At 63.5% G+C, this 226,039-nt stretch carries 202 protein-coding genes, 6 tRNA genes and 3 pseudogenes (1 of these 211 cut by a window edge); 90 read left to right on the forward strand and 121 right to left on the reverse strand.

Annotation, left to right across the window (positions count from 1 at the left end; all coding sequences use genetic code 11):
* The 4 genes from ISG32_RS09795 to ISG32_RS09810 form a co-directional block, all read right to left on the reverse strand.
* Positions 1 to 461, reverse strand: the 5' end (the start) of a protein-coding gene (locus tag ISG32_RS09795; protein WP_194770817.1) for a patatin-like phospholipase domain-containing protein. Its footprint begins 646 nt before the window's first position; 461 of the gene's 1,107 nt are visible here — the first part of the coding sequence; it begins with the start codon at positions 459 to 461; the stop codon falls past the left edge of the window.
* Entirely contained in the window at positions 458 to 1,243 is a 786-nt protein-coding gene (locus ISG32_RS09800; RefSeq protein ID WP_228529697.1) for an HDOD domain-containing protein, read from the reverse strand. The genes ISG32_RS09795 and ISG32_RS09800 overlap by 4 nt, the downstream gene beginning before the upstream one ends.
* Positions 1,244 to 1,423: 180 nt before the next feature.
* Positions 1,424 to 3,778, reverse strand: coding sequence for a Tex family protein (locus ISG32_RS09805; protein ID WP_194770818.1), 2,355 nt, complete (start codon positions 3,776 to 3,778; stop codon positions 1,424 to 1,426).
* A gap of 158 nt (positions 3,779 to 3,936) precedes the next feature.
* Complete coding sequence (locus tag ISG32_RS09810) at positions 3,937 to 4,485, reverse strand: hypothetical protein (RefSeq protein WP_194770819.1); 549 nt, start codon at positions 4,483 to 4,485, stop codon at positions 3,937 to 3,939.
* Positions 4,486 to 4,668: 183 nt separating this feature from the next.
* Between ISG32_RS09810 and ISG32_RS09815 the strand changes: the two genes are divergently transcribed.
* Positions 4,669 to 5,067, forward strand: a complete 399-nt coding sequence (locus ISG32_RS09815; protein WP_194770820.1) for a hypothetical protein — start codon at positions 4,669 to 4,671, stop codon at positions 5,065 to 5,067.
* Positions 5,068 to 5,099: 32 nt separating this feature from the next.
* Complete coding sequence (locus tag ISG32_RS09820; RefSeq protein ID WP_194770821.1) at positions 5,100 to 6,194, forward strand: DUF72 domain-containing protein; 1,095 nt, start codon at positions 5,100 to 5,102, stop codon at positions 6,192 to 6,194.
* Here ISG32_RS09820 and ISG32_RS09825 read toward each other — a convergent pair whose 3' ends face one another.
* Positions 6,195 to 6,635 carry an Lrp/AsnC family transcriptional regulator gene (locus tag ISG32_RS09825; RefSeq protein ID WP_228529698.1) on the reverse strand — a complete coding sequence of 147 codons (441 nt, stop codon included), beginning with the start codon at positions 6,633 to 6,635 and terminating at the stop codon, positions 6,195 to 6,197.
* A 115-nt stretch (positions 6,636 to 6,750) separates the two neighbouring features.
* On the opposite strand from ISG32_RS09825, the gene ISG32_RS09830 reads away from it, so the two are divergent.
* Complete coding sequence (locus tag ISG32_RS09830; RefSeq protein ID WP_194770823.1) at positions 6,751 to 7,827, forward strand: ornithine cyclodeaminase; 1,077 nt, start codon at positions 6,751 to 6,753, stop codon at positions 7,825 to 7,827.
* Here the strand turns inward: ISG32_RS09830 and ISG32_RS09835 are convergent.
* The 8 genes from ISG32_RS09835 to ISG32_RS09870 form a co-directional block, all read right to left on the reverse strand.
* The gene (locus tag ISG32_RS09835) at positions 7,784 to 9,229 is read right to left on the reverse strand and encodes an MFS transporter (protein WP_228529699.1); all 1,446 of its coding nucleotides are present in this window, start codon (positions 9,227 to 9,229) and stop codon (positions 7,784 to 7,786) included. The genes ISG32_RS09830 and ISG32_RS09835 overlap by 44 nt on opposite strands.
* A gap of 248 nt (positions 9,230 to 9,477) precedes the next feature.
* The gene (locus ISG32_RS09840) at positions 9,478 to 10,824 is read right to left on the reverse strand and encodes an MATE family efflux transporter (protein WP_194770824.1); all 1,347 of its coding nucleotides are present in this window, start codon (positions 10,822 to 10,824) and stop codon (positions 9,478 to 9,480) included.
* A gap of 9 nt (positions 10,825 to 10,833) precedes the next feature.
* Positions 10,834 to 11,430 (reverse strand): methylated-DNA--[protein]-cysteine S-methyltransferase, encoded by a 597-nt coding sequence (locus ISG32_RS09845; RefSeq protein WP_323745918.1) that lies wholly within the window; start codon positions 11,428 to 11,430, stop codon positions 10,834 to 10,836.
* On the reverse strand, positions 11,430 to 12,362 hold the full coding sequence (locus tag ISG32_RS09850; protein ID WP_194770825.1) for an SDR family oxidoreductase: 933 nt from the start codon (positions 12,360 to 12,362) through the stop codon (positions 11,430 to 11,432). The genes ISG32_RS09845 and ISG32_RS09850 overlap by 1 nt, the downstream gene beginning before the upstream one ends.
* Before the next feature lie 81 nt (positions 12,363 to 12,443).
* Positions 12,444 to 13,370, reverse strand: coding sequence for a glutathione S-transferase family protein (locus tag ISG32_RS09855; RefSeq protein ID WP_194770826.1), 927 nt, complete (start codon positions 13,368 to 13,370; stop codon positions 12,444 to 12,446).
* Between the two features lie 84 nt (positions 13,371 to 13,454).
* Positions 13,455 to 13,928, reverse strand: a complete 474-nt coding sequence (locus ISG32_RS09860; protein ID WP_228529700.1) for a GNAT family N-acetyltransferase — start codon at positions 13,926 to 13,928, stop codon at positions 13,455 to 13,457.
* A gap of 38 nt (positions 13,929 to 13,966) precedes the next feature.
* The gene (locus ISG32_RS09865; protein ID WP_194770827.1) at positions 13,967 to 14,386 is read right to left on the reverse strand and encodes a PaaI family thioesterase; all 420 of its coding nucleotides are present in this window, start codon (positions 14,384 to 14,386) and stop codon (positions 13,967 to 13,969) included.
* Positions 14,387 to 14,485: 99 nt separating this feature from the next.
* A complete protein-coding gene (locus ISG32_RS09870; RefSeq protein ID WP_194770828.1) occupies positions 14,486 to 15,277 on the reverse strand; it encodes an SDR family oxidoreductase in 792 nt (263 codons plus the stop codon).
* Positions 15,278 to 15,441: 164 nt separating this feature from the next.
* Between ISG32_RS09870 and ISG32_RS09875 the strand changes: the two genes are divergently transcribed.
* The 7 genes from ISG32_RS09875 to ISG32_RS09910 all read left to right on the forward strand — a co-directional run bounded on the left by ISG32_RS09875 (position 15,442) and on the right by ISG32_RS09910 (position 23,145).
* Entirely contained in the window at positions 15,442 to 16,389 is a 948-nt protein-coding gene (locus tag ISG32_RS09875) for a Dyp-type peroxidase (protein WP_194770829.1), read from the forward strand.
* 77 nt (positions 16,390 to 16,466) lie between these two features.
* Positions 16,467 to 17,426 (forward strand): class I SAM-dependent methyltransferase, encoded by a 960-nt coding sequence (locus ISG32_RS09880; RefSeq protein ID WP_194770830.1) that lies wholly within the window; start codon positions 16,467 to 16,469, stop codon positions 17,424 to 17,426.
* 105 nt (positions 17,427 to 17,531) lie between these two features.
* Positions 17,532 to 17,906, forward strand: coding sequence for a hypothetical protein (locus ISG32_RS09885; protein WP_194770831.1), 375 nt, complete (start codon positions 17,532 to 17,534; stop codon positions 17,904 to 17,906).
* Between the two features lie 143 nt (positions 17,907 to 18,049).
* The gene (locus ISG32_RS09890; RefSeq protein ID WP_194770832.1) at positions 18,050 to 20,329 is read left to right on the forward strand and encodes a TonB-dependent receptor; all 2,280 of its coding nucleotides are present in this window, start codon (positions 18,050 to 18,052) and stop codon (positions 20,327 to 20,329) included.
* Positions 20,330 to 20,362: 33 nt separating this feature from the next.
* Positions 20,363 to 21,262, forward strand: a complete 900-nt coding sequence (locus tag ISG32_RS27535; protein WP_228529701.1) for a copper chaperone PCu(A)C — start codon at positions 20,363 to 20,365, stop codon at positions 21,260 to 21,262.
* A 132-nt stretch (positions 21,263 to 21,394) separates the two neighbouring features.
* The gene (locus ISG32_RS09905; RefSeq protein ID WP_194770833.1) at positions 21,395 to 21,862 is read left to right on the forward strand and encodes a nucleoside deaminase; all 468 of its coding nucleotides are present in this window, start codon (positions 21,395 to 21,397) and stop codon (positions 21,860 to 21,862) included.
* A gap of 32 nt (positions 21,863 to 21,894) precedes the next feature.
* The gene (locus tag ISG32_RS09910) at positions 21,895 to 23,145 is read left to right on the forward strand and encodes a cyanate transporter (protein WP_194770834.1); all 1,251 of its coding nucleotides are present in this window, start codon (positions 21,895 to 21,897) and stop codon (positions 23,143 to 23,145) included.
* Here the strand turns inward: ISG32_RS09910 and pdxR are convergent.
* Positions 23,118 to 24,677 (reverse strand): MocR-like pyridoxine biosynthesis transcription factor PdxR, encoded by a 1,560-nt coding sequence (gene pdxR, locus ISG32_RS09915; protein WP_194770835.1) that lies wholly within the window; start codon positions 24,675 to 24,677, stop codon positions 23,118 to 23,120. The genes ISG32_RS09910 and pdxR overlap by 28 nt on opposite strands.
* A gap of 146 nt (positions 24,678 to 24,823) precedes the next feature.
* Here pdxR and gabT point away from each other — a divergent pair, with 146 nt between their 5' ends.
* The 3 genes from gabT (at position 24,824) to ISG32_RS09930 (ending at position 28,540) form a co-directional block, all read left to right on the forward strand.
* Positions 24,824 to 26,134 carry a 4-aminobutyrate--2-oxoglutarate transaminase gene (gabT, locus tag ISG32_RS09920; RefSeq protein WP_194770836.1) on the forward strand — a complete coding sequence of 437 codons (1,311 nt, stop codon included), beginning with the start codon at positions 24,824 to 24,826 and terminating at the stop codon, positions 26,132 to 26,134.
* Between the two features lie 175 nt (positions 26,135 to 26,309).
* Complete coding sequence (locus ISG32_RS09925) at positions 26,310 to 26,978, forward strand: c-type cytochrome (protein WP_194770837.1); 669 nt, start codon at positions 26,310 to 26,312, stop codon at positions 26,976 to 26,978.
* A gap of 44 nt (positions 26,979 to 27,022) precedes the next feature.
* Positions 27,023 to 28,540, forward strand: a complete 1,518-nt coding sequence (locus tag ISG32_RS09930) for an FAD-binding oxidoreductase (RefSeq protein ID WP_194770838.1) — start codon at positions 27,023 to 27,025, stop codon at positions 28,538 to 28,540.
* A gap of 73 nt (positions 28,541 to 28,613) precedes the next feature.
* On the opposite strand, the gene ISG32_RS09935 is transcribed toward ISG32_RS09930, so the two are convergent.
* The 17 genes from ISG32_RS09935 to rpsB all read right to left on the reverse strand — a co-directional run bounded on the left by ISG32_RS09935 (position 28,614) and on the right by rpsB (position 45,172).
* Complete coding sequence (locus ISG32_RS09935) at positions 28,614 to 29,852, reverse strand: alpha-hydroxy acid oxidase (protein ID WP_194770839.1); 1,239 nt, start codon at positions 29,850 to 29,852, stop codon at positions 28,614 to 28,616.
* Between the two features lie 110 nt (positions 29,853 to 29,962).
* Positions 29,963 to 30,739, reverse strand: coding sequence for a TrmH family RNA methyltransferase (locus tag ISG32_RS09940; protein ID WP_194770840.1), 777 nt, complete (start codon positions 30,737 to 30,739; stop codon positions 29,963 to 29,965).
* A 74-nt stretch (positions 30,740 to 30,813) separates the two neighbouring features.
* On the reverse strand, positions 30,814 to 31,452 hold the full coding sequence (gene rnhB / locus ISG32_RS09945) for a ribonuclease HII (protein ID WP_194770841.1): 639 nt from the start codon (positions 31,450 to 31,452) through the stop codon (positions 30,814 to 30,816).
* Positions 31,415 to 32,608, reverse strand: coding sequence for a lipid-A-disaccharide synthase (lpxB, locus tag ISG32_RS09950; RefSeq protein ID WP_267254022.1), 1,194 nt, complete (start codon positions 32,606 to 32,608; stop codon positions 31,415 to 31,417). Before lpxB ends, rnhB begins: the two co-directional genes overlap by 38 nt.
* Before the next feature lie 3 nt (positions 32,609 to 32,611).
* A complete protein-coding gene (gene lpxA / locus ISG32_RS09955) occupies positions 32,612 to 33,400 on the reverse strand; it encodes an acyl-ACP--UDP-N-acetylglucosamine O-acyltransferase (RefSeq protein WP_194770843.1) in 789 nt (262 codons plus the stop codon).
* A gap of 20 nt (positions 33,401 to 33,420) precedes the next feature.
* Entirely contained in the window at positions 33,421 to 33,861 is a 441-nt protein-coding gene (gene fabZ / locus ISG32_RS09960; protein WP_166069906.1) for a 3-hydroxyacyl-ACP dehydratase FabZ, read from the reverse strand.
* Positions 33,862 to 33,873: 12 nt separating this feature from the next.
* Positions 33,874 to 34,857 (reverse strand): UDP-3-O-(3-hydroxymyristoyl)glucosamine N-acyltransferase, encoded by a 984-nt coding sequence (lpxD, locus tag ISG32_RS09965; protein WP_194770844.1) that lies wholly within the window; start codon positions 34,855 to 34,857, stop codon positions 33,874 to 33,876.
* A gap of 30 nt (positions 34,858 to 34,887) precedes the next feature.
* Positions 34,888 to 35,406 (reverse strand): OmpH family outer membrane protein, encoded by a 519-nt coding sequence (locus ISG32_RS09970; RefSeq protein ID WP_194770845.1) that lies wholly within the window; start codon positions 35,404 to 35,406, stop codon positions 34,888 to 34,890.
* Complete coding sequence (gene bamA, locus ISG32_RS09975) at positions 35,406 to 37,700, reverse strand: outer membrane protein assembly factor BamA (protein WP_194770846.1); 2,295 nt, start codon at positions 37,698 to 37,700, stop codon at positions 35,406 to 35,408. The genes ISG32_RS09970 and bamA overlap by 1 nt, the downstream gene beginning before the upstream one ends.
* Positions 37,701 to 37,750: 50 nt before the next feature.
* Positions 37,751 to 39,127 carry an RIP metalloprotease RseP gene (rseP, locus tag ISG32_RS09980; RefSeq protein WP_194770847.1) on the reverse strand — a complete coding sequence of 459 codons (1,377 nt, stop codon included), beginning with the start codon at positions 39,125 to 39,127 and terminating at the stop codon, positions 37,751 to 37,753.
* Positions 39,128 to 39,152: 25 nt separating this feature from the next.
* On the reverse strand, positions 39,153 to 40,343 hold the full coding sequence (gene ispC, locus ISG32_RS09985; protein ID WP_194770848.1) for a 1-deoxy-D-xylulose-5-phosphate reductoisomerase: 1,191 nt from the start codon (positions 40,341 to 40,343) through the stop codon (positions 39,153 to 39,155).
* Positions 40,340 to 41,194, reverse strand: coding sequence for a phosphatidate cytidylyltransferase (locus tag ISG32_RS09990; protein ID WP_194770849.1), 855 nt, complete (start codon positions 41,192 to 41,194; stop codon positions 40,340 to 40,342). The genes ispC and ISG32_RS09990 overlap by 4 nt, the downstream gene beginning before the upstream one ends.
* 47 nt (positions 41,195 to 41,241) lie before the next feature.
* Positions 41,242 to 41,982 carry a polyprenyl diphosphate synthase gene (gene uppS, locus ISG32_RS09995; RefSeq protein ID WP_194770850.1) on the reverse strand — a complete coding sequence of 247 codons (741 nt, stop codon included), beginning with the start codon at positions 41,980 to 41,982 and terminating at the stop codon, positions 41,242 to 41,244.
* Positions 41,983 to 42,014: 32 nt separating this feature from the next.
* Positions 42,015 to 42,575, reverse strand: coding sequence for a ribosome recycling factor (gene frr, locus ISG32_RS10000; protein ID WP_194770851.1), 561 nt, complete (start codon positions 42,573 to 42,575; stop codon positions 42,015 to 42,017).
* Positions 42,576 to 42,632: 57 nt separating this feature from the next.
* The gene (gene pyrH, locus ISG32_RS10005; protein ID WP_194770852.1) at positions 42,633 to 43,355 is read right to left on the reverse strand and encodes a UMP kinase; all 723 of its coding nucleotides are present in this window, start codon (positions 43,353 to 43,355) and stop codon (positions 42,633 to 42,635) included.
* A gap of 62 nt (positions 43,356 to 43,417) precedes the next feature.
* Positions 43,418 to 44,311, reverse strand: a complete 894-nt coding sequence (gene tsf / locus ISG32_RS10010) for a translation elongation factor Ts (protein WP_194770853.1) — start codon at positions 44,309 to 44,311, stop codon at positions 43,418 to 43,420.
* A 108-nt stretch (positions 44,312 to 44,419) separates the two neighbouring features.
* Positions 44,420 to 45,172 carry a 30S ribosomal protein S2 gene (gene rpsB / locus ISG32_RS10015; protein WP_194770854.1) on the reverse strand — a complete coding sequence of 251 codons (753 nt, stop codon included), beginning with the start codon at positions 45,170 to 45,172 and terminating at the stop codon, positions 44,420 to 44,422.
* Between the two features lie 542 nt (positions 45,173 to 45,714).
* On the opposite strand from rpsB, the gene ISG32_RS10020 reads away from it, so the two are divergent.
* The 3 genes from ISG32_RS10020 (at position 45,715) to ISG32_RS10030 (ending at position 48,909) form a co-directional block, all read left to right on the forward strand.
* Positions 45,715 to 46,962: an FAD-dependent oxidoreductase gene (locus ISG32_RS10020; RefSeq protein WP_194770855.1), complete on the forward strand. Its 1,248-nt coding sequence runs from the start codon at positions 45,715 to 45,717 to the stop codon at positions 46,960 to 46,962.
* Between the two features lie 35 nt (positions 46,963 to 46,997).
* Positions 46,998 to 48,539, forward strand: a complete 1,542-nt coding sequence (locus tag ISG32_RS10025; RefSeq protein WP_194770856.1) for an NAD(P)H-hydrate dehydratase — start codon at positions 46,998 to 47,000, stop codon at positions 48,537 to 48,539.
* A gap of 190 nt (positions 48,540 to 48,729) precedes the next feature.
* Positions 48,730 to 48,909, forward strand: coding sequence for a hypothetical protein (locus ISG32_RS10030; protein WP_166069892.1), 180 nt, complete (start codon positions 48,730 to 48,732; stop codon positions 48,907 to 48,909).
* 57 nt (positions 48,910 to 48,966) lie between these two features.
* On the opposite strand, the gene ISG32_RS10035 is transcribed toward ISG32_RS10030, so the two are convergent.
* The 4 genes from ISG32_RS10035 to ISG32_RS10050 are packed head-to-tail and all read right to left on the reverse strand — an operon-like array spanning position 48,967 to position 52,047.
* Positions 48,967 to 49,692 (reverse strand): hypothetical protein, encoded by a 726-nt coding sequence (locus ISG32_RS10035; RefSeq protein WP_194770857.1) that lies wholly within the window; start codon positions 49,690 to 49,692, stop codon positions 48,967 to 48,969.
* Positions 49,689 to 50,702, reverse strand: a complete 1,014-nt coding sequence (locus tag ISG32_RS10040) for an MlaD family protein (RefSeq protein WP_194770858.1) — start codon at positions 50,700 to 50,702, stop codon at positions 49,689 to 49,691. The genes ISG32_RS10035 and ISG32_RS10040 overlap by 4 nt, the downstream gene beginning before the upstream one ends.
* Positions 50,703 to 50,733: 31 nt before the next feature.
* The gene (locus tag ISG32_RS10045; protein ID WP_194770859.1) at positions 50,734 to 51,552 is read right to left on the reverse strand and encodes an MlaE family ABC transporter permease; all 819 of its coding nucleotides are present in this window, start codon (positions 51,550 to 51,552) and stop codon (positions 50,734 to 50,736) included.
* 36 nt (positions 51,553 to 51,588) lie between these two features.
* Positions 51,589 to 52,047: a Cd(II)/Pb(II)-responsive transcriptional regulator gene (locus tag ISG32_RS10050; protein WP_194770860.1), complete on the reverse strand. Its 459-nt coding sequence runs from the start codon at positions 52,045 to 52,047 to the stop codon at positions 51,589 to 51,591.
* 40 nt (positions 52,048 to 52,087) lie between these two features.
* Here ISG32_RS10050 and ISG32_RS10055 point away from each other — a divergent pair, with 40 nt between their 5' ends.
* The 10 genes from ISG32_RS10055 (at position 52,088) to ISG32_RS10100 (ending at position 61,279) form a co-directional block, all read left to right on the forward strand.
* Positions 52,088 to 54,190 carry a heavy metal translocating P-type ATPase gene (locus ISG32_RS10055; protein ID WP_194770861.1) on the forward strand — a complete coding sequence of 701 codons (2,103 nt, stop codon included), beginning with the start codon at positions 52,088 to 52,090 and terminating at the stop codon, positions 54,188 to 54,190.
* Between the two features lie 33 nt (positions 54,191 to 54,223).
* Entirely contained in the window at positions 54,224 to 55,033 is an 810-nt protein-coding gene (locus tag ISG32_RS10060) for a helix-turn-helix transcriptional regulator (RefSeq protein WP_194770862.1), read from the forward strand.
* A 126-nt stretch (positions 55,034 to 55,159) separates the two neighbouring features.
* Positions 55,160 to 55,771 carry a LysE family translocator gene (locus ISG32_RS10065; protein WP_194770863.1) on the forward strand — a complete coding sequence of 204 codons (612 nt, stop codon included), beginning with the start codon at positions 55,160 to 55,162 and terminating at the stop codon, positions 55,769 to 55,771.
* A 183-nt stretch (positions 55,772 to 55,954) separates the two neighbouring features.
* Entirely contained in the window at positions 55,955 to 56,392 is a 438-nt protein-coding gene (locus ISG32_RS10070) for a hypothetical protein (protein WP_194770864.1), read from the forward strand.
* Positions 56,393 to 56,482: 90 nt separating this feature from the next.
* Positions 56,483 to 56,887, forward strand: a complete 405-nt coding sequence (locus ISG32_RS10075; RefSeq protein ID WP_194770865.1) for a hypothetical protein — start codon at positions 56,483 to 56,485, stop codon at positions 56,885 to 56,887.
* 2 nt (positions 56,888 to 56,889) lie between these two features.
* Positions 56,890 to 58,323, forward strand: coding sequence for a TolC family protein (locus ISG32_RS10080; RefSeq protein ID WP_194771026.1), 1,434 nt, complete (start codon positions 56,890 to 56,892; stop codon positions 58,321 to 58,323).
* A 1-nt stretch (position 58,324) separates the two neighbouring features.
* The gene (locus ISG32_RS10085; RefSeq protein WP_194770866.1) at positions 58,325 to 59,713 is read left to right on the forward strand and encodes a multicopper oxidase family protein; all 1,389 of its coding nucleotides are present in this window, start codon (positions 58,325 to 58,327) and stop codon (positions 59,711 to 59,713) included.
* A gap of 17 nt (positions 59,714 to 59,730) precedes the next feature.
* The gene (locus ISG32_RS10090) at positions 59,731 to 60,216 is read left to right on the forward strand and encodes a cupredoxin domain-containing protein (RefSeq protein ID WP_194770867.1); all 486 of its coding nucleotides are present in this window, start codon (positions 59,731 to 59,733) and stop codon (positions 60,214 to 60,216) included.
* Between the two features lie 64 nt (positions 60,217 to 60,280).
* The gene (locus ISG32_RS10095) at positions 60,281 to 60,790 is read left to right on the forward strand and encodes a DUF411 domain-containing protein (protein WP_407645042.1); all 510 of its coding nucleotides are present in this window, start codon (positions 60,281 to 60,283) and stop codon (positions 60,788 to 60,790) included.
* Positions 60,791 to 60,856: 66 nt separating this feature from the next.
* Complete coding sequence (locus ISG32_RS10100) at positions 60,857 to 61,279, forward strand: copper-binding protein (protein ID WP_194770868.1); 423 nt, start codon at positions 60,857 to 60,859, stop codon at positions 61,277 to 61,279.
* A 110-nt stretch (positions 61,280 to 61,389) separates the two neighbouring features.
* On the opposite strand, the gene ISG32_RS10105 is transcribed toward ISG32_RS10100, so the two are convergent.
* Positions 61,390 to 61,713: an RnfH family protein gene (locus ISG32_RS10105; RefSeq protein WP_194770869.1), complete on the reverse strand. Its 324-nt coding sequence runs from the start codon at positions 61,711 to 61,713 to the stop codon at positions 61,390 to 61,392.
* Positions 61,706 to 62,146, reverse strand: coding sequence for a type II toxin-antitoxin system RatA family toxin (locus ISG32_RS10110; protein ID WP_194770870.1), 441 nt, complete (start codon positions 62,144 to 62,146; stop codon positions 61,706 to 61,708). The genes ISG32_RS10105 and ISG32_RS10110 overlap by 8 nt, the downstream gene beginning before the upstream one ends.
* A 362-nt stretch (positions 62,147 to 62,508) precedes the next feature.
* On the opposite strand from ISG32_RS10110, the gene smpB reads away from it, so the two are divergent.
* The gene (gene smpB / locus ISG32_RS10115) at positions 62,509 to 62,985 is read left to right on the forward strand and encodes an SsrA-binding protein SmpB (RefSeq protein WP_194770871.1); all 477 of its coding nucleotides are present in this window, start codon (positions 62,509 to 62,511) and stop codon (positions 62,983 to 62,985) included.
* Positions 62,986 to 63,067: 82 nt separating this feature from the next.
* Here the strand turns inward: smpB and ISG32_RS10120 are convergent, their stop codons facing one another.
* The 11 genes from ISG32_RS10120 to ISG32_RS10170 all read right to left on the reverse strand — a co-directional run bounded on the left by ISG32_RS10120 (position 63,068) and on the right by ISG32_RS10170 (position 75,473).
* Positions 63,068 to 64,159: an enoyl-CoA hydratase/isomerase family protein gene (locus ISG32_RS10120; protein ID WP_194770872.1), complete on the reverse strand. Its 1,092-nt coding sequence runs from the start codon at positions 64,157 to 64,159 to the stop codon at positions 63,068 to 63,070.
* A 309-nt stretch (positions 64,160 to 64,468) separates the two neighbouring features.
* Complete coding sequence (locus ISG32_RS10125; protein ID WP_194770873.1) at positions 64,469 to 65,464, reverse strand: Bug family tripartite tricarboxylate transporter substrate binding protein; 996 nt, start codon at positions 65,462 to 65,464, stop codon at positions 64,469 to 64,471.
* 54 nt (positions 65,465 to 65,518) lie between these two features.
* Positions 65,519 to 65,956, reverse strand: a complete 438-nt coding sequence (locus ISG32_RS10130) for a MaoC family dehydratase (RefSeq protein ID WP_228529735.1) — start codon at positions 65,954 to 65,956, stop codon at positions 65,519 to 65,521.
* Between the two features lie 81 nt (positions 65,957 to 66,037).
* Positions 66,038 to 67,243 (reverse strand): CaiB/BaiF CoA transferase family protein, encoded by a 1,206-nt coding sequence (locus ISG32_RS10135; protein WP_194770875.1) that lies wholly within the window; start codon positions 67,241 to 67,243, stop codon positions 66,038 to 66,040.
* A 161-nt stretch (positions 67,244 to 67,404) separates the two neighbouring features.
* The gene (locus ISG32_RS10140) at positions 67,405 to 68,544 is read right to left on the reverse strand and encodes an ABC transporter substrate-binding protein (protein WP_407645043.1); all 1,140 of its coding nucleotides are present in this window, start codon (positions 68,542 to 68,544) and stop codon (positions 67,405 to 67,407) included.
* 212 nt (positions 68,545 to 68,756) lie between these two features.
* Positions 68,757 to 70,145 carry a M20 family metallopeptidase gene (locus ISG32_RS10145; RefSeq protein ID WP_194770876.1) on the reverse strand — a complete coding sequence of 463 codons (1,389 nt, stop codon included), beginning with the start codon at positions 70,143 to 70,145 and terminating at the stop codon, positions 68,757 to 68,759.
* Complete coding sequence (locus ISG32_RS10150; protein ID WP_194770877.1) at positions 70,142 to 71,131, reverse strand: ABC transporter ATP-binding protein; 990 nt, start codon at positions 71,129 to 71,131, stop codon at positions 70,142 to 70,144. Before ISG32_RS10150 ends, ISG32_RS10145 begins: the two co-directional genes overlap by 4 nt.
* A complete protein-coding gene (locus ISG32_RS10155; RefSeq protein ID WP_194770878.1) occupies positions 71,128 to 72,135 on the reverse strand; it encodes an ABC transporter ATP-binding protein in 1,008 nt (335 codons plus the stop codon). The genes ISG32_RS10150 and ISG32_RS10155 overlap by 4 nt, the downstream gene beginning before the upstream one ends.
* Positions 72,132 to 73,046 (reverse strand): ABC transporter permease, encoded by a 915-nt coding sequence (locus tag ISG32_RS10160; RefSeq protein ID WP_194770879.1) that lies wholly within the window; start codon positions 73,044 to 73,046, stop codon positions 72,132 to 72,134. Before ISG32_RS10160 ends, ISG32_RS10155 begins: the two co-directional genes overlap by 4 nt.
* Before the next feature lie 3 nt (positions 73,047 to 73,049).
* On the reverse strand, positions 73,050 to 73,967 hold the full coding sequence (locus ISG32_RS10165; RefSeq protein WP_194770880.1) for an ABC transporter permease: 918 nt from the start codon (positions 73,965 to 73,967) through the stop codon (positions 73,050 to 73,052).
* A gap of 30 nt (positions 73,968 to 73,997) precedes the next feature.
* Positions 73,998 to 75,473: an ABC transporter substrate-binding protein gene (locus ISG32_RS10170; protein ID WP_228529702.1), complete on the reverse strand. Its 1,476-nt coding sequence runs from the start codon at positions 75,471 to 75,473 to the stop codon at positions 73,998 to 74,000.
* A 445-nt stretch (positions 75,474 to 75,918) separates the two neighbouring features.
* On the opposite strand from ISG32_RS10170, the gene ISG32_RS10175 reads away from it, so the two are divergent.
* Complete coding sequence (locus tag ISG32_RS10175) at positions 75,919 to 76,986, forward strand: serine hydrolase domain-containing protein (protein ID WP_194770881.1); 1,068 nt, start codon at positions 75,919 to 75,921, stop codon at positions 76,984 to 76,986.
* Between the two features lie 119 nt (positions 76,987 to 77,105).
* Here the strand turns inward: ISG32_RS10175 and typA are convergent, their stop codons facing one another.
* From typA to rnr, 11 genes are all read right to left on the reverse strand, one after another.
* The gene (gene typA / locus ISG32_RS10180; RefSeq protein WP_194770882.1) at positions 77,106 to 78,929 is read right to left on the reverse strand and encodes a translational GTPase TypA; all 1,824 of its coding nucleotides are present in this window, start codon (positions 78,927 to 78,929) and stop codon (positions 77,106 to 77,108) included.
* Complete coding sequence (truB, locus tag ISG32_RS10185) at positions 78,926 to 79,924, reverse strand: tRNA pseudouridine(55) synthase TruB (RefSeq protein ID WP_194770883.1); 999 nt, start codon at positions 79,922 to 79,924, stop codon at positions 78,926 to 78,928. The genes typA and truB overlap by 4 nt, the downstream gene beginning before the upstream one ends.
* Before the next feature lie 2 nt (positions 79,925 to 79,926).
* Entirely contained in the window at positions 79,927 to 80,295 is a 369-nt protein-coding gene (gene rbfA / locus ISG32_RS10190; protein ID WP_194770884.1) for a 30S ribosome-binding factor RbfA, read from the reverse strand.
* Between the two features lie 30 nt (positions 80,296 to 80,325).
* Positions 80,326 to 83,187 (reverse strand): translation initiation factor IF-2, encoded by a 2,862-nt coding sequence (gene infB / locus ISG32_RS10195; protein WP_194770885.1) that lies wholly within the window; start codon positions 83,185 to 83,187, stop codon positions 80,326 to 80,328.
* A 23-nt stretch (positions 83,188 to 83,210) separates the two neighbouring features.
* On the reverse strand, positions 83,211 to 84,695 hold the full coding sequence (gene nusA, locus ISG32_RS10200; RefSeq protein WP_194770886.1) for a transcription termination factor NusA: 1,485 nt from the start codon (positions 84,693 to 84,695) through the stop codon (positions 83,211 to 83,213).
* A gap of 76 nt (positions 84,696 to 84,771) precedes the next feature.
* A complete protein-coding gene (gene rimP, locus ISG32_RS10205; protein ID WP_194770887.1) occupies positions 84,772 to 85,359 on the reverse strand; it encodes a ribosome maturation factor RimP in 588 nt (195 codons plus the stop codon).
* Between the two features lie 200 nt (positions 85,360 to 85,559).
* The gene (locus tag ISG32_RS10210; RefSeq protein WP_323745919.1) at positions 85,560 to 85,904 is read right to left on the reverse strand and encodes a thioredoxin family protein; all 345 of its coding nucleotides are present in this window, start codon (positions 85,902 to 85,904) and stop codon (positions 85,560 to 85,562) included.
* A gap of 122 nt (positions 85,905 to 86,026) precedes the next feature.
* Positions 86,027 to 87,304: a c-type cytochrome gene (locus tag ISG32_RS10215; protein WP_194770889.1), complete on the reverse strand. Its 1,278-nt coding sequence runs from the start codon at positions 87,302 to 87,304 to the stop codon at positions 86,027 to 86,029.
* Positions 87,301 to 87,981 (reverse strand): c-type cytochrome, encoded by a 681-nt coding sequence (locus tag ISG32_RS10220; protein ID WP_407645047.1) that lies wholly within the window; start codon positions 87,979 to 87,981, stop codon positions 87,301 to 87,303. Before ISG32_RS10220 ends, ISG32_RS10215 begins: the two co-directional genes overlap by 4 nt.
* Before the next feature lie 58 nt (positions 87,982 to 88,039).
* On the reverse strand, positions 88,040 to 88,816 hold the full coding sequence (locus tag ISG32_RS10225) for an SDR family oxidoreductase (RefSeq protein ID WP_407645044.1): 777 nt from the start codon (positions 88,814 to 88,816) through the stop codon (positions 88,040 to 88,042).
* Between the two features lie 39 nt (positions 88,817 to 88,855).
* The gene (gene rnr, locus ISG32_RS10230) at positions 88,856 to 91,195 is read right to left on the reverse strand and encodes a ribonuclease R (protein ID WP_456074339.1); all 2,340 of its coding nucleotides are present in this window, start codon (positions 91,193 to 91,195) and stop codon (positions 88,856 to 88,858) included.
* Between the two features lie 19 nt (positions 91,196 to 91,214).
* On the opposite strand from rnr, the gene ISG32_RS10235 reads away from it, so the two are divergent.
* The 3 genes from ISG32_RS10235 (at position 91,215) to ISG32_RS10245 (ending at position 92,006) form a co-directional block, all read left to right on the forward strand.
* A tRNA-Leu gene (locus ISG32_RS10235) sits at positions 91,215 to 91,299 on the forward strand.
* Positions 91,300 to 91,460: 161 nt separating this feature from the next.
* Positions 91,461 to 91,545, forward strand: a tRNA-Leu gene (locus ISG32_RS10240).
* 376 nt (positions 91,546 to 91,921) lie between these two features.
* Positions 91,922 to 92,006, forward strand: a tRNA-Leu gene (locus tag ISG32_RS10245).
* A gap of 164 nt (positions 92,007 to 92,170) precedes the next feature.
* Here the strand turns inward: ISG32_RS10245 and ISG32_RS10250 are convergent.
* Complete coding sequence (locus ISG32_RS10250) at positions 92,171 to 94,870, reverse strand: DUF349 domain-containing protein (RefSeq protein WP_228529703.1); 2,700 nt, start codon at positions 94,868 to 94,870, stop codon at positions 92,171 to 92,173.
* A 207-nt stretch (positions 94,871 to 95,077) separates the two neighbouring features.
* Complete coding sequence (locus ISG32_RS10255) at positions 95,078 to 98,941, reverse strand: DUF748 domain-containing protein (protein ID WP_194770892.1); 3,864 nt, start codon at positions 98,939 to 98,941, stop codon at positions 95,078 to 95,080.
* An 805-nt stretch (positions 98,942 to 99,746) separates the two neighbouring features.
* On the opposite strand from ISG32_RS10255, the gene ISG32_RS10260 reads away from it, so the two are divergent.
* From ISG32_RS10260 to nrdR, 3 genes are all read left to right on the forward strand, one after another.
* The gene (locus ISG32_RS10260; protein ID WP_194770893.1) at positions 99,747 to 100,661 is read left to right on the forward strand and encodes a lytic transglycosylase domain-containing protein; all 915 of its coding nucleotides are present in this window, start codon (positions 99,747 to 99,749) and stop codon (positions 100,659 to 100,661) included.
* A gap of 267 nt (positions 100,662 to 100,928) precedes the next feature.
* The gene (glyA, locus tag ISG32_RS10265) at positions 100,929 to 102,173 is read left to right on the forward strand and encodes a serine hydroxymethyltransferase (protein WP_194770894.1); all 1,245 of its coding nucleotides are present in this window, start codon (positions 100,929 to 100,931) and stop codon (positions 102,171 to 102,173) included.
* Positions 102,174 to 102,197: 24 nt separating this feature from the next.
* Positions 102,198 to 102,653, forward strand: coding sequence for a transcriptional regulator NrdR (gene nrdR / locus ISG32_RS10270; protein ID WP_166302352.1), 456 nt, complete (start codon positions 102,198 to 102,200; stop codon positions 102,651 to 102,653).
* A 40-nt stretch (positions 102,654 to 102,693) separates the two neighbouring features.
* Here nrdR and ISG32_RS10275 read toward each other — a convergent pair whose 3' ends face one another.
* The 4 genes from ISG32_RS10275 to ISG32_RS10290 all read right to left on the reverse strand — a co-directional run bounded on the left by ISG32_RS10275 (position 102,694) and on the right by ISG32_RS10290 (position 108,501).
* Complete coding sequence (locus ISG32_RS10275) at positions 102,694 to 104,376, reverse strand: bifunctional metallophosphatase/5'-nucleotidase (protein WP_194770895.1); 1,683 nt, start codon at positions 104,374 to 104,376, stop codon at positions 102,694 to 102,696.
* Between the two features lie 167 nt (positions 104,377 to 104,543).
* A complete protein-coding gene (locus tag ISG32_RS10280; RefSeq protein WP_194770896.1) occupies positions 104,544 to 105,854 on the reverse strand; it encodes a cobyrinate a,c-diamide synthase in 1,311 nt (436 codons plus the stop codon).
* Between the two features lie 30 nt (positions 105,855 to 105,884).
* On the reverse strand, positions 105,885 to 106,985 hold the full coding sequence (gene aroC, locus ISG32_RS10285) for a chorismate synthase (protein WP_194770897.1): 1,101 nt from the start codon (positions 106,983 to 106,985) through the stop codon (positions 105,885 to 105,887).
* Positions 106,986 to 107,010: 25 nt separating this feature from the next.
* Complete coding sequence (locus tag ISG32_RS10290) at positions 107,011 to 108,501, reverse strand: CoA transferase (protein ID WP_407645048.1); 1,491 nt, start codon at positions 108,499 to 108,501, stop codon at positions 107,011 to 107,013.
* Between the two features lie 90 nt (positions 108,502 to 108,591).
* On the opposite strand from ISG32_RS10290, the gene ISG32_RS10295 reads away from it, so the two are divergent.
* Both ISG32_RS10295 and ISG32_RS10300 read left to right on the forward strand, forming a co-directional pair.
* The gene (locus ISG32_RS10295; protein WP_194770899.1) at positions 108,592 to 109,860 is read left to right on the forward strand and encodes a citrate synthase family protein; all 1,269 of its coding nucleotides are present in this window, start codon (positions 108,592 to 108,594) and stop codon (positions 109,858 to 109,860) included.
* A 268-nt stretch (positions 109,861 to 110,128) separates the two neighbouring features.
* Positions 110,129 to 111,277 carry an acyltransferase family protein gene (locus ISG32_RS10300; RefSeq protein ID WP_194770900.1) on the forward strand — a complete coding sequence of 383 codons (1,149 nt, stop codon included), beginning with the start codon at positions 110,129 to 110,131 and terminating at the stop codon, positions 111,275 to 111,277.
* 9 nt (positions 111,278 to 111,286) lie between these two features.
* On the opposite strand, the gene ISG32_RS10305 is transcribed toward ISG32_RS10300, so the two are convergent.
* Complete coding sequence (locus tag ISG32_RS10305; protein WP_194770901.1) at positions 111,287 to 111,736, reverse strand: CBS domain-containing protein; 450 nt, start codon at positions 111,734 to 111,736, stop codon at positions 111,287 to 111,289.
* Positions 111,737 to 111,839: 103 nt separating this feature from the next.
* Here ISG32_RS10305 and ISG32_RS10310 point away from each other — a divergent pair, with 103 nt between their 5' ends.
* From ISG32_RS10310 to ISG32_RS10325, 4 genes are all read left to right on the forward strand, one after another.
* Positions 111,840 to 113,138: an O-acetylhomoserine aminocarboxypropyltransferase gene (locus tag ISG32_RS10310; RefSeq protein ID WP_194770902.1), complete on the forward strand. Its 1,299-nt coding sequence runs from the start codon at positions 111,840 to 111,842 to the stop codon at positions 113,136 to 113,138.
* Between the two features lie 61 nt (positions 113,139 to 113,199).
* Positions 113,200 to 114,009 carry an alpha/beta fold hydrolase gene (locus ISG32_RS10315; RefSeq protein ID WP_194770903.1) on the forward strand — a complete coding sequence of 270 codons (810 nt, stop codon included), beginning with the start codon at positions 113,200 to 113,202 and terminating at the stop codon, positions 114,007 to 114,009.
* Between the two features lie 101 nt (positions 114,010 to 114,110).
* Positions 114,111 to 114,464 carry an Mpo1-like protein gene (locus ISG32_RS10320; RefSeq protein WP_194770904.1) on the forward strand — a complete coding sequence of 118 codons (354 nt, stop codon included), beginning with the start codon at positions 114,111 to 114,113 and terminating at the stop codon, positions 114,462 to 114,464.
* 111 nt (positions 114,465 to 114,575) lie between these two features.
* The gene (locus ISG32_RS10325) at positions 114,576 to 115,610 is read left to right on the forward strand and encodes a Bug family tripartite tricarboxylate transporter substrate binding protein (RefSeq protein WP_194770905.1); all 1,035 of its coding nucleotides are present in this window, start codon (positions 114,576 to 114,578) and stop codon (positions 115,608 to 115,610) included.
* Positions 115,611 to 115,660: 50 nt separating this feature from the next.
* On the opposite strand, the gene ISG32_RS10330 is transcribed toward ISG32_RS10325, so the two are convergent.
* Positions 115,661 to 116,362, reverse strand: a complete 702-nt coding sequence (locus tag ISG32_RS10330; protein WP_228529704.1) for an HAD family hydrolase — start codon at positions 116,360 to 116,362, stop codon at positions 115,661 to 115,663.
* A 163-nt stretch (positions 116,363 to 116,525) separates the two neighbouring features.
* Positions 116,526 to 118,730, reverse strand: coding sequence for a catalase/peroxidase HPI (gene katG, locus ISG32_RS10335; protein WP_194770906.1), 2,205 nt, complete (start codon positions 118,728 to 118,730; stop codon positions 116,526 to 116,528).
* Between the two features lie 446 nt (positions 118,731 to 119,176).
* Here katG and hemH point away from each other — a divergent pair, with 446 nt between their 5' ends.
* From hemH to ISG32_RS10385, 10 genes are all read left to right on the forward strand, one after another.
* Entirely contained in the window at positions 119,177 to 120,265 is a 1,089-nt protein-coding gene (gene hemH, locus ISG32_RS10340; protein WP_194770907.1) for a ferrochelatase, read from the forward strand.
* 66 nt (positions 120,266 to 120,331) lie between these two features.
* Positions 120,332 to 121,048, forward strand: coding sequence for a glutathione S-transferase N-terminal domain-containing protein (locus tag ISG32_RS10345; protein ID WP_194770908.1), 717 nt, complete (start codon positions 120,332 to 120,334; stop codon positions 121,046 to 121,048).
* Positions 121,049 to 121,461: 413 nt separating this feature from the next.
* The gene (locus ISG32_RS10350; protein ID WP_194770909.1) at positions 121,462 to 121,962 is read left to right on the forward strand and encodes a Csu type fimbrial protein; all 501 of its coding nucleotides are present in this window, start codon (positions 121,462 to 121,464) and stop codon (positions 121,960 to 121,962) included.
* Between the two features lie 23 nt (positions 121,963 to 121,985).
* Positions 121,986 to 122,783, forward strand: a complete 798-nt coding sequence (locus ISG32_RS10355; protein ID WP_194770910.1) for a fimbrial biogenesis chaperone — start codon at positions 121,986 to 121,988, stop codon at positions 122,781 to 122,783.
* Entirely contained in the window at positions 122,758 to 125,187 is a 2,430-nt protein-coding gene (locus ISG32_RS10360; RefSeq protein WP_194770911.1) for a fimbria/pilus outer membrane usher protein, read from the forward strand. Before ISG32_RS10355 ends, ISG32_RS10360 begins: the two co-directional genes overlap by 26 nt.
* 11 nt (positions 125,188 to 125,198) lie before the next feature.
* On the forward strand, positions 125,199 to 126,254 hold the full coding sequence (locus ISG32_RS10365) for a Csu type fimbrial protein (RefSeq protein ID WP_194770912.1): 1,056 nt from the start codon (positions 125,199 to 125,201) through the stop codon (positions 126,252 to 126,254).
* A 197-nt stretch (positions 126,255 to 126,451) separates the two neighbouring features.
* Positions 126,452 to 127,393 (forward strand): sulfurtransferase, encoded by a 942-nt coding sequence (locus tag ISG32_RS10370; protein ID WP_194770913.1) that lies wholly within the window; start codon positions 126,452 to 126,454, stop codon positions 127,391 to 127,393.
* 52 nt (positions 127,394 to 127,445) lie between these two features.
* Positions 127,446 to 128,609, forward strand: coding sequence for a YeeE/YedE thiosulfate transporter family protein (locus ISG32_RS10375; RefSeq protein WP_194770914.1), 1,164 nt, complete (start codon positions 127,446 to 127,448; stop codon positions 128,607 to 128,609).
* 22 nt (positions 128,610 to 128,631) lie between these two features.
* The gene (locus ISG32_RS10380) at positions 128,632 to 128,805 is read left to right on the forward strand and encodes a hypothetical protein (RefSeq protein ID WP_194770915.1); all 174 of its coding nucleotides are present in this window, start codon (positions 128,632 to 128,634) and stop codon (positions 128,803 to 128,805) included.
* Between the two features lie 256 nt (positions 128,806 to 129,061).
* A complete protein-coding gene (locus ISG32_RS10385) occupies positions 129,062 to 129,649 on the forward strand; it encodes a BPSL1445 family SYLF domain-containing lipoprotein (RefSeq protein WP_194770916.1) in 588 nt (195 codons plus the stop codon).
* Between the two features lie 99 nt (positions 129,650 to 129,748).
* Here ISG32_RS10385 and ISG32_RS10390 read toward each other — a convergent pair whose 3' ends face one another.
* The 15 genes from ISG32_RS10390 to ISG32_RS10460 all read right to left on the reverse strand — a co-directional run bounded on the left by ISG32_RS10390 (position 129,749) and on the right by ISG32_RS10460 (position 147,319).
* The gene (locus ISG32_RS10390; RefSeq protein ID WP_194770917.1) at positions 129,749 to 130,747 is read right to left on the reverse strand and encodes a VTT domain-containing protein; all 999 of its coding nucleotides are present in this window, start codon (positions 130,745 to 130,747) and stop codon (positions 129,749 to 129,751) included.
* A gap of 284 nt (positions 130,748 to 131,031) precedes the next feature.
* Positions 131,032 to 131,919: an alpha/beta fold hydrolase gene (locus ISG32_RS10395; protein WP_194770918.1), complete on the reverse strand. Its 888-nt coding sequence runs from the start codon at positions 131,917 to 131,919 to the stop codon at positions 131,032 to 131,034.
* Between the two features lie 171 nt (positions 131,920 to 132,090).
* The gene (locus ISG32_RS10400) at positions 132,091 to 134,283 is read right to left on the reverse strand and encodes a 3-hydroxybutyrate oligomer hydrolase family protein (protein ID WP_194770919.1); all 2,193 of its coding nucleotides are present in this window, start codon (positions 134,281 to 134,283) and stop codon (positions 132,091 to 132,093) included.
* Positions 134,284 to 134,471: 188 nt separating this feature from the next.
* The gene (locus ISG32_RS10405) at positions 134,472 to 135,587 is read right to left on the reverse strand and encodes a YeeE/YedE family protein (RefSeq protein ID WP_194770920.1); all 1,116 of its coding nucleotides are present in this window, start codon (positions 135,585 to 135,587) and stop codon (positions 134,472 to 134,474) included.
* A gap of 55 nt (positions 135,588 to 135,642) precedes the next feature.
* Entirely contained in the window at positions 135,643 to 137,373 is a 1,731-nt protein-coding gene (gene soxB, locus ISG32_RS10410) for a thiosulfohydrolase SoxB (RefSeq protein WP_194770921.1), read from the reverse strand.
* Between the two features lie 223 nt (positions 137,374 to 137,596).
* Positions 137,597 to 138,253, reverse strand: coding sequence for a sulfur oxidation c-type cytochrome SoxX (soxX, locus tag ISG32_RS10415; protein ID WP_194770922.1), 657 nt, complete (start codon positions 138,251 to 138,253; stop codon positions 137,597 to 137,599).
* A 15-nt stretch (positions 138,254 to 138,268) separates the two neighbouring features.
* Positions 138,269 to 139,090: a sulfur oxidation c-type cytochrome SoxA gene (gene soxA / locus ISG32_RS10420; protein ID WP_194770923.1), complete on the reverse strand. Its 822-nt coding sequence runs from the start codon at positions 139,088 to 139,090 to the stop codon at positions 138,269 to 138,271.
* Between the two features lie 174 nt (positions 139,091 to 139,264).
* Entirely contained in the window at positions 139,265 to 139,576 is a 312-nt protein-coding gene (soxZ, locus tag ISG32_RS10425) for a thiosulfate oxidation carrier complex protein SoxZ (protein ID WP_194770924.1), read from the reverse strand.
* 59 nt (positions 139,577 to 139,635) lie between these two features.
* Complete coding sequence (gene soxY, locus ISG32_RS10430; RefSeq protein WP_166302265.1) at positions 139,636 to 140,091, reverse strand: thiosulfate oxidation carrier protein SoxY; 456 nt, start codon at positions 140,089 to 140,091, stop codon at positions 139,636 to 139,638.
* 73 nt (positions 140,092 to 140,164) lie between these two features.
* Positions 140,165 to 141,238, reverse strand: coding sequence for a c-type cytochrome (locus ISG32_RS10435; RefSeq protein ID WP_194770925.1), 1,074 nt, complete (start codon positions 141,236 to 141,238; stop codon positions 140,165 to 140,167).
* Positions 141,239 to 141,245: 7 nt separating this feature from the next.
* Positions 141,246 to 142,610, reverse strand: coding sequence for a sulfite dehydrogenase (gene soxC, locus ISG32_RS10440; RefSeq protein ID WP_194770926.1), 1,365 nt, complete (start codon positions 142,608 to 142,610; stop codon positions 141,246 to 141,248).
* A 63-nt stretch (positions 142,611 to 142,673) separates the two neighbouring features.
* Complete coding sequence (locus tag ISG32_RS10445; protein ID WP_194770927.1) at positions 142,674 to 142,997, reverse strand: c-type cytochrome; 324 nt, start codon at positions 142,995 to 142,997, stop codon at positions 142,674 to 142,676.
* A gap of 429 nt (positions 142,998 to 143,426) precedes the next feature.
* Positions 143,427 to 145,550 (reverse strand): IPTL-CTERM sorting domain-containing protein, encoded by a 2,124-nt coding sequence (locus ISG32_RS10450; RefSeq protein WP_194770928.1) that lies wholly within the window; start codon positions 145,548 to 145,550, stop codon positions 143,427 to 143,429.
* 345 nt (positions 145,551 to 145,895) lie between these two features.
* Positions 145,896 to 146,393 (reverse strand): thioredoxin domain-containing protein, encoded by a 498-nt coding sequence (locus tag ISG32_RS10455; RefSeq protein WP_194770929.1) that lies wholly within the window; start codon positions 146,391 to 146,393, stop codon positions 145,896 to 145,898.
* A complete protein-coding gene (locus tag ISG32_RS10460) occupies positions 146,390 to 147,319 on the reverse strand; it encodes an MBL fold metallo-hydrolase (RefSeq protein WP_407645049.1) in 930 nt (309 codons plus the stop codon). Before ISG32_RS10460 ends, ISG32_RS10455 begins: the two co-directional genes overlap by 4 nt.
* Positions 147,320 to 147,550: 231 nt before the next feature.
* Between ISG32_RS10460 and ISG32_RS10465 the strand changes: the two genes are divergently transcribed.
* Positions 147,551 to 147,967, forward strand: coding sequence for a DsrE family protein (locus ISG32_RS10465; protein WP_194770930.1), 417 nt, complete (start codon positions 147,551 to 147,553; stop codon positions 147,965 to 147,967).
* A gap of 173 nt (positions 147,968 to 148,140) precedes the next feature.
* Here ISG32_RS10465 and ISG32_RS10470 read toward each other — a convergent pair whose 3' ends face one another.
* The 4 genes from ISG32_RS10470 to ISG32_RS10485 form a co-directional block, all read right to left on the reverse strand.
* Positions 148,141 to 148,446 (reverse strand): ArsR/SmtB family transcription factor, encoded by a 306-nt coding sequence (locus ISG32_RS10470; protein ID WP_194770931.1) that lies wholly within the window; start codon positions 148,444 to 148,446, stop codon positions 148,141 to 148,143.
* A gap of 542 nt (positions 148,447 to 148,988) precedes the next feature.
* Positions 148,989 to 150,506 (reverse strand): tripartite tricarboxylate transporter permease, encoded by a 1,518-nt coding sequence (locus tag ISG32_RS10475; protein ID WP_194770932.1) that lies wholly within the window; start codon positions 150,504 to 150,506, stop codon positions 148,989 to 148,991.
* Positions 150,506 to 151,063 carry a tripartite tricarboxylate transporter TctB family protein gene (locus tag ISG32_RS10480; protein ID WP_194770933.1) on the reverse strand — a complete coding sequence of 186 codons (558 nt, stop codon included), beginning with the start codon at positions 151,061 to 151,063 and terminating at the stop codon, positions 150,506 to 150,508. Before ISG32_RS10480 ends, ISG32_RS10475 begins: the two co-directional genes overlap by 1 nt.
* A gap of 193 nt (positions 151,064 to 151,256) precedes the next feature.
* Positions 151,257 to 152,216, reverse strand: coding sequence for a Bug family tripartite tricarboxylate transporter substrate binding protein (locus tag ISG32_RS10485; RefSeq protein ID WP_194770934.1), 960 nt, complete (start codon positions 152,214 to 152,216; stop codon positions 151,257 to 151,259).
* Positions 152,217 to 152,352: 136 nt separating this feature from the next.
* Between ISG32_RS10485 and ISG32_RS10490 the strand changes: the two genes are divergently transcribed.
* From ISG32_RS10490 to ISG32_RS10500, 3 genes are all read left to right on the forward strand, one after another.
* The gene (locus ISG32_RS10490) at positions 152,353 to 153,039 is read left to right on the forward strand and encodes a response regulator transcription factor (protein WP_194770935.1); all 687 of its coding nucleotides are present in this window, start codon (positions 152,353 to 152,355) and stop codon (positions 153,037 to 153,039) included.
* Between the two features lie 92 nt (positions 153,040 to 153,131).
* Positions 153,132 to 154,520 carry a sensor histidine kinase gene (locus ISG32_RS10495; RefSeq protein WP_228529706.1) on the forward strand — a complete coding sequence of 463 codons (1,389 nt, stop codon included), beginning with the start codon at positions 153,132 to 153,134 and terminating at the stop codon, positions 154,518 to 154,520.
* A gap of 59 nt (positions 154,521 to 154,579) precedes the next feature.
* A complete protein-coding gene (locus ISG32_RS10500) occupies positions 154,580 to 155,008 on the forward strand; it encodes an RNA-binding S4 domain-containing protein (RefSeq protein WP_228529707.1) in 429 nt (142 codons plus the stop codon).
* A gap of 685 nt (positions 155,009 to 155,693) precedes the next feature.
* On the opposite strand, the gene ISG32_RS10505 is transcribed toward ISG32_RS10500, so the two are convergent.
* Positions 155,694 to 156,581, reverse strand: a complete 888-nt coding sequence (locus ISG32_RS10505; protein WP_194770936.1) for a LysR family transcriptional regulator — start codon at positions 156,579 to 156,581, stop codon at positions 155,694 to 155,696.
* A gap of 93 nt (positions 156,582 to 156,674) precedes the next feature.
* Here ISG32_RS10505 and ISG32_RS10510 point away from each other — a divergent pair, with 93 nt between their 5' ends.
* The 8 genes from ISG32_RS10510 (at position 156,675) to fahA (ending at position 167,153) form a co-directional block, all read left to right on the forward strand.
* Positions 156,675 to 158,234 carry an MFS transporter gene (locus tag ISG32_RS10510; protein WP_194770937.1) on the forward strand — a complete coding sequence of 520 codons (1,560 nt, stop codon included), beginning with the start codon at positions 156,675 to 156,677 and terminating at the stop codon, positions 158,232 to 158,234.
* Positions 158,235 to 158,316: 82 nt separating this feature from the next.
* On the forward strand, positions 158,317 to 158,790 hold the full coding sequence (locus tag ISG32_RS10515; protein ID WP_194770938.1) for a CopD family protein: 474 nt from the start codon (positions 158,317 to 158,319) through the stop codon (positions 158,788 to 158,790).
* A 265-nt stretch (positions 158,791 to 159,055) separates the two neighbouring features.
* A complete protein-coding gene (locus ISG32_RS10520; RefSeq protein ID WP_194770939.1) occupies positions 159,056 to 159,625 on the forward strand; it encodes a MarR family winged helix-turn-helix transcriptional regulator in 570 nt (189 codons plus the stop codon).
* Positions 159,626 to 159,690: 65 nt separating this feature from the next.
* Positions 159,691 to 161,151 carry an efflux transporter outer membrane subunit gene (locus ISG32_RS10525; protein WP_194770940.1) on the forward strand — a complete coding sequence of 487 codons (1,461 nt, stop codon included), beginning with the start codon at positions 159,691 to 159,693 and terminating at the stop codon, positions 161,149 to 161,151.
* 99 nt (positions 161,152 to 161,250) lie between these two features.
* Positions 161,251 to 162,558, forward strand: a complete 1,308-nt coding sequence (locus tag ISG32_RS10530; RefSeq protein ID WP_194770941.1) for an HlyD family secretion protein — start codon at positions 161,251 to 161,253, stop codon at positions 162,556 to 162,558.
* A 36-nt stretch (positions 162,559 to 162,594) separates the two neighbouring features.
* On the forward strand, positions 162,595 to 164,229 hold the full coding sequence (locus ISG32_RS10535; protein WP_407645045.1) for a DHA2 family efflux MFS transporter permease subunit: 1,635 nt from the start codon (positions 162,595 to 162,597) through the stop codon (positions 164,227 to 164,229).
* 248 nt (positions 164,230 to 164,477) lie between these two features.
* On the forward strand, positions 164,478 to 165,806 hold the full coding sequence (hmgA, locus tag ISG32_RS10540) for a homogentisate 1,2-dioxygenase (protein ID WP_194770942.1): 1,329 nt from the start codon (positions 164,478 to 164,480) through the stop codon (positions 165,804 to 165,806).
* A gap of 78 nt (positions 165,807 to 165,884) precedes the next feature.
* Positions 165,885 to 167,153: a fumarylacetoacetase gene (gene fahA, locus ISG32_RS10545; protein WP_194770943.1), complete on the forward strand. Its 1,269-nt coding sequence runs from the start codon at positions 165,885 to 165,887 to the stop codon at positions 167,151 to 167,153.
* 19 nt (positions 167,154 to 167,172) lie between these two features.
* Here fahA and ISG32_RS10550 read toward each other — a convergent pair whose 3' ends face one another.
* Both ISG32_RS10550 and ISG32_RS10555 read right to left on the reverse strand, forming a co-directional pair.
* Entirely contained in the window at positions 167,173 to 167,496 is a 324-nt protein-coding gene (locus ISG32_RS10550; RefSeq protein ID WP_194770944.1) for a tetratricopeptide repeat protein, read from the reverse strand.
* Between the two features lie 68 nt (positions 167,497 to 167,564).
* Positions 167,565 to 169,103, reverse strand: coding sequence for an aminotransferase-like domain-containing protein (locus ISG32_RS10555; protein ID WP_194770945.1), 1,539 nt, complete (start codon positions 169,101 to 169,103; stop codon positions 167,565 to 167,567).
* A 232-nt stretch (positions 169,104 to 169,335) separates the two neighbouring features.
* On the opposite strand from ISG32_RS10555, the gene ISG32_RS10560 reads away from it, so the two are divergent.
* Positions 169,336 to 169,704, forward strand: coding sequence for a hypothetical protein (locus ISG32_RS10560; RefSeq protein ID WP_194770946.1), 369 nt, complete (start codon positions 169,336 to 169,338; stop codon positions 169,702 to 169,704).
* A gap of 549 nt (positions 169,705 to 170,253) precedes the next feature.
* Here ISG32_RS10560 and ISG32_RS10565 read toward each other — a convergent pair.
* The 6 genes from ISG32_RS10565 to ISG32_RS10590 all read right to left on the reverse strand — a co-directional run bounded on the left by ISG32_RS10565 (position 170,254) and on the right by ISG32_RS10590 (position 178,058).
* Positions 170,254 to 171,162: a DMT family transporter gene (locus ISG32_RS10565; protein ID WP_194770947.1), complete on the reverse strand. Its 909-nt coding sequence runs from the start codon at positions 171,160 to 171,162 to the stop codon at positions 170,254 to 170,256.
* A gap of 359 nt (positions 171,163 to 171,521) precedes the next feature.
* Entirely contained in the window at positions 171,522 to 172,205 is a 684-nt protein-coding gene (locus tag ISG32_RS10570; protein WP_194770948.1) for an ABC transporter ATP-binding protein, read from the reverse strand.
* Positions 172,206 to 172,209: 4 nt separating this feature from the next.
* Complete coding sequence (locus ISG32_RS10575; RefSeq protein WP_228529743.1) at positions 172,210 to 173,820, reverse strand: ABC transporter permease; 1,611 nt, start codon at positions 173,818 to 173,820, stop codon at positions 172,210 to 172,212.
* A 97-nt stretch (positions 173,821 to 173,917) separates the two neighbouring features.
* On the reverse strand, positions 173,918 to 174,955 hold the full coding sequence (locus ISG32_RS10580) for a Fe(3+) ABC transporter substrate-binding protein (RefSeq protein WP_194770949.1): 1,038 nt from the start codon (positions 174,953 to 174,955) through the stop codon (positions 173,918 to 173,920).
* A gap of 287 nt (positions 174,956 to 175,242) precedes the next feature.
* Positions 175,243 to 177,078, reverse strand: a complete 1,836-nt coding sequence (locus ISG32_RS10585) for an acyl-CoA dehydrogenase (RefSeq protein ID WP_194770950.1) — start codon at positions 177,076 to 177,078, stop codon at positions 175,243 to 175,245.
* Between the two features lie 95 nt (positions 177,079 to 177,173).
* Positions 177,174 to 178,058, reverse strand: coding sequence for a LysR substrate-binding domain-containing protein (locus tag ISG32_RS10590; RefSeq protein WP_194770951.1), 885 nt, complete (start codon positions 178,056 to 178,058; stop codon positions 177,174 to 177,176).
* Positions 178,059 to 178,206: 148 nt separating this feature from the next.
* Between ISG32_RS10590 and ISG32_RS10595 the strand changes: the two genes are divergently transcribed.
* Together ISG32_RS10595 and ISG32_RS10600 are read left to right on the forward strand one after the other, a co-directional pair.
* Positions 178,207 to 179,175, forward strand: coding sequence for a Bug family tripartite tricarboxylate transporter substrate binding protein (locus ISG32_RS10595; protein WP_228529709.1), 969 nt, complete (start codon positions 178,207 to 178,209; stop codon positions 179,173 to 179,175).
* Between the two features lie 12 nt (positions 179,176 to 179,187).
* Positions 179,188 to 180,126, forward strand: coding sequence for an alpha/beta hydrolase (locus ISG32_RS10600; RefSeq protein ID WP_194770952.1), 939 nt, complete (start codon positions 179,188 to 179,190; stop codon positions 180,124 to 180,126).
* Between the two features lie 274 nt (positions 180,127 to 180,400).
* On the opposite strand, the gene ISG32_RS10605 is transcribed toward ISG32_RS10600, so the two are convergent.
* The 3 genes from ISG32_RS10605 to ISG32_RS27890 form a co-directional block, all read right to left on the reverse strand.
* Positions 180,401 to 181,576, reverse strand: coding sequence for an acetyl-CoA C-acyltransferase (locus ISG32_RS10605; RefSeq protein WP_194770953.1), 1,176 nt, complete (start codon positions 181,574 to 181,576; stop codon positions 180,401 to 180,403).
* Positions 181,577 to 181,637: 61 nt separating this feature from the next.
* Positions 181,638 to 183,740 (reverse strand): 3-hydroxyacyl-CoA dehydrogenase NAD-binding domain-containing protein, encoded by a 2,103-nt coding sequence (locus ISG32_RS10610; RefSeq protein WP_194770954.1) that lies wholly within the window; start codon positions 183,738 to 183,740, stop codon positions 181,638 to 181,640.
* A gap of 432 nt (positions 183,741 to 184,172) precedes the next feature.
* The gene (locus tag ISG32_RS27890; protein ID WP_194770955.1) at positions 184,173 to 184,622 is read right to left on the reverse strand and encodes a helix-turn-helix domain-containing protein; all 450 of its coding nucleotides are present in this window, start codon (positions 184,620 to 184,622) and stop codon (positions 184,173 to 184,175) included.
* 3 nt (positions 184,623 to 184,625) lie between these two features.
* Between ISG32_RS27890 and ISG32_RS10620 the strand changes: the two genes are divergently transcribed.
* The 8 genes from ISG32_RS10620 to ISG32_RS10655 all read left to right on the forward strand — a co-directional run bounded on the left by ISG32_RS10620 (position 184,626) and on the right by ISG32_RS10655 (position 191,033).
* Positions 184,626 to 184,874, forward strand: a complete 249-nt coding sequence (locus ISG32_RS10620; protein ID WP_194770956.1) for a DNA-binding protein — start codon at positions 184,626 to 184,628, stop codon at positions 184,872 to 184,874.
* A 304-nt stretch (positions 184,875 to 185,178) separates the two neighbouring features.
* Positions 185,179 to 187,053, forward strand: a complete 1,875-nt coding sequence (locus ISG32_RS10625; RefSeq protein ID WP_194770957.1) for a Mu transposase C-terminal domain-containing protein — start codon at positions 185,179 to 185,181, stop codon at positions 187,051 to 187,053.
* Between the two features lie 24 nt (positions 187,054 to 187,077).
* Positions 187,078 to 187,857, forward strand: coding sequence for an AAA family ATPase (locus ISG32_RS10630; RefSeq protein ID WP_194770958.1), 780 nt, complete (start codon positions 187,078 to 187,080; stop codon positions 187,855 to 187,857).
* Positions 187,854 to 188,714 carry a hypothetical protein gene (locus ISG32_RS10635; protein WP_194770959.1) on the forward strand — a complete coding sequence of 287 codons (861 nt, stop codon included), beginning with the start codon at positions 187,854 to 187,856 and terminating at the stop codon, positions 188,712 to 188,714. The genes ISG32_RS10630 and ISG32_RS10635 overlap by 4 nt, the downstream gene beginning before the upstream one ends.
* Positions 188,711 to 189,202 (forward strand): regulatory protein GemA, encoded by a 492-nt coding sequence (locus tag ISG32_RS10640; RefSeq protein WP_194770960.1) that lies wholly within the window; start codon positions 188,711 to 188,713, stop codon positions 189,200 to 189,202. The genes ISG32_RS10635 and ISG32_RS10640 overlap by 4 nt, the downstream gene beginning before the upstream one ends.
* Positions 189,199 to 189,669 carry a Mor transcription activator family protein gene (locus ISG32_RS10645; RefSeq protein ID WP_194770961.1) on the forward strand — a complete coding sequence of 157 codons (471 nt, stop codon included), beginning with the start codon at positions 189,199 to 189,201 and terminating at the stop codon, positions 189,667 to 189,669. The genes ISG32_RS10640 and ISG32_RS10645 overlap by 4 nt, the downstream gene beginning before the upstream one ends.
* Before the next feature lie 273 nt (positions 189,670 to 189,942).
* The gene (locus ISG32_RS10650) at positions 189,943 to 190,383 is read left to right on the forward strand and encodes a hypothetical protein (protein WP_194770962.1); all 441 of its coding nucleotides are present in this window, start codon (positions 189,943 to 189,945) and stop codon (positions 190,381 to 190,383) included.
* A gap of 173 nt (positions 190,384 to 190,556) precedes the next feature.
* A complete protein-coding gene (locus ISG32_RS10655) occupies positions 190,557 to 191,033 on the forward strand; it encodes a Mor transcription activator family protein (protein WP_194770963.1) in 477 nt (158 codons plus the stop codon).
* Between the two features lie 377 nt (positions 191,034 to 191,410).
* Here ISG32_RS10655 and ISG32_RS10660 read toward each other — a convergent pair whose 3' ends face one another.
* Positions 191,411 to 192,814, reverse strand: coding sequence for a site-specific DNA-methyltransferase (locus ISG32_RS10660; protein WP_228529710.1), 1,404 nt, complete (start codon positions 192,812 to 192,814; stop codon positions 191,411 to 191,413).
* Positions 192,815 to 193,037: 223 nt separating this feature from the next.
* Between ISG32_RS10660 and ISG32_RS10665 the strand changes: the two genes are divergently transcribed.
* From ISG32_RS10665 to ISG32_RS10675, 3 genes are read left to right on the forward strand one after another with little or no spacing between them, the layout of a single operon-like run.
* On the forward strand, positions 193,038 to 195,065 hold the full coding sequence (locus tag ISG32_RS10665; protein WP_194770964.1) for an AAA family ATPase: 2,028 nt from the start codon (positions 193,038 to 193,040) through the stop codon (positions 195,063 to 195,065).
* On the forward strand, positions 195,058 to 195,753 hold the full coding sequence (locus ISG32_RS10670) for a hypothetical protein (protein WP_194770965.1): 696 nt from the start codon (positions 195,058 to 195,060) through the stop codon (positions 195,751 to 195,753). The genes ISG32_RS10665 and ISG32_RS10670 overlap by 8 nt, the downstream gene beginning before the upstream one ends.
* A 1-nt stretch (position 195,754) precedes the next feature.
* Complete coding sequence (locus ISG32_RS10675; protein ID WP_194770966.1) at positions 195,755 to 196,873, forward strand: hypothetical protein; 1,119 nt, start codon at positions 195,755 to 195,757, stop codon at positions 196,871 to 196,873.
* A gap of 915 nt (positions 196,874 to 197,788) precedes the next feature.
* Here the strand turns inward: ISG32_RS10675 and ISG32_RS10680 are convergent.
* The gene (locus tag ISG32_RS10680; RefSeq protein ID WP_194770967.1) at positions 197,789 to 198,442 is read right to left on the reverse strand and encodes a Crp/Fnr family transcriptional regulator; all 654 of its coding nucleotides are present in this window, start codon (positions 198,440 to 198,442) and stop codon (positions 197,789 to 197,791) included.
* 36 nt (positions 198,443 to 198,478) lie between these two features.
* Between ISG32_RS10680 and ISG32_RS10685 the strand changes: the two genes are divergently transcribed.
* Entirely contained in the window at positions 198,479 to 199,213 is a 735-nt protein-coding gene (locus tag ISG32_RS10685) for a hypothetical protein (RefSeq protein WP_228529711.1), read from the forward strand.
* Between the two features lie 125 nt (positions 199,214 to 199,338).
* On the opposite strand, the gene ISG32_RS10690 is transcribed toward ISG32_RS10685, so the two are convergent.
* Entirely contained in the window at positions 199,339 to 199,752 is a 414-nt protein-coding gene (locus ISG32_RS10690; protein ID WP_194770968.1) for a hypothetical protein, read from the reverse strand.
* Positions 199,753 to 200,054: 302 nt separating this feature from the next.
* Between ISG32_RS10690 and ISG32_RS10695 the strand changes: the two genes are divergently transcribed.
* Positions 200,055 to 201,095, forward strand: a complete 1,041-nt coding sequence (locus ISG32_RS10695) for a pirin family protein (RefSeq protein ID WP_194770969.1) — start codon at positions 200,055 to 200,057, stop codon at positions 201,093 to 201,095.
* A 13-nt stretch (positions 201,096 to 201,108) separates the two neighbouring features.
* Here ISG32_RS10695 and ISG32_RS10700 read toward each other — a convergent pair whose 3' ends face one another.
* The 6 genes from ISG32_RS10700 to ISG32_RS10725 all read right to left on the reverse strand — a co-directional run bounded on the left by ISG32_RS10700 (position 201,109) and on the right by ISG32_RS10725 (position 207,477).
* Entirely contained in the window at positions 201,109 to 201,666 is a 558-nt protein-coding gene (locus tag ISG32_RS10700; protein WP_228529712.1) for a peroxiredoxin, read from the reverse strand.
* Positions 201,667 to 201,843: 177 nt separating this feature from the next.
* On the reverse strand, positions 201,844 to 202,560 hold the full coding sequence (locus ISG32_RS10705; RefSeq protein WP_194770971.1) for an ABC transporter ATP-binding protein: 717 nt from the start codon (positions 202,558 to 202,560) through the stop codon (positions 201,844 to 201,846).
* Positions 202,557 to 203,342: an ABC transporter ATP-binding protein gene (locus ISG32_RS10710; protein WP_194770972.1), complete on the reverse strand. Its 786-nt coding sequence runs from the start codon at positions 203,340 to 203,342 to the stop codon at positions 202,557 to 202,559. Before ISG32_RS10710 ends, ISG32_RS10705 begins: the two co-directional genes overlap by 4 nt.
* The gene (locus ISG32_RS10715; protein WP_194770973.1) at positions 203,339 to 204,586 is read right to left on the reverse strand and encodes a branched-chain amino acid ABC transporter permease; all 1,248 of its coding nucleotides are present in this window, start codon (positions 204,584 to 204,586) and stop codon (positions 203,339 to 203,341) included. The genes ISG32_RS10710 and ISG32_RS10715 overlap by 4 nt, the downstream gene beginning before the upstream one ends.
* Positions 204,583 to 205,536, reverse strand: a complete 954-nt coding sequence (locus ISG32_RS10720) for a branched-chain amino acid ABC transporter permease (protein WP_194770974.1) — start codon at positions 205,534 to 205,536, stop codon at positions 204,583 to 204,585. Before ISG32_RS10720 ends, ISG32_RS10715 begins: the two co-directional genes overlap by 4 nt.
* A 303-nt stretch (positions 205,537 to 205,839) precedes the next feature.
* A complete protein-coding gene (locus ISG32_RS10725) occupies positions 205,840 to 207,477 on the reverse strand; it encodes a 3-(methylthio)propionyl-CoA ligase (protein ID WP_194770975.1) in 1,638 nt (545 codons plus the stop codon).
* 178 nt (positions 207,478 to 207,655) lie between these two features.
* On the opposite strand from ISG32_RS10725, the gene ISG32_RS10730 reads away from it, so the two are divergent.
* The 5 genes from ISG32_RS10730 to ISG32_RS10750 all read left to right on the forward strand — a co-directional run bounded on the left by ISG32_RS10730 (position 207,656) and on the right by ISG32_RS10750 (position 211,258).
* Positions 207,656 to 209,146 carry a protein adenylyltransferase SelO gene (locus ISG32_RS10730; protein ID WP_194770976.1) on the forward strand — a complete coding sequence of 497 codons (1,491 nt, stop codon included), beginning with the start codon at positions 207,656 to 207,658 and terminating at the stop codon, positions 209,144 to 209,146.
* Positions 209,143 to 209,553: a peptide-methionine (R)-S-oxide reductase MsrB gene (gene msrB / locus ISG32_RS10735; RefSeq protein WP_194770977.1), complete on the forward strand. Its 411-nt coding sequence runs from the start codon at positions 209,143 to 209,145 to the stop codon at positions 209,551 to 209,553. The genes ISG32_RS10730 and msrB overlap by 4 nt, the downstream gene beginning before the upstream one ends.
* Positions 209,554 to 209,578: 25 nt before the next feature.
* Positions 209,579 to 210,145 (forward strand): septation protein A, encoded by a 567-nt coding sequence (locus ISG32_RS10740; RefSeq protein WP_194770978.1) that lies wholly within the window; start codon positions 209,579 to 209,581, stop codon positions 210,143 to 210,145.
* A 20-nt stretch (positions 210,146 to 210,165) separates the two neighbouring features.
* A complete protein-coding gene (locus ISG32_RS10745) occupies positions 210,166 to 210,405 on the forward strand; it encodes a BolA family protein (protein ID WP_228529713.1) in 240 nt (79 codons plus the stop codon).
* Between the two features lie 67 nt (positions 210,406 to 210,472).
* Entirely contained in the window at positions 210,473 to 211,258 is a 786-nt protein-coding gene (locus tag ISG32_RS10750; protein WP_194770979.1) for a peptidylprolyl isomerase, read from the forward strand.
* 115 nt (positions 211,259 to 211,373) lie between these two features.
* Here the strand turns inward: ISG32_RS10750 and ISG32_RS10755 are convergent, their stop codons facing one another.
* Positions 211,374 to 212,144 (reverse strand): heparan-alpha-glucosaminide N-acetyltransferase, encoded by a 771-nt coding sequence (locus tag ISG32_RS10755; protein ID WP_194770980.1) that lies wholly within the window; start codon positions 212,142 to 212,144, stop codon positions 211,374 to 211,376.
* Positions 212,145 to 212,331: 187 nt separating this feature from the next.
* On the opposite strand from ISG32_RS10755, the gene ISG32_RS10760 reads away from it, so the two are divergent.
* Together ISG32_RS10760 and ISG32_RS10765 are read left to right on the forward strand one after the other, a co-directional pair.
* Positions 212,332 to 212,550 (forward strand): hypothetical protein, encoded by a 219-nt coding sequence (locus tag ISG32_RS10760; protein ID WP_194770981.1) that lies wholly within the window; start codon positions 212,332 to 212,334, stop codon positions 212,548 to 212,550.
* Positions 212,551 to 213,065: 515 nt separating this feature from the next.
* A complete protein-coding gene (locus ISG32_RS10765; protein WP_194770982.1) occupies positions 213,066 to 214,769 on the forward strand; it encodes an amidohydrolase in 1,704 nt (567 codons plus the stop codon).
* 59 nt (positions 214,770 to 214,828) lie between these two features.
* Here the strand turns inward: ISG32_RS10765 and ISG32_RS10770 are convergent.
* The 5 genes from ISG32_RS10770 to ISG32_RS10790 all read right to left on the reverse strand — a co-directional run bounded on the left by ISG32_RS10770 (position 214,829) and on the right by ISG32_RS10790 (position 217,221).
* Positions 214,829 to 214,905: transfer RNA gene (locus tag ISG32_RS10770), tRNA-Pro, on the reverse strand.
* Positions 214,906 to 215,065: 160 nt separating this feature from the next.
* Positions 215,066 to 215,142: transfer RNA gene (locus ISG32_RS10775), tRNA-Met, on the reverse strand.
* A gap of 87 nt (positions 215,143 to 215,229) precedes the next feature.
* Positions 215,230 to 215,306: transfer RNA gene (locus tag ISG32_RS10780), tRNA-Pro, on the reverse strand.
* Between the two features lie 142 nt (positions 215,307 to 215,448).
* A complete protein-coding gene (gene infA, locus ISG32_RS10785; protein WP_194770983.1) occupies positions 215,449 to 215,712 on the reverse strand; it encodes a translation initiation factor IF-1 in 264 nt (87 codons plus the stop codon).
* A gap of 300 nt (positions 215,713 to 216,012) precedes the next feature.
* Positions 216,013 to 217,221: an HPP family protein gene (locus ISG32_RS10790; RefSeq protein WP_194770984.1), complete on the reverse strand. Its 1,209-nt coding sequence runs from the start codon at positions 217,219 to 217,221 to the stop codon at positions 216,013 to 216,015.
* Between the two features lie 224 nt (positions 217,222 to 217,445).
* Between ISG32_RS10790 and asd the strand changes: the two genes are divergently transcribed.
* The 4 genes from asd (at position 217,446) to ISG32_RS10810 (ending at position 220,235) form a co-directional block, all read left to right on the forward strand.
* Complete coding sequence (gene asd, locus ISG32_RS10795; RefSeq protein ID WP_194770985.1) at positions 217,446 to 218,285, forward strand: archaetidylserine decarboxylase; 840 nt, start codon at positions 217,446 to 217,448, stop codon at positions 218,283 to 218,285.
* 202 nt (positions 218,286 to 218,487) lie between these two features.
* On the forward strand, positions 218,488 to 218,883 hold the full coding sequence (locus ISG32_RS10800; RefSeq protein ID WP_194770986.1) for a hypothetical protein: 396 nt from the start codon (positions 218,488 to 218,490) through the stop codon (positions 218,881 to 218,883).
* A gap of 310 nt (positions 218,884 to 219,193) precedes the next feature.
* On the forward strand, positions 219,194 to 219,754 hold the full coding sequence (locus ISG32_RS10805; protein WP_194770987.1) for an Rrf2 family transcriptional regulator: 561 nt from the start codon (positions 219,194 to 219,196) through the stop codon (positions 219,752 to 219,754).
* Positions 219,755 to 219,941: 187 nt separating this feature from the next.
* Positions 219,942 to 220,235, forward strand: coding sequence for a hypothetical protein (locus ISG32_RS10810; RefSeq protein ID WP_194770988.1), 294 nt, complete (start codon positions 219,942 to 219,944; stop codon positions 220,233 to 220,235).
* Between the two features lie 48 nt (positions 220,236 to 220,283).
* On the opposite strand, the gene ISG32_RS10815 is transcribed toward ISG32_RS10810, so the two are convergent.
* Together ISG32_RS10815 and ISG32_RS10820 are read right to left on the reverse strand one after the other, a co-directional pair.
* Complete coding sequence (locus ISG32_RS10815) at positions 220,284 to 221,546, reverse strand: Ig-like domain-containing protein (protein WP_194770989.1); 1,263 nt, start codon at positions 221,544 to 221,546, stop codon at positions 220,284 to 220,286.
* A 195-nt stretch (positions 221,547 to 221,741) separates the two neighbouring features.
* Positions 221,742 to 221,877, reverse strand: a pseudogene (locus ISG32_RS10820) (IS5/IS1182 family transposase); the annotation flags it as partial.
* Between the two features lie 150 nt (positions 221,878 to 222,027).
* Between ISG32_RS10820 and ISG32_RS10825 the strand changes: the two are divergent.
* Positions 222,028 to 222,282: pseudogene (locus tag ISG32_RS10825) on the forward strand (IS481 family transposase); the annotation flags it as partial.
* Between the two features lie 16 nt (positions 222,283 to 222,298).
* On the opposite strand, the gene ISG32_RS10830 reads toward ISG32_RS10825, so the two are convergent.
* From ISG32_RS10830 to ISG32_RS10850, 5 genes and pseudogenes are all read right to left on the reverse strand, one after another.
* Positions 222,299 to 223,516, reverse strand: coding sequence for a pyridoxal phosphate-dependent aminotransferase (locus ISG32_RS10830; protein WP_194770990.1), 1,218 nt, complete (start codon positions 223,514 to 223,516; stop codon positions 222,299 to 222,301).
* On the reverse strand, positions 223,516 to 224,145 hold the full coding sequence (locus ISG32_RS10835) for an RraA family protein (protein ID WP_194770991.1): 630 nt from the start codon (positions 224,143 to 224,145) through the stop codon (positions 223,516 to 223,518). The genes ISG32_RS10830 and ISG32_RS10835 overlap by 1 nt, the downstream gene beginning before the upstream one ends.
* 17 nt (positions 224,146 to 224,162) lie before the next feature.
* Positions 224,163 to 224,825 carry an RraA family protein gene (locus ISG32_RS10840; RefSeq protein WP_194770992.1) on the reverse strand — a complete coding sequence of 221 codons (663 nt, stop codon included), beginning with the start codon at positions 224,823 to 224,825 and terminating at the stop codon, positions 224,163 to 224,165.
* A 48-nt stretch (positions 224,826 to 224,873) separates the two neighbouring features.
* The gene (locus tag ISG32_RS10845; protein WP_194770993.1) at positions 224,874 to 225,848 is read right to left on the reverse strand and encodes a Bug family tripartite tricarboxylate transporter substrate binding protein; all 975 of its coding nucleotides are present in this window, start codon (positions 225,846 to 225,848) and stop codon (positions 224,874 to 224,876) included.
* A gap of 73 nt (positions 225,849 to 225,921) precedes the next feature.
* Positions 225,922 to 226,039: pseudogene (locus ISG32_RS10850) on the reverse strand (IS5/IS1182 family transposase); the annotation flags it as partial.

Below are 226,039 nucleotides of genomic sequence, written 5' to 3' on the forward strand. Positions count from 1 at the left end.
AGCAGGCCGCGTCCGTGCGAGGTGACCACATGCAGGCGATAGCGCGGATGGGCCAGCAGCGCCGTCACCTCGCCGCCGAAGAACGTCTGCAGATTCTGCGCGAACCGGGTGCTCACATGCTCGGCACTGGGGCGCTTGGCACCGGGCTCGATGTCGTATTCCTGATGGATGTAGTCGTGCTCCAGCCGCTCGAAGGCGCGCACCGCGTCGGGCAGACAGGCGGTCGCCATGCGCCACGCGCCTATGGAGCCGCCGATCAGATGCACCGGTTGCGCGGAGCCCGGCAGCCAGTCGCCAAAAATGAAACGATCCAGCGGTCCGAGGATCAGCCCCTTGGGGCCACCCGCCGCAGCGGGAATCACGCGCACCATGTCGGGCGCGAGAGCCCCCCGCTCGCGGATCTGCGCAAGTGCCGCAGGGCCGGCGTAAATGCGAAGCGCCTTCTTCGCCGGGCGCGTCATGCTTCCTCGAACCGCGGTTTCCAGTTGATCGGGTCCTGCTGCAGCACGGTGTCGATGTCGAGGCCGAGCGTCATGCCGATCTCGCCGGGATAGGTCACCGCGAGTTCGCGCTCGTTGAGCTGGGCCTCTCCGGCCCGCGCGCGCCAGATGGCCAGATTGAGCACGGCGGCCAGCGGCTCGTAGGCGTCGTTGTCCAGCGGGTTGCCCTGATAGCACAGCGCCTCGACCAGCACCTGCGGCAGTTTCCAGCGCTTGGCAAGTCCCGCACTCACCTGCGCGTAGCTGAAGCCGAAGAGACGATACTCGAACTCCATGCGGCGCAGGTCGAACGGACCACAGAGCACGTTGATGTTGTTGATGCGGTCGGCTTCGGAGCGATGGATCACGAGCGAGCCCACCGCATGCAGCAGACCGGCCGTGTAGGCCACCATCGGATTCAGGTGGACGATGCCCGCAAGGGACCGGGCGAGCCTGGCGGTCTCGAGGCTGTAGCGCCAGAACTGCTGAAGGTTCATGCCCGGCACCGAGCGCGACGCGGTGCCCACGGGCGCTGCGGCGACCACGGCGCGCAGGGCGGAATTGGGCAGCAGCGCGAGCGCTTGCGGCACGCCCATCACCAGCCGGTGGGCACCGAAGCGCTCACCGTTGGCGACGCACAGCAGCGCCGCCGCGAGACCGGGGTCGCTGCTGAAGAGTTGACTGAGGCGCGACAGATGAGGCTCCGGCGCCATCAGCTCGGTCATCAGCAGCGCAACGGTGCGCGGCAGGCTGGGAACCACCAAAGAGTGGTCCAACGTCTCGGTCGCAGTGGCAGTTGCAGTCACCTGGCAATTCGGGTTGTAACAAACTGGCCCGATTATCCACGCTGCCGTGAGCCTTCTGTGAAATTGTTAACGCATGTTCACCGTGTGTCACAGTCTGGAGTACCCGACTGTTGCACACGGCGACAATCTCGCGTGATTTCAGCGCTTGGGCTGTTGCAACTTGGCAAATGCGGAGGCCATGGCCGACTGCTGAGGCACGTCGTTGCCGCGCCGCGGAGGCTGGGCGTAACCACGTCCCGCGCCTTCGAAGCGGTTGTCGCGGGGGCCATCGCGGCGCGCCGGTGCCGCGTCAAGCTTCATGGTCAGGCTGATGCGCTTGCGCGCCTCGTCCACCTCCATGACCTTGACCTTGACGATATCGCCGGTCTTCACCACTTCGCGCGCGTCGTTGACGAACTTGTGGCTGAGCTGGCTCACGTGCACGAGACCATCCTGATGCACGCCGAGATCGACGAACGCGCCGAACTGCGCGACGTTGCTCACCGTGCCCTCGAGGATCATGCCTTCCTTCAGGTCCTTGATGTCCTCGACGCCTTCATTGAAGCGCGCGACCTTGAAGTCGGGTCGCGGATCGCGGCCCGGCTTTTCGAGTTCGCCCAGAATGTCCTTCACCGTGATCACGCCGAACTTCTCGTTGGCGAACAGCTCAGGCTTGAGCGTCTTGAGCATGTCGGCGCGGCCCATGATCTCGTTCACCGGCTTGCCAGTCTTCTCGATGATCTGCTCGACCACGGCATAGGTTTCGGGGTGGACGCCCGTCATGTCGAGCGGATTCTCGCCACCGCGAATGCGCAGAAAGCCCGCGGACTGCTCGAACGTCTTGGCGCCGAGGCCGCTCACGTCCATGAGCTGCTTGCGGCTCTTGAACGCGCCGTTCGATTCACGCCAGCGCACGACCGACTTGGCCACACTCGACGACAGGCCCGACACGCGCGAGAGCAGCGGCACGCTGGCCGTGTTCAGATCCACGCCCACCGAGTTCACGCAATCCTCGACCACGGCCTCCAGCGTGCGCGCGAGCTCGCTCTGGTTCACGTCATGCTGGTACTGGCCCACGCCAATGCTCTTGGGCTCGATCTTCACGAGTTCGGCCAGCGGATCCTGCAGGCGGCGAGCAATTGAAGCCGCGCCGCGCAGGCTCACGTCCACATCGGGCATTTCCTGAGAGGCGTATTCGCTGGCGGAGTAGACCGAGGCACCGGCCTCGCTCACCACCACCTTTTCAATGTGCTTGTCGGCCTTGGCAGCCAGCTTGATCAGGTCGGCGGCGAGCTTGTCGGTCTCGCGGCTGGCCGTGCCGTTGCCGATGGCGATCAGGTTCACGCCATGCTTTTCGACCAGCTTGGCCAGCGTGTGCAGCGAGCCTTCCCAGTCCTTGCGCGGTTCGTGCGGGTAGACGGTGGCGGTCTCGACCAGCTTGCCGGTCGAATCGACCACGGCCACCTTCACGCCGGTGCGGATGCCCGGGTCCAGCCCCATCACCACGCGCGGGCCCGCGGGCGCCGCCAGCAGCAGATCACGCAGGTTGTCGGCGAACACCTTGATCGCGACCTTCTCGGCATCTTCGCGCAGACGCGAGAACAGATCGCGCTCGGTGGAAAGGCTGAGCTTGACGCGCCAGGTCCAGGCCACGCACTTGCGGATCAGATCGTCGGACTTGCGTGCCGCATGGCTCCACTCCAAATGGTTGGCGATGCGGCCTTCGGCGATGCTCGGCTTGCCCGGTTCGGGCTCGACCGGCAGCACCAGCTTGGCTTCCAGAATTTCGAGCGCGCGGCCACGGAACACGGCGAGCGCGCGATGCGAGGGGACGCGGCCAATCGGCTCGTCGTATTCGAAATAGTCGCGGAACTTGGCGACCTCGGGGTCGTTCTCGTTCTTGGCGTCGACCTTCTTGCTGCGCAAAAGGCCTTCGCTCCACAGCCATTCGCGCATGCCCTGCACCAGCGCGGCGTCTTCGGCCCAGCGCTCGGAGAGGATGTCACGCACACCGTCGAGCACGGCGGGCACGGTCGAGAAGTCCGCGCCGGGCTTGCCGTCAGGCAGCACTTCGGGATCCTTGAGGAATGCCTTGCCCTCCTCGTTCGGATCAAGATCGGGATTCTCGAACAGCATGTCCGCCAGCGGCTCGATGCCGAACTCCTTGGCGATCTGCCCCTTGGTGCGGCGCTTTTGCTTGAACGGCAGGTAGATGTCCTCAAGCTCCTGCTTGGTCGGCGCGGCGGCGATGGCGGCGCGCAGCGCGTCCGTCAGCTTGCCCTGCTCGTCGATGGCCTTGAGCACGGCGACGCGGCGGTCTTCCAGCTCGCGCAGATACGACAGCCGCGCTTCAAGCTCGCGCAGCTGGATGTCGTCCAGACCGCCGGTCACTTCCTTGCGGTAGCGCGCGATGAACGGAACCGTGGCCCCGCCATCCAGCAGCTCGACGGCTGCGCGCACCTGAGATTCTGAAATTTTGATTTCTGCGGCCAGTTGCCGTGTGATCTGCTGCATGAACTAACTTCGGTTCTCGCCGGAACAATCCGGATCGACTCCATTGGGGCAAAGTAAACGATAGAGTTTGCCACAGCGAGCAGACCGCCCCGACGAGGCACTCGATCGGGTGTGTCAGCAATCGTTTGCCGCAGGCCGCACGCGGCGTTGCGGGCGATTCAGCGGAAGGTGTAGTTCGCCTGGAACATCAACCCCGAGTTGCCCAGCAGATTGAGCTGCGCTCCCCAGTGGCTGCTGAAATCCCAGCCCACCGCGGGAATGACGGTCACGCCCCAGCCGCTCTTGTTGTTGAGCGGAATCTTCTTGTTGTACGGGTACTTGTAGCCATGGATCACCCCGCCGGTGAGCTTGACATAGAACTGCTGCGTGCTGTCGAACGGTCGAAACATCCAGCCGTAATAGGCGTATTGGCTGAACTGACCAAAGGAGTTGCTGAACAGCGCCAACCCCGCCACGTTGCGCTCGCCGAACTGCTTTTCGGCCGTCACCAGCCAGACGTACTTGTGCTTCTCGTCATCGGGCTCGAAGTCGTGCTCCTTCTTGGCATCCGAGAAATGATAGGTGTACGGGGCGTAGCCCAGCGTCCAGCCCGCAAGCGGCGACGGAGATTCGACGGTCGCTCCGGCGGCGAAGGCACGGAAAGGGAGCAAAGAAACAAGGAGCAGCCCGCCACACAGGACGGAACGCTGCACGGATGGCAACATCATGGCGTTATCTTTATGGATTCTCGAAACCAAGGCGAACTCGGCACAGGCTATCAGCGACTGTTATACGATTGAACGGCGGGACGCGTGTAACCGAGTTTTCACCCACAGGGCCTTCTCGCGAGGCCTTCAGCGCAAACCGAACATTTTTGGCGCCGCATGCTGAACAAAAGCTGAACATCAACCATGACACCCCTGCCCTTCGCCATCCGCACCGAATGCCCGCCCGGCGCATGTGTCTGCGGGCGCGAGGCGCTGCTGCAGGCGCCGGATGCCGACCTGCGGGTGATGCGACTCACGCGCGAAGAGGAAAAGCGCTTGCTGCAACGCCTTGAAAATCTGGTGTCATTGCAGGATCTGCGTCATCTGCAGGACCTGCTCCAAAAACAGCTGGGGATCGAGTTGACCATCCGCCTCGGCCCCAGCGAGGTCCGCAGCCTGCGCGGCATCGCGATTCTGGTGAACGAGCAACCGGGTCTGTGCAAGAAGACGCGCCAGTCGATTCCCGCCGCCATCAAGAAGGCCATGGAGCAGCGCCCCGAAATCGCTTTCGAATTGCTCGACGAGGGAGGGCTGTTCTCGTGAGCCCCTTGGATCGATGGTAAGTTCGCAGCGCAATGCACGATCAAGATGACCTTTTCGGCACGCCCGAGGCCCTCGCGCCCAAGCCGGAACGCGAGAAGCGGCCCAAGGCCGAAACCACCCCCGAGCGATCAACCGCCCCACGCAAGGGCAGCCTGCAGGCCGCGCTCTGGAGCGACGAGCTGATCGCGCTCGGCAAAGCGTTGCCCGACACGGTGCGCCTTGGCACCTCCTCATGGAGCTATCCCGGCTGGGAGGGCATGGTCTGGCAGAACGCGCCATCCGAGCAGACGCTCGCCAAGAAGGGGCTCGAGATCTACGCCCAGCATCCGCTGCTGCGCACGGTCAGCATCGACCGCAGCTTCTACCGCCCGCTTTCGGCCAGCGACTTTGCCCGCTATGCCGCGCAGGTGCCTGCCGGATTCCGCTTCATGGTCAAAGCGCCGAGCTTGCTCAGCGACGCCTTGGTGCGCAGTGAAGACGGGCGCGGCAAGGAGCCCAACGCCGCGTTTCTCAGCCCCGAACTCGCGGTGCAGGAATTCATCGCCCCGGCCCTCGAAGGCCTCGGCCAGACGCTTGGCGCGCTGGTCTTTCAGCTGAATCCCCTGCCCTGGCACATGCTGGATCGCCTGCCCGCAGTGATCGAACAACTGCACACCATGCTCGCAGCCCTGCCCGCGCTGCGGCCTCACGCGCCGGACGGCGTGATCGCCGTCGAGGTGCGCGACCCGCAATGGCTCGCGCCCGACATGCTGCCGCTGTTCGCCGACGCCCTGCGGTCCGCCGGCGCCACCTACTGCCTCGGCCTGCACGCCAAGATGCCGCCGCTCGCCGAACAACTCGCGCTGCTGCGCAGGCTCTGGCCCGGCCCGCTCGTCTGCCGCTGGAACCTGCACCCGATCCACGGCCCGTACGGCTACGCGGAAGCCGAGAAGCTGTATGGCCCCTACGACCGCATCCACCACCCCGAACCCGCGCTGCACGCCGAGCTGGCCCGTCTCATCCGCACCTTCTCCGCACACGGGCAGAACGCCTACGTCGCCATCAGCAATCATGCGGAAGGCTGTGCGCCGCTGTCGGTACAGAGCCTGGCGCGGGAGATCGTCCATCCATCCCCGCCAGAGGGTTGATCAGACTCCGCCCGCGCGCAGCGTCTCGAGGTGAATGCTGGTCTCGGAATGCCGGATGCCCTTGATGAGGCGGATGCGCTCCAGCGCCTGGGAGAGTTCGGGCAGCGAGCGCACCTGCAGCTCGGCCAGCAGATCCCACTGGCCGTTGGTCGCATGCAGGGCCTGCACGGCGGGCTCGCCGAGCAGCGAGGCCGAGACGCGCCGCGCGTCGTTTCCTTCGATGGCGATGCTCATCCAGGCGCGCAGGCCGCCGGTTTCCGCCTCGGGCCGCAGGCGCACGGTGTAGCCGACGATCACGCCGGCGTCTTCGAGGCGGCGCAGCCGGTTGGTCACGGTCGCGCGCGAGACGCCCAGCCGCGTGGCGAGCGTGGCGATGCTTTCACGGGCGTTGTGGCGCAACAGGGCCAGCAACTGCTGATCGGTGGCGTCGAGACTGTGCATAGTGTCATTCTGACGTGGCCAATTGCGCAGTAAATCAGGCAAATCGCTCATATCAGGCTCTTGGGATTGGTTCATGGCCATGAGAACCTAGTCATGCCATCTTCTGGAGCCCATCATGTCCGCCGTCCACACCGAATTCCTCAGCGCCAGCAACGCCGCGCGACTCGTGGCCCGCACCGGCGTGGTCGAGTGCCTGCGCCTGATGGCCGACGCCATCGAGGCGGACTTCTCGCGCTGGCAGGATTTCGACAAATCCGCACGCGTGGCCGCGCATTCAGCCCACGGCGTGATCGAGCTCATGCCCGTGGCCGACGCGACGGACTACGCGTTCAAATACGTCAACGGTCATCCCGGCAACACCCGGCATGGCCTCCCCACGGTGATGGCCTTCGGCGCGCTCGCTGACGTGGCGACGGGCGCGCCGCGCTTCGTGAGCGAGCTGACGCTGACGACCGCGCTGCGCACCGCCGCCACCTCGCTGATGGTCGCACGGCGCCTCGCGCGGCCGGGCAGCCGCAGCATGGCGCTCATCGGCAATGGCTCGCAGAGCGAATTCCAGGCGCTGGCCTTCGTCAGTCTGCTCGGCGTGCGCGAGCTTCGGCTGTTTGACGTGGACGCGGCCGCCTCGGCCAAGCTGCTGCGCAACATAACGCCGACGTTGCGCGAACACGGCGCCACGGCGCGGATCTGCGACTCCACTGAAGACGCGGTGCGCGGCGCGGACATCGTCACCACGCTCACCGCCGACAAGGCACGCGCGACCATCGTGCGCGCTGACATGCTCGCGCCCGGCATGCACCTCAACGCCGTGGGTGGAGACTGCCCCGGCAAGACGGAGCTTGCGGCCGCCGTGCTCGCCCGCGCCTCGGTGTTCGTCGAATACGAACCGCAGACGCGCGTGGAAGGCGATCTGCAGCAGATGCCGGCCGACTTTGTGGTGACCGAGTTCTGGCGCGTGGTGCAGGGGCTGGCACCGGGCCGCAGCTCAGACGACGACATCACGGTGTTTGATTCGGTGGGGTTCGCGCTGGAGGACTATTCGGCGCTGCGGACGCTGCGCGAACTGGGCCGGCGGGCCGGGCTGCTCGAATCCATCGAGCTGATCCCCGATCTGCCGGATCCCAAGGACCTGTTCGGGCTGCTGGACCTCAGTGCCCGCCCGGAGCCTTCGCGCCATCTGCGCCGCGCGTGATGCGCAGCGAGCTGAAGAAGCCGGAGATCAACGCGCTGCCAGCGGCCAGACACAGCGCCACCGATTCGGCAAAGCCGTCATGCTGCGGCCAGATCGCGAAGATCGCGGCAAGCAGCACCGCGCCCAAGGTCTGGCCGGTCAGCCGCGCCGTGCCCAGCATGCCACTGGCCGCGCCACTGCGGTGCATCGGGGCCGAGCTCACGATCGTGTGGTTGTTGGGCGACTGGAAGAGCCCGAAGCCCGCGCCGCACAACGCCATGCGCCACATCACGTTCCAGTCGGCCGGTTGTTCGGGCATGAGGCCGAGCGCCAGCAGGCCCGCGGCAAACATCGCCATGCCGATGCCGCCCAGCAGCCCGTCCTGAAAGCGACCGATCAGACGTCCGGCAATCGGCGCGAACACCACGGTCGCGAGCGGCCACGCCGTGATCACCATGCCGGCCTTCATATGGCTGTAGCCCAGCACCTCAAGCAGCAGATACGGCATGGCCAGAAAGCCAAGCATCTGCGCGCAGAAGGCACTGACGGACGCGCCCATCGACAGCGCGAACACGGGAATGCGCAACAGATCGACCGGAAACATCGGCGCCGCCAGATGCCATTGCCGTCGCACGTAGAACACGCCCACGAGCAGGCCGATGCCCAGCAGCGTCAGACCTCCCGCGAACGAACTCTGTCCGCCCCCAATGCGCACGCCCAGCTGCTCGCCGCCAAGGAACAGCAGCGTGAACATTGCCACGTTGAGAACCACGTCAATCACGGAAAAGCGCGGCCCCTTGCGCTCCGCCGGTGGATTGACGGGCAAGGCGCGCCGTCCCAGCCAGCACACGAACAGGCCCAGCGGCAGATTCATCGCGAACAGCCAGGGCCAGGATGCCACCGAGAGAATTCCGGCCGCAATCGTCGGGCCGGCCATCGACGCGGTCGCCACGACCACCGAATTGATCGCCATGCCGCGCCCGAGCCCGCTGCGTGGAAACGTCAGACGCACGAGCGCCGCGTTCACGCTCATCACACCCGCCGCGCCAAGGCCCTGCAGCGCGCGCGCCAGAATCAGCGTTTCCAGGCTGCGCGCCAGCATCGCGCCCACCGAAGCCAGCGCGAACAGCGCCATGCCGACCAGATAGACGCGCCGGTATCCCAAGCGGTCCCCCAGCGCCGCGAGCGGCAGCAGCAGCACCAGCGTGGCGAGCTGGTAGGCGTTGACAACCCACACGGCGTGCGCGGCGCTGACGTTGAGTTCCCGGCCAATGTCGGGCAGTGCCAGATTCATGATGCTCGAATCGAGCACCGCCAAGGTGATGCCAAGAATGATGACCAGCATGGACTGCCGCCGCTGCGGCATGGGCAAGCCATCGGTCGGCGCAGGCGCTGCGGCTTGCTGGCAAGCGGGTTCGGTCATCAGACGGTCCATGTATATCTTGTTCTTGGGTTGCCCAGCCGGTGAGCGGCTGCACGCCGGAGTGTTCAAGCGCAGTGGCAATATGGTTGTCGATTCTAGGAAATCGCCTCGAACAGCGCTTGGCTTTTCGGAACAGCCCGCCAAATCCGATGGTTACGCGTTCGGCGAAGCCTGCGCTCGCCAGACAAGAGCGCGAGGAGAGCGGCGCGCGGCGGCTCTGGATGAGGTCTCAGAGCCTGTTTGCGATCTCAGTCCCAGCGCGTGCGCCGCACGGCCCACACGGTCGTCATGCCGTAGACCACCATGCCCGCAAAGGCCAGCCAGAACAGGGGCTGGGCCGAGTCGCCTCCGCGCTGCGCCAGCCACGCTCCAACCACAGCCACCAGCACCAGACGCGCCGAGCCCGCGAGAACCGGACCCAGCACGCGGCCGGATCCCAGTGATGCGAAGTACAGCGTCAGTCCGAGGCCAAAGAACGCAAAACCCGGCCCGGTCGTACGCAGATAGAGATCGGCATTGGCGAGCACCAATGGGTCGGTGCTGAACATGGCCGACCAGAGCGAGGGCGCGAGCATCACCGTCACGCCGAGCACGGCCAGCACCAGCGCCGACACGCAGCCCGCCGTCCACGCCACGCGGCGAGCACGCGCCACCTGCCCCGCTCCGATGGCCATGCCGACCATCGGCACCGAAGCCACGCCGATGCCGAAGGCGATCGGAATGAGCAGAAACTCCAGTCGCTGGCCTATGCCGTAACCCGCAAGCGCCTGCGGCCCGAAGCGCGCGACCAGCCCGGTCATGATGAGCGCGGTGAGCACCGACTGCACGGGCGAGAGGCAGGCGAACGCGCCCACCCGCAGGATGTCGCGGAACATGGGCCACGCAAAGCGCACGCTGCGCCACAGAATCGGCAGCGTCTTCTGCCCCCATTGCAGATACGCGAGCAGCACCAGCGAGCCCAGCCCCATCGCGATGATGTTGCCAAGCGCAATGCCTGTCATGCCCCAGTGCGGCATGGGTCCGAGCCCGAGGCCGAGCGAGCCGCCGATCACGATCTGCAGCACCGCCACGACCATCACCACCGTCGACGGCACGCGCATGTTGCCGGTGCCGCGCACCACCGAGGCCAGCGTGTTGCACAGCCACACCAGCATGGCGCCGCTGAACAGCACCTGTCCATAGAGAGCCGCCTCGCGCAGCACCTCGCCCCGGCCACCGAGCAGTTGAAAGAACCATGGCCCGCAGAGCACGAAAAACAGCGAACAGGCGACGCCCACCCCTGCTCCGATGGCCATCGCATGCAGCGCCAGCGTGCCCGCGCGTTCGCGGTCACCGGAGCCGAGCGCGCGGCTGATGGCCGACGACACGCCGCCGCCCATCGCGCCGTTGCTCATCATCTGCGTGAGCATGGCGAACGGAAACACGATGGCCATGGCCGCGAGCGCCGTGGTGCCGAGCCGCCCGACGTAGTAGGTCTCCGCGATGCCGACGAGCACTGACGAAACCAACGCCAGCACATTGGGCACGGCGAGCCGCAGCAGCGTCGGCAATATCGCGCCTTCAAGCAATGGGGATGCGGGCGCTGGTGCGGTCATCGGAATGTCTCAGAACAACGGCAGGGTGCCGCCGGGACACGCGCCCTCGATGGCCAGCATGCGCAGCTTCTGCGTTGCCCCGCCATGCGCGGAAAAGCCACCGGCACGGTCGCCAGCCGCCAGAATCCGATGGCAGGGAACCACCGGCGCAAATGGATTTGCACCCAGCGCCTGCCCCACCGCGCGCGACAGATGCACATCGCCGAGCTCGCGCGCGAGCTCGCCGTAAGTGCGGGTATCGCCCGGCGCAATGGCACGCGCAAGCGCGTAGACGCGGCACGCGAATTCGGGCACGCCGCGCAGGTCGAGTTCAATGTCGAGGAGGTTGAGCGGCTCGCCTCGCAGCAGCGCCTGCACCCCATGCACCGCATCGATGGCCTGCTGTGGCTGCGACGCGGCCAGCAGCTCGCTCACCGGTCGATCGAGCCGCAAGCCGCGCAACAAGCGCTCGAGCGTGCGCGCCACATCGGGCTCGGGCAACTGCACCGCGACGATGCCCGCGTCAGACCATGCCAGCGCGCAGTCACCGATCTCCGTCGCGAAATGGCGCGCGCCGAGCGGCGCCGGTCGCGCGTTGTGGACGATGGGCGGCGCGCTCATCGGCATCAGACGTTCGATGTGTTCGCAGCGTTGGCGGCACCGAGCAGCTGCTCGCGCAGCTGTTCACGCAGATGCGGTCGCGCGGCGAACGGATCGCTCGGGTTGCGAGTCTGCAGAATGTCTTCCATGCGTGTCCGCACCGCGCCGATCGCCTGGGGGTGGCTGTAGATGTAGAACTGGTTGTCGGCCACGGCGTCAAAGACTTTCTTCGCCACGTCCTCGGCCGAGACCTTGCCGCTGGCCACCGCCTTGTCTAGCATCTGCGCGCCCACCTGCTGGCTGCGCGTGGTCTCGGTCGCTGCCAGAGCGTCGGGCCGGTGGCGCTCGCTCTTGCCGATGCCCGTGGGCACGAAATACGGACACAGCACGCTCGCGCCGATCTGTTCGGTCACCAACTGCAGGTCCTGGTACAGCGTCTCCGACAGCGCCACCACCGCATGCTTGCTGACGTTGTAGACCCCGAGATTGGGCGTGGCCAGCAGCCCCGCCATGCTGGCCGTGTTGACGATGTGGCCGCGCCAGTTCGCATCGCCACGCGCGGCCGCCAGCATCATCGGCGTGAACACCCGCACTCCATTGGCCACCCCACGCAGGTTCACGCCCAGCACCCAATCCCATTCACGCGCCGAAGTTTCCCAGATCAAACCCGCCGCACCCACGCCCGCGTTGTTGAACACCAGATGCGGCGCACCAAACCGTTCCAGCACCGCAGCCCCGAGCGCGTCCATCTCGTCCGCACTCGACACATCCACCCGCCGCGCCAGCACATTGGCGCCCAGCGCCCCAAGCTCCGCCTGCGCGGCGGCCAACGGCTCGGCCTGCACATCGACCAGCACCAGATTCATCCCCAAGCGAGCACCGATGCGCGCACACTCCAGCCCAAAGCCCGAAGCGGCCCCCGTCAACACCGCCGTCTTGCCCGCAAAATTCTCGATCATCCCCAAGTCTCCAACTTCAAAAAACCAACGCCCCATCCATCGAACCCGATCCGGCCTCGTCAACAGCGGCAGAACAAAAAATCAAAGCGCCTTCATCACATAGCCGACGCGGGGGAAGTGAACGTGCATGTGGCCTACGCGGGCATCGACACGGGCCAGCGTGTAGCGCGTGCGAGTCGCCGCAATCAGCTTGCCGATCGTGGGCTCCACCCCGAAGCTCTCAGCGGAAATCGCCACCTTGCTGCCCAGTTCAACCCCGTGGTCGTCCAGAAACACCTCGTGCTCCGGCAGTGCCGCTGGCTCCGCGTTCGCCGCCACCGTCAGCGCCTCCTGCATCGACAGCTTTTCCATGCGCCCCACGCCAAGTGCGGCAATGCGGTCCATCCAGGTGAGCACCTGCGGCGTCGCGTCAAAGATGTTGGCCAGAATCGGCGTCGCGATGCGCGTGAACCACAGCGGGTGATAGACCGCAAAGTCCGCGATGCAGGGCTGATCGCCGAGCAGGTACTTGTTCTCGTCGAGCATGCTGGCGATGCGCCGCAGGTCGGAGCGGTAGTTCACCGCCGCTTCGGGCGCGTTCATCAGCGGAAAGCCCATGGCCTTGCGATCATTCACGAAGGCCTCGGCCAGCGAGCGATCCGCGTTCGCGAACAGCACCTGCAGTCCACGCTGCTGGAAGTTGTACGACATGGCGGCCCAGAACATCTGCTCTTCGGCCCATTGCGCGACCACCCGCGACAGTCCCTTGCGGTGCTCGGGATAGAGGGTGGGCGCGCGCTCGTGGTGTTCCAGCACGTCGCAGATCAGCGCGGTGTCGCAGTAGATGTCGGCGCCGATCTGCAGGTACGGCGTGCGCCGGTAACCGCCGGTGAGCGCCTCGACGTCGGGCTTGGGCATGAAGCCCGGCACGATCACCGATTTCCACGCCAATTGCTTGTAGCCCATGATCGCCCGGATCTTGTGCGAGAACGGGGACATGGGATAGTGGTGCAGTATCAGTTCGCTCACGTTGTCATCTCCTTGTTAGTCGTTGGCTCTCGGAATCACATCAGATCAGCACAATATCCTATCGGCAACGCCGTTCAGCCACCCTCAGGGGACGTACAGCATCTCCACATGCGGGATGTCGTCCTCCAGATATTCATCCGACACCGTCCGGAACCCCGCCTCGCCGTACAGGCGCTGCAGATGCGCCTGCGCGCTGATGCGTATCGACGCGCCGGGAAACAACCGTGCAGCCTGCGCGAGGCCCTCCGCGACCAGCTCCCGGCCCATGCCAAGGCCCCGGATCTCGGGCGCGCAGACCACGCGGCCGATCGACGCCTCTTCGTACTTCACGCCCGGCCCCTGCAGCCGCAGCGTCGCTAGCAGCGCAGCCCCGTGCTCCGAGCCCGGCGCGCGGCCCAGCAGATGCCAGGACAGTTGGTCGTACTCATCGGGATCCTGATACGGCCCCTGCTCCAGAATGAAAACCCGGCAGCGCAGCGCGAGCGCGTCGTGCAGCTCGTGCGGCGTCAGGTCGTCGAATCGCTTCCATGTCCATTGCATCTGCGGTCGGTTCATCATGCGCGGGGCTCCGTGGCATCCATCGGTGGCGTCAGGCATCAGTCTGTGGCGACGGGCGCCTGATGGCCGCCAAGCTTGGCGCGCGGCACATAACGAAAGGTTCCGGTCGCCATGGTGCACAGCTCGCCCTCGGCGTCATAGACCCAGCCCTCGACGAAAGCCATCGACTTCGTGCGGCGCAGCCTCCGCGCCTTGGCCACCAAAGGGCCCCTGGCCGGTGCCATGAAGGTGGATTTCATCTCGATGGTGACGATGCCGTGATCTTCCACATCGCTGCGCGCCGCCACCGACAGCGCCACGTCGAGCAGCGTCATCGTCGCGCCGCCATGCGTCACGCCATGCGAGTTCAGGTGCTCGGGCTTGGGTGTGTAATGGAGTTCGGATTCGCCGTTTTCCATGCGGTGCAGCGTGAAGCCCAACAGGTTCACGAAAGGGATGTCGGCGCGAAAATTCAGCACAGGAGGTCTCCGGGAAAAGCAGGTTCGGCCAGAATGGCCACAAGCATGTTTATAGCTGCTTGGCGGCACCTTCGCTGGCGACCCGTTCGCACCTTCCACTCAGCCGCCCAGCACCGCACTCACGCCCCCGTCCGCCGCCATCCACTGGCCGGTGATGTGCTTGCCCGCGTCGCTCGCAAGCAGCAGGGTCAGGCCCTTGAGATCTTCGTCATCCCCCAGACGGCGCAGCGGCGCGCCTTCGCACATCTTCTCTTCACCGACGGTGTCGATCAGCACCGTCGCCATCTTGGTGCGGAAGAACCCCGGGCAGATGCAGTTCACGCGCACGCCGCGCGGGCCCCACTCGGCGGCAAGCGCCCGCGTGAAGTTGACCACCGCGCCCTTGGACGTGTTGTAGGCGATGGTCTTCATGTCCACCGGGTTGCCGCCCAGCCCCGCGATCGACGCGAGATTGATGATGCTGCCCTTGCCGCGCGGCAGCATGCTGCGCTTGCCGATCTGCTGGCTCAGCAGAAAGTATCCGCGGATGTTCAGGTTCATCACCTTGTCCCAGGCCTCCACCGGATAGTCCTCCGCCGCCGCGCCCCAGGACGCGCCCGCGTTGTTGATGAGAATGTCGATGTCGCCCACCCGCTCCAGCGTCTCGTCGGCCAGACGCACGATGTCGGCCTCCTTGGCGCAATCCGCCGCGATCCAGCGTGCATCGATGCCCTTGTCCGCGAGCGTGGCCACGGCCTCCTCCAGGTCGGCCGCCTTGCGCGAGGAGACAACCACCTTGGCTCCGGCCTCGCCGAGCGCCTGCGCCATCTGAAGACCGAGTCCGCGCGACCCGCCGGTCACCAGCGCCGTACGCCCTTCGAGATTGAATAGTTCTTGCACCGTGCGTGACATGGCGGAGTCCCCTCTGACTGTGTTTGGGTGGGTGGAAAATGAAGCGCCATTGTCCAATGGCTCGCCTGCGCCGCCATGTCGCATTGGCGATTCTCCAAGGCGCACCGAACTTCGAATATCACCCGGCAGACGGTTGGAATGCCCGCTCTGCTACTGTTATGGTCATGCAAGACTCCACGCCCGCGATCTCCCAGTCCGCCCATCAGAGCGGCATCCTCCAATCCATTCCGGCCTTGGCCCGCTACGCTTTCTTTTCGATAGCGCAAGGTGCCGATGCGTCCACACTTCAAACCGCGCTCAAGCGCCTGCAATCGGCGGTCGACGGCAAAACCGTCGTCGCAGCCTTCGGCGTGCAGTTGGTGAACGCGCTCTCGGCCCAAGTACCCGGACTGCGCGAGTTCCCCGTGCTCACCTGCCCCGACGGCCTCGTCATTCCGTCCACACCCGCCGCACTGATGCTGTGGCTGCGCGGCAGCGACATGGGCGAGCTCGCCAACCGCACTCGCACGCTCCAAAGGCTGCTGGCGCCTGCGTTCGACGTGGGCGTCGTGGTCGACGCCTTCCGCCACGGTGACCCCGAGGCCGCGCACGGCCGCGACCTCACCGGCTATGAGGACGGCACCGAAAACCCCGAAGGTGAAGAAGCCGAGGCCGCCGCCTTCGTGCAGAACGCCGCACCCGGCCTCGACGGTTCGAGCTTCGTGGCCGTTCAGCGCTGGCTGCACAACTTCGAGACCTTCGAATCGTTCAGCACCGAAGAGCGCGACCACATCATGGGCCGCCGACTCACCGACAACGAAGAGCTCGACGACGCGCCCGAATCCGCCCACGTCAAGCGCACCGCACAGGAAAGCTTCGAGCCCGAGGCCTTCGTTCTGCGCCGCTCCATGCCGTGGCTGCAGCATGAGCAGGGTCGCGACGCGAGCGGCCTGATGTTCGCCGCCTACGGCAAGTCGCTCGACGCGTTTGAAGCCCAGATGCGCCGCATGGCGGGCCTCGACGACGGCATCACCGATGGTCTGCTGCGCTTTTCCAAACCCCTCACCGGCGCTTACCTGTGGTGTCCACCGATGCACGACGGCCAGCTCGATCTGCGTCTTTTGAAGATCTAAAATAGACACGTCCCCCAAACGCAGTGTGTTCACGCACACTGCGTTTTTTGTTTTTCAGACTCCCATCGCCCCACTCCATGCAAGCCCTGCTCGACGCCATCCGACACATGCCCCGCACCGAGGACGCCACGCGCCTCTTTCACGGTCGCGGCGGCATGCATCCGGGTTGCGAGCATCTGTCGCTCGACGCCTTTCCGCCGGCACTGGTGCTCACCAGTTTTGCGGAGCTGGATGACACCGCCATTGCGACGATAGGCCAGGCGCTCGAAACCCGCTGGGCCGAGATCGCACCGGGCGAGCCGCTCAACTGGGTGCTGCAGATCCGGCTCGTCGGCGGTCAGGGCAGCACGCGGATCATGAGCGGCAGCGTACCCGATCCGCATGTCGTCACCGAGGCCGGAACGCGCTACGGCGTGCACGTGGCGCGCGGACAGAACCACGGCCTTTTTCTCGACATGGCGGCCGGTCGGCAATGGGTGCGCGAGCATGTGGCGGCGCGCGCGCCAACGCAGGCGCGCGGCTTCAAGGTGCTCAATCTCTTCGCCTACACCTGCGCGTTCTCGGTGGTGGCGATGCAGGCTGGCGCCACGCAGGTCGTCAACATGGACATGAGCCGTGGCGCGATGTCCATCGGCCAGCAGAACCATCGTTTGAACGACGTGGACAAGGGCGCGAGTTTTCTCGCGCACGACATCTTTTCTAGCTGGGGCAAGATCACGCGCAGCGGCCCTTATGACCTCATCATCGTCGACCCGCCGAGTTACCAAAAAGGCAGCTTCGTCGCAACCAAGGACTACGCGCGCCTCGTGCGCCGCCTGCCCGATCTGCTCATGCCCGGCGGCCATGCGCTCATCTGCCTGAACGCACCGGAGCTGCCCGCATCCTTCGTTCACGAGCACATGCTGGCCGAGGCCCCCGAGCTGCAGTTCGTGGAGCGCGTGGCCAATCCACCCGCGTTCGCGGACCGCGATCCGGAGCGCTCGCTCAAGGTGCTTGTCTACCGCACATCAGGCGCCGCCGTCACTGCTCCGTCATAAGAATTTCGCGTCAGCTCATGAAAAAAACAGTTCGCGCGACAGGGCGATGCTTGCTATCATCGACACGCTTTCGCTGATCGCTCTCGACTCTTCCACGCACCACGCATGAACCTGCTGAACCGCATCCGCCAACTGGCATCCGGCCTTCTCGGTCGGTCGATGCTGGCGTGGCTGCTGCTGTCGCTGGGCGCGGCATCGGCAGCGCCGCTGGTGCACCCGCAGAGCATGGAAATCGTCTGCACGAGCATGGGCGACATCCGTCTCGTCGTCACCTCGGATGACGGCGCGCAGACCATGGGCGCATCGCACTGGGAATGCGCGATGTGCCTGCCGTTCACCGCGCCGCCAAGCACTCCGGTCGTGGCGGTTGATCCTCCGCCTTCCCCTTATACCCACGCGCTTCAGCCCGTTGAAGCCGCACGCATCGCAGGCATCACTGCCGCACCTCTCCCGGCCCGAGGGCCGCCTCGGTTCGCCTGAATCTTTTTCCCTGACACGCTGATCGTGGTCCGCGTTCGCACTCACGTTGGATCGACATGAGCGCAACCGTTCGCGCGTGTCATGCACACGGATTCCCGTGCGGCCCGCACTCGCGCGCCCGCACCGCCAAGGTTTGAACCGACATGAAAAGTCCCCTGATGGCGCTCGTGCTGAGCGCCGCCGCGCTGCCCTGCGCGGCCGCCGAAGAAAAGACGCTCGACGCCGTCACCGTCGACGGAGGCCAGGCCAGCCGCCTGCCCACGCAGATTCCCGCCACCATCGAGGGCGTGACGCGCGAGGAGATCGCCACGCGCATCAACGCCACCGACAGTGAAGACGCTCTCAAGTACCTGCCCAGCCTCATGGTGCGCAAGCGCTACATCGGCGACTACAACCACGCGATCCTCGCCACGCGTTCGTCCGGCACCGGCAACAGCGTGCGCTCGGTGGTCTATGCGGACGGCATTCTGCTGTCCAACTTTCTCGGCAACGGCATCGCCAACGGCACCAACTACGCGCCACGCTGGGGTCTCGTCACGCCCGAGGAGATCGAGCGCGTCGATGTGCTCTACGGCCCCTACTCCGCGCAATATGCGGGCAACTCCGCAGGCGCCGTGGTCGACTACGTCACCCGCATGCCCGAGAAATTCGAGGCCCATGTCGGCGCGGGCTATTCCTCGGCACCCACCGAACTGTTTGGTTCAGACCGCACCTTCAAAAGCTGGAACACGAGCGCCTCGCTCGGCAACAAGAGCAGCGACTGGTCATGGTGGCTGCACCTCAACCGCACCGACAGCGAAGGACCACCGCAGACCTTCGTCACCGCGCTGCGCTCCACCGGCAAGCCCGGCAGCGGCACACCCGTCACCGGTGCGGCCACCGGCAGCAACGTGAACCACCAGCCGTGGTACGTCTTGGGCACCGGTACGCAGTACCACACGACGCAGGACCACCTCAAGGCCAAGCTCGCCTGGGACATCAGCCCCACGCTGCGCGCGAGCTACACGCTTGGCTGGTGGCGCAACGATTCCAAAGGCCGTCCGCAGTCCTTTCTGCGCGATGCAAACGGCCAGAGCGTCTACAGTGGCGCGGTCAACGTGAACGGCTCGAACTTCACGCTCGCGCCCACCGCATTCGGTCTGACCAACGATGCGCAGACCCATTGGATGCACGGCTTGCTGCTCAAGAGCCACACCGGTGGAACGTTTGACTGGGAACTGGCGGCGAGCCTGTATGACTACGCCAAGGACAACCAGCGCGCGCCCACCACATCCCTGCCCACCGCATTGAACGGCGGCGCGGGCACGTTGCAGTCCATGACCGGCAGCGGCTGGAACACGTTCGCGGCCAAGGGCATCTGGAGACCGGAGGGCACGCAAGGCGCGCACATTGTGGAATTCGGCACCGGGCGCGACGCGTACAAGCTGCGCATCAACAAATCCAACGTGCTCGGCGACTGGCGGGGCGGCGCGGCGAATCCGCAATCCGTTCTCAGCGATGTCGGCGGAAAAACCGAAACACGTTATCTCTGGGCCCAGGACGCCTGGCGCTTCGCGCCCGACTGGAAAGCCGTCGTCGGTCTGCGCTGGGAAGACTGGGAAGCCAGACAAGGCTTCACGCAGAACACGGCGCAGACGCTCAACCATGCAAGCCGCAGCGAATCCAATGTCTCGCCCAAGGCCGCAGTCTCCTGGCAGGCGAGCAGCGACACCCTGCTGCGCGCCGCGATCGGCCGGGCCGTGCGCTATCCGACCACCGGCGAACTGTATGGAGCGACCAGCGGCGGCGAGCTTGGCTTCATCAACGACCCGAATCTTCGCCCTGAGAAATCCTGGACCGGCGAACTCAGCGCAGAAAAAGATCTGGGCAACGGCATGGGCATCGCACGTGCCACGCTGTTCCATGAAAGGCTGAATGATGCGCTGATCAGTCAACTGGTCTCCGGCACCACGATCAGCCGCGTACAGAACGTGGACCGCGTGAAGACCACCGGCATCGAACTTGCGTACAACGCGCAGTCGGTATGGCTGCGCAGCCTGGACTTCGGCGCCAGCCTCACCTACGCCAATTCGCGCATCGTCTCCAATCCCGGCCTGCCTTCCAGCGAAGGCAAATGGCAGCCCCGCGTGCCCCGCTGGCGCGCAACGGGTCTCGTGAGCTACCGACCCGACACCCGTTGGACGCTCACCGCCGCCGCACGTTACAGCGGTCGCCAGTTCAACACGCTCGACAACAGCGACACGAACGCGGACACCTATTTCGGCACCAGCAAGTACTTTGTCGTCGACCTTCGGGCCCATGCGCGCCTCACGCGCGAACTGAGCGCGGCCATCGGCATCGACAACGTGAACAACGAACGCTACTGGAGCTTTCACCCCATGCCGCAACGCACGTACACCGCATCGCTGCGCTGGGACCTCTGAACCTGTTTCTCTTTTTCAAACCAGGACGCCACCATGAAAAACACATCTTCCGCACTCACCATCATCACCGCCCTGCTCGCCACGGCCGCAGCGCACGCCCATGTCGTTTTGCCCGCAGGCGGCGCCAACGTCGGTAGCCCGTATGACGCGGCCTTCCGCGTCGGCCATGCCTGCAAGGACACCAAGGCCACGACGGCCATCGAGGTCGAGCTGCCCAAGACCTTCCAGTTCAAGGAAGCCGTGGCACGCAGCGGCTGGAAGCTCAGCGCGCCCGCAACAGGCAGCCAGGGCGGCACGGTGCGCTGGGAGGCCGAAAGCGCGGCCACCGCGCTGCCGGACAGCGAGAAGGCGGCTTTTGTCGTGCGCGGCGTGCTGCCCTCCAAGGCGCAGACACTGCATTTCCCCGTCCATCAAATCTGCGACACGGGCCGCGCGGATTGGGTCCAGATTCCCACGTCGGCAAACGCGAGCGAGAAGCCCGAATTCCCCGCGGCACGCCTTGAGGTGTTGCCGGACACCGTCGCCGCCGTGGACGTGCGCGACGCCTGGGTGCGCGCCGCCGTGCCCGGCCAGAGCGGCACGGGGGCGTTCGTGACGCTGCAGGCTCCGCAGGGCGCGAAGCTGGTGGCCGTGAAATCGGCGGCGGCCGGCGTGGTCGAAATCCACGAAATGAAGCTCGAGAACGACGTGATGAAGATGCGCGCCATCCCAGCGCTTGACTTGCCTGCGGGCGAGCCGGTCAAGCTTGCGCCGGGTGGACTGCACCTGATGATGATGGACCTGAAGCAGCCCATCACCGCAGGCCGTACGCTGGGCTTCACGCTCACGCTGGAGGACGCGAACGGCAAGCGCCGTGATCGCCAGATCGAAGCGCCAGTGCGCGCGGGCGCTGCTGCGGGCAACGGCGAGCACGGCGCACACCAGCACCACTGACCGCAACGCGCACGCGATCATTGCACTGCGAAAGGGCAACACTGATTCAACCATTCACAACGCCCCTACCAGCAGCACGCAGCGCGGCATTGCCGGACAATCGGGGCATTTTTGGAAGATCAGGAGTTCCCCATGTCCCAGCATGCCGCGCTGATGCGCCAGGCCGTGCAGCTTGCGCACGACAACCGCGAACGCGGTGGCCGTCCCTTCGGAGCCGTGCTGGTGCGCGGCACGGAAGTCATCGCCACCGGCATCAACGAGATCGTGCAGTCCCACGACCCGAGCACGCATGCCGAAATGCAGGCCCTCCGTGCGGCCACGCGCGCGCAGGCAAACCCCTCGCTCGCGGGCTGCAGCATCTACGCGAGCGGCCATCCCTGCCCCATGTGTCTGGCCGCCATCGTGATGACCGGCGTGGAGAACGTCTTCTTCGCGTTCGACAACGACGATGCGACACCCTACCGGCTCTCGAGCGAAGGCACCTACCAGCGCCTGCGCTTGAGCCTCACGCCACCTCCGCTGCCGATCACCCGCGTGGAGACCGGCATCACCGCCGCGCAGCTCTACGGCGATGCGCCCTGGCCCGATGACGTGAAATGAAATGAAGTGAAGTGAAGTAGAGCAATCCATCGATGCAAAACAAAAAGCACAACAGTTCCCCCGCATCCCCTTCCCCATCCGCCTCCTCACTTTCTCCCGCTCTGTGGGTTCTGGTGGTCATCGCCATCACCATCAATCTGCGTCCGTTTCTCACCGCCGTCGGTCCGCTCGGACAGGCGATCCGCGACAGCACGGGCATGGGCCTGAGCCAGCTCTCGTGGCTCACGCTGCTGCCGATGGCGCTCATGGGCGTCGGGGCATGGGTGGCGCCGACGGTGTCGCGATGGATCGGCGCGCGTAGTGCCATCTGCGGCTCGCTGCTGCTGATCGCCTTGGGCTGCGCGCTGCGGTTGCCGAGCGCTGGCGCGGCAGTGCTGCTCGCCACCGCGGCGCTTTGCGGCGCGGGCGTGGCGCTGATTCAGGGCGTTCTTCCCGGCGCCATCAAAAGGGAATCTCCGCGCCATGTCGCGCAGATGATGGGGCTGTATTCCTGCGCGCTGATGGGCGGAGGTGCCTTCGGAGCGCAGATTTCACCGCTTGCGATGCAGTGGGGCTGGGACTGGCGTGCCGCCCTCGCGCTGTGGACGGTTCCGGTGCTTATCGCCCTGCCGCTCGCATGGTACGCATTTGGCCAGATCAACGAGCATCATTCAAACAACGCAGTAAGCTCGACACAAACGCAGTCCAGCGACACCGGCTGGCTGATCCGCCGCCCGCGCACCTGGCTGCTCATGGCCTGCTTCGGCCTCGTCAACGGCGGCTACGCGGCGATCGTCGCATGGCTCGCTCCGTTCTACCAGACCCACGGCTGGAGCGCCGCGAAGAGCGGCACGCTCGTCGCCATTCTCTCGATCGCCCAGGCGACCGCCGCGCTCACCCTGCCAGCCCTCGCGGCGCGCCATCAGGACCGCAGGCCTTGGATCGCCTTCACGCTGCTGTGCCAGCTGCTCGGATTCGCCGTGCTGATCTGGTGGCCCGACGCGGCCCCCACGCTCAACGCCATCGTGCTCGGCGTGGGCCTTGGTGGCTGCTTCGCGCTGATGATGGTGGTGGCGCTCGATCACCTGCCGTCCCCCTCGCAAGCAGGCGCGCTCAATGCGCTGATGCAGGGCGGCGGCTTTCTTCTGGCATCACTTGCGCCCTGGGTGATTGCGCAACTGCACGAGGCGACGGGGAAGTTTGAATCCGGTTGGATGTACCAGCTCGGCGCGGTGTGCGTGGTGTGCGTGCTGGTGGCAAGGCTGTCACCTTCGCGCTATTCCGTCGTGATGAAGGCGCCTTGACGCACGGAAGGCCGCACGCCGGACTCCTTCAAAGTCTGCAGGAGAATGAAGAACGCCGACTGCATCGTCTCCTCGGGAACGGCCGCGTAGCCCAGCAGCAGTCCCTTGGTGGGTTCCGTAGTACGGTAGTAGCGCGAGAGCGGCCGGCCGAGCACGCCGCGTGACTGCAGAGTCTGCGCCAGCTGCACGTCATCCGACTGATCGGGCAGTCGCAGCACCAGTTGCAGACCCGCCTGACTGTCGGTCTCCACCAGAAAGTCCTCGCCCAGATAGCGCAGGATCAGCGTGCGCAGCCACTCGCGGCGGCGGCCATAGAGCACGCGCATCCTGCGGATGTGTGCGGCGTAATGGCCTTCGCGGATCAGCTCCGCGAGCGCGAGCTGGGTGACCACATGCCCCTCGCGATACAGCTCGGCATGCATGCGGCGCATGGGCGTGACCAGCTCCGGCGGCAGCACCATGTAGCCCACGCGCAGGCCCGGAAAAAGCGTCTTGCTGAAGGTGCCGATGTAGATCACCGGGGCATCCTGCTCGAGCCCCTGCATGGCCGGAATCGGGCGGCTCGCGAAGCGGAATTCGCTGTCGTAGTCATCCTCCAGAATCCACGCGCCGTGCTTGCGCGCATAAGCCAACAGCGCTCTGCGCCGCGCAAGGCTCATCACCGTGCCGAGCGGGTACTGGTGCGAGGGCGTCACGCAGATCAGCTTGGGGGGCGCGGCCTGCTCGTCGAGCGTGATGCCCTCGCCGTCAACGGCCCGGCCCACGACCTCGACACCGGGGGACATGCGCAGCACGTTGGCGATGCCCCAGTAGCCGGGGTCTTCCATCCAGACGGCATCGTACCGATCGACCAGCGTGCGCACCGTCAGATCGACGGCTTGGTGCACGCCTTCGGTGATGAGGATCTGCTCGGGCGCGCATTGCACCGAACGCGCGACACGCAGGTAATCCACCAGCGCCTGCTTGAGCGGCAACGCGCCGCCTGCGGTGTCGTAGGTCAGCATCTCGGGCTGGGCATGGCGCCACAGGCGATTGAGGATGCGCGCGTAGATGGCGCGCGGGAACTGCGACACGTCGGGCACGCCCGGCATGAAGGCACCCCACTGCCGGTCCGCCGCCGACGCGTGCGCGAGCACCTGCTGCGCGCCCTGTGAAAGCACGACCTCGCGGCGGCGCTGTGCAGGCACGGCGACGCTCGTGCGCCCGGACCGTGCTGCGCGCGGTGCTCGCAGCAGGGACTCCGGCGTGGTCTGCGCCACGAAGGTGCCGCTGCCCACGTGGCTGACCAGATAGCCCTCCACACCCAGTTGCTCGTATGCGTGCGCGACGGTGTTGCGCGAGACGGCAAGCTCCCGCATCAGCTCGCGCGTGGCGGGCAGGCGCGTGCCGGGCTTGAGCGCGCCCGTGGCGACGCCCTCGCGCAGCAGCGCGCACAACTGCTCAACAAGCGTGAGGCGCCCCCCGTGCTGCTGCGCATCGGTGCCCCAGCCTTTTTGCAGCAGCCAATCCACACAGACCGAACTTTTCGCCATCGCGTCGCCTTTGCCTTTCCCCAATCCCGCAAGCCGCCCAAATTGACCCCCTATTCTCATGCAAAAGTGGAGCCATTCAAGGGGCTAATTTCACGTTCAATGGAACCTTGTCGCAACACCGATCACCCAACTCCCAAGGATTGCCCATGACGACCAATGCCGAACTCAAGACCCGCCGCCTTGCCGCCGCCCCGCGCGGCGTGGGCGTGATGTGCGATTTCCACGCGGCCCAGGCCGACAACGCGCTGATCACCGATGTCGAAGGCAAGCAATACATCGACTTCGCCGCCGGCATCGCCGTGCTGAACACCGGCCACCGCCACCCGCGCATCGTCAAGGCCGTACAGGAGCAGCTCTCGCACTTCACCCATACGGCCTACCAGATCGTCCCCTATGAAAGCGCCATCGCGCTGGCCGAGCGCATCAACGCGCTGGCCCCGATCGACGGCCCCGCCAAGACCGCCTTCTTCACGACCGGCGTCGAAGCCGTCGAAAACGCGGTGAAGATCGCGCGCTACGCCACCGGACGCTCAGCCGTCATCGCGTTTCAGGGCGCCTTTCACGGCCGCACGCTGATGGGACTCACGCTCACCGGCAAGGTCAATCCCTACAAGGCAGGCTTCGGCACGATGGTGAGCGACGTCCATCACGTGCCCTTCCCCACCAACGGCGTGAGCGTGCAGGACAGCCTCGACGCGATCCAGACACTGTTCAAGTCCTCCGTGGACCCGCGCCGCGTGGCCGCGATCATCCTCGAGCCGGTGCAGGGTGAAGGCGGCTTCAATCCCACGCCTGCCGCGCTGTTCGAAGGCCTGCGCAAGATCTGCGACGCCAACGGTATCCTGCTGATCGCCGATGAGGTGCAGACCGGCTTTGCCCGCACCGGCAAGCTGTTCGCGATGGAGCATCACACGGTCAAGGCCGACCTGATCACCATGGCCAAGAGCCTCGGCGGCGGTATGCCGATCTCCGGCGTCGTCGGCCGCGCCGACGTGATGGATGCCCCCCACCCCGGCGGACTCGGCGGTACCTATGCGGCCAATCCACTGGCAGTGGCTGCAGCCCATGCCGTGATCGACGTGATCGCTGAAGAAAAGCTCTGCGACCGCGCCGCGCGACTCGGCGAGCGCCTGCAAGCGCGCCTCAAAACCATCAAAGCCAAGGACGCGGGCATCAGCGACGTGCGCGGCCTCGGCTCCATGGTCGCCGTCGAATTCCACGACGCCGCAACCAACGCCCCCGATGCCGACCGCGTCAACGCCATCGTCAAGACCGCCATGTCCAACGGCCTGCTGCTGCTGACCTGCGGCCTCTACGGCAACGTGATCCGGTTCCTCTATCCCCTGACCATCGAAGATGCCCTGTTCGACAAGGCGCTCGACATCATTGAAAACGCGATCAAAGGCGAAACCAAGCCAGCGGTCAGCAGCACAAGACCAACAACCGCTGCAGCGTAACCGTCCTCGATCCACCCCCACAACGCCAATACCCCGGCCCACCACGGAGCGCGGAAACGCAAGCTCCGTCATTTTTGCTGGTGCCCGAGGCCGCGGCCTCAAGTCAAGCAGTTGTCTTACAGGCTGGGCAGCCGGCGATGTAGTGGCGTGGTCTTTTTTTCCCTAGCATTCGGGAATGGAAAAAAGCAATGCCATCAACGCCCCGCGGCACGCAGGTTTCGCGCTGTTTGCCGCGACACTGTTCATTGCTGGCAATGCGCACGGCGCGCAGCCAGCGGCCTCGGGCACCACCCAGGTGCCGACGGAGCAGACTCGCTATCCCGGCGATGTAAAAAGACAGCCTGCCGTCGTCAGCCAGTGTCTTGGCTGCCACGGCCCGGCGGGCGTTACCCAGGTGCATGACTGGCCTAACATCGCGGGAATGCCTCGCGCCTATCTGCTGGAGCAATTGCAGAACTTCAAATCGGGCAAACGCCAGCACCCGATGATGCAACCCGTCATCGTCAACGTCAGCGCGCCCGAAATGCAGATGCTGGCCACATGGTTCTCGGCACAGGCACCCGCCATTCCCCGCCCGGCCACTGTCGCCGCAAGCGCACCAGCCAAGGCTGCCCCCGCCGTGGCCGCTGCCTGCATCGCCTGCCATGACAGCAAGGCCATGCCGGACAACCCCGGTATCGCAGGCCAGAAGGCTCCCTACATCGCCGAGCAATTGCGCGCATTCCGTGCGGGTCACCGCAAAAATGAAACCATGGAGCCCATGGCCAAGGGATTGAGTGACGCGGACATCACGGCTCTGGCAGAGCACTTCAGCGAACTCGCGCCGCCAGCCGACAAGCAATAGCCGCATCCTTGAATGCAGCCGGTCCAGACACCAGAGATCCATCCATGACGCAAACAAACACATCACTCATCCGCCGGGGTGTTCTCAAGCTCGCCGGCATTCTTGGCGCCAGCGGCGCGCTGGGAAACGTCTCCGCGTTGGCACAAGCCAAGGACCAGCCGCGCAAAGCCACGCCCAATCCCCCTCGACCGGCTGGTCTTGAACACTTCAAGGGCGAAGTGATTTCGCGCAGTGACTCGCGTTACCTCGCATGGTTCTGGGCGATGACCTGGTATCGCATCAAACCCAACCGTTTTCCGGTGATGTTCGCGCAACCGACGGGCAAGGACGATCTGGCGCTGCTGATGAAGTACGCCGAGCGAAAAAACCTTCGACTGGTGCCTCGCAGCTCCGGTCACAACATCTCCAACCCGGTGCTGCAACAGGATGCGATCACCGTCGACATGTCCCTGTTCGACCAGATCGAAGACATCAATTCCGAGCAGAAGTTCGTATGGGCAGGCCCCGGCGTTCTGAGCGAAACGCTGAACAAGCAATTGTTTGCCAAGGGCTTCGCGTTCCCTTCCGCACATACCGGTTTCGTGACAATCGGCGGATATCTGCTTGGCGGTGGAATGGGATGGAACATGCCCAAATGGGGCATGGGCTGCGGATCGGTGATGGCGGCGGAAGTGATGCTGGCCGACGGGCAGGTGGTGACCGCGTCCGAAACGGAAAACCGGGACCTGTACTGGGCCATCCGTGGCGTGGGGCCCGGCTTCTTCGGAATGGTCCTGCGCTACAAACTGCAGATTCACGCAGTGCCCGTCATCGTCAAGAACACCTATTTCTACACGCTCGACAAAGTGGAGGAAGCCGTTGCGCAATACCTCAAGCTGCTGCCCCAGAGCGCGTTTCGCTCCGAGGTGCTCGGAGCGCTCGGCAAATTCAGTCCGCCGGGAACCCCCGAGGGCAAGGAGCAGTGGCACTGGGTGGTGAACATCATGTCGTTTGGCGCCACCGCACAGGAAGCGCAGGCTGCGGCCGACGTGTTCACGCACGACGAAACGGTGGCGAAACTGGCGGTCGCCAATCCCTTCAAGAATGTGCCGCTGACCTATCTCGATCTCTACAGCCAACTCTCCACCGACTTCTACAGCCAGTACCGCACCAGCGAGATCGCGCTGTTCACCGACGAGCCAGGAAAAGCGCTTGCAACGCTCGGCAAGCTGATGTCGACCAAGGCGCTGGACCAGCGCTCATTCGGATTCTCGGTGCTGGGCACCAATCCGACCGTGCCCGAGCCCTGCAGCTTCACCTATGCCGCGCCGCACTATCTGTCGTGGTACCTGATCGGCACATCGAATGCCGACGTCGAGAAGAACTACCGCCTCGCCGACGAACTGCACGCAGCGCTCAAGCCCCTCGCCAAGGGCTACTACATGAACGAGATTGACCTCACGCGCTTTCCACAACTGGCCCGGGAATGCTTTTCCAAAGACAAGTGGCAGAAGCTGCTTCAAGTGCGCAAGCAGTACGACCCCAAAAAGCGTTTTGTCAGCTATCTGGACAAGGCCTCTTGATGAGCGGCCTCGTCCATCCGGCGCGGTCACCCGCAGCGCCGGGTGGATCCGCTGCAGGCCGGAAACCGACAACTCAGGATGCGCCCTGACCCGGCGCGCGCATGACGAAATCCCGGTTGAACTCCTGAACGGAACCCAGACCGGCGATCAGCATATCTCGCGTCAGTTCAGCCTTCAGCCGGTCATAGGCGCTCTTCACCCCCATCCAGCCGCCAAGCGACAGCGCGTACAGCACGGGCCGACCTATCGCGACCGCATTCGCCCCCAGCGCAAGCGCCTTGAACACATCCGTTCCGCGGCGAATGCCGCTGTCCATGATGATCGGCACCCGCTTCTGCACGACGTCCACGATCCCCGGCAGCGCATCAATGGCAGCGGACACGCCGTCGAGCTGACGGCCGCCGTGGTTGGACACCTGGATCGCGGCGACGCCATGCTCGAGAGCCAACTGGGCCATCTCCGGCGTCAGTACGCCCTTCAAGACCAGTGGAAGCCGGGTGTTGTCCTTGACGAACTTGACGTCATCCCAGCTCAGGCTCTTCTTGAATGTGCTTGATCCGCTGTTGACAAGCCCGAGGTTCGCAGGAAACTGAAAACCCATGCGCAGCGTGGCGTCCGAACTGCCGGGGGCGAACGCATCGATCGCCAACACCACGGCGCTGTAACCGGCGGCCTCCGCACGCTTGAGCAAATCGCGCGACTTGCTCAGGTCGTCCGCAAGATACAGCTGAAACCACTTGGGGCCCTTGGTTGCCGCGGCGATGTCCTCGATGGTGCGATTGGCCGCGGTGCTCACGGTCATCAACGTTCCGGCTTCGCCCGTCCCGCGCGCCGTGCCCAGTTCGGCCGACTGGTGCGCCAGCCCGTGCGCGCCCATGGGCGTGGTGATGACCGGAAGACTCAGTTGCTGGCCCAGCAGCGTGATCCGCAGGTCCGGTGCCGGCTTCCCGACCAGATACTGCGGCTTGATCGCAATGCGGCCAAAGGCCGCACGGTTTTCGCGCAGCGTCCATTGGCTGTCCGAGCCCGACGAGATGAAGGCAAACGCTCCGGGGTCCATGACCTTGCGCGCCTCGTTCTCCAGATCGTTGAGATCCGCTATCTGCAAAGGCCGAACGATGTCCTGCGCCTTGAACGCCGCGCTGGGCGCAGCGTCATTGTCGGAGCCCACGCGCAGCGGCGTGGCGGTCGCGCCCGAAGCGGCCGGGGCGGTCTGGGTCTGCGCGTTCGCCATGAGCGCGGGAGCCGCTACGGCACCCGCTACGGCGGAGCGGATGAATTGCCGGCGGGCGAGAGGGGACGTGGATGCCATTTGAACAAACTCCTCGGTTCCTGAGACAGGAAGAAAACACTCCGCATCATGCAACAGCGGCGCATGCACGGTTGTCGTCCAAACCCGCTTCTTGAAAAACGCCAGACAGATCAGCCGCGTCCCGCGCCGCTTGCGTGCAGGCAGATCGCGGCGGCGGCCGCCACGTTGAGCGACTCTTCACCACCCGGCTGCGCGATGCGGATGTGCGCCTCAGCACGCGCCTCGATCGCGGGCGAGACGCCCTGCCCCTCGTGGCCCATGACCCATGCGCAGGGCCAGGGGAGTCTGGCCTGGTGCAGAAACTCTCCGCGATGTGAGCTGGTGGCCAGCAGCGGCACCGAGAGCGTGGCGATGTCTTCCTCGCCGAGTCCTTCGACCAGTCGCAACGCGAAATGTGCACCCATCCCGGCGCGCAGCACCTTGGCGCTCCAGAGCGCCGCCGTGCCCTTGATGGCGGCGATCTGCGTGAAGCCGAAGGCCGACGCGCTGCGCAGCACCGAGCCGACGTTGCCGGCGTCCTGCAGACGGTCAAGCACCACGGTCGGCGCGTTCGCATCGAGCCCGCTCGCGTTGGGCAGCGCCATCACATAGCCCATCTGCGCTGGCGATTCGAGGCCGCTGATGTCGCGCCAGAGCGCATCGGCGATCAGCACGTTCTTCTCCGCAGCCTGCTTGAGTTCGGTGGGCGCGGACGGCCAGAACGATTCGGCGAACACGGCGATCTGCGGCTGCATGCCGCGCGCCAATGCGGCGCTGCACAGGTGATCGCCCTCGAGCCAGACACGGCCCTGCTTGCGATACGCGGTGCTGTCCTGCGACAGACGACGCAGGTCCTTGACCAGCGCGTTGTCGCGCGATTGGATCACCAAGGGAGTTGCTGCTGTCATGTCGTCGTCACTTCAATCGAAAAAACCGGGTGGAGCGTTCAGCTTACACCGGGAAGGGAAACCGGGTCCGCCGCTCAATCGGCGCGCGAAAGGCAGGCCTGGGCCACCGGAGCGAAGCTGCGGCGATGCTCCGGGCAGGCACCATGTTCGCGCAGTGCCGCGAGATGCACGGCTGTGCCGTAGCCCTTGTGGGCGTCGAAACCGTATTGCGGGTACTGCTGGTGCAACTGCTCGCACCAGCGGTCACGCGTGACCTTGGCGAGAATCGATGCGGCGGAAATCGCCTGCACCAGCGCGTCGCCCTTGACGATGGCCTCGGCGGGAACATCAAGCTGCGGCAGGCGATTGCCATCGACCAGCACGCGCACGGGCTTGAGGCGCAGGCCGAGCACGGCGCGGCGCATGGCGAGCATCGTGGCCTGCAGGATGTTGATCTCGTCGATTTCCTGCACGCTCGCCTCGGCGATGCAGAAGCACAGCGCCTTGGCGCGGATTTCGTCGAACAGCTTTTCGCGTTTGGCGGCAGTGAGAATCTTGGAGTCGGCCAGACCCGCAATCGGGTGCATGTCGTCGAGAATGACGGCGGCGGTCACCACGGGACCGGCCAATGGACCACGCCCCGCTTCATCGACTCCTGCCACCAGACCCGGTGGGTGCCAGTCAAAGCTGGACTGTTCAGCCCTTGGTGTCGGCAAGGATTTTTTCGATCGCATCAGCGGCCAGTTTCGGTGTATCGCGCAGCAGGCTCTCGTGAAGCTCGGTGAAGCGCTTTTCAAGCGTGAGAATGGTTTGGGGTTGCTGCGAATACGCGTCCAGCCACCGCGCGGCGGCTGCCGCCAGCGCCTCGGGCGTGGCCGCATCCTGCAGCAGTTCGGGCACGACAAAGTCGCCGCACAGAATATTGGGCAGCCCGACCCACGGCTGCAGTTGCTTGCGCTTCATGAGCCGCCAGCTGATCGGATGCATGTGATACGAGATCACCATCGGGCGCTTGTAGAGCGCCGCTTCGAGCGTGGCCGTGCCGCTGGCGATCAGCGTGCAGTCACAGGCGGCGAGCACCGTGTGCGACTGGCCGGTGACGATCTGCAGACGATCCGCGACGCCGCATTCGTGGGCCATGGCTTCGATCTTCTCGCGCTGCCTGGGCACGGCGGGCACGACCGCCTTGAGCCGGGGACGCGTCTTCAGCAGAATCGCCGCCGCCTCGAAAAACGGCCTCGCGATGAACTTCACCTCGGCCGAGCGGCTGCCCGGCAGGATGGCGAGCACTTCGTCATCGGCGGCCAGGCCGAGCTGCGCGCGCGCTGCCTGCTTGTCGGGCACCATCGGAATCACGCGGGCCAGCGGATGGCCCACATAGGTCGCGGCGATGCCGTGTCGTGCCAGCAGTTCGGGCTCGAACGGAAAGATACACAGCACATGGTCGGCGCTTGCACGGATCTTGTCGACGCGATTGGCGCGCCAGGCCCAGATCGACGGGCAGACGAAGTGCACCGTCTTGATGCCCGCCTCGCGCAGCTTGCCTTCGAGCCCCAGATTGAAATCGGGCGCATCGACGCCGATGAAGATGCCGGGCGGATGGGCGATCAGCTTTTCGCGCAGCTCCTTGCGCAGCCTGAACAGACCGAGGATCTTCTGCAGCAACTCGAGGCTGTAGCCATGCACCGCCAACCGCTCGCTCTGCCACCACGCGTCAAAACCGCGCTCCTGCATCTTCGAGCCGCCGATGCCGAAGGACTGCACGTCGGGCCATTTGTCGCGCAGACCATCCAGCAGCAACCCAGCAAGCAAATCGCCGGAGGTTTCTCCGGCGACCATCGCTATCCTGGGACTGCTTTTGGCAGACAAGGGGGTGTCGGGCAACGTCATCGATCAGCGCGCTATGCCTCGCTGCGACGCGGCGACGAAGTCGCGCAACTGCACGATGTCGGACTCGGCGGCGCGGTGCTCTTCGATCAGAGCGGTCATCGCGCCGATCGAGGCCTCCAGTGTGAGACCCTGCCGATAGAGCACGCGGTAGGCCTGCTTGATTCCGGCGATGCGTTCGGCCGAGAAGCCACGGCGACGCAGGCCTTCGACGTTGAGGCCACGCACGGCCAGCGGATTGCCGTCGACCATCATGAACGGCGGCACGTCCTGCGAAATGTGGCTGGCAAAGCCCGCCATCGCATGGGCGCCGATGCGCGAGAACTGGTGCACGCCGGTCAGTCCGCCGACGATGGCCCAGTCGCCGAGCTGCACATGGCCCGCAAGCGTGGCGTTGTTGGCGAGGATGGTCTGGTTGCCCACCACGCAGTCATGCGCAATGTGGACGTAGGCCATGATCCAGTTGTCGTCACCGATGGTGGTGACGCCCCTGTCCTGCGCGGTGCCGAGATTGAAGGTGCAGAACTCGCGGATCGTGTTGCGGTTGCCGATTTCAAGACGCGTGGGCTCGCCCGCGTACTTCTTGTCCTGCGGCACGCCGCCAAGCGATGCGAACTGGAAGATCCGGTTGTCTTCGCCGATGCCGGTGTGACCTTCGATCACGCAATGCGGCCCGATGCTGGTGCGTGCGCCGATGCGCACATGCGGCCCGATGACCGCATAGGGTCCCACCGTCACCGTGCTGTCGAGTTGCGCAGCAGGATCGACGATGGCAGTGGAATGGATGTTGGACACGGACCGACCTTCGGAAAAGCTCAGGCCACGGTACGCATGGTGCACATGATCTCGGCTTCGCAGGCGATGCTGTCGCCCACGCGCGCCACGCCCTTGAACTTGTAGATGCCGCCCTTGATGCGGTCGAGATCGATTTCGAGGATCAGCTGGTCACCCGGCTCCACGGGGCGCTTGAAGCGCGCGCCGTCGATGCCGACGAAGTAGAACACCTTGTCGTCGCCGGGGGCTTCGCCCATCATGTCGAACGACAGCAGGCCCGCGGCCTGCGCCAGCGCTTCGAGCATCAGCACGCCGGGCATGACGGGGCGTGCCGGAAAGTGGCCAGTGAAGAAAGGCTCGTTGATGGTGACGTTCTTGATCGCCTGAATATGCTTGCCACGCTCGAGCTCGACCACACGGTCTACCAGCAGAAACGGGTAGCGGTGAGGAAGCAGCTTGAGGATTTGGTGAATGTCCATCATGATTTCAGCGGTCTAACCGTCGTTTTTGATTGTTTGTTCCAGAGCCTTGACCCGCTCGCGCAGCTTGTAGAGCTGGCGCAGCGTGGCCGCGTTCTTTTCCCAGTTCGCATTGTCGTCGAACGGGAAAACTCCCGTGTAGTGTCCGGCGCGCGGAATCGAGCGCATGACCACGGTATTCGTGGAAATGTGCACATTGTCCGCGATTGTGAGGTGCCCGATGATCGAAGCGGCTCCCGCAATGATGCAATGGGCGCCGATTTTCGTGCTCCCCGCGACCGCCGTGCATCCCGCCATGGCCGTATGGTGGCCAATGTGCACGTTGTGCGCGATCTGGATGAGGTTGTCGAGCTTGACGCTGTCTTCAATCACGGTGTCTTCGAGAGCGCCGCGGTCGATGCAGGTGTTGGCGCCGATCTCGACGTCATTGCCGATGCGCACCGCGCCGAGCTGCTCGATCTTCACCCACTCCCCCTTGGAAGGAGCGAAGCCGAAGCCATCGGCACCGATCACGACACCCGGATGAATGATGCAGCGCTCGCCGATGACGCAGCGCTCGCCGACGTTGACGCGTGCCTTGAGCACGGTGTTGGCACCGATGCGCGCGCCCCGCTCCACCACGCAGAGAGGGCCGATGAAGGCGGTGGGATCGACTGTCGCTTCCGGGTCCACGACGGCACTCGGATGCACGCCGTGAGGCTTGCCCGCCGCATGCTCGCGCTTCCACAGTTGGGTGACGCGGGCGAAATACACATAGGGATCGGGCGTGACGATGCAAGCGCCGCGCGCCAGTGCGGCATCCCGCATGGCCGGAGCCACAATGACGCAGGCCGCCCGGGAGGCGGCCAGTTGACTCTGGTAGCGCGGGTTGTTCAGAAAGGCCAGTTCGCCGGGCCCGGCGGTCTCCAGAGGTGCGATGCGGGAGATTTCGATCTCCGCACTCCCCCCCTCAAGACTGCCTCCCAGTTCATTGATGATCTGTCCTAGAAGCACGCTCACGCAATACCTGTCGCTACCAGACGTTGCACGTCACTTGCCGTTGCCGGAGTTCATGGCCTTGATCACCTTGTCGGTGATGTCCAGCTTGGGGTTGATGTAGACGGCTTCCTGCAGGATCACGTCGTACTTTTCAGCCTCGGCCACTTGCTTGACGATCCGGTTGGCGCGCTCGAGCACGGTGGCCAGTTCTTCGCTCTTGCGCGAGCTCAGGTCTTCCTGGAACTCACGACGCTTGCGCTGGAAGTCGCGGTCCTGATCGGCCAGCGAACGCTGACGCGAGGCACGCTGGCTCTCGGACATGGTGGGCGCTTCACGTTCAAACTTTTCGCTGGCGCTCTTCAGGCTGTTGCCTTGATCGACCAGTTCCTTTTCGCGCTTGGAAAATTCCTGCTCCAGCTTGGACTGCGCGGCCTTGGCGGAATTGGCTTCGCGGAAGACACGGTCGGTGTTGACGAAGCCGGCCTTGAACTCCTGCGCTTGCGCAGGAACCGCTGCGGCCAGGCTGCCCAGCAAAACGACCAAGGGAAGATGACGGGAAAGGGATGTCATTAGAAAGATGTTCCGATCTGGAATTGCAATTTCTGGATTCTATCGCCGGCGAATTTTCGCACGGGCTGCGCAAAAGCTAGACGCAATGGGCCAAGAGGGGAAATCCAGCTCAACCCCAAACCTGTCGACACGCGCATTTGACTCAACTCCCAGCTTTCATGTTCACCGTACACGTTGCCCGCATCGACGAAGCCGAAGATGCGAAGCGTACGGTCATTGCCTGCGCCCGGGAATGGCGCAATCAATTCAGCATTCAGCGTGACCTTCTTCGGGCCACCAAGCACCGAGCCGGTCACGTCGCGCGGGCCGAGCGTACCTTGCTCGAAGCCCCGCACCGATCCGAGACCGCCGGAATAGTAATTCTTGAAGACGGGGAACGGCTGGCCGTTCAGGCCCTTGCCCAGACCCAGTTCACCGTTGAAGGCCAGCGTGAACTTCTTGTTCAGCGGCACGTACTGCTGGTACTGGTAGCTGCCCTTCACGTAACGGGCATCGCCCGCCAGCGAGATTTCCGAATTCAGGCGCTGGTACCGGCCCGAGTTGGGTGCGAGCGCGCTGTCGCGGCTGTCGCGACCCCAGCCCACGGTCAGGGGGATCGAGAAGCTGCTCGATCCGTAATCGCGGATGTAGGCGAGATAGGCCGCAGGAATGTTCGTGCCTTCCTTGATGCGGGTGTTTTCCAGACCCACGCCGAAGAACACCGTGTCGATTTCGCTGAACGGCACGCCAAAGCGCACGCTGCCGCCCGCTGTGATCAGCTGGTAGTCACCGCCCATGTCGGCGTAAGGCTTGGCCGTGCGGTAGTACAGGTCAAGCGTGCGCGAGATGCCGTCCTTGGTGAAGTACGGATCAGTGGTGCTGAAGACGATGGTGCGGTTGTACTTGCTGGTGTTGACGTCAACGCCCAGATAGTTGCCCGAACCGAACACGTTTTCCTGCTTGATGCCGAAGGACAGCGAAATCTTTTCGGCGCTGGAGAAACCGGCACCGAGCGTGAGCGAGCCAGTCGGCTTTTCCTTCACGTTGACGACGAGGTCGACCTGATCGGGCGAGTTCGGCACCTCCTGGGTTTCCACGTCGACTTCGGTGAAGAAGCCCAGACGGTCCACGCGGTCGCGCGAGATCTTGATCTTGTCGGCGTCGTACCACGACGCCTCGAACTGGCGGAATTCACGGCGGATCACGGCGTCACGCGTGCGGTTGTTGCCGCTCACGTTGATGCGGCGCACGTAGGCGCGGCGCGACGGCTCGGCACGCAGCACGAGTTCCACGCGGTCATTTTCCTTGTCGATCTCGGGCACGGCCTCGACCTTGGCGAAGGCGTAACCGAAATTGCCGAAGTGGTCGGTGAAGGCCTTGGTCGTTTCAGCGACCTTGTCGCCGTTGTAGGGCTCGCCCGGACGGATCGTCACCATGGACTTGAACTCGTCATCGCGATCCAGGTAGTTGCCTTCGAGCTTGACGCCCGAGACGACGTACGGATTGCCTTCGTTGATGTTCACCGTGATGGAGATGTCCTGCTTGTCGGGCGAGATCGCGACCTGGGTCGAATCGATGCGGAACTCGAGGTAACCACGCGACAGGTAGTACGAGCGCAGCGTTTCCAGGTCGGCATTGAGCTTGGCGCGCGAATAGCGGTTGGACTTGGTGTACCAGCTGAGCCAGCCACCGGTGTCCTGGTCGAACTGGTCCTTGAGAGTGCCTTCGCTGAACGCCTTGGCGCCGACGATCTTGATGTCCTTGATCTTCGCGGGCTCACCTTCGACCACGGAGAACGTCAGGTTCACACGATTGCGCTCGATCGGAGTCACCGTGGTCACCACGTTCACGCCGTACATGCTGCGGTTGATGTATTGGCGCTTGAGCTCCTGCTCGGCGCGATCGGCCAGGGCCTTGTCGAAGGGGCGGCCTTCGGTCAGACCCACGTCGCGCATGGCCTTCTTGAGCGTGTCGGCGTCGAATTCCTTGGTGCCGGCGAACTCCACGTCGGCGATGGTCGGGCGTTCCTCGACGACGACGACGAGCACGTTGCCTGCGGCTTCGAGGCGCACGTCCTTGAACAGGCCGAGCGCGAACAGCGCGCGGATGGCGGCGGCGCCCTTTTCATCGGTGTATTCATCACCGACGCGCATCGGCAGGGAAGCGAAGACGGTGCCCGCCTCGACGCGCTGCAGGCCTTCCACACGGATGTCCTGAACGTGGAACGGATCCAACGCCCATGCCTGAGCTGCAAAGACCATGGCAGCGATTGCTGTTGCAGTACGCGCGCCCAAGCGATTGAATTGTTTTTTCATGTGTGAATCGAAGCCAGTACCCAGTACCGCAGCACCGTGTGGCAAATGTTTTAGCCAAAAAGCCGGGTTACATACCGGGTGACATCATTGAACATGGCGATGGACATCATCACCAGCAACACGGCTACGCCGCCCCGCTGAAGCCTTTCCATCCAGGCATCGGACACGCCGCGACCTGTCAGTCCTTCCCAAAGATAATACATCAGGTGCCCCCCATCCAGAACGGGCAACGGCAACAGGTTCAGCACGCCAAGGCTCACGCTGATCAAGGCCATGAAAATCAGATACTGAGTGAGCCCCATGCTGGCGGACTTGCCTGCGTAGTCGGCGATGGTCAACGGGCCGCTGAGGTTCTTGAGCGATGCCTGTCCAATGACCATGCGGCCCATCATGCGAAGCGTCAATATCGACACCTCCCAGGTGCGCTGAACGCCCTTGGAAATGCCCTCAAGAAATCCATAGTGAACGGTGACCAACTCCGGCGGCTCGCCCACATAGGCGCCGATACGACCGTAGGAACCATTTGCATCCTGCAACATTTCAGGAGTGACCGGAATGTCCATCTGACGGCCTTCGCGCTCGACGCGCCAGGTCTGGGCCTGCACCTTGCCGTCCACCACCGAGTTGCGGATCAGCTCGCGCAACTGCAGCCCGTCGACGATATCCTTGGTGCCCACGCGCAGCACGAGATCATGCTGCTTGAGGCCGGAGCGCTCGGCGGCGCTGTCCTTCATCACATCGCCGATCACCGGCTTGGTCCAGGGGCTCAGAATGCCGATCTTGCGGAACAGCTCCAGATCCGCGTCCTTGGCCTGCATGGCTGCCAGATCGAGCGTGAATTCGCGATGTCCCAAGCCGCCGTCGCCCTGCACCGACAGGCGGGCGTTCTGGCCGTCAAGCGCACCGCGCGTCAGCAGCCAGCGCACGTCCTCAAACGACTGCACCGGCTCGATTTCGTCATCGCCGAGCGCCGCACCGAGCACCAGTTCACCGCCGCGCAGGCCCGCCTTGTCGGCCACGGAGCCCGCCACCGGATTGGCAAGCAGCGGCTTGGCTTCGTCCACGCCGGTCCAGTTGACGACCGAATACAGCACCACCGCCAACAGCAGATTGGCCAACGGTCCTGCGGCGACGATGGCCGCGCGCGATTTCAAGGGTTGGGTATTGAACGCGAGATGGCGTTCCTCCGGCGCGACGGGCGCTTCGCGTTCGTCCAGCATGCGCACATAGCCGCCGAGTGGAAACGCAGCAAGCACGAACTCGGTCGGCGAGCCCTTTTTTTGCCAGCGCAGCAGCGGCTTGCCGAAGCCGACAGAAAAACGCAGCACCTTCACGCCACACGCCACCGCCACGCGGTAATGGCCGTACTCATGCACGGCAATCAACACGCCCAGGGCCACGACGAACGCAACGATGGTCAACAGCATGTGAAGGTCTCCTGAAAAGAACCGATCAGACCGCAGCGATCCGTGCCACCGCGATGTCTGCGGCGGCTCGGGTTTGCGCGTCGAGCGCCAGCAGCGCCTCGAGCGAATCCGGGTTGGACGGTATCACACGCTCCAAAGTTTCAAGATTGATGGCATGAATTTGGTCGAAGCGGATTTTTCCATTCAAGAACGCCGCCACCGACACCTCATTGGCCGCGTTCAGCACCGCCGTCGTGCCCTGCGGCGCGCGCAGCGCCTGCCACGAAAGATGCAGGCCGGGGAAGCGCGCCGCATCGGCTTCTTCGAACGTGAGCGCAGCCAGCTTCGCGAAGTCGAGCTGGGGCGTGCCGCTTTCGATGCGCTCCGGCCAGGCGAGGCCGACCGCGATCGGCACCCGCATGTCGGGCGTGCCGAGCTGGGCGATGATCGACGCGTCGACAAACTGCACCATCGAATGGATGATCTGCTGTGGATGGATCACGACCTTGATCTGCTCGGGCGTGAGGTCGAACAGCCAGCGCGCTTCGATCACCTCGAGCGCCTTGTTCATCATCGTCGCCGAGTCGATGGAGATCTTGCGCCCCATCGCGAAATTCGGGTGTGCGCACGCCTGATCGGGCGTCACGTCACGCAGCGTCTTGGGATCGCGCGTGCGGAACGGGCCACCCGAAGCGGTCAGCAGAATGTGGTCCACGCGGCGCGCCCAGGTCGTTGGGTCCTCCGGCAGGCTCTGGAAGATCGCGGAGTGCTCGCTGTCGATGGGCAGCAGCGTCGCCCCGCCCTGCTTCACTGCGTTCATGAAGACCTCGCCGCCGACGACGATGGCCTCCTTGTTGGCCAGCAGCAAGCGCTTGCCCGCACGCGCGGCGGCGATGCAAGGAGCGAGGCCCGCAGCGCCGACGATCGCGGCCATCACGGCGTCGACTTCGGGGTGCGAGGCGATCATCTCGAGCGCTCCCTCGGTGTGCAGCACTTCGGTCGCGAGGCCATTGGCGCGCAGCTTGTCCGCCAGCTCGCGGGCGTGGGGCGCGCTCGCCATCACCGCGTAGCGCGGCTTGAACTGAGCGCACTGCGCGAGCATCACGTCGACGCGCGTCGCGGCGGAAAGCGCAAAGATTTCGTATTGGTCCAGGTGGCGAGCCACCACATCCAGCGTATTGGTGCCGATGGAGCCCGTGGAGCCCAGAACGGTCAGACGTTGTTTTGTCGTCGTCATGCAGCTGCAAAGTAAGTAAGCATCATGGCCAGCGGCACGGCGGGCAGGATCGCATCGATGCGGTCCAGCACGCCGCCGTGACCGGGCAGCAGGTTGCTGCTGTCCTTCATTCCGGCGCTGCGCTTGACCAGTGATTCCACCAGATCGCCCACCACGCTCATCGCGGCCATGAAGACTGCGCCCAGCAGCAGGAACCAATAGCCCTTGGCCGCCAGACGCGAATAGAAACTGGACACCGACACCTGATTGGAGGCGTCGAGCGCAACCCAGACCACGGCGAGCACGATCACACCGATCATGCCGCCCCAGACGCCTTCCCAGCTCTTGCCCGGGCTGATGGCTGGCGCCAGTTTGTTCTTGGTGAACTTGAGTCCGAAGGTGCGGCCGGCGAAATACGCAAAGATGTCCGCCGCCCAGACCAGCACCAGAATCGACAGCAGGAAATTGATGCCGACGTTGCGGGCCTGCACCACGGCCAGCCATGCCGTCCACAGAGCCAGCACGCCACCGATCAGGCGGATCGCCTTCGGAATCTGCGGCCAGCCCGCCACGCCGGCGCGCAGCAGATAGGCCCCGCCAAGCACCCAGCAGGCGCCCGCGATGGTCCAGAGCCACGGCAACGGAGTGCTGACCCAGCCGAGCTGCCAGCTCACGCCGCAGAGAATCAGGCAGACGGCGCTCACCGCCAGCGCCGACGCGCCCTTGAGGCCATTGAGCCGCCCCCACTCCCACGCGCCCGCCGACATGAAGATCAGCAGGATGGCGGTGAATGGCAGGGTGTTCGAGGCAAACAGCGCCGGCAGCAGAATGGCCAGCAGCACCAGGGCCGTAATGACACGTTGTTTGAGCATCCGTCAGCCCCTTCTGATTCTCGAATGGTCAGCCGGTTCGTTGGCCGTCAGGCCAGCGAACCCGAGGACCTGGATGAAGATTTCTGAACCTGCGCCGAGGTCTTGCCGAAACGGCGCTCACGCGACGCGTAGGCGGCAATCGCCTCGTCCAGTGCGGCCTCGTCGAATTCGGGCCAGAGCCGGTCGCTGAAATACAGCTCCGAATAGGCGCACTGCCACAGCAGAAAATTGCTGATGCGCATCTCGCCGCCGGTGCGGATCAACAGGTCGGGGTCCGCCACGAAGGACAGCGCCATGGCCCGGTCCAGACTGAGCTCGGTGATGGCTTCGCCCCGCGCTGCCAGTTGGGCTGCGGCCTGCGCGATGTCCCAGCGTCCGCCGTAGTTGAAGCAGACGTTGAGAATCAGGCGCGTGTTGCCCGCCGTGATGGCCTCGGCCTGCTGCAGGCCTTCGCGCACCTTCTCGGACAGGCTCGCCTTGTCGCCCACGAAATGGAGCTGGACGCCGTCCTTGTGAAGCTGCGGCACCTCGCGCGAAAGCGCCTTGGCGAGCAGGTCCATCAGGCCCGACACCTCATCGGCCGGGCGATTCCAGTTTTCGGACGAGAACGCGAAGACGGTCAGCACGCCCACGCCGCGCTCGGCACAGGCGCGCGCGCAGCGGCGCAGCGAATCCACGCCCTGCTTGTGCCCCGCCAGGCGAGGCAGCAGACGGCGAGTGGCCCAGCGGCCATTGCCGTCCATGACGACGGCGATGTGATGCGGGACCACGCTAGGGGAAGATGACATGTACGAAGAGCGATGACGATCCGATCGGGTGATCAGATGGCCATGATTTCCTGTTCCTTGGCCGCCACCAGCACATCGATATCGGCGATGCGCTTGTCGGTCAGCTTCTGGACTTCGGCTTCGGAGCGCTTCTGATCGTCTTCGGACGCTTCCTTGTCCTTGACAAGCTTCTTCACGCCTTCGTTGGCGTCACGGCGCAGATTGCGGATCGCGATCTTGGCGTTCTCGCCTTCGGTGCGGGCCAGCTTGGTCATTTCCTTGCGGCGCTCTTCCGACATCGCGGGCATCGGCACGCGGATCAGGTCACCCAGCGAAGCAGGATTCAGACCCAGATCGCTTTCGCGGATGGCCTTCTCGATCTTGGCGCCCATGGGCTTTTCCCAGGGCTGAACGCTGATGGTCCGCGAATCGAGCAGTGTCAGATTGGCCACCTGGGACAAAGGCACCATCGAGCCGTAGTACTCGACATGGATCGTGTCGAGCAACTGCGGATTGGCGCGGCCCGTGCGGACCTTGCCCAGATTGTTCTTGAGCGCCTCGATGGACTGGTCCATCTTGGCCTGGGTGGTTTTCTTGATATCGGCAATGGTCATATTGTTCTCCTCAGCCTGCAACGCGTTGAAACGCAAGTCACGAATGCTGCAAAGCCCTCAAGCGTACACCAGAGTGCCTTCGTCTTCACCCATAACCACTCGCTTGAGTGCACCTGGCTTCACGATGGAGAACACGCGGATCGGCAGACGCTGGTCGCGGCACAGCGCGAAGGCAGTGGCGTCCATGATGCCGAGGTTGCGGTTGATCGCCTCATCGAAAGTCAGCGTGGCGTAGCGGGTGGCGCTGGGGTCTTTCTGTGGGTCGGCCGTGTACACGCCGTCCACCTTCGTGGCCTTGAGCACCAGCTCGGCCCCGATTTCCGCACCGCGCAGAGCCGCGGCGGTGTCGGTCGTGAAGAAGGGATTGCCGGTGCCGGCTGCAAACACCACCACCTTGCCTTCTTCGAGATATTGCAGCGCCTTGGGGCGCACATAGGGTTCGACCACCTGCTCAATGGCGATGGCGGACATCACGCGTGCGGTGAGTCCCTGTTTGTCCATGGCATCGGCAAGCGCCAGCGCGTTCATCACGGTGGCCAGCATGCCCATGTAATCCGCCGTGGCGCGATCCATGCCGACGGAGCCGCCAGCCACGCCACGGAAGATGTTGCCACCACCAATCACCACCGCCACTTCCACGCCCAGACGCGTGACTTCGGCGACTTCTTCCACCATCCGCACGATGGTCGCGCGGTTGATGCCGAACTGATCGTCCCCCATCAGCGCCTCACCAGACAACTTGAGCAGAATGCGCTTGTGAGCTGGTTTGGCGATGGTCATATGGGGTACTCCGTAAGGCTAAAAATGAAATGGGGGATTGGTGGGGCTATGGCGTCTGAGGATCAGGCGCCAGCCTTGGCGGCTGCCACTTGGGCGGCCACTTCTGCGGCGAAGTCGTCAGCCTTCTTCTCGATGCCTTCGCCCACGACGTACATCGTGAAGGCCTTGATCGTGGTGTTGGCGGCCTTGAGCATCTGCTCGACGGTCTGCTTGCCGTCGGCAGCCTTCACGAAGACCTGGTTGTACAGGGAGACTTCCTTCAGGTACTTCTGCACCGAGCCTTCGACCATCTTGGCGGCGATGTCGGCTGGCTTGCCGGATTCTTCAGCCTTGGCTGCAGCAACCGAGCGTTCCTTTTCGATCAGGTCGGCAGGCACGTCAGCGGAGGACAGCGCCACGGGCTTCATCGCTGCGATGTGCATTGCCACGTCCTTGGCGGCGGTAGCGTCACCTGCGTACTCGACCATCACGCCGATGCGTGTGCCGTGCAGGTAGACAGCCAGATCGCTGCCGTCGAAACGCTTGAAGCGACGGAAGGACATGTTCTCGCCGATCTTGCCGATCAGGCCCTTGCGGACTTCTTCCAGCGTAGGACCGAAGCCGTCCTGCTCGTATGCCAGCGCGCCCAGAGCGGCCACGTCAGCGGGGTTCTTTTCAGCGATCAGCTTGGCTGCGGCGTTGGCCAGAGCGATGAAGCTGTCGTTCTTGGACACGAAGTCGGTTTCGCTGTTCACTTCGATCATGGCGCCGGTCTGGCCAGCCACGAATGCGGAGATCACGCCTTCGGCGGTCACGCGGGAAGCGGCCTTGCCGGCCTTGGTGCCGAGCTTGACGCGCAGCAGCTCTTCAGCCTTGGCCATGTCGCCATCGGCTTCGGTCAGGGCCTTCTTGCATTCCATCATCGGCGCGTCGGTCTTCGCGCGGAGTTCAGCGACCATGCTTGCGGTAATTGCCATCGTATTTCTCCAGAATCTGTTCAGTTCGTTACGGTTTGCAGGCTAAAAAAAAGGGGGCTCAATTGAGGCCCCGCTTTTTCTCGCGACGAATCGCGCGGCCTGGTCTATTTAGGCAGCGGCTTCGTCCACTTCCACGAATTCGTCGGAGCCTTCGGCCTGCACAGCCTTGACCACGTCGTTCACCGCGTTGGCGCGGCCTTCGAGGATTGCGTCAGCGATGCCACGTGCGTACAGCGTCACGGCCTTGGCAGAGTCATCGTTGCCGGGGATCACGTAGTCGATACCTTCTGGGGAGTGGTTGGAGTCAACCACGCCGATCAGGGGGATGCCCAGCTTCTTGGCTTCGGCAATGGCGATCTTGTGGAAGCCCACGTCGATCACGAAGATTGCGTCCGGCAGAGCGGTCATGTCCTGAATGCCACCGATGTCCTTCTCGAGCTTCTCGAGTTCGCGGGAGAACACCAGTTGCTCCTTCTTGCTCATCGTTTCGAGGCCAGCTTCCTGCTGAGCCTTCATGTCCTTCAGACGCTTGATGGACGTCTTCACGGTCTTGAAGTTGGTCAGCATGCCGCCGAGCCAGCGCTGGTCGACGAAAGGCACGCCGGCGCGCTGTGCTTCTTCCTTCAGGATCTCACGGGCTTGACGCTTCGTGCCGACCATCAGGATGGTGCCGCGGTTGGCAGACAGTTGCTTGACGAACTTCTGCGCGTCCTGGAACATCGGCAGCGACTTTTCCAGGTTGATGATGTGAATCTTGTTGCGATGACCGAAGATGAACGGAGCCATCTTGGGGTTCCAGAAGCGGGTCTGGTGACCGAAGTGGACACCGGCTTCCAGCATTTCGCGCATTGTGACGGACATAGGAATACTCCAAAGGTTGGGTCTTAAATCCAGCCCCGATTTATCCTCCCGAAAGCTCTTTTCTTCGGGATGACACCTTGACGGGGCCGGTTTGTGATTGCCTTGCACCCTGCTACGCAACTCACCGGATCAACATCCGGCAAAGGCAGCATTCGGCAAAACCCTAGGATTGTAGCACGCAGCGCGGAGGGCTCCCGCCAATCTCCCACCTCAGGGCTCAAAACGCGCTCCCAAACGCGACTGAACGGCATCGTTTGCATTTCTGCCACGAATCTGTCACCCGCATCGGAGACCCTTGAATCTGTTGACGATCTTGCTTCACGGGACCGGAAAGGCATGGCCACTGGTTCACCTTAGTTCACCGTTGATGGCCTGCCGCCAAAAATATGCGTGCCCGGCTGACGATGGAGCCCCGTCAGGCAGCGCACAATGCAAGGCTTTGCCACAATGGCGTGGCTGGAAACAGGCGCACATCACCCCGCTTGCACCGACACCGCACGATCCGCTCGTGCGGCATCACTGTACGAAATAGTTGAGATTTCATGGAAATAGCCATTGTGGGCGCTGGCATCGTGGGAGTCGCCACCGCTTATGAACTGGCATGCGACGGACACCAGGTCACGGTGTACGAACAGCGCAGCGCCGCCGCCGAAGAAGCCAGCTTTGCAAGCTCCGGGCTGCTCGCACCCTCGTTGCTGATCCCTTGGGCCAGCCCGGCCATCGGCATGCACGCCAGCAATCTGCTCTGGGGTCGCCAGCCGGCCTTTCGCATGGCCCGCGGCGCCGGGCTCGGCGAATACCGCTGGCTGAGAAAATGGCGCAAGGCGGGCCGCGCGCCCTCCGCGCTCGCGACCCTGCAGGCGCTTGAGAAGCTGGGACAGTTCAGTCTTGAGCGCACACTCAAGCTGGTGGAGTTGTTTCAGGTCGACATCGAACCCAGCCAGGGCACGCTGGTGCTGCTGCGCCACAAGAATGACGTCAAACGAACGCTTCCGGCCACCGAGGTGATGACCGAGGCCGGTCACGCGCTCACCGAGGTCGATGCCGATGGCGCACGCCTGATCGAGCCCGGACTCTCCGTCGACGTGCCGCTGACCGGTGCGCTCTACGCCAGCAAGGGTGAAGCGGCCAATTGCCGCCTGTTCGCCCAGGTGCTGCGCTACGCTGCGCAGGAGCATGGCGTCAAATTCCGCTTCAACGCGCAGGTCAAGGGCGTCACCACCCAACCCACGGGCCTGCAGATCGCGGGCGAGCCCGCGCCGCGCCGCGCCGATGCCGTCGTGCTCTGCGCGGGTCTGGCGAGCGCCGCGCTCCTGCGCAGTCACGGTGTGAATCTGCCGATGGCGCCGGTGTACGGCTACACCATCAGTGCGCCGCTGCGCGAGGACACCCATGCGCCGCAGGGCACGGTGATCGATCCGCAGCACCGCATCACCATCTCGCGGCAAGGCATGCGCGTGCGCGTCTCCGGCGGGGCCGAACTGGGCTACGGCGGCGGCGAGCATCATGCCGATACGCTGCAGAAGCTCTTCCTCGCGCTCTCGGGCTGGTTTCCCGGTGGCGTGCAGCTGTCGTCGTCACAGGTACAGATCCTGCGCGGTGCCCGCCCCACCCTGCCCGATGGCGCACCCGTGATCGGCGCCAGCGGCACTCCGGGCATCTGGCTGAACGCCGGTCACGGCGCCAGCGGCTGGGCGCTCGCCTGCGGCAGCGCTCGCGCGCTGGCGGACCGCATCGCCCAGGCGGCGCCCTCCGTTGAACTCGACGCCTTCGGCGTCAACCGTTTCTAGTCACTGAACCCGCGTCCATCCCCCACAATGCGGGGATGCTGCAGCGCGTTCATTTCGATCAAGACCACCCGCTCCACCACACGACCGCCACACGGACCCTCGAGGCCGTGGGCATCGCCGCCAGCGGACCGCATGTGCTGATGCAGCGCGCCGGAGTCGCCGTGGCGCGGCTCGCCACAGCCATCGCGCCGCACGCCGAGCGGATCTGGGTGGCCTGCGGCGCGGGAAACAATGGCGGTGATGGGCTGGAAGCCGCCGCGCTGCTGCGCAACCAGCGGCGCAACGTCAGCGTGAGCTGGCTGGGCTCGCCGGAATCCGCGTCCGACGACACCCGCAAGTCATGGCAGAAGGCCGTCGACAGCGGTGTGCGTTTTCTGAACGAGCCTCCCGACGACCTCGGCGAGCAGGATCTGTGCATCGACGCGCTGCTCGGCATCGGACTGAGCGCAATCGACACCGCACGCCAGCCATCGCCCGCGCTTTTGCAACTGCTGACCGCAATCCACACCACCCAGGCCACGGTGCTGTGCGTCGATCTGCCGAGCGGCCTGATCGCCGATTCGGGCCAGTTGGCGCCAGGGTTCGAACAGCCCGGCGGCGGCTCGACCAACCATCAAAGCGCTCGCCACACGCTGAGCCTGCTGACGTTGAAGCCCGGCCTGTTCACCGGTGCGGGACGCGACGAGGCGGGCACCGTCTGGCTCGACGATCTGGACCTGCCCCCCGGCGATCTCCTCCCATCCACCCTGCTGGCAGGCGCGCCGCACAGACCGCACCGCCCTCACGCCACCCACAAGGGCACCTGGGGCGATGTCGCCATCGTCGGCGGAGAAGGCCTGCGCGAGCGCGGCATGGGCATGACCGGCGCGGCGCTGCTGGCCGCCACCGCCGCGCTGCACGCCGGAGCGGGCCGCGTGATGCTCGCGCCGCTCGATGTCGATCTGCTGCAGCCCCCAGCCGATCAGCCGGAACTGATGCTGCGGCGCTTTGACATGCTGGAGCTCGAGAAGCTCACCGTCGTCTGCGGCTGCGGCGGCGGCGAGGCGGTGCGCACCGTTCTTCCCGAGGTGCTGCGCAGATCGCAGCGCCTGGTGCTCGACGCCGATGCGCTCAACGCCATCGCCACCGACCCGATGCTCAAGCTGCTGCTGCAGGCACGCGCGAGCCATCCGGTGCACGTGACCGTCATGACGCCCCACCCGCTCGAAGCGGCCCGCCTGCTGGGCACCAGTACCGCCGCCGTTCAAGCCGACCGGATTGCGGCCGCACAGCAATTGGCCGACCGTTTCGCGAGCGTCGTGATCCTGAAAGGCTCGGGCAGCATCATCGCAGCCCCGCGCCAGACACCCTATATCAATCCCACCGGCAACGCACGCCTTGCCACGGGCGGAACCGGCGATGTGCTGGCGGGCCTGCTGGGTGCGCGCGTCGCATCCATTCGTGAAGATTCGGAAATGCCCACGCATGCGTTCGCCGCAGCGCGCGCAGCCTGCTGGCAGCACGGACTGATTGCCGACGGATGGCCGCCGAACAGCGCCTTGACGGCATCTGCGCTGGCCAGACGGCTGACCCCATAGGCCGGTTTGTGGAAAGAGACCAACACAAGCGCAATCAACCGTGAACTGCGGCGGCTGTGGGCGTCACAAGCTCCCGTCCGACACGATTTCTCCTCAATCGGGTGTTCCAATACAGTCTGTCGGTCAACGAATTTGCCAGGTCAAACGTTGATTGACTTGTATTCGTTTCATTTTTTCCGAGGACCCTGTCATGAACCGCAACATCCGCCAAGGATCGCGCGCACTGGCAGCCTTCACGGTGACGGTAGCTTTGGCCGTAGCGGCCACTGCCATGACGTTGATTCCCGATGAGGCTGTGCAGTCCGTCGATTCGCTGACAACAGCAAATACGCAGCTGGACAAACTGCTGAGCGCAGAACTGTTCAACTGAAGCCAGCAGGCGCATCTCACGCCGCCTGCTGTTGCGTGTCTCCCGCATATCTCGCACTCAAGGCCTCTTTGCAGAGGCCTTTTCATTTTTATTTTCATTCTTGGACGGCTCAGGTTGGCCCTGTTGCTGCACCAAAGCCATGCGGCGCAGCAGCCCAGCCGCCAGTTCGGCATCGCCAATCGCCTTGGCCCGCTCCGTACGCAGGCTCAGCCAACCGAGCAACGCGTGGCTCCAACCCTGTGCCGACGCGGTTTCGCTTGCGGTGACCAGCGTGTCCGGCGTCGCGCGCCCGGCCTTGAACGCCACGCCCGCCGCCACCAATCGCGAGAGCGGGTCGGGCATGGCGCCCACCGCATTCACATCGGCGGCAGCCTTGCGCTGCGTCTCTGGCAACAGCGCGATCTGCGCGGCAGACAGTGGCTTGCCCGCCAGATAGTCCGCGTAGGCCAACTCGGCCGGCTGCGCATCGGCGCGCAGTCGCTCGAAGCCGCTGCACTCTTCCCACTGCGCGCTCGCGACCTGCGCAGCGCAGCGGCTCAGTTCCACGCGCGCGAGTTGCTCCGCGCTGCCGGTGCGCGACACCTCGGCGCGCGCCGTGCGCCATTCCTGGTCGGCCACGCGCGTCTTGCCCGAGAGCTGCGCGTCCGTGGCGCGCTGCACCGAGCCATGGGAGTTGATCTTCCAGTCCGGCACGGGCGGCTTGTCAGCACAGGCTGCCAGCGTCAGCACGGCCACGGCCGGCAACCAGCGCACGCGATTCAACAGTGGATGAATCTTGGTCATGGCAGTTTCAGCTCCGAATCCTTGGCGAACGGCCATTTGCGGTTGACATCATTCAGCAGGCTCTCCACCTTGCGCAGATTGGCCTCCACCTCGCCGCGCAGCGCGCCAAGATCCGTCGTGGCCTCGTTCGCGTTCGCGGCAATGCCTTGTGCTTCGACCAGCACGGCGTCAATCTTGGTGAGACTCTGGCGGGTGTCGGTCAGCAGGCCGTTCAACTCCAGCACCGCGCCGCGCACGTCCTGCACCAGCCCGGCATCCTTGCCCGCACCGAAGACCTGCTTGTCCGCTTTGGCGACCACGCCGTCCATGCGCGCGAGCAATTGGTTGATGCGGTCCAGCGTGATCGCCACCTTCTTCGAATCGGCCTCGTTGCCGGTCAGCACCTTGAGCGCCCCGCCCGGTCCATTCAGGCTCTCGGTGAGCGAGCGCACGTTCTCGACCACGCCGCCGAGCGCCGAGCCCTGGCTCGTCATCGCGTTGAGGTTTTCCAGCAGCTCACGCGCCTGCGCCATGAGCTGCGGAATCTCGGCCGTCGCGTCGCCGCGCAGCACCGGGCGCGTGGCGCCGTCCTCGAGCTGCGGATCGGTCAGGATGCCGCTGTAGGCCTTGATCGTCGTGCCGCCGACGATGCCGCTCACCAGCGTGAACACGCTGGTCGAGCGCAGCCAGTGCGCGTCCTTCCTCGGCACATCGATGAGGATGTGGACCTCGGCGTTGTCGGCCAGCTCGATCTTGCGCACGCGGCCAATCGGAAAGCCCTGAAAGGTCATGTCCATGCCGACCGACACGCCCTGCGAATCGTCGGCCGTGAGGATCAGCCGCTGCGTGGGCTCGAACACGCCGCGCGCGTACATCAGGTAGATCGCCGCGCCGACGATCAGCAGCATCGTGAACAACAGCATCGCCACCGCCTTGCGCTCCAGATGGGCGACAGGGCGCAGCAGCTCGTCGCTTTCCATCGGCGGCAGCGGGCCGTGCACCGGCTCTCGTTCTTTTTCGGGTTCTGTCATAGTGGTCGGGCTCTGGTTTTCATCGTCCGGGTCAGTAGTAGTTGCCCACCAGCGAGGCGGCCTCGATGAGCAGGAGCACGGCGAACATGCGCGCCAGTCCGCCGAGTTCGGAGTCGAGCTGGCGCGGCGTGCCGTCGCGGTCGGTGGCGGCATCCGCGTACAGCCCTTCGGCCATCGGAATCAGCGCGATCGCGAGGCTGAAGAACACGGTCTTGAACGCAAAGATGAAGGTGATCTGCGGCGTGAACACATGACCGAACATGCGCGTGTAAAGCGGCAGCCCCGCAGTGCTGAGTCCGTACACCCCCACATAGGCCATGACCAGCGCGACCACGCACGAGAGCGCCGCCAGCGTCACGCTCGCATAGACGCCCGCGATCACGCGCGGCAGCAGCTCCACGCGGATCGGGTCGGCACCGTGTGCGCGCAGCGCGTCAAAGTGGCCGGAATGCTGCATCAGCGCGAGCTTGGTGCCGTTGGGAATGGTGGCGCGCATCGCAACGAACAGCGCGGCGGTCAGCGGAATCAGCTCCAGCACCAGCACGCGGACTACCATTTCGAGCGCATAGCGCGACAGCCCGTAGCTTTGCGCCGTGACGACCACGATGCGCGTGATCACCAGACTAAGCAGCGCGGCGAGCAGCGTGTGGCCGATGAGAATCGGCGCGGTCTCCAGATACATGTGCCGCGCGAGGCGCCAGCGCGTGGCGCGGTTGTAGCTCGACGGCGAAAGCATCAGCACCAGCACCACCGCCCCCAGATAGACGATGCGCCACCAGGACACGGCCCAGCGCCGCACCATGGCCCAGATGCGGTCCGGCAGTTCGATGACGCCCTGTGCTGCACTCATGCTTTGATCATAGCGGGACAGTCTGGAATCCGCGCGTCAGACATGGCGCTTGTGTGCGGGTTGGGGCGAAGGCACCGGATCGGCATCGGCGCGCTCGTGCAGCGCCTCGATCACATGGCAATGCCCGCCCGCACCATCGCAGCGCCCGCGCAGCGAGAGCAGCTCCTGCTCCAGCGTCTGCAGCTCGTTCAGGCGCGTGCGCACATGCTCCAGATGCTCGTCGAGCGTCGCGCAGGCGGTGTGGGCGTCGTGCTCTTCAGCCCCGTCGAGCGCCAGCAGCGAGCGCACCTCGCCGAGCGACATATCCATGGCGCGGCACAGGCGCACGAAGCGCAGCCGGTGGATCTCGTCATCGTTGTAGAGGCGGTACTGGTTGTCCGCCCGCGACTGGGCGGGCAGCAGGCCTTCCTTCTCGTAGTAGCGGATGCTGGCCGCAGGAATGCCCGAGAGACGCGCGGCATCTCCGATACGGTATTGGGGGCTTTGGATGGACATCGCTTGACCTTCAAGTGACTTCAAGGTTTCCAATCATGACATGAGCCAGAGCACCTCACTCCAAGAACCCCATGCCGACCATGGGCACGATCACAAGAATCACGACCACAACCATGGTCATGGCCATGAACATTCGCATGCGCACGATCACGCCGCGCCCGCCAAGAAGAAGGCAGCCCCGCCCGCCATTGGCTGCGGCGCCTGCTGCGGCGGCAGCACGCACTCCCACGCGGATGGCGACGACGATGACCACGCGGGCCACGACCACGGCGTGCTGCCCGGCTGGCCGCGCATCTACGCGGCGCTGGCCGTCGCGCTCGGTGCCGAGGTCGCGCACTGGTACCAGCTGCAGTACGTGGGCATGGCGCTCGCCATCATCGCGATCCTGCTGTCGGGCCTCGGTGTCTACAAGGCAGGCATCCAGAGCCTAGTGAAACTCAAGCTCGGCATCCACGCGCTCATGGCCGTGGCGGTGACCGGCGCCTTCCTCATCGGCCAGTGGCCCGAGGCCGCGATGGTGATGGCCCTCTACGCCGCCGCCGAGCGCATCGAAGACCAGGCCATGGACAAGGCGCGCAACGCCATCCGCAGCCTGCTCAACCTCGCCCCTGAAACCGCGGACGTGATGCAGCCCGACGGCAGCATCGCAAAAACCGCCGTGAACGACGTCCCCATGGGCGCAACCGTGCGCATCGCCCCCGGCGCGCTGGTGCCGCTCGACGGCACCGTCACCCAAGGCCAAAGCGCCGTCAACCAGGCCCCGATCACCGGCGAGAGCCAACTGGCGGACAAGGCCGTGGGCGACGCGCTCTATGCCGGCAGCGTCAACCAGAACGGCGAGCTGCAGATGCAGGTCACCGCCCCTCCCGGCAATACCCTGCTGGCGCGCATCGTTCACGCCGTCGAAGAAGCCCAGGCCTCGCGCGCACCCACACAGCGTTTCGTCGACCGTTTCGCCCAGATCTACACGCCCATCGTCTTCGTGCTCGCCCTGCTGCTGGCCGTGCTCGCGCCGCTGCTCGCCGACTGGTCTTGGCATGACGCGATCTACCAGGCGCTCGCCCTGCTCGTGATCGCCTGCCCCTGCGCACTGGTGATCTCCACGCCCGTCACGGTGGTGAGCGCCCTCACCGCCGCCGCCAAGCGCGGCATCCTCATCAAGGGCGGCAGCGCGCTCGAGGAGGCCCGCAAGCTCAAGGTCATCGCCCTCGACAAGACCGGCACGCTGACCACCGGCAGCCCCGCGCTCGTCCATTGGCAGGCGCTGGCCGCAGGTGACGACGCCGACGCGGCCCATGTCGCCTGGCAGCTCGCCAGCCGCTCCGACCACCCCGTCTCGCGCGCGATCGCCGCAGGCCTTGCCAAGACGCTCCCCGCCAATCTGGAAAACACCGTGCAGGACCTGAAAGCCCTGCCCGGCCGAGGCGTGGAAGGCCAGGTCCACGGCACCCGCTACGTTCTCGCCAACCTGCGCATGATCCGCGAGATGAACCTCGACACTCCGGCGCTCGAAGCCCTGCTCTCCGAGCAGGAAAAGCAGGGCCGCACCGTCACCCTGCTGGCCGACGACCAGTCCGTGCGCGCCCTCTTCGCCGTGGCCGACCCGCTGCGCGCCACCTCCCGCGAGGCCGTGCAGCTGCTCAAGGCCGTGGGCGTCGAGCCCATCGTGCTGAGCGGCGACAACACCGCCACCGTGAAGGCCGTCGCCGCCGAGGCGGGCATCGAGGACGCACGCGGCAGCCTGCTGCCCGAAGACAAGCTCCAGCTTCTCGCCGAGTTCCAGAAGACCAAGGGCCCCACCGCCATGACCGGCGACGGCATCAACGACGCCCCCGCCCTGGCCAAGGCCGACGTCGGCTTCGCCATGGGCGGCGCACACTCCACCGGCATGGCCATGGAAACCGCCGCCGTCGTCCTCATGAATGACGACCTGCGCCGCATCCCCGACACCGTGCGTCTGTCCCAATCAGCGCACAGCATCCTCTGGCAGAACATCAGCCTCGCGCTCGGCATCAAGGTGGTGTTCTTCATCCTCGCCCTCACTGGCCACGCGACCATGTGGATGGCGGTGGTGGCGGACATGGGGGTGTCGTTGCTGGTGGTGGCAAACGGATTGCGGCTCAGGAACTGGAGCGCAAAATAAGCGGCCCGGCATCGTCAACCCCTTCCAGACCTGATGAAAAATGGCTCGTTCAACATAAGCCCCTGTGGCACGAAAGGCGTGACGGCAGTGACTGCCGACACGACGCATGCCTTCGGACGCCACATGCACGACCAATACGGGATCGGCGTCGTTCTTCGCGGAGCTCAGAAGTCCTTGAGCGGGCGCGGCATGGTTGAGGCACAAGCGGGCGACGTCATCACCGTCAACCCATGCGAGGTTCACGATGGCACGCCATTGGGAGACCAGGGGCGTGCTTGGCAGATGCTGTATTTCGACCCGCATGTACTGAGCGGCGGCATCTTCGAGATGACCGATGGACGGGCTTCCCATGCCGAGTTCTCCCAACCTGCGCGGCGCGACCCTGTCAGCGCACACCGGCTGCTTTCGCTGTTCCGTACCGAGACCACGCCGCGCGCAGCACTGAGCGAAATAGAGACGGATGAACAGCTCCTGCTGCTTCTCCAACCGCTGATGGAGCAAGTCGGCAAGACTCCTCCGCGGTCAACACCCCCGGGTATCGAGCGTGCCCGCACCCGGATTGACGACGCACCGGCATCACCCGTGACGCTTCATGAGCTCGCACACATGGCGGGAGTCAGTCAATTTCAGCTGATCCGTGGCTTTTCCAGCATGACGGGACTGACCCCACACGCCTACCTCGTCCAACGTCGATTGCAAATGGCACGGCGCCTGATCGCATCAGGCGCCACGCTCATCCATGCAGCGCACAGCGCTGGCTTTGCAGACCAAAGCCATCTGACGCGTCTTTTTGTGCGCTCATACGGCATCTCTCCAGGGCGATACGCCGCAGCAATGGGCTGAACTGCAATTTCATTCAAGACACCGGCGGTGCGGCTCGGGCACATTAAGCAGGAAAACCACAGCACCATCGGAGATACCCGCCATGCGCTCTTGCATCACGCCAATGCCACGCAACGAGGCAAGGCCATGACACTCGAATTTCTGCTCACGGCTCTCATCATCGTCGCCTCACCTGGCACGGGCGCCCTCTACACCGTGGCCAGCGGACTCTCGGGCGGCCTGCGCGCTAGCGTTGTTGCGGCCTTGGGGTGCACGCTAGGGATCATTCCCCACACGCTGGCAGCCATCAGCGGGCTGGCCGCATTGCTCCAGACCAGCGCTACCGCCTTTCAAATTCTCAAGTATCTGGGTGTTCTCTATCTGCTCTACATGGCTTGGAGCATGTATCGCGAGCAGGGCATGTTCACAGTGAGCGAGCAACCAACCGACAAAAATGCACGGCAGGTGATCGTCTCAGCGGTGCTCATCAATCTGTTCAACCCCAAATTGTCCATCTTCTTTCTCGCCTTTCTGCCCCAGTTCGTCCGCATTGACGAGGGTTCTCCGGTAAGGCAAATGGTGGAGTTGAGCCTCGCCTTCATGCTGATGACCTTCATTGTGTTTGCCATGTACGGCGCTTTTGCTGCGGCCGTACGGCGGCATGTTGTCTCGAGCGCCACGGTGCAGAAATGGATGCGGCGCGGCTTTTCCGCCGCATTTGCGGCGCTTGCAGCCAAGCTTGCAATGACAACGAGGTAGCGCTGCTCCCAGCGATTGCAGTGTGGGGCACACGGAACCAAGCGTTGAATCACGCGGTGATTTCGAGGTCATCGCACCATGTGAGCGATGGTATGGAAAAGGTGCAGAAAACTGCTTCGGCAGGTCGACGCCTATTCAAACCTGTTCAGGAACTTTCTCCCAAGCCGGGCTATCATTACCCCCATGCGCCGCATTTTCTCCACGGTTCTCGTTCTCATGCTGGTCCTTCGGGGCCTGCTGGGCGACGCCATGGCCATGGGAGTGATGCCGGTGGCGATGCACCATCAGCCCGAACCGGTGTCAGCTGCCCATGCGGATGAGCACCACGGCCTGCATGGCTTGGAAGCCGTGCAGCACCACGACATGGCAATGTCCATCGCATCGTCCGCAGTCTCGGCCGCTGCCGATCACTGCGTGGACGAGCCGCGCATGCAAAGCTGCGGCACGAGCAAGCACACCGGGGCTTCGTGCTCGGCTTGCGACATCTGCAATTCCTCGCTGCATGCGACGGCGGAGCTGGTGGTCTCCACCGGAGACGCGCCGCAATCCCCGCAGATCGAGCGCGCCACGCGCTTTGTGAGCGCGCAGTCTGCACAGGTGGCAAAACCACCCATCTTCTGAGCTTTCATACCCGAAGTGCGTCCGCCGTTTGCCCTTGCAGGCAAGACAAGGTGGTCGCTGAGTGTTTGAACCAGCCTTCAGGAGATCTCCATGCGCCCTGCGCATTCCTGCATTCATCTGGCGTTGATGCTGTCGGTGACGGTCGCGGTCGCGATCGGCTTCGCCCCCGCCACATCGGCCCACGCCCAAAACAACCATCCCACTTCCAACGCGCTGGACGCGAATGCGCCCACGCTGCCGCTCGAGCACCAGTCCCTGCAAGCCAGTGGTGACATCGTTCGCCAGCCGGGCAGCTGGAGCGCCGCCAACCAGGCCGTGGCCGAGTTTCCGAACGGGCACGCGGACGTTCTTCAATGGGAGGCGCAGCAACAGCAACAGCAGCAGCCGCAACCAGCGACAAAGCCCGTGCAGAAACCGATGCCCATGACGATGCCCATGCATCAACACCAGCATCATCAACAACATCAGCACCACCAGCACGGAGGCAAGCCATGACCATGCGACGTCTTTCCGTGCTGGCCGCCGCGCTGGTGCTCGCGGGTTGCGCGAGCGTGTCGCCCGATGGGCTGCGTGGCGATGTGCAGGAGCAGACGCAAAGCCGCCTGCCCAAGGATGCGCAACTGCCATCGGCCAAAGGCGATGCCAAGGCTGACGAGCAAAAGCGCATCAGCGAATGGCTGCTCAAGCCCGTCGATCAGGACACGGCCGTGCGCATCGCGCTTTTGAACAATCCTGATCTGCAGGTGCAGCTCGCCAGCCTTGCGGTCGAGGATGCGGAGCGCGCGCAGGCGCTGACGCTGTTCAATCCGACGCTCACGCTCGGCCGCTTTTCCAACGCGCACGAGATCGAGTACGAGCGCGAACTGGCGTTCGGTCTGGTCAACATCATCACCCTGCCTTGGCGTTCGCGCTGGCTCGGTTGGCAGATGGAGCGCTCCACGCTGCAGGCATCGCAGAGCGTGCTGACGCTGGCGGCCGACACGCGCCGCGCCTGGCTGCGCGCGGTAGCGGCGGAGCAGGCGCTGGCCGCCAACGAGACGATGAGCGACGCGGCCCAGCTCGGTGCCGAGCTGGCGCGGCGCATGGCGGCGGTCGGCAACTTCAACCGGCTGCAGCAGGCGCGCGAGCTGTCGATTGCGCAGGAATCCGCGGCGCAGCTGGCGCGTGCCCGCTTGAACGCCACGCTGGAGCGCGAACAGCTCGCGCGGCTGATGGGCGTGTGGGGCACGCAGACGGCGTTCGAGCTGCCCAAGCAGTTGCCCGCGATTCCAAAGACGGCCAACGAGCTGCGCGCGGGCGACGACGCGGAAGCCACCGCGCTGCGCGAGCGGCTCGATCTGCGCGCGCTGCGTCGCGATCTGGACGTGACGGCGGAACGCAGCGGCTGGTCGCGGGTCGGTGCGGTGTTTGGCGACATCGGCGCGAGCTACTCCCACAACCGTGCCAAGGACCGCGAGAGCGGCCATGTCGAGAAGACGCGCGGCTGGGAGCTGGAGCTTCCGCTGCCGATCTTCGACTGGGGCGGTTCGGCCTCCGCGAAAACGCGTGCCGAAGTGCAGCGCAGCGCCGCGCAACTGCAATCCGCCGCGCTTCGGGCACGCAGCGAATCGCGCACCAGCTGGTCGCGCTACCGTACGGCCTGGGATCTCGCGCATCAACAGCAGGCCGAGGTGCTGCCGCTCGCCAAGCTGGTGCAGGACGAGACCGTGCTGCGCTACAACGGCATGTTCGACAGCGTGTGGCAATTGCTCGCGCAGGCCCGCACCACCACGCAGGCGGTGGTCAACGCCACCAACGCGCAGCGCGACTTCTGGCTGGCCGAGACCGATCTGCAGCTCGCGCTGACCGGCACCTCGCCGGGCGGCATCGCGCCCCTCGCGAGCACCACATCCAACAACAACACCAACAACAACGAAAGCGGAGGCCACTGACATGCAACGCCGCACTTTCTTCGCAGGCGCCGCCACCGCAGTGGCCGCCGCATCCGTCAGCCGCGTCGCCATGGCCGCGCTGCCCGAACCCGCCAGCCAGTCGTCGGCCGAGACCGCCGCTCCGCTGGTGCCGCCCAACGGCAGGCCGTACCGCCCCGTGGTCACGCTCAACGGCTGGACCACGCCGTGGCGCATGAACCACGGTGTCAAAGAGTTCCATCTGGTGGCCGAGCCGGTGGTGCGCGAGGTCGCGCCCGGCTTCTCGGTCAACATGTGGGGCTACAACGGCCAGAGCCCCGGCCCGACCATCGAGGTGGTCGAGGGCGACCGGGTGCGCATCTTCGTGAGCAACCGCCTGCCCGAGCACACCACCATCCACTGGCACGGCCAGCGCCTGCCCAACGGCATGGACGGCGTGGGCGGGCTCACCCAGCCGCACATCGCTCCCGGCAAGACCTTTGTCTACGACTTCGTCGCGCGCCGTCCAGGCACCTTCATGTACCACCCGCACGCCGACGAAATGACCCAGATGGCGATGGGCATGATGGGCCTGTGGATCACCCACCCGAAGGCCGCCCATCCGCTGATCGCCAACGTGGACCGCGACTACGCGTGGCTGCTCTCGGCCTTTGACGTGGAGCCCGGCGCGATGACGCCGCGCGTCAACGAGATGACGGACTTCAACATCTGGACCTTCAACAGCCGCGTGTTTCCCGCCATCAGCCCGCTGGTCGCGAAACAGGGCGACCGCGTGCGCATGCGCGTGGGCAACCTCACGATGACGAACCATCCGATCCACATCCACGGTCATGAATTCGAAGTGACCGGCACCGACGGCGGCCCCGTGCCCAGAACAGCGCGCTGGCCCGAGGTGACCACCGACGTGGCCGTGGGCCAGATGCGGCAGATGGAGTTCATCGCCGACGAGCCGGGCGACTGGGCGATGCACTGCCACAAGAGCCACCACACCATGGGCGCGATGGGCCACGACGTGCCGACGATGATCGGCGTGGACCATCGCGGACTGGTCTCGAAGATCCAGAAGATCGCGCCCGACTACATGGTGATGGGCGAACGCGGCATGGCCGACATGGGCGCGATGGAAATGCCCCTGCCCGACAACACCTTCCCGATGATGACCGGCACCGGCCCGTTCGGCCCGCTGGAGATGGGCGGCATGTTCACCACGCTCAAGGTGCGCGCGCAGCTGGGTGCGAACGACTACAGCGATCCCGGCTGGTTCAAGCATCCGCAGGGCACGGTCGCGCAGGAATGGACGGGCGCACCGCTCGACTCCAGCGCGCCGCGCCAGACGGCGCCGGGCAAGGCGCCGAGCGCGCCGTCCGTGCGCAAGCCGGGCGCAGACAGCGGCCACGGCTCACATCATTGAACCGAGGGGTGCACACCATGAACCGATTTTCGTTTTTCACGGCCGCAGCGCTCCTGACGCTGTCCTCCGCCGCGTTCTCGCACGGCAATGAAAGCCATGCATCCAGCGCGCCAGCCACCAAAGAGCAGAAGGACTGGGGCATCGCCGGAGACGCCTACAAGGCCCGGCGCACCATCACCTTGCGCATGACCGACGACATGCGCTTCACGCCGGATCACTTCAGCGTCAAGCGCGGCGAGACCGTGCGCCTGCGCGTCGAGAACAAGGGCGTCGTCATGCACGAGGTGGTGCTCGGCACCGCGGAGTCGCTCAAGGAGCATGCGGATCTGATGCTCAAGTTTCCCGAGATGGAGCACGCCGAGCCCTACATGGCCCATGTCGCTCCAGCCAAGCGCGAAGACCTCGTCTGGCAGTTCAACCGCGCGGGCACCTTCGATTTCGCCTGTCTCATCGCAGGCCATTTTCAGGCGGGCATGCGCGGCACTTTCACGGTGACGCAGTGATGCCAGAGCGCCTTCCACACACCCCATTTCACGATTCACGATTCACGCTTCAAGGAGCCCAACCATGTCGAACACAGCAACCCATCTCCCATCCGACCTCCCACGCCGCCGCCTCATGACCGGCATCGCCGCCAGCCTAGCGCTGGCCGCCGTACCGGCGCTCGCCAGCAAGCCCGAAAAAATCGCGGTCGAGGTCTGGAAAGACCCCAACTGCGGCTGCTGCGTCGACTGGATCAAGCACATGGAAGACAACGGCTTCACCGTCACCGTGCACGACAGCGGCAACACGACCGCGCGCGCCAAGCTCGGCCTGCCCACACGGCTGGGGTCGTGCCACACGGCGCTCGTTGGAAACTACCTGCTCGAAGGCCATGTGCCCGCGTCCGACGTGCACAAGCTGCTCAAGCAAAAGCCCAAGGCGCTCGGCCTCACCGTGCCCGGAATGCCCGTGGGCAGCCCCGGCATGGACGGCCCGGACTACGGTGGCCGCAAGGACCCGTACGACGTGCTGCTTGTCACCCGCAACCTCATGAACAGCGACGTCTCCACGAGCGTGTTCACGAGCTATCGCTGATCGCTTTTTGTCAGTCCATTTTTTGAAAACCACACAACAAGGAAACGGCCCTCGGCCCGAAACCTCATGAAGCACACCACTCCACGCTCCATCGCCACCGCCACCGCCACCGCCACCACAGTCGCCTCGCTCCTGATGTCCGCCCTGTTCGCGGTCAGCGCACAGGCACAGGCACAGGCCCCCGCCGCCACGGACCATGCGGGCCACGACATGAGCCACGCGTCAGAACCTGCCGCTGCCGCGCCAACGGCCGACAGCGCCCAGGTGATGACCGACGGCGAGGTGTTGCGCGTCAATCTTGCCGCCGGCAAGGTCAGCATCCGCCACGCCGCCATCGCCAACCTGAACATGCCCGCAATGAGCATGGTGTTCACGCCCAAGAATCCGACCGACCTCACCAAGCTCAAGGAAGGCGACAAGGTACGCTTTCACGTCGAACGCGAAAACGGCGCGATGCTGATCACGCAGATCGAAGTTGTGACGCCATAACTCCACCCGGCTCGGCCGCCGAATCGCAGGCCGCGTCTGCAAGACCGTGTGGAGATCGTCAACACGCTCTCCGGCCGAGCCTCAGGATCACTTCCAATCGAAAAAACGGTTCAGTAACCCGACTTCGCGCCCGCCCTGCGCTTGGAGAACAGCCCCGCTCCGCGGCTGCCCTGGCTGGCGAAGCGCTCGCGGCGCGCCACCTTGGGATCGACCTTGAGCGCGCGGCACCACTCCACGCGGTCCTGATCGTGCAGGCGGCGTTGCGCCGCTGCGGCTTTGCCCCAGATGCTGGCCGCATAGGCCGCATCGGCGGCGTTCAGACCGCAGGCCTTGAGGGCGTCCTGCACGGTCGCGCCCGGCGTCAACTGGAGCGCCCATTCCTGCGTCTGACCGGCCTTGGCCGAAGTGACGACGGTGACCCGCAGCTCAGCCATAGACCTTCTCGGCACGCGCGATGAAGGCGTCCACCATCGAACCCGCGATCTTGTCGAACACCGGGCCGACGATCGCGGCCAGCGCCATGCTGTCAAAACCGTAGGTCAGCTGCAGCTCCACCTTGCAGGCGCGCTGCGAGCCATCGCCCACAGGGTGAAAATACCAGTCGCCCTCGAGCTTGGAAAACGGCCCCTTCACGAGCCGCATGCCGACGCGGCGGTTGAGCTCGTGCGTGTTGCGGGTGATGAAGGACTTGCGAAATCCGCCCAGCGACATGCCGACCTCGGCGGTCATGCCCTGCTCGTCGACCTCCAGCACCTTCGCGGAGTCGCACCACGGCAGGAACTCCGGGTACTTGGCCACATCGGTGACGAGATTGAACATTTCCTCTGGGCTGTACCAGATCAGAACGGATTTGCTGACTGTTTTCATGAAAATTTCACGGGTCTGCTGGCTCAGAGCGTGTTTGCGATCTCAATGCGAGGCTTGCCGGATGCGGATCGGGAAGAACTGCAGGGCGCAAACCGCAGCAACAGCTCGTGCCATTGCGAGGATTTGCAACGCGGCAGACCACCCGAGGCCGCGCCTGCAAGACCGCGCGGAGATCGTCAACACGCTCCAAGGAGCTGGCAGGAAATCAGTTCATCGCACCGGGTGCCGGGGGCTTTCGGCGCAACGAACTAAAATCGAAGAATTGCGAGACGACAACCCGTTATTGTAGAGAGAGCTTATTCCCTCAGGGTGATAGCCGGAAGGGACATTGAAACCTCCCGGGTGCGCCGCATCTATTGAACATGGCAACCAAAAAACCAGAAACATCGTCACGCATTGCCGACAACAAGAAGGCGAGCTTCAACTATTTCTTCGAGGAACGCTACGAGGCGGGCATGGTCCTGCACGGCTGGGAAGTGAAGGCGCTGCGCGAAGGCAAGGCCCAACTGACTGACGGCTACGTGGTCATCAAGGAAGGCGAGCTCTATCTGATCGGCTGCCAGATCAACCCGCTTCGCACTGCCTCCACCCATGTGAATCCCGACGCCGCGCGCATCAAGAAGCTGCTCCTGCACAAGGAAGAGATCAAGCGCCTGATCGGCAAGGTCGAGCAAAAGGGCTACACGCTCGTGCCCATCAACCTGCACTGGAAGAACGGCATCGCCAAGTGCGACATCGCGCTCGCCAAGGGCAAGGCCGAGCATGACAAACGCGACGTGATCAAGGACCGCGAAGGCAAGCGCGAGGTCGAGCGCGCAATGAAGAGCCGCCACCGCTGAGCGCGGCCGTCCGCACGGCGCCGACGCCAACAAAAACAGCTCCCGACGGGAGCTGTTTTGCTTTGCGGATCAATCCTTGCGCTTATGCCAGAGCGGCGAGCGGATGCGAATGGGCGGGCCAGGGGCTCTTGAAGAAGGCCTCGACCACGTCACGCTTCACGTCTTCCACACGCTCGGGGTTCCATTTCGGCGCGTGGTCCTTGTCCACCGCCAGCGCGCGGATGCCTTCGATGGTTTCACTCTGACCGGGGCGCAGGAAGAAGCAGTGGCGCACCATGTCGCGCTCCATGCGCAGGTCCTCGGCCAGCGTCATGTCGCGCGCGCGGCGGATCTGCTCGAGCACCACTTCCAGCATCAGCGGCGAGCGCTTGCGCAGCGCCGCGGCGGTCTTCTGGCACCACTCGTCGCCATCTTTCTCGAGCGCCTGGACGATCTCCACCGCCGTCGGCAGCGCGAAGTACTTGTCGATGTGCGCGCGATTGCCGATGCCGCCCTCGCCCGCCGCCACATACTGTGACTCGACCCACTTCTGCACGGCCGCGCCGTTCGCGAACTTTTCCGCGCCGAGCTGCTCCCATACGCCAGCCTGCTTGTCGGCCGGCATGAAGCCGTCGGCCAGCTTGTAGGCGATGGCGTCGGCGCCGTTGATGGTGTCACCGGTCAGCGCCAGCCACTCGCCCACGCGGCCGGGGCAGCGCGAGAGGAAATAGCCGCCGCCCACGTCGGGAAACAGACCGATGATGGTCTCGGGCATGGCCATCTTGGTGCGCTCGGTCACGATGCGTGCCGAACCGCCCTGGCTGATGCCCATGCCGCCGCCCATCACGATGCCGTCCATGAACGCGATGTAGGGCTTACCCAGCGTGTGGATCAGATGGTTGAGCGCATATTCCTCGGTGAAGAAATCCTCGAGCTCGGGGTTGCCGGTGCTGCCCGCCTTGTGCAGAAAGCGGATGTCGCCCCCCGCGCAGAACGCGCCGAACGCGCCCTCCTTGCCATTGCCGCGAATCGCGACGGCCAGCACCTTCTCATCCTTCTGCCAGGCCAGCAGAGTGGCCAGCAGATCGCGCACCATGCCGAGCGACAGCGCGTTCAGCGCCTTGGCGCGATTGAGAGTGATGAAGCCCACCTGGCCACGTACTTGGGCCAGTACTTCCGCCGTCATCTCCGTCATTGTTGTTGTCCTTCCTTGCGAACCAATGGTTGTCGATAAAGATTGCTGAACGACCGATCATAAAAGCAAGGCGCAACGGCGGTCTTCCAACCCACGGATCAAAAACCGCCAGCCGCGTTGCCGGGAATGACAAAGGCCCCGCCCGTCGCTCCATCCAGTCGGCTCCAAGAATAACGCAAGCGGGCTTGGAACGTCATTTTTCGACACGATGTTCCAATATTTGGCACACAGTCGGCTCCAAGAATAACGCAAGCGGGCTTGGAACGTCATTTGTCGACACGATGTTCCAATATTTGGCACAGCAACGAATCAATCCAGCGAAACGCCCGTGCTCTTGACTACCGAATCCCAGCGGGCGATTTCCTTCTTGATGTAGGCGCCGTACTCGGCAGGCGTCGAGCCCAGCGGCTCGGTGCTCTGGATCGCCAGTTTCTTGAGCACCTCGGGGTCCTTGAGCGCCTTGTTGAACGCCGCGTTGAGCCTGTCGACGATCTCCTTGGGAGTTTTGGCCGGGACCATCACGCCCTGCCAGGCGCCCGACTCATAGCCCGGCATGCCGCTCTCGGCCAGCGTGGGGGCCTGCGGGAAATTGGCAAGCCGCTTGGGCGTGGAGACCGCAAGCAGCTTGAGCTTGCCGTCCTTGATGAAGGCGGACACGGAGTTGATGGTGTCGGTGAGGAAGTCGATCTGCCCAGCGACCAGATCCACGTCGGCCGGTGCGCTGCCCTTGTAGGGCACGTGCGTGGCCTCGATGCCGAAGTGCTGCACCACCTGAAAAGCCGCCAGATGGGTGACGTTGCCGTTGCCCGCCGAACCGTAGGAGAGCTTGCCCTTCTGCGCCTTGGCGTGCTGCACGAACTCCGCCACCGTGTTGACCGGCATCTTGGGATTGACCACCAGCGCGAGCGGCACGACCGCCGTCAGCGCGACGGGCGCGAGCTCGGTGTTCACGTTGTAGCTGAGCTTCTTGTAGAGCGCCGGGCTCAGCGCGATCGACGAGGTGTTGTAGAGCACCGTGTGGCCGTCGGCCGCGGCCTTGGCGACGAACGCGTTGCCGATGTTGCCGTTGGCACCGGGCTTGTTGTCCACGATGACGGACTGACCGAGCTGCTCGCCCACGCTCTGCGCGAGCACGCGCGCGACCATGTCGGTCGGGCCTCCCGGCGGGAAGGGAACGACCAGCGTGATCGGTTTGGTGGGCCAGGCGTCGGCGGCCTGCGCCGCGAGAGGTGCCGCACAGATCGCGAGGCCGAGCGCGCTCCATTGGATCAGGTGCCGGCGTCGTGTGGTCGTTGCATGGGTCATGGTTTCTGTCTCCGTTCGTTCGTGGTGGAAATCAAGATGCCTGTTTGCGCGGTGTCAGCGGCCTGCCAGCAGTCGCACGGCGGTGTATTCCATGACGACCTCCTGACGCTGGTTGTAGACGGTGATTCGTGAGGTGACGACGGCGCGGTTGTGCTTGCTGGTCGGGCGGATGTCGGTGACCTCCACCAGCGCCTGGATCGTGTCGCCCACCATCACGGGGCCGAGGATTTTCTGGTGCAGCTCGAGCATCGCGAGGCCCGTTCCCTGAATCATCGATTGCAGGATGAAGCCTTCGATCAGCGTGTAGGTGAGCGCGCCCGGCACGGGCCTGCCCTTGATCGCGCCGCCGTCGAATTCCGCATCGATGAAGATGGCCTCCAGCATGCCCGTCACGTTGATGAAGTTGACGAGATCGGTTTCGGTGATCGTGCGGCGGAAGGTGCGCCATTGCTGGCCGACGGCGATGTCCTGCCAGTACGCACCCTGCCCCATGCGGACAATGGTGTTCAGGTGGTCGGCACTCGGCAGCGTGCTTTGCTGCAGCGCGCTGGGTGGCTTGCTTGTCGCCATGGTTCAGTTCTCCTTGTCGTGATGGTCATGAAGCGCGGCGATCGCCGCATCGCCGAGGCCGGCTTGTTTCAGCAGTTCAGCGGTGTGCTCACCCAGTCGCGGCGGCATGCCGATGGGGGCCTGCTGGCCGTCCATGCGCACCGAAGATCGCGGAAAGCGGACCTCGCCCATGGCCTCGTCCTGCAGCGACACAAAAAAGTCCGTGGCCCGCAGATGCGGATCGCTCTGCAAGTCCTCAAGTCTCGCCACTGCGGCGGCGGGAATCTCGAGCCGCTCGCAGACCTCCAGCCAATGCGCGGTGTTCCGCTGCTTGACGAAGCTGCCGAGCAGGTCAAGCAGCGTGTCGATATGGCGCGTGCGCGCCGCCTGGTTCGCAAAACGCTCGTCGCTTGCCATGGCGGGCTGGCCCACGGCCTCGAAGAAGCGCTGCCAGTGCTGGTTGGTGTACGGCATCATGCAGACGTAGCCGTCAAGCGTTCTGTAGGGTCTGCGCGATGCGGCCATCACGCGGGGATAGCCGGGCGGGCTCAGCGGCGGCGTGAAATGCTGACCGTAGAAATGCTCGACGAGGTTGAAGCCGACCATGGTCTCGTACATCGGCACCTCGACAAAACAGCCCTCGCCCGTGCGCTCGCGCTGGAACAGGGCCGCAAGAATCGCGTGCGCACCGACCAGCCCGCAGGTCTTGTCGGCGGCAATCGTGGGCAGGTAGCGCGCCTCGCCGATCTGTCGGTCCATCAGATCGGCCAGGCCGCTCATGCCCTGGATCACGTCGTCATATGCAGGCATCCCCGCATACGGCCCGTCCTCGCCAAAGCCGTGCAGCCCCACGTAGATGAGCCTCGGGTAGCGTGCGCGCAGCGTGTCCCTGTCGAGCCCGAGCTTCGCGAGCTTCTGCGGCCGCATGCTGTGCATGAACACGTCCGCCGTGGCGAGCAGCGCCTGCAGCGCCTCCTGCGCGCTGGGCCGTTTGAGGTCGAGCACCACGCTCTTCTTGCTGCGGTTGCTTCCAAGAAACATGGCGGCCATGCCCTTTTCGAGGGCCGGGCCGGTGTTGCGGGTCGAATCGCCCGCGGGCGGCTCGATCTTGATGACCTCAGCCCCGTAGTCCGCCAGCACCTGGCTGCTCATCGGGCCGAAGATCACGCTCGAAAGATCGAGCACCCGCACGCCCGCCAATGGGCCCTGGTACGGTGAATGGGTCTGCATCTGCGCTGTCTCCTGATCTGGTCGTGCCAGTTGTCAGCGCATTGTTCGATACCCTTCCCGTCAGTGTCCAATTCTAAAAATCGTCATTCCGATACTGTTTTGATATCGGATGAGCACCGTCGCCAAGGCATGGACAGAAAGTGACAGGAAAGTGTCTCCGGCTACCTCAGAAACTGACCTTTGGCGTCGATGATCGACATGTCCACGTAGTTCAGCCCGGTGCGATCGCCCGGCCCATAGCCCACTTCCAGACCGCCAAGGTCAAAGTGGCTCATGCCAGACAACGCGGCCACCACCTTCTCGCGCGTCGGTTTGGGGCCGGCGCGGCGCAGGCCCTCGACCAGCACCTTCGCCGAGGCGAACCCCTCCATCACCGACGGCGACAGCGTCACGCCGCCATCGGCCTTGGCCAGCGCGGCAGCCTCGCGGTTGATCGCGAGGCCCATGGCGCGCTCGCTCGGAAACACCTGCGTCACGATCACGCCCCGCACCGCATCGCCAAGCTGCTTGGCAAAGCCCGACGAGGCGTTGTTCGACACGGTGACCACGTGCATCGCCGAGCCCGCCTTGCGCAGCGCCTTCACCCCGTCGCTGACGGCCACGCTCGAGCCGATCCAGATGACCGCCTGAGCCTTGGCCTTGATGAGTTCAGGGACGATCGTCGCGTAGTCCGGCTTGCTGCGGTCTGCCTTGATGACCGCCACGGGTTCGAGCTTCGTGTCCTTGAAACCCTTCATCGCGCCTGCGAGACAGTCCTCGCCGAAGCTGTCGTCCACGTGCACCATGGCGATGCGGCTCAGACTCTGGGAGTGCAGATGTTCCACCGCGCGTTCGGTTTCGGCCTGATAGCTCGAGCGCACATTGAACACCAGCGGATTCACCGGCTGGTGAAAGACCATCGCGCCTGTCGAAGGAGCCACCAGCGCGATGCCGTTCTTGGCCAGCAGCGGCAGGATGGCCTGCGTGTGGGGCGTGGCCCGGCTCATGAACAGCGCGACCACGTTGTCCTGCTCAATCAGCCGCTTGGCGTTTTCGGCCGCCAGCGGAGGCTCGAACTTGTCGTCCAGCGTGATCAGCTTGATCTTCTCGCCGTTCACGCCGCCCTTGGCGTTGATGCTGTTCAGATACAGATTCACGCCGACCAGCGTCTCGCCCACACTGGCTGCCACCGGCCCGGTCACCGCCGTCGTCTGCCCGACCAGAATATCGGCACGGGCCACCGCCGCACCGCCTGCCATTCCCAGCGCCACCACCACAGGCCCCAGGCCACGCGTCCACATCCGTGACCGAACTCTCTGCATCTTGTCTCCTTGTCTGAGTGCATTGGCGCAATGAATCTGCGCATCAATGGCGAAGCATATACTCACATTTGGAGACCAATCGACAGGGTTTACTAGGGAATTTTTACAACGCCATGTAACAATTTGAATACCTTCGGCCCACAGCAAATCTCCCGCACCGGGCGTCGCGCTGACAGGGTGAAGGGACGGATCGGCACCATCGACTTCCGGCTTCAGTTGGCCGGGGTTCCACCCGCCCCGAGATCCCAGTACAGGCCCGCCATGATCTGCAGGCCCTCGCGCAGCAGCTCGGGTGGCAGGTGCTCGTTGGGCGCATGCTGCGAGCATCCGGGATAGGAGTGCGGCACCCAGACGGTGCGCAGGCCCAGCACGTCGGTGAAGATGTCGTTGGGCAGCGATCCCCCAAGGTTGGGCAGGATGGCAGGCTTCTTGCCACTGGTCTGGCTGATCGAGGACGCCGCCCATTGCACCCAGGGGTCTTCGGGATCGATGCGGGTTGCCGAGAAGAGCGCCTCGCGCGTCGGCACGATCTTCACCATCGAAAAGCCCTGCCGATCCAGATGGCGACGAAGCGCGGGCAGGATCTGCTGTGGATCGATGCCCACCACGAATCGCAGCTGACAGCGCGCCCATGCCCGCGGCGGAATGGCGTTGACGGGCGTGTCGGGATTGCCCGTCTTGTAGGCCAGAACTTCGAACGAGCACCAGCCGAAAACACGCTCTGCGGGCGACAGTCCCGGCTCGCCCCATTCCGGTTCGATCTGAGGCCCATCATCGCCCCCGTCGACCTCGCAATCGCTGAGCGCATTGCGCACCGACTCGGGCAGTTGCTCAGGAACCCATTCCGGAATCCGGATCTGCCCCGAAGGGGACACGATGCTGGCGATCGCATGCGAGAGCTGAATGCCGGGATTGGAGATCAGCCCTCCCCAGTTGCCCGAGTGATGACCGCCCGCACGCGCCTCGATCATCAGATCAAAGTTCAGGCTGCCGCGCGAGCCAAGAAACAAGGTCGGCCGCTCGGCTCGCAAGCGGGGGCCGTCGGAGGCGATCAGCAGATCCGCCGAAAAGCGCGCGGCGTTCTCGGTGCACAGCTCGCGCAGTCCGCCCGAGCCCGTCTCCTCCCCCATCTCGATCAGGTACTTGGCGTTGAAACCAAGGCGCCCTCGGGTCTTCAGCACCGCCTGCATCGCCGCCATGTTGACGCTGTGCTGGCCCTTGTTGTCCGCGATGCCTCGCCCGTACCAGCGGCCTTCCTGCTCGCTGAGCGTCCATGGCGCGAGGCCGGACTTCCACTCCTTGTCGAGTCCGCGGATGACGTCGCCATGTCCGTAGCCGAACACCGTCGGCAGACTTTCATCTTCGATGCGTTGCGCAAACAGAAACGGCGCCAGCGCCTTGGAGTGCGTCAGCAGCTCGCACTCAAAGCCCATGGCCTCGAAGGCGGGCCGCATCTCCTGCTCCAGATAGGCCTTGAGTTCGGTCGCCCGGTCGCTGTTCTGGCTCTCGGTGGGAATGGCGACGCGTCGTGCCAGTGTGCTGCGGAAGCCCCCATCGTCAAAATGCTGCGCGGCCTGCGCAATGGCGCTGTCTCTGCTCATGATGAAAGCCTCTCCTCGGATGTTGTCGAACGATGCAGGTGGCAGGCAACCTCTCCCGGCGATCCGGCGCAATCGACCTGCAGCTCGGGTCGCCTTTGGTCGCAGATTTCCAGTCGCTGCGAGCAGCGTGGGTGAAACGTGCAGCCATTCGGTGGATGCAAAGGATCCGGAAACGACAGACCCAGGCCCATGTCCGGAATGCCGAGCCCCGTCTCCGGCGTCAGCACGGAAGCGAGCAGCGCTTGCGTGTAGGGGTGACGCGGCTGCTGGAACAGCGTCTGCGTGGGTGCATATTCCACGACCCTGCCGAGATACATCACGGCGACATGCGTCGCGATGTGCTGCACCACGGCCAGGTTGTGGCTGATGAACACGTAGGTCAAGCCGAACTCTTCCCGAAGATCCATGAGCAGGTTGAGTATCTGCGCCTGCACGGAGACATCCAGCGCCGACGTCGGTTCATCGCAGACAACGATCTCGGGCTTCATCACCAGCGCGCGGGCAATGGCGACACGCTGGCGCTGCCCGCCCGAGAGCTGTCCCGGTGTGCTGTCCGCATGACGCGCCGGCAAGCCCACCTTGGCCAGCATGTCGATGGCCTTTGCGCGGCGCTCGGCTTTGGTTCCGATGCCATGGACATCGAGCGGGAAAGCGACGATGGACGCGATGGTCTTGCGCGGATTCAGCGACGAATAAGGGTCCTGAAACACCGGTTGAACCCGGCGTGCCAGCTCCTTGCGACTCAGCGTGCCGATGTCCTGTCCGGCCATGCTGATGTGGCCACTCGTGGGAGGCGTCAGCCCGAGCAGCATGCGCGCCAGCGTCGACTTGCCGCAGCCCGACTCGCCCACGATGCCAAGTACGTCACCACGCTGCAGCTGCAGCGACACGCCGTTGACGGCATGCAGCGTCTGCTTGGGCTTCATCAGTCCCGCATGCACCGAGAAGGAGCGGTTCAGTTCACTGGCCTGAATCAATGCACTCATGCGGCGACTCCTTCGGACAGCACGCAACTCCAGCCATGCTGAAGCGATCCGCGTTCGGGGATGCTCTGCGCACAGGCGTCCGAGCGATGGGCACAGCGGTCGCGAAACGCGCAGCCCGTGATGTCGCCGATCAACGACGGCACCACTCCCGGAATGGTGCCCAGCCGTTCGCCCGACACGGTACGCCCCGGCAGCGGTATGCAATTCATCAGCCCTTGCGAGTACGGGTGCTGCGGCGACGCGAAAATCTGCTCGACACCGCCGCTCTCTATCACCTGCCCCGCGTACATCACGCCCACACGGTCGGCAATGCGCGCGACAACGCCCAGATCGTGCGTGATGAGCACCATGGCCAGTCCCAGTTCCTTTTGCAGATCGGCCAGCAGCCGCAGAATCTGCGCCTGGATGGTCACATCGAGCGCGGTGCTCGGCTCGTCGGCGATGAGCAGTTCGGGCTGGCACATCAGCGCGATGGCGATCATCACGCGCTGACGCAGCCCCCCCGAGAGCTGATGCGGATACTGTCCGAGGCGCTGGCGCGCGGACGCGATGCCCACCATCTCCAGCAGCTCCACCGCGCGGGCCGTCGCCTGCTGCTGCGTGGCACCGCGATGATGCCGATAGTGTTCAACGAGCTGCTCGCCGATGGTGTAGGCGGGATTCAGCGCGGTCATCGGCTCCTGGAAAATCATCGCCATGCGGTTGCCACGCAATCCATTGAGCTGCTTCGCGCTGACGTGCATGAGATCTTCCCCGGCCAGCGCCAGCCGCTGCGCGCTGCGGCGGGCCACCTTGGGCAACAGGCCCATGATGGCAAGCGAGGTCATGGACTTTCCGCAGCCGGACTCGCCGACGAGACACAGCGTCTCTCCACGCTGGACCTGAAACGACACGTCGCGCACCGCGTGCAGCGGCCCCTTGGGCGTCTGGATGTGGACGTTCAGATTCCGAACGTCAAGCACCGGCTCCTGCCCGACACCACGGGTCTGGTTCACATCGCTCATGCCCCGGCCCTTTCACTTGGCGTCAGCCATTCGTGCAGGCCATCGCCCGCCAGGTTGATGGCGAAGATGAGCAGTGCCAGCGCCGTACCCGGAATGGCGATGAGCCAGAACGAGAAGAACATGTATGACTTGGCCTCTGAAATCATCAACCCCCACGAGGGCAGCGGAGGCTGCACGCCCAGCCCCAGAAAAGACAGCGACGCCTCGAGAAGAATGGCGCTCGCGGCCTCGAGCGTGGCGATCACGATGAGCTGCGGAACGACGTTCGGAAGCAGCTCGCTCAGAATGATCCGCGACGTGGAGGCTCCTGCGGATTGGGCCGCGGCGATGTACTCCTGCGAACGGACCTGTTGCGTCGCGCTGCGCATGACCACCGCGAAGCGGTCCCATTTGAGCAGCCCCAGCACGATGATGATGACCCACAGCGAACCGCCGAGCAGCGCCACGGTGGCCAGTGCGACAAGAATGACCGGCATGGCCAGCCGCGTGGTGACCAGAAAGGACACGAGCATGTCGGTCTTGCCGCCGAAGTAGCCTGCGAGCAGGCCCATGGTGGTGCCGATCAGCCCCGAGATCACCGCGACGCTGGCCCCTATCAGCAGCGAAATGCGCGCACCGTAGATCAGGCGCGAGAGGTAGTCGCGGCCCAGCTGGTCGGTGCCCAGTGGGTTCTGCCAGGAGCCTCCCGCATACCAGACGGGTGGCACCGTGCGCCGGTTCAAATCCTGCAGATACGGATCGTGTGGCGCGATCAGCGGAGCGAGCAGCGCCAGCGCAAGAATCAGCAAAAGCATGCCTCCACCGATCGCCAGAGCCTTGTTGCGCCACAGACGTCGAAGAGGATGAGCGGCCGCCCTGGCCGGTCGCATGTCGGGAGCATTGGATGCAGCGGAAGAAACCATGGTGTTCATTGTTCAGGCGACTCGTATGCGAGGATCCAGCCAAGCGTTCGCGATGTCCGATGCCAGCGTCAGCAGCACATAGATTCCCGACAGCATCAGCACGATCACCTGCATCACCGGAAAGTCCTTGAAGGTGATGCTCTGATAGGCCAGATAACCCAAGCCATTGAGCGCGAAAATGGTTTCGATGACCACCGAGCCCCCCAGCAGAAAACCCAGTTGCACGGCCGCGAGCGCGACCACCGGCACGATGGCGTTGCGAAGCGCGTGCTTGAAGATCACCTTGCCTGCGGGCAGACCTTTGGCACGCGCGGTACGGATGTAGTCCGCGCCAAGCACCTCGATCATCCCCGCGCGGATCAGCCGCATGAACGCAGGCGCCACGTAGTAGCCCAACGCGATGGCGGGCATCACGAAATGCTGCCAGTCGTCGCTGCCCGAGACAGGCAGCAGGCCGAGCGAAATGGAGAACAGCATGATCAGCAGCAGCGCGAAGAAGAAGTTGGGCAACGCCTGTCCAAGCACCGCCAGCGCAAGGCAGATCCGGTCGATCCAGCTGTTCTTGTAGACGGCCGCAAGCACGCCGAGCGGAACCGAAATCAGCAGCGCCACCCCCAGCGCACAAAAACCCAGGATCAATGTGGCGCCGAGCTTGTCGAACACCAGCGGGCCCACCGCCGTCTTGAAATACACCGAGGTGCCGAAGTCTCCGTGCAGGAGCTTCCACACCCAGTCGGCATACTGGACAAGCAGCGGCCGATCAAGTCCGTAGGCCTTGCGCACGGCCTCGATGTCGGCTTCCCGCGCACCCTCCCCGGCCATGGCGATCGCCGGGTCGCCGGAGAGATGCAGCAGAAAGAACGCCAGAACCGAAACCGTGAGCGCGACCAACAGCGCCAGTCCGACGCGCTTGCAGATGTACCCGAACATGTCACGTCCTCTTCGTGCGCTTCGTACGCTTCACTTCCAGCCCATTTCCCAGAAACGGACCAGCTCGTCGGGATAGGTCTTGAAGCTCACATCCTTGCCTGCCACGTAGTACACGGGCAAGGACCACAGCGGTATCGCGTAGGCCTTGTCGGCGATGATGTTCAGCGCCTGCTTGTAGTGCTCCTTGCGCGCCGCCGTGTCGACGGTGTGATCGCCCTTGTCGAGAAGCGCCTTCACTTCGGCATCGCGCGTGATGTCATCGCTGCCGAAGCCGAAGTAGACGGGAGTCGAGGCCGACACGTCGTTGACCAGATTCGAAGCCCATGTCTGGTGCGTGAGCGATGCCTTGTTGGCGCGGATCATCTCGCGCATCGCGGCGTATTGCATGAAATTCAGCTTGGGCTTGATGCCCACGGCCTGCAGGTAGTTCATGATCGCTTCGGTCTGCTGCCGCTCGCGGTAGGCCACGATGTCGATGTCGAAGCCGTTCGGGAAGCCTGCTTCGGCCAACAGCTTCTTGGACAATGCCGGGTCATATTTGAAAACCGTCGCGCCCTCGTCCGTGCAGCCGGTCTGGGATGGCGTGCAGATGGTGTTCAGCAGCACCGAGCCCTGCCCCACGATGTTCTTGATGATGGCCTGCCGGTCGATCGCGTGCGCGATCGCCTTGCGCACCCGCACGTCCTTGAGCTGAGGCGCAGGCGTTCCGTCCTGGATGTTCATCTGCATGAACACGATGCGCATGGTGTTGCCGCTCTGCACCTGCACCGAAGGCATGGCCTTGAGCTTTTCCGCCTGATCCTGCGGCACATGCATGATGAAATCCACGCCGCCCGAGATGACTTCCGCGACCTGCGTCTGCCGGTCAGGAATGAAGCGGATCAGCACTTTGCCGATTTTGGGCTGCGTCTTGGGTGAGTCCTTGAAGTAGTCGGCGTTCTTCTCCAGAAGAATGGATTTTCCCGGCACGTATTCCACCACCTTGTACGGCCCGGTTCCGACCGGCTTGGCGTTCATGCCGCTCGGTCCCACCTCCTTGTAGTACTTCGCGGGATGCATGACGGCCGTGGTCGAGAGGTACTCCTTCGCGCCGGGGAAGGTGGTCTTGCTGACGATGCGCACCTTGTACTTGTCGAGCTTCTCCACGCGCTCGATCCAATTCACGTTCTGCTGCGTCACCGCCTTGTTCTTGGGATCGGCGACGAAGGTCAACGTGTAGACAACCGAGTCCGCATCGAACTCCTCGCCGTTGTGAAACTTCACGCCCTGCCGCAGTTCGAACTCGAGCGTCCGGTCATCCACCTGCTTCCAGCTCTTGGCGAGCTGGCCCTTGTACTCGTTCGTCATGGGGTCACGAAACAGAAGCGTGTCCCACACGTTGGCAGTGATGATCACGCCGATGCGCACGTTGTTGTAGTACGGATCGACGCTCTCTGGCGCCTGGTCGTAGGCCATCTTCAACGTGTCACTCTTCTTGTCGGCGAGCGCCGCCGTGCTCGCCAGCATCCCCGCTGCGCAAAGGCCTGCGGCAAGGGCGTTGAACCATTTGCGCCTTCCGGCGCCCATCGAATGCATCACAGGACCAGACATCGACATCCCCTTCCAAGTGCGTTTCAAACCGTTGTCGCCGGACTCGCTGCAACGTGACTGGCGGCGATCCAATCACCCCATTCACGTTGTCGAAATCACGTTTTGCATTCAATGCTAGAGGCGCGCATCCATATTGACAGTAGGTAAATACCCCTCATGCAGATCATTGGGAAACCGCCGTATCCCATAGATCGGAATTCACTTCAAAGTCTTTCCACGCACCATTTGAATCGGCATGGATTTGCATTTTGAATGCAATAATGAAAACTCGAAGCATTGAAAGCGAATGGTGATTCGGCGAAAAACCAGACGCAACTTGCTTCCGAAATCGTTGACATGACCCCCACGAAAGAGAGCGCTCATGAAAGACAAATCCCTCGACAGGGCCGTGCAGTTCGCGTTGGATCACGAAAGTCCCTGGGACCGTGAAGTCACCGGCAACTGGGGCGTGCATCCGCAGGACCCTCCACCCTGGAATCGCTTGCGCGGTCCGGTTCATGACCGCGGCCCGGTGTCGGGCACCGTGCTGGTGAACGGCGAAAAGTGGCGCTCGTGGGGTGAGCCCACGCGCGCGGATCTGACGTTCAGCGTCGCCAAGACCTACCTGGCGCTGCTCGCCGGCGTCGCCTTCGATCAGGGATTGATTCGTGACGTCGACGAGCCCATTTCCAGCCGCCTGCCGGGCATCGGTTTCGACACGCCGCACAACAAGCAGGTGACCTGGGCCCAGATGCTGCAGCAGACCAGCGAATGGACGGGCGACTACTTCGGCCTCATCGATCAGGCCGACCACTACCGTGCCGTCACCTTCGGAACACCGCCCAATGGACGCAAGGGCGATCCGCGACCGCTGCAGACTCCGGGCACCTACTGGGAATACAACGATGTGCGCATCAACCAGCTGTCGCTCGCGCTGATGCATCTGTTCGGCCGATCGCTGCGCGACGTGTTCGACGAATTCATCATGCGTCCGCTCGGCGCGAGCAGCGACTGGAACTGGGTGGGCTACGATGACGCGTGGGTCGAATTGAATGGCCAGCGCGTGCAGGCGGTTCCGGGTGGCACCCACTGGGGTGGAGGCATGTCGATCAGCAGCGAGGACCAGGCGCTGATCGGTCAGATGCTGCTCAACGAAGGCGAGCTGCACGGCAAACGGGTGCTGTCCGCCGAATGGATCCGCCGCATGCAGCAACCCTGCGCATTGGCGCCCTACTACGGCTATCTCATCTGGCTCAACCACGAGCGCAAGGTGTTCCCGTCCGTGCCCGAGACAAGCTACTTCGCCATCGGCGCAGGCAGTTCATTCACCTGGATCGAGCCCGAGCGCAAGCTGGTGGTCATCGTGCGCTGGCTCAACTCCGCGCATGCTGACGGGTTCTTTGCGGAAGTGCTGAAGGCCGTTGACGCGGAACTGGCGCTGAAGGCTTAAGAACGTACTTACGATCTCCACACGGTCCAAGCCCCTGAAGCAGGACACAAAAAAAGCGCAGACTCTCGCGAGCTGCGCTTTTTGCGTTGAGGCCGCATTCATGGCGGCCACGCAACCGATCACTCGCGCGAAGCGCGCTTGCGGTCGTGTTCCTTCAGATGACGCTTGCGCAGACGCACCGACTTCGGCGTGATTTCTGCCAGCTCGTCGTCTTCGATGAATTCCACGCCGTATTCGAGCGTGAGGTCGATCGGAGGCGTGATCTTGATCGCGTCTTCCTTGCCGGACACGCGGAAGTTCGTGAGCTGCTTGGTACGCGTGGCGTTCACCACCAGATCGTTGTCGCGGTTGTGGATGCCGACGATCATGCCTTCGTACACGGGATCACCGGCCTTCACGAACATGCGGCCGCGGTCGTCCAGCTTGCCCAGGGCGTAGGTGAAGATTTCGCCGTCGTCCATGGAGATCAGCACGCCGTTCTTGCGACCGCCGATGTCGCCCTTGTGCGGCTCGTAGCTGTCGAAGATGTTGGAGATCAGACCGGAACCACGTGTCAGGTTCAGGAACTCGTTGGTGAAGCCGATCAGGCCACGTGCAGGAATACGGTATTCCAGACGGACGCGACCGCGGCCATCGGGTTCCATGTTGACCAGTTCGCCCTTGCGCTCGCCGAGGGCCTGCATCACGCCGCCCTGATGAGTTTCTTCCAGATCGGCGGTCACCAGCTCGATCGGCTCACACTTTTCACCGTCGATGTCGCGGAACACCACGCGTGGCTTGGAGACAGCCAGCTCGTAGCCTTCGCGGCGCATTTCTTCGAGCAGAATGGTCAGGTGCAGTTCACCGCGACCAGCCACTTCGAAGATGCCGTCTTCGTCGGTTTCCTTCACGCGCAGAGCCACGTTGGAGCGCAGTTCCTTCTGCAGGCGGTCCCAGATCTGACGGCTGGTGACGAACTTGCCTTCACGGCCTGCCAGTGGCGAGGTGTTCACGCAGAAGTTCATGATCAGCGTTGGCTCGTCGATCTTGAGCATCGGCAGCGGCTGGGGGTTCGCAGGATCGGTCAGCGTTTCGCCGATGCCGATGTTTTCGATGCCGTTGACCAGCACGATGTCGCTCGGGCCGGCTTCCGACACCTTCACGCGCTCGAGGCCCTGGAACTTCAGGATTTCGTTCACGCGGCCCTTGTAGCTCGCGCCATCAGGACCGGCCATGACCAGAACGTCCTGGCCGGGCTTGAGCGTGCCGGCGTTGATGCGGCCCACGCCGATACGGCCCACGAACGTGGAGTAGTCCAGCGCCGAGACTTGCATCTGCAGGGGAGCCGTGGCATCGCCCTTCACCGAAGGCACGTGCTTCAGGATGGTGTCGAACAGGGCCGACATGTCGGGACCCCACTGCTCGCCGGGTGCGCCCTCTTCCAGCGCAGTCCAGCCATTGATGCCGGAGGCATACACGACGGGGAAGTCGAGCTGCTCGTCGGTCGCGCCGAGCTTGTCGAACAGGTCGAAAGCGGCGTTCACCACGTAGTCGGGACGCGCACCGGGCTTGTCCACCTTGTTCACCACGACGATGGGCTTCAGACCCAGCGCCAGCGCCTTCTTGGTCACGAAGCGCGTCTGGGGCATGGGGCCTTCCTGCGCGTCGATCAGCAGCACCACGCCGTCGACCATCGACAGAGCACGTTCCACTTCACCGCCGAAGTCCGCGTGACCGGGAGTGTCGAGAATGTTGATGTGCGTGTCGTTCCAGCTCACGGCGCAGTTCTTGGCCAGAATGGTGATGCCGCGCTCGCGTTCGATGGCGTTGTTGTCCATCACGGTGTCGACGACTTTTTCGTGCTCGGCGAAGGTGCCGGACTGGCGCAGCAGTTGGTCAACCATGGTGGTCTTGCCATGGTCAACGTGGGCGATGATCGCAATGTTGCGGATTTGTGTGCTCATAGCGTTGTTTCCAAAATGCCGTGCGTTTCGCGCGGCGAAGAAGTTCTTTCCAGAATCTGTTGAATTTCAAGCGGGCTCAGCAGGCGGTCTGGCACCAGCTCTCCCCGAGTGACATGCCCTACCCCAAGCAAGGCGTGCGGACTGTCACCAAATACCGCCACCGCTTCCGAATCCGGCCATGTGCCGCGTCGGCGCATGCCCGATAGAAATCGTCCCGCATTGTCACTGTCGAGCGTGACAATCGCGTGCTGCGCAAGCAGCGTCTCCACCGGATGCACATGCGCGAGGCGCTCGTCTTCCGGCATTGCCTCCAGCGCCGCCAGCGTCACGCAGCGGTCCACGCTGATGCCGCCGGTGTCGATGCGCCGGAGAAATGTGATATGTGCGCCGCAACCCAGCGCATTGCCGATGTCTTCACCCAGTGTGCGGATGTAAGTACCCTTGCTGCACTGAACGACGAGGCGCAGCGCGGGCTTGCCGTCTTCCGTTTGAATGGGGTCGATGCCGAGGGCGAGGATCGTGACGTCCCGCGCGGGGCGTTCGATCTCGATGCCGGCGCGCGCGTATTCATACAGCGCCTTGCCGTCCTTCTTCAATGCGCTGTGCATGGGAGGGACCTGGCGGATCGGGCCGGTGAACTGCTGACGAACGGCGTCGAGGCGCTCGGCGGTGAGCATCTCGGGCGTCACTTCGCGCTCGGCGACCACGTCGCCTTCCGCGTCGGCGGTGGTGGTGGTCACGCCCAGCAGAGCGATCGCTTCATACGTCTTGGGCGCTTCAAGCTGAAGCTGGCTGAATTTGGTGGCCGCACCGAAGCACAGCGGCAGAACGCCGCTGGCGAGTGGATCCAATGTGCCTGTGTGTCCCGCTTTCTCGGCGCGCAGTAACCACTTGACCTTTTGAAGGACGTCGTTGCTGGACCAACCCAGCGGCTTATCGAGCAGCAACACCCCATGCACAGGGCGCCGCTGCACCCGTGTGCGTGGCGCGTTCATGCTCAGTCTTCCTTGGCGCGCGAAGAAACGGCCTTGGCGATCAAGGCGTTCATGTCGGCCGCGCGTTCTGTCGTGCGGTCGAAATGGAAGTGCAGCGTGGGCACGGTATGGATGTGCAGGCGCTTGAACAGCCCGTTGCGCAGGAAACCTGCGGACTGGTTCAGCGCCTCTCCGGTTGCTTCCGCATCGCCCACGAGCACGCTGAAGAACACCTTCGCGTGCGCGTAGTCGGGCGTCACTTCGACGCCCTGCAATGTCACCATGCCGATGCGCGGGTCCTTCAGCTCGCGGATCAGTTCAGACAGGTCGCGCTGAATCTGATCCGCTACTTTGAAGCCGCGGTTGGGCGTGGTCGATTTCTTGGCTGCCATGCTCGTGCTGACTCCTGCTCACACGACGCTTTACAGCGTACGTGCGATCTCCTTGATTTCAAAGAGTTCGAGCTGATCGCCTTCCTTGATGTCGTTGTAGTTGCGCAGCTTGATACCGCACTCGAAGCCTTCCTTGACTTCCTTGACATCGTCCTTGTGACGGCGGATCGACTCGACTTCGCCGGTGTAGATGACGATGTTGTCGCGCAGCAGACGGAACTTGCAGTTGCGACGCACTTCGCCGGAAGTGATGTAGGAACCGGCAACGGTACCGATCTTCGACGCGACGAACACGGTGCGGATTTCGGCCGTACCGATGGCTTCTTCGCGCTGCTCGGGAGCCAGCATGCCCGACATGGCCGCCTTCACTTCATCCACGGCGTCGTAGATGATGTTGTAGTAGCGGATGTCCACATCGTTGCCCTCGGCCGTCTTGCGTGCCTGGGCGTCAGCGCGGACGTTGAAGCCGATGATGATGGCCTTGGAGGCGATCGCCAGGTTCACGTCGGATTCGCTGATGCCACCCACGCCGGAGTAGACCATCTGCACCTTGATTTCGTCGGTGGACAGCTTGAGCAGCGAGGTAGCCAGAGCTTCCTGCGAACCCTGCACGTCCGCCTTGATGATCAGCGGCAGCGTCTGCGTGCCCGTCGAGTTCATCTCGTTGAACATGTTCTCGAGCTTGGCGGCCTGTTGCTTTGCCAGCTTGGTGTTGCGGAACTTGCCGGCGCGGTACGTCGCGATTTCGCGGGCGCGGCGTTCGTCCGGCAGCACCATGAAGTCATCACCGGCTTGCGGCACTTCGTTCAGGCCCTGGATTTCCACAGGAATCGACGGACCAGCGTCCTTGGTCTGCTTGCCGTCTTCGTCCAGCATGGCGCGCACGCGGCCGAAGGTCTGACCCGCCAGAACGATATCGCCCACCTTGAGCGTACCGGACTGCACCAGCACCGTCGCCACCGAACCACGGCCCTTGTCGAGCTGGGCTTCGATCACGATACCCTTGGCGGCGGCTTCCACCGGCGCCTTGAGTTCCAGCACTTCGGCCTGCAGCAGCACCTGCTCCAGCAGATCGTCGATGCCCATGCCGGTCTTGGACGACACGGCCACGAATGGCGAATCGCCACCGTATTCTTCAGGCACCACCTGCTCGCCGACCAGTTCCTGCTTCACGCGCTCGACGTTGGCATCGGGCTTGTCGGCCTTGGTGATGGCCACCACGATAGGCACATTGGCGGCCTTGGCGTGCTTGATGGCTTCCTTGGTCTGGGGCATCACGCCGTCGTCGGCCGCGCACACCAGAATGACGATGTCGGTCGCCTGGGCACCGCGGGCACGCATGGCCGTGAAGGCCTCGTGACCCGGAGTGTCGAGGAACGTGACGATGCCGCGCGGTGTTTCCACGTGGTAGGCACCGATATGCTGCGTAATGCCGCCGGCTTCGCCAGTCGCCACCTTGGAGCGACGGATGTAGTCCAGCAGCGAGGTCTTGCCGTGGTCGACGTGACCCATCACGGTCACGACCGGAGCGCGAGGCATGAGCTCGGCTTCGGAGTTCAGCACTTCCTCGGCGGTGAACGCTTCCGGATCGTCCAGCGCAGCCACCTTGGCGGTGTGACCCATTTCCTCGACCACGATCATGGCCGTGTCCTGGTCCAGCATCTGGTTGATGGTGACCATCTGGCCCATCTTCATGAGCACCTTGATCAGCTCACCGGCCTTCACCGACATCTTGTGCGCCAGTTCCGCCACCGTGATGGTTTCGGGAACGTGCACCTCGATGGCGCGGAATTCCGCTGCAGCGTGCTGTTGATGCTGATCGGAATGGCGATCACCGCCACGACGACCGCCACGTGGACCGCCGCGCCAGTTGGAGCGGTTGTTCACGCCACCCGAAGCATCGCCACGGGTCTTGATTTCCTTCTTCTTCTGGCCATCGTTGGCCCAGCTCGAAGACAGCTTGGCGGACTTGACTTCCTTGCCGTCCTTGTTGGCCGTGGCGCCTGCCGCGGGAGCCGCGGCACCAGTGCGCGCACCGGCTCCGGTGCCTGCGGGCTTGTGCAGCGTGCCCTTCTTGGCATCGGCACCAGCGGGCTTGGCGGCCGGCTTGGGTTCTTCGGGCTTCTTGGCGACGAGCACCTTCTTGGGCGCGGCCATCATGGCGCGAATGGCCTCGGCTTCAGCCAGAGCCTTCTTGCGACGGTCATCCAGATCGGCGGCGCGCGCGGTTTCCTCAGCCTGACGTGCCTTGGACTCCGCCTCGGCCTTGGCACGGGCTTCCGCCTGAGCCTTGTTGCGGGCTTCGGCTTCGGCAGCGGCCTCGGCGGCGGCTTCCTTGCGTGCGGCGTTCTCGGCGGCCTTCTTGCCCGCTTCCGCAGCCATGTAGGCGGCGGCGCGTTCTTCAGCCTCGCGGTCGCGACGCTCACGCTCTTCGCGCTCGGCGCGCTGGTTGGCCAGGTCTTCTTCCTGACGACGGATCAGCTCGGCGTTGTTGCGCGCTTCCACTTCGCGGCGTGCCAGTTCCTGGTCCTCCGCGGAATGCTCATGCTGCTCGTCATTGACTGCCACGTCGGCGTTGCCATCCGTGCCGTCTTCACGCTTCACGAAGGTGCGCTTCTTGCGCACTTCGACCTGGATTGTGCGGGCCTTGCCAGTGGCATCGGCTTGCTTGATTTCGCTAGTGGATTTTTTCACCAAAGTAATTTTCTTGCGATCTGCACCAGACGTGCCATGGCTGGCCTGCAGATAGGCAAGCAGCTTCTGCTTGTCCGACTCGGTCAGGGCATCGCTCGGAGATGCCTTCGCCACGCCAGCTGTCTTCAACTGATCCAGCAGCATGGCAGGGGTTTTCTTGAGTTCTGCGGCGAACTCGGCGACTGTGTTACTCGACATATTGTGCTCGTACCTCCCTGACCTTACTCTTGTCCTGTGAACCAGTGCTCGCGGGCCTTCATGATCAAGGCTTTCGCGTCATCAGCAGTCTGGCCGGTCAACTCGGTCAGTTCATCAATGGCCAGGTCGGCCAGATCGTCACGGGTGTTCACGCCGGCGGCAACCAGCTTTTCGATCTGTTCGGTCGTCAGGCCGTCCAAAGAGCGCAGATCCTGCGAAACGCCGTCCACACTCTCTTCGCGTGCGATTTCCATGGTGAGCAGTGCGTCCTTGGCTCGGGCGCGCAGCTCGTTCACGGTATCTTCGTCAAAGCTTTCGATCTCCAGCATTTCCTGCAGCGGCACGTAGGCCACTTCCTCGAGGCTGGTGAAACCTTCCTCGATCAGGATGTCGGCGATCTCCTCGTCCACGTCCAGCTTTTCCATGAAGAGCTGGCGCGCGGCGCCGGTTTCGTCGGCCTGCTTCTGGGCAGACTCGGCGGCGTCCATGATGTTGATCTTCCAGCCGGTCAGGTCGGAAGCCAGACGCACGTTCTGACCGCCACGGCCGATCGCGATGGCGAGGTTTTCCTCGTCCACCACCACGTCCATGGCATGCTTTTCTTCGTCCACCACGATGGAGGACACGTTCGCGGGAGCCAGCGCGCCGATCACGAACTGCGCGGGGTCTTCCGACCACAGCACGATGTCGACGCGTTCACCGGCCAATTCGTTGGTCACGGCGTTCACGCGGGTGCCACGCACGCCGACGCAGGTGCCGATGGGATCGACACGCTTGTCGTGCGAGAGCACGGCGATCTTGGCGCGGCTGCCCGGATCGCGGGCGCAGCTCTTGATATCGAGGAGGCCTTGTTCGATTTCGGGCACTTCGTTGCGGAACAGCTCGATCATGAACTCGGGTGCGGAGCGCGAGAGGATGATGGGCGCACCGCGCAGCGTCAGGTCCACTTCCATGATCATGGCGCGCACGCGGTCGCCATTGCGGAGGTTTTCCTTGGGGATCATTTCGGAGCGACGCAGGCGACCTTCGACGCGGCCGGACTCGACGATGATGTCGCCCTTGTCCATGCGCTTGACGGTGCCGGTGAAGATCTTCTCGCCACGGCTCATGAAGTCGTTGAGCAGCATCTCGCGCTCGGCGTCGCGGATCTTCTGAAGAATGACCTGCTTGGCGGCCATCGCGCCAATGCGGCCGATCGGCACCGACTCGACCTCTTCCTCGATGAACTCGCCCACCGCGATGCCGGGCACGCGATCTTGCGCGTCCATCAGCAGCTCTTCCGCATCGGGATTCTGCAGACCGGCATCATCAGGCACGACGACCCAGCGACGGAAAGTGTCGTAATTGCCGCTGTCGCGATCAATTGCCACGCGGATATCCACCTCGCCCTGATAGAGCTTCTTGGTGGCCTGCGCCAGAGCGGACTCCACGGCACCCAACACCACATCGCGCTCGACATTCTTTTCACGCGAAATGGCCTCAACCAACATCAACAATTCGCGATTCATTTCGACGACTCTCCTGTTTCAATCACTTTGAGGCGATTGCCGACACCTGCGGCACCCGTCCCCGTATATCAAACGTTCAACCCGCCTGCTGGCCTGGTTTGGCGCTACGGCCCTTGAAATTCACGATGGGAGCGAGGCGCGCTTCGCGCAGCTCATCCATGGTGAAGCCCAGCGCCTGCAACGGCGCAGGCTCACGTTTCTTGCTCACACGCTGACCGGGCTTGACTGGAGGCGCATCGCTCCAGACCACTTGCCAGCCACCGTTTTCGGCCCGCTCGAGCGTGCCGCGAAATTTTTTGCGATTGGCGTTGATCAGTCCGCCACCAGCTTCGCCGACCGGCTCCTTGAGCGTGATGTCGACCTCTTCGCCTTCAAAACGCTGGAAATCCGTCTCGTGACGCAGGAGACGGTCGATGCCTGGCGACGACACCTCAAGGCGGTTGTAATCCACCGCATCGACTTCCAACGCGAACTGCAGTTGGCGCGTGACCTTTTCGCAATCTTCCACCGTGATGAATTGCTCAGCCGCTGGCGCCTCCCCGACTGGCGGTTGCCACGGAAGGTCAATGGTGATTCTCAAGAGGCCGCCTGCGGAGCGTTCAATCTCCACCAGGTCATAGCCCAGCCCGGTCACGGTTTGTTCAACGATTTGCTGCAATGCCACGTATGCGCTCTGTCCTGTTTCCCGAATGCACAAGCAGGACGCCCACCCAACGACTCTTTCGATGCCGCAAAGCGAACGCCCAAAAAAAAAGGGCGGTTGGAACCCGCCCGTTTGGTCGTGAAGAATGGATTATAGCCCGAATACAGGTTTGTGCATAGCAGCACGGCATGCATTTTGCATTGCCGCTCGTCGCACGGAAGTCACGAATCCATGCTTGCAAGCCGCGCCAGCAGCGGCGCGGCATGATCGTCGGCCGAGACCGCCTTTTCCTCCATCAATCGGCGCAGCAAGGTGTTGATGAGACCGGCCTGCGGCAGAACCGGGCCCAGAAAACGCACATCACCCCCCTCGGCGATCAACAGCGAGGGGAAGGTCTCGACCTCGTAGTCGCCCATCGCCGCCTCTTCATCCTCGACGTCCACCCAGCGGAATTCAACATCCGGATGCTGCGCGGCCACCGACTCGAACAGTGGCCGGTACTGGTTGCACACCACGCACCACGCCGCGCACAGGCAGATCACGCGCCGCACGGGAGGACGCACCACGCCCCCCACTGCTCCAGCAATATTTCCTTCGGCAACCGACAAGGGCAAATCCGTCATCACAAACAATCACTCAATAGTTCCACACGAATTCGCCTCAGCGCGTGTTCACGATCTCGACACGCTCAGGAACCCCGACGCTCGCGCACGCGATACACATCCGTCGCGTCCAGAGACGAGGCCTGATTATCCCAAGCGTTGCGAATGAATGTGACCACTGCCGCAATTTCCTTGTCACTGAGCACATGCAGATACGGCGGCATGCCCTGCGGACGCGGATTCCCTGCCGTCGCGGGCATGTAGCCGCCATTCAGCACCATGCGCACCACATTGGTCGGGCTGTGCAGCGTCACCGCGCGATTTCCGGCCAACGCGGGAAAGGACTCGCCGTCGCCCTGCCCCTTGTCACCATGACAGGCTGCGCAGTTCTGCTGATAGACCGACGCCCCAAGCTCCATGCTCACCCGGGTGGGTGCCTCCACCTTGTCGGCCGACATCTGCTGCTGCGGCAGCGCACGCAGATAGGTCGCCATGGCGCTCAGATCGGAATCATCCAGATACTGCGTGCTGCGAAACACCACCTCGGCCATGGGGCCTGACACCGTCGCGTGCGGCGAAGTGCCGACCTTGAGCAGACGCTCCACGTCGGCCTGGGGCCACGCCGCCACCCCCGCCTCCTGAGGCGCATTGAGCGCGGGCGCATACCAGTTCTGCACGGGAATCAGTCCTCCGCGAAATGCCGCTCCGTCCTGCGTGGCGCCGAGCACGTTGCGCGGCGTGTGACAGGCCGCGCAGTGCCCAAGCCCCTGCACCAGATAGGCACCGCGATTCCATTCGGCGGGTTTCGCCGCATCCGCTTCGAATGCAGCGGGCCGGAAAAACATGGCGCGCCAACCCGCCAGCGCAACCTGCGTGTTGAAAGGAAAATCCAGCGCGTTCGCGCGATTGGCCTGATCGACCGCCGGAAGGCTGCGCAGATACCCCCAGATCGCATTGGAGTCTTCGCGCGTGACCTGTGTGTAGCTCGTGTAGGGAAACGCGGGGTACAGCAGCCGTCCATCGCGCGCGCGGCCGTTGTGCATGGCGCGCCAGAATTCAGAGGAACTCCACTCTCCGATGCCGCTGCGCAGCGCGGGCGTGAGATTGGTCGAGTAGATGATGCCGAACGGCGTCTCAATGGCCCGCCCGCCCGCGAACGCCGCGCCACCCGCCACCGTATGACAGGCCATGCAGTTGCCCGCGCGCGCCAGATATTCACCCCTTGCGACCAGAGCGGGCGTGATCTGCACCGACTCACTGACCTCAAGCGGAGCCTCGCCGATGCGATTGAGCTGATGCACCGCGAACCCAGCCACCACGGCCAAGCCGATCAACGCACCGGCAATCTTGAGTGAGCGCCTCATCCGCCATTTCCTCCCATGCCGCCGCAGCGCAAGGGCAGCGGCTGCTCATGGCGCTCGGCGGACTTGCCGCCTGCAGGGACCGGCTGCGCGGAAAGCCAAGCCGACACGGCGCTCACGTCTTCGGGCGTCATCTGCCTTGCCACGACCGCCATGCAATCTGGTTCGTGCGCGTGGCGCTTGCCCGCCTGCCACGCACCAAGCTGTCCATTCAGATAGTCGCGCGGCAAACCGAGCAGTCCAGGCACGAACGGCTGGACCCCGGTCATCGCCGATCCATGGCATTGCACGCACGCAGGCAGCTTGCGCGACGGGTCGCCATCAAACACCAACCGGCGACCACGCTCGAGCATCGACCTGGATTCCACCGACGCCGGCGGCGGGGGATAAGGCACTTCGAGCGACGCGAAATGTCCTGCCATCTCGCGCAGATAGTCGTCAGTCAGGTTCTCCAGCAGATACGACATCGTCGGATAGGCGCGGCGCCCATCCCGGAAATTCAGCAGCTGGTTGTAGAGGTAGCCCGAAGGCTTGCCGGCGATGCGCGGGAAGTAGCCCCCGGTCGTCGCGCGCCCCTGAGCGCCGTGACAGGTCGTGCAGGCAAGCGTGCGCGTCGCCATGCCATCAGGGTCGTGAAGCTTCGACGCGAAATCGGGCGACACAGCAACCTGCGCACCCACATGGAATGCGGCGAAGGCCCCCAGCGCCGTCGCCAGAAATCGACAAAGAAGGCCGCGACTAGCCACGGCCAGCGAATGGCATCTTGGTCGCCATCACCGTGTGGAACATCACATTGGCCTCCAGCGGCAGATTCGCCATGTAGAGCACCGACTGCCCCACGATGTCCACGTCCATCAACGGCTCCTCGGCCACCGCGCCATGCGCCTGCATGACGCCCTGGGTCATGCGCTGCGCCAGCTCGGTTCCCGCGTTTCCCACGTCGATCTGCCCCACGGCGATGTCGTACTTGCGACCATCGAGCGAGGCCGTCTTGGTGAGCCCCATCACCGCATGCTTGGTGGCGGTATAGGCAATGGAGTTGGGGCGCGGCGTATGCGCCGAGATCGAACCATTGTTGATGATGCGTCCACCGCGCGGCTGCTGCGTCTTCATCACGCGGAACGCGTTCTGGATGCAATAGAACATGCCGTTGAGATTGGTGTCGACGACGGCCTTCCACTGCTCGATGGACAGGTCTTCCAGCGGCACGGCCGGCGCGCCGATGCCCGCGTTGTTGAACAGCATGTCGACGCGGCCAAAGGCATTGACCGCAGCGTCGAACGCATGGCGCACCGACTGCGGATCGGTCACGTCGCAGGTCACGGCCAAGGCTCGTTCGCCGACGCCGGACTGCAGCGCCGTTTCCTTGAGCGGCGCTTCACGGCGCCCCGTGAGCACCACCCGCCAGCCATCGGCCAGCAGCGCAAGCGCCGCCGCCTTGCCGATACCCGAACCGGCGCCAGTGACCAGCGCCACCCGTGAAGTCTTCTTGTCATCCGCCATCGCAGGTGTCATCTCCGTTGTTCTGACTCTTGTCCATCGTTCTTGCGCGCCTCAGCGAGAAGACTTGCGCCCTTTGCTCGCGCTCTTGCGGGAAGCGCTTTTTCCACCCGCCTTGGCACCGCCACGCGCAGGCTTCTCCTGCTTTCCATCCTTGGAGCGCGCCGACTTGCCGCCACCTCCGGCTCCACTTCCACCGCGCAGCGAATCCTTGTCACGCCCTCGCACCGCATCGTCAGAGCGAGACGCGGAGCGCGGCTGCGAGCGGGCAGTATGCCCCACATTGCCGCGCTGTCTGGCCGATGCCGCACTCGCCAGCTCGACATCGTCGCGCACCAGCCGGAAGTCGATCTTGCGGCCATCCAGATCGACGCGGCTGACCTGCACCCGCACGCGCGTGCCGATGGAGTAACGGATGCCGGTGCGCTCGCCGCGCAGCTCCTGACGCACCTCGTCGAACTTGAAGTACTCCCCACCCAGTTCGGTGATGTGGACGAGTCCTTCCACATAGAGCTCGTCGAGCGTCACGAAGATGCCGAAGGTGGTGGCCGCGGTGACCACGCCGCTGTATTCCTCGCCCAGATGCTCGCGCATGTAGCGGCACTTGAGCCATGCCTCCACATCGCGGCTCGCCTCGTCCGCACGGCGCTCATTGGCGCTGCAGTGCAGCCCGGCGGCCTCCCACGCCTCGAGCTCGCGGCGCGCGGACATCGACAGCGGCTTCTGATCGGGCTCCTTCACGCGTCCAGCCAGGCGCTTGACCAGTTTGTCGTAGGCCTCGCCCTGCTCCGGCAGGGTCGGCAGCTTGTACTTGGTGTTGCTCAGGATCGCCTTGATCACGCGATGCACCAGCAGGTCGGGGTAGCGACGGATCGGGCTGGTGAAGTGCGTATACGCATCGAACGCCAAACCGAAGTGTCCGCTGTTGTACGGCGAGTAGATCGCCTGCTGCATCGAGCGCAGCAGCATGGTGTGGATCTGCTGCGCGTCCGGACGATCCTTGGTCGCCTCGGCGATCATCTGGAATTCGCCCGTTTTGGGCTCGTCGCTGATGGTCATGCCCACGCCCAGCGCCTTCAGATAGCCGCGCAGGATGTCGACCTTTTCAGGCGTCGGGCCATCGTGCACGCGGAACAGGCCCGGATGCTTGGATTGGCCGATGAAGTCGGCACTGCAGACGTTGGCCGCCAGCATGGCCTCTTCGATCAGACGGTGCGCCTGATTGCGCACGCGCGGCACGATCTTCTCGATGCGGCCGTTCTCGTCGCAGACGATCTGGGTTTCGGTGGTCTCGAAGTCCACCGCGCCGCGCTTGTGACGCGAGCCGAGCAGCGAGGTGTAGACGCCGTGCAGATTCAGCAGGTCCTCGACCCGGTCCTTGCGCTTGGCCGCCTCGGGGCCACGCGTGTTCGCCAGAATCGCCGCCACCTCGGTATAGGTGAAGCGTGCGTGGCTGTGCATCACCGCGGGATAGAACTGATAGGCATGGATCTCGCCCTGCGCGGTGATCAGCATGTCGCAGACCATGCACAGGCGCTCGACCTCCGGATTCAGCGAGCACAGGCCATTCGACAGCTTTTCCGGCAGCATCGGAATCACGCGGCGCGGAAAATACACGCTGGTCGCGCGATCGTAGGCATCCACGTCGATGGCGTTGCCGGTCTCGACATAGTGGCTCACATCGGCAATCGCCACGAGCAGACGCCAGCCCTTGCTGCGCCCGACCTTGGCGGGCTCGCAATACACGGCATCGTCGAAGTCGCGCGCATCCTCGCCATCGATCGTCACAAGCGCGATGTCGGTCAGATCGACACGGCGGCGCTTGTCCTGCGCCCTCACCTTTTCAGGCAGCGCCTTGGCCAACGCCAGGCACTCATTCGAAAACTCATGAGGCACACCGTACTTGCGCACGGCGATCTCGATCTCCATGCCCGGATCGTCGACCTCGCCCAGCACCTCGGTCACACGGCCAACCGGCTGACCATAGAGCGCGGGCGGCTCGGTCAACTCGACCACCACCACCTGCCCCGACTTGGCCGAGCCAGTGGCGCCCTTGGGGATCAGCACGTCCTGACCATAACGCTTGTCTTCCGGCGCAACGAGCCAGACGCCGCTCTCATTGAGCAGCCGGCCGATCACCGGGTTGTGTGGTCGCTCGACGATTTCCACGACGCGACCCTCGGGACGCCCGCGCTTGTCATGGCGAGCGATGCGCACGCGCACCTTGTCACGGTGCAGCACGGCGCGCATTTCGCTGGAGGGGATATAAATGTCTGGCTCACCGTCATCGCGGATGACAAATCCATGTCCATCACGGTGACCTTGCACGGTTCCTTCAATCTCTTCCGACTGATTTGCGGAAAACGGCTGGGAGTGCATTTTTTTGATATACAATCTAAATCTTTCCTGAGATGCCCAGGTGGCGGAATTGGTAGACGCACTAGTTTCAGGTACTAGCGAGTAACATCGTGGAGGTTCGAGTCCTCTCCTGGGCACCAAGTTTAACGACAACGGACGGTAAGCCGCCGAAATCGAGCGGCTTTTTTCATTCTCCGGAAAAACTTTCTCTCACCGCCCCGCAAGGTGCTTGGGACAAAGAAAGTTTGCAAATCTGTATTTTTGACGAAAAATTGAATTTACAATTGCAGACGATTTATCAGCCCAGATGGCGGAATTGGTAGACGCACTAGTTTCAGGTACTAGCGAGTAACATCGTGGAGGTTCGAGTCCTCTTCTGGGCACCAATTACAGAAACCCGATCATGTTTTGCATGGTCGGGTTTTTCGTTTTTTGCTCTGCTTACCCTGCTTTTTGCGAAGGTCTGAGGCCGGGAGTTCCGCCCGGCGGCGGAGTCACCTTTTGCTTGCGCGCAAAAGGCAACCCCAAACGCGCCTGGAAGTCATGCGGCAAAACTCTCTGCGAGTCCTTCGGACTCTCCGTTCAAACAGCTTGCCGCAAAAGTGATCTGAAGAGGTGCGTTCGGCACTCGCTTCGCTCGTGCCTGCCCCCGCCAACGGGATATGCCAAAGATGAGAATTGACGGCCACGCAAATTTTTGGATTTTTTCTTGAATTGGCCGACGGGTCTAAAAAGCACGCTATAATTTCAGCTTCCCTGAAAGCCCAGATGGCGGAATTGGTAGACGCACTAGTTTCAGGTACTAGCGAGTAACATCGTGGAGGTTCGAGTCCTCTTCTGGGCACCAAATATGAGAAGCCGCTGAATGCAAGTTCAGCGGCTTTTTTGTTGCGGGTCTTCTGCGCGTGGGCGCCCCTCCCCTTCTTGTCCGCGTCAATGAAAAACGCCCTGCATGATGTGCCATGCAGGGCGTTTTGTCTTGTGGCCGCAGCTTCCGTTGCAGCCTGCGGCTTACTTCTTGAGCAGCACCTTCAGCACGCTCTGCAGACGGCGCGCCGTGGTTTCATCGCTTGCGGCACCCAGTACGGCCGCCACATCCTTGCCCCAGGTTTCCTGTGGCGTAGGGTCGTTGCGGCGCGTGAGCAGCTGCAATTGGTAAGCGCGGCGGGCCGTGATCTGATCGGCTGGCGTGGGGACGTCAGCGGCGATTTCCAGGCGCAGCAGCGCATTGGCGTCAGCCTGCTTGGCCTCGGCGCCGAGCGCCTGCACCCAAGCGGTACGCACCGCAGGCTGAAGCTTGCCGAGTTCCTGTGCGGATGGCAGCTTTTCAGCATCGCGACCTTCCCACGCCGACAGCAGACGGGTCAGCGTCTCGCCATGGGCCTGAGCCGCCAGCTTGCGCAATGCGTTCTGTGCATGATCCAGTGCATCGCGCTGGGCACGGAAGGCCGAGTCGCCAAGGCGTGGCGCGCGTGGTGCGTCACCGTCACGGCCGCGAGGACCGCGTGCGTCACGTGAATCGCGGCCACCGTCGCGCGAGAAGCGCGAATCGCCACGGCCACCATCGCGATCACCGCGACCGCCACGGTCATTGCGCTCGCCAGGACGACCCGGACGACCGCCTGCCGGAGCGGCGGCCGCGGGCTTGTTGGCGCCGGGGCGGTCATCGCCACGCACCGCCACCACCGGACGCGCCGGCTTGGCAGGCGCGGGCTTGGCTTCGCCAGCAGCCTCTGCATCGCCTTCCTGAGGCGCAGCCGCTTCCACATGCGCGCCCTCTTGCGCGACTGCAGCAACCGGAGCTGCCGCAGGTGCGGCCTCGGGTGCAGCGGCAGCGGAGTTCTTCATCGCGGCGTCGAGTGCATCCATCGCGGCGCGAATGGCCTGTGCGTCGCCAGAAGCATTGGCCGCCTCGAGCGCCTTGGCGGCGTCGAGCACCGCCTTGTCGCGGGCGCTCATCTGTTCGGATTGACGGTCGCGGTCAGCGCTCTTGCGCTGGAACGCGTCGTCAATCGGCTTGCGGAAGGCGTCCCAGAGCTTCTGTTCGCGCTTGCGATCCAGCGGCACGGATTGCGCCTCGGCCTGCCAGCGTTGCTGCAGCGCCTTCACTGCGTCGATGCGCAGTTGCGGCGCGGCGCTCAGCTCGGCAGATTCGTTGATCATCGCCTGACGACGATCCAGGCTCAGCTTCTGTGCGGTTTCGAGCGGACGGGCCGCGTCGCCGAACACCTGCTTCCACAGCGGCTGCAGCTCGGCAAACACCTTTTCGCTGACATGGCCGCCATTGCGCCAACGTTCGCCGAACTGATGCAGCGCGCGGCTCATGGCCTTCCAGTCGGTCGAGCCGACATGGGCCTGCGTCCATGCCTTGACCTCTTCGACCAGCTCCATGCGCGCACCCTTGTGCTCGGCGGCTTCGGCGCGAACCTTCTCAAGCCAGGTCTCGACGACCTTGTGGGCGGTGTTGCACGCCTCGTCAAAACGCTTCCACAGCGCATGATTGGCTGGCGCGCCCTGATCGGATGCCTTCCATTGCTCACGAAGCTGACGCAGCGTTTCCTGCATCTTGCGGCCGCCCAGCTCCTGGCCTTCGGGTCGCTTGAGCAGCGCTTCGGCTCGGTTGACCAGATCTTCGCGGACCTGATCGGCGCTCCAGCGCTGCCAGCCTTCGAGTTCGCCGGCGGCGATCAGCGCGGCGTTGACCTTCTGTTCCAGCTCGCCATCCACATGACGGCCGTTGGCCTTCAATGCGGCGCGCAGCGCGGCGGCGGCGCCGATGCTGGCCTTGCCGTGGCCTTCGGCCGTTTCCTGCTCCAGCTTGGCGAGCGCTTCGCGCACGGTGCTCTGGGCCTTCTTGCGAACTTCAGGATCGACCTTGGGCTTGGGAGCCTCTTGCGCAGCCTTGGCGGCGGTCGCGTCAGCTTCGGTCGGCTGACCACGGATCACGCGGATCTCGTCAGCCCACACCGGCACGGGCGGCAGCGGCGCTTCTGCGCTGGCGGCAGCGGCGGTGGTCTGCGTGAGCGCGGACTGGAACGCGTCCCAGACGGCGAGCAGCTGCGTGCGCGAGCTGTCGAGCATGGGCGGGAAGCGTGCTTCCACGCTGGCCCACGACGCATCGTTCGTGAGTTCCTGCGCGTGTTCCTGCCAACGCTTCACGTCGGCCGTCAGGTTTTCGAGCGCGCTTTCGGCGTCGCGGAAGGACTTGGTGGACAGCACTTCGATGCGCTGCGCCAGCAGCACCGCGGTTTCGCGCTGCACCTGGACCCGGTGCTGCAGGTCTTCGATGACCTTGACGCGATCAGCGATCTGCGTCTTGAGCGCCGACAGCGGCTCGCGCGACAGCGGAGCACCTGCCTTGGCCGCATCACGCTGCCATGCCAGAGCATCGGCAATCGACAGGCGCGAGGCCGCGAGCAGCGCGTTGGCCTTGTCGGCCCATTCGGCGGCGATCGCCTCCTGGCCTTGCATGCGCTTGATTTCATCAAGGCGTTCGCGCACGGCGCGCGCGGCACCCTTGTCGCGAGCGCTCAGTTCCTTGAACACTTCCTGCAATTGCTCCGGCGCAGGTTGCGTGGCGAGCCATTCACGGATACGCGAAGCGCGTTCGCCGGACGTGGCAGCCGAAAAAGCGCCACCGGTCAGCGCATCGAGCGGATGCGGTTCACTGGCTTTGGCGGGGCTAGGTGCCGCCTCTGGTGCGTCAGACATTTTGTTGCGAGAAGAAAAAGGAAACATGAAACCTATTGGAAATGAATTTGGCTGCTGCAGCTACATTGCCCTTTCGAGCCCCCTCGCCGGCAGCCAGCGTAGTTTCGCCAAACCGCTATTTTGACGCGCTTTTGGCCCGGCCCTTCGGAGGACACGACTTTGACGGTCAACCTCTCGACCGTCCAGCCATGCGACAGCCTGCGGAAATCATTGTGCCGCAAGCTGGAGTTCGGCCTTCGGAGACCACTTGGAATCGCCCGAGGATTCACTCTGAAGCTTGCCCGCACCCACGAACAGACGGTCCATGGGCACCTTGCGGCTGGCCAGATAGTCACGCACCGCGACACCGCGCTGCAGCGCCAGATCCTGAGCGGCATTGTCCTGCAACTGTATATTGTCCAGCAACAGCGATTCCATCTCGGCATCGGGCAAGTCCTTGGCGAGGCCGACCATGTTGCGCGGCTTCTTGATGTCAGCGCGCTTGTAGGTTTCCTTGAGCAGCTCGGAATACTCGCCCGGCTCGACGGCCACCACGTCCTTGGCATCACCACCGTCACGCGAGATCTTGCGACGCTTCTGCGCCAGCACCATGGCGTTCAGGCGCTCACGCTTGAGAGCCGCCTTCTCGGTCGCGGGATCGGCCCAGCCGACCACGGTCATCTTGAGCGCGGGACGATCCGTCAGCGCCTTGGCCACCTTGTCGAGCTGCTCCTGCGCGGACTTGCCAAGCGCCGCACTCCCCGGAGCGAACGACACGGAGCCCTGCTCGTCGCCGCCTCCGAAAGCGCTGGCCAACAGCGAGAACGGCGCAGTGACAGCCTTCATGATCAGGTTGCCGATGACCTTGAAGATCACGCCCCCCAGACTGAACTGCGGATCATTGAGCGAACCACTGATCGGCAGGTCCACGTCGATCACGCCGTTGCGGTCGGCCAGCAGCGCCACTGCCAGTCTCACCGGCAGACTCGCTGGCGCGCCCTTGACCTCATCACCGAACGCGAGCTGATTGAGGATCAGCTTGTTGCTCGCCGTGAGCTGGCCGCTCGGGTCGATCTTGTACGCCACATCCATGCTGAGCTTGCCGCGCTCGATGCCATGTCCCGCGTACTTGATGCTGTAAGGCGAAAGCGGCGGCAGCTCCAGGTCGCGCATGCGCGCCTGGATGTCCAGCGCCAGCGGCTTGGCCAAAGGATTGATCTTGCCCGACACATCCACCGAAGCCGTCCCCTCGGCCTTGCCGCTCAACTGCAGATCGGCCATGTCAAAGCTCTCCGCACCCGCCGGACGCACGGAAGAGAACGCGCTCAGGCGGCCATTGAGTTCGGTCAGATCGGTCGAATAGTTCGGCTTGACGAAGTGGTCGGTGAAATACATCGCGCCACGCACCAGATTCACCGGACCGAAGCGGATGATGGGTGCCATCGGATCGGGCGCCTCCGCGGGCGCCGCAACCGGAGCGCTTTGCGTATCGCCCTTGGCCGCGCTGGCGGCCGACGCCGACGACGCTGGTGCATCGGTCTTGCCGCCATCGTCGACCGTCACCGGTTGCCCCTGCAGGTCCTGCAGATTGATGCGCCCGTTTTCCTGCACGATCACGCGCGCGAAAAAGTCGCTCAGCGTGGTCTCGGCCACATCCAGCGTCAGCGGCTTGCCGGGCACCACGTCCACGGCCAGCCCCTTGAGCGCCAAGGCCTTCCAGTTGAGCAGATCCTGCGCGTCACGCCCAACGGTCAGTCCCTTGTCCTGCACGCTGTCGGCATTGGCCGGTCGAACGCGCACGTCGTCGAGCCCCACATTGCCCTTCACCGACGCGCTCGGGCCCTTGTCGCCCATGAGCAGTTTGACATCGCCGTTGAAGCTGCCATCGGCGCGCACCAGTCGGATGTTCAGATCCTTGGGCAGATAGGGCTGCGCCACATGCAGCGGCAGCGCGGTGGCCTGCACCTTGCCGTTGACCGCCAGCGGTTCGAGGCCCGCGCTGCCCTCATAGCGCAGACTGCCGGGCTCGGCACGGCCAGAGCCCGCCACGCGCGCCGACACGCGCACCGGGAACACCCCGCCCTGCTTCGCCGGAAACGCGAAGTCGCGCACGTTGGCCTGCAGCGCATTCACGCGCAGCAGCATCGGCTGGGCATTCGCAGCGTCCCGCACGACGACGGCGCCGTCCTTGAGATCGACCTCGCCAAGCGCAACTGACCATGGAGCTTCGGCTTCACTCTTCTTCGCACCTGCCGTTTCAGGGGTGGCGGTTGTCGCCTTGGACTGCACCAGCCAGTCCTCATACATGAGCCTGCCATCCTGGGCACGTTCGACATAGACTTTGGGTTGCGACAGTGCCAGCTTGCCCAGCGCCACGCTGCGGCGCGACAGGTCGACCAGCGTGTCCTTGACCGACAGCTCGCCCAGCTCCACCAGCGTGTTGCGCTTGGCACCCGCGATGCCCGCTGCAGCCAGCGTGCGGCAGCGTTCGCCGGTGGCGGTGCAGGTCAGCGCCACGTCCTTGAGCGTGCCCTGCCCGACGCTGGCGACCAGGCGGTCGCCATTGCGTGCGACACCGAGGTCCAGATCAAGCTGCCCTCCTACCCGCGCCGCCACGATGCCCGCCAGATACGGCGTCGCCCAGTCAAGCGGCAGACCCCGCAGGCTGGCCGCAACCTTGGCCTGCTGCAGATCCGCACTGCCATCAAAGCCCAGCGTGGCCGGCGTCTTGACGGCATTGCCAGCCGCGTCCAGCGGCGTGATGTCGGTCTTGCCGGAGAACTGCACCGGCTGCTTCATCGGCCAGAGAAGGGGCTTGGCATCCAACTGCAGATTCTGCAAATTGAAATGCGCCGCCTCGCCCGCAACCGCCTGATCGCGCCAGTCGATGGTGCCGTTGCGCAGACCCACATGGTCGATCTGCACATTCCACTCGGTCTGCGCGCCAGTCGTGGGCGTCGGCGAACCGCTGGACTGGGCATCTGCTGCAGAAGACTCTCCAGCCTTCGGTGCGGCGGATTTCTCCTCGGAAGCCGCCATGCCGGGGATCTCGAGTTGCCCGTTCTTGTCTCGGCGCAGCGCAAAACGTGGCTTGTCCCACTGCACGGACGCGACATGCACCACGCCCTTGAGCGGCTGCACATCGGCCAGCGCCAGGTCGAGCTTGTCGAACGCGGCCAGTTCCTGCGACTTCGCGTCCGACACCTTGACCTCGCGCAGCGCGAGCTTGCCGCTCACGCCGACCTTGGCGCTGTCCTTCTGCTCGAAGGCGAGTTGCAGATCGGCATCCAGCAGACCAGCGTTGAGCCGCACCGGCACGGATGGGGGCAGATAGACCGCAAACGGCGCAAGATCAAAACCATCGATCTTGAAATTCGCATTTGCCTGCCGCGTATCGGCGAACGGTGTCGCCTGCCCCGAAGACTCGAACGGGCTGCCGTTGAGCGTGAACGCCAGACGTGGCGTGACCTTGACCTGACGATCCGCATTCAGATTGCTCAGGAACGGAATGCTCAGATCGAGCCTGTCGAGATTCTGCTTGCGGCCGACGACACGATCATCGAACTCCACCGCGACATCGCGCAGCACGATGTTGTAGAGCGCAAAGTGCGGCGGGTCGCCAGGTGTTTCATCAGGCGCCTTGGGTCGCTCCGCGATGCGCTTGAGGATGTCGTCGAAATCGAACTGCCCCTCGGCCACATGGGCCACGCGCACTCTGGGTGCGTCGACCTCGATGGCATCGAGCACCGGCGCCAGTTTCACCAAGGACTGCAGAGCCGCATCTATATATATGCGCCCCACCTCCACCTGGCTGGAAGCGCCATCCGCACTTGCGATGGAAAGATCGTGCACCGAGAGCTGCAATGCCCAGGGTTTGAACTGCACCTCGCCCACCTTGACCTGACGGCCCAGAAACTCCGAGCCATAACGCTCCACGTTGCTGCGCAACAGCGGCGGCACGGCAAGCCAAAGAATCACCCCGAGCAACAGGACCGAGATCACGAACCAGACGATGCGCCTGAGCCATTTGTTGCTTTTGAAGATGGCAAGCGGGGATTTGGACGCGCTTGCTGCACTGCTCTCTGATGTCATACCGTGATTGCATCAGAAATCGAAGCTCCTGTTTTGTAAACAAGCGCAAAAGTGCACTGATCCATCGACTTGAGCGGCGAAATCGTCGCGACTGACCTTGGCATCACTGGCTGCACTCGGCGGAGCCCAGAAACAAGTAAGCCCGATGATCAGCAAAACCGATCACCGGGCTCGACGGCTGACACAACGGTCCTTGCCATCATTTTGCTGCCAGGGAGAGTTGCGTCCCCGGAGCAGAGAGCAAGAGATTGCTCTCAAAGAGGCTTTCTGGACTGGTTTGATACAGGGGGCACTGCATGCCGACACCCGAAACAAAAGCTGATCCATCCAGCGATGCACTGCATCAAGCAGGCAACTCAAATCTACGCCCACATCACCCCGATTGCCAGACTTTTCTATCAATTGAAAATCATTGTCGATTGAAAGTTTCGTTTTCGTACGTTTTTCGCGAACCGTTTCGGTCCGCAACTTTTCCCACACCGAGCCCCGCAAACGCTAAAAACTGTTGAAATACACAGTCTTTATTAGACAATAAAATTCTAACAACCGTGTTTTTTAGTGTTGACCTAGAATTTAGAGAGCTTCTAGAATCCGCCATTCACTCAAAAAGCGGGTTAACCCCAGCCCGCACCCTGTTGCCAATGTCGGCTCCAGTCAGTTCATCTTTCCTCGCCCACGACCATGTGCGTGCAAGCCAGATCGGAACTTGACCCCCATCCAGGCGAAGAAGCCTGGTAAGGACTGCGCGTGATGACGACGCCCATCCTTGAATCAGGAAATTCTTCAACTCGAGAAAGGAAAGCTTGTGACAGCTTCAGGAACGATGCTTGCGGGCATACGCACATTCACTTCGGACGTCGCCGACGGATTCATGGAACTCACCCACAGCAGCTTCGCGCTGCTGGGTCTTGGTGTCGCCTGCGTGTGCATCACGCTGGCCGCCCGTCCGGATCTGCGCGACCAGGGTGAAGAGCATCTGCGCACCTGGCTGTTCGAGCGCCACGTCGCCTCCGTCGGCTCCCCCATCGAGCCCGGCGCCGTGGATCGCGCCACCGCCGCCAACCCCAAGGACCTCCCTCGCGAGCAGGCCAAGGTGGCGTTCTGGCTGAGCAAGAAATACCGCGTTGCGCCAGAGCCGATTGCAGCGCTGGTCTCCGAGGCCTATTCCATCGGTTCGCGCACCAAGCTCGACCCGACGCTGATTCTGGCCATCATGGCCATCGAGTCGAGCTTCAATCCCTTCGCGCAGAGCTCCGTTGGCGCCCAGGGACTCATGCAGGTGATGACCCGCGTGCACAACGACAAGTACGACGATTTCGGCGGCAACCACGCGGCGTTCGACCCTGTGACGAACATGCGCGTCGGCGTCAAGGTGCTGCAGGAATGCATCGCACGTGCCGGCTCGCTGGAAGGCGGCCTGCGCTATTACGTTGGCGCCGCCAATCTGCCCGACGACGGTGGCTATGCCACCAAGGTGCTGTCGGAGCATTTCCGCCTGCGTCAGGTCGCCAACGGCCAGAACGTCTCGACCACGGCGGTGACTCCCGCACCGATGCCGACTGCGCCCAAGCCAGCGGCGTCTCCGATGCTGTCCACCAAGGTCACGACACCTGCTGCAGCCGATGCGCCGGCTCCAGTTCCCGCCAGCGCGCCGGCTACGACCATCGAATCCGAAGCCCCTGCGCAGAGCTCGGAAAAAGTGGCCTTGCTCGGCCACTGAGTTCAAGGTCAACGCGTCTCCAGTCAGTTACACTAACGCAGTACGCGACTGGCGATAGGCGCGGGGCTGATCGATTCTTCTTTCGAGTAGTCTCGCCGCTGACGTGGATCATGCCAGGAGGTGATTCCCTCCTGCAAACCACTGGGAAGCGTGCCGCACAGGCCTTGGGTTCGTATTCATTGTGTGAGCCTGCTGCGTTCAGCCGTTCGCCTGGGCAGCTCTTGTCGTCATTCGACGCGCAAGGGACTTCCACCGCATAGGACTGCCATGTATCAACGCAATATTCTTGTCGAACAGACCGATCCCGAACTCTTTGCCGCCATCCAGGCTGAAAACCAGCGCCAGGAACAGCACATCGAGCTGATCGCCAGCGAAAACTACGCCTCCCCCGCAGCCATGTGGGCGCAGGGCACGCAACTCACCAACAAGTACGCCGAAGGCTATCCAGGCAAGCGTTACTACGGCGGCTGCGAGTTCGTGGACATCGCCGAGAAGCTGGCCATCGACCGCGTGAAGGAACTGTTCGGCGCTGACGCCGCCAACGTGCAACCGCACTGCGGCGCATCGGCCAACGAAGCCGTGTTCCTCGCCTTCCTCAAGCCCGGCGACACCATCATGGGCATGAGCCTGGCCGAAGGCGGTCACCTGACCCACGGCATGCCGCTGAACATGTCCGGCAAGTGGTTCAACGTCGTGTCCTACGGCCTGAACGCCAAGGAAGAAATCGACTACGACAAGATGGAAGCGCTCGCCCGCGAGCACAAGCCCAAGCTGATCGTGGCCGGTGCCAGCGCCTATTCGCTGGAGATCGATTTCGCCCGCTTCGCCAAGGTCGCCAAGGAAGTCGGCGCGATCTTCATGGTGGACATGGCCCACTACGCTGGCCTTATCGCCGGTGGCCAGTACCCCAACCCGGTTCCCCATGCCGACGTCGTGACCACCACCACCCACAAGAGCCTGCGCGGCCCACGTGGCGGCGTGATCCTGATGAAGGCCGAGCATGAAAAGGCCATCAACAGCGCCGTGTTCCCCGGCCTGCAAGGTGGCCCGCTGATGCACGTGATCGCCGCCAAGGCCGTCGCGTTCAAGGAAGCCCTGTCGCCGGAGTTCAAGGACTATGCGAAGCAGGTCAAGCTCAATGCCAAGGTCATCGCCGAAGTGCTGACCGCACGCGGTCTGCGCATCATCAGCGGCGGAACGCAAAGCCACCTGATGCTGGTCGACCTGCGCGCCAAGGGCATCACGGGCAAGGAAGCCGAAGCCGTGCTGGGCGCCGCCCACATGACCATCAACAAGAACTCGATCCCGAACGATCCGGAAAAGCCCATGGTCACCAGCGGCATCCGCATCGGCTCGCCAGCGATGACGACACGCGGTTTCAAGGAAGAAGAAGCGCGCATCACCGCCAACCTGATCGCCGACGTGCTGGACAACCCGCGTGACGAGGCGAACATCGCCGCCGTGCGCGAGAAGGTCCACGCGCTGACTTCGCGTTTCCCGGTCTACCGTTGATTCGCCACCAGCCACGTCACTGACATGAAATGCCCCTTCTGCGGTCACCCGGAAACCCAGGTTTCGGAAACCCGTGTGTCCGAAGATGGGGATTTCATTCGCCGCCGCCGCCGCTGCGCGGCGTGTGACAAGCGCTTCACCACTTATGAGCGCCCCGAGGTCAACTTCCCGGCCATCGTCAAGAAGGACGGCCGGCGCGTGGAGTTTGACCATCAGAAGCTGCACGGATCCTTCAAGCTCGCGCTGCGCAAGCGACCCGTGAGCGTGGAGCAGATCGATTCCGCCATTGAGCGCATCGAAGAGAAGCTGCTCAACCTCGGACAGCGCGAGGTTCTCTCCGCCCGTCTTGGCGAACTGGTGATGCGCGAGCTCAAAAAGCTCGACAAGGTCGCCTACATCCGTTTTGCAAGCGTCTACCGCAGCTTTGAAGACATCGATGACTTCCGGGCGCTGGTGGATGAAGTGCGGCCGCAGAAATAGCGCTCCGCACATCCTTCGCTTCGCTTCGCCTCGATTCGAATCAATCCAGGCGCTCGATTCGCGCCGCCAATGGCAACGCCAGCGGCTGCTGCGCCGTTCCCTCGCCCACATAGGCGACCAGGGCATCCAGGTCGAGCATGCCGCCCATGACATCCTTGCCTTCGGTGAACACCGAGAAGTTGTCACCTCCCGTGCTCAAGTAACTCTGGATCGCGATCCGATACGTTTCCGTCATCTGGATCGGCGCACCATCGAGCCGCATGTCGACAATGCGCTGCCCCGCTGGTCCGCTCAGATCGAAGCCGTAGCTGAAACCGCGTGAGACCTGCAGGATGCGCGGCTGAGTCACCGTATTCGTCCCGCTTGCGAACTGCTGCTCCAGCAAGCGCTGGATCTGCTCGCCGGTAAAGCTGGCCACGACCAGGTTGTTGCCGAAAGGCAATACCGCGTAGAGCTGCCCATAGGTGACCACGCCCGTCGCCGCATCAGGCAGCAGGTCCGCACGCACGCCGCCCGGGTTCGTGAACGCGATCTGCGCTCCGCCCGATGCGAGATCGTGCGTGGCGTAGAGCATGGAATCCGCCACCAGTCGCCCCAGCACGCGCTCCCCCGCCTTGCCGGGCGTGCGGGATGCGCCGCCCATCAACACGCCCGAGGCCTGCGCGGCCAGCGGCGCCACCGACGAGTGATAGGTGGAAACCAATTGACTCACTGCGGCATCGGCCCCGAACACGGGAAATTCGGGCTGCAACGGTACTTTGCCGCTGCCGCTGGCAATGGCCTCCCCCTGCACGATGATCTGCCGCGCCGATTTGTGCATGACCTTGCGTGAGCCTGTGTCCACCTTGAGCTGCACCTCGGTGAGCAGGGTTCCGTACCGCCCTGCGCTGGTGAGCAGAAACGGCTTGGACGGATTGACCCGCCGGTAGTCACACAGATACGCTTGATGCGTATGCCCCGAGATGACGACATCGACATCAGGCGACAGCCTGTCGAGAATCGGCAGGATGTCGCCGGACAGTCCGGCGCAGCTCGCATCCTGCAGACCGGATGTGGCATAGCCGCCCTCATGGATCAGCACCACGATCACATCCGCGCCCTGTGCCCGCAAAGCGGGAATCAGCCGGTTGGCAGTGTCCGCCTCGTCCGCGAAACTCAGCCCCGCAACGCCGCTGGGCCGCACCATGCGCGGCGTGGTCCTGAGCGTCATGCCGATGAAGCCCACGCCGATGCGCGCACCGTTTTCCTCGAAGAATTTCACCCCGGTGCCCTGCAGCAGCGAAGTGCCATCGGCGCGCAGCGTATTGGCCGCAAGAAACGGGAATTGCGCCCCCTTGAACGGCTTGCTGATCTGGCACGGCTGCTTGGCCGTGAACTTCTCGCACCCACCGTTCTGCAGTCGCAGCAGCTCTTGCGACCCTTGGTCGTATTCATGATTGCCGGTTGCCGAAAAGTCCACCCCCATCAGGTTGAGCGCCTCCACCGTGGGCTCATCGAGAAACAGTGAGGAGACCATGGGCGAGGCACCCACCATGTCGCCCGCCGTCACCACCGCCGTGTGCTTGTTCGCGCTGCGCCGTGCGGCGATGGCACCCGCCAGATAGGCCGCGCCTCCCGCAGGCACCGCAACGCTCTTGCCACTGGCGCCTGTTGCCGTGACCGCCACTCCCGGCGGCTCCAGATGTCCGTGAAAGTCATTGAAGCCCAGAAGGGTGATTTCCATTTCGGAGGGCAACTTGCCGCCGCTGCCACCACACGCTGACAGCACCCCCCCCAACAGAGACAGCTCCAAAGCAAGCCACGGCGCACCCACATGACGACTCCACTCCTGTATTGAAAAGCCCGGCGGCACGCACGCCCCAACGACTCAAGCGTCCGAGGGATCATGGCTCAAGGCAGAAACAACCCCGCAGCCGCCACCGGATTCGACGCAAACCACGCATGGAAATAGCTCATGCGCAGCGAGCCCTGCGCGTAGACGGACTCAAGCTGCGTCGCGGCATCGACCCGGTCTTCATCAAGCAGGCGCTGCGTGTGCCCCACCACCGGCAGGCTGGTTTCGCATGTCGAGTAGTGAAAGCCGTGGCCGCGCAGCATGCCCCAAGGGCCCTGCCATGCCTGCATGCCGAGGCCGCGCAGGCGGTCATGCTGAGTGACCACGCCGGGAATCACACCCAGAAGCGGCGTACGCAATGCTTTCGACGGCCAGTGCAGCTCCTGCATCAGCGCAAGCATGCCGCCGCACTCGGCCCAGATGGGTTTTCCCGCGTGCCAATGCTGGCGGATGGATTCGGCCAGCGGCTGACATGCACCCAACTTTTCGGCATGCAGCTCCGGATAGCCACCGGGCAGCCAGAGCGCATCGCATTCGGGCAGTTCATCGCCAGCCAGCGGCGAGAAGTACCGCAGCATCGCCCCCTGCTCCTCAAGGAACGCGATGTTGGCCGGGTAGATGAAGCGAAAGGCCGCGTCACGCGCAATCGCGATGCGCCGCCCTTCAAGCAAGCGCGTGGGCGCAAGCTCCACCGACGCGCTCATCTCCACGCCCCAGCGCTGCTGCCATTGCGCCCATTCAAGCCGCCCCAGATCGGATTGCGCCAGCGACTCGGCCACCTGCGCGATGCGCGCGAGTCCGTCGTCCATTTCATCCGCCGCGACCAGCCCGAGGTGACGCGACGGAATGGGAGCCTGCTCCTTGTGCTGGCGCATCACCTGACCGAGCCATGGCACGTCGGCAGGCATGCTTCTGCGCAGCAGTTCGGAGTGGCGCTCGCTCGCGACGCGGTTGGCGAGCACGCCCGCGATGCGCAGGCCGGGACGATAGTGCGCCAAACCAAAGGCCACGGCACCGAAGGTCTCGGCCATCGATGAGGAGTCGATCACGAGCAGGATCGGCAGATTCCACAGCGCGGCGATGTCGGCCGCGCTGCGCGCGCCGTCGAACAGTCCCATCACGCCCTCGATCAGCACCACGTCGTTGTGCCTGGTCGCGTGCGCGAGACGACGGGCCACGTCGGCCCTGCCGCACATCGCGAGATCGATGTTGTCCACGGGCTGGCCGCTTGCAAGCGCCAGCCAGGTCGGATCGAGAAAATCAGGCCCGCACTTGAACACCTGCACCCGCTTGCCGCGCGAGTGCAGAAGATGCGCGAGTGCGGCCGTGATCGTGGTCTTGCCCTGCCCCGAGGCCGGGGCGGCCATCAACAGAACCGGACAGGCCACCGGACCGCTTCAGCGCTGGTTGCTGGATGGAATCGGTGCGAGGCCGGAATTCACGTCGCCGCACTGACCGCGATGGCGCAGCGCATGGTCCATGATCACCAGCGCCAGCAGCGCTTCGGCGATGGGCGCGGCGCGGATGCCGACGCAGGGATCATGACGGCCCTTGGTGATCACCTCGACCGTCTCGCCCAGCGTGTTGATCGAATTGCGCGGGCTGATGATGGAGCTCGTCGGCTTGATGGCGATGGTCACCTCGATGTCCTGCCCCGAGCTGATCCCGCCCAGAATGCCACCCGCGTTGTTGCTCTCGAAACCCTCTGGCGACAGCGAATCGCCGTGCGTCGTGCCGCGCTGCACCACGCTCTCGAAACCCGCGCCGATCTCCACGGCCTTCACCGCGTTCAGACCCATCATCACATGGGCGATGTCGGCATCGAGCTTGTCATACAGCGGCTCGCCCAGCCCCACCGGCACGCCCGTGGCCTGCACGCGCACCTTGGCACCGCAGGAATCGCCGGACTTGCGCAGCGCGTCCATGTAGTCTTCGTAGGCCTGCACGTTGGCGACGGGCGCGAAGAACGGATTGTTGGGCACATGGTCCCAGCTCTCGAACGGGATTTCCAGCTCGCCGATCTGGGTCATGCAGGCGCGGAATTCGGCGCCGTATTTTTCCTTGAGCCACTTCTTGGCCACGGCTCCGGCCGCCACGGTCGGTGCCGTGAGGCGCGCTGAAGAACGACCGCCGCCGCGCGGATCGCGGATGCCGTACTTCTGGAAATAGGTGTAGTCCGCATGACCGGGGCGGAAGCTCTGGGCGATGTTGGAGTAGTCCTTGCTGCGCTGATCGGTATTGCGGATCAGCAGCGCAATCGGCGTGCCCGTGGTCTTGCCCTCGTAGACGCCAGAGAGGATCTCGACCGCATCGGCCTCGCTGCGCTGGGTGACGTGGCGGCTGGTGCCGGGGCGGCGACGGTCCAGATCGAGCTGGATGTCGGCCTCGGTGAGCGACATGCCGGGAGGGCAGCCGTCAATCACGCAGCCAATGGCCGGACCATGGGATTCACCAAAGTTGGTGACGCAGAAAAGGGTACCAAGTGTGTTGCCGCTCATAAGTCGTGCATTATCGCCCGAAGCATCATGCCCAGACAGGCTGATCGGTTCCGGGCGGCACCGCCGCGCGTGGGTAGTCGGTGGGCGAGCGCGAGAGTCGCGCGCTGTGCGACACGGCGACGAGCTCGCCAAACCCGCTGGCCGAGCGCACGAGCCACGGCGCGACCAGCATGTCGACCGTTGCAGCCGCAGTCTGCGGCTCCACCGTCCTGCGCCCCAGACTCCTGAGCCATTCGGCCACCCGGGCAAGCGACACCTCCACGTGCCAGCTTCCGCCCTGCTCCGCCTGTCGCATGAGTGCCGTCTGCACGCCGAACGCCAGCAGGAACCCGGCACAGTAATCCAGAATCTGCATCGGCAACGCACGCGGTTCCGCACCATGGAAAGCGGCCGCTTCGTCACTGTTGAGACCGCTCACGATCTGCACCAGCGAATCAAAACCGCGCTTGTCTGCCCATGGACCGCTGCGGCCATAGGCAGACAGGCTCGCATGAACGATGCCGGGCCGCAGCCGCGCCACTTCCTCCACGCCGAACCCGAGCCGCTCAAGCCCGCCCGGCCGGTAACCCTGCACAAACACATGCGCATCGGACAACAGGTCACGCAGCGCGAGGCGTCCCGCATCGCTCTTCAAATCGAGCAAAGTCGAGCGCTTGCCGCGGCTCACGTCGGCAATCGCCTCGATGTTGGGCAAGTGCGGCGAATTGACCATCAGCACCTCCGCGCCATGGGCCGCGAGCGTGCGGGCGCAGACCGGACCGGCCAGAATGCGGGTGAGATCAAGCACCCTCACGCCAGCGAGCGGCCGTCCGTCCACCTTTCTGGTGGGCCAGACGCGCGGCGCGGCGTCGCCGATCCGGGTGATGCCGACGAGCGGCTGCGCCGCAACCGCCGCATGCATGGCGCTGGACTGCCACTGCGCGGCGCTGCGCGCTGCGGCCACCACCAGCCCCGCCTGGGTGGCCCGCGTCTCGAAATCCACAGCATCCCAGTGCGCAAGCGCCTCCTGAACCTGCGCGCGCGTCGTGCCCTCGCCCTCCGGCAAACCCAACAGCCGCAGCACACCATCACGGTGGTGCGCAAAGTTGGCATGAATCCGCACATGCCCCGGACGCCCTGAGCGCCCTGAACGTTCCAATGCGCCGCCACAGGCATACAGCCCCGAGATCGCCGCCCAGACCGGCGGGCGCTCGCCGTTCAGCGTGAAATAGCCGCTGGTCTCGGCCAGCGCATGCTGCACGTCCACGCTGACCCGTTGCGCATCGATGCCCGGCATCCGCAGGCGGTCGATTTCCGTCGCGGCCAGTGCCGATGCGGCAATCGCCGATTGCGCCGCCACATCGACCGCAAAACTGCTCTCAAAACCGCAGGCCTTGCCGTGCAGCCGCGCGCGCTCCAGAGCGTTCATCGGGAGAGCGGCTTGTCGCCACAGTTCGGCAAGACTGTCGTCCGCGCCGCAGTTCGAATACGTCGTCACATGCATCGCAAGCCCCCACAAAACCATCAGATGCCTGATTGCAGCAGCCGCGCCCAGGGCGGGTCAATCTTGATCGGGCCAATCAACGCGGTCCGTTCACGTCGTGCCCAAGCCACCCGATAATGCGCCATGCCCGCCAGCACACACGACGCGCCCGCCGACTGCCCGTGGATCTCCGCCGAGGAAGCGGCCGCCATGCTGGGCGTCAAACGCGCGAGCCTCTACAGCTATGTCAGCCGCGGGCTGCTGCGCGCGCAGCGCCTGCCGCAGCACCGGGGCAGCAGCTACCTGCTGTCGGACGTCTCGCGCCTTGCCCGCCAGCGGGCAGCCATCCGCAACCCCACCAAGCTGGCTCATTCCGCGCTCGATTGGGGCCAGGCCGTGCTGTCCTCGGCGATCACACGGGTCCACGAAGGACAGTTCTTCTACCGAGGCCAGAACGCCGTCGCGCTCGCCGACGTTGCCTCGCTCGAGGCGGCCGCCGCGCTGCTCTGGCAGGGCGATGGCTGCCCGCCGTCCGTCACCACGCAAGCATCGCAAAACACGGATGGCGCGTCCTGCGACCTCCCTGAAGCGGATCGGGCGCTCTCCCTGTGGTTTCAGGCGCCGCCGTCGCTGACGCAATGCGCGCCAACGGGCTTTGCCCAGCGGATGCGCTTTGTTCAAGCGATGTGCTCCGTCCTGCTCGGCCGGTGGCCGTCCCCGCAGGATGACGCAACGCCGGTGCATCAACGTCTCCAACGCCACTGGCATCTGAGCGATGCCGCCACCGACGTGCTGCGCCGCGCGCTCGTGCTCTGTGCGGACCATGAACTCAACGCATCGACCTTCACCGTACGCGTCGTCGCGTCAACGGGGGCAAGCCTGCACGCCAGTCTCGGTGCGGGTCTGGCCGCTCTGTCGGGAGCCCGGCATGGCGGAATGACCGCGTTGATCGAGAGGAACTGGGACGAGTGGCACGCCCAGGCCACCAACCCACGGACGCTCGCACCCAGCCTGCAGCGCCTGCTGCACGAGACTCAGACCGGCCAGACACCCAGTTACTGCGCGGGATTCGGTCACCCGCTCTATCCGCAGGGCGATCCACGCAGCCGCGCGCTGCTCGCCGCTCTGCCGCCGCAGGCGGACGCCGCACGCCTGACCCGCTCGGTACTCGTGCAGACGGGGCTGCACCCCAGCCTCGACTACGCGCTGGTCGCCGTGCAGCGCGGCCTTGGGCTGCCGCGCGGCGCCGCCTTTCTGCTGTTCGCGCTCGGCCGAACCGTGGGGTGGATCGCCCATGCCGCCGAACAGGTGCAAAGCGGCCAACTCATCCGGCCACGCGCCAGCCCTCCGCACGATGGGTCGCCCACCCAGCCGGAAGAGATCGCAACCGGGCGCGTGATCCGCTTTCGCTGAAACCCTGAGAACGCATTGACGATTTCAGCGACATAAATAATAAATTCCTTACATTTGAATTGATAAAATATGAGCCGTCTGCAGCACGCTGCAGGCGTTTTCGATCAGCCGAGCTCTCGTCTTCCCTTGCTGACTTCGCCCCGCAAAGCGCGAGACCGCGCCATGCGGGCGCCGTGTGCGCCTTCGCGCGTGTGAGCCCCGTTGCGCAAGAAGTGGGCTGAAGCCCAAACCAAGCCGAACCACAGCGAACCGCGCGTTTTTCTCCGTCATGTCCGTCTCCCGCACCCACGCAACCATTGACTGGCTGCAGGCACTGCGCGGCCTTGCCGCCGTGGCCGTCGTCATCACGCACGCTGGCTGGACGCTGGCCCAACCCGCCCACAAGGAACTCGCGTGGGAGTATTTCGCCCACGGAGCGCTCGGCGTGGACCTGTTCTTCGTGATCAGCGGCTTCATCATGTTCCTGACCACGCGCGGCTGCGACGGCTCGCCGCGCTACGTGGCCGACTTCGCGATCAAACGCTTCGCGCGCATCTGGCCGCTGTTCTGCGTGGTCAGCCTGATCTACCTGGGACTCGCCTGGCAGAAGGCTGGAGCCTTCCCGTCCACCTATTTCGCCGACGTGGCCAGCCAGCTTGTCTTTCGCCCGGTCAGCGCCAAGGCGTCCGAGTTCTTCCGGCTGCCGGTGGATGTGGCATGGACTTTGTGCTTCGAGGCGTACTTCTACGTGGTGATAGCGGTTTCGCTGTTCTCGCGGAAATGGCGCTGGTGGATCGTCGCCGCCCTGCTCGCGCCGGGTCTGGTGCTGTACCCGTTGTTGACTCAGGAATGGAATTTCTCGTTCTACCACCAGAGCGCCATCGCGCAGAGCCACTATCTGAATCTGGCGATCAATCCGATGGTCTGGGAATTCGTGCTGGGATTGGTGGCCGGTTGGCTCTACACCCGCGACTGGACGCAGCCCAAGCGCCCGGTGGCGTATTGCATGATCGCCGCCGCAGGAATGGCATTCATCGCCATTCCCGAGACGCACACCGCCACGCTCTACGGCCCGACGATTGAATACGGTGGGCTCACGGTCTTCGCGATCTTCATGCTGGTCGCGCTCGCGAGCAAGGCAGTGCGGCTACCCGTCGCGCGCTGGCTGGTATGGCTGGGCACGATCTCCTACTCGATCTACCTCACGCACAAACTGGGGTTCATGGCGGCCGCGCAGGTCAGCGCCTGGCTGAACATTCAAAACGCCAGCACGCGTGACTGGGTGGGCTTTGCGATCCACCTTGCCTGCGGCATCGGAGCCGGCGCGCTGTTCCACTATGCCGTGGAAGCCCCGCTGTCGGCGCGGGTGCGCGACGCGCTCATGCAGTTGGGCAGGCGGGGCAGAGAAGCGGACTTCGCCAACACGCAGGCCGCCTGATCTGACGGCTCACGCGGATTCGTTCTGCTCCGGCCAGTCGCGGATATACGCCTTGAGCAGCTTGTTCTCGAAGTTCTGGCTGTCCACCACGGCCTTGGCCACGTCGTAGAAGCTCACCACGCCCATAAGCATGCGCTTGTCCATCACCGGCATGTAGCGGGCATGGCGGTTGAGCATCATGCGGCGCACCTCGTCCATGTCGGTCTCGAGCGTGCAGGTCAGCGGCGCGTCATCCATGGCCTTGCGAACGAGCATGGTGCCAACGCTGCCGCCATTCTTCTGCAGCGCCTGGATCACTTCGCGGAAGGTGAGCATGCCCACCAGGTCGCCATGCTCCATCACGACGAGCGAGCCGATGTCCTTCTCGGACATGACCTCGACGGCCTTCGCCAGAGGTTCATCGGGGGTGACGGTGTAAAGCGTATTGCCTTTGACGCGAAGGATATCGCTGACTTTCATGGGGTATCTCCTTAGGGCCTGCTACGCATGAGGCGCGCACAGGCCGTTTCCTCACGAAATATAGCCCACAATTGTGGGCACTTGCACCACTTTGGAGACATGAATGCCCGGATATTCAGACCCCGGCTTCGACACGCTGTCCTTGCACGCGGGCACGCAGCCCGACCCTGCCACCGGCGCGCGCGCGGTTCCGATCCATCTGACGACCTCGTTCGTGTTCGAATCAAGCGACCACGCGGCCAGCCTGTTCAACCTCGAACGCCCCGGCCATGTCTACAGCCGCATCAGCAATCCCACCAACGCGGTGCTCGAGCAGCGCGTGTCGGCGCTCGAAGGCGGCGTCGGCGCGATTGCCGTGGCCAGCGGCCAGGCCGCGCTGCATCTGTCGATCGCCACGCTGATGGGCGCGGGCAGCCACATCGTCGCCAGCACCGCGCTCTACGGCGGCAGCCAGAACCTGCTGCACTACACGCTCGCGCGCTTCGGCATCGAAACCACCTTCGTCAAGCCCGGCGACATCGACGGCTGGAAGGCCGCCGTGCGTCCCAACACCAAGCTGTTCTTCGGCGAAACCGTGGGCAATCCGGGCCTTGACGTGCTCGACATCCCCACCATCTCGCAGATCGCGCATGACGCGGGCGTGCCGCTGCTGGTCGACTCGACGCTGACCTCGCCGTGGCTGATCAAGCCCTTCGAGCATGGAGCGGACATCGTCTACCACTCGGCCACCAAGTTCCTCTCGGGCCACGGCACCGTGGTCGGCGGCATCGTGGTCGACGGCGGCAGCTTCGACTGGGAGAAGTCCGGCAAATTCCCCGAGTTGACCGAGGCCTACGACGGCTTTCACAACATGGTCTTCAGCGAGGAAAGCACCACCGGCGCCTTCCTGCTGCGCGCCCGCCGCGAGGGCCTGCGGGACTTCGGCGCCTGCATGAGCCCGCACACCGCGTGGCTGATTCTGCAGGGCATCGAGACGCTGCCGCTGCGCATGGAACGTCACATGCGCAACACCGAAAAGGTGGTGCAGTTCCTCGCCAGCCATCCGCTGGTCAGCCGCGTCGGCCACCCGATGCTGGAGACGCACTCGTCACACGCGCTCGCCAAGAAGCTGCTGCCACGCGGCGCGGGCTCGGTGTTCAGCTTCGACATCAACGGCAACCGCAATCAGGGCAAGAAGTTCATCGAGACGCTCAAGGTCTTCAGCCACCTGGCCAACGTGGGAGACTGCCGCTCGCTGGTGATCCACCCCGCCAGCACCACGCATTTCCGCATGACCGACGAGGCGCTCGCGCAAGCCGGCATCAGCCAGGGCACGATCCGCCTGTCCATCGGTCTGGAAGACGCGGACGATCTGATCGACGATTTGAAGCGCGCCCTGAAGGCTGCCGAAAAGGCGGCCTGAAACTCCACGCCGACAAAACCACAGCCGAACAGATTCCCCGACTTCCTGAGGAGACCCGCACATGCACATCAATGTCCATGGCGCCCCGATTTACGCCTACACCGGCGGCAAGGCATTCGACGCCACCAAGCCCACCGCCATCTTCATCCACGGCGTGCTCTGCGACCACAGCGTATGGGCGCTGCAGAGCCGCTACATGGCCAATCATGGCTGGAATGTGCTGGCCATCGACCTGCCGGGCCATTGCAAGAGCGGCGGCAAGGCACCCGAAAGCGTGGAAGAAGCCGCCACCTTCATCGGTCAGCTGATGGATGCCCAAGGCCTGCAGAAGGCGGCGCTCATCGGTCACAGCTGGGGCAGCCTGATCGCCATGCAGGCGGCGGCGCAGCTTGGCGAACGCGTGAGCCATCTGGTGCTGGTGGGCACGGCGGCGCCGATGAAAGTTTCGCCGGCACTGCTCGACTCCGCCGTGAAGGCGCCGGAGCAAGCCATCGAGATGATCAACGTGTTCTCACGCGCCACGCTTTCGCCACCCAATGGCGCGGGCAGCTGGGTGTTCGGCGCGGGCAAGGCGCTTGGTCGCCGCGTGCTGGCGAGCAACGGTGACGTCAATCTGCTCTACACCGGCTTCAAGGCCTGCGACAGCTATGCAGGCGGCGACGCCGCGATGGCCGCCCTCGCCTGCCCGGTGCTGTTCGCGCTGGGTGATCAGGACCAGATGACGCCGCCCAAGGCCGCCAAAAGTCTCATGGATGCCGCGAAGGCGGCGGGCAAGCAGGTCAGCCTCGCCAAGCTCCCGAGCGGCCACAACCAGATGACCGAAGCGCCCGACGAAACGCTGTTCGCGATCCGCGACTTCCTTGCGCGGTGAGAGCCGGCTCAATCCCCTGAAATCTGTCCGGTTTGGACCATCCGTCTGAACCGGGCGTATAAATCTGGAGACAAGAGACCCTTTTCTGAAAGGAGTCCGGCATGTCTCCCGCATCCCCCTCCGGCCGCTCTTCCGGCAAGTCTTCGGTCGACCCTCGCGAGTTCAAGTCCTTCGCGGAGTTCTACCCTTTCTATCTTCAGGAACACAGCGACCGCACCTGCCGCCGCCTGCATTTCGTCGGCACCTCGCTCTCGCTGCTGTGCCTGATCGGCCTCGTCGTCACCGGCCATCTCTGGTATCTGCTGGCCGCCATTTTCTGCGGCTACGGCTTTGCCTGGGTCGGCCATTTTGTCTTCGAGAAGAATCGCCCCGCGAGCTTCAAGCGCCCGCTCCTGAGCTTTCGCGGTGACTGGGTGATGTGGCGCGACATGCTGACCGGGAAAATCCCGTTTTGAGCGGGGCGAGAGCATCACACCCGCGAAAACCCTCGCATCTCTGACAGCCAATCGACAGCCGGAAACGGCACACTTCGGGCAACGTACAACAGCGCTCTCATCGGAGACCACATGAACACACCCGAGCAACTCCTGCGCGACCGCGTTCGCGCGCTCTCGCTGAGCCGGATCAACCGCCGCCACCTATTGGCCCTGGCAGGTGGCTCCACGTTGGCTGGGCTGCTTCCTGCCGGGGCACGTGCGGAGTCCGCCTGGCCATCCAAGTCGGTGCGTTTCGTCGTGCCGTTCGCGCCGGGCGGAAGCTCGGAAATCGTCGCGCGCTCCACCGCGGCCGAACTCACCAAGCTGCTCGGCCAGAGCGTCTATGTGGACAACAAGCCCGGCGCCGCAGGCAACATCGCCATGCAGGAAGTCGCGCGCTCGGATGACCAGCACACGGTGATCCTCGGCCACATCGGCACGCTGGCGGTGAATCCCTATATTTTCGACAAACTGCCCTACGACGCGAACAAGGACTTCAAGCCCGTTTCGCTGCTCGCCAAGGTGCCGAGCCTGTATGTGGTGCATCCCGACGTGCCGGTGAACAATCTGCGCGAGCTCATCGCCTACGCCAAGCAGAAGCCCGGCAAGCTCAGCTACGGTTCGGCGGGCAATGGCAGCGCGGGCCATCTGGCGTTCGAATACCTCAAGATGACGGCGGATTTCTTCATGCTGCACGTGCCCTACCGCGGCACCGGCCCGATGATGCAGGACCTGCTCTCGGGCCGCCTTGATGCGGCCGCCGTGGGCGCGGCCGCGCTGCTGCCGTTCATCAAATCGGGCAAGGTGCGCTGCATCGCCACCGGCTCCACCCAGCGTCTGCCGCAGATTCCGGACGTGCCGACGGTCGCCGAGCAAGGCTTCCCCGGCTTCGAGATGACGCAGTGGTACGGCATGCTCGCGCCCTCCACCATGAAGCCCGAACACATCGACAGGCTCGCCGTCGAATGCGCCAAGGCCGTGAAGGCGCCCGACTCCCAGAAGCGCCTGCAAGGCGATGCTGCGGAGGCCATCGGCGGCACGCCGGCACAGTTCGCGCAGTTCATTTCGACCGAGCAACAGCGCTGGCAGAAGGTGCTCAAGCGCGCAGGCGTGAAGCCGGACTGATCAACGGCAACACCAAGCCATCAGGCCACCTGGCTGGCTGCGTCGTGCGCTCAACCCAGAATGGAGCGCAGTTGGGCCAGTGACGTCACCGTCGCGTGGGGTCTGGACGCATCCAGCTCCCACGCCTTGTCGTTCATGTTCAGCCATGCCGTCTGCATGCCCGCGTCGAGCGCGCCGACCACGTCGAGTCTCGCGTCATCGCCGATGTGCAGCACCGCATCCGATGCATGCCCTGCCCGCTCGGCACCCGCGTGAAAGATACGCACGTCGGGCTTGGCGATGCCGAAGCTCTGCGCGCTCAGCGAGTCCTTGAAAAAGCGTCCGATGCCCACGCGATGCACGTCCGCATTGCCGTTGGAAATCGCGACCACCGGATAGCGCGAAGCCAGAAACTCCAGCGTGTCGAGCGCATCGTCAAACAGCACCACCTTCTGGCGCTCGTCGAAAAACAATTCGAACGCAGGCTCCGCCAGAGCCGGATCGTCGCCGCTTTCTTCAAGCGCCGCGCGAATCGACTCGCGCCGCATCGCACTCAAATCCATCCGCAGCTCCGGCCTCTCCAGCTCGATGCGCTCGCGGATCCTGCGCAGCGAACGCGAATCCGGATAAGCCGCCGCCGTGGCCGGTGCATGCTGCTTCAGCCACTGCGCCAGCACCTCTTCGGCGCGCGTGATCGTCGGCCACACCGGCCACAGCGTGTCGTCCAGATCGATGGTGATGGCCTGGATGCGGGAGATATCGAGTTCATGCATGGTGAGCCAAGGATAGCCGCTGCACGCCATCTCCCGGCGTGAAGGGATGTTCCGCGATGTGCGGGCGTCGGCTGTCATTGCAGGCGCCCAAACAAAAGCGCCCCGAAGGGCGCTCCTGCGTTTGGCGAATCAAAGCCCGAGACTCTCGCCCCGGCCCCTGTCATCACTTCTTCAGATCAAAACGATCCAGGTCCATGACCTTGGCCCAGGCGGCCACGAAGTCCTTGACCAGCTTCTCCTGTGCACCGACTTCGGCATACACCTCGGCCAGCGCGCGCAGGACGGCGTTGGAGCCGAAGACCAGATCGACGCGCGTGCCGGTCCACTTCTTGTCGCCGCTCTTGCGGTCCACGCCTTCGTAGCTCCCGTCGTCCAGCGCCTTCCACTGCGTGCCCATGTCGAGCAGGTTCACAAAGAAATCGTTCGTGAGTTTGCCGGGTGTCTTGGTCAGCACGCCGTGCTGGCTGCCACCCGTGTTGATGTTGATGGCGCGCAGGCCGCCGACCAACGCGGTCATTTCCGGAGCGGTCAGCGTGAGCAGCTGGGCCTTGTCGATCAGCAGCGCTTCTGCAGGTGCCGGGAAGTTGCCCTGCAGGTGGTTGCGGAAGCCGTCCGCCTTGGGCTCAAGGAACTTGAACGAATCGACATCGGTCTGCTCGGCGCTCGCATCGCCACGGCCAGCGTGGAAGGGAACGGTGACCTGCACGCCTGCGTCCGCAGCCGCCTTCTCCACGCCGGCGTTGCCTGCGAGCACGATCAGGTCTGCCAGCGAGATGCGCTTGTCACCATCGGCCGACTTGTTGAATTCGCGCTGAATGCCTTCGAGCGCGCCAAGCACCTTGGCAAGCTGCTCGGGCTGGTTGACCTGCCAGTCCTTCTGCGGCGCGAGGCGAACGCGTGCACCGTTGGCACCTCCGCGCTTGTCCGAGCCACGGAAGGTCGATGCGGAGGCCCATGCGGCGCCGACGAGCTCCTGCACACTCAGGCCCGACGCGAGCACCTTGGCCTTGAGCGCGGCGACGTCGGAGTCATTGACGAGCGGATGCTTGACGGCAGGAATCACGTCCTGCCAGAGCAGTTCTTCCTTCGGCACTTCCGGGCCGACGTAGCGCGAGCGCGGGCCCATGTCGCGATGGGTCAGCTTGAACCATGCGCGGGCAAACGCTTCGGCGAAGGCCTGAGGGTTCTCAAGGAAGCGGCGCGAGATCTTTTCGTAGGCGGGGTCCACGCGCAGCGAGATGTCCGTCGTCAGCATGGTGGGCTTCTTGTTGGGGCCGCCGTGGGCGTCGGGGATGACGTCACCAGCGTCCTTGGCCACCCACTGGATGGCGCCTGCGGGGCTCTTTTCCTTCACCCATTCGAACTTGAACAGGTTCTCGAAGAAGAAGTTGCTCCATTGGGCTGGCGTCTGCGTCCAGGTCACTTCAAGGCCCGAGGTGATCGCGTCACCGCCCGAGCCCGAACCGAAGCTGCTCGCCCAGCCGAGGCCTTGCGCCTCAAGGCCCGAGGCTTCCGGGTCTGCGCCGACATGCGATGCAGGGCCTGCGCCGTGGGTCTTGCCGAAGGTGTGACCGCCGGCGATCAGGGCCACGGTTTCCTCGTCGTCCATCGCCATGCGGGCAAAGGTATCGCGGATGTCGTGCGCGGCGGAGATCGGGTCGCCATTGCCGTCCGGGCCTTCGGGGTTCACATAGATCAGCCCCATCTGCACTGCGGCCAGCGGGTTCTCCAGATCGCGGTCACCGCTGTAGCGGCTGTTGGGCTTGTCGCTGGTGGCGAGCCATTCCTTTTCCGCGCCCCAGTACACGTCCTGATCCGGCTCCCAGGAGTCGACACGGCCACCGGCGAAACCAAAGGTGCGAAAGCCCATGGTCTCCAGCGCGACGTTGCCGGTGAGGATCATCAGGTCGGCCCACGAGATCTTGTTGCCGTACTTCTGCTTGATGGGCCAGAGCAGGCGACGCGACTTGTCGATGTTCACGTTGTCGGGCCAGCTGTTGAGCGGGGCGAAGCGCTGTTGACCGCGACCCGCGCCGCCACGGCCGTCCTGCACGCGGTACGTGCCTGCGGCATGCCATGCCATGCGGATGAACTGCGGACCGTAGTGGCCGAAGTCGGCCGGCCACCAATCCTGCGAATCGGTCATCAGCGCACGCAGATCGCGCTTGACGCCTTCGTAGTCGAGCTTCTTGAATTCGGCCGCGTAGTCGAACGTTTCGCCCAGCGGATTGCTTTTGGCCGAATGCTGGCTCAGCAGATCCACGCGCAGTTGATTGGGCCACCAGTCACGGTTGGTCGTGCCGTTGCCTTCGGCAGCGGTCTCGCTGTTTTTGCCTTGGTGGAAGGGGCACTTGGATTCAGTCGTCATGGGGTTCTCCAGTTCAAGCTAACAAGGCACTGGTTGCTTGCACTACCAGTGGCGAAAAAACAATTAACAACTCTCGATCTATTGCTATAAATTATGCAAGCGGCAAGCCCGTTTCGCGCGGTTTGGGCGATTGAATATACGCAAGTCCGCCATAGGAAAAAGTCAGCCAATCCCTTGAAAATGCGGGCGTTCTGATTTTCCTCATGCACAAATCCGTGCATCCCTTCTCAGAGCGCGTTGACGATCGCAGCGCGAGGCTTGCAGGATGCGGATCGGGATGGGCCGCAAGGCGCAAAACGCCAACCGCAAACCACAGCAATGGCTCGGGCCATTGCGAGGATTTGCAACGCAGCAGAGCACCCGAGGCCGCGCCTGCAAGACCGTGTGAAGACCGAGTGAAGATCGTCAACACGATCTCAGCCCCGGGAGACTGCGACAATGAGCACATGCCATTGCCACACGCCGCCTTCCCCTCCGCATCCGCATCCGCATCCGCATCCGCATCCGCATCCGCGCCCATATCATCTCCTGCCGCCGCATCAACCGCACGGTGCGCGGTACTACTGGTCAACCTGGGCACTCCGGACGAGCCCACGGCGCCGGCGCTCAGGCGCTATCTGGCGCAGTTTCTGGGCGATCGCCGCGTGGTGGAGATTCCGCGTGTCGCGTGGCTGCCGATCCTGCACGGCATCATCCTGCGCACCCGTCCCGCGAAGTCGGCCGCCAAGTACGCATCGATCTGGATGAAGGAAGGCTCGCCGCTCGCCGTGTGGACCGCCAAGCAATCCGTGCTGCTGCGCGGCTGGCTGGGCGAAGCCGGTCTGCGAGCGACGCTGGTGAGCCACGCGATGCGCTACGGCAATCCGTCCGTCGCGTCGCAACTGGAGGCTCTGCAGACGCAAGGCGTCGATCGCGTGCTGGTGCTGCCGCTGTATCCGCAGTATTCGAGCACCACGACGGCCAGCGTGGTCGATGACGTCTATGCGTGGCTCGCCAAGCAGCGCCGCATGCCCGAGCTGCGCTTCGTGAACAGCTACCACGACCACCCCGCCTACATCCGCGCGCTTGCCGACAGCGTGCGCGCGCACTGGAGCAGGCAAGGCGGCCCGGCCGACAGGCTGGTGATGAGCTTTCACGGCATTCCCGCGCGCAACGTGAAACTCGGCGACCCCTACGCCGACGAATGCCGCACGACCGCACGCCTGCTCGCGGCCGAGCTGGGCCATCCGCCCGAGCGCTGCCAGGTCACGTTCCAGTCACGCTTCGGCAAGGCCGAATGGCTCACGCCCTACACCGAGCCCACGTTGATCGCATTGGCCGGACAAGGCGTGGAGAGCGTCGACGTGATGTGCCCCGGCTTCACCGGCGACTGCCTCGAGACGCTCGAGGAAATCAACATGGAGGGCCGTGAAGCCTTCATGCATGCAGGCGGCAAGGAGTTTCGCTACATTCCCTGTCTGAACGACAGCAACGCATGGATCACGGCGCTGAGCACGATCGCGCAGGAACACCTGGGCGGCTGGCCCACGCGCTGACCGACCAGCGGACAGACTGACTGATTGATTCAAAAACCAATTCCAACGACAGACAACATCACCACCATGACCGCATCCCGACTCGACACCTTCCCCATCACCCGCAAATGGCCCGCTCAGCATCCCGAGCGGCTGCAGCTGTATTCGCTGCCCACGCCCAATGGCGTGAAGGTGTCGATCATGCTGGAGGAAATCGGCCTGCCCTACGAGGCGCATCGCGTGTCCTTCGACACGAACGATCAGCTCACGCCCGAGTTCCTCTCGCTCAATCCGAACAACAAGATCCCCGCGATCCTTGACCCGAATGGACCTGACGGCAAGCCAATGGCGCTGTTTGAATCGGGCGCGATTCTGGTCTATCTCGCGGGCAAGAGCGGCCAGTTCATGCCTGCGGACGATGCGGGCAAGTTCCGCACGCTGCAATGGCTGATGTTCCAGATGGGCGGCATCGGCCCGATGTTCGGTCAGGTCGGTTTCTTCAACAAGTTCGCGGGCAAGGCCATCGAGGACAAGCGTCCTCTTGAACGCTACGTGGGCGAGTCGCGCAGGCTGCTGGGAGTTCTGGACAAGCAGTACGCGCAACACGCGTGGGTGGCGGGCGACGAGTACACGATTGCCGACATCGCGATCCTGCCCTGGGTGCGCAACATCATCGGGTTTTATGAGGCCGGAGAGCTGGTCGGATTCAAGGAATTCACCCATCTGGCTCGGGCGCTGGAAACCTTCCTCAAGCGACCCGCCGTGCAGCGCGGCTTGTCGATTCCTGCCGCGCCAGTGGTCTGAGAGCAAAAACACGCTCTGAGTTTTTTCTGAGTGGGAGGGGGCGTTGCGGTTCGCGCGACGCCCCCTTTTTTTTGTTCCTCGAAGCCCGATGGTTTCGACGCCAGCCGGAACGCCCACTGCCGTTCCGGCGAAAGATTTCCGGCTCGCCGCCGACGTGCGGAGAGTCACGCGGAGTGTGCGTCACACCCGGGCACCTCACCCGGCGTATCGATTGGTCATTCTTATTGTCCAATCGTGCGAAAGCAACAATCTCAATCGAATGTCCTTGAAACCCGCATGGCCGCTTGCGTAACTTAATGTGTTTTTTGATAATCAATATACAGTTTTACTATCAAGAACTGTAACAAATCAATGTAATACCAACGACTTTCAACAAGTCGTCACCCTTCAACCCGTTCTGGGAACACCACATCATGTTGAACTTCAAGCAATTGGGCGCGGCTTCTGCCGTCGCTCTGGGACTCGTTTTTTCCGCCACCGCAGCCACCACCGACACGACCGATTTCAAGGTCAAGATCACGATCACCGAGTCGTGCAAGTTCACTGGCGCCAAGGCGACCGATGTCGATTTCGGCACCACTGCGCGCAGCGTCGATGCGGCTGATGCGTCGGGCTCGCTGCTCGTCACCTGCACCAAGGGCACGCCCTTCAAGATCGGCCTGAACAACGGCCTCAACGCGAGCGGTTCGCAGCGCAACATGAAGCACAGCACCACCAGCGACACGATCCCCTACGGCCTGTTCACCAACACCGGCCGAACGACCGCCTGGGGTGATCTGTCCACGACCCCTTTCTCCGGTACGGGCACCGCCGCCGAAGTTTCCATTCCGGTCTATGGCCGCGTGCCCACCGGTGCCACCAACGTCCCCGCTGGCGCTTACGAAGACACCGTGACCGCCACCATTTCGTACTGATGAACTGACGGGTGGTGACTGCCATGTTCCGACGTCGCTTGCATGGATGCATCGCGCTGATCTGCGCCGGTCTGATGACGGCGGGCAGCGCCATGGCCTCCGGTAGCCTGCAGGTCTCCAATGTGCTGCTGGAACTGCAGCAGGCCGACACCTCGCAGGGTCTGTGGCTCACCAACGAAGGCGCGACGCCGCTGCGTGCGCAGTCGCGCCTGTTCCAGTGGACGCAGGACAGCTCCGGCGCCGACCAGCTCACCGCCACTGCCGCGCTGACCGCCAGCCCGCCGATTCTCGAAATCGCGCCGGGTGAGCGCCAGTTCGTGCGCGTCGTGCGACTGCAAAAGGGCGACGCGCAGTCCGAGCAGACCTTCCGCCTGCTGGTGAGCGAATTGCCGCCCGCCGCGCGCGCGGATGCCAGCGGGGACGCCAACGCGTCCCGGGGCGTGCAGTTGCTGATCCAGCACTCCATCCCGGTGTTCGTGATTCCGCAGGACGGCCAGACGCTGGCCGCGCGGCACCGCCTCACGAGCCTTCAGCCCTATGCGAGCACGCTGAGCGCGGGTACCGACGCCGATGCGTCAACGCTGCAGATCCAGAACACGGGCCGTCAGCGCGTGCGCATCAGCAAGGTCGATTTTGTCGATGCGAACGGCAAGACCACGTCGCTGACGCCGGGCCTTCTCGGCTATGTGCTTGCGGGGCACAGCATGAAGTGGCGGCTGCCGCTGCCCCACACACTGCGGCAATCCGGTGGCCGCATCGACGCGCGGCTCAACGATGACACGCAGTCCCAGACGCTTGTGCAAATCCCTGCTGGCAAGTAGCCTCGCCGCCGCGTTCGCGATCAACGCGGGCACCGCGTTCGCGCAAGGCGCTCAGGCAGCCCCACCCGCTGACGCCGCCGCGGCCACGCAGGAGCTGTACCTCGAGGTCACGCTCAACAGCGTGCGCACAGGCAAGCTCGCACGCTTCGAGATCCGCGATCAACAGCTCTACAGTGACACCGCCACGCTCAAGGACATCGGCCTGCGCATTGCCGCAGCCGGTGCTTCACCCGCCCCGCAGATGCTGGCGCTCTCCAGCATCTCCGGGCTGATCACCGAATACGACGCACGCACCCAGCGCGTCAAGCTGCAGGCTCCCGTCGCGCTGCTTGACGCACCGGCGGCGCAGATGGAGGTGGCCGCCACGCGTGCGGCCCGTGTGGATCCCGAAGACCAGCTGCGCGGTCTGGTCGTCAACTACGACCTCTACGGCCAGCAGATGCGCACGGACCGCAACGTCACCTCGCTCAGCGCGTGGACCGAAATGCGGCTCATGGGCGTGGCCTCGGGCCATCTGGGCAACACCATGATCACGCGCTCGGTGACGGGCCTTGGCGACGCGTCCAACGGCAGCGCGCAGCGCGGCACGGTGCGGCTCGACACCCAATGGCAGCGCCATTTTCAGGACTCGATGACCTCGCTCACCGTGGGCGATGCGGTCACGGGCGGTCTCTCCTGGACGCGGCCCACGCGCTTTGGCGGCATCCGGCTGTCGCGCAATTTCGCGCTGCAGCCCTACCGCGTCACCACGCCGCTCGCGCAGATCCAGGGCGAGGCCGCCCTGCCCTCCACGGTCGATCTCTACCTCAACGGACTGCGCCAAAGCACCCAGCAGGTGCAACCCGGGCAATTCACGCTGGGCAGCATTCCCACGCTCTCGGGGCTGGGCAACGCGCAGATGGTGATCACCGACATCACCGGCCAGCAGCGCACCGTGAATCTGCCGCTGTATGGTGCATCGCAGTTGCTGCAGCAAGGTCTGGCCGACTGGTCCGTCGAGCTCGGCAGCGTGCGCGAGGACTACGGCATCCGCTCGTTCAGCTACCGCAACAGCCCCATGCTGAGCGCCAGCGGCCGCTATGGCCTCACCAACCACCTGACGCTCGAAGGCCATGCCGAAGCCGACTCGCATGTGCGCATGCTCGGCGCGGGCGGCGCATGGCTGCTCGGCACGCAGGGCGGCGTGGTGAGCGCCGCGCTCGCGGCCAGCCAATACGCGGGCAAGACCGGCCAGCAGGCCACGCTCGGCTACCAATGGAGCGCGCCTGCGTGGAGTGCTGGTTTCAGCTCCATGCGCCGCAATGCCGCGTTCCGCGACGTGGCCAGCGTCGACGGCAATGCGGCTGCCAACGGCAACCCACTGGCGCGCGGCAGCGACCAGATTTTTCTCGGAGCGAACACCGACTGGGGCAGCTTCGGCGCGGGCTACGTGGCGCAGGCCTCGTCGGACGGCACGCATGCGCGGTATGCCAACCTCTCATGGTCCCGCCAACTGAGCCGCGACATCAACCTGAACCTCAACGCGATGCGCGACCTCGAAGGCCGCAGCGGCACATCGCTCTATGTGTCGATGACGATTGCGCTCGAGCGCTTTCTCTCGGCCTCCACCACCGCACGGCACAGCGGCGGCCAGAATTCGCTCGTCGTCGGCGCGACTCAGGCGTCCTCGGCGGACACCGGCGGCTGGGGCTGGCGCACCGAAGCGGGCGTCGGCGGCAGCCGCTACGCGCAGGCGCAGATCAACCAACTCGGCAACTACGGCCAATGGAGCGCAGGCGTGATGCATCAGGCGGGATCGAATGGCGGCGGCAACAGCAGCTCTGCCTACGCGAGCGCCAACGGCGGTCTGCTGTGGACGCACAACCGGCTCTACCCCATGCGCACCGCCACCGACGGCTTTGCGCTGGTGACCACCGACGGCATCGCCAACGTGCCGATCCGGCTGGAAAACCGCGTGGTCGGTCAGACCAACGACAAGGGCTACCTGCTCGTCGACCGTCTCAACGCCTACCAGCGCAACCTGATCTCCATCGACACGCTGAGCCTCGCGCCCGACCTGAAGATCGACCGCGTGCAGGCCGACGCCGTACCCCAGTACCAAGGCGGCGTGCTCGCGCGCTTCGCGATGCGACACGTGAGCAACCTGCAGATCACGCTCAAGGACCAGCGCGGCGAGTTCCTGCCCGCCGGCGGCGACGCCCTGCTCGAGAGCGATGACGGCACCGCGAAGCGGCCTGTGCTGATCGGTTACGACGGGCTGGTCTATGTGGAAGACGCACCCGCCAATGCGCGACTGCGTGCCCGCACGGCCAGCGGCGTCGAATGCGTCGCTTCCTTGCCGAGCGACGGCTCCGCACCCGGCTGGAAAAACCTGGGCGAGCTCATCTGCCGTGACGTACCATGAGAGAAGCCGCCATGACGCATCACCCACATCACCCGCCCCACCCGCATCAACCGCATCCCCAGCTCACGCCCTTGCTGCGCGCCCTGCGCTGGTGCGCTGCCCTGCTGCTGCTCTCCCCGCTCGCGGGCTGGGCGCAGCAGTGCAACTCCAGCGGCTTCGGCATCAGCTTCGGCACGGTCTACATCAACGCGAGCGCCACCACCACCGGCGCGCTGCCCTACAACTGCCAGTCCAACGCGAGTGACACCTACTACAAGCTCTGCCTCTACATTCCAGAGGGCAACATCCCGGCCACCAGCGGCATCAACCCGCGCCGCATGACCGACTACAACGGCCACGAGATCGCCTACAACCTGTATTCCGACGCAAGCTACACCAACATCATCGGCCCGCCCCCCAGCGGTGCGGGCTACCCTGACTACACATGGAGTTTCATGGTCCCCGGCGGCTGGTCCAGCCCCGCCGGCAGCGTGCCGATCTACGCCAGAATTCCCGCACTGCCCGCGAGCAGCACGGCGGGCAGCTACCAGGCCCAGTTCAGCAACGTCACGCTCAAGTACGCGTGGAGCAACAAGGGCACGCCGTCCAACTGCAATTCGTCGAATGGCGCCAACAGCGGCACGGGCTCCATCATCGTCGGCTACAACGGCACGACCGCCACGGTTTCGGGCAGCTGCAAGATTTCGCTGGGATCGGTCTCCGATCTCGACTTCGGCAGCGTCAGCTCGCTTGGAAGCGTGCAGAACGCAACGACCACGATCAGCCTCGCCTGTCCCGGCTCGACCACCTGGAGAATGGGCTTGAACAACGGCATCAACGCGGTGGGCACGCAGCGCCGCATGAAGCACGGCAGCAGCGCCGCCTACATTCCCTACGAGCTCTACCGCAACAGCGCGCGCACCCTGCGCTGGGGCAACGACACCACGGGCGGCAGCGACACCGTCAACGGCTCGGGCGCCACGCAGACCAACCCCACGGTGATCACCGTCTACGGCCAGGTGCCGGTGCAGGCCCAGCCCACGGCCGGCAGCTACAGCGACACAGTCACGGTGACGCTGGAATATTGAGGACATGTCAGGCGATGGAGCTGCGCTCCACATTCATCCAATATAACGAAATCAGTATATTGAAACTGCTTTTTCGTCGTTGGGAACGAAAAACATAAATAAGACAATGGCGATATATAGAGACGGAGACCGGCCACGCCGCCCGCTCCCTTGTCGTCAGTGATCTCCCCCTTTCGATTCCGACGAGACAGCACGCCATGAAAGCCTTTTTCGCCCTTGCGGCCACCTTGGCCGCGACCCCGCTGGCATGGTCCGCCCAGCCACTTCTCACGCCGCAGGAACTGCAGCCGCTGCTGCAACAGCCTCAGGTGCGCGTGATCGACATCCGCGACCCCAAGAGCTACGAGCTCAGCCACATCGCGGGCGCCGTCAACGCGCCCTACGGCAAGTGGCGCGGCCCCGCGACCAATCCCGGCGAGTTGCCCGATCAGGACAAGCTGGTCAAGCTCGTGCAGTCGCTGGGCCTCACGCCGCAGACGCACGCGGTGGTGATCTCCAACGGCGTGGACGCCACCGACTTCGGTGCCATGGCGCGCGTCTATTGGACGCTCAAGAGTCTTGGCCTCAAGGAACTGTCCGTGGCCAACGGCGGCATGATGGCGTGGGAAGCGGCCGGTGCGCCGACCACGCAGGCCGCCGTGAAGATCACGCCCAGCAACTACGCCCCCACCTTTGACGCCCAGTGGCTCGCCACGCGCTCCGAGGTGCGCCAGCACCTTGACCTGAGCAACGCGGCGCTGGTCGATTCGCGCCCCGACGCGTTCTATCAGGGCAAGACACGCGCGCCGGCCGCCAAGCTCTCGGGTACCCTGCCCGGCGCTCAGCAGCTCGACTTCAACCAGTGGTTCGAGCCCGGCACCTCCAGATTCGTGAACGCAGACAAGGCCAGACAGATCGCTTCCAGGATCCAGCGCGAAGACGGCAAGGACACGGTCGCCTTCTGCAACACCGGCCACTGGGCCGCGACCGACTGGTTCGGCCTCTCCGAAGTGGCTGGCCTGCCCAACGTGAAGCTCTACGCCGGATCGATGGTCGACTGGACCCAGTCCAAGGACGTGCCGCAGATGGCCAACCAGCCCACGCGGGCCGAATCGCTGGCCTACGACGCACAGCAATGGTGGAAGCGCACGTTCAAGTGAGCGAACGACGCCGCCTCGCCCGCCCCAACACTTCAGAACAACCGAGTACCGCATGAGCACAGCCACCACCACCGTCCCGCAGGGCGCGGCCAACAGCGCATCGCCCACCGCCAGTGGCACCAAGCGTCTGCCGCTCGCCATCGTCTTTCTCGTCTTCTTCGGCTGGCTGCTCTGGACCGTCTCGGTGCGCCAGGCCGCGCTGTTCGCCGTAGGCATCGGCCTTGGCGCGGTGCTGGCGGGCAAGCGTTTCGGTTTCACCACCGGCTGGCGCATGCTCATTGAAGAAAAAGACGCCAGCGGCGTCTTCGGCCAACTCCTGCTGCTCGCGCTCGCGGCCGCCATGGCCATGCCGTTGCTCGGGCATTTCCCCGAACTGACGGCCGCCCTCGGTCCACCCAGCATCAGCCTGCTGGTCGGAGCCTTCGTCTTCGGCCTGTGCATGCAGATCGCCGACGGCTGCGGCAGCGGCACGCTCTACAAGGCAGGCATGGGCTTTCCGATGAACACCGCCATTCTTCCGATGTTCGCCATCGGCAGCTTTCTGGGCAGCCTGAGCCTCGGCTGGTGGCTGGATCTCGGCGCGCTGCCGCCCGTGGGCCTGGTGACGACCTGGGGCTGGCAGTACGCGCTCGTGGCCACGCTGGCCGCGCTCGCCGTGGTCGCCATCGCCGTGGCGTTCTACACGCGTGGTGCCAACGCCCGACTGCATCGTCCGGCCAAGTCCCTGTTCTCGCGCCGCTGGCTGGTCGGTGCGGTGCTGCTCGCGATTCTCGCCACCCTGAATCTGCTCATCGCGGGCCAGCCATGGGGCGTGGTCTACGGCTTCGGTCTCTGGGCCGCGAAAATCGCCAGTGCGAGCGGCGCCATCGACCTTTCGCAGAACTGGTTCTGGAGCCAGCCCGGCAACGCCGCGCGCCTGCACGAGACCGTCCTGCTCGATGTCACCAGCATTACCAACATCGGCATTCTGGGCGGCGCGCTCTGGGTCGCCGCAGCCAAACCCGCATCCGCCACGCCGCTCACCGGCAAGCAATGGGTCGTCGCGCTGGTCGCCGGCCTGATCCTCGGCTACAGCTCGCGCCTGGCCTTTGGCTGCAACGTGGGCGCGATGTTTTCGGGCATCTCCACCGGCAGCATCCACGGCTGGATCTGGGTGCCGCTCGCGTTTGCGGGCACCATCTTCGGTCTGCGCATCCGCCGCCACTTCGGCATGTGAGCGCGCAAGGGAGCCAACGAACATGACACAGAAAAACACCCTGCGCGCCCTCTTCTGGCTGGCACTGGTCGCGTTTCTCGCCTGGGATTACGCGGCATCGCCCAAGGTCGATCTGCGCTTTGAGGCGCCGTTGATCGCCGCCGGCTCGGGCCAGGCCGCTTCGGGCGGACATTGCTCCATGCCAGCAGGCAAGTGAAACGCCGTTTTCATTGCGCACAACGGATCAAATTCCATTCCCGACACGGATTTGTAGGTCAAGCGCGCATCCTGATGTGATTCCCAGTACAAACGCGGCGACACGCAATAGCATTGCAACATCCTGAATTGAATTGGGCAGCAGGGTTGTCGGTCGCATCCAATGCGCTTCAGCCTCCGTGCCGACAATAAGGACATGCGGCTTCCCCCTCCCGGCGAAGCCGCATCCCTCCATAGAACTGAAAGGAAGAACTGTGATGCGTAATATCGTTTCTCTGCGTACCGTGGTGATGGCCGCTGCCGTGGCAACCGGCGCGATGTCGATGGTGGCCTGTACCACGACCAACACCACCACTGCCGCCGCTCCGCGCATGGACAGCACCACCATCAACACCCGCGCCAACGCAGCGCTTGAGCGTCTGTACTCCACAGCTCCCGGCTCCAAGGACGTGGTGTCCAAGGCCAAGGGCGTGCTGATTTTCCCGTCGGTCGTGGGCGGCAGCTTCGTGGTGGGCGTGGAACATGGCCGTGGCGTGCTGCGTGAGCATGGCAAGAACACCGCCTTCTACAGCACCACCGGCGCATCCGTCGGCTGGCAGATCGGCGGCCAGTCCAAGGCCGTGATCTATGTGTTCAACACCGACGAAGCCCTCGCCAAGTTCAAGGCAAGCAACGGCTGGACCGCCGGTGCCGACGCCCAGGTGACCGTGGGTCGCGTGGGTGCCAACTCCTCCATCGACAGCCAGACCGTTCAGGAACCCGTGGTGAGCTACGTACTGACCAACGTGGGCCTGGAAGCCGGCGTGTCGCTCAACGGCTCCAAGATCACGCGCGTGGACGAATAAATCGCCCATCACCCTCGCGGGCGCACGCCATTGCAGCGCCCGTGAATGCGGTCCATGCAGACAACAGCCACCTTCGCGGTGGCTGTTTGCATTGGGGGATCAAGGGATCAACGGTCCCTGCGATTCGAGCGACGCCGCGGCAGGCGCTGATTTCTCGTCCGCCTCCACGTCGAATCCCGCCGCTCGCCAGGCTTCCAGCCCGCCCACCAGCGGACGCACGTTGGAAAAGCCCGCGCGCTGCAGCTGCTTGGCGATGCGCGCGGCCGAGATTTCGTGGGGGCAGTCGCAGTAGATGACGAGGCCATGGGCGTGCTGCTCCTGCGGCAGCAGCGGCGCGTGCGGCTGCTCGCCCTGCCGCGAGATCGTGCGCCATGCCTGCGCGCGCGGGATGCGGCCACGCTGATACTGCGAGAGATCGCGCACGTCGATCACCGTGGGATACACGCCTTGCGCGTTCATGCCCGCCAGCTCCTGCACCGACAGGCGAGGCATCTTGAGCGAGCGCAGCGTGCGCGTGCGCTGCCACCATTTGCGCAGCAGAAAGATCGCGAACACGAACATCACCAGCAGCAGGCCCCACTTGCCGAGCGCGGTGAGCACGTCCAGCAGATCCTGCACCGTGCTGCTGAACAGCGAACCCAGGAACACGGCCGAGCCCACCCAGATGACGGCGCCCAGCGTGTCGAAGAGAATGAAGGTAGAGAGCGGCGTGCCCACGGTTCCGGCTAGCGCACTGGCGATGGAGGCGAAGCCCGGCACGAACTTGGCGATCAGCAGCGACTTGGGGCCCCAGCGGCCATAGACCGATTCGGTCTGGCGGATGCAGGCATCGGGCGAAAGCGAAATGCGGCAGATGCGCCCAAGCACCGCACCGCCATAGGTCTTGCCCGCGCGGTACCAGATGACGTCGGCGATCAGCGCGGCGACTACCGCGATGACGATCAGCATCAAGAGCCGGCCCATGCTTGCGCCCTCGAGCGCGCCGGTGATGACCAGCACCGGATAGGCCGGAATCGGCGCGCCCAACTGCTCGATGAGCACGTTGAGGAACACGATTCCAAAGCCGAATTCGCGGATGAGATCGACCAGCCAGGCCATGTGCGGACACTCCGGTGAAGGGGGTGGAAAAAGCGCTGCAAGGACGGTCCGGCAGAAGCCGAGGACCGTGAGAGCGTGTTGGCGATCCCCGCAACACTCTCACGGCATGCTAGCCGCGCACCAGTGTCCTTGCTTGGATGGGGTTGATCAGCATGCCATTCCATGCGTTTGGAGCGTGTTCGCGATCTCGGCGCGAGGCTTGCAGGATGCGGATCGGGATTTGCAACGCGGCAGACCGCCCGAAGCCACGCCTGCAAGAGCGTGTGGAGATCGTCAACACGTTATTAGGCGCGCTGCAGGCATCGCAGCACGGCCTCCCATTGCGCGGGCACGTTGAGCGCCGGTGCATGGCCGCAGTCCGGCACCTCGATCCATTCGAGCAGCCCTCTTGCGCCCGGCCCACGCGTGCGCATTTCGCGCGCCGTGGACTCAAGCACCAGATCAGAAGACTCGCCGCGCAGCAACAGCACGGGCAGGTCCAGCGCATCGTAATGCGGCCAGATCAGGTAGTCGTCCGCGTGTTCCGTGAACTGCATGACGATGGCGGGATCGTAGTGAGGCGTGACGCGCCCGTCATCCAGACGCCGCGTGCTGGTCTCGGTGAGCTTGCGCCATTCGACGTCGCTGAGCCAGCCGAACGGTTTGTACGCGGTGCGAAAGAAATGCTCCAGATCGGCCATGGAATCAAAAACCGGTGGCGTGCCGGCATAGGCCTTGATGCGCTCGATCGCGGCTTCGGCGAGCTGCGGCGCATTGTCGTTGAGCACCAGCGTCGCGATGCGCTCCCGCAGCGAGGGCTCGAACAGACCCGACGCGCAGACCGTGCCGATGGCGCCGCCCATCGACGTGCCCACCCAATGCGCGCGGGCGATGCCGAGCGCGTCGAACAGCTCGCGCGCGATGCGCGCATAAAAGCGCAGGCAGTACTCCTCTTGGGGAGCCCTGCTCCACTGGCTGAAGCCCCGGCCGATGGTATCCGGGCAGATCACCCGAAAGCCCTGGCCCGCGAGGAACTGCGCGAGCGCATCCATGTCGCGCCCGGTGCGCGCGAGTCCGTGCCAGGCGATGACGACCGGCGCATCCTGCACGTCGGGAGCGCACCAGTCCATGCAGTGCAGCTCGTAACCGGCACAGGAGACATATCGGGAAACGGGAGTGATGACAGCGGACATGGCGTGTGTGGGAGGCAGGGAAAAAAACCGGCCCGCCGACAGGTTCGACGGACCGGTTTCCAGTGTGCCACGACCTCGGAGCGCGTGTCCGATCTCAACGCGAGGCTTGCAGGATGCGGATCGGGATGGCCTGCAAGGCCGCGCAGACATCGCAACCGCGATCTCAACTCATCACTGCGGCACCTTGATGGACGTGCCCACGAAACCGATCTGGTCGGCCGCTGCCGGCGTGGCCTTGAAGCCCGGCACGTTGGCCGCGGTGATCACCGTGGCCGCGCCCGGCGTGCCGCCGCGCGGCGTGGTCCGCACGACCTGGCTGGCGGGCAGCGCGGCCTTGGTCTTGAGGTGGTTCCACATCGCGTCCATCGCCTGGTTGAAGTACGGATGCAGCGGCACGAAGCGCGTGTCGAAGCCGCCGAACAGCAGGAAGGCGTCGAAATGCTGCGCGTTCGTCACCTCGATGTAGCGCAGGTTGGACTTGGCGCCTTCCAGCGTCTGGTTCAGCGCGGTGTAGGCGCGCGCGTTGTGGTTCACGGGAATCAGCGCGTCGCTGCGGCCCGCGACGATGATCACCGGCTTGGTCTTCAGGTTGGCGCTGTGGCGCACTTCCGTCAGGCCGCTGCGCACCGCGTCGCTCTGCGCCTTGGTCGGGACGCTTTCCGCCGTGAGCGCCTTGCCCGCAGCATCGACGCCCGAGACCAGCGCGTGCTGGCACAGCGCGTTGTCCAGCCCCAGATCGGCCACGCCGGTGGACGGCGACACCGCGAACGCCCACGACTTGGCGCCGCCCACGGAGTCGTTGTAGATCACCGTGGCGGGCGTGCCGTTCGACGTGCCGTTGGCCGTGGCAAAGCTCTGCGCCAGCGCAGCGGGTGCCGCGGCGACGACATCGCCGGTGGCGCTTGCCGCACCGAAGCTCGCGTTGCACAGGTTGGCGTCCGCACCGAAGCGGCCGTAGGCCATGGTGTACATCGCCGACAGAATGGGCCCGTTGCCCAGCGCGTAATGCGCGTTGTGCATCTGGTCGTTGTCACGTGTCCAGCCATAGGCACGCAGCTTGTCGAGCGCATCGGCGGCGCGCTCCGCCGTGGTCGCACCGCTCACCAGCCCCTTGGCCGCGAGGCCGTCGCAGCGTGCGGTGGCGCGTGCCGTCATCGCGGTGAGCGCGATGTAGTTGTAGATCGAGGTCTCGTTGATCGCCGCATCGGGCGCGAGCGCCGCGCAGGGCTGGTAGATGTTGCCGTAGGTGGTGTAGTCGGCCAGCGTCTTGCCGTAGCCGGTCACCGCCGCCTCGCCGAACTGGATGCCGTAGCCACTGGTGGTCGGCATCTCGACCATGGGCTCCGAGGCCACCACGCCGTCGATCAGGCCGTCGCCGTCCTGCTCCGCCGCACGCAGCACGGCCGCGCCGCCGTTGGAGGCGGAGCCGCCGATCACCAGCGTGTTGTCCTTGGTGAATGGCACGGGATCGTCCTGCTTGCCGTACTTCGCGTTGAGCACGTAGAGCGCATAGCGCGCGGCAGTCAGGGTGTCGGTGCCCCAGTCCTTCTCGGGGTTCTGCTGCGACTGGGCGTGCTTGATGGCGATGCGGTTGGGGAAGGCCGCGTTGTAGGCCGCACGGGCGGCGTCGGTGAGATTCGCCGAGAAGAAGCTCAGCTTGCCCGCCGCCGACTTGGTGGCGCGCGAACCTTCGATCTTGTTGACCGTGTCGTCCGCCAGATTGTGCAGACCCACGCCCTTTCCAGCGTCGGTCAGCGCCACCGCGCAGCCCTTCTTGAGGCCCCACTCGCCCGCCGTGCCGATGGCGCCGTACACGCCACGCGAGCCCGAGGACGGGCCCAGCACCACGCAGGGGTTCTTGGTGTCGAAGCTGTCGGGCACCTGCACCGCGATCACGGTCTGCTTGCGGCCCGATCCATCATCGAGCACGGCGATGTATTCGCGCCCCGGAATCAGCCCTTCGTTCTGGGTGACCGCACCGGCGGCGGTCACGTTGGGGCCATAGAGCGTGCCATAGCCGCCACCGGGAAGCGGATCCAGAATGCCGCGATAGTTTGAAAACAGCGCGTTGCGGCGCAACTCGGCCACGGTGGGATTGGCTGGATCGGCATAGGCAGGCGCCGCGCCGCCGAGACCGGTCTTGCCGATGCCGCCGGTCAGCAGATCCTGCTGCGCCGCCGTGCTGCCGGCGCTGACCGAGGTGGCGCCGTACTGCGTGCTGCTGATCTCCGTGACGCCTTGCGGCAGGTCATTGGTCACATGATGGGAACTGCCGCCGCAGGCCGCCAGCGTGGCGCAGGCCAATGCGGTGAAGCTCCACAGAGCCGTGGCGTGGGATTTCTTCTTCGTTGCTCTCGCGTGCATTTTGTCTCCCTAATGGTTCTGACACGCGCCAGCCTCTGGGCGTGCCCATCGTTGCGAAGGCCGATGGGACCACCGGCAACGCATTGTGGAAAACAAACCGGGCGAGATCACTCAAAGTAAACCCGCATAAGCAAAGCCACCTAAAAGAAAACCCTGATAGGCCTGAGAGCGCAAACACGCCCTCAAGATCACCCGCGCTCCAAAAGCCACTGCTGCGCACGCAAGGCAATGACCGCGCCCACGACGATGGCCGCCACCGAAATGAAGCTGCCGATCTGCAGCATCGAAATCGCGCTCAGGCCCTGCCCCACGGTGCAGCCCATGGCGACCACGCCCCCTACGCCCATGAGCGCAGCGCCCACCAGATGGCGCGCGAGATCGGCCGTGTCGGCAAAGCCCTGCCAGCGGAACTCGCGCCGCACGAGCGACTGCACCAGCGCGCCGAACACCATGCCGAACACCGCGACCGCGCCCCAGGTCAGCACCTTGGCCCGGTCGCTGAAGAACAGCAGCCAGTCGAGCACATGCGCCACCGGCGCGACGAAACTGAAGGCCTCGATGCGGCCGGTGTAGGTGGTGGCGTACAGGTGCTCCAGCGTCTCGGGGTGTTCCTGCACCTCGCCCACATGCCCGCTCAGCGCCCAGGCCGCCGCGACGCAGACGCCCACGATCAGGCCACCGATCAGCACGCCCCAGTCACGTCCGCTGCGCGGCCCGCCGAAGCCGATGATGATCAGCAGCACCCCCATGCCGCAGCCGAGCACCCAGCGCAGCGTGTCCACCGACGCCATGCCCGTTGAGGCCAGCCACTCCGGCAGCAGCGTGAGATGCGGCAGCTCGACGAACACGCTCTCGACATAGCGCGCGCGAGGCACCGAGGTGATGCCCTTGAGCGTGGCGAACGCCGCCACCGCCATGACGATCAGCACGACCAGCGACTTGAGACTGCCGCCGCCCACCCGAGTGAGATTGCGCGCACCGCAGCCCGAAGCCAGCACCATGCCCACGCCGAACATCAGCCCCCCGACGATGGAGGACAGCCAGAGCACGCGGCGCATGGCGTAGATGGTGTCGGCGGGCTTCACCCAGCCGATGTGGGCGAGCAGCGCAAAGCCGCACATCGCGACGCCGATGGCCAGCAACCACTGGCGCATGCGCATCCAGTCGCCCACATAGACGACGTCGCTGATCGCGCCCATCGTGCAGAAACGCGTCTCGCGCATGACGGCGCCCAACACGGCCGACAGGAAAAAAACCGCCACCAGAACGGTGGCGACCAACGAATCAAACTCGGAAACACTCATGCGCCGTATTGGAGCGTTTCGCTCACGACTTCGCAATGGCTAAGTGCACATTCCCCTACTGGGCTATTCCCTCATTAGGTTTGACATTCAGCAGCTCGGGCTCATTGAGTTTGCGCGGCGCGATCACCTTTTGATCTTTCAACCAAGGCTCCACCAGCTCCCAGATCTGCTTGTTGCCCGCCGATTTGGCCTCTTCGGCCACCGGGGCCCAGCCCGCCACCTTGTACTTCTTCTCGGCGTCGAGCAGCTCGCCCTTGAGGCGCATCTCGGTGATGCGGCTGCCCGCCTTGGTCGTTGGGTCGCAGCGGTATTGCAGGCCACCCACGCGCACCATGTCACCGCCCTGCTGGTAATACGGATCGGGGTTGAACAGGTTGTCGCAGACGTCTTCGAGCACGGTCTTGATGGTCGCGCCGGTCATCTCGGTGACGGTGGCGTAGGAGTACGTCGTCGCCGTCATGTCCATGAGCCATTCGCGCGTGATGTCCTGCCCCGGCAGCAGCGAGGTGCCCCAGCGGAAACCCGGCGAAAACGCGATGGGGCAGTCCTGCACCGCCATCATCGCGTCGAGCAGCAGCTGGTCGCCCGTGCCGTTGAAATTGCCACGGCGGTAGAGCGTGCCGTCGGTGCGCGCCAGCACCTCGGCGAGCTTGGCTTCGTAGGGCGCGCGCACCTTGGTGATGAGCGCCTGCATTTCGGCATCGGCCGCAAGAATGTTCGAGAACACCGGCAGCAGTCGGTACTTGAAGTCGCGCACCTTGCCGTCCTTGACGTCGAAGTCGAGCACGCCGAGGAACTTGCCGTTCGAGCCCGCATTGGTCACGATGGTCTTGCCGCCCGCGTTCTCGACGATGGTCGGCACGGGCATGCCGTCATGCGTATGACCGCCCAGAATCGCATCGACGCCCCGCACGCGCGAGGCCATCTTCAGATCCACGTCCATGCCGTTGTGCGAGAGCACGACGACGACCTTCGCGCCCTTGCCGCGCGCCTCGTCCACCATGGCCTGCAGGTTCTCGTCCTGAATGCCGAAGCTCCAGTCCGCCACCATGTAGCGCGGGTTGGCGATCGGCGTGTAGGGGAAGGCCTGGCCGATGATGGCGCAGGACACGCCATTCATTTCACGGATCACGTAAGGTTTGAAAACCGGGTCGCCGAAGTCGGTGGTCTTGACGTTCTGCGCAACGAAATCGAGCTTGCTGCCGAAGTCCTTTTCGATGATCTCCCTCACCCGCTCCATGCCGTAGGTGAATTCCCAGTGGCCGGTCATCACGTCGACGCCGAGCAGCTTGCAGGCATCCACCATGTCCTGAGCATGGGTCCACAGCGACGTGGCCGAGCCCTGCCAGGTGTCGCCGCCGTCGAGCAGCAGCGCGCCGGGCCGCGATGCCTTCATGCGCTTGACCAGCGTGGCCAGATGCGCGAAACCGCCCACCTTGCCGTAGCGCTTGGCGGCGCTTTCAAAGTCGAGATACGAGAACGCGTAGGCGTCCGCCGTGCCGGGACGCACGCCGGCGGACTTCAGCAGATGCTCGCCCACCAGATGAGGACGCTGGTTCTTCATCGCGCCGATGCCGAGGTTGACGTTGGGCTCGCGGAAGTAGATCGGGTTGAGCTGCGCATGGCAGTCGGTCATGTGCAGGAAGCTGACGTTGCCGAATTTGGGAACGTCGTACATGGCCTTGTCGGCCGTGGCGGAGTCGGCGTGCGCGTAGCGCTGCAGGCCCATGCCTGCCACGCCCGCAGCCGCCAATACCTGCATGAATTCGCGTTTGGAAAGGCTCATGGGGATGCTCTTTGTTCTTCTTTACGAAGCCTTGCGGCTTCGATGGGTTGGTCGTTTGGAGGCGCCAAGTCAGCCCTTGATGCTTTATTGCACTGGCTTGCCGTACAGGAGTACTGTCTGCGCCTGTGCGTCGCGTCTCAAGGGCTGTCTTGGCGTTGTGGTGGTGGTTCAAACGTCGTGAACACTTCTGCCACCGGAGCCGACTGCATCGGGTTCAATACTGCTACTTGTTCACCGGCGAATTCGGATCCGCCAGCAACGCCATCAGGTCCTGCACCTGCTTTTCCGTCAGGATCTTTTCATGCCCGAACCTGGGCATGCCGGAGCAGGCGTTGTAGGCCTTGGCGTTCCAGATCTTGCCCCAGGTGTATTCGACCATCGCCTTGGCTTCGGGGCTGTTCGGGTCGACGATGCCGCGAAGCTTGCCGTAGTTGTAGAGGCTGGGGCCGAGGGTGCCGAACGAGATTTCCTGCTTGCTGATCTGGTGGCAGTTGTAGCAGTTGCCGCCGTTGGCGTCGCCGGGCTTGTCGGTCCAGGTCATGCCCCGGCCGTTCTGCGCCAGCTTTTCGCCTTCTTTCCAGTCGCCAATGAATTTTCCACCCGCAGGCCATTGCACGGTCTTCAAATTGTCGGCTTCAATCTTCGCGCCGAGCTTGGCATCAATCGGCTTTCCCGCCACGTCGGCAGCGCTGCACGCGGCATTGGACTCGTCCTGCTTCAGCCGATCCACCTTGGCAATGCCCTGGTCACGAAAGGACGCAGAGACGATCTGCTGCGTGAGTTTGTCGATGTCGGCAGAGCTGTCCACCGAGGCGCAACCGAGCACGACGAGCGATGACGCGACGCCCAGAACAGGCAACCAACGATTTCGTGTTTTCATGATTCGATCCTCCACTTATCGCTTGATGGACGGAGCCGTAGCCTCGCCGCCCTTGCCGTTCACGCCGAGAAAAACGCCGAGCGCGATCGTTGCATCGCTCGCATATCCGGGGTACGGGAAGCGCTGCTGGCGAAAGCAGTCATTCAGTCGTCGCTGCATGCTCCAGAGCTCGCCCGACGACACGCGATATGCGGGCCACGCGCCGAAGCCCGCCGCCGCGCCCGCGTTCTTGGTGAGGTTGGGAAGATCCTGCAGACGGATGCGCTTGTCATCCGCCGCGTGGCATGTGGCGCACGCAAAGTCGTGCGGGCCGCCACGCATGTAGAACATGCGCTTGCCCACTTCATACATCTGCTTCTCCTGCGCGTGCGCTTGCGACAGGTTGAACTTCATGCCCTTGGACTCTGCCGAAATCCAGGCGACGAGTCCTTCCATGTTCTTCTGCTCGTACTTGCCGAACGGCGTGGCGGCGATCTTCTTCGCGTCCAGCCCCTGCAGCGTTTCCATGCAGGTCAGCAGGCGCGACTCGAGATCCTGCACTTTGCCGGTGTCGGCGAAATAGCGCGGCAGCTCAACGAACGCGCCCTTCACCACGCCCGGGCCCTTGCCGAGATCGCAGCGCTCCATGGAGGCGTTCTTCGGCCCCCGCTTCTCCTTCCACAGCGCTTCGCCCTTCATTTCGAACAGCTCGGCGGGATTTCCGTCCTGCAGCATCTCGCGGTATTCCGCGATGCCGTCGGCCGTGCTTTTCTGCGCTGCAGCGGGCGCAACCGCCCCAAGCAGCGACAGCATCGCAACGGCAATCAACGGCGCAAGGCCTTTCGTGGTGCGGGTCATGGTGTCTCCATTGTTGTTGTGGGAAAACTGAAAGCGGGAAAGCGGCAAGCCACGCGGAGCGACTCTGGCGGTGCATTCGATTCGTCTCGTATCCATGCATTCATTCATCCACCCGCGACCGCCTCGCCGGTGGATACCCCTCGCCTCAGGCTGCGAGGGGTGACGTCAGTTCCATCAGCTGACCGTGGCTTCGTCGGTACGGGTCTCGCCCTTGTTGTCCTTCCAAGTCACGGCGAGCTTGTCGCCCGCCTTCGCGCCCTTGAGGTTGAACTGCAGGAACGGGTTCTTCGAGACGGCGGGGCCCCACTCGGCGCGGAACACCGGCTTGCCGTTGAGCGACGCCGACACGTCCTGGATGAACCACGCGGGGATCACCTGACCGTTGGCGTCCTTGCGCTGACCTGTTTCCATTTCGTGGGACATCAGAACGCGGACGGTGACTTTGTCGCCAGCTGCTTGGGCGCGAATGCGCATCGGATCGGGCATGTTCTTCTCCTTGACTATCTATCTACAAATTTCGCGGGCTCGGTACGTGCGGGGGGCGATCAGCCGCCGCAGCCGCCGAGCGTGACCTTGACTTCCTTCTTGGCGAACAGCGCCTTGCCATCGTTGGTGATGGCGACGGCGTAGACGTCGGAGGTCTGGCCGAGCTTGGCGCGCGTGAGGAAGTTGGGCTCGAGCGCATCGGACACGTCGAACGAAGCGACCAGCGTGTTGGGGTTCTTCTCGACCAGAATCAGCATGTGCTTGACGCCGGAGAGCGTGGTCGCCGCGCCGAGCGGCACGACCGCGCCGTTCTCGGCGATGTCGGGCGCGGTGAGCGTCACGTCCTTGCTTTCGGCGGGAGCTCCGGCGCCCATGGCCTTCATCACGTCGGCAACGGTCTTCGCGTCAAACGCGGCCTTGTTGAAGGCGAACGCCGTCTGCGGCAGCAGGCCGGCGGCGAGCAGCATGCCCGTCACCGCTGCGGAATTCTTCACTGCTTGTCTACGTGAAATCATGTCATCTCTCCTTGCGAATCGTCTGTTGAATCGTTGTGTCTTCAATGTTTGAAAAACCGGTGCGCGCAAGCCATCACTTGGCAGCGCCCGCAAGCCACTGTGCAATGGACCTGGCCTCATCATCACTCAAACCGGGCTGCGGGGGCATTGGGACATTGCCCCACACGCCCGAGCCACCGTTCTTGACCTTGCCTGCCAGATAGTCCACCTGCCCCGCATATTTCTTCGCGATCTCGTTGAAGCCGGGGCCGACGATCTTCTGCTCCATGCCGTGGCACGCGATGCAGGCGTTCTTCTCGAGCAGCGCGGTCGGCGCCGCTCCAGCGGCCGACTTGGCCGGGGTCTTGTCAGCAGGCGCTGCGGCAGGCTTGGTGTCCGTCTGCAGGCCGTGCTGCGCGCCCACCGTCCGGTTCTGATCGGCCAGATTGCCGTGGTTGTTGCTCGCGTGGTCGGGCAGCCTGGAGCGCACCTGCGGCTCGGGGCCGCAGTTGCTCATGCAGGCCACGGCCTTGGTGTCGGGCGCCGGGGGCTTGGCACCCTTGGTGAACTCGTTGCCCGGCCACATCGCGTGCGCGGTGGTCATGCCGTTGCGGTTGGGCATTTTCGCCTGCACCTCGGCGATGTTCCTGTCGCTGAACGTGAAGTCCTGCGGCACGATGTCGGCCAGATTCAGCATGTACGCGGTCACCGCGTAGACCTCGTCGTGCGACAGCGACTTGGGCGCGTTCCACGGCATCGCACGGTGGACATAGTCCCACACGGTCGAGATCGTCGGCACCTTCATGAAGGTGGTGCGGCCGGGGAAGGATGCGTCCTTCAGGCGCGCGACGTTGCCGGTCTTGATGTCATCCTTGGTCGTGCCGCCGATCAGCGGCGAGAACACCTCGTTGGATTCGCCGAACACCCCATGGCAGGACGCGCACTTGGCCTCCCACACATCCTGGCCCTTTTCCACCGAGCCGGAGCCCTTGGGCAGGCCCTTGAAATCGGGGCGCACGTCGATGTCCCACGCCTGCACTTCCTTGGGCGTGGCCTCGCGGCCGATGCCTGTGTATTTGTCGGCGGGCTTCCCGGCGGCGCCCTGCGCAAACGCACCCGCAGCGCACAGACCCGACAGCAGCACGGCGGCGGCCTTCAGCGTTGTCATCCCGGAATTACGCGAGCTGGACATTGACCACCTCCCCGTCCTCACGCAGTGCCCAGGACTGAATCGAGTTGTTGTGATAGATCGAGCGCGTGCCGCGCACGGCGCGCAATTGGTTGTTGGTGGGCTGCACGTAGCCGGTCTCGTCCATCGCGCGGCTCTGGATGATGGCGGGCTTGCCGTCCCATACCCAGTCGATGTTGAAGCGCGTGAGGCATTTCGTCAGCACCGGCCCTTCAAGCCGCGCGGTACGCCAGTTGCGGCCACCGTCCACGCTCACGTCCACGCGCTTGACCTTGCCGCGCCCCGACCAAGCCAGCCCCGATATGTTGTAGAAGCCCTTGTCGAGCAGCATCTGCCCGCCCGAGGGCGTGGTCACCACGCTCTTGCATTCCTGAATGCTGGTGTACTGACGGTGCTGGCCGTCCGGCATCAGGTCGATGTAGTGCACCGCCTCGTCCTTGGTGGCATAGGGCATGTCCCCCACCTCGATGCGGCGCAGGTACTTCACCCAGCTCACCCCCTGCACGCCCGGCACCACGAGGCGCAGCGGATAGCCCTGCTCGGGCCGCAGCATCTCGCCGTTCTGGCCGTAGGCGACGATCACTTCGCCGGAGGTGATGAGCTCCATCGGAATCGTGCGCGTCATCGACGAGCCGTCCGCACCTTCCGCAAGAACGAACTTGCCCTTCTTGAGGTCCGCGCCCGCCATCTCCAGCAGCGTGATCAGCGGCACGCCCGTGAACTCGCTGCACGAGATCATGCCGTGCGTGTACTGCACCGTGGGCACGGCCACGTTGCCCCATTCCATGCCGGTGTTGGCGCCGCATTCAATGAAGTGAAAGCGCGACACGCTCGGCAGACGCATGATCTCGTCCATGGTGAAGACCATGTTCTTCTTGACCATGCCGTTGACCATCAGACGGTGTTTGGACGGGTCGATGTCCCACCAGCCCTGGTGGTGGCGCTCAAAGTGCAGACCGCTTGGCGTCACGATGCCGAACAGCGACTGCAGCGGCGCGAACGACACCGACGCTTGGCGCGTCTGCGTCAGGCCCGGACTCTGGCGACGCTGCACGTTGGATTCGTACTTGGAAGGCTTGCCATAGCCATCGGTGACCACCGGCTGGCCCAGTCCCTTGGTGTGGGCCGGCATCTCCAGAATATTGGGATCGCCATCCCCCACGCTGGACGCCTTCTGCCCGCCCTGTGCCAGCGCCGACGTCCCGGCAGCACCAGCCGCCGCCGCCGCGAATGCGCTGCGGATGAAACTGCGGCGACCCGCCTTGGCCTCGGCGAACACCGTTGCCACGCCATCGCCCTGCACAAAATTCTCCGGAGCCTTGCGCAACCGACCTGTCATCTGGTTTTGCATGTATTGTCCTCAGGTCTTCGTCATTGAGCCATTCAATAGAGATGTCGAAACAGGCGTCGCGGCCTACTTGGCGCCACCCAGAATCCAGCCCGCCAGCGTGCTCGCATCCGCGTCACTCAATGCCGCCTGCGCAGGCATCGGCACCGGCCCCCACTTGCCCGAACCGCCCGCCTTGATGCTCTTGGCCAAAGCGGCCTGCGCATCCGCCTGTCCCGCGTACTTCTTCGCGACTTCCGGATAGGCCGGACCCACGAGCTTCTTGTCCACCGAGTGGCAGGCCATGCAGGCATTCTTCTGGGCCAGTGCCAGGTTGGCGAATGCCGGCGCTGCCGACAGACCAGCTGCGGCACACATCACTGCCATGGCGAGAACTCGGATCTGCTTCATCGTCTTGTCCTTTATCTACATATAAGCATGTATTTATGTAAAAGATTATCGACTTCGACCTAGATCAATTTCTCCGGGGTTTCCCCTCGTTGTTCAAAAATAGAATAGCGAATCACCGAGGACGATCGATGCACGTTCAGGCGACCGCTCGATGGAGTCGCTCAACACCTGGATGCGCCGTGAACGGACCAGTCCGGCTGGAATCAGTCCTGGCTTACGCCCCCAATCCAAGTTGCCCAGTTGCCAGTCGCAAACAACAACGGGGGCGCCATGCCCCCGTGTGTTGAAGAATCGCCTGCCCGCCATCTCGGCAGGCAGTTTCGCTCGGTCACGTGACCGACGTTGTCCGCAAGAGTCCGTTCTCAGCAAAGACCGGTGAGAACATGGCTCTTGCTCTGGTGAGCCAGATCGAGGTGAATCGACCTGACGTCAAGCCACCCGCGTACGGCGCAGACGCAACACGCCAGCACCTGTCAGCAGCACGGACAGAAGCATCAGGGCCCACTCACCCAAGGTGGGCACAGGAGCTGGCGCCGCGCTTTCCACCTTCACCGTCGTCACGGCTGAGTTGTTTTGCGAATTGACTTCGGACGTGGTCGTTCCGATGGTGGTTGTCAACGTCACCGGGGTTGCCGTTTTGGGCGTAAAGCTTGTGGTGCAAATCATGCTTTCGCCCACTGGCAGGCTCGCTTGTGGCGACGACGGCGTGCAGCTCGTGGTTGCATCCGGCACACCGGTCACGGTGCACGTGGCATTGAGAGCGACATTGGGTCCCAGGTTTTTGCACGCTGTGATGATCGACGTCGGCGTACCCACCGTGGTGGTCGTATCGGTCGGTGCGCTCGCTTGCATGTCGGCGGCTGGCGTCACAGCCGTCACCGTAGCGGGTTGCCGGTTGTTGAGAGGGTCCGGGTCTGTAGACGTGGAGCCAGCGGTTGTCGTCAGGCTCACCGAGCCAGCCTGACTCATCGTGAAACTGGTGACGCACGAGATCTTCTCGCCCGGATTCAGGTTTGTGGTGCCAGAAAGAGGTGTGCACACTGTCTTGGCACCTGACGGCAGACCCGTTCTATCAACCTCGCAGGTCGCAGCGATGGCGACGTCCGGGCCGCCGTTCACGCATGTCGTGGTGATGCTTCCGGGCACGCCGATGGCGAAGTTCTCGGGCGGCGTGGGACTGGCGATCATGTCTGCCACAGGCGTCACCTCCAACTCGGCCGTACCGGGTGGAGAGATGAATCCAGTGACCACCTCTCCGGCGCCGGGTGCCGCAGGAGCGGGTTGGTTCAGAAACTTCAGCCCCCCTGCGGGAACCACCGTACCGGCGATCAGCTTGACGGGAACGGTGACGGTGCACGAAGCAACGCCTGCACCAATCGTTCCGTCTTCCACCTTGAGCGTATCGGCGGTCGTGCTCATGGTGGCGGCAGCGCAGTTTGTGGCGGGTGCGCCGGCAAATTCGAGACCTGCAGGCAGACGATCGCTGAAATTCCAACCTGCCTTGACGTACAAGTCCTGGGTATTGGTGATCGTGAATGTCATCACCGTCGCCGTCTTCGAATCGACGGATTTCGGCGCAAACTCCTTGTCGAGTCGCGGTGTCATGTCCAGAATCAGCAAATTGTCGAAGGCTGCGTCATTGCCATAGCCTCCCGATTTTTCATTGACCAATTGCATCGCAACGGTTGTTCCCGCCACCTTCACCGGCAGGTCCCCATCGAGTTGAGCCACGCGAATTCTGGCCTTGTTTGTGCCGATGGTTGAACCAGGACGATCTTCATCCGTGTAAGTGGAAGCCCCACACGGGCTCTTGGAAGTCGAGTTCAGCTTGACGACATTGGAGCCGTTCAGATCCAGCGATGACTTGGAAGGATCGAGCACCTGATAGAAGCTGATCTGTGGATCCACGCTATTGGCGTTGTTACCGACATCCTGCTTGCAATTGGTCGCCCCCATGGCCACGGAGAAGGTCAGGAATCGGCCTCCAGGAGGCAATGACACAGGGGCCGCCAACTTCAGTTGAACAAGCGCTGGGGTGGTCGCGTTGGGGGGGTTGTAGGGCATCTCGGTATAGGCTGCAATCACGTGATTGGAGGTCGTTTGACCCGAGATTTTCCCCAGGGCGTTGGCCAGCGCGCGAAGGTAGCTCCAATTGTCCGCGCCTTTCGCCGCTGTACCACAATACGTGTTAGCGCCTGCGACATAAGGCGGCGGCAACGTTCCGCTTGGAAAGCTCTCCCTATAGCCGACCCACATGCCATTGCAGAAATTGGCATTGAGCCAAAAAGGCACGCCAAGAGGGCCCGGCGTGTCAATGGCTCGACCTTCCGCGGTGTAACGAACAGGGTTTCCCTGAAAGTCTTTCGCAACACTCACGTAGTCGGCGAGCGACAGAGCATGATCTGGAGTCACGCTTTGTCCGGCCACGTTTTCAAAATCTTCCTGGAACACCGTAACCGCTGGCAGTGGTGTGCCGGGGGAAGCACTCAGTGCGAGATTACATTGCGCCAGCAAAAAAACGACTGGAACGAATTTGAAATGCGAATACTCCATCGACTCAGACCCTCCTATAGTAAGTCGAATTATATGTTGTGCCCTATTTCAAAATGGGGGTCTACAAGCCCCCAAAAACGTGGGATTGCACCTTGCATGAATCGAAATTTACGAAGGTTCAAGATTGGCGGTCCCTGAATACGTGTTGACGATCTCCACACGGCCTTGCAGGCGCGGCCTCGGGCGGTCTGATGACCGCAACGTCCGCGTCGAAATGAGGCAAGCGGGCCATTGCGCTGCCGACAGTACCGTTGGCCGGAGGTCAAAACCCCTCCGTGCATGCCCCTCGTGCATGCTCCGTGTGCAATCCCCGCACGCCGGGCCCAAGCTGGCCAGCCTTCGTCGTCAGCCGCGCACGGCGGCTCGCGCTTGGGTAACGCGCTCATCCAGATAGGAGGCGTAAAAGTCCGACGTCGATCCGCCGACCAGACGGGGAGCCAATTCCGCTCCGCCCCGCCCCAGAAACAGCACGGTGGGCGCCACTTCAACTCCCAGCTGCTTGACCAGTGCGCCATGCGTGGTGGCGCTGCCCTGCAGGTCGATCACCGGATCGCGCGACAGAAAGTGAATCTGCGTCACCGCCCGCCCCGCTTTCAGCTCCGACACCAGATAGTTCTCGCGCGCCACCTTGCAGAACGGGCAGCCGCGCAGCGTCGCCAGCACAATCAGCGGCTCACCGCGAGCCAGCGCCTGCGCCAGACTGGCGCGCAGATCGTTCGTCGTGGGCAGCAGGCGCTCGGAAGCGTCCTGCGCCGCAGCTGGCGACGACCGGGCACCCAGCCACGTCGCACCGGCCAGGGCCACCACTGCACGCACCGCCGCCCGCCGATCCGCACGCGTCATGGCTTTTCCTGCTCCATCAGCAGATAGGTGTTGTAGGCGTTCATGCGGTTGGCCTCCTTGAACAGCGGATAGCCCTCGAATCGCGACCAGTCCGTCGCCTTGTAGGCGTCGTCAAAGGGATCGAGATTCTCCGCCGCCTTGGCCATCGAAGCGCGCAAGAATTCGAGATAGTCGCGCGTCAGTTGCATGTCCTTCCTGGGCTCATCCGACGCAGGGCCGTGGCCCGGCACCATCGCCTTGACGGGCAGCTTCAGCAGCGCATCCAGCGCCGTGATCCAGTGGCGGCTGTCAGCCTGACCCACATACGGAATGCGGTTGCGGAACACCACGTCGCCGATGAACAGCACGCTGCTTTGGGGCAGAAACACGGCGGTGTCCTCCGGCGTGTGCGCCGGGCCCATGTGCTGCAGCACGAACTCGGTTCCGCCCACCTTCAGCGTCTGAGCATCCTTGTCCACCCACTCGTCGGCCGTGACCATCCGCGTCGAGGCGTTGATCCACGGCGCGAGTTCCGTGCGCGATGCTTCGAGCCGCAGGCGCGCGGTGTCGGAGTTGATGTATTCCTTGGCCAGCCCATTCGCGATGATCTTCGCGCCCAGCGCCTTGAACACCTGCAGTCCGTAGATGTGGTCCGCGTGGTAATGCGTGAGGATCACCGTGCTGATCGGCTTGGGAGTGATCGCCTTGATCTTCTTCACCAGCTCCTCGGCCAGCGCGGGCGAGCCGAGCGCATCGATCACCACGACGCTGTCGTCAGTCACCACGAAGCCCGCGTTCGAGATGAAGTTCTGATTGGAAGGCGAGCCCAGCGCGGAGACGCCCTGAACGTAGTAGACATTCGGCGCGACGCTCTTGACCTCCATCGGCATGGTAGCCACGGTGGCCGCGGGCGTGGCGGGCGCGGCACCCGACTGCGCCAGCTGCATGGCCGCACCATGATCGCCATGCGCAAAAGCCGAAATCTGCAGGCTTGTCAACATGACGGCGCCTGCCAACCAACGCGAATTCTGAACCAACATGCGCTGTATCTCCTGCATTTATTTGACCGCCGTCATCCATCGGCGTAAAAACTCTTGCCAGTGCTAATATAAGCCACCAGCGATATTTTGGGGCTGGACATACAACCAAAGCAACCCATGCATAAAAAGGAGCCCAATATGTTCAAGCGTGTCTTTCTCGCGTTTTTCCTGACCCTGATGGCCGGCCTGTCGTTCGCGCAGGACGTCAAGGCGGTCTATCACGTCAACACCGGCGTCGAAACCGCCGCCGCAATCCTCAACAACATCAACAACCATCTGAACGCGGCACCCAAGGACAAGATCGTCGTGGTGACACACGGCCCCGGCATCGACTTTCTGCTCAGCGACGCCAAGGACGCCAAAGGCCGCGAATTCAGCGGCCAGGTCAGCGCGCTGGCCTCCAAGGGCGTGGAGTTCCGCGTCTGCAACAACACCCTGCAGTCGCGCAGCATCGACCCAGCCAAGCTGTTGATGGAAACCTCCATCGTCCCCTCGGGCGTCGCCGAAGTCGCACGCCTGCAGGCCAAGGAAGGCTACGTCTACCTCAAGCCCTGAGCGACGCTCGCTCGGTCCTCTACTTTCTTCTCACTCTTCCCAACGCAAAAAGGGCAGCCGATCGGCTGCCCTTTTTGCATGTGGAAAGCGCCATGTCCAAAGACGCCGGCACCGCATGAGGAGAAGAAACAATGAAAGCTCCTGCGCGCCCCCTCACCAACGAACGCGACGCCTCAGTCGTCCATCGCCATCTGCAGACACACGCTGCGGCACATCTGCACGACTTTCTCGTTGGTGATGTAGTAATAGATGCTCACCCCCTCGCGGCGACGCCCGAGGATGCCCGCCTGATAGAGCGTGTTCAGATGCTGGGACATGTTGGGCTGCGTGGTGTCGATGGACGCAAGCAGCTCCGACACATTCTTCTCCCCGTTGCACAGCGCGCTGATGATGCGCAGCCGCATGGGCGCGGCCATGGCGCGAAACAGCTCGGCGGCGTTTTCGTAAACACTGTCGTCATCGATCACTTCGGTGTCCATGGAAGGCTCCTGCATTGGGTTGGGCAACAGCTGATGGTCAGTGGAATACTTGCCGAAATCAGCGACGTATTGATTGCGGCGCGACAGCGGCCAGCTCTTGCGTATAGACATGGAGGAAAGTGTAGGCTCACTGATTCACCCCGCACTGAACCGGAAACTGCCGCATCTGTTGTGCGTCAATGCCCTCGGATTAAAGCGCAAACACACGTTTGCGCGCAACAACATCCCGTCTGATCAATTTGTGATCATATTGGCAACCTTGTATTTTTAATGATGTTTTTGAAACCATTTACATAGAAACTGCAAGAAACAAGGAGCCCTGCTCTCCCTTTGAAGCAGGATCCTCCAGCAACGTCAATCAAAGTCCATCCAGAGACGGATCGACAGAACCCCCGCCAGCCCGATGATTGCCGCCGCGATCACGAAAAATGCGGGCGACTGTTTGTTTGTCGTCATCGGCACCCGCTTTATCGCCACCCTATCAGCATGAAAAAAGCGACTGCAGATGACACTGCAGTCGCTTATTTGGAGCCGTCAAACGATCAGACCGCTTCGGTCATCTCGGGTCCCTTGCGCTTGCCCATGAAGCGCATGAAGCGCGGGATGAACAGCACCATCAGCACGATGATGATCAGCGTCAGCGACATGGGGCGCTGCAGGAAAATCAACCAGCTGCCTTCGCCGATGGCGACGGCGTTGCGCATCTGCGCTTCTGCGAGCGGGCCGAGGATCATGCCGACGACGACAGGCGCGGTCGGGAAGTCGTAGCGGCGCATCAGCACACCCAGCAAGCCGATGAAGTACAGCAGAAACAGGTCGAACGTGCTCTGGCGCATGCCGTAGGCACCCACTGTCGCGAAGATCAGGATGCCGGCGTAGAGCTGCGGACGCGGGATCTTGAGCAGCTTGACCCACATGCCGACCATCGGCAGATTCAGCACCAGCAGCATGATGTTGCCGATGTAGAGCGACGCGATCAGCGCCCAGACCAGCGTGGCCGAGGTCGTGAACAGTTGCGGGCCGGGGTTGATGCCGTAGTTCTGGAACGCGCCCAGCAGCACTGCGGTGGTGTTGCTGGTCGGAATGCCGAGCGTGAGCAGCGGGATCAGCGCGGCGGTCACGGTGGCGTTGTTCGCGGCTTCGGGGCCGGCCACGCCTTCAATCGCGCCGGTGGTGCCGAACTCCGCCTTGTTCTCGCCCTTGGCCAGCTTCTTTTCGGTGGCGTACGAGAGGAACGTGGGGATCTCGGTGCCGCCCGCAGGAATGCAGCCAAACGGCGTGCCGATCACGGTGCCGCGAATCCAGGCTGGGATGGAACGCTTCCAGTCGCGCTTGGTCATGTGGACGCGGTTGAGCTTGTTCTGCGACTCGTCGACCTTGCCTTCGTAGAGCGCGTTGTAGAGCACTTCGGCCACGGCGAAGAGACCCACGGCGACGAGCACGATGTCCACGCCGTCCAGCAGTTCCATCTGACCGGCGGTATAGCGCGCCGCGCCCGAGAGCTGGTCCATGCCGATGCAGCCGAGCGCGAGGCCGAGGAACAGCGCCGTCATGCCGCGCAGGCTGCTCTGGCCGAGCACCGCGCTCACGGTGGTGAACGCCAGCACCATCAGCATGAAGTACTCAGGCGGGCCGAGCTTCACGGCGAAGTCGGCGACGGTGGGCGCAAACAGCGTGACCACCACGGTCGCGACCGTGCCGGCGACGAACGAACCGATGGCCGAGGTGGCCAGCGCCGCCCCCGCTCGTCCGCTCTTGGCCATCTTGTTGCCCTCCATCGCCGTCACCATGCTGGCGGTTTCGCCGGGAGTGTTCAGCAGAATGGAAGTGGTCGAGCCGCCGTACATCGCACCGTAGTAGATGCCGGCGAAGAAGATCATGGAAGCCGTCACGTCCACCTTGGCGGTGATCGGCAGCAGCATGGCGACGGCCACGGCGGGGCCGATGCCCGGCAGCACACCGACGGCGGTTCCCAGAGCGCAACCCACCAGCGCCCAGAGCAGATTGGCGGGCGTGATCGCGGTGGCGAAGCCCTGCATCAATGCGTTGAAAATATCCATCACAGCCACCCTGTATCCGTCAGACCCGGCAAGCTGATCGCCAGAAATTGTGTGAATGCCCAGAACACGGGCGCCGAGATCGCGAGGCCGGTGACGACGTCGATTGCCAGGTTGCGCGGCGCAAGCAGACCGGTCTGGCCTTCCGCGCGGCGCAGACCCTGCACGGCAAGCGCGTAGCACATCGTGCAGCCGAAGATGAAGCCGATGTGCGTGATGAGCGCGGCGTTCAGCAGCAGCCCGGCCGACACCCATGCGAACGGAATCAGCTTGGCGTGCTTGGAGCCACCCGGATCAGACGCTTGGCGGTAGCCGCCGGTGACGGCCTCCCAGATCAGCAGCGCACCGCACAGCGCGAGCACGGCGGCGCACACCCAGGGCAGGAAGTTGGGGCCGACACCACCATAACCGGATTCGCCCGGAATGCTGATGGCACCGAAGGCCATGACGCCCGCGACGGCCAGCACGCCGACGCCGACGGCCGCCTGCCATTTGGGCGAGGGGATGGACAACTCGTCGAGCGGACTGGCCGCTGACGCTTGGGATACGGCATCTGTCATGATGTTTTTGCCCTTGCTATGTGTGAATGTTGAGCAATGAATCCGACCTCACACGCGCAACGCTCGTGATCAGGGAACAGTCACCCTGCGCCCGCTGCCTGCAGGGGCGATTTACATATGATTTGAATAAGAAATCAAGGGCGCGCGCAACATGGCGCCCTTGATGTACCGGTCAGGCTTGAGGCCGCAGGTCTTAGACCATGCCGGACTTGACCATCGTGGCGCGCAGGCTTGCGAATTCCTGGTCCACGAAGTTGCCGAAGGCGTCGCCGGCCAGCCATGCGGGCGTCCAGCCGTTCTTCTCCATCGCCTCGGCCCAGGCCTTGCTCTTGACGGCCTTTTCCACGGACGCGACGAGCGCCTTGCGCTGATCGGGCGTGATGCCGGGCGCACCGTAGACGCCGCGCCAGTTGCCGATCTCGACGTTGATGCCCTGCTCCTTGAGCGTGGGGATGTCCAGACCCGCAAGGCGCTGGGCGGAGGTCACGCCGATGGGCTTCATCTTGCCGGCGGTGATGTACTCGGCGAACTCGCTGTAGCCGCTGCCGCCCACGGTCACGTTGCCACCCAGAATGGCGGCGGTCGCCTCACCACCCCCACGGAAAGCCACGTAGTTGATCTTGGCTGGGTCGACGCCGACTTCGCGCGCGATCATCGCGGCCGCGATGTGCTCGGTGGAGCCGCGCGAGCCGCCGCCCCACTTCACGCTGCCGGGATCCTTCTTGAGCTGGGCGACGACGTCGGCCATGGTCTTGAAGGGCGAGTTCGATGGCAGCACGAACACGTTGTATTCACTGGTCAGGCGAGCGATCGGGGTCGCCTGGTTCAGGTTGACCGGAGGCTTGCCCGTGATGATGCCGCCCAGCATGACGGCGCCCATCACCATCAGCGCGTTCGGGTCGCCCTTGGAGCCGTTGACGAACTGGGCCAGACCGATGGCACCGGCCGCGCCGCCCTTGTTGTCATAGGTGACGGAGGAAGCCACACCCGCGTCCTGCAGCGCCTTGCCGAGCGCGCGGCCAGTGGTGTCCCAACCGCCGCCGGGATTGGCGGGAAGCATCATCTTCACGGCGACCGCTGCACGAGCGGAAAGCGGCAGGCTGCCGATCGCAGCCAAGGCTGCCATGGATTTCAGAAAGGTGTCGCGACGCATGTGTCTCACTCCTGTTATTGGGAAAATGCACGAGCATCATGCTAAATCAAACTGTCAAACCGCTGTCCGCCGCCTCAGGGATAACACGGATACTCACCGAGACGAGCGGCACAATCAAGCTGCTAAGGTGCCGCCCATGCAATTGCTTTTGGTAGAAGACGACGCGACGATGCGCACCACGCTGCAGCGCTCGCTGGCGCGGCGCGGGTTTCAGGTGACCGCGCTTGGCGACGGCTCGTCCGCGCTCGCGGAAATGATCGCCCGCCCACACGACGCCGTGATTCTGGATCTCACGCTCCCCGGCCTCGATGGCCTGCAGGTGCTGCAGCAGGCGCGCTCGCGCGGACTGCGCACGCCCGTGCTGGTGCTGACCGCGCGCGGCACCGTCGGTGACCGGGTGCGCGGCTTGAACGCCGGGGCGGATGACTACCTGCCAAAACCCTTTGACCTCGACGAACTGGAAGCCCGCCTGCGCGCCCTCGTGCGCCGCGCCGCCGACCAGCAGGAGGGCCAGCCCGCCGCGCCCTCGCAGATCACGCTCGGCGCGCTGCGCTACGACAAGGACACGGGCATCTTCTATCTCAAGGACGAGCCCATGGAAGTCACGCCGCGCGAGCAAGCGCTGCTGCGCGCGCTCCTGCCCCACCCCGGCCGTGCGCTCAGCAAGGAGCGGCTCTACGAAGCGGTCTTCCCCGGCCAGCCCGATGTCCAGTACGAGGCCATCGAGGTCGTCGTCTACCGCCTGCGCAAGAAGCTGGCCGACACCGGCGTGTCGCTGATGACGCTGCGCGGCCTCGGTTATCTGCTCAAGGTCGACCAGTGAGGCGCAGGAGCGCAGCCGCGAAGGCAGCGATCCCGGAGAGCGCAGGCAGCGGAAAAAAGCGGCCTTGGCGCTCCTGGTCGCTCAGACGCCAGTTGCTGGTCGGCATCCTCGTGCCGACGCTGCTGGTGATCTGCTTCAACACCTGGAGCCTGCACCGCAAGGCGCTGGTCGCGCTCAACACGGCCTATGACCGCACCCTGCTGGCCTCGGCCAAGAGCATCAGCGAAGAGCTCGACGTGACCGGCTACGACGAGCTCGCCGAACTGCGCGCCATCGTGCCCTACTCCGCGCAGGAAGCCTTCGAGACCGACAACCAGAGCCGCCTGTTCTATCGCGTATCCAACCTGCAGGGCGAGTTGATTTCGGGCTTTGCCGAGCTGCCGGTGTGGAGAGGCAGCATTCCCGCGCGGCCGCCCTACGCCGCGCTGGTGGATTTCTACGACGATCATTTTCGCGGCGCGCCGGTGCGGGTCGCCGTGCTGCTGCAGCCGGTCTCCAGCTCCGAGGGCCGGGGCATGGCCATGATCCAGGTCGCGGAAACGCTGGAGCTGCGCGAGGCCGCCGCGCTGCAGATCCTCTGGGACACCATGGCCCGCCAGCTCATGCTGATCGTCGTGATCGCGCTCATCGTGGTGCTGGTCGTGCAGCGCGCCACGCGCCCCGTGCGCCAGCTCAGCCAGACCATCCAGACCCGCCGCGAGGACGACCTCTCGCCCATCGACGGCGCCTCCGCCCCGCGCGAGCTGCAACCGCTGATCGACGCCACCAACGATGTGATGCAGCGGCTGTCGCACCTGCTCGAACACCAGCAGCGCTTCGTGCGCGACGCCTCGCACCAGCTGCGTACACCGCTGGCCGTGCTCAAGACCCAGGTGCAGTCGGCGCTGCGCGACGACCTGCCGCACCGTCAGGCGCTCGAAGAGATCGGCGGCACCATCGAGCGCGCCACCCAGCTCGCCAACCAGATGCTCGCGCTCGCCAAAGTCGAGCAGCTGCGCCAGCAAAGCCAACCGGCCGTCGTGCGCTGGGACGACGTGCTGCGCGACGTGGCGCTGGACATCTCGCCGCTCATCGCGCAAAGCGATCTCGACTTCGGCATCCAGACCGCCCCCGCGCCCATACTCGCGCACGAATGGATGCTGCGCGAACTCTGCCGCAACCTGCTGCACAACGCCATCCGCCACACGCCCGAACACGGCGCGTTGAATGTCACGCTGCAGGTCAGCGGCAACGAGGCGGTTCTCACCATCGCGGACAGCGGCCCCGGCATCGACGCCGAACTCGCGAGCCGCCTGTTCCAGCCCTTCTCCGCAGGCGACGTGCGCGCGGGCTCGGGCCTCGGTCTGGCGATCTGCCAGCAGATCGTGCTGGCCGTCGGCGGCAGCGTCGCGCTGCGCAACCGGGTGGATGGCGCAGGACAGATCCTCGGCCTCGACGCCGTGGTGACGCTGCCGCACGCCGCTCCCGAATCCGCGCGCTGATCAGGAAAATCTCCTTCACAGCCAGACGCCACCGGCACGGACGCGGCACAATTCACACGATGAACCAAACACTTGAATCGATGCGCCTGGACAAATGGCTCTGGTGCGCCCGTTTCTACAAAACCCGCAGCGTCGCCGTCGAGGAAATCGGCAAGGGCCGCGTCACGGTCAACAACCAGAACGCCAAGGCCGCGCGTGAGTTGCGCGTGGGGGATACGGTCGCGCTGCGGCAGGGCGTGGTCGAGCGCACCGTGGTCGTGCAGGCGCTCAGCAACATGCGGGGCCCCGCTCCCGTCGCGCAGCAGCTCTACAAGGAAACCGAGGCCAGCGCCAAAGCGCGGGCCGAGGCGGCTGAGCGGCGGCGTCTGGCGCCGGAGCCTGCGTCGTCGTTGGTCGAGGGGCGGCCTACGAAGCGGGATCGTAGGCAGATCGATCATGTGCGGCATGAGTGGGATGATCGATGGAGTGCGTCCATCGACGACGAGTGATCGCGGGTTGCGCTCCCTCACTCTCCTTTGCTGTTTCCTCTGCTCTGCTCTGCTCTCCTATCCTCTCCTCTCGGTTGCGGGGGCTGCTTTTTGGCTCCTGCTGGGGGGTGAGGTTCGAGGCCGGGAGTTCCGCCCGGCGGCGGAGTAACTTTTTGGTCTTGCCCAAAAAGTCACCAAAAATGCGTTTTCAATACCCGCGGCAGAACTCGCTTTGCGCTGCGCGCGCCGCTCGGGCAACCGCCGCGAGCTAGATGTTTCTTCGGAGGTGTGTTCGGCACTTTGCTTCGTTCGTGCCGGGCATCTCGCGACTTCGCGAGATGCTGGGGTGCCAGTGTTGCGCGATTGCTCGCAACAACTCGGTCGCTTCGCTTGAAAAGAGCAGTGGGCATTTGCAGCCAAACCCAACTTTGCAAGCACCCCGGCACGAGCGAAGCAAAGTGCTGCAACCACCTCTTCAAAACTGACTTCCGGCGGTTGCCCGAGCGGCGCGCGCAGCGCAAAGCGAGTTCCGCCGGAGGTATTGAAAGCGCGTTTTTGATTACTTTTTGCGCGCAAGCAAAAAGTGATTGCCCCGCCGGGGGCAGTCCCGGCCTCCGCCCCAAAACCACCAAGCTGACGCCAGCAAGACATCACCCCTCCCGCGCAACGCGAAGATCACCCACGCAACGCAGTACCCTTCAGAGCCTCAAGCCTCATTGAGCAGCTGAGTCAACCGCTGCTGCATCCAGCGCACCGTCTCGTTCAGGCTCGTGCCCTGCAGCCAGAGCATGCGCACCACCAGCGGCGGCATCGCCATTTCCTCGCAGTGCAGTTCCGCGAGGTGGTGAACCGGCCGCACATAGTGCGCGACGTTTTCAGGAAGGATTGCCCAGCCTACGCCTGCGGCCACCATGTCGGCGATCATGTAGGAGCTGTCAAAGCGCCAGACTTGCGGGCTGATGATGCTTTCGTCCGTGCCGTCGATCTGGGCCACGATCTGGCGGTGGGCCGCGAGGGCCTTGCAGCTCACGGTGTTGCCGGCGGCGGCGAGCGGATGGGTTTGCGCGACGTAGATTTTCTGGGGCACGGTGGAAACGAAATGCTGTGCGCAGTCCGGCAATGGAGCCCCGCGGTCGATCTGGAAGGCGATCTGTGCGCGCTGCTGCTTCACGTAGTTGGCCACCTCGTTCGACGAGCCGCACAAGGTGCTCAGTTCGATGCCCGCGCAGTGCTCCGCCATGTCGGAGAACAACTGCGCCACCGGCACGCAGGGCAGCGCTTCGTCGATGGCCACGGCCAGTTTGGCGGGCTGCCCGCGCGCCAGCACCTGTGCGCGGATGTCGAGCGCCTGGGCCTGCGCGAGCAGTTCGCGGGCCTCGGCGAGCATGATTTCGCCAGCGGGCGTGATCTGCAGGTTGCGGTTGACGCGCTCGAACAGCTCGAGCCCGAGGTCGGCCTCCAGCAAGCCGATCGACATGCTCACCGCTGACTGCGCACGCCCCAGCGAACGGGCCGCAGAAGTCATGCCACCACAATCCGCCACGGCTACAAAGTGGCGCAGTCGGTCGAGAGTCCATTCGAAATCGGGTTTCATGAATCAATTTTATTGATTGAACCAAACTTTTTCAAATAATTTTTCTGATTGAAAATTCGAACTTCACAGATCACCCACGTTTTCAGGTCTTTCATGCCAACGCGCTCCGACGCCACGTGCGTCCCCGCCCCCATCCCCACCTCCTGCCAGCCCGCGCGTGATGCGAAGCGCTGGCTGATTCTGGCCATCGTCTCGGTCGCGCTGCTGCTGATCGTGATCGACGTGACCGTGCTCTACACCGCGCTGCCCCGGCTCACACACGATCTGGCCGCAAGCGCTTCCGACAAGCTCTGGATCATGAACGCCTACGCGCTGGCGGTCTCCGGCCTGCTGCTGGGCATGGGCACGCTGGGGGATCGTCTGGGACACAAGCGGCTGTTCATGGCCGGTTTGGCGGTGTTCGGGCTCGCGTCGCTTGCGGCCGCGTTTTCGCCGACCGCTGGTCTCCTGATCACCGCGCGCGCGTTTCTCGGTGCAGGCGCGGCGATGATGATGCCGGCCACGCTCTCGCTGATCCGCCTGACCTTCGTCGACGAGCGGGAACGCGCCTTCGCCATTGGTGTCTGGGCGTCCGTCGCCTCGGGCGGCATGGCCTTCGGGCCGGTGGTGGGCGGTGCGCTGATGGAGCATTTCTGGTGGGGCTCGGTGTTCCTGATCAACGTGCCCATCGTGCTGATCGCGCTGCCGCTGGCCTGGCGCTGCATCCCGCGTGGCGCGGCGACCTCGGATCGGCCATGGGATCCGGTGGCGTCGCTCCAGGCGCTGGTCGGGCTGGTCGCGCTCACCTACGCGATCAAGGAGACCGGCAAGCAGTCACCCGACTGGCAGGCCGCCGCCATCGCACTGGTGACCGGCATGGTGTTCGCCTTCGGCTTCTTCCGTCGCCAGATCAGGAGCGCCGACCCGCTGCTCGACCTCTCGCTGTTCCGCAACCGCGCCTTCAGCGCCGCCGTGGCCGGAGCCATGGTGACCGCCGCCGCGCTGATCGGCATCGAGCTGATGTTCAGCCAGCGCTTGCAACTCGTGCTCGGCCTTTCGCCGCTCGAAACCGGCTGGGCGATTCTGCCCCTGCCGCTGGCCGCCTTCGTGGCCGGGCCGCTGGCCGGAAGCTGGCTGCCGCGGGTGGGCAACCGGCGCATGCTCGCGGGCGGACTGGTGCTCGCGAGCGCCGGCATGGCGCTGTTCGCATGCACCTACCACCTGCCGTCGCCGCTGTGGCGGATCGGCGCGATGGTGCTCATGGGTCTGGGCATGGGCGCGGCCATCACCACGGCTTCGAGCACCATCATGATGAGCGCGCCCGAAGACCGCGCGGGCATGGCCGCCTCGGTGGAGGAAGTCTCCTACGAGCTCGGCGGCGCGCTCGGCATCACGCTCTCGGGCGGGCTGCTCTCGGCCGTCTACACGCGCTCGATGCCCACGCTCGCGGAGCTGCAAGGCAGCGGCACGGTCACCCTGCCATCGACCGTGCGCGACAGTCTCGACGAGGCGCTGATGACCGCCGAGCAACTGGGCGGCGAGGCCGTGCACCGGCTGATCGGCGCCGCGCAGATGGCTTTCGGCAACGCGTTCGACGTGGTGATCCTCACCAATGCGGCCCTGCTCTTCGTGGTCGGTGCCGTGGCTTTCATGGGTTTGAAATCCCGCGATTGAAGGCGGTGCATGGAGCGTGGAATAGAAGCCTTGGCCTAAACTGGCCGGACACCATATACCGACGCCCCACAGGCTGATCTCCATGCTCTTCATCGCCCTCAAGCTCATCCATCTCTTTTCCATCGTCATCTGGGTCGGAGGCATGTTCTTCGCGCATTTCTTTCTGCGCCCAGCCGTGCAGGCGCTTGAAGCGCCGGTCCGCGTCAAGCTGATGCGTGACGTGCTGGGCCGGTTCTTCCAAGTGGTGCTGATTCTCGTGCTGCTGGTGCTGGTCTCGGGCTTCGGGATGATCGGCGAGATGCACCGCATGGCCGCAGGTGCGGGCGCCAAGTTCAACATGCCGCTGTCGTGGATCGTGATGAGCGTGCTCGGCCTGATCATGGTCGCCGTGTTCGGGCACATCCGTTTTGCGCTCTACAAGCGACTGAACACCGCCGTCGAGGCCGGAAACTGGGCGGCCGGCGGCGCGGCGCTGGGCAGCATCCGCAAGTGGGTGGCGTTCAACCTGGCGCTGGGCCTGGTGATCATCGCCGCGATCCGTTTTCCGCTGAGCTGATCGCTTCGCCTGCACGGCACCGGGCCCGAGCGCGGCCCGGTCGCCTGAACCACACCGGCCACGCCGGTCACATCGGTCACCCCAATCACGCGCTCCAGCCCCCGCGCTCCCGGACGACCCCGCCCGTCCGCCCTCCTCCGGCCACGACGCAGCCCCGCTGCCGAGCCAAAAACCCTCACCCTATCAGTGTCTGGCAGCCACAAAAGCTCCGTGCAATAATTGCGGCCGATATATTTGACATGACAACTATTGCACAGACAAGCGCATGACAAACAGTGACAGTCCAGTGGTGGCCCCCGACGACGAGCGGACCTTCTACTACAAACCCAACAAATACACGCCCACCGAAAGCGCCGGTTTTTTGATGCGCCGGGTGTTGAGCTCCATCCTCCAGCAGGCGGATGCGCAGCTCGAGGTGCATGGGCTGACCTATGTGCAATGGCTGCCGCTGTACAAGCTGCTCCTGTGCGCCGATACCACCAACGCGCAACTGGCCAAGGATCTGGGCATGGACCCCGCTTCCGTGACCCGCGCGCTGGATCGCATCGAGGCCAAGGGCCTGCTGCGTCGCGAGCGTTCGACGGCGGACCGCCGCGTCGTGCATCTGGTGCTGACCGACGAGGGCCGACGGATCGCGGCTGACGTGCCGCAGGTGCTGTCGCGGGTGCTCAACTGCCATCTCGCGGGATTCAGCCACGAGGAATGCAGGACCCTGGTCGCGATGCTGCAGCGCATGATCGTCAACGGCGATGCCATGCGCAGTTCACCTTCGGACGACACCATCCTCAAACCGGACGCCGACTGCCTCGTCCCGTCGGCAATGAACCCACGCTGAGTCAGCGCCGAACCGGATTCGGCTCCCAGATTTTTCCGACAGATATTCCAACACACAACAAGATCATGTCACTCACTCGTTTCAGCGCGATGGACGCGCTTCGCCTTCCAGCCGCCGCCACGGCGCTGTTTGCCGCACTCGTGCTTGCAGGCTGCGCCTCGCAGGGGCCCGACCATCCGGCCTACCAGCAGGTGCAGGCGCAGGACCTCGGTCTTTCCGGGCAGCGCGAGACCATCGTCCCCGAACAATGGTGGAAGCAGCTCGGCGACGCGCAGCTCGATGCGCTGATCGTCACTGCGCTCGAAGGCAGCCCCAGCGTCGCGGCGAGCCACGCGCGCTTCGACAAGGCCGCCGCCATGGCGCAGGCCAGCAGCACGGCCACCGACATCCACGGCAGCGTCTCCGCCAGCGGCACGCGCCAGCATTACTCAGAAAACGGCCTCGTCCCCGCGCCGATCGCGGGCCACACCTACAACACCGGCGACATCCAGGCCGGGCTGTCTTGGAAGCCCGATTTCTTCGGCCGCTACGCCGCCGAGCTGGAAGCCGCGCTCGGCCAGGCCCGTGCCGCCAAGGCCGACAGCGCCGCTGCCGCCAACCAGATCGCCGAGAAGGTCGCGCGCAGCTACGTGACGCTCGCCCGCCAGCTCGCGCAGCGCGAGGTCGCCGAGCGCACGCTCGCGCAGCGCAAGTCATTGCTCGACCTGAGCCAGCAACGCACGCGCCAGGGCCTCGACAGCCAGGTCGAACTCACGCAGGCCGAGGCCGCCCTGCCCGATGCCGACACGCAGATCGAAATGCTCAGCGAGCAGATCACCCTCACCCGCCGCACGATCGCCGTGCTGTGCGCGCAGGCACCCGATGCGCAGAACGGCCTCAGCCCCAGACTCGATCAGCTCAAAGTCGAGCAGGTGCCCAGCACCATCGGCACCGACCTGCTGGGCCGCCGCCCCGACGTGGTCGCCGCGCGCTGGCGCGTGGAGGCCGCAACGCAGGGCATCACCAGCGCGCGCGCCGATTTCTATCCCGACATCAGCATCACCGCCTTCATCGGGCTGAACGCCATCGGCTTTGACAAGCTCTTCAACGCCAGCTCGCGCCAGATGGGCGTGACTCCGGCCCTGCGCCTGCCGATCTTCGAGGGCGAGCGTCTGCGCGCCCAGTTGCGCGGCAAGCAGGCCGATCTGGACACCGCCATCGCGCAGTACAACGGCACGGTGTTCGACGCGGTCAAGCCGGCCGGTGACGCGATGGCGTCGGTGCAGTCGCTCGAGCGCCAGCAGAAGCTGCAGCGCGAGTCGCTCAGCAAGGCCGAACGCGCCTATGACTTCGCTGTGCAGCGCTACAAGGCGGGGCTCGCCAACCAGATCGTGGTGCTGAACACCGAGGGTCAGGTGATCAACCAGCGCCGTCTGGCGGTGGACCTGCGCGCCCGCGAACTCGATACCCGCATCGCGCTGATGGCGGCGCTGGGCGGCGGCTGGCAGGACGACACGGCCAGCGTGCAGGTCAGCAAGGGACAGTAAGCAAGCAGGCCACCACTCCTTTTCACCACCCCGGGCCGCGAACGACGACGGCTCCAGGCAGCAAAACCAATTTCAACGAACAACAGAGCGCCGAACATCATGACCGACAACACCAAGCCAGCCACCCCGACCGCCAACCCGCAGGGCCGCAAGAAAGGCCTGACCGCGGTGGCCGCCGCCGTCGTTGTGGCCGCCATCGCATGGGGCGGCTACCACTGGATGGTCTCGAGCAACTTCCAGACCACGGACAACGCCTATGTGGGCGGCAACGTGGTGCAGATCACGCCGCAGGTCGGCGGCACGGTGACGAGCATCGGGGCCGACGACACGGATTTCGTCAAGCCCGGCCTGCTGCTGGTGCAGCTCGACACGGCCGATGCGTTGGTCGCGCTGTCGCAGGCCGAATCACAGCTCGCGCAGATCGTGCGCCAGACCCGCACGCTCTACGCCAACAACGCGCCGCTGATGGCACAGGTCGCGGCCAAGCAGGCCGATCTCTCTCGCCTCAAGGCCGAAGCCTCGCGCACCGCCGATGACGTGGCGCGCCGCCGCCCGCTCACGCTCACCGGCGCGGTCGGTCAGGAAGAGTTCCATCATGCGCAGTCGCAGGCCAAGTCCGCGCAGGACGCCGTCGTCGCGGCGCAGGCAGCGGTCAGCGCCGCGCGCGCGCAGCTCGATGCCGCCGAGGCCAGGACCAAGGGCAGCGATTCAAGCGACTACCCCGCCGTTCTGGCCGCCTCCGCCAAGGTCCGCGAGGCCTATCTGGCGCTGGAGCGCACGCGCCTCATCTCGCCGGTGCAGGGCTTCGTCGCCAAGCGCGGCGTGCAGCTCGGCCAGCGCGTGGCCGCCGGTTCGCCGCTGATGACCGTGGTCGATCTGAACAACCTCTGGGTCGATGCCAACTTCAAGGAAAGCCAGCTGGCCGACCTGCGCATCGGCCAGAAGACCGAGCTGGTCGCCGACGTCTACGGTGACAAGGTGACCTACCACGGCACCATCGTCGGCCTCGGCGCGGGGACGGGCGCGGCCTTCTCGCTGCTGCCCGCACAGAACGCCACCGGCAACTGGATCAAGGTGGTGCAGCGCGTGCCCGTGCGCATCAGCCTCGCGCCCGAAGACCTCAAGGCCCATCCGCTGCGCGTCGGCCTGTCGATGGAGGTCAAAGTGAACGTGAGCGACAAGAGCGGCGCCATGCTCGCCGCCGATACCCGCAAGGCGCCCGTGGCGCAGACCGCGCTCTACGGCAACGCCATGCCCGAGGCGGAGGCCCGCATCGCGCAGATCATCGCAGGCAAAAGCGTCGCGCCTCTGACCGGCCTGCCCGCGCTCTCGAGCGATGCGGCGCCCGCCGCCAGCGAGCGGCTCGCGCAGGCCAGCACGCCCGCCCACCACGCAGTCACCAAGTAATCGGGCCACCCAGCAATCGCGAATCGAGTCCGTTCCATGACTGCCACCACCAACTCCGGCGCACTGCCTGACGACGACGGCGCAAGCCGCGCCGTCGCTGCACCCGCGCCACCACCGCAGGCCATGCCTGCACCGCCCAAGCCCCTGCACGGCGCCACGCTGGTCATGGGCACGCTGGCGCTGTCGCTCGCCACGTTCATGAACGTGCTCGACTCGTCCATCGCCAACGTCGCCATCCCCGCGATCTCGGGCGACGTGGGCGTGAGCCCGAGCCAGGGCACCTGGGTGATCACCAGCTTCGGCGTGGCCAACGCCATCTCCGTGCCGCTCACGGGCTGGCTCACGCGGCGCTTCGGCGCGGTGCGCCTGTTCACCATGAGCGTGCTGCTGTTCGTGCTCACCTCCTGGCTGTGCGGATTCGCTTCGTCGCTGGAGCTGCTGATCCTGTTCCGCGTGCTGCAGGGCCTCGTCGCGGGGCCGATGATCCCGCTGTCGCAGACCCTGCTGCTGTCGAGCTACCCGGCCTCCAAGGCGGGCGTCGCGCTGTCGCTGTGGGGCATGACCACGCTGGTCGCGCCCGTGGTCGGGCCGCTGCTTGGCGGCTGGATCACCGACAACATCTCCTGGCCGTGGATCTTCTACATCAACGTGCCGGTCGGCCTGCTCTCGGCCTTCCTCACGTGGAGCATCTACCGCAAGCGCGAGACGCCCACGCAGAAGCTGCCCATCGACTCGATCGGCCTCGCGCTGCTGGTGCTCTGGGTCGGCGCGCTGCAGCTCATGCTCGACAAAGGCAAGGAACTCGACTGGTTCGCGTCCACCGAGATCATCATCATGGCCGTGGTCGCGGTGATCAGCTTCGTCGTCTTCATCATCTGGGAGCTGACCGACGCGCATCCCGTGGTCGACCTGCGCCTGTTCAAGCGCCGCAATTTCGCGGCCGGCTCCATCGCGCTGTCAATCGCCTATGGCGTGTTCTTCGGCAACGTGGTGCTGCTGCCGCTGTGGCTGCAGCAGTGGCTCGGCTACACCTCCACGTCGGCGGGCATGGCGCTCGCGCCGGTGGGCATCTTCGCGATCATTCTCACCCCGCTCGTGGGCCGCAAGGTCGCCGTGTGGGACCCGCGCATGATGGCGACGGGCGCGTTCATCATCTTCGCGCTGGTGCTGTGGATGCGCTCGCATTTCAACACCGACACCGACTTCAACCACATCCTGATCCCGACGCTGATCCAGGGCGGCGCGATGGCGTTCTTCTTCATCCCGCTGACCACCATCACGCTGGCCGGACTCACGCCCGACCGCATCCCGGCCGCCGCCGGTCTGAGCAACTTCGTGCGGATCACCGCGGGCGCCATGGGCACGTCGATCGCGACCACCTTGTGGGACAACCGCGCCGCCATGCACCACGCGCACCTGACCGAGGGACTCGTTCAGGGACAGGGCATCTTCGGCGTCACGCTGCAGGGCCTCAAGTCCGCCGGGCTGTCGCAGGAGCAGGCGCTCGCGCAGATCAACCGGCTGATCGACCAGCAGGCCTACACCCGCGCGGCGGATGACATCTTCCTCGCGTCCTCGTTCCTGTTCCTCTCGCTGATCGCGCTGATCTGGCTGACCAAGCGGCCCGCGCCGCATGGCGGCGGCGCAGCGGAGGCGTCGGGCGCGCATTGAACGAACCCGGCATGCTCCGCCTCAGAACGGCCAGTGCGCACCTCCCGCGCGCTGGCCGTTTTTCTTTGTCGAGCAGCGCCAGACGCTCCATGCCACTGATGCTGCAACGGTCCAGCCACATTGGTACATTGTCGATGCTCATGCAGGTGCTCCGGGCGGCCAGACAATCGCATTGACCAGATGCGCGAAGCGGCCCTGCGCCCTCGGCGGCCCCACCAGGCAACACACAGGAATGAGGACACCCATCCATGTCAACAGACAACGCAACGCTTTCCTACCAGAGTGGCTTCGGCAATGAATACGCGAGCGAGGCGGTGCCGCACGCGCTGCCTCGGGGTCGCAACAGCCCGCAGCGCGCCCCGCTCGACCTCTACCCCGAGCTGATCTCGGGCACCGCGTTCACCGCACCGCGCCACGAGAACCGCCGCAGCTGGATGTACCGCCGACAACCCTCGGTCGTTGCGGGCCGTTACCAGCCTTACACGCAGGCTCTGTGGACCACCGGCGGCGACAAGAACATGGCGATCGCGCCCGAGCCGCTGCGCTGGCACCCCATCCCCTTCGAGCCCGGCGTGGAGCAGGATTTCGTCGACGGCATGCGCACGCTGGCCGCCAACGGCGACGCCGAGTCGCAGACCGGCATGGGTTCGCTCGTCTACCTGGCCACACGCTCGATGGAGCAACGCGCCTTCGTCAATGCCGATGGCGAACTGCTCATCGTGCCGCAGCAGGGACGCCTGCGCATCACCACCGAGATGGGCTTGCTCGAGGTGCAGCCCGGCGAGATCGCGCTGATTCCGCGCGGCGTGGCCTTCAAGATCGCCCTGCCCGATTCGGACGCCGGCGCAGGTCCTTCGCGCGGCTATGTCTGCGAGAACTACGGGGCGCAATTTCGCTTGCCCGAGCTTGGTCCCATCGGCTCCAACGGTCTCGCCAATGCACGCGATTTTCTGGCGCCGGTGGCCGCGTTCGACGAGCCCGCCGAGCCGCACGAGCTGATCAAGAAATTCGGAGGTCGCTTCTGGCGCGCGCCCACCAGAAGCTCGCCTTTCAACGTGGTCGCATGGCACGGCAACCTGGCGCCGGTGAAGTACGACACGGCCCACTTCATGACCATCGGCTCGATCAGCTTCGATCATCCCGATCCGTCGATCTTCACCGTGCTCACCTCGCCAAGTGACACGCCCGGCACGGCCAACTGCGACTTCGTGATCTTTCCGCCGCGCTGGCTGGTGATGGAGAACACCTTCCGCCCACCGTGGTACCACCGCAATCTGATGAGCGAATTCATGGGCCTCGTCTACGGCGAATACGACGCCAAGCCCGGAGGGTTCAAGCCCGGCGGCGCGAGCCTGCACAACTGCATGGTGCCGCACGGCCCCGACGAGGAGGCTTTCGACAAGGCCAGCCAGGCGGACCTCAAGCCCCAGAAGCTCGACAACACGCTGGCCTTCATGTTCGAGAGCCGCTACCGCCTCGTGCCCACCGCCTACGCGATGAACCAGGCGCCGCTCGATCAGGACTATGCGGATTGCTGGGCGGGCCTCAAGGACCAGTTCAACGCGGATGCCGGCTGAGATCGTGTTGACGATCTCTACACGCTCTGAGCGCGCCGCCTCCCATTCACAAAGACTTTGAGAACGAGAGAAGAAGCCATGTACGCAATCGACGCAACCCACGACCCCAAGCGCAGAAGCTGGGTGGAATCCGCCAACGTGCCCGGCGCGGACTACCCGATCCAGAACCTGCCGTTCGGGCGCTTTCGCCCCGCAGGCAGCGCACAGGCCTATCGCATCGGCGTCGCCATCGGCGATCAGGTGCTGGACCTGCGCGCGGCCGGGCTCATCGACACCGACGACATGAATGCGCTGATGAACGCCTCGGCCGCCGAACGCGTGCATCTGCGCACCAAGATTTCGGACGGACTCGCCGCGCACAGCGCCAGTCAGGCCGCCTGGCAGCGGGCCCTGCATCCGCAGAGCGCCTGCGAGTACACGCTGCCCTGCCGCGTCGGTGACTACACCGATTTCTACACCGGCATCCACCACGCGACCACGGTCGGCAAGCTGTTCCGCCCGGACAACCCGCTGATGCCCAGCTACAAATGGGTGCCCATCGGCTACCACGGCCGTGCGAGCTCACTCGTCGTGAGCGGCACCGCCGTCAAGCGCCCGAACGGCCAGACGCTCGCGCCCGACGCCAAGGCACCCGTGCTCGGCCCGTCCATGCGCCTCGACTACGAACTGGAGCTCGGCTATTACATCGGTCGCGGCAACGCGCAGGGCCACCCCATTTCCATTGACGACGCCGAGGCGCACCTGTTTGGCGTGGGCCTGTTCAACGACTGGTCCGCACGCGATCTGCAGGCATGGGAGTACCAGCCGCTCGGCCCGTTTCTGTCGAAGAATTTCTCGTCCACCGTCGCTCCATGGATCATCACCATGGAGGCGCTCGCGCCCTTCCGCGCCGCGTTCACCCGCGCCAAGGACGATCCGCAGCCGCTGCCCTATCTGGACGGATCGAAGAACCGCGAGCAGGGTCAGCTCGACATCCAGTTGGAGGTGCTGATTCAGACCGAGCGCATGCGCGAAGCGGGTGAAGCGCCGGTGCGTCTCACGCTCGGCTCGGCGCACGACGCCGCCTACTGGACCGCGGCCCAACTGGTGGCGCACCACACCGTCAACGGCTGCAATCTCCAGCCCGGCGATCTGCTCGGATCGGGCACGCTGTCGGGACCGACCAAGGACTCGGCCGGATCGCTGCTGGAGCTGACCTCGGGCGGCAAGACCACCATCCGCCTGCCCAACGGCGAGACGCGCGGCTTTCTGGAGAACGGTGACACGCTGATCCTGCGCGGCTGGTGCGAACGCGACGGCGCGGTGCGCATCGGTCTGGGCGAGGCCGTCGGCACCATCCAAGGCTGAATGATGGGAGACAGAGCGCTCAGGCGCTCTTGTCCAGCCTTCGCAGAAACACGCCCAGTTCCTTGACCACCTGGGCGTCGCCTCGCCCCTCTGCGCAGGCAAGGCCCCGGTTCCATGCATCGCGCGCGCCCTCCCTGTCGCCAAGTTCGAGCGCCGCCTTGCCCAGAAATTTCCACGCCACCGAGTACTGGGGATCGAGCTCCACCGCGCGCTGCAGATGCTCGCGTGCCCGCTCGAACTGCTCCGCGTCGATGTAGTTCTTGCCAAGCGTGTAGCGCAGCAGCGAGGTCTCCTTGCCCGAAGCCAGCATGGTTTCGAGTCGCTGGGTCATGTCAGTGGTCATGTTGGTGGTCTTGATGGTGGCCGTTCGATTCAAACAATGTCGATGTGACTCAGCGCGTGTTGACGATCTCAGGTCCGCGCCGGCAGGCCCAACTGCTCGTGCATCAGGCGACCGAGCACGCGGTAAGCATCCTCTATCTGTGCAGTGAACGGCATGCCGCAGGATAGGCGCAGAAAGTGGCCGTAGTTTCCGGTGTTGGAAAACATGTCGCCCGGCGCGGTGCGCACACCGAGCGCCAGCGCGCTGTCGTAGAGCCTCGCGCTGCTGATGCCCTCGGGCAGCTCGACCCAGATGCTCAGCCCGCCTCGCGGCAGACTCAGTCGTGAACCAATGGGAAAACAGCGCGCGACCGCCTGCGCAGCCTGCTCGCGCTGCTCTCGCAAGGCCTTGCGGATGCGCGCCAGATGGCGCATGTAGAACGGTGTGCCGACCGTGCGCGCACCCAGCAGCTGCGGCCACAGCGGCATGTTGCGCGAGCGCGAGAACTTGATCATCTGCACCTTGTCGTGCCAGCGTCCCGCGTTCATCCAGCCAAGGCGCAGGCCCGGCGCAAAACTCTTCGACAGCGATGCGCAGTAGATCACCGTGCCGTCCACATCCCAGGCCTTGCAGGGCCGATGCACGCCGGGGTCCTCGACGAATTCGCGATAGATGTCGTCCTCGATCAGCGCCACGCCGCGCTCCGCGCACATGGCGACGATGCGCCGCTTGTGGCTGTCGGGCATAGTGGCGCCCTGAGGCATCTGCAGGTGCGGCACGACGATCACGGCCTTGAGGTTCGGGTAGCTGCGCAGCGCCAGTTCCAGCGCCTCCAGCGACATGCCGGTGTGCGGGCTCGACGGAATCTCCAGCGCCCGCAGCCCGCGCGCTTCCACCGCCTGCACGATGCCGTAGAACGTCGGCGACTCGATGGCCACCATGTCGCCCGCCTGCGTAAGCGCATCGAGCGCGAGGTTCACCGCCTCTGAGTTTCCAAGCGTAGCGGCGATCTGCGTCGGTGGAACCCTGATCCCGAAGGTCAATGCATAGCGCGCCATCGCGGCCTGAAAATCCGGGTGCGTGTACGGTGCGGAAGGCCCGTGCACCAGCAGATCCGGCTGCTCGCGCAGCAGCGCGATCGCCTGCCGGTTGAGAAATGACGAATCGAACAGTTCGGGCGCAGGCATGGCGCTGCCGAGATCGGCCTTGAACGTGCCGATCAGCCGCGCCTTGTTCAGATAGTCCGAGATGCGGTCGCCGATGCTCTCGAAGGTGTTGGCGTGCGCGTCAAACGGCACCAGCGCCTGCGGCTCGCGCGCGGTCGGCATGTCGAGCGTCTGCCCGCGCACGAAGTAACCGACCCGCGCACGCGCCTCGATGAGCCCACGCGACTCCAGCTCCCGCAGGATCTGCAGCGCGGTGGTGTGGCTCACCTCATGACGCTGCCGCAGCTCGCGCACCGAAGGCATGCGCTCCTGCACCTTGAGCACGCCCGCGTGGATGGCTTCGGCATAGTGCTCAGCCCAGCGCTGGTACAGATGCGCTGCAGGCAAATCACTGCCCGATGCGCCGTCGTGCAGCGCGGATTCGATGGCCGTAGCCGCCTCCGTCAACAGTCTGCTGTCCATGATGTATGCGCCGATCCTTTGCTTTTTCAAGCGTCGCCAGCCCGTCATTCTGCCGATTGCGGCGATGGACGAACAGATACAGATTCCATGCAAATCGACCATAACAGATAAGCGCAGACCATACTGTTCTGTTGCTCTCTTGCTTGGTGTGTGCCTGTGCGGATCAGGCCCTGAAACCTAAAGTTGTGACCACTCCAACCTCCGTTTCGACGTTGGAATTCAAGGAAAGATCATGGACACAGCAAGCCCAACCTCCACCTTCGTTTTGAAACGCGGCCAGCCCCCGCAGATGCTCTGCGTGTCGGACGTGCAATCTCTGCGCTGCACCCACGGCGCCCTGCAGCTGGAATGGGAACAGAGCGGCGTGCTGTTCCAGCATGTGCTCTACGGCGGAGGCATGCAGTGGGAGCCGCACGGGGTGCCGGCGGGTACGTGGGTGCGGCTTGCTGTCATCGGGCGTGCTGACGCTACGCTGGTTCAGGAGTCTTTGATTTCTTATTCTGGTCGTGGGGAGATTCTTTCGCTGCTGATTCGTGTGCTTGCTGCTTTGCTGCATGTACCTGTGTTGTTAGCTGCCAAGCTGAGCGGTCGTTTGGGTTGATTTTTTCTGCGGCTGCTGAAGGGGTGGAGGGCGGAGGCCGGGACTGCCCCCGGCTGGGCAGTCACTTTTTGCTTGCGCGCAAAAAGTAACCCAAAACGCGCTTTCAATACCTCCGGCGGAACTCGCTGCGTTCCTTCGTCACTCCGCTCGGACAACCGCCGGAAATCAGTTTTGAAGAGGTGGTTGCGGCACTTCGCTGCGCTCGTGCCGGGGTGTTTGTGGAGTTGGGTTGGGCGACCCATGCCCGTTGCTCTTTTGAAGAAGTTGATCCAGCGAGCAAATCAAAAATCGCGCAGCGCGGGCGCACCAGCATCTCGCGAAGTCGCGAGATGCCCGGCACGAGCGCAGCGATGTGCCGAACACACCTCTTGGTTAAGCACTAGCTCGCGGCGGTTGTCCGAGCGGCGCGCGCAGCGCAAAGCGAGTTCTGCCGCGGGTATTCAAAAGCGCATTTTTGGTGACTTTTTGGGCAAGACCAAAAAGTTACTCCGCCGCCGGGCGGAACTCCCGGCCTCGAACCCAAAACCCCCAGCAGGAGCAAAAAAATCCCTACCTCACGGATAAGCGAGAAGGCTTCCGGTGCACCACCACCACCCCCACCAAAATGCACACCATCCCCGCCACGACAAGCGCACTCATCGCATTGCCAAGCAGCAAAAAATCCAACCCCGCCGTCACCGCCGGCACCAGATAAAACAAGCTCGTCACATTGACCAGATTCCCGCTCTGGATCAGCCTGTAGAGCAGCAACTGCGCGAACACCGACGTGACGATGGCCAGGAACAGCACGGGCAGCCAGAAGCCCCAGTTCATCTCCCAGCGCAATGGCTGCATCTGCGCGAACAGCAGGCAGACCAGCAGGGTCATGACGTACTGCAGCGGCAAAACCTGCTGCGGCGATTGCTGCACGCGCTTTTGCAGCAGCGAGCCTGCGGTGATGCACACGAGCGCACCCAACGCGAAGGCCATGCCTGCAGCGTCCAGACCGGTGCGCATGAGGCTTTGCCAGACGACCATCACCAGACCCGCCAATGCGAACAGCAGACCGCACAGACGCATCAACGTGAAGCGACGCTCCAACAACAACAGAGTCAGTACGGGCTGCACGCCGAGGACCACGGCGAGCATGCCTGGGGTGATGCCCATGGACATGGACTCGAAGTAGCAAACCGAGTAGCCCGCGATCATCACCAAGCCTGCGATGGCTACGCTTTTGCGAGTGCCGGGTGCGGGGAGCCATCTACGCGGATTGCCGATCACCGCCAGCAGCACGAGCAAGGCGATGCCGTATCGGGCAATGAGCACGGCGGAGGCGCTGCCGTGGTCCAGCGCCCAACGCGTGACGATGGCCGAGCTGCCCCAGAGAATGACGAAGGCGCACGCGGCAGCGGCGCCCGACCAGGCTCCGAAGCGTTGGCTCACGGAATCGAGTTTGAATGAAGAAAAAAAAGAAGACATGAAAAATCTCACCTGCTGTCCAGAATGGAAAACAAAGCAGGTCACGCCAACGTGCGCGATCAGGCACGACGCATGCAGTCAATGCATGCGTCCACGCGAGCCAGCGCGAATCAAAAAAAGAAAGGGCGTGACCGGACCATCAAACCGCGACGGACCCGAGAACGGGTGGCGGATTGGCAGCGACCGCAACGGGAGGTGGCGGCGCCAGGGTCATGGCAGGTGGAGGCGTATTGGGAGAATGATCAAAGCAGCGCACATGCGCGCCGACCGGAAGGATTCCGGTGGCTGGGCAGTCAGAAAGGAATGCGATGCGCGTTGACGACATGCGGCCAGTATAGGGCATGCCCCTCCGCGATCGATCAGTGCGAACCCGGGTGCGGCACGCCGTCTGCCAGCGGGTGCATCACGAGCATGGAGTCGGCCATGGTGCGCGCCTCGTGCTCGTTGTGGGTGACGAGCACGGCCGTCTGGCCCGTCTGCTTGAGGATGTCCCTGACCTCGATGGTGAGGCGTTCTCTCGTGGCCGCGTCGAGGTTGGAGAATGGTTCGTCGAGCAGCAGCAAGGCGGGCGACGGCGCGAGCGCGCGCGCCAGCGCCACGCGCTGCTGCTGACCGCCGGAGAGCTCATGCGGGTACTTCTTCGCCGCGTCGCGCAGACCCACGAGCGCGAGCAGTTCATCGCAGCGCGCCTGCTGTTCGGCATGGCTCTGCCGGCGAAGGCCGAAGACCACGTTCTGCGCGACCGTGAGGTGCGGGAACAGGCCGTATTCCTGGAACATCATCCCGACATACCGCTTCTCGGGCGGCAGGTGAACGGATGCCGACGACAGCACCGTGTCGCCCAGCCGGATCTCGCCGCCCTGCACCGGCTCGAAACCCGCAATCGCCCGCAGCACCGAGGTCTTGCCGCAGCCGGAAGGCCCGAACAGACAGGCGATGCCGCCCGATTCAACCGCAAGCGCGAAGTCGCGCACAACCGGGTGCGGGCCGCGCGGCGTGTCGTAAGAAAGGCTCAGGTGATCGATTCGCAGGGCGGCCGTCATGTCGTCATTCCGGGTGATTTTCCAAAGTGGGCGCGCTCGGCTGCAGCTGGGTGCGCGCAAGCAGCACCACGGGCAGCAGGCCCGCGACCACGATCAGCAGCGCCGCGACAGCGCCCTCTTCATACGTGCCGCGCGCGGCCTCCGCGTACAGCCAGGTGGCGAGCGTATCGAAGTTCGCGGGGCGCAACAGCAGCGTGGCGGGCAGCTCCTTCATCGCATCGACGAACACCAGCAGCGCACTGGCCGCGATGGCAGGCCTGAGCAGCGGCAGGTGCACGCGCAGCAGCGTGCCAAAGGCCGTCTCGCCGAGCAGGCGCGATGCCTGCTCCAGCGTCGCGGGAATGCGCTGCAGACCGGACTCCAGGCCGCCCACGGGAATCACCAGAAAACGGATGCCGCAGGCCACAACCAGCACCACGCCAAGCGCCATCAGGGGCAGGCCCGGTAGATTCAGCAGGCGCGCGATGCCGCCGTCCAACGCCAGCGCAGGCGTGAGCAGACCAATCGCCAGCACCGTGCCGGGAATCGCATAGCCGAGCGTAGCGACGCGGGCCTGCCAGCGCGATGGCGCGCGCGTGCTCACGCCGTTGCGCGTGGCCCAGGCGACGATGAGACCGGCGATCACCGTCACGACCGTCACGCCAAGCGCGAGCGTGAGCGTGTTGGCAAGACTCGCCCACAGCCCCGCCGAAACGCCCTGCCCCTGGCTCAGTCGCTTGTAGCTTTCCCAGCACAGATACATGGCGGGTGCGACGAATCCGATCAGCACCGGCACGGCGGTGAACAGCGTGGCGAGCCACGCCCGCATGCCGTGCAGTCGCTCGGGCTGAATCGCACGCATGCGCTGCGCCGAGCCGTAGCGCTGATGGCGGCGCGCATGGCGCTCCATCCACACCAGCGCGACAACGACGAGCAGCATGGAGCACGCGATCTGTGCGGCTCCGGCCAGATCGGTGCGGGTGATCCAGGTGGTGTAGACCGACACGGTGAGCGTGTTGACGCCCAGAAATTCGGACGCGCCGATGTCGTTGAGCGTCTCGAGCAGCGCAAGGCTCAGGCCCACCGCCAGCGCGGGTCGCGCCATCGGCAGCGCCACGCGGCGAAACGCGCCCCAGCGGCTCTCACCGAGCATGCGCGCAGCTTCCATCAAGTGCGCGGGCTGCGTCATGAACATGGCCCGCGCCGTCATGTAGACATAGGGGTAGAGCACAAAGCCGAGCACGAACACCGCGCCGCCCATCGAGCGCAGATCGGGCAGACGCCATTCACGGGGACTGCTGTAGCCCAGCATCCAGCGCAGCGCGCCCTGCACCGGGCCGATCGGATGCAGCAGGTCGAGATACGCGAACGCGACGATGTACGCCGGCATCGCCAGCGGCAACAGCAGCGCCCAGTGCAGCAGCTTTCGACCGGGAAAATCATGCGCGCTGACCAGCCACGCGCAGCCGGTGCCGATGACCAGCGTGAGCACGCCCACGCCCGCCATCAGCAGCGCGGTGTTGAGCGCGGCATCGGGCAACACGTACTGCACCAGATGCGTCCAGTGCGCCCAATCGGCACCGAGCGCAAGCCAGATCAGCGACACCACGGGCGCAAGCACGCCCAGCGCGATCAGCACTGATGTGCCCTGCCACAAAGCACCAACGGGACGCCGGCGAAATGCCGAGCGCCCCGTCACGGGTGTTGAGTCAGAAAGCGGGATCGTGCTCGCCTCAGCGGTCAAAGCCCACCTTGTCCACCAGCGCGCTCGCCTGCTTGCGGTGCTTGGCGATTTCGGTCAGCGGCAGCGGATCGATCTTGAGCTCGCCGATGGACTGCGCGACCACCGGATCAAGCGCCACACCCTTGCGCACCGGGTGCTCGTAGTTGGCCTGTGCGTACATGTTCTGCGCCGGCTCGGAGACCAGGAACTCCAGCAGCTTGACCGCGTTGGCACGCTGCGGCGCGTTCTTGGCGACCGATGCGCCCGAAATGTTGACGTGCGTGCCGCCGCTCTTTTCGTTGGCGAAGGTCGGCTTGATCACCTTGATCGCATCGCCCCACTTGCGCGCGTCCGTGCCTTCCTTCGAGGCCTTCATATGGCCCACGTAGTAGGTGTTGGCCAGGCCGATGTCGCAGATGCCGCCGAGGATGTCGCGTGCCACGTCTCGGTCGCCGCCGGTGGCCTTGCGCGCCAGATTGTTCTTCACGCCGCGCAGCCACTGCTCGGTCTTGGCCTCGCCGTCATGCGCGATCATCGCGGCCACCAGAGCCGTGTTGTAGGGGTGCTGGCCCGCGCGGATGCAGACCTTGCCCTTCCACTTGGGGTCGGCCAGATCTTCATAACGGAAGCTCTTGAGCGGCAGATTCTTCTCGGCATACAGCACGCGCGCCCGCATGGACAGCGTGTACCACGAGCCATCCGCACCGCGCAGGTTGGCAGGAATCGCGGATTCGAGCACGGCGGACTTCACCGGCTGCGTCACGCCGCCTTCGACCAGATCGAGCAGATTGCCCGCATCCACCGTCATCAGCACATCGGCGGGTGAGCGTTCGCCTTCGGCCTTGACGCGCTCGAGCAGGCCGTCCTTCACGAACACCGTGTTCACCTTGATCTTGCTTTGCGCCGTGAACGCGGCCAGCAGCGGCTGGATCAGCGCGGGTTCACGCGTCGTGTAGACCGTCACCTCGTCGGCCGCGGCCTGAGCGGAAACGGCTGCCGTGGCGGCCAGCGCGGCCACCGTCAAAGCGAAAGAAAAACGATGCTTCATGTCGAGTCCCAAAGTTGTTGTGAGCGCCATTGGCGCAGCGTCCACGAGGAGCGCCTGTCAGCGGAATGCTGCGAATGGTAATGGTTCTCAACACAACCGCCCGGACTAACCCCTAGACAGCGAGGGCTCAATCGTCCGTACCGAGGGCAAATCAGCTACTCAAGGCGCACCGAACTTCACAATGCACTGAAACTCTCAAGCGCCGATTGAGAGCGAACATGCAAGCCACGCGAGAGCGGCGGGACGAGCGAAGCGACTCACCCCTCCAGCCATCCGTCAGCCATCCTTCAGAACGCATCGACGGCCATGTCCGCACAGGTCATGTCGCGCGTCCGCGCCACCTCCAGCCACGCGCCGATCTTCGGCAGTTCGTAGCCGAAGAAATAGCGCATCGCGCTCATGCGTCCGGCGTTTTGCGGATCGGCGAGCGACGCGTCCTTCTCCAGCACGCTGCACGCCACATCCAGCCAGATCCACGCGATCACCATGTGACCGAAGCCCTGCATGTAAGGCACGGCGTTGGCGAGCGCCTCGTGCGGATTCTCATGGGCCCATGCGGCCTTGGTGACCGATCCCACCTCGGCGAGGGCGCGCGCCAGCGCATTGGCATGGCCCGCAAGCGCGGCGTGCGCCATGGCCTTCTGGATGGTGGCGTTCACCGTCTCGGCCAGCAGTTTGAGCCCCGCCCCGCCCTGCATGCGCACCTTGCGCCCCAGCAGGTCGGCGGCCTGGATGCCGTGCGTGCCCTCGTGAATCATGTTCAGCCGGTTGTCGCGCCAGTACTGCTCGACCGGAAAGTCACGCGTATAGCCATACCCGCCATGCACCTGAATCGCGAGCGAATTCGCTTCCAGACACCATTCGCTCGGCCAGCTCTTGGCAATCGGCGTGAGCACTTCGAGCAGCAGTCTGGCGCGCTCTGCCTCGTCCTTGGGCGCCGTGCGACCTTCGTCCACCAGCCGCGCGCAATACAGATTGAGCGCCAGCGCCCCTTCCCCATACGCCTTCTGCGCCAGCAGCATGCGCTTCACGTCGGCGTGCTCGATGATGGGCACGGGTGACTGCGAAGCGTCCTTGCCACCCTGCCCCACGGGCCTGCCCTGCGTGCGGGTCTTCGCATAGTCGAGACTCGCGCAATAGCCCGCAAGCCCCAGCATCGTCGCCGCCATGCCGATGGCGATGCGCGCCTCGTTCATCATGTGGAACATGTTCTTGAGGCCCTCGCCCGGCTGGCCGACCAGATAGCCGATCGCGCCCGCCCTGCCCCGCACAGGGTACTTTCCTTCACCAAAATTCAACAGCGTGTTGGTCGTGCCACGCCAGCCGAGCTTGTGGTTCAGCCCCGCGAGCGCCACGTCATTGCGCTCGCCGGTCAGCTCGCCCTGCTCGTTCACCAGGCGCTTGGGCACGATGAACAGCGAGATGCCCTTCACGCCCGCCACGAGCTTGCCCTGCTCGTCGGGGATCTTGGCCAGCACCAGGTGCACGATGTTCTCGGTCAGCTCATGCTCGCCCGCACTGATCCACATCTTGTTGCCACGCAGGCGATAGCGCGCACCGAGCGCGTCGCTCTCAAACCCTTCGCCATCGGGCTCGGCACGCGTGGCGATGTCGCTGAGCGACGATCCCGCCTGCGGCTCCGACAGCGCCATCGTGCCCGCCCAGCGCCCGTTGAACTCATTGGCCGCAAACACTTGCCGCTGCACGGGCGACCCCGCCACCAGAATCGCATTCGCGTTCGCAGAAGTCAGCATGCTGGTGTTGATGCTGACCGACGCACTCGAAAAGAACCCATTCGCCGCCGCCTCCACCACGTAGGGCAACTGCATGCCGCCCAGCTCATAGTCCTGCGCGGCACTCAGCATCCCGCTCTCCGCATAGGCCAGCCGCGCGTCATGAGTGCACTGCGGCAGAACCACCCGCTCGCCATCGAAGTGCGGCTCCTGCACATCGACCGTGCGATTGAATGGCGCGAACTTCTCCCGCGCGATGCGCTCGCAGGTGTCGAGCACCGCATCAAAGGTCTCCCGCGAGTGATCCGCAAATCGCTCACGCGTGGTCAGCTTCGACACATCGAGCCAGTCATGAAGAAGAAAATCAGCGGTGGTACGCAAGTGGCTCATGGCGAATCAATCCAACGAATAACGGTGTGCAGACATTGCCCGCGAAGAATAACGAGATGCGCGGATTCGGACGAGCAACGGCAGTCGCCTGTGTGTCATTCGTGCATCCGCTTTGCCGCGTTCCTAAGCGCATCCAGCACAGCCACCAGCGCCAGACTGGGCTCCCGTGCATCCCACACCATGCCGATGGGCCCGACGTTGGAGCTCAAGCGCAAAGCCAGCGCAGAGAGCAGGCGGCGAGCCTGATTGCGCCGCGCCGCCGCGCCTGAAAGCACGCCGATGGCATCGGTGCGCCGCAGCACCTCCTCGGTCACGGTCGTGGAAGCCGACTCCAGCCATGCGCGCGGCGGCGCCAGCCCATGATCGAGAAAGCTCGCATCGAGCGCGCGGCGCAACGCGGTCTCCGGTGGCGGCAGCACCCATGGACAGTCGCGAACATCGCTCCAGCGCAGCGTGCGCTTGCGTGCCAACGGATGACCGGTGCGCACGACGACGGCGTGCAGATCATCGAACAACGTCTCCTGCAGCAGTCCACCGCCAAACGCGCGTTCGTCGAGACGACCGACCAGGATATCCAGTTCGCTGCGCTCGAATCGAGTCCACAGACCCGCGGCAATGTCTTCGACGATCTGCAGGTGGGGGCCGCTCGGCTCCGACTGCATCTCGACAATGGCCGCAGGCACCAATTCCACCGCTGCCGCAAGCATCACACCCATGCGCACGCAGCCGGTGGCGCCGACAGACACCGCGCGCAACTCGTCGCCAAGCGCATGCGAATCGGCCACCATGCGGCGCGCGTGCCGCCGCACCGGTGCCAGATACGCCGTCGCGCGAATCTGCCTGCCGCGCACGAACAGAGGTACGCCGAGCGCGGCTTCGATTTCGGACAGCCATTGGGACACGGCGGGCTGTGTGCTTCCGAGCGCATCGGCAGCTGCAGTGATGCTGCCGCAGCGCGCAATGGCCAGCAACACCTCCAAGTGCCGCAGCCTCAGACGCCGGAGGTTCAAAGCAAAGGCAGAATCTTCCATCATAAAAATCCATGAAAGCAAATGAATTTACGGCTGGATCATTATGAAAGATCGTCGCAACATGGCAAGCATGACGATCCCCGTCAAGGAGTGTTCCATGCGAAACGTGATTACCCTGACACTGCTGGCTTGCGCCTCTCTCACCGTCCACGCGCAGGCGGCCAGTTGCCCGCCAGAGCGTCCTATCCGGCTGGTCGTGCCGTTTCCTGCGGGCGGCGGCACGGACATCATCGCGCGCAAGCTCGGCGAGCATTTGCGACAGGACCTCAAGCAGACCGTCGTCGTGGACAACCGCGCCGGAGCCAGCGGCAACATCGGTGCTGACCATGTCGCGCACTCCGCGCCCGACGGCTGCACGCTGATGCTCACCGCCGCCCCGTTCGCGATCGCTCCAGCGGTCTTCAAGGGGCTGCCGTTCGATCCAGTCAAGGACTTCAGCGCCGTTGCGAAGATAGCCTCCGTGCCGCTGCTGATCGTGACCCGCGCAGATTCGCCGCTCAGGGACCTCTCCGATCTGGTCAATGCAGCCAAGCGCAGGCCAGATGGCATCAGCTACGGGACCTTCGGCACAGGCGCACCGCCCCATCTCGTAGGCTCTCGCATGCAGCAACTCGGGGGCTTTCGCATGACGCATGTGCCCTACAAGGGCGGCCAGGCCGCGCTGCCTGACATCCTGTCCGGCCAGCTGGACATCGCCATCATGGATGTCGTCTCGATGGCACCTCTGGTCCGCTCCGGGCGCTTGCGCGCGCTGGCCATCACCGGCTCCGAACGTGCTTCCGCACTGCCCGACGTGCCGACGCTCGCGCAGGCAGGAATCGCATTCGACACTGTCGGCTGGTACGCCGTGTTCGGCCCGGCGAAGATGAGCGCAGCCACCATCACTCGGCTCAACCATGCTGTGAACCTCGCCATGACGCAACCCGAAATGCGCAAATCCGTGCTCGACAGCGGAGCCCTTCCCATCGACCCCGCACCCACCGCAGCGCAATGGCAAGCCGCGTTCAACGAGGAGGTCCGCATCTGGGGGCAGATCGCGCAGGACGCGCACATCACGCTCGACTGACGACATTCAAGCTTGCCGCAAGAAACCATGAACACATTGCATCCAACATTCTCGACCGCCGCAAAAAACGCTGCTGCGGCATCGATTCAGGAACTGCGCGACGTCCCCTACTCCAGCGCGCTGATCGGCTGGAGCAGCGGCGCACCACGACCACGAACCTTGACAATGAACGTCTATGTGCCGCCCGCCTCCCCTGAAGGCGCGAAGCGTCCCGCGCTGGTGATGGCCTTCGGCGGAGCCTTTCATCGCGGTTGCAAAGAAGACGACAGCTTCGAGGCGGAGGGCCGAAACACCGCTGTGGCGGAATACTGCCGTCGATTCGCGGAGCGTGGCTTCGTCACTGCTTCCATCGACTACCGACTGGTCACCGAAGACCCCGATCCCGGCACCACGCCCGTCATCGGTCACCCCGAAAACATCCCCACCTCGCGCGTATCCTACGTGCGCGAACTGCTGGGACTGCCTCCCGCCACCCCGCAAATGCTCGGTGCCGGCATCGAAGCCGCGAGCGACGACATGGCGAGCGCCATCGCCTTCATCCACCGCATGTCCGACACATGGCATATCGACCGCCACCGCGTCGTCGCGGGCGGCTTCTCGGCAGGCGCACGCACCGCGCTGAACGCCGCATTCGGCGAGAAAGCCCCGGTAGCGGCCGTCATCTCGTTGTCAGGCTACATCGACATCCACGACCTGAACCGGCATGCACCAACAGGAGCCCAAGCCCCGGCAGTACTGCTGATCAACGGATCCCACGATCTCGACTACATCGTGCACAACACCCCGGCAATGGTCCAAAGCCTGCAAACCCTGGGCATCCGCCATCGCCACGCTGTGGTGAATGAGGCGGGGCATTTTTACGACCGTAACGCACGACTCACCTGGCAGGATGGCCATGAACCATGCACCGTTGAGCAGGCCATCGCCACATTTCTGAAAGATGTGCTGTGACCACGGCATTTCTTCGCACCCGCATCGAAAGCAGCAGAACCGTGAGACAGGCAGTGAACCCGAATCACACCCCACCTGCAAGACAGGCCACCAACCAAGCGTTGAAGGCTCAAACGGTACTGTTGGGCAGCAAGCCTTAACAACGTTAACAACGATGCATGGCGGCCTCCAAACGACCGCTCATCCACCACCGACCCGTTTCATCTGACCAAGAAAAAAGCCGCTTGCGTCAAAAACACAAGCGGCCTTCAAGCGGTCAGCGAGAAGAAAAGAATCAGAGCACTTCAAACACTCCCGCCGCGCCCATGCCACCTCCGATGCACATGGTCACGCACACGCGCTTGGCGCCGCGGCGCTTGCCTTCGATGAGGGCGTGGCCGGTCAGGCGTTGGCCGCTCAGGCCGTAGGGGTGGCCCAGCGCAATGGCGCCGCCGTTCACGTTGAGCCTGTCGGCGGGAATGCCCAGCTTGTCGCGGCAGTAGATGACCTGCACGGCGAAGGCCTCGTTGAGTTCCCAAAGGTCGATGTCATTGACCGTAAGACCCAGCTTCTTGAGCACCTTCGGCACGGCGAAGACCGGCCCGATGCCCATTTCATCAGGCTCGCACCCCGCCACCGCGAAGCCGAGAAAGCGGCCCAGCGGTTTGAGGTTCTTGCGGCTCGCGTAGTCCTCGCTCACCACCACGCAGGCACCCGCGCCGTCCGAGAACTGGCTCGCGTTGCCGGCCGTCACCACGCCACCCGGCAGTGCGGATTTCAAGCCGCTGATGCCTTCCTTGGTCGTGCCTTCGCGCAGGCCTTCGTCCACGCTCAGCGTCACTTCCTTGGTGATCAGGCCCAGGGTCTTGTCGACCACGCCGGCCGTCACGGTGATCGGCGCGATCTCGTCCTTGAACAGACCTGCGACCTGTGCCGCGCATGCTTTCTGCTGGCTGCCCGCACCGTATTCGTCCATCGCGTCGCGGCTGATGCCGTAGCGCTTGGCGACCTGTTCCGCCGTCTGCAGCATCGACCAGAAAACTTCCGGCTTCTGCTTGGCGAGTTGCGGGTCGACCATCATGTGCTGGTTGATCTCCTGCTGCACGCACGAGATGCTTTCCAGCCCACCGGCCACGTACGCGTCGCCCTCGCCCGCGATCACGCGCTGGGCGGCGAGCGCGATGGTCTGCAGTCCGGAGGAGCAGAAACGATTGACGGTGAGTCCGGAAACGCTGACCGGCAGACCCGCGCGGATGGCGATCTGGCGCGCGATGTTCTGGCCATCGGTGCCTTCAGGAAAGGCGCAGCCCATGATCACGTCTTCAATGTCCGCGGCATCGATGCCCGCGCGCTGCACGGCGTGCTGCACCGCGTGGCCGCCGAGCGTGGCGCCATAGGTCATGTTGAGGGCACCCTTCCAGCTCTTGGCGAGCGGGGTGCGGGCGGTGGAGACAATCACTGCGGAGGTCATTGCAATATTCCTTGTGTTCTATGCGTAGATCGGATGGAAGCGCTCAAGCTGCTCCGCGTCGTCATTCAAACGTCTTGCCTTGTGCGGCCAGATCGACGATCAGCCTGGACGGTGCCCACGCGTTGGCGTCGTCGTGCGGATTGCGCGCAAAGCGCTTCATCGCCTGCACCACGTTGAACAGCCCCACTTCGCCCGCATAGTGCATCGGGCCGCCGCGCCAGATCGGGAAGCCGTAGCCGGTGAGGTAGACCATGTCGATGTCACCGGACTTGGAGGCGATGCCTTCCTCCAGAATCTTCGCGCCTTCGTTGACCAGCGAGAAAATCAGGCGCTGCACGATCTCGTCATCGGAAATCTTGCGCGGCGCGATGCCCTGCTGCGCACGGTAGTCCTCGATCATCTTGAGCACCACGGCGCTCGGCTTCGCGTCGCGCTTGCCGGCCTCGTAGTCGTACCAGCCTGCGCTCGTCTTCTGGCCGAAGCGGCCCATCTCGCAGAGCAGGTCGGCCGTCTTGCTGTACTTCATGTCGGGCTGCTCCACATAGCGGCGCTTGCGGATCGCCCAGCCGATGTCGTTGCCCGCCATGTCAATCATGCGGAACGGCCCCATCGGGAAGCCGAACTTCTCGATCGCCTTGTCCACCTGCTCGGGCGTCGCGCCTTCATCGAGCAGAAAGCCCGCCTGCTGGCTGTAGCGCTCGATCATGCGGTTGCCGATGAAGCCATCGCACACGCCCGAGACCACCGCCGTCTTCTTGATCTTCTTGCCCAGCGCCATCACGGTCGCGAGCACGTCCTTGGCGGTCTTCTCGCCGCGCACCACCTCGAGCAGCTTCATCACGTTGGCCGGGCTGAAGAAATGCATGCCGACCACGTCCTGCGGACGCTTGGTGAACGAGGCGATCTGGTTCACGTCGAGCGTCGAGGTGTTGGACGCCAGGATCGCGCCCTGCTTGGCCACTTCGTCGAGCTTGCTGAACACCTGCTCCTTCACGCCCATGTCCTCGAACACGGCCTCGATGATCAGATCGCAGTCCTTGAGATCCTCATACGCGAGCGAGGTCGACAGGAGGGCCATGCGCGCCTCGTACTTGTCCTGCTTCAGCTTGCCCTTCTTGACCTGCGCTTCGTAGTTCTTGCGGATGATGGCGATGCCGCGATCCAGCGCGTCCTGCTTCATCTCCAGAATCGTCACGGGAATGCCCGCGTTCAGGAAATTCATGCTGATGCCGCCACCCATGGTGCCCGCGCCGATCACGCCGACCTTCTTGATGTCGCGTTTGGGCGTATCCGATGGCACGTCGGGAATCTTGGACGCAGCGCGCTCCGCAAAGAACAGATGGCGCAGCGAGCGCGACTCGGGCGTCATCATCAGGTTCAGGAACAGCTCGCGCTCGGTCATCAGACCGTCCTCGAAATTGCGCGAGGTGGTCGCGGCCTGCACCGCGTCCACGCACTTGAGCGGCGCGGGGAAATTCTTGGCCATGCCCTTGACCATGTTGCGCGCGAACTGAAAATACGCCTCGCCCTTGGGGTGCTTGCAGGGCAGATTGCGCACCAGCGGCAGCGGACGCGCATCGGCCACCGAGCGCGCGAACGCCAGCGCCTCGTCGGCCAGCGACTCCTTGGATGCCGTCAGCTTGTCGAACAGCTTCTGCCCGGGAATCATCGCGAGCATGTCGCTCTGCACCGTCTCACCCGTCACGATCATGTTGAGCGCAGGCTCCACACCGATCACGCGCGGCAGACGCTGCGTGCCACCCGCGCCCGGCAGAATGCCGAGCTTCACTTCCGGCAGCGCCACCGCGCAGCCCGGAGCACCCACACGATAGTGGCATCCCAGCGCCAGCTCAAGCCCACCGCCCATGCACACCGTATGGATCGCAGCGACCACCGGCTTGCTGCAGTTCTCCAGAGCGCGGATCACCGAATGCAGGTTCGGATCCTGCAGCGACTTCGGCGTGCCGAACTCCTTGATGTCGGCCCCGCCCGAAAAGGCGCCACCCGCTCCCGTGATCACGATGGCCTTGACGGACGCATCGTCTTCCGCCTTCGCCAGCCCATCCACGATGCCCTGCCTCGTTGCCAGGCCCAGACCGTTCACCGGTGGGTTGTTCAGGGTGATCACAGCCACGTCTCCGTGGACTTGGTACTCAGCCGTCATTGCTGTTGCTCCTCGATTTGGAATAGAGAGAAAACGAACGGTCGTCCGATTTTTGGCGAGTCTAACGGGACTGCGCGACGTGATTTGTCTCAATCGGGACAATGGCGAATGGAATGGCGAAAATGGCGCGCCGAATGGCGCGCCGCGCGCTTTTGTGGGGGTGTACCCGTTTTGGCACGGTGCAAAGACCCGGAAAAAGAGCCTAATCCATTGATGTGCCTAGACTTTTTCCAGCAACGCAGAATGAGCTGGTTTGCACCGGCCTAGGGCATGAAAACGGTCAGTTTGAGCGAGTTTTGGCACAAACCGACCAATCTGTAGCGCAATGTGAGCAGCCTTCCTCATGGGGGCAGATTCGGCGGAACGTCCATGCAGCGTGTCGCACCCAAAAATCGAAGGTACGACGCTCGGTGCGACATAAGGTGCGACGCCCTATTCTGGGTAGTCTTTCCGATCACTGTGTACTAGCGTAGCTAGCAGCAACACGTTCTCGACCACATCACGCAGCTTCTTCGGCAGCGCTCTGTATCGCTGGATCAGCATTTCGTCCTCAGTCGTGATACGCCTTGCCTGCAGGGGTCTATAGCCCGTTAGGAGAACGTCGAGATCAATACGTAGGTTCCACGAAAGGCGGCTTAGGTACTCAGCATCAGGCACTCGCGCAGCGCTCTCATATGCAGTTTGTGTCCGTTTGCTCACACCTGCCAATGTCGCAAAGTTGTCTAGGGTTAAGCCAGACTTCTGCCTCGCAGCCTTAATACGTAGCGCTAGACCAGCACGCCATTCCGCATCGGCCAAACCCGGAGGGTCATTTTCGACCCTCTTTACATGGTCATTTTGTTCCATCATAATGGCGTCACTTTGTTCCACAACTAGGTGCATGCTATGGCAAAAATTCGAACTAAGGAAGAGGCTCGGGCTGAGTTTGAAAGGCGAGGCCTAAGCATTCGGGCATGGGCTCGAATGAATGGACTGGATTCAGCAACCGTCTACAACTTGCTGTCAGGCCGCAAAGTCGTTGGCCTAAGAGGGGAGTCCCACAAAGCGGCCGTCCTGCTTGGACTTAAAGAGGGGGTCGTCTCCCAAGGCGAACCGCTCACGCCTTTGTTCTTGCAGGCTGAGGAAGCCTGCTAAGGCAGCGAGTGCAACAGTGGCGCAACCTGTTCAATCGGTAGATCTGGCACGGATTGCCCAGGCACTGGGCATATCAAAGCGGAGTGCTGAGAGGAAGGCAATCCGCCTCTCTTGGCCATATGTTGAAGTTGACGGCAATGGTGGAAAAAAGCGTCTCTTCACCATCAACCAGCTACCAGAGGAGGTGCGTGCCCGATTGCACAGGCTAGAGGCTGGGGCGATTGTTGAAAAGCTAGATACCGAGAGTCCAATCGCCCCTTGCTCACAGCAAATCAGCACCACGCCTCCCCGGCCTTGGGGCGCAATGGAAGAAACCGAGCACAGCCGTGTCATTCGCGATGCCCGCCAAGCTGTCCGCACCGCTGTCCTGCGCCTGCAAGAGCAAGCCGGATGCTCACTGAAGCGTGCCGTCGTCACGTTCCTCACGCAGGCCCAAGCGGGCAAGCTGGATACGGACGTGGCCGCAGCAATGCTCGCCATGGCGCGCGATGGCCGAGGCCGCAAGAGTGCGACTTTGACCGCAGGTTTCCCTTCTGAGCGAAGTCTGTTTCGATGGCTTGCCGCCGAAGACCTCACACCCAAGAAGCCCCAGCGCGATATGCAGGCCAAGCCCTGGATGTGGGTCGCAGCGGAGCTATTCGCACGCCCGCAAAAGCCCACCCTCAAATGGGTGCACGAGCAACTGGAGGCCAACTGGAATCCATCCTGGGGCGAGTGCATCAGCTACGACACGTTGGCGCGCTTCTTTCGCGACAAATACAGCAAGCTCGACGCATTGAAGGGCCGCCATCATGGCAGTCGTCTGCGATCCCATTTGCGCTATCAGCATCGCACGGCGGACGGGCTTGAACCTTTTATGGAAGTCCATGCCGATGGCTGGACTACCCATTTCACAGCACCTCATCCAGTCACTGGTGAGTTCGTGACGTATGAGGTCTGGCATTTCCATGATCTGGCGACGCGCTACGTCACGCCCCCAGCCATTGGGCAATCAGAATCGACCGAGGTCATTCTCAAGGGACTGGAGAACTGCATCCGCTTCGGCGGTGTGCCTGCCGTTTGGCAGACCGACAGCACCGGCAGCGTCAAGAATCGCAAGGTCGAATATGACCCGATCTCCGGTCTTTCTGCCCGCTCGGGCATCACCATCGTGCATCCGCAGGAGGTTGGCAACAGCCAGGCCAACGGCATCTGCGAGAACTACAACACTTACCTCGACCGTGAGGCGCGCGAGCTGGCAACCTACCAGGGCGCGGGAATGGATGCACTGGTTCACAGACGCGTCAAGAAACTCACCGAGAAGATGGTAAAGGCCGCTCGTGCCGGTAACGTGAGCGAACGCGATTTGCTCAAGCGTCAGGCTCAAACGCAAGGCAAGGGCATCGTGTTCGGCAGCTTCGAAGAAGCCGTGGCCTGGATCAACGGCAAGGTACACAAGGGCAACAACACGCCGCACTCTAGCCTGCCCAAAATCAAAGACCCGGCCTCCGGTCGCATGGTGCACATGACGCCGCAGCAAGCCCTGGATGCCGCAAGAGATGCAGGCTGGAAACCCGTTGTCAAGGATGAATCCAGTTTGATCGATATGTTCCGCATCCATCTACGCAAGACTGTCACGCGGGAAACGGTCAGCCCCTTCAACGGGCAGCGGTATTACCACCCTGTTCTGGGGGATTTCAACGGCGAAGAGGTCATGGTCGCCATCGACACGATGGACGGCACTCGCGTGTGGGTCAAGGATCTGGATGGACGAATGCTGTGTGAAGCGACCTTCATGGAGGCCACGGGCTATCGCAGCCTGAGCCTCTACGAGTTCGCCTTGGAGAAACGTGCAAATGCACAGATTCGTCACAAAGAACAGCAGATCGAGCAGATTGAACGCCGGATGGCCGCCCCTGCCTTGGAGATGCCCCAGGGCGCTCGTGTCCTTCCCGCGTCCATCGCGTTGCATCCTGTGTTGCAGCCCATTGCAGCGACACCTGTTGCACAAGAGCCAGTGCCACAAGAAAAGGCTGAATTCAGCGACTTGGCCATGCAGTTGTACGGCGACGAAATTGAAGAGCAAGACCGCGCAGCAAGGGCTGAGCAGGACACACGGCTCAACGCACTCACAAGTTTGGAGGAACTCTCAGAGGACGCATTCCGAGAGAGTTCCGTAAAGAAGGTGGCCGGGAACTGATAGCACTCATTTCCCAGCCGTGTTTTGAAGTTGACCGCCAAAACGAAAGTGATTCTAGGCATGAAACGCGAGTTTGTAAAAACAGAGAACTCAAAACGCCTGCGTGCGAATGTGGCATTGCAGCAAAACCGAGGCTCTCAGGAGTCGGGATGGATCGTTGTCTACGGACGACCAGGCGAAGGCAAAACCCGCACTTTGCATAACTGGGCATCTGAAAACGGTGCCTTGATGGTCACGGCCCAGGTGGACTGGACGGTGCGCCGCATGATGCTGGAGTTTGCGGACAAGCTCGGCATTGAGCCGACTACCGGATTCGAGCGCCGTATCGAGGATGTCATCGCAGCAGAAGAGATCCCGATCATCCTTGATGAGGCGGGATTCGCATTGCAACGCAGTGCGGCTTGCCTGGAACGACTTCGCGGGATCACCGACAAGACGTGCACGCTCGTGGTGATCGTGATGATGGAGCAAGACGTTCCGCGCCTGGCAAGACGCACGCAGATCAGTAGCCGTGCACGCTTGTGTGAGTTTCAGAAAAGCACGCTTGCTGATGTTGCTGCTGCCTGTGCCCAGCTCAGCGAGGTGGAGATCGCGCCGGCGCTCGTGCAGCGGATTTTCAAGGACACCGATGCGCGCATGCGCTTGGTGTTGAGTGCCATTCACGTCATTGAGGCGGTTGCGCACAAACTGGGCAAGGCACGCATCGAGTTCGAAGACGTGAAGAGCATGCAGCTTTGCGACGACTTCACTCGCTCCATCCGCGACGCCCGCAAGCGCCGCATTCAGACGGGAGCGCAATCGTGAACCCACTGCGTGAACGTGCATGGTGGCTCATTCGCCAGCGCCCGACCTTTACCCTGAATGACCTTCTCACCACCCTCTGCGATGGCTCGGAGAAGAATGCCTACACCAGCCTCATGAAATACGTGGGATTGCTGGAACGTGTGGGAGTCCTGGTGCGACTGAAACGCCGTGAACCGGGCACGTCCACACTCAGCCGTGGCCGTGTGATATGGCGCATGGTCCAGGACCTGGGCCGTTTAGCGCCCGTTGCCCGATACGCCGACACCATCATCTACGACCCGAACAGCAAGACGGAATTGACTGCTGAATTGCTGGCGGTGATGGTCTCCAAACAATCAGCTCTTCCCGAGAAGGCGCAGCGAATTCGCGACGCAAGGCAAGCTGTCGTGTCCGCGATCAATCAGATCAAGCTGAAAGAGCGCTGCTTTTCCAAAAGGGCGGTTATTCGCTTCCTGGAAGAAGCCCACGCGGGAAGGGTCTCGGCGGAGCTGGTGGCGCACCTTTCCATGGCGCTATCTCCCAATGGTGCACGGGTAACATCATCCGTTCCCGGTATTCCTTCGAGGCGGACCTTGGAACGTTGGGTTCGGTCAAAAGACCTCTCACCCAAGTCTCACACGCGAGACAGGGAGGTTGCACCCTGGATGCTGAAAGCCCTTCAAATCAGGCGCAGGATTCCTCATGCGACCTATACCGGAATACACGAACGTCTGGTCAAGGGTTGGAACTCAGAGTGGGGTGAACCCATAAGCCAATCTGCTCTTCGGCGGTTTTTGCGCAATCAACTGCAATCCGTTCCTCTGTCCAAAGCTAGACAGGCCGAGGCGCAAGCGATGTCGGGAGGACGCGTTCAATGACCTCTCCCAACATCACATCCAATGTGTCTGAACACGCAAGAGAGAATCGCCAGCGCGCTTCCAGAATTGCTGCCATCAAGGCCTCGCAGCGCCAGCTCGGCATGGACGATGGCACTTATCTGGCAATGCTGCTATCTCAAACAGGCAAAGCCAGCGCAACCGCACTGTCGCTGGGGGAACTCTCCATCGTTCTGGACTACTTGCGCCGCGCAGGTGCAGCCAACCCTCGCGATGGAGGACGCAAACGGCACGTACCCTCACCCGAGCGTGCGGCCTTGATGGGGAAGGTCCATGCTCTGCTGTCCGAGCTGGAGCAATGCACCGGAAGGACTCACACGCTGGCCTACGCTGACGCGATCTGCAAGCGCAATGGGTGGTGTGAACGTGTCGATTTCGCCAGTCCAGCGCTGCTGCACCGCCTGGTTGGAGCATTGAGCAGAACGCTGAGCAACCGGACGGGCAACAGCGCTGAAGGGGCCAAGCCATGAGCGCGGTTTTGTCCCGAAATATCGAGCCCGTGGAGGTTCAGGACTTCAGCGACTTCAGTCATCTGATGCCGGAGACTGCTCTGCTGCTTGTGCAATGCATGGAAATCGAAGCAACCGTTGCGCTGCTCAATGCATGGCCTGGCGTTGAGGTCAAGGTGCCTCGCTTTCCTAATGCCAATCCTGCTGGCGCAAGACGCTGGGCACAACTGGCCGCATTGGTTGGCGAGACCGCCATGCAAAAGCTGGCTGCCTTGTACGGTGGAACCGTATTGGAAATCCCTCTGTGCAGCCGCGTGCGTTTGGAGAAACGCAACCGCAACATTCGAAGCGAATTCGATCAACTCACGGCCAAGCCACCCACCGGCGAAGGCTTGAGTAAGGCGGAAGCTGTGCAGGAGATCGGCATGCGCCATGCGCCGATCTCGGTGCGGCTGATCGGCTCCATTCTCAGTGAAATCAACCGTTAAAAGGTGCAAACCATGAGTTACCACGGAACGCACACACACGCCTTGAACGCTTCCATCCTTTCGGAGGGATGCCGAGCCCTGGGAGCGTCATCGGCTGATCCCATTGAGCTTCATATGCGTGCCATGAACCATCTGAGCCGCTGCAAGCAAATGATGCTCGCGGACGAAACTCCATATCAGCAAATTCTCGAATCGCTGACAGCCGTCCATTCTGCTGTTGTAGCCCTCGCAAATATGCACATGCCTTCAGCGTCTTGAAATAGGGGAAGACAAATGAACTATCAAATTTCTGAAGAAGAACTCAACCGCCTGGAACGCCTCCAGGGCCAGTTGGATCTGATCGCAGGGTTGTGTGCAATGGCAGGCGAAGATTCCAGCCTCATCTCTGTCAAAGGACTGTTGGCGTTTCTTGATGAGCGCAGCAACGATCTGAAGCGCGTCTTGGAGGCCACCACAACACGTCAAGAATGCAACTTAGCTCAGAAGACCATGAAATACTGCGATTGGGTGTTCGCACTTCGTATTGCTGGCGGGGACACTCTGAGTATGCCCGGTGGAGCGGCGCAGAGCATTACTGACAAGCTCTCGAACGAGGCGACGGTGGACGAGGACATGTCTTCCGTCCTCAAAGAGTGGCGCTCAGTTTTGGCAAGAGCGAAGCTAACATCCAACAACCCAGAACAACGCCGTCGCAAAGCTGCCACGACGAAATAACAGGGCTATCCATTCTTATGAGGGCGCGCGTCATTGGACGTCAGCGCCCTTTGTTTTGGCTGGCCGGTAGAAAGACGGCTGCAGCCCCCACCTCTCAGGAGGGGGTATGCTGCCCCCTGCAAAAAAGCACCCGGCAAACGCACAGTTGAAGCTCCCAATAGCGTTTGCAAGACATGGAACAGTACAGCAGCGAGTATCTGGCTCAAGAGTTTTCCAGCCAAACGGACGTACTGTCTCCCGTCCTCCAGCAGTTGTTTGAAATCATAGGACTTTTGGATACATTCAAACTGGTGGAACGCTTCGGGGGCCTGCGGCTTTACATCCCCGGCAAGGCATCAGCTGATCACCCGATTGCACAAACTATCGGAGTGGAAAAAATGCAGTTGCTTTGCACTGAGTTTGCATATCATGGTCTTGGCATGCGGTTCACGTTACCACAAGCCAAAAACCTGTCGATCATCCTGAGAAACAGGAAAATTGTCTCGGAGTACGGACCCAAAACCGTGCGTGAGCTGGCAATGAAATACAGGCTCGGTGAGCGTCAGGTGGAGCGCATTGTGTCTTCGCACAATGTGCGCTCGGCATGCCAACAAGCGACCCGCAGTGAACAACCTGCAAATACCGCCCTAACAGCCCTGCCTTGGCGGTAAACAGTTTCTACGTCGCTATAGAGCCCCACGAGAGCCGCTACGTAGAGCTTTTCAGCTCATCGCATGCTGGAGGCGATCACCTGCATATTCCAACCTTTTACATCCACCCAGATCAGCGCATCTCAACCAGTCAGTCCAGTACAAGCGGTCCTCTTGAACTGGTTCTATCGGCCATGAACTGTCGTCCGGCGAAAGTTCGCGAACAGCAGGAACAGGCTGATCTGAGTCATTCTGAAAGAAGGTCTGAACGTCCGCTGCGTTCGTTACGAGAAATTCGATGGATTGTGCAGCCTATGCATTGCCATCATGAGGATTAGGTGTGTTTGAGTCGAGCTGCCTTGTCGGCCTCAGTAGGCTGCTTATTTGCTTGCAGCCCTTTAGCGGGCGAGCTCCACAATACACTCACGGAGGTGGTGACTTCCACCTTGCTGGGCACTTGCCCGCATCTTGCGCACCTCGTAGATCTGCGCCTTGTTGAAGCCAATTGCGCGACCAAGCTCAACCAGTACGGTCGGTACGTCGACTAGGATGCCAGCGTAGCGAGAGTCTCCAACAACCATCAGAACCTTGCCCCGGCTCGTAATGAGACGAAAAGACTCTTCAAGGACACGCTCGAGGTCCCGGAAATAGCCAAGCACCATCTCTGGGATGTTGGCGTCCCAAAGTTCGTCTCGCTTCTTGCGCAGTCCTTTCAATACGATCTGCAAGGTCGGGCTGATATTGAGCGGGCGCTCAGCAATTCGCTGGATTTGCACATGCGAATGCAGCGTCGAGCGACGCAGCTGCGCATTGTCCTGCGAGGACGAGAGATATCCGAGAGTCCAAAGCTCCACGTTGTAGATGTCGGTGTAGTCGAACGAGTTAGGATAGGGCGGCGAGAAGACGATCAGATCCGCCTCCCGCTCCAAGCGTCGCATCGCCAGCCGGGAGTCGCCATGCACGACGTCAATGCGCGCATCCGGGCGAGCGGCGAAGCGATGCACGTCCTCAAACACGGTTTTGAATTGGTCGTGGAAGCGGAAGTCGAGCCGCTCGCTGTTGGCCTGCGTCTCCTCCCAGCGACGTCGATAGCGTCGGCCCTTGCCATTGACATAGACGTTGCTGCACTCCACCAGGATCGCGCCCAGCGCGACGCGAAAGAGCCGCTGCACTGCTGGATCCTGAATCTGGCGAATGCACTTTAAGTACTGCGACAGACGTTCTCCGAAAGAGCGCGAAAAGATCCAGCGCTGCTTATCCTCGGACTCGATGAACGTCGCGGGAAGGTGTGCCAACACTTCCAAGTCAGCCTTCGTGCGTGCCAAGCCGTGACGAAAGCTTCGTGCGGCCTTGATCAGCGTCTCCTCCTTGCAGTGCGTGGTCTTGGCGCGGATGACGTCGGCCAAGAACGGGTTGACTTCGATCGTGGTCGCATCGATGCCCAGCAGTTGGCAGGTGATTCCGGTGGTTCCAGATCCCCCAAAAGGGTCAATTACGTGACTAGGCTGGAAACCCAACGTCTCGATGGCTGCGGTAACAAACGACGGCGAGAAGGCTTCCTTGAAGCGGAACCAGCGCTGAAAAGCGATGTTTTGAGCCGCCTGGTTCGTGGTCGCCGGCGGAGCATTCTGCGCCTCGGGTGTGCTCGTCCAGCCGCTATGCACATCCACGGTGAACGCAGGCGCGGCAGGAAAGTGCTGCTGCAGCGTGGATAAGTACCGGTCCGGTGGATTTCTCATGGAGCCGCAACTATACGCGAGGATGGCGTTATAAAAAATCACGCCATTAACATCGAGTGACATAAGCCCAACGCTCCTGTTCTGCTGGCTCAGATGTGTGTACGCTTGACTGCGAACTTGGTCACGAGGGCCTTCTGAAGTCGCGCTCAGCGAACGTTCGTGCGACCCGATGGTGGAACCTTGTGGAGGGACCCTAGAATGCACTCCACAAAATGACACACTAGGTGCAATTGGAGGTCCGTAGGACCAGAAACGCCATGTCGTAACAAGTACCGATGGAGGATGTGTGAGGACAAAGATCACGTTGCCGGTGATACGCCGGCTGGGTATCCGCAACTATTCGCTTTATCCCGGCGCCAACGGCCAAGGGCTCGACCTCGAGTTCCCTGCGGGCGTGACGGTGCTCGCGGGCATAAATGGGGTTGGCAAAACGACCTTGTTAAATCTGCTCATGCGGATGCTGCTGGGTCCCACCGAGCGCGGCAAGGGTGATCGCGATCTCGGCAGAGTCAGCCAGCGGGAGTTGGTAGTCGATCGCAACTTCTCCTTCTTCGCGGACCGCGTACCTGAAAAGCTTGACGACAACGCGACGGCCACGCTTGAATACTTAATCGGCGAGCGTGAGTACTCCGTGACACGGTACTTGAAGACAATGGCACTGAAGTCCCTCAAGCTCCGCGATCGAACGATTTCATCCATCACATCGGAGATCGACTTCGGCAAGGAGATGGCCAGACAAACCGGGCTGCCAACTCACTACGACTTTCACGTGGTAGTTCGGTTCCTGCAGTTCTTCACAGAGGAGCGTCAGCCGATTTTGTGGTCTGCGGCTACCCAGTACGAGTTCTTCAAAACATTGTTCCTGGATCCGACCTTGACGAAGGTGACCGACGATGCCTTCAGGGCAATTCATCGGATCGACTCTGACTATCGCAATCGTCGCAACCAGCTCAACCTTCGAATCAAGCGGCTCGAAGAAGCCAAGGCCAAAACACCAGTGGCGGCTGATCTTGCCGTACTGCAGGCGCAGATTGCAGCAGCCAAGGTGAGCAGCGATGAAGCCGGGATTAAGTACCGTGAAGAGCAGGAGATTGTTGATGGGCTGCAGCTTCGCGCGCGTGAACTCGATAACAAGCTCAACCTGTTAGAGGGAACGCTCGCGGACCTAGAAGATGAGCTGGAGAATGCGGACGCTGCATTCGTCGCCCAGGCACTCCCATCTCTCGAAGACAAAGCGAAGTTCTTGATGGCAGGGCTAAGTTCAGGGCAAGGATGTTTCGTCTGCGGAAATCGCCATAAGGGGCAGCTTGAGACCGTCCAGAAGCAGCTCAAGGGTGGTCAGTGTTTCGTCTGTGAGCACCCGATTGCGGGCCGCGGCACAGGAGCTAAGGTGCGGCCTTTGGCCGCCGCTCAAGTGCGCTCTTTAGAGCAGCGAATCAACGGGTTGATAGCACAGACCACGCAGGCGGAATCGGAGCGCGACGAGCTGTACCGTAAGCTCTCCACAAAGCTTAAGACGCTGAGTGCCGCAGCTGCACTCAAATCTCAAACAGCGACCAACCTTGCTACGCTTCAGGCGAGGCTACCAGCCTTTGAAGACGCCTCAAGCACGCTGGAAGCCGAGCTAGCCGCGGAAGAAATTGCACTCGAAGTCCTAAGCGACGATCGCAAGAAGCTCGCCGATAGCTATCGCGAGCAAATCAGGCGGGGTCGTGTCGAGATCGAGGGTTTCAAGGAGACGCTGCGCACAACCTTCACCAGCTATGCGGAAGCATTCCTTCAAGAGAAGGTTGATGTCAGCTTTGGCGCACAAGATAAGGTGATGATCGCTACCGGAGCGGGGCAGGTGGGAATGCCGGCCTTCTCCATTGCAATGACATCGAGTACGCACCAGGCCCCCAAAGAACGCTTACGCAGCGACAACGTCTCCGAGTCGCAGAAGGAGTTCCTAGACCTGGCGTTTCGGGTCACTCTGCTGGACATGGCTTGTGCCGATGGCTCAAAGAGCTTGGTCATCGAGACCCCGGAAGCAAGCTTGGACAGCTGGTTCATGCTTCGCGCTGCAGAGTTAATGCGGCAGTTCGCGCCGGCCGATCAACCGCCGGTGCGCAACCTGATCGCCACCTCCAACCTCAATGGTACGGACATGATCCCAGCCCTGTTGGGGCAGTTGGACAAGAACGGCAAGGTAAGACGCAAGACCAACGGCGCGAACCTAGTCGATCTGATGAAACTAACGGCAAGTTCCAATACGCTAAAAGAAGGGGCTGCGCGGGTCAAGCTGGAACAGGAGCTCAGGAGGGTAAATGGCTAGGATCTCGCAAGTCATCCCCAAAGGCGAGCGCGAGAAGCTTCAGTTCTCGCGCTGGGTGCTGCTCATCATCAATGCCGCTGAAGCTGCCGGCATCGGCCAGCTTTCACGAAAGCAGTTACATTTGCTGCTATTCCTATCGTTTGCATCCTGCCGCTTCTACGGTATTGCGCCGCTGCGTCAGCGAGCTCGGCGCACTGAACAAGGGCCGTACTACCGAGCCGCCCACATCGCGCTCGGAGGGTTGGTTTTGTCGGGGCTGGTGGAGGCCTCGGAATTCTCGTCACACAGCTCTCCTGAGCACCTTCAATTCGAAGGCCACTTCGGCGCAACCGTGCCAGGGCTGGAGGTCGGTCGCATCCTTCGCAGCACGCACAGAGGCGAGGCGCTGTACGCATTCCTGTTGGACCTCTGCTTGGGCGTGGTTGAGGGTGCGTGGCACGATGATCGAGCGCATGAGCGCAGTGAACGCCAGGGCCTAGATCGGGCGTTTGAGCAGGACCTGACTTACCGGGCAGCGCTCAAGCGGCCGGGCAAAGCGCTGTTCGTCGAAGAGAATCCTGACGACCAAGCAACGCCTACCGTGGCAGGGCTTCGCAAAATCCGTCAGTTCTTAGACACCAAAATTTCGGCCAACCGGCGCGACGTGTTGACGGTCTATCAGCGGCTGCTCATGAAAAAGGCGGCGTGATATGGTCAATCAACAGCTCATCAACCCTCAAGATGTGGCCGACGCGGTGTCTGACCTGTCCCTGGTCTCAGGCACGCCGCAGGAACGATTCTTCCAATCGCTAGTGGATTATTTCATCCAGTGGTCTGCAGCCAACGCCCCATCCATCATCGCAGGCCAGGTAAAAAATAGCCAGGCCCTGCTGGTCATCTATTCGGAATCTCCGAGGCTTGAGCCTAGGCTTCCTGCCGAGCTGTGCAAAAACCCGGAGGACGTGTTCCCCAGCCTGTACACGCTCGACGATGGTGTCGCTGTGGCCAACGTGAGCTTGGCGGAGGTCTATCAGCACGTGCCCAGTTTCTCGAAGGGGGCGAGCGATGCAATGAAGTTCATACGCAGCCACCTGAGTGCGGATCAGACGTTTGCTTTGCTGATGATGGGTCAGAACAGAGTGCTCGTACACGATCAAGGCGTGCCAATCGATGAGTGGATAAAGGTGCCCAGAGAGATCAAGGTCCAACTGATCGATGGATCAGCAATCACCCCAGAATTGATTGAGCAGCAGCTAGACGAGTTCCACAGCGAAGCAATGGCGACACATCGCGGCACCATTGCAAGGCTCATGTGGAAAATCGAAGAAGAGCCGACGCTGTCGATACTTGGTGAGAGGCCAGAGCTGCATGTGCAGTCGGGGCTAGTCACCTACTTTCGTGGGCTCTATCGGCAGAAGGTGGCCAACATAGACGAGGAAATTTCGCTCACCGAGGGACGTGTCGATGTGCGAGTCTGCCGCTTCGACAAATTCAAAGAACGGTTCTTCACCATGATTGAGCTAAAGGTGCTCGACCCTCGCAGCAGCGATACCAAAAACCTAGATTGGGCGCGCAAAGGCATCCAGCAAGCACATGACTACAAGAAGACCGTGCAGACGGACTCCGCGTTTGCCTGCATCTTCGACGCCCGACGCGATCAGTCCGTCCTGATGCCCGACTTGCAGACCGACGCCGACGAAAAAGGTGTGGTTCTGAAACTGCATTCGATGGCCGTCCCTCCGCCGAGAAAGGCAAAGAAGGCCAAGCCTGCTCCATCCAACGCGACGCCCAAGCGCGCCAAGACCGCTAAGGCACCAAAAAAAGTGTAGTTCTTAGCTTTGTTGAAAATCACGGCAATGGAGCCAGAAATGACAGGCAAATGCGCAGTACACGCGAGAATGCAAGCAGGAGGCTGTACGGCAGATGCGGTAGCGGTCATTCAATGGCGAAAGTGGCCAAGGTGCAGGACATCCCCAAGACAAGCTTAGGCAACAGCGTGCGCTTGGAAACAAGGACAGACAACCGTTTTAAACGGCTAGTGGAAGGCCAATAAATCAACCGGCAGGATCTTCAAACAGGTCTTCCTCGTTGGAGTACTCATATCCACTCGCCACAGTAGCGAAATTGGAGACTCGACGACCTCACGCACCATTGCCTAGACATCAAACGACTGCTTGGCGCCAAACGATGTATGTAGGTTCGATGACGACCGCCGACCGCAATCGGTGCAAAAAACGACGTCAGCTTGGAGAAAGACAGTTTAGGCTCGCCTCCGTTTTTGTCTGTTCGGATGGTTTTGCTCGGTCCTAGCTGTCGATGTCTTTAGAGCGCGTATTGCGGCGCAGCAGGAGGATGCTCGACCTCTATACCTCTCAACCACTTCACATCAAGCCGAGCATTGGCGCAAGGGCGAGCAGTGTTCTGGTTATCGGTTGAGACAATTAAATTGCAAATCCGTGCCAAATAGCGTGCAACCGTACACATTTTGGCCGTTTTGCCCCCTCTAGCGGCTCATTCCGACTCAAACCGTCCGGTCACGCCAAAACCACCTGTCCACCGCTGAGACCCGCATAAACACTAGGCCCGCGTGGAGTTACACACACCCAGAGGTAGTGCCAATACGAGTAGTCCCCCATTGCCGCGCGCTTTGGCGCTCACCAAGATACGCCAATGTGAGTTCACGGCCACGAGCTGTGATTCTTCGCGCAGCACTTGCGGCTCGCAAAAAAGTACCGTCCGTCCAGTCACCTCTTGGCGATGCGGCGTAGCGCGGCGATGTCGAGCAGCTCGATGGTTCCATAACGCAGCTGAATCAACCGCTGCTGCGACCATGCTTGCAATTGGCGGTTGACGGTCTGGCGTGCGCTGCCCAACTGGGCGGCAAGCATCTCCTGCGAAATGCGCAATGCGCCCTGCTCCTCTCCGCCCATTGCTGAAAGCGACAGCAACCGCGAGGCAAGCCGCACATTGAAGGGGTGCAGGCTCGCGTCCTCAATCCACGCGACAGCAGCGCGGAATCGACTGCACGAAAGGCGCATCACCGCCAGCATGGCGGCGGGGTCAGAATTCACTATCTGCCAAAAATCCTGAGCAGCGAGAACCGCCACCTCCGACGGCTCCACGGCTTCCGCATAGAAGGCTCTGGCGCCTTCGTCCAACAGCGGAATCTCGCCAAACCAGTGACCCGGAGGCAAAAAACTGGCAAAGAATTGCCGCCCCTCCTCCGACAGAATGGACACCTGCAACCGTCCGGTCAGCACCACAAACATGGCCCTGGGTGCAGAGCCCAGTCCAAACAGCTGTTCGCCTTTCGAGAGCAGTCGGCGAGAAGACGCTGCCAAAAATTGGCGCGCCACGTTTGCAGGCAGATTGCCCATGGGCTCGGGATAGGTGGTCATGCGCCAAACGCCATAAAGTGACAGTCTCGAATCTTAATGAAGTCCAAGATTCGGGAATCGCCTCACTCATTCGATGCTTTCATGTACGTTGGACACTTCGCCATTGGCTTGGCACTCAAGGCCAAATTCCCCAAGATCCCCTCATTGCCCCTGCTGATGGGCGTGGGCTTTCTGGACGTTCTGGACGGTCTTTTCATCGTCGCGGGCTTCAACACCGTCACGCCGAACCTGCGGGCGGGTCCCTATCTTTTCTTTGACCTTACCTTCATCGACTGGGACCATTCGCTGCTGGCGGCGCTGTTCTGGTCTGCGGTCTGGGGCGCGCTGTTCATCAAGGACAAACGTGTTGCCGCCTTGGCGTTTGTCGCAGCTTTCTCCCACTTCGTTGCGGACCGGCCCATGCACAACAATGACCTGGCTCTGTTTCCCTATGCACAACAGCACTTTGGTCTGGGTGCATGGGGAAAACTGGGCACGCTTTCGTGGGTGCTGGAAGGTCTGTTCGCCGCAGCGCTGATGGCCTATGCGTATCGCACGACTCTGCGCCGTGGAGTCAACTGGGGATGGACGCTCGCCGTCATGTTGGTTCTTTTCTTCAACCTCTCCCCGTGGCTGTCGCCCATGAAGCACATCGCCACGCTCGGTGAGCCCACAATCCACCTACTGCATGGCGTGATGGTCACGGCTGGTTTCGTCCTTCCCGGTCTGCTGTTGACCTGGATAGTCAATCGTGCGGAATCTCGCGCGCGACTGCAGCACTCCAGCCAGTGACGGTCCGGGGCCGGCAGGAGACATCGCAGCCCTTTCACCGGCTCCGAGGGCGGCAAGCGCCTCCATCGCCGCTCCCTTGAAAATGACCCGATCGAGTCGACGGGCGGCGATGTGGACTCCCATCCTCAGCGATGCACCCCGGTCACCCTTCCGCGCTCCGTGTCAACATACCGCGCGGGCGCACCCTCCGGAAAAACGAACTGCTTCGCCGGTCCGTTCGCGTTGCTGTATTCGTCCACCCGAAGCAACTGCCAGCGTCTGGCAAGCAGCGAGCAGTTCATGAACTGGCTCTCCGACATGCCGATGTAGGGATGAACGAGAAAATCGCTGCCGCATTGCTTTTGCAACTTTTCCAGCGGTTGCCGCAGCTCCATGGGCGCGGGCGGGACGCCATCCGTCTGCTTCTGCATTCTGGTCTGTGCCTCCAGCGAGCGGATCTGTGCCTCCCAGGATCGAGCCAGGTCTTCGCCGCTCACTTCCGAGCTGGCGGGTGCACCAGCCAGCACGCCCAGAAGCATCCAAACGGACTTGATCAGCACAGGTTGACTCCTTGCAAACATTGCACCGACTCGCCTATCAGGCTCGGCTCGGCTCGGCGCTGCGCGCGTCAGCGCGGACGTCTCGGCACTCCATTGGTTTTCACAATGTATACCCAAGCTCTACTGGATTTCAAAAAATTCAAAACATAATCTATCAACCACACCAACGGGCGCCGGAGTCGTATTCTGGCGAACTCCTCCGTACCTGACACGGGCCGCGGATCAGCGTGGAGACACGCCGAAGCCGAAGCAGGAACCGGAGCCGCGCGCCCCGCACATTCACTGACCGAGAAGGAGTCATCATGACTGGATTGATCTTGAAGGCCGAACGACTGTCCCGCCCGTTCATGGGGGTGGATCCGTTTCTGTTCTGTGCCTATCACGTGGACCACTATCCGCACAGTGACGGGCATCTGGGAATCGATCCGCAGCGGCTCGCGGACCGCCCCCTTGGCAATGACTTCAGCAATCTGCACGGCTACAGCATGTACTACGGCAACTCGGTGCCGGGCTTTCCGATGCATCCGCACCGGGGGTTCGAGACCGTGACCATCGTGCGCAGCGGCTTCGTGGACCATGCCGATTCGATGGGCGCACGCGGGCGCTACGGCATGGGCGACGTGCAATGGCTGACGACTGGCGCGGGCGTGCAGCATGCGGAGATGTTCTCGCTGCTCGACGACCAGCGTGACAACCCACTGGAGCTGTTCCAGATCTGGCTGAACCTGCCCGCACGCAGCAAGTTCGCGCAGCCCGCCTACAAGATGCTCTGGTCCGAGGAGATTCCGTTCTACCGCCACCAAGGCGCCGAGGTGATGATCGTCGCGGGCGCCTATGCGCCGGTGGACGGCAGTGCGCCACTGGTGCCCAAGACCCCGCCACCCGACAGCTGGGGCGCGCAGCCCGAGGCCGATCTGGTGATCTGGCTGTTGCGGCTGGAGCCCGGCGCCCACATCGAGCTGCCCGCCGCTCGGCTGCCGGGCAATCTGCGCACGCTCTATGTGTATGACGGCGATGGCCTGCAGGTCGGTGACGAGGCCGTGGGCGGGCAGATCGTCGTCAACGTGGATGCCGCGCAGCAACTGCCGCTGCGCAACGCCGGAAGCCAGCGCGTGCAGATCCTGCTGATGCAGGGCATGCCGCTCAACGAGCCCGTCGCTGCGGGCGGCCCCTTCGTGATGAACACCGAGGCGGAGCTGCATCAGGCGCGCGTGGACTACGGCCGCACGCATTTCGGCGGCTGGCCCTGGGACAGCCGCGCGCCCACCTTCGGCAACAGCCCCCAGCGCTTCGCGCAATACGCGGGCAGCCCGGAACTGGACTACCCGCCAGCGGCCAAATAAGACTCGGCGCTTTCTACCGAGCCTTGCCGCCCAGCGTCTTCACGGCGGCCAGCGTCTTCTCGACATGCGCGGTCGGGTCGCTGCCCTCGTGGGTGAAGACGACCTTGCCGTCCTGACCGATCACGTAGGAAATGCGATCCGCCATGTTCGGCCGCGCCGCATGCGTGGCGTCGTAGGCGCGGATGGTCTTGGCATCGGGGTCGGATGCAACCGCGAACTGGTCTCGGCAGGCCTCGGTCGAGAATTTCTTGAGCGTGTCGATGTCGTCGTGCGAGATCCCCACCACGGTCGCTCCCAACTGATTGAACTGCGGCGTGGCTTCGGCGAATGCATGCGCCTCGAGCGTGCAGCCCTGCGTGAAGGCCTTGGGGAAGAAGTACAGCACGACCGGGCCCTTCTTGAGCGCGGCGCTGATGTCAAAGTTGAAGGACTTGCCCGCGAGCGCGGCGGGCGTGGTGAACGCGGGCGCGGCATCGCCAGGCTTGAGCGCGGCATGGGCGTGCATCGAGAGCGCGCCAAGGACCAGCACACTGGCCGAGAGGGTTCGACGAATGCAGCTAAATGTGGACATGGGCGTAGGCATAGGTCTGGACTCCAGGTCTTCGGATGGGCAAGGAATGCCCGACGTGGCAAACGGGCACCGATGAGCTCAATTTACCTGACATCGCCACGCGCTGCAGCAGCGGATTCCATGGCCCTCAGCGGGAGTTGCGCATCACGCATTTTTGAACGCCCAAGATGCCCTGATTCAAACTTCCAGCCAATCGCGGCGCACGTCGGCATCTTTCTGCAACTGCTGCGCCGTCCCTTCAAACACGATCCCCCCCGCCCCCATGACGGCCACGCGGTCCGCGATGTCGAGTGCCATGCCGAGCTTCTGCTCGATCAGCAGCACGCCGATGCCATGCGCTTTCAGCGCAAGCAGATGCTGCGCGACCTGCTGCGCGATCATCGGCGCGAGACCTTCGGTGGGCTCGTCAATGATGATGAGCTGCGGGTTGCCCATGAGCGTGCGGCACAGCGTGAGCATCTGTTGCTCTCCGCCTGAAAGCACGCCTGCGGGCACGTCGCGGCGCACGTACAGCGAGGGGAACATCGCGAACATGTCGGACATGCGCCAGGCCCGCTCGCTCGAATTTTTACTTCGGTGCTTCTGCTCGCCCAGCATCAGGTTCTGCGCAACGGTCAACGTGGGAAACACATCGCGATTCTCGGGCACGTATCCGATGCCTGCCTGCGCGATTTCAAAGGTCTTGAGACCGGCCAGACTGCGCCCCTGCCAGCGCATGTCGCCGCGCCATTCAACCAGTCCCATGATGGCCTTGGCGAGCGTCGAGCGACCCGAGCCGTTGCGACCGAGCAGCGCGACGATCTCTCCGGCGCGCACCTCGAGGTTGACGCCATCCAGCACATGGCGCATGCCGTACATCGCGTGAAGACGCGTGATCTGCAGTGCGGCGTTCATGGCAACGCGACCTCCTCGAGAGGCACGCCCAGATAGGCCTCTTGCACCCGCGCATTGGCGCGGACGTTCTCGGGCGTGTCGAAGGCGATGAGCTCGCCTTGCGCGAGCACGGCGATGCGGTCCGCGAGGCCGAAGACCACGCTCATGTCGTGCTCGACGGTGAGCAGCGTGCGCCCCTCGGTGACGGTGCGGATCAGCGCGATGAAGCGCTCGGTCTCGCTGCGGCTCATGCCGGCGGTGGGCTCATCCAGCAGGATCACGCGGGCGCCACCCGCGATGGTGATGCCGATCTCCAGCACACGCTGTTCGGCATAGCTGAGCTGTGATGCGAGCACCGATGCCCTGTCCGTCAGGCCCAGCATCTCCAGCAGCTCGTGCGTGCGTTCATTGGCATCGCGCGCCTTGGCGAGCAGACGCCAGAACGCGTAGCGATAACCCATGTTCCAAAGCACGCTGCAGCGCAGGTTGTCAAACACGCTCATGTTGGAAAACAGGTTGCTGACCTGAAAGCTGCGTGCGAGGCCGAGGCGGTTGATCTCGAACGGACGTTTCGAGGTGATGTCGACCCCGTTCAGCAAAACCTCGCCGGACGTCGCCTGGGTGCAGCCGCTGATCAGATTGAACAATGTGGACTTGCCCGCGCCGTTCGGCCCGATGAAGGCCACGCGTTCGCCTTGGCGGATGGTGAGGCTGACGTCGCGGATGATCTCGGTACTGCCAAAACGCTTGTGCAGATGGCGCAATTCGAGCGCGTGCAGCGCATGGGAGGGCTTGGCGTTCATGGCCTTTTCCTCTCGATGTCGAGCGCGAATTTCCCGGTCGCCATGCCCGTCAGCAACGGCAGGAACATCACGAACCAATCGACGACGTTGTGCACATCGACCGTGCGCCCGAGGTAACGCAGCGTCGAGTCGATGTCGCCATCCTGCTGCGCGTGGTAGATCATCTCGATCAGACCGCCAGCACCGTAGAGCGCGAGCAGGCCGCAGAAACCGAGGCCCACCACCAGCCCCCAACGGCAGCGCAAGCCCCCGTTGCGCCACACGCGAATGGACGACGCGATCATGCCCGCCACACCGCCCGGCGCGAACATCACCATCAGCACGAACGTCAGCCCCAGATACAGCAGCCACGCCTTGGTGAGGTGCGACAGCAGCACGGTCGACAGCACCATGAGCACCGCGCCGATCACCGGCCCGAAGAAGAAGCCCGCGCCACCCAGAAAAGTGAACAGCAGGTAGGCGGCCGACCGCGCCATGCCGAGGCTGTCCGCACCAGTGACGATCTCCAGATGGATGGCCATGAGCGCACCGCCAATGCCCGCAAAAAAGCCCGAGGCGATGAACGCCAGATGCCGCACGCGCTGCGGGTCGTAGCCCACGAATTCGGCACGTACCGGGTTGTCGCGCACGGCGTTGAGCATGCGGCCAAGAGGGGTCTGGGTGAACAGATACATCGCCAGCGTGCAGAGCAGGCAGTACGCCGCGATCAGCCAGTAGACCTGAATCGCCGGGCCGAAGCTGACGCCGAAAAACGGCGCGCCGTAGACCCGGTTGATCGCGATGCCGCCCTCGCCGCCGAAGACCTCGGGGAACATCAGCGCCACCGCCGCCATCAGCTCGCCGATGCCGAGCGTGATCATCGCAAACGTCGTGCCCGCGCGCCGCGTGCAGAGAAAGCCTAGCACCGTCGCCACGAGCATGCCCGCGAGACCACCAACCAACGGCATCAACACCAGCGGAACGGGAACCGGCAGCGCGCCGCGCGAAGCCCATTGGATCGCATGCACCGCCGCGAACGCGCCCATGCCGGAATACACCGCGTGGCCAAAGCTCAGCATGCCGCCCTGCCCGAACAGCAGGTTGTACGAGAGGCACAGAATGATGGCGCAGTCGATCTGCGAGAGCACGCTGATCGCGAGGCTGCTGGTGAAGACCAGCGGCGCGATCAGCAGCACGGCGGCCAACAGCGCGAACGCGATGCGCGTGGCCCGGGGAACAATCGCGGTCTGCAAGCTGCCCGTCATCCCTCGCGCGCTCCGAGCAGACCACGCGGGCGCAGCGCGAGCATCAGCACCAGCAGCAGAAACGGCAGAATCGGCGCGATCTGCGCGACGCTCAGGCGCATCAGCGACGATGCGGCCTGCTCGGCGCTCACCGCCCAACCCAGCACGCCAAGCAGCTGCGCGAGCGACAGGTTGATGCCGACCGCCAGCGTCTGCACCACGCCGATCAGCAGCGAGGCGATGAACGCGCCGGTCAGCGACCCCAGCCCGCCCACGATCACCACCACAAAGATGATGGAGCCCACCGAAGCGGCCATGCCCGGCTCGGTCACATAGGTGTTGCCGCCGATCACGCCCGCGAGCCCCGCAAGCGCGCAGCCCGCACCGAACACCAGCATGAACACGCGCGGCACGTTGTGCCCCAGCGACTCGACCATCTGCGGATGCGTGAGCGCCGCCTGGATCACAAAGCCGATGCGCGTGCGCTTGAACATGATCCACAGCCCCAGCAGCATCAGCACCGCCACCAGCATGATGAAGGCCCGTGACCTGGGGAACTGCGTGCCGTACAGGCTGAACAGCGGCCCCTGCAGCACCTGCGGCAACTCGTACGAAACGACGGAGCGCCCCCAGACAAGCTGCACGATCTCCAGCACCAGATACGACAGGCCAAAGGTTACCAGCAGTTCCGCCACGTGGCCCGAGGCATGCACGCGGCGCAGCACAAAACGCTCGAACGCCGCGCCCATCAGCCCGACCAGCGCAGGGGCCAGCACCAGCGCGGGCCAGAAGCCGATCACGCCAGACAGCGAATACCCGAGATACGCCCCCAGCATGTAGAAGCTCGCATGCGCGAAGTTCAGCACCCCCAGCATGCTGAAGATCAGCGTGAGCCCCGCGCTCAGCATGAACAGCAGCAGGCCGTAGCTGATGCCGTTCAAAAGCGAGATGGCGAGAAGCTCGATGCTCATTGGACAGTGGGTTGATTCAAAACCGGCACTCTAAATGAAGTTGGCGCACGTTCCGCAAAGAACGCGCGCCAGAAAACTGAAATCGCAAACCGACGGGCCGGGCACCCAAGCAGCGGGCCTTGGAAGCGCGCAGGACTCTCGATCCTTCACCCCAACGCCGAGAGATGGCTTGAGACGAGGCGTCGCCGACGCAGACAGTACTCTCGTACGGCAAGGAGGCGCAACGAAGGATCAAGCCATCTGTCGGCGCCTCCACACGACCCACCATCGAAGCCAAAGGCTTCGCAACCCCCATTCAATGACTCAGAGCCCAGGAAGCTTGTAGTCTTTCAACTCTTCGCGCAGCTTGGTCTTGAGCATCTTGCCTGTGGCGCCCAGCGGAATCGCCTCGACAAACACCACATCGTCAGGAATCTGCCACTTGGCCGTCTTGCCTTCGTAGAACTTGAGCAGTTCCTCGCGCGTCAGTTCCTTGCCGGGCTTGAGCGCGACGGCGACGATCGGGCGCTCGTCCCACTTGGGGTGCGGCATGCCGATGCAGGCCGCCATCGCGACCGAGGGGTGCGCCATGGCGATGTTCTCGATGTCGATGGAGCTGATCCATTCGCCACCGGACTTGATCACGTCCTTGGTGCGGTCGGTGATGTGCATGAATCCATCGGGGTCGATGGTGGCCACGTCGCCCGTGGGGAACCAGCCCCGGCCCTGCGCGTCCTGCACCAGCGGATTGCTGCCCTTGTAGTAGCTCTGCAGCACCCAGTGGCCGCGCGCCATCAGATCGCCGTAGCTCTTGCCATCCCACGGCTGCTCGTTGCCCTCGGCGTTGACGATCTTGAGATCGACGCCGCAGAACGCGCGGCCCTGCTTCTGCAGCAGCTTCATCTGCTCGTCCTTGGGCAGATTCAGGTGCTTGTTCTTCAAGGTGCTGAGCGATCCCAGCGGGCTCATCTCGGTCATGCCCCAGGCATGCAGCACGGTCACGCCGTACTGGTCCTGGAAGGCATCGATCATCGCGGGCGGGCATGCCGAACCGCCGATGATGGTGCGCTTGAGCGAGTGGAACTTCAGTCCGTTGGCCGCCACGTGGTTGAGCAGCATCTGCCAGACCGTGGGCACGCCCGCGGCCATGGTGACACCCTCGGCCTCGATGAGTTCATAGACCGACTTGCCATCGAGAGCGGGGCCTGGGAACACCACCTTCGCGCCGGTGAGCGCCGCCATGTAGGGCGTGCCCCATGCGTTCACATGGAACATCGGCACGACGGGCAGCACGGCGTCGCGCGCGGAGATGCACATCACGTCCGGCAGCGCGGCGGCGAAGGCGTGCAGCACCGTCGAGCGATGACTGTAGAGCGCGCCCTTGGGGTTGCCCGTGGTGCCGCTGGTGTAGCAGAGGCTGGAGGCCGTGTTCTCGTCGAAGTCGGGCCAGTCATATTGATCGGACTGCGCACCGATCCAGGCCTCGTAGCTCACGAGATTGGGGATGCCGCTGTCCGCCGGCAGCTTGTCCGCATCGCACAGCGCGATCCACTTCTTCACCGTGGGGCAATGCGCGTGCACCGCCTGGATGATGGGCAGAAAGCTCATGTCGAAGCACAGCAGCTGGTCTTCGGCATGGTTGACGATCCAGGCGATCTGCTCGGGATGCAGACGCGGGTTGATGGTGTGCAGCACGCGCTGCGAACCGCTCACGCCGTAGTACAGCTCCATGTGGCGGTAGCCGTTCCAGGCCAGCGTCGCGACGCGCTCGCTCGCGGCCACGCCTTGCGCGCCGAGCGCGTTGGCGATCTGCCGGGCGCGTCGGGCAAGGTCGCGGTAGGTATAGCGATGGATGTCCCCTTCCACGCGACGCGACACGATCTCCGCGTCACCGTGGTGCCGCTCGGCAAACTGAATCAGGGACGAAATCAACAACGGTTGGCTCTGCATTAAGCCCAGCATGCTTTTGGCTCCTTCATCTTCACGAGAATCGTGATGGTTTGACTGCTTGACATCGTAGCGATGATTCCAGCGTGCACTTACGTTTTCCTGTCACTTTTGCTCAAAACAGATTGCTGCACCGCAGCATCGAATGTCCAGCCGTCTGACGGGACTTGGATTTCAGACGGACAATCGATCCATGACCCCTGAAACCGCCACCTCATCGACGTCCCAATCCCTTTTCAAGACTGCGGATTTCGCCGGATTGGGCACGCAGTTCTTCACCGCGCTGCAGCCCACGCCGCTGCCCGACCCACATTGGGTGGCGCGCAATCCCGCCGTCGCGCGGCTGGCAGGCATCGATCCCCAATGGCTCGAGACCGACGAGGCGCTGCAGGTGCTCGTCGGCAATGCGGTGCTGCCGGGCACTCAGCCCATCGCCACGGTCTACAGCGGTCACCAGTTCGGTGTCTGGGCCGGACAGCTTGGCGACGGGCGGGCGATTCTTCTGGGCGAGACCGACAACGGCGAGGAAATCCAGCTCAAGGGCGCGGGCCGCACCCCCTACTCCCGCATGGGTGATGGCCGCGCCGTGCTGCGCTCGTCGATCCGCGAATATCTCTGCAGCGAAGCCATGCACGGTCTCGGCATACCCACCACGCGGGCGATGGCGCTCATCGGATCCCCCGCGCCGGTCTACCGCGAGCAACCAGAGACTGCCGCCGTGGTGACCCGCGTGTCGCCAAGCTTCATCCGTTTCGGGCATTTCGAGCATTTCTCGTCGCGCAAGGACACGCATTCGCTGCGCCAGCTGGCCGATCACGTCATCGACCACTTCTACCCCGAGTGCCGCACCGGCGGAGCATTCGACAACAACGCCTATGCCAACCTGCTGCAGACGGTGAGCGAACGCACGGCCGTCCTGCTCGCCCAGTGGCAGGCGGTGGGCTTCTGCCACGGCGTGATGAACACCGACAACATGAGCATCCTGGGCCTGACCATCGACTACGGTCCTTTCCAGTTTCTCGATGCCTACGTGCCCGGCCACATCTGCAACCACAGCGACAGTCAGGGCCGCTACGCGTTCGACCAGCAGCCAAGCGTCGCCTACTGGAACCTGCTGTGCCTCGCCCAGGCGCTGCTGCAGCTGGTGGGCGAGGTCGAGACCGCACGTGCGGCCGTCGCCAGCTATCCCGAGGTGTTCGGCCACGAGTTCAAGCTGCGCATGGCGGCCAAGCTCGGCCTGCCCGCCGCCGCCACGCGCTCGCCCGAGTTCGTCGAGCTGCTGCAGTCGCTTCTGAACCTGATGGCGCAGGATGCGGTGGACTACACGATCTTCTGGCGTCGCCTGTCGCTGGTGGCAAACCGGCAGGCCGACAACGAAACCCTGCGCGACATCGTCCTGCAGCGCGAGGTGCTGGATGCCTGGCTGGTGCGCTGGCGTGAACTTCTCGCCACCCACGGTGATCCCAAGGCACAGGCGGACATGCTCACGGTCAACCCGCGCTTCGTGCTGCGCAACCACGTGGGCGAGATCGCGATACGCGCGGCGACGCAAGGGGATTTCTCCACAGTGAATACACTTCAGGACATCCTGACGTCGCCGTTTGACGAACACCCCGGGCAGGACAGCTTTGCGGATTTCCCGCCGGACTGGGCCTCCCACATTTCCATCAGTTGCTCTTCATGACATACAGCATTGAAAAAACTGACGCCGACTGGCAGCAGACCCTGCGCGACAAGGGCGCGGAACCGCGCGCCTTCGAAGTCACGCGCCACGCCGCCACCGAGCGTCCGTTCACCGGCAAGTACGAAGCCTTCTGGGACGACGGCAGCTATCACTGCATCTGCTGTGGCAACAAGCTGTTCGACTCGTTCACCAAGTTCGACGCGGGCTGCGGCTGGCCAAGCTTCTCGCAAGCCGTTCCCGGCTCCATCAAGGAAATCGTCGACCACAGCCACGGCATGGTCCGCACCGAGACCGTGTGCGCCCAATGCGGCTCCCACCTAGGGCACGTGTTCCCCGACGGCCCCGCGCCCACCGGCCTGCGCTACTGCATGAACTCGGCTTCGCTGGATTTCGATCCGCAGAAATGACGCCAGAAACCCAAACGACGACCCCATGAAACTGCTGCTCGACTTCTTCCCCATCATCCTGTTCTTTGTCGCGTACAAGGTCTGGGGAATCTACGTGGCCACCGGCGTCGCGATCGCCGCCACCGTGGTGCAACTGGCCTACATGCGCATCAAGACCGGCAAGACCGAACCCATGCAATGGGTCAGCCTCGCCATCATCGTGGTGTTCGGCGGCGCGACGCTGCTTGCGCACAACGAGAACTTCATCAAGTGGAAGCCCACGGTGCTCTACTGGGTGATGGGCGCGGTGCTGCTGATCGGCCAGCTGGTGTTCAACAAGAACTTCATCCGCACGCTGATGGGCACACAGATCCAGCTGCCCGATCCCGTCTGGAAAAACCTCAACTGGGGCTGGACCGGCTTCTTCGCGGTGATGGGCGCCATCAACCTCTGGGTGGCCTTCAACTTCGACACCGACACCTGGGTCAACTTCAAGCTGTTCGGAGGCATGGGTCTGATGATCGTCTTCGTGATCGCGCAGGCCATCTACCTGAGCCGCCACGTGAAGGAAGACACCCCGGATCCCACTCCCGCCAAGGATGCCAAGCCATGATGGATGTGACAGCAGGCAACATGCAGGAACTTCTGCAACGCACCCTGAATCCCACGCAGCTTGAAGTGATCGACGAAAGCGGACTGCATGCAGGGCATGTGGGTGCCAACGGCACCGGTTTCGGAACGCACTTCCGGGTACGCATCGCGTCACCGATGTTTGAAGGCAAGTCGCGGGTGGCCAGGCATAGGCTTGTGTATGATTCGCTGCAGGCTTTCATCGACAACGGTGCGCACGCCATTGCGATAGAAATTCTTTGAATGCGTCGGCGCATGCCGACCGCAGAACGAGAGTTCTGCACATAAATCTCCTTTTTTTGGATTTCCAATGAAGAAAAAGCTCATGTCCGGCCTCGTGGCCGCCGCGTTGCTGGGCACCGTGGTTCTGCCAGCGTCCGCACAGAACCTCGCCATCGTCAACGGCAAGCCGGTTCCTTCGGCCCGTGCCGATGCCCTGAAGCAGCAAGTGGAGCGCTCGGGTCGCCCGATCACCCCTGAAGTCGAAGGTCAGATCAAGGAAGAAGTGATCGCTCGCGAAATCTTCATGCAGGAAGCCAAGAAGCGCGGCCTGGAAGGCTCCGCCGAGTACAAGAACCAGCTCGAGCTGGCTCGCCAGACCATCCTGATCCGCGAACTCTTCGCCGACTACCAGAAGAACAACCCCGTCACCGACGCCGAAATCCAGGCCGAATACGACAAGTTCGTGGCCTCAAACTCCGGCAAGGAATACAAGGCCAGCCACATCTTGGTCGAAACCGAAGACCAGGCAAAGAACATCATCGCCCAGATCAACAAGGGTGCGAAGTTCGAAGAAATCGCCAAGAAGGAATCCAAGGATCCCGGATCCGGTGCCCGCGGTGGCGACCTCGACTGGGCCAACCCCAGCAACTACGTGGCCGAGTTCACCGAAGCGCTGGTCAAGCTCAAGAAGGGTGACATGACCGCCGTGCCGGTCAAGAGCCAGTTCGGCTACCACATCATCCGTCTGGATGACACCCGCGACGCGCAGCTGCCCAAGCTCGAGGAAGTCAAGCCACAGATCTCCCAGCAACTGCAGCAGCAGAAGCTGGCGAAGTTCCAGGAAGACCTCCGCTCCAAGGCCAAGGTTCAGTAATTCCACTGAATCGGCGGCAGGCATCGCAGGCCATCACGCCTGCGATGCCCGCCCAAAAACAGAACAGCCCGGTCCATGCCGGGCTGTTCTGTTTTTGATGTGTCTTGTCCTTGATTCAGCGCCGCGTCAGCCAGACCACGGCGGACAGCATCCCGAGCAGGATCGGCTGGTGCAGCAGGTAGTAGCTCAAGCTCCAGCGCCCCATCAACGCAAGCCATCCCGTTCCAGCGGGCACGCTTCTGGTCAGCCAGTCGCGATGAGCGCGCTGCAGCCATTGCCCCGCCGCCATGCCCCACCACATCACCCCAAGCCACGGGAAGATCGGCACATAGTCCTCGGTGAACGGCTTTTGCGTGATCCAGCCCAGCCAGTTCAAAGAACGGCCATTCATCAGCGCGGCCCAGCCCTCCCCCATCCCGCTCAGCCACGACTGCGCAGCCCATGGCGAGAGCACCGCCAGCAGCCCGGCGAACCACAGCCAGCGCCCCCACGACGACGTGCACCGCACGATCAGCAGCATGACCGCGATCCCGTGAAGCACGCCGAAATAGATGTAGCTCTGCGGAAACACCAGATACGACCCCACGCTCACCAGCAGTGCGGCCAGGACGATCTGCAGCCAGCGCCTGAAGAAGCGAGCCCAGCTCTGCCCCTGCGCCCACGCAATCGACTGACCAAGGCCCGCGCAGAACAGAAACAGGCTCACGATGAGCACGCGCTGGTTTGTCCAGAACGGATCGACCAGAAAGTTCTGCCGCCACAGGCCGAGGTGGGACAAGTCGAAGCAGAAGTGAAAGACCGTCATCCAGACCATGGCCACGCCACGCAGCGCGTCCACGATGTCGTATCTGGGCAAACGCGCACGGGCAGTCGATGATTCGGTCATGCCTTCGATTATCCGCAAGCCGACCCAGCTTTGCCGACTCGAGAAACCGCTTGCAAGCATCCCATTGCACCCCGGGGATTTCACCGATCCGCCAAGTCCTCCGAGCAATTGACACGAGTCAATCGATACGAGACATTCGAGGCCTGTCATAGATTTTTTTGATCAACTCACTACATCCAAGCTCGCCATGCCGGTCGAACTATTGGTCGACATCGTCAAACAGGGATTTCCAGCCACGATCTCGGATCCGATGTCCATCGACAAGCTGCGCGTACTGCGCGCGGCGCGGCTCATCGAAGCCGAAATTCCCTCTCCCGGCATCGAAGGCACAGCCACCGTTCACAGCCTCACCTACGAAGGCCGCTCGTTTCTCGAACGAATGCGGTCCGAGCGGAATATCGCCTGATGTTTTCCCCAGCCTTCGGCATTTTCAACCCGCATTTCCCGCTGTGAATTCCTGCGTGATGTGAAATTGTTTCCGCACCAAAACAGGGGGAATCATTCCATCGGATGAAATACCGAACTGTACACAACATTTTGGTGCAATACCCGTGCACCATATACCGACACATGCACCATTCGATACACCCTGCACAATAAATCCGCACCAGCAAAGTGAAAATGCACATGAGAAATTCCGCAATGCAGAGAAAATCATCTGCACTTGCACCAATATGGAATCATCATTCCAAAGATAATGGATGTTTACCCGAATACCCATGATTCATGCGGCCTGCAGGCCGATTGATCGATCTGGATTCATCGAATCCATGCAACTGGCTCCATTGGAATGAATAAGGCAATGTTAATTTCCAATCGTCATGAATTTCATGACACCCGAGAAAACAATCAAGCCTCAATGGAGTGAATGGAATGATTTTTCAAAAGCATTCAAATGCCGCACAACACAGGACACGGCATTTGCGTCTTTCCGTATGCATGCTGGCTGCAAGCGCATTTCTGGCGGCATGCGGTGGTGACGGCCACAGCGTTTCGTCGAAGGACGCCGCTGAAATCGTATACAAGAATGGCGATATTCTCACGCTCAATACAGAAAATGCCGTAGTGCAGGCTGTGGGCGTGCGCGGCGGGAAAATCATTGCCGCCGGAACCTCGGCCGACCTGAACGCTTTCGTCGGCTCGGACACCAAGGTCGTCGATCTGCAGGGCAAGACCATGGCGCCGGGTTTCTACGACGCGCACAGCCATTTTGTCTATACCGGCACCAACGCCAAATATGAGGTCGACCTGAACAGCCCACCGATTGGCAGCGTCAAGACCATGGACGACATGGTGCAGCTGCTCAAGCAGAAGCAGGCGGAGCTCGGCGCAGACGCCTGGATCACCGGTTTCGGCTATGACGACACCCTGCTCGCCGAGCTGCGCCATCCCACGCGCGAGGATCTGGACAAGGTGTCCACCACACAGCCCGTGTACGTCACGCACATCTCTGGCCACATGGCGGTGGCGAACAGCGTGGCATTGAAACTCGGGGGTATCACTGCGGCCTCCGTCGATCCCGAGGGCGGCATGATCGGGCGCGACAAGAACGGCGAACCGGACGGCTTTCTCGCCGAAACCGCACAAAGCCTTGTCAGCGGCAAAAAGCCCGCGCTGACCGCCGCCCAAGTACAGGAAGGCATCAAGGCCGCGGCCGGAATCTACACCGCCAAGGGCGTGACCACGGCCAACGATGGCGCATCGTCCGCCGGCGGCATCGCGTCGATGGAGGTCGCCGCGCAAGGCGGCCTGCTGCCGCTGCGCGTGGTGGCCTGGCCGACGGGACTGCAAAGTCTCGAGGCCGCTGAAAAGCTGGAGCTCAAGAGCGGCAAGGTCAAGGTCGGCGGCATCAAGGACTTCTACGACGGCTCGATCCAGGGCTTCACCGGCTACCTCACCGAGCCCTATCACACGCCACATGACGGCGACTCGCACTACCGGGGCTATCCGCGCTCCAGCAAGGAAACGCTCATCACCAACGTCGCGGCGGCGCACAAGGCGGGACGCCAGCTGTTCATCCACACCAATGGCGATCAGGCCATCAGCGACGTGCTGGACGCCTACCGCAAGGCACAGGAAAGCTTCCCGCGCAAGGACGCCCGTCATGTGCTGATCCACGCGCAGATGGCGCGCGAGGACCAGCTTGACCAGATGAAGGAACTCGGCGTGATTCCGTCCTTCTTCGAGCTGCACACCTACTACTGGGGCGACCGCCACCGCGACATCTTCCTCGGCCCGGATCGCGCGATGCGCATCAGCCCGGCGCAGTCGGCCAAGGCGCGCGGCCTGCCGTTCACGCTGCACGCGGACACGCCCGTCGTGCCGATGGATCCGATGCTGATGGTGTGGGCTGCGGTCAACCGCATCTCCACGAGCGGCTCGGTGATCGGCGCGGAGCAGCGGATTGAGCCGATGGACGCGATGCGCGCGCTGACCATCAACGCCGCGCATCAGAACTTCGAGGAAAAGGAGCGCGGCTCGATCGAGGTGGGCAAGTATGCGGACCTCGTGGTGCTCTCGGAGAATCCAGCCAAGATCGATCCGATGAAGATCCGCGATATCCAGGTGCTGGAGACCATCGTCGAAGGCAAGCAGGTCTTCAAGAACACAGCCGCGACGAACTGACGCGCGCCTGAAAGACAAAAAGCCCGCAGGAAATTCTTCCTGCGGGCTTTTGCTATCAATGGTCGGAGCGGCGGGATTCGAACTCGCGACCCTCTGCTCCCAAAGCAGATGCGCTACCAGGCTGCGCTACGCTCCGACTAAGCTCGTATTGTAACTGCCATTTCAGTCACTTTTGGGAGATTTCCAAGTTTTTCGCAGGTCGTCGCGATTTCAATTCGACGATCCGACGATTCGAACCATCATCGATACCCGCAAAGTGAAAAGCCCTGACTGCATCAGCAATCAGGGCTTCAACTTGGTTGCGCGAGAAGGATTTGAACCTCCGACCTTTGGGTTATGAGCCCAACGAGCTACCAGACTGCTCCATCGCGCGGTAATTTCTTGATATCTGTCCTGCATGGCAGGAAAACATCTTTGAGACAAAAGCCCTTGAATCTTGCGACTCAAGGGCTTGAATCAATGGTCGGAGCGGCGGGATTCGAACTCGCGACCCTCTGCTCCCAAAGCAGATGCGCTACCAGGCTGCGCTACGCTCCGACAAGACTGCTATTCTAACCACCAAATTGAATGCTTTTTGGTAAATCAGAAAATTTTTTACCTTGCGCTGTATTCCAGTCCTCAGAAACAGCCTTGGTTGCATCAGCCCACTCACCAGCGGGCCAATGAGAATCAAGCCGTCTCAGCGATTGCCGCCGGACGATTGACCAGGGCCCGGGCCGCGGCCAGCCAGATGACGGAAGGTGATGCGACCCTTGGTCAGGTCATAGGGGGACATCTCGAGCGACACCTTGTCACCCGCCAGAATGCGGATGTGGTGCTTGCGCATTTTGCCGCCGGTGTAGGCGATCAGTTGGTGTCCGTTTTCCAGGGTGACGCGGAAGCGGGAGTCGGGCAGGACTTCCGTGACGCTTCCCTGCATCTCAATGAGTTCTTCTTTGGCCATGTTCGATCTCAAAAATTCAGAATATGTGGCAATCGCCCACATTTCGGCAGCTACCGGATTTCGCCGCCGCTTTGGCTTGCCGGAAGTCTGAGGCGCGGTAACGTGGGCTGAAAAATCACCGCTTGGCGCAGCCAGTTCGATCCATCAGGATGAAATCCGCCGCCTCGACAGACTGCAAGCGAAATGACTTGTCGTTAAGGGTTAGCCCGCTATTCTAACTCGACCCGAGTTCCTGCGTCATCCGTCGCGATGCTTGAATTCAATCAACATGATGCCGCCACGCAACTCTCAAACACGCGCTCATGTCGCGAGCGTGCCAGCCAGCGTCTTGATCACATCGGTTTGGCTGATGATCCCGACCAGGCGGTTTTCATCATTCACGATGGGCACATGCCGCCTCCCCTTGGCGGAAAACATCGGAACCAGATCCATCACGTGCTGTTCCATGCGCGCCACCTGTACCGGCGCGGACATCACCGAGCCGATGGTCTGCGCCTGTTTCGCGCCACGCCATGGGATCAGCGCACGCAGCTTCTTACCCAGGCCCTCGCCCTGCTCCTGCGCGAACTGCTGATGCAGCAGGTCGGTCGTGGTGACGATGCCGATGACGGATTGGCTGTCGTCGATCACCGGCAGGGCTTTGACGGCATGCTGCTGCATCCGAGCCCAACCCTCGGCCAGTGAAGCGCTCTCATTGATGGCGTGAACCGGAGACGACATGATCGCGTCGCAGCGCAGATCTCCCATCGTGCGCTGAAAAGCGGCCTTGGCCGCATGCTGAAGCAGCCTCTCCAGATCGGAGCGACTGATGTCGATCACGCCGTTGTAGCTCTTGAGCGCTGCATCGAGATCCGCCTCGGTGAAGGGACTCGGCTTGCCGTGCGAGGCCGCCTTGGAGGCGGTTTCCGCGAGCTTGGCGGGCGGATAGGCGCGGCCCGTCAAACGGTTGTACAGAATGCCGACGATCAGCAGCACCACCACGTCAAACAGTACAAAGCCCAGATAACGGCCCGTATGCGTTGCGGGCTCGAGCACGGCCAGCAGGGCAAGCGACGCCCCTGGCGGATGCAGGCAGCGCAGCAGCAGCATCACCAGCACGGCCACGCCCACCGCCACAACCGCCCCCACCACCAACTGAGGCACCAGTTGCGCGACCAGCACACCGATGGTGGCCGACAGCACGCTGCCTCCAAACACCGACCAAGGCTGCGCGAGTGGACTGGAAGGCAGCCCGATCACCAGAACGGAGCTCGCGGCGAGCGACGCGACCATCCATATTCCCGGTGGATGCAGCAGCCCCCACAGGTGCGCCATGGCGGCGGTCATGCCCACGCACAGCACAATGCCGCCGAGCATGCGCACACGCTCCTTGCGGTCGATGGACAGGGGTGATGGCCAGAACCGGCGCAGCCAGTCGGCCACGGAGAGGCGGCTGCTCACACTGGCCTGCGCCACTTCCGAAGCGGGCGCTGCAGCCGCTGAAGGTTGGGATGGGGGAACGCTCGTCATGAATGAATGGAAGACTTTGCGCACTGGCCATGCAATCGGATCGGAGCATTGAGCATCCTCGGAACCAGCGCCTGTCTCAGAATTATCTTGCCTGAGATCAACACGTCGCTGCAAGTCAACCATTGGCAACTCCCATGATGCCGCTCACCCGTCGGGTGGCATATTGGGAGACACGGCCACTCACCCCAGTAGAATGGCTTGCTACAAAAAAGGATGCAACCCACGTGTCAGATCGACTTGCCGTACTCGCCCAATACCTGCTGCCCAAGCAGGCACTGACGACTTTGATGGGGCGACTCGCCTCCAGGCGCGCCGGAGGACTGACCACTTCGGTCATCCGCTGGTTCGTGCAGCGCTACAAGGTCAACATGAGCGAAGCGGCCAATCAGGACATCGCGAGCTACGCCACCTTCAACGATTTCTTCACGCGTGAGTTGCGCGCAGGCAGCCGCCCGCTGGCGGACGCCAAAGCCATTTCCCCGGTGGACGGCGCCATCAGCCAACTCGGCCCCATCGCCGCCGACCAGATATTTCAGGCCAAGGGCCACACATACTCGACCACCGCACTGCTGGGCGGTGACGCGGCGCTGGCCCAGCCCTTCACCAATGGCAGCTTCGCCACCATCTATCTGAGCCCACGGGACTACCACCGCATCCACATGCCCTGCGATGGTCGGCTGGCCCGCATGATCCATGTTCCGGGGGATCTCTTTTCCGTCAATCCAGCCACTGCACGCGGCGTGCCCGGCCTGTTCGCCCGCAACGAACGCGTGGTCTGCATGTTCGACACGCCACTGGGCCAAATGGCGCTGGTGCTGGTGGGCGCAACCATCGTCGGGAGCATGGCGACCGTCTGGCATGGGCTGGTGAACCCGCCCCGTCCGGGCACGGTGCGCCAATGGGACTACACGGACAAGCCGGTTGATCTGCGCAAAGGCGACGAAATGGGCCGCTTTCTGCTGGGATCGACCGTCGTGCTGCTGTTCGAGCCGGGAGCCATCCAGTTTCAGCAAGACTGGGTCGCGGCACGCCCTGTTCGCCTTGGCGAGGCGATGGCTAACTGAAAACCCAAGCCATCACAGGCCACGCTTGCCAGCTCTCCACGCTCTGGATCCGTGTTCTCTTTTTTCCGACTAAATCGTTCTCGATGCTCTCATAAAGATAGCAACAAATTGAATGCAGTCGATGATTTGCAACGCCACACACATCACAGCGTCGATGGCCTGAACGGCAGCGCCGCTCGCATCTGCGTATAATTCCCCTACTATGCTACGGTGGGTTATCGCGCTGCTCAGCGCCTACTTTATTCTTGCCTTTGGAGCGTCTGCACATTGCACGGCGTCTTATGGCACGTCTCAAAGTTCCACCGCCCAAACCGTTGCCACCGGGAAAACCGTGGCGCACGTGCACGAGTTGCGCGAAGCCAAGGACAACACAAGCAGTACCCCCCGCACGGAAAAACCCGTCGCAGGCACCGACTTGCTGCTGCAGGCTCTCGACGATCTGGCGGTGGATCTGCCGGATCTTCTCAACCCTCCCGACGCCTTGCACACGGAAACCGCATTGCGCGTGCGCATCCTTGATGTGCGGCTGATTCCGCCGCACTCACCGTCTCTCAAGCGCAGGCCCAAACCTCCCCGAGTGTTCCACGCACTGGCCTGACGTCTTCGGCCGGAGCACTCTCGCGCCCGTGCGACCCGACAAGGGTCGGCATCAAACGCAAGATGTCCTTTTGACGGCTCCACCGACCGGCTCCCAAGCGCCCCACGCCGCCTGACGCGCCTCAGTCCAACGCCATTGCGGATTGGACTCCGAGCATCAAGCGGCCCCGCACAGGCCAGCCCCAACCGAACTCCACTCGATGCGACCTTCCGCGCCACGTCATTGACGCCTTCCGCGCGACACCGTTGCATTTGAAATCCAGAATTTCGGCCCGACATCACAAGCGTCGGACCATCCCAAGGAGCCCACCATGCGCCTCACCACTCGCGGAAAAATGGCCGTCACCGCCATCACCGATCTTGCCTCTCGCTCTCACGGACACCCGGTGGCCCTTCCCAGCATCAGCGCACGCCAAGGCATTTCGCTGTCGTATCTTGAAGACATCTTCAGCGCGCTGCGTCGCGCCGGCCTCGTGCGCAGCATTCGCGGCCCAGGCGGCGGCTACACGCTGGCCCGCCCGGCAGAAGAAGTCTCCGTGGCCGACATCGTCAAGGCGTCCGATCGCGCGATGAACGAAGAAACCAACGACGCAGGCGCCAACCTGCGCGAAGACTCGCCATCCGGCAAGATGACGGCGGAGCTCTGGACCAGCTTTCACTCCCGAGTGCTGGACTATCTGCAATCCGTCACCGTGGCCGACCTGGTCGCCCAACAAGGCCAACAGTCCGCCGACATGGCACGCAACTCATCGACCCGCCTGAGCTCCGCCGTGAAGCGGCTCAAGGGCCGCTCCGTCGCCAAGACACAGTTCCCGGCACAGAATGTGCCCAATTCCGTTTTCGCGCTCGCGGCAGCTGGACTTCGCTCCTGATCGAGTGACGTCCCGGCTCGGAGCCGGCATCAGGACCATGATGACGTCGCCGTCCTATGGTCCTGATGCGCAACTCGCGGTACGGTCTATCCCTCGCCCTTTCATCGGGTTGCCACACCTCGATCCAGGCCTACAGGCTCCGGAACCTCTCCACCTTCATTGAGTCCGCGGCGACTACACTTCAGATATGTCAGATATCTACATGAATGTCGTCCATGCCCTGCGCGCTCACTGGCAGGCTCACGGCGACGCCTATCCGCAAAAGATCGTGTTGACACCCGCGCAAGCGGATCGCCTCCTCGAATTGCAGAAAGTCGGGATGGTTCCCTTCCCCGACGCACGCCAAACCCCGAGTCGCGATCGCTTCATGGGTGCAACCATCGAGGTCGATGCAACCACGACCGGCGTGCTGATTGCCATTGATGGCACGCAAACGCCCATCGAGCCACCAGCCGACGCACCCTCCACCGAGACGAGCTGACCAACGGGCGCCATCACGTCGAGTGTTTCGATGTCACTTCGCCCCCATCTACAGACCCAAGAAATTGCCCGATGGGAACATTCCGCCGGCGTTTCCTGAACGACCTTCGGTCGAGTCTTCACTGCGGGTGTGCAACGGCTCTCTGCTGGTGTCGACCATCAACCTAAGACCATCGCTTGGAGCGCTGACGTTGCCCGCCCTGTCCCTCAGCGTGACCGTGATTTCGTGCGCGCCCTGATTCAAGCCCTTCGCTGGAACAAAGCTCCAACCACCGTCCGAGCCTACCGTGGCAGTGCCGATCAGCACACCCTTATCACGGATCGACACCTTCTCGCCGAACTCGCCCACTCCTGACAAAACAGGATGACCCGTCGTCAGCGTCACATCTTCGACACCCGGACCTGCAACGACCTTGCCATCGTCATATGCGCTGGGCATGTCGGGCGTGGCGGGTGGCGTCGTATCGACAAGAACAAGGTATTCATCCGTAGGCGGACTCACCTGCCCGGCACCGTCGGTGGCCGTCGCCGCAAGCCTGTGCTCGCCGTCACCCAAAGCTTTCGTGACGATGACCCAATCGCCGCTCACGTCGACCTCCGCGCTGCCGACCAGAACATCGCCGTCCCACACCTGGACGAGAGTTCCGGGCCCAGCTGTGCCTTCCAATGTCGGTTTGGTATCGTCCGTCGGGTAGCCCTTCTGGATGTTTCCAGTGATCGTCCCGGCGTCGTCATAAACGCCGGTGATGACGGGAACCGCAGGAGCCGGACCATCAAGGTCGAACGACAGTGCATCGGTCTGTTCGCCCACATGGCCTGTCGCGTCGATGGGTTCCGCCTGAAACCTGTGGGGACCCGAAGCCAGCGGCAGCCTGGGCTCGAAGCTCCATGTTCCATCCGCGTGAACCACCGCATTGCCGATGACCTTGCCGTAGTCGTAAATTTGAACCAGCAGTGCGTTGCTCGGATCAGCCTTGCCGCTGAAGATCGGCTTGCCATCAGCGCTCCAACCGCCCGGCCTGACATTGAGCTGCACAACGGACACATCCCCCAGGCTCACATTGGTGCCGATTCCATACTTGGCGACGGCGGATTGTTTGCCAACAACAGAAACATCCCCCTTTTGCACTGATCCTGTCATTTTTTCTCCCGTCATATCCAGATATCTCTCTCGCTTGATCGCCAAGTTATTTCCATTGGGACCATCGCAACAAGTCAAATCCGAAAACCAATTTCCGCCCCTCAAGCCAACCGCATTTGAAATCAAATACCCCTCAACCGGCTCGCCTCCAAAAAAATCAATGCGGTTCATTTGACAAAAATAAAAATACATCGAAACAACGCGTAAAACACAACGTGAAATTATTCTTCAAATGTCAAAAAATCATTCACGACAAACACGTGCAATACATTAATAATTCGATTATTCAGAGATTCAAAAAATCAAAGCAGCCTCAAACTTGAAGCACGACACCTAGTCTCAAGCGTTTAATCAGACTAGAGCGTGTTATGAACTCACATTCGTCCCGAGCCAAGGCAGAGCGTTGGCCAACATAAGCAGAACAAAAAACCAGAAAGTGCAAAACAGCGAGCACTTGCGGCGGCCGTTCATAATCCCGACTCAAGCGTTGAAAGCGAGCCAGCTGATCTTGCACCCGTAGTCCCGAGCACAGCGTAGCCGCTACGTGTCGCATCCCGAATGATTGCATAGATAAAAATCGCTATCCTCTGTTCATTGCTCGAGAGGTACTGCGCGAGCTTGTACAGTCACTGTGGTCAACCGGGAGCCCGTGATGCAAATGGCGCTACACAAGAACGCAAGTACCACGTCAGCGGTACGCGCGCAGATCGCCGCCAGCAATGAATCAGCTCGCATACTGGCAGCCCGTCATGGCATCACCGAGCAGACCGTCTACTAGTGGAAGAAGCGCGAGACCGTGCAAGACCGCTCCCACACGGTGCATCGCCTGCAAACGCAACTCACCTCTGCCCAGAAAGTCGTGGGGGTACACATTCGCCGGGCTCTGCTGTTGCCCTCAGACGACTTGCCACGAAGCAATGGTTTCAATCAGCCAGTGTTTGACTGAACCGCTGAATGGCTTCGCACGCTTGCCGCAGTGATGCATCGTCGAGCGCGTAGGCGATGCGGATGTACTGTCCCAACCCAAAGGCGCTGCCATGCACCGTAGCCACGCCCGCCTCGTCAAGCAGCGCGTTCACCACGTCCTCGTCGCTGCTTAGCTTCGTGCCTGTTTGGGTGGTTTTGCCCAGCAGCGCTTTGCACGAGGCAAAGGCGTAGAACGCCCCTTGCGGCACTTCGCAGTGCAGACCTGGTGCTTGGTTCAGCAACTCGACCACCATGTCGCGCCGTTTCTGGAACACCGCACGCGAGCTGGCAATGAAGTCTTGCGGGCCGGTCAGCGCAGCCAATGCAGCGTGCTGCGAGATCGTGCAGGCGCCCGAGGTCTGCTGACCCTGCAGCTTCTCCATGGCCTCGATCAGCCAGCCTGGCCCAGTGCCGAAGCCGATGCGCCAGCCGGTCATGGCGTAGGCCTTGGAGACGCCGTTCATCGTCAACACGCGCTCACGCAGACGCGGCTCGACTTGGGCGATAGTGCAGAACGCGATGCCATCGAAGATCAGGTGCTCGTAGATGTCGTCGGACAGCACCAGCACCTGCGGGTGCGCCAGCAGCACCTGGGCCAGAGCCTGCAGTTCGGCACGGCTGTAGACCGCGCCGGTCGGGTTGGAGGGTGAATTCAGAATTAGCCAGCGCGTGCGTTCGGTGATCGCACCCTCCAGCGCCTGCGGCGTCAGCTTGAAGCCGCTCTCGGCACTGCAAGGCACGATGACGGATTGAGCTCCGCACAGCTGCGCAATCTCGGGGTAGCTCACCCAGTACGGCGCCGGTATGACCACCTCGTCGCCCTCGTTGAGCGTCGCGGCCAGCGCGTTGAAGATCACCTGCTTGCCGCCGCTGCACACCAAGGTGTCCTGCCAGAGCACGTCTAGACCGTTCTCGCGCTGGAACTTGGCAGCGATCGCTTCGCGCAGCGGGCGCAAGCCGGCGACCTGGGTGTAGCGGGTGTGGCCCGCGCGGATGGCGACGATGCCCGCCTCGCACACATGGGCGGGTGTGTCGAAGTCCGGTTCACCTGCGCTCAACGAGATCACCTTGGCGCCGGCCGCACGGCGAGCCGCCACGCGGTCCATCACTTTGTAAGTGGCCGAAGGCTTTGCCTCGGCGAGGAAGCGGTTCAAACCAAAGGCTGATGCGGTCATCAGGCTTGCCTCCAACTCGCGAGGTTCATCAGCTGCAGCGTGGACTTACCTTGCGTCAGCGCTTCCATCATCTTGGCTTCCTTGTCGGCGCGTATCTGGCCTTGGGCCAAAGTGTGCTCGACATGAGCCACAGGAATCACTAGTACGCCGTCGTCGTCGGCCACCACAAGGTCACCCATTGCCACTGGCGTGCCGGTGAAGCTGATGGGCTGCCCCACCGACGGCGCGCTGGCCTTGATCGTGCCGCGCATCGAGATGCCACGAGAGAACACCGCAAAGCGCCGCGCGGTCAGCGCAGCGATGTCGCGCACGCCGCCGTCAATGACGAGTCCCGCGATGCCCGCCGCCTCGGCCGCGACCGTGAGCACCTCGCCCCAGTAACCCGCGACGAAGCCGCCCGTGGAGATGATGAGGATGCTGCCCCGCGGCGCCTTTTCCATGGCGATGTGGATGGCCAGGTTGTCGCCCGGCGAGCATTCGAGCGGATAGGCGGGACCGGCCACAGAGGCACCAGCCCACACGGGGCGGATGGCGACGTCAGCGGCGCTGGTGGTCAAGCCGGAGGCCTCGAACAGGGTGGAGGTACCTAGCTTGCGGGCCTGGGCGAGTTGTTCTGTGCTGTAGGTCATGGTGTTCGCTCCCGGGGTCACTCTTTGCTCTGGAGCTTGTGGTAGCCCAGCGCGGTGCGCGCTTCGCCCAAGGTCTTGCCCTGGCTGATCTGCTCGCGGATGCGCGATTCGACTTCCTCGATCCTGCGGGCCTTCTCGGCCACCTCGCGGGCCCGGCCGCGCGGCACGATGACCACGCCGTTGGCGTCGGCCACCACGATGTCGCGGGAAGCCACGCGCACGGTGCCGATGGCGACAGTGGTGTTCACCGACTCAACCTGCACGCGGTCCTTGCCGGTGCGCATGAAGCGGCCGGCACTGAACATCGGGTAACCGTCCCCCAGCGCCTTGCCCACGTCGCGGCACACGCCGTCGATCACCGTGGCGGCGATGCCGCGCAGGCCGGCGTACTGGGTCATGATGTCGCCCCACACGGTGCAGTCGGTGCGGCCGTCGTTGTCGATCACCACCACGTCGCCGGGGGCCACGTCATCAATAAAGTCGCCCACCGTGCCGGGCGGGTTGCTGGCCGGCACGTACTTGACGGTGAAGGCCGGTCCGACCACGGCCTTGCTGTAGTCAGCCAGCGGCATGATGCCGAGCACCTGGCCGTGTAGGCCCAGCTTGTCCATCGCGTCGGATACGCCCGGCGTGTCAAGCCCTTCAAAAAGGGTGACCAGTTCCTTGTCTTCTGCACTCATGTGATAACTCCTGGATCAATGTATGGTTGGGTTCGGGGAACACTCGCGTCAGTCCACCTTGGCCCCCGTCTCTTTGACGAGCGATTCCCAAAGCGGGCCTTCCTTTTTCACGAATCGCTGGTACTGGGGTGCGTCATAGCCGACGTTTTGCGAGTCCAGCTTGGCCAGCGCTTCGGCCACGTCAGGCGTCTTGAGGGTTTCCCGGATGCTGACGTTGAGACGGTTCACCAGGTCGGCAGGCGTTCCCTTGGGCACGAACACGCCGTACCAGTTGGTCACCACGAAGTTGGAGTAACCCAGCTCTTTCATCGTGGGCACACCGGGCAGCGCGTTGGAACGCTTATCGCCCGTGGTGGTCAACGCGCGCACCTTGTCGCCCGCCAGGTGCGGGACGATGGAACTGGTGCTTTCAAAGGCAAAGGCCACGTGGCCCGCTAACACGTCTTGGATGGCTGGGCCCGAACCGCGATACGGTATGTGGGTGAGTTCCAGCTTGCTGTCCAGCTTCAGCTGCTCGCCTAGCAGGTGGTGCGGCGTGCCGCTGCCCGGAGATGCAAAGGACTTGCCAGGACTAGCGCGCAGGTAGTCGATGAACTGCTTTACGTCCTTGGCTGGAAGTTGCGCATTGACGTACAACACCATGGGTACGGTCGCTGCTTCGGCTACCGGCACCAGTGCTTCCATGGGATCGCGCTGCAACTTGTACAGATTGCGGCTGATGACCACGTTGGTGCTGTTGCCTAGTAGCCAGGTGCAACCGTCGCCGTTGGAAGTGGCGACCGCAGCGGTGCCGATATTGCCAGCGGCGCCGGACTTGTTCTCCACCACGATAGTGGTAGCAAGCCGCTGTGTCAGACCCGGAACCATCAACCGCGCCAGCATGTCGCTGGAGCCGCCAGGGGGATATGGCACGACGAACTTGACAACCTTGCAAGGGAAGGCGGGCGAGGCTTGTGCTAAAGCTGCGCCATTGGCGGCAATAGCCAGAAATGCGCAGCCAAGTAAGCGCTGTTTTAAGCTCATTCTTTATCTCCTGGAAATTGAATGGACCAACCTCGCACTACGAGTGAGGGAGGCCGCCTTGCACTTAGAGCGGCTAACACAACCGATCAACAAACCTCGCGCAGATAATCGCTGCAGCTAGTTTCAGTAGCGCTTCATGAGTCTGAAGGCGTCGCTCGAACCGGATGCGCAGCTTGCCAAAGCCTGCAAAC

It is taken from the genome of Diaphorobacter caeni (assembly GCF_015354245.1).
GTDB lineage: Bacteria > Pseudomonadota > Gammaproteobacteria > Burkholderiales > Burkholderiaceae_C > Diaphorobacter_A > Diaphorobacter_A caeni.

What these genes read in the sequence shown, in the direction of transcription:
- ISG32_RS09805 (WP_194770818.1), bottom strand. Translation starts at nt 3,778, where the DNA reads ATGCAGCAGATCACACGGCAACTGGCCGCAGAAATCAAAATTTCAGAA.
- ISG32_RS09810 (WP_194770819.1), bottom strand. Translation starts at nt 4,485, where the DNA reads ATGATGTTGCCATCCGTGCAGCGTTCCGTCCTGTGTGGCGGGCTGCTC.
- ISG32_RS09815 (WP_194770820.1), top strand. Translation starts at nt 4,669, where the DNA reads ATGACACCCCTGCCCTTCGCCATCCGCACCGAATGCCCGCCCGGCGCA.
- ISG32_RS09820 (WP_194770821.1), top strand. Translation starts at nt 5,100, where the DNA reads ATGCACGATCAAGATGACCTTTTCGGCACGCCCGAGGCCCTCGCGCCC.
- ISG32_RS09825 (WP_228529698.1), bottom strand. Translation starts at nt 6,635, where the DNA reads ATGCACAGTCTCGACGCCACCGATCAGCAGTTGCTGGCCCTGTTGCGC.
- ISG32_RS09830 (WP_194770823.1), top strand. Translation starts at nt 6,751, where the DNA reads ATGTCCGCCGTCCACACCGAATTCCTCAGCGCCAGCAACGCCGCGCGA.
- ISG32_RS09835 (WP_228529699.1), bottom strand. Translation starts at nt 9,229, where the DNA reads ATGACCGAACCCGCTTGCCAGCAAGCCGCAGCGCCTGCGCCGACCGAT.
- ISG32_RS09840 (WP_194770824.1), bottom strand. Translation starts at nt 10,824, where the DNA reads ATGACCGCACCAGCGCCCGCATCCCCATTGCTTGAAGGCGCGATATTG.
- ISG32_RS09845 (WP_323745918.1), bottom strand. Translation starts at nt 11,430, where the DNA reads ATGCCGATGAGCGCGCCGCCCATCGTCCACAACGCGCGACCGGCGCCG.
- ISG32_RS09850 (WP_194770825.1), bottom strand. Translation starts at nt 12,362, where the DNA reads ATGATCGAGAATTTTGCGGGCAAGACGGCGGTGTTGACGGGGGCCGCT.
- ISG32_RS09860 (WP_228529700.1), bottom strand. Translation starts at nt 13,928, where the DNA reads ATGATGAACCGACCGCAGATGCAATGGACATGGAAGCGATTCGACGAC.
- ISG32_RS09870 (WP_194770828.1), bottom strand. Translation starts at nt 15,277, where the DNA reads ATGTCACGCACGGTGCAAGAACTATTCAATCTCGAAGGGCGTACGGCG.
- ISG32_RS09875 (WP_194770829.1), top strand. Translation starts at nt 15,442, where the DNA reads ATGCAAGACTCCACGCCCGCGATCTCCCAGTCCGCCCATCAGAGCGGC.
- ISG32_RS09880 (WP_194770830.1), top strand. Translation starts at nt 16,467, where the DNA reads ATGCAAGCCCTGCTCGACGCCATCCGACACATGCCCCGCACCGAGGAC.
- ISG32_RS09885 (WP_194770831.1), top strand. Translation starts at nt 17,532, where the DNA reads ATGAACCTGCTGAACCGCATCCGCCAACTGGCATCCGGCCTTCTCGGT.
- ISG32_RS09890 (WP_194770832.1), top strand. Translation starts at nt 18,050, where the DNA reads ATGAAAAGTCCCCTGATGGCGCTCGTGCTGAGCGCCGCCGCGCTGCCC.
- ISG32_RS27535 (WP_228529701.1), top strand. Translation starts at nt 20,363, where the DNA reads ATGAAAAACACATCTTCCGCACTCACCATCATCACCGCCCTGCTCGCC.
- ISG32_RS09905 (WP_194770833.1), top strand. Translation starts at nt 21,395, where the DNA reads ATGTCCCAGCATGCCGCGCTGATGCGCCAGGCCGTGCAGCTTGCGCAC.
- ISG32_RS09910 (WP_194770834.1), top strand. Translation starts at nt 21,895, where the DNA reads ATGCAAAACAAAAAGCACAACAGTTCCCCCGCATCCCCTTCCCCATCC.
- pdxR (WP_194770835.1), bottom strand. Translation starts at nt 24,677, where the DNA reads ATGGCGAAAAGTTCGGTCTGTGTGGATTGGCTGCTGCAAAAAGGCTGG.
- gabT (WP_194770836.1), top strand. Translation starts at nt 24,824, where the DNA reads ATGACGACCAATGCCGAACTCAAGACCCGCCGCCTTGCCGCCGCCCCG.
- ISG32_RS09925 (WP_194770837.1), top strand. Translation starts at nt 26,310, where the DNA reads ATGGAAAAAAGCAATGCCATCAACGCCCCGCGGCACGCAGGTTTCGCG.
- ISG32_RS09930 (WP_194770838.1), top strand. Translation starts at nt 27,023, where the DNA reads ATGACGCAAACAAACACATCACTCATCCGCCGGGGTGTTCTCAAGCTC.
- ISG32_RS09935 (WP_194770839.1), bottom strand. Translation starts at nt 29,852, where the DNA reads ATGGCATCCACGTCCCCTCTCGCCCGCCGGCAATTCATCCGCTCCGCC.
- ISG32_RS09940 (WP_194770840.1), bottom strand. Translation starts at nt 30,739, where the DNA reads ATGACAGCAGCAACTCCCTTGGTGATCCAATCGCGCGACAACGCGCTG.
- rnhB (WP_194770841.1), bottom strand. Translation starts at nt 31,452, where the DNA reads ATGCGATCGAAAAAATCCTTGCCGACACCAAGGGCTGAACAGTCCAGC.
- lpxB (WP_267254022.1), bottom strand. Translation starts at nt 32,608, where the DNA reads ATGACGTTGCCCGACACCCCCTTGTCTGCCAAAAGCAGTCCCAGGATA.
- fabZ (WP_166069906.1), bottom strand. Translation starts at nt 33,861, where the DNA reads ATGATGGACATTCACCAAATCCTCAAGCTGCTTCCTCACCGCTACCCG.
- ISG32_RS09970 (WP_194770845.1), bottom strand. Translation starts at nt 35,406, where the DNA reads ATGACATCCCTTTCCCGTCATCTTCCCTTGGTCGTTTTGCTGGGCAGC.
- bamA (WP_194770846.1), bottom strand. Translation starts at nt 37,700, where the DNA reads ATGAAAAAACAATTCAATCGCTTGGGCGCGCGTACTGCAACAGCAATC.
- rseP (WP_194770847.1), bottom strand. Translation starts at nt 39,127, where the DNA reads ATGCTGTTGACCATCGTTGCGTTCGTCGTGGCCCTGGGCGTGTTGATT.
- ispC (WP_194770848.1), bottom strand. Translation starts at nt 40,343, where the DNA reads ATGACGACGACAAAACAACGTCTGACCGTTCTGGGCTCCACGGGCTCC.
- ISG32_RS09990 (WP_194770849.1), bottom strand. Translation starts at nt 41,194, where the DNA reads ATGCTCAAACAACGTGTCATTACGGCCCTGGTGCTGCTGGCCATTCTG.
- uppS (WP_194770850.1), bottom strand. Translation starts at nt 41,982, where the DNA reads ATGTCATCTTCCCCTAGCGTGGTCCCGCATCACATCGCCGTCGTCATG.
- frr (WP_194770851.1), bottom strand. Translation starts at nt 42,575, where the DNA reads ATGACCATTGCCGATATCAAGAAAACCACCCAGGCCAAGATGGACCAG.
- pyrH (WP_194770852.1), bottom strand. Translation starts at nt 43,355, where the DNA reads ATGACCATCGCCAAACCAGCTCACAAGCGCATTCTGCTCAAGTTGTCT.
- tsf (WP_194770853.1), bottom strand. Translation starts at nt 44,311, where the DNA reads ATGGCAATTACCGCAAGCATGGTCGCTGAACTCCGCGCGAAGACCGAC.
- rpsB (WP_194770854.1), bottom strand. Translation starts at nt 45,172, where the DNA reads ATGTCCGTCACAATGCGCGAAATGCTGGAAGCCGGTGTCCACTTCGGT.
- ISG32_RS10020 (WP_194770855.1), top strand. Translation starts at nt 45,715, where the DNA reads ATGGAAATAGCCATTGTGGGCGCTGGCATCGTGGGAGTCGCCACCGCT.
- ISG32_RS10025 (WP_194770856.1), top strand. Translation starts at nt 46,998, where the DNA reads ATGCTGCAGCGCGTTCATTTCGATCAAGACCACCCGCTCCACCACACG.
- ISG32_RS10030 (WP_166069892.1), top strand. Translation starts at nt 48,730, where the DNA reads ATGAACCGCAACATCCGCCAAGGATCGCGCGCACTGGCAGCCTTCACG.
- ISG32_RS10035 (WP_194770857.1), bottom strand. Translation starts at nt 49,692, where the DNA reads ATGACCAAGATTCATCCACTGTTGAATCGCGTGCGCTGGTTGCCGGCC.
- ISG32_RS10040 (WP_194770858.1), bottom strand. Translation starts at nt 50,702, where the DNA reads ATGACAGAACCCGAAAAAGAACGAGAGCCGGTGCACGGCCCGCTGCCG.
- ISG32_RS10045 (WP_194770859.1), bottom strand. Translation starts at nt 51,552, where the DNA reads ATGAGTGCAGCACAGGGCGTCATCGAACTGCCGGACCGCATCTGGGCC.
- ISG32_RS10050 (WP_194770860.1), bottom strand. Translation starts at nt 52,047, where the DNA reads ATGTCCATCCAAAGCCCCCAATACCGTATCGGAGATGCCGCGCGTCTC.
- ISG32_RS10055 (WP_194770861.1), top strand. Translation starts at nt 52,088, where the DNA reads ATGAGCCAGAGCACCTCACTCCAAGAACCCCATGCCGACCATGGGCAC.
- ISG32_RS10060 (WP_194770862.1), top strand. Translation starts at nt 54,224, where the DNA reads ATGAAAAATGGCTCGTTCAACATAAGCCCCTGTGGCACGAAAGGCGTG.
- ISG32_RS10065 (WP_194770863.1), top strand. Translation starts at nt 55,160, where the DNA reads ATGACACTCGAATTTCTGCTCACGGCTCTCATCATCGTCGCCTCACCT.
- ISG32_RS10070 (WP_194770864.1), top strand. Translation starts at nt 55,955, where the DNA reads ATGCGCCGCATTTTCTCCACGGTTCTCGTTCTCATGCTGGTCCTTCGG.
- ISG32_RS10075 (WP_194770865.1), top strand. Translation starts at nt 56,483, where the DNA reads ATGCGCCCTGCGCATTCCTGCATTCATCTGGCGTTGATGCTGTCGGTG.
- ISG32_RS10080 (WP_194771026.1), top strand. Translation starts at nt 56,890, where the DNA reads ATGCGACGTCTTTCCGTGCTGGCCGCCGCGCTGGTGCTCGCGGGTTGC.
- ISG32_RS10085 (WP_194770866.1), top strand. Translation starts at nt 58,325, where the DNA reads ATGCAACGCCGCACTTTCTTCGCAGGCGCCGCCACCGCAGTGGCCGCC.
- ISG32_RS10090 (WP_194770867.1), top strand. Translation starts at nt 59,731, where the DNA reads ATGAACCGATTTTCGTTTTTCACGGCCGCAGCGCTCCTGACGCTGTCC.
- ISG32_RS10095 (WP_407645042.1), top strand. Translation starts at nt 60,281, where the DNA reads ATGTCGAACACAGCAACCCATCTCCCATCCGACCTCCCACGCCGCCGC.
- ISG32_RS10100 (WP_194770868.1), top strand. Translation starts at nt 60,857, where the DNA reads ATGAAGCACACCACTCCACGCTCCATCGCCACCGCCACCGCCACCGCC.
- ISG32_RS10105 (WP_194770869.1), bottom strand. Translation starts at nt 61,713, where the DNA reads ATGGCTGAGCTGCGGGTCACCGTCGTCACTTCGGCCAAGGCCGGTCAG.
- ISG32_RS10110 (WP_194770870.1), bottom strand. Translation starts at nt 62,146, where the DNA reads ATGAAAACAGTCAGCAAATCCGTTCTGATCTGGTACAGCCCAGAGGAA.
- smpB (WP_194770871.1), top strand. Translation starts at nt 62,509, where the DNA reads ATGGCAACCAAAAAACCAGAAACATCGTCACGCATTGCCGACAACAAG.
- ISG32_RS10120 (WP_194770872.1), bottom strand. Translation starts at nt 64,159, where the DNA reads ATGACGGAGATGACGGCGGAAGTACTGGCCCAAGTACGTGGCCAGGTG.
- ISG32_RS10125 (WP_194770873.1), bottom strand. Translation starts at nt 65,464, where the DNA reads ATGACCCATGCAACGACCACACGACGCCGGCACCTGATCCAATGGAGC.
- ISG32_RS10130 (WP_228529735.1), bottom strand. Translation starts at nt 65,956, where the DNA reads ATGGGGCAGGGTGCGTACTGGCAGGACATCGCCGTCGGCCAGCAATGG.
- ISG32_RS10135 (WP_194770875.1), bottom strand. Translation starts at nt 67,243, where the DNA reads ATGCAGACCCATTCACCGTACCAGGGCCCATTGGCGGGCGTGCGGGTG.
- ISG32_RS10140 (WP_407645043.1), bottom strand. Translation starts at nt 68,544, where the DNA reads ATGCAGAGAGTTCGGTCACGGATGTGGACGCGTGGCCTGGGGCCTGTG.
- ISG32_RS10145 (WP_194770876.1), bottom strand. Translation starts at nt 70,145, where the DNA reads ATGAGCAGAGACAGCGCCATTGCGCAGGCCGCGCAGCATTTTGACGAT.
- ISG32_RS10150 (WP_194770877.1), bottom strand. Translation starts at nt 71,131, where the DNA reads ATGAGTGCATTGATTCAGGCCAGTGAACTGAACCGCTCCTTCTCGGTG.
- ISG32_RS10155 (WP_194770878.1), bottom strand. Translation starts at nt 72,135, where the DNA reads ATGAGCGATGTGAACCAGACCCGTGGTGTCGGGCAGGAGCCGGTGCTT.
- ISG32_RS10160 (WP_194770879.1), bottom strand. Translation starts at nt 73,046, where the DNA reads ATGAACACCATGGTTTCTTCCGCTGCATCCAATGCTCCCGACATGCGA.
- ISG32_RS10165 (WP_194770880.1), bottom strand. Translation starts at nt 73,967, where the DNA reads ATGTTCGGGTACATCTGCAAGCGCGTCGGACTGGCGCTGTTGGTCGCG.
- ISG32_RS10170 (WP_228529702.1), bottom strand. Translation starts at nt 75,473, where the DNA reads ATGCTGGCGAGCACGGCGGCGCTCGCCGACAAGAAGAGTGACACGTTG.
- ISG32_RS10175 (WP_194770881.1), top strand. Translation starts at nt 75,919, where the DNA reads ATGAAAGACAAATCCCTCGACAGGGCCGTGCAGTTCGCGTTGGATCAC.
- typA (WP_194770882.1), bottom strand. Translation starts at nt 78,929, where the DNA reads ATGAGCACACAAATCCGCAACATTGCGATCATCGCCCACGTTGACCAT.
- truB (WP_194770883.1), bottom strand. Translation starts at nt 79,924, where the DNA reads ATGAACGCGCCACGCACACGGGTGCAGCGGCGCCCTGTGCATGGGGTG.
- rbfA (WP_194770884.1), bottom strand. Translation starts at nt 80,295, where the DNA reads ATGGCAGCCAAGAAATCGACCACGCCCAACCGCGGCTTCAAAGTAGCG.
- infB (WP_194770885.1), bottom strand. Translation starts at nt 83,187, where the DNA reads ATGTCGAGTAACACAGTCGCCGAGTTCGCCGCAGAACTCAAGAAAACC.
- nusA (WP_194770886.1), bottom strand. Translation starts at nt 84,695, where the DNA reads ATGAATCGCGAATTGTTGATGTTGGTTGAGGCCATTTCGCGTGAAAAG.
- ISG32_RS10215 (WP_194770889.1), bottom strand. Translation starts at nt 87,304, where the DNA reads ATGAGGCGCTCACTCAAGATTGCCGGTGCGTTGATCGGCTTGGCCGTG.
- ISG32_RS10225 (WP_407645044.1), bottom strand. Translation starts at nt 88,816, where the DNA reads ATGACACCTGCGATGGCGGATGACAAGAAGACTTCACGGGTGGCGCTG.
- ISG32_RS10250 (WP_228529703.1), bottom strand. Translation starts at nt 94,870, where the DNA reads ATGTCTGACGCACCAGAGGCGGCACCTAGCCCCGCCAAAGCCAGTGAA.
- ISG32_RS10255 (WP_194770892.1), bottom strand. Translation starts at nt 98,941, where the DNA reads ATGACATCAGAGAGCAGTGCAGCAAGCGCGTCCAAATCCCCGCTTGCC.
- glyA (WP_194770894.1), top strand. Translation starts at nt 100,929, where the DNA reads ATGTATCAACGCAATATTCTTGTCGAACAGACCGATCCCGAACTCTTT.
- nrdR (WP_166302352.1), top strand. Translation starts at nt 102,198, where the DNA reads ATGAAATGCCCCTTCTGCGGTCACCCGGAAACCCAGGTTTCGGAAACC.
- ISG32_RS10275 (WP_194770895.1), bottom strand. Translation starts at nt 104,376, where the DNA reads ATGGAAATCACCCTTCTGGGCTTCAATGACTTTCACGGACATCTGGAG.
- ISG32_RS10280 (WP_194770896.1), bottom strand. Translation starts at nt 105,854, where the DNA reads ATGGCCGCCCCGGCCTCGGGGCAGGGCAAGACCACGATCACGGCCGCA.
- aroC (WP_194770897.1), bottom strand. Translation starts at nt 106,985, where the DNA reads ATGAGCGGCAACACACTTGGTACCCTTTTCTGCGTCACCAACTTTGGT.
- ISG32_RS10295 (WP_194770899.1), top strand. Translation starts at nt 108,592, where the DNA reads ATGCCCGCCAGCACACACGACGCGCCCGCCGACTGCCCGTGGATCTCC.
- ISG32_RS10300 (WP_194770900.1), top strand. Translation starts at nt 110,129, where the DNA reads ATGTCCGTCTCCCGCACCCACGCAACCATTGACTGGCTGCAGGCACTG.
- ISG32_RS10305 (WP_194770901.1), bottom strand. Translation starts at nt 111,736, where the DNA reads ATGAAAGTCAGCGATATCCTTCGCGTCAAAGGCAATACGCTTTACACC.
- ISG32_RS10310 (WP_194770902.1), top strand. Translation starts at nt 111,840, where the DNA reads ATGCCCGGATATTCAGACCCCGGCTTCGACACGCTGTCCTTGCACGCG.
- ISG32_RS10315 (WP_194770903.1), top strand. Translation starts at nt 113,200, where the DNA reads ATGCACATCAATGTCCATGGCGCCCCGATTTACGCCTACACCGGCGGC.
- ISG32_RS10320 (WP_194770904.1), top strand. Translation starts at nt 114,111, where the DNA reads ATGTCTCCCGCATCCCCCTCCGGCCGCTCTTCCGGCAAGTCTTCGGTC.
- ISG32_RS10325 (WP_194770905.1), top strand. Translation starts at nt 114,576, where the DNA reads ATGAACACACCCGAGCAACTCCTGCGCGACCGCGTTCGCGCGCTCTCG.
- ISG32_RS10330 (WP_228529704.1), bottom strand. Translation starts at nt 116,362, where the DNA reads ATGCATGAACTCGATATCTCCCGCATCCAGGCCATCACCATCGATCTG.
- katG (WP_194770906.1), bottom strand. Translation starts at nt 118,730, where the DNA reads ATGACGACTGAATCCAAGTGCCCCTTCCACCAAGGCAAAAACAGCGAG.
- hemH (WP_194770907.1), top strand. Translation starts at nt 119,177, where the DNA reads ATGCCATTGCCACACGCCGCCTTCCCCTCCGCATCCGCATCCGCATCC.
- ISG32_RS10345 (WP_194770908.1), top strand. Translation starts at nt 120,332, where the DNA reads ATGACCGCATCCCGACTCGACACCTTCCCCATCACCCGCAAATGGCCC.
- ISG32_RS10350 (WP_194770909.1), top strand. Translation starts at nt 121,462, where the DNA reads ATGTTGAACTTCAAGCAATTGGGCGCGGCTTCTGCCGTCGCTCTGGGA.
- ISG32_RS10355 (WP_194770910.1), top strand. Translation starts at nt 121,986, where the DNA reads ATGTTCCGACGTCGCTTGCATGGATGCATCGCGCTGATCTGCGCCGGT.
- ISG32_RS10365 (WP_194770912.1), top strand. Translation starts at nt 125,199, where the DNA reads ATGACGCATCACCCACATCACCCGCCCCACCCGCATCAACCGCATCCC.
- ISG32_RS10370 (WP_194770913.1), top strand. Translation starts at nt 126,452, where the DNA reads ATGAAAGCCTTTTTCGCCCTTGCGGCCACCTTGGCCGCGACCCCGCTG.
- ISG32_RS10375 (WP_194770914.1), top strand. Translation starts at nt 127,446, where the DNA reads ATGAGCACAGCCACCACCACCGTCCCGCAGGGCGCGGCCAACAGCGCA.
- ISG32_RS10380 (WP_194770915.1), top strand. Translation starts at nt 128,632, where the DNA reads ATGACACAGAAAAACACCCTGCGCGCCCTCTTCTGGCTGGCACTGGTC.
- ISG32_RS10385 (WP_194770916.1), top strand. Translation starts at nt 129,062, where the DNA reads ATGCGTAATATCGTTTCTCTGCGTACCGTGGTGATGGCCGCTGCCGTG.
- ISG32_RS10390 (WP_194770917.1), bottom strand. Translation starts at nt 130,747, where the DNA reads ATGGCCTGGCTGGTCGATCTCATCCGCGAATTCGGCTTTGGAATCGTG.
- ISG32_RS10395 (WP_194770918.1), bottom strand. Translation starts at nt 131,919, where the DNA reads ATGTCCGCTGTCATCACTCCCGTTTCCCGATATGTCTCCTGTGCCGGT.
- ISG32_RS10400 (WP_194770919.1), bottom strand. Translation starts at nt 134,283, where the DNA reads ATGCACGCGAGAGCAACGAAGAAGAAATCCCACGCCACGGCTCTGTGG.
- ISG32_RS10405 (WP_194770920.1), bottom strand. Translation starts at nt 135,587, where the DNA reads ATGAGTGTTTCCGAGTTTGATTCGTTGGTCGCCACCGTTCTGGTGGCG.
- soxB (WP_194770921.1), bottom strand. Translation starts at nt 137,373, where the DNA reads ATGAGCCTTTCCAAACGCGAATTCATGCAGGTATTGGCGGCTGCGGGC.
- soxX (WP_194770922.1), bottom strand. Translation starts at nt 138,253, where the DNA reads ATGAAAACACGAAATCGTTGGTTGCCTGTTCTGGGCGTCGCGTCATCG.
- soxA (WP_194770923.1), bottom strand. Translation starts at nt 139,090, where the DNA reads ATGACCCGCACCACGAAAGGCCTTGCGCCGTTGATTGCCGTTGCGATG.
- soxZ (WP_194770924.1), bottom strand. Translation starts at nt 139,576, where the DNA reads ATGCCCGATCCGATGCGCATTCGCGCCCAAGCAGCTGGCGACAAAGTC.
- soxY (WP_166302265.1), bottom strand. Translation starts at nt 140,091, where the DNA reads ATGATTTCACGTAGACAAGCAGTGAAGAATTCCGCAGCGGTGACGGGC.
- ISG32_RS10435 (WP_194770925.1), bottom strand. Translation starts at nt 141,238, where the DNA reads ATGACAACGCTGAAGGCCGCCGCCGTGCTGCTGTCGGGTCTGTGCGCT.
- soxC (WP_194770926.1), bottom strand. Translation starts at nt 142,610, where the DNA reads ATGCAAAACCAGATGACAGGTCGGTTGCGCAAGGCTCCGGAGAATTTT.
- ISG32_RS10445 (WP_194770927.1), bottom strand. Translation starts at nt 142,997, where the DNA reads ATGAAGCAGATCCGAGTTCTCGCCATGGCAGTGATGTGTGCCGCAGCT.
- ISG32_RS10450 (WP_194770928.1), bottom strand. Translation starts at nt 145,550, where the DNA reads ATGGAGTATTCGCATTTCAAATTCGTTCCAGTCGTTTTTTTGCTGGCG.
- ISG32_RS10455 (WP_194770929.1), bottom strand. Translation starts at nt 146,393, where the DNA reads ATGACGCGTGCGGATCGGCGGGCGGCGGTGCGTGCAGTGGTGGCCCTG.
- ISG32_RS10460 (WP_407645049.1), bottom strand. Translation starts at nt 147,319, where the DNA reads ATGCAGCTGGCGCAGTCGGGTGCCGCGCCCGCCACGCCCGCGGCCACC.
- ISG32_RS10465 (WP_194770930.1), top strand. Translation starts at nt 147,551, where the DNA reads ATGTTCAAGCGTGTCTTTCTCGCGTTTTTCCTGACCCTGATGGCCGGC.
- ISG32_RS10470 (WP_194770931.1), bottom strand. Translation starts at nt 148,446, where the DNA reads ATGGACACCGAAGTGATCGATGACGACAGTGTTTACGAAAACGCCGCC.
- ISG32_RS10475 (WP_194770932.1), bottom strand. Translation starts at nt 150,506, where the DNA reads ATGGATATTTTCAACGCATTGATGCAGGGCTTCGCCACCGCGATCACG.
- ISG32_RS10480 (WP_194770933.1), bottom strand. Translation starts at nt 151,063, where the DNA reads ATGACAGATGCCGTATCCCAAGCGTCAGCGGCCAGTCCGCTCGACGAG.
- ISG32_RS10485 (WP_194770934.1), bottom strand. Translation starts at nt 152,216, where the DNA reads ATGCGTCGCGACACCTTTCTGAAATCCATGGCAGCCTTGGCTGCGATC.
- ISG32_RS10490 (WP_194770935.1), top strand. Translation starts at nt 152,353, where the DNA reads ATGCAATTGCTTTTGGTAGAAGACGACGCGACGATGCGCACCACGCTG.
- ISG32_RS10500 (WP_228529707.1), top strand. Translation starts at nt 154,580, where the DNA reads ATGAACCAAACACTTGAATCGATGCGCCTGGACAAATGGCTCTGGTGC.
- ISG32_RS10505 (WP_194770936.1), bottom strand. Translation starts at nt 156,581, where the DNA reads ATGAAACCCGATTTCGAATGGACTCTCGACCGACTGCGCCACTTTGTA.
- ISG32_RS10510 (WP_194770937.1), top strand. Translation starts at nt 156,675, where the DNA reads ATGCCAACGCGCTCCGACGCCACGTGCGTCCCCGCCCCCATCCCCACC.
- ISG32_RS10515 (WP_194770938.1), top strand. Translation starts at nt 158,317, where the DNA reads ATGCTCTTCATCGCCCTCAAGCTCATCCATCTCTTTTCCATCGTCATC.
- ISG32_RS10520 (WP_194770939.1), top strand. Translation starts at nt 159,056, where the DNA reads ATGACAAACAGTGACAGTCCAGTGGTGGCCCCCGACGACGAGCGGACC.
- ISG32_RS10525 (WP_194770940.1), top strand. Translation starts at nt 159,691, where the DNA reads ATGTCACTCACTCGTTTCAGCGCGATGGACGCGCTTCGCCTTCCAGCC.
- ISG32_RS10530 (WP_194770941.1), top strand. Translation starts at nt 161,251, where the DNA reads ATGACCGACAACACCAAGCCAGCCACCCCGACCGCCAACCCGCAGGGC.
- ISG32_RS10535 (WP_407645045.1), top strand. Translation starts at nt 162,595, where the DNA reads ATGACTGCCACCACCAACTCCGGCGCACTGCCTGACGACGACGGCGCA.
- hmgA (WP_194770942.1), top strand. Translation starts at nt 164,478, where the DNA reads ATGTCAACAGACAACGCAACGCTTTCCTACCAGAGTGGCTTCGGCAAT.
- fahA (WP_194770943.1), top strand. Translation starts at nt 165,885, where the DNA reads ATGTACGCAATCGACGCAACCCACGACCCCAAGCGCAGAAGCTGGGTG.
- ISG32_RS10550 (WP_194770944.1), bottom strand. Translation starts at nt 167,496, where the DNA reads ATGACCACTGACATGACCCAGCGACTCGAAACCATGCTGGCTTCGGGC.
- ISG32_RS10555 (WP_194770945.1), bottom strand. Translation starts at nt 169,103, where the DNA reads ATGGACAGCAGACTGTTGACGGAGGCGGCTACGGCCATCGAATCCGCG.
- ISG32_RS10560 (WP_194770946.1), top strand. Translation starts at nt 169,336, where the DNA reads ATGGACACAGCAAGCCCAACCTCCACCTTCGTTTTGAAACGCGGCCAG.
- ISG32_RS10565 (WP_194770947.1), bottom strand. Translation starts at nt 171,162, where the DNA reads ATGTCTTCTTTTTTTTCTTCATTCAAACTCGATTCCGTGAGCCAACGC.
- ISG32_RS10570 (WP_194770948.1), bottom strand. Translation starts at nt 172,205, where the DNA reads ATGACGGCCGCCCTGCGAATCGATCACCTGAGCCTTTCTTACGACACG.
- ISG32_RS10580 (WP_194770949.1), bottom strand. Translation starts at nt 174,955, where the DNA reads ATGAAGCATCGTTTTTCTTTCGCTTTGACGGTGGCCGCGCTGGCCGCC.
- ISG32_RS10585 (WP_194770950.1), bottom strand. Translation starts at nt 177,078, where the DNA reads ATGAGCCACTTGCGTACCACCGCTGATTTTCTTCTTCATGACTGGCTC.
- ISG32_RS10595 (WP_228529709.1), top strand. Translation starts at nt 178,207, where the DNA reads ATGCGAAACGTGATTACCCTGACACTGCTGGCTTGCGCCTCTCTCACC.
- ISG32_RS10605 (WP_194770953.1), bottom strand. Translation starts at nt 181,576, where the DNA reads ATGACCTCCGCAGTGATTGTCTCCACCGCCCGCACCCCGCTCGCCAAG.
- ISG32_RS10610 (WP_194770954.1), bottom strand. Translation starts at nt 183,740, where the DNA reads ATGACGGCTGAGTACCAAGTCCACGGAGACGTGGCTGTGATCACCCTG.
- ISG32_RS27890 (WP_194770955.1), bottom strand. Translation starts at nt 184,622, where the DNA reads ATGCACCTAGTTGTGGAACAAAGTGACGCCATTATGATGGAACAAAAT.
- ISG32_RS10620 (WP_194770956.1), top strand. Translation starts at nt 184,626, where the DNA reads ATGGCAAAAATTCGAACTAAGGAAGAGGCTCGGGCTGAGTTTGAAAGG.
- ISG32_RS10625 (WP_194770957.1), top strand. Translation starts at nt 185,179, where the DNA reads ATGGAAGAAACCGAGCACAGCCGTGTCATTCGCGATGCCCGCCAAGCT.
- ISG32_RS10640 (WP_194770960.1), top strand. Translation starts at nt 188,711, where the DNA reads ATGACCTCTCCCAACATCACATCCAATGTGTCTGAACACGCAAGAGAG.
- ISG32_RS10645 (WP_194770961.1), top strand. Translation starts at nt 189,199, where the DNA reads ATGAGCGCGGTTTTGTCCCGAAATATCGAGCCCGTGGAGGTTCAGGAC.
- ISG32_RS10650 (WP_194770962.1), top strand. Translation starts at nt 189,943, where the DNA reads ATGAACTATCAAATTTCTGAAGAAGAACTCAACCGCCTGGAACGCCTC.
- ISG32_RS10655 (WP_194770963.1), top strand. Translation starts at nt 190,557, where the DNA reads ATGGAACAGTACAGCAGCGAGTATCTGGCTCAAGAGTTTTCCAGCCAA.
- ISG32_RS10660 (WP_228529710.1), bottom strand. Translation starts at nt 192,814, where the DNA reads ATGTCACTCGATGTTAATGGCGTGATTTTTTATAACGCCATCCTCGCG.
- ISG32_RS10670 (WP_194770965.1), top strand. Translation starts at nt 195,058, where the DNA reads ATGGCTAGGATCTCGCAAGTCATCCCCAAAGGCGAGCGCGAGAAGCTT.
- ISG32_RS10675 (WP_194770966.1), top strand. Translation starts at nt 195,755, where the DNA reads ATGGTCAATCAACAGCTCATCAACCCTCAAGATGTGGCCGACGCGGTG.
- ISG32_RS10680 (WP_194770967.1), bottom strand. Translation starts at nt 198,442, where the DNA reads ATGACCACCTATCCCGAGCCCATGGGCAATCTGCCTGCAAACGTGGCG.
- ISG32_RS10685 (WP_228529711.1), top strand. Translation starts at nt 198,479, where the DNA reads ATGAAGTCCAAGATTCGGGAATCGCCTCACTCATTCGATGCTTTCATG.
- ISG32_RS10695 (WP_194770969.1), top strand. Translation starts at nt 200,055, where the DNA reads ATGACTGGATTGATCTTGAAGGCCGAACGACTGTCCCGCCCGTTCATG.
- ISG32_RS10700 (WP_228529712.1), bottom strand. Translation starts at nt 201,666, where the DNA reads ATGTCCACATTTAGCTGCATTCGTCGAACCCTCTCGGCCAGTGTGCTG.
- ISG32_RS10705 (WP_194770971.1), bottom strand. Translation starts at nt 202,560, where the DNA reads ATGAACGCCGCACTGCAGATCACGCGTCTTCACGCGATGTACGGCATG.
- ISG32_RS10710 (WP_194770972.1), bottom strand. Translation starts at nt 203,342, where the DNA reads ATGAACGCCAAGCCCTCCCATGCGCTGCACGCGCTCGAATTGCGCCAT.
- ISG32_RS10715 (WP_194770973.1), bottom strand. Translation starts at nt 204,586, where the DNA reads ATGACGGGCAGCTTGCAGACCGCGATTGTTCCCCGGGCCACGCGCATC.
- ISG32_RS10720 (WP_194770974.1), bottom strand. Translation starts at nt 205,536, where the DNA reads ATGAGCATCGAGCTTCTCGCCATCTCGCTTTTGAACGGCATCAGCTAC.
- ISG32_RS10725 (WP_194770975.1), bottom strand. Translation starts at nt 207,477, where the DNA reads ATGCTGGGCTTAATGCAGAGCCAACCGTTGTTGATTTCGTCCCTGATT.
- ISG32_RS10730 (WP_194770976.1), top strand. Translation starts at nt 207,656, where the DNA reads ATGACCCCTGAAACCGCCACCTCATCGACGTCCCAATCCCTTTTCAAG.
- msrB (WP_194770977.1), top strand. Translation starts at nt 209,143, where the DNA reads ATGACATACAGCATTGAAAAAACTGACGCCGACTGGCAGCAGACCCTG.
- ISG32_RS10740 (WP_194770978.1), top strand. Translation starts at nt 209,579, where the DNA reads ATGAAACTGCTGCTCGACTTCTTCCCCATCATCCTGTTCTTTGTCGCG.
- ISG32_RS10745 (WP_228529713.1), top strand. Translation starts at nt 210,166, where the DNA reads ATGCAGGAACTTCTGCAACGCACCCTGAATCCCACGCAGCTTGAAGTG.
- ISG32_RS10750 (WP_194770979.1), top strand. Translation starts at nt 210,473, where the DNA reads ATGAAGAAAAAGCTCATGTCCGGCCTCGTGGCCGCCGCGTTGCTGGGC.
- ISG32_RS10755 (WP_194770980.1), bottom strand. Translation starts at nt 212,144, where the DNA reads ATGACCGAATCATCGACTGCCCGTGCGCGTTTGCCCAGATACGACATC.
- ISG32_RS10760 (WP_194770981.1), top strand. Translation starts at nt 212,332, where the DNA reads ATGCCGGTCGAACTATTGGTCGACATCGTCAAACAGGGATTTCCAGCC.
- infA (WP_194770983.1), bottom strand. Translation starts at nt 215,712, where the DNA reads ATGGCCAAAGAAGAACTCATTGAGATGCAGGGAAGCGTCACGGAAGTC.
- ISG32_RS10790 (WP_194770984.1), bottom strand. Translation starts at nt 217,221, where the DNA reads ATGACGAGCGTTCCCCCATCCCAACCTTCAGCGGCTGCAGCGCCCGCT.
- ISG32_RS10800 (WP_194770986.1), top strand. Translation starts at nt 218,488, where the DNA reads ATGCTACGGTGGGTTATCGCGCTGCTCAGCGCCTACTTTATTCTTGCC.
- ISG32_RS10805 (WP_194770987.1), top strand. Translation starts at nt 219,194, where the DNA reads ATGCGCCTCACCACTCGCGGAAAAATGGCCGTCACCGCCATCACCGAT.
- ISG32_RS10810 (WP_194770988.1), top strand. Translation starts at nt 219,942, where the DNA reads ATGTCAGATATCTACATGAATGTCGTCCATGCCCTGCGCGCTCACTGG.
- ISG32_RS10815 (WP_194770989.1), bottom strand. Translation starts at nt 221,546, where the DNA reads ATGAACCGCATTGATTTTTTTGGAGGCGAGCCGGTTGAGGGGTATTTG.
- ISG32_RS10830 (WP_194770990.1), bottom strand. Translation starts at nt 223,516, where the DNA reads ATGACCGCATCAGCCTTTGGTTTGAACCGCTTCCTCGCCGAGGCAAAG.
- ISG32_RS10835 (WP_194770991.1), bottom strand. Translation starts at nt 224,145, where the DNA reads ATGACCTACAGCACAGAACAACTCGCCCAGGCCCGCAAGCTAGGTACC.
- ISG32_RS10840 (WP_194770992.1), bottom strand. Translation starts at nt 224,825, where the DNA reads ATGAGTGCAGAAGACAAGGAACTGGTCACCCTTTTTGAAGGGCTTGAC.
- ISG32_RS10845 (WP_194770993.1), bottom strand. Translation starts at nt 225,848, where the DNA reads ATGAGCTTAAAACAGCGCTTACTTGGCTGCGCATTTCTGGCTATTGCC.